Source organism: Pseudoclavibacter sp. JSM 162008 (assembly GCF_041366455.1).
Classification (GTDB): Bacteria; Actinomycetota; Actinomycetes; order Actinomycetales; family Microbacteriaceae; genus Pseudoclavibacter.
The window spans coordinates 1-206867 of the sequence record NZ_JBEWYX010000006.1; the positions used below are offsets into that span (position 1 = coordinate 1).

The following is a 206867-nucleotide window of genomic DNA, read 5'->3' on the forward strand; positions in this document are numbered from 1 at the left end:
GCTGACGAAGATCGCCCCTCCCGCATCAGCTCCCAGAACTTTCGCTCGCGCTCCCGCGCAGCACCGCTCGCTGGCATCCGCCCACCCCTTACTCATCGGGGTGTTGCAACGACCGACAGAAACCGCCAGTTTACTTATGAGACACATGAAGGCAGACTCCTGCATACTCAGAGGAGGATGCGTTTTTGAGCTACCGGCGGGGGACGCGGGCGAGCATGTCGCCAATCGCGCGGAGGATCGCCACCACGCGCTTTGCCGGGACACCACTACGACCGAAGAGCACGCCCAGAACGATCGCCGCGACGAGCGCGATGAGGATCAGGGCGAGCCCGGTCAGGATGACCAGCAGCGCGGTGGGGTCCACCTTGCCGAGGAGCTCAGGAAGCAGGTTCACCATGTGGACCTCCACTGAGTTCGGCGCACGAGAGTGCGCCAGGATTCACCGCCCGGGACGGACGGTGAGCTTGTCGAACGCTCGACACTGAGCGCTCGTGAATTCGGGGCTTCCGTCTGCATGACAGAAGAGCGGGCCAGCAGGGCGGCCTGTGCCCGGGCATGAAAAAAGCCGACACGAGGTGTCGGCGTCGAATCCGCAGGCAGACGGATCAGCAATACAGAAAGAAAGTAGCGGGTTTCACGCCTTTTCGGCAACCACACAGTTCCATGCTCACGGTACGAGCGGACATCAGCTCGGCGCAAGACGATCTCGGGCCGACCCTGCGAAGCTGCCACGCTCGGACAGACGCCCCCCCGGAGCCTCGATCATCGCTCGAAAGGCAGTCACGCTGCAACTCTGCTGTGGAGCGCCCCATCTTGAAGCTACTGGGTGACATCGCTCACGCCTCAAGACCTGCACCGATCGAGCTGGCACCAAAAAAGGCCAACCGCGAGGTTGGCCTTAGGCGGAGCGAACCGCCAGGGCGATCCTATCCCGGAGGTGGGAAATAGGCGCAAACAGTGGGGTGTCGGTCCCTCGCATCTTCAACGTACTGGGTGAAGACGGTGGGACGTCAAGGTCGTGCTGGAACGAGAAAAGGTCAGCTGGTGGCTGACCTTTTGAGCGCGGAAATCTGCGTAGGGACATCATCGCTCGATTTCCGCGGCGACGTCAAGACCCGGATTGGAGGCTGCGCTCGTTAGATTCGTGCGTGGAGGGCTTCGACGCGGGCGCGGATGTCGTCGCGGACGAGGCGCATGCGCTCCATGCCTTCGATGCCGCGCTCGGAGGGCTCGTCCGTGATCCACGTCTCGATCTCCACACCAGGCGTCTCGGGGACGCGCGCTTCTGCGCCGAGCACGACGATGAGGTCGGCCGCGTCGATCATCTCCGGCGTGAGCTGCTTCGGGTGCTCGTCGCCGACGCTCACGCCGATCTCGGCGAGCGAGTCCACGGACTGCTGGTTGAGGGCGGCGCCGGGCTTGGTGCCCGCTGAGGTGACGTGTACCTCGGGGCCGGCCACGGAACGCATGAGCGCTGCGGCCATCTGGGACTTGCCGCCGTTCTTCTGGCAGACGAAGACGATGTTCGTGGGGGTGGAGGTCATCGGGTCGCTCCGGCGAGTTCGTTGCTGGTGAGGAGGGCGGCGAGTGAGTCGAGCGCGCCGGGGACGAGGCTGAAGTAGGCCCAGGAACCGCGCTTCTCGCGGGAGAGGATGCCCGCCTCGACCAAGATCTTCAGGTGGTGGGACACGGTGGGCTGCCCGAGCCCGAGCGGCTCCGTGAGGTCGCACGCGCACGCCTCCGCCTTCTCCTGCGCCGCGATCATCGAAATGAGCCGCAACCGGGCCGGGTCAGCGATGACCTTCAGAACCTTCGAGAGCCTGAGCGCATTTTCTGCCGTGATGGACTCATGCGTGAGCGGCTCGCAGCACGCAGTCACGTCAGCAAGCGGCAGCAACTGGGGGGTGGTCATCGGCATCCTCCGCACGAATCATCGACAGCACACACTCTACCGCTTCACATCGATGGATGTCGATACGCGGCATCCTCGACAGCGTTTACCGCGAATTCATATAGACGAGCTTCTATGCATTGGTCAGCGTGGCTGGCCTACACGTCTCGTTGCGGATGCGTCCGCGTTGGAAGGATTGTAATGACTGCTAAGTCGCTCAAACTCGCTGGAGCCTCGTCCGTTGCTGCTCTCGCACTCCTGGTGCTGACCGCATGTGGGGGCCAGGGCGGTTCCGGCAGCGCGTCGGAAGGTGAGGGTGCCGGGACTGGTTCCGTGACCACCGACGGCTCGTCCACCGTTGCCCCGCTGACGGAGGCTGCTGCTGACCTCTTCCGCGACACCGAGCCCGGCATCAATGTCACGGTCGCAACCAGCGGCACCGGTGGCGGCTTCTCGAAGTTCTGCGCCGGCGAAACGGACGTCTCGAACGCCTCGCGAGCTATCTCCGATGAGGAGATCGCCGAGTGTGAAGCCAATGGCATCGAGTTCACCGAGATCGTCATGGCTAACGATGGGCTCTCCGTGGTCGTGAACCCGGAGAACGACTGGGCAACATGCCTGACGGTCGAACAGCTCGCCACCATGTGGGGACCGGAAGCCGAAGGCAGCGTCACCAGCTGGAACCAGATCGACCCGTCATTCCCCGATGAGCCGCTCGCGCTCTTCGGCGCGGGCACGGACTCGGGCACGTTCGACTACTTCACTGATGCCATCAACGGCGACGAGGGCGCGATCCGCACCGATTACAGCCCCTCCGAGGACGACAACATCACCGTCCAGGGCGTCTCTGGCGCGAAGGGCGGCGTCGGCTTCTTCGGCCTCTCCTACGTGGAAGAGAACGCCGACTCGGTCCGTGCCGTCGAGATCGATGGCGGCAGCGGATGCGTTGCTGCCACCAACGAGACTGTGCAGGACGGCAGCTACCAGCCGCTGGGCCGCGAGCTCTACATCTACGTCGCAAACGCCTCCTACACGGACAAGCCGGCCGTGAAGACCTTCGTTGACTTCTACGTCGCCAACTCCACGGACATCGCGGGCAACGCACTCTTCGTGCCACTCACGGACGAGCAGGTCACCACCGCGCAGGACGAACTCGCCGCCCTGGCCTAAGAACTCCACGACACCACTAGGGACCTTCGTGCCAAACGTCGTCACCTCTGGGGAGCCCACTGTTCAGCAGGGGGCTCCCCGCTCCGTCCTCAGCTCCGGCAACCGCCGAACCGGTGAACGCCTGGTCCGCCTCGCGCTGCGCCTTGCCGCGTCACTGGCGGTCGTCATCACCTTCGGTATCGTCATCGCACTCCTGGTGCCCTCCATCGGATTCTTCACCGAGGTCCCCATTTGGGAGTTCCTCTTCGGTACCCGCTGGGCTCCCCGATTCGCGGACGCCTCTTTCGGCGTCGTGCCACTCCTGACCGCGACCGCATGGACGACACTGATCGCCCTCGCTGTCGCGGTCCCGATGGGCCTCGGCGCTGCGGTATTCCTCTCTGAGTACGCCCGTCCCAAGTGGCGACGGATCCTGAAACCCATCCTGGAAGTGCTCGCCGGCGTCCCCACCGTCGTCTACGGCCTCTTCGCCCTGCAGTTCGTGCAAGCACGGGTGTTCCGCGAATGGCTGCAGCTGCCCACGGAAGCGTTCAGCGTGCTCGCCGCCGGCATCGTGATGGGGATCATGATCGTTCCCACCATCGCCTCCATCAGCGAAGACTCCATGTCCGCCGTCCCGCAGGCCATGCGGCAAGGGTCAGCTGCCCTCGGGGCGAACCGCATGCAGACCACCCTGCGGGTTGTGTTCCCGGCCGCGCTGTCCGGCATCATCGCGGCGGTTGTGCTCGGCATCTCCCGAGCCGTCGGCGAAACCATGATCGTCGCCATTGCCGCCGGGAACCAGGCCCGCATCGTCACCGGCCCACTCGAACAGGGTCAGACCATGACCGGGTTCATCGCGAACGCCGCCCTGGGAGATTCCCGGGTCGGATCGATCGAATACGACACCCTCTTCGCCGTCGGCCTGCTGCTGTTCCTGCTCACGTTGCTGATCAACGCCGTTGCCGTTCGCATCGTCCGTCGCTTCCGAGAGGCCTACTGATGTCCACGAAACTCGCCCCGCTCGGAACCCGACCCTCCATCGCTGGACGCGTGCGGGGAGGGGAACTCAGCCCACGCTCGGTCGCATTCCTCATCCTGCTCTGGATCTGCCTCTTCATCGCGCTCAGCTTCCTGGTGACCCTCATCGTTACGACCTTCATCGACGGCATGGGCCGTCTCGATGCTGGCCTCATCACGGAATACCCCTCTTCGGACCCGGAGCGCGCCGGCGCGCGCCCGGCGATCCTCGGCTCCATCTGGGTTATCGCGGTCACCGCCGTGCTCACCATTCCCCTGGGGGTGGCCGCGGCGCTCCACCTCGAGGAGTTCGCCGACAAGAAGAACCGCTTCAATCGGTTCATCGAGCTCAACGTGCAGAACCTCGCCGCCGTCCCGTCCATCGTCTACGGCCTGCTGGCACTCTCAGCACTCAGCTTGATCGGCGTGCGGGACAAGAACATCGTCATCGGTGGGGCGCTCGCCCTTGGCCTGCTCATCCTGCCGGTCATCATCATCTCCACGCGTGAGGCGCTGCGAGCGGTTCCCCTCGACATTCGGCAGGCCTCGATCGCGTTGGGGGCATCCGAGGTGCAAACCGCGTTCCGGCAGACCCTGCCCGCGGCGGTTCCGGGAATCGCGACCGGAACGATCTTGGCGCTCTCCCGAGCGCTCGGTGAGGCCGCGCCGCTGCTGCTGCTGGGCGCCCTGGTCTTCGTGAGCTTCGACCCGAACGGGCTCCTCAGCGGGTTCACGACCATGCCGATCCAGATCTTCAACTGGACCGGCAGACCGCAAGAGGAGTTCCACACGCTGGCGTCCGCCGCCTCGATTCTCCTACTGGTGATCCTGCTCGCCATGAACGCGATCGCCATCATCATCCGCAACCGATTCCAGCAGCGCTGGTAGACGCGAGGCAACCATGACTACAAACGCCACCACCAACCTCTCCGACGGCCTGCACATCGCAACCCGCAAGCGTCCCCAGATTCCCGCCGTTCCCGAGCCGGTCATCGAATGCCATGGCGTGGACGTGTACTACGGCTCGTTCCGGGCCGTGACCAACGTGGACCTCACCTTCGGCAAGAACGAGATCACCGCCCTCATCGGCCCATCGGGCTGCGGCAAGTCAACGCTGCTCCGGTCGCTGAACCGTATGAACGACCTCGTCGACGGAGCCCGTGTAGAGGGCAAAGTCCTCTTCCACGGGCAGGACATCTACGCGAAAGACGTCGACGCGATCTCCGTGCGCCGACGTATCGGCATGGTCTTCCAGAAGCCCAACCCGTTCCCCAAATCGATCTACGACAACATTGCGTATGGGCCGCGCGTGGTCGGCATGAAGCCGTCCTCGATGGACGACCTTGTCGAAGAGGCGCTCACGAAGGCGGCGCTCTGGAACGAAGTGAAAGACAAGCTGAAGCAGAGCGCGTTCGGGCTCTCCGGTGGGCAGCAGCAGCGTCTCTGCATCGCCCGCACGATCGCCGTGCGCCCGGACGTGATCCTCATGGATGAGCCCTGCTCCGCCCTGGATCCGATCGCGACGACCCGCATCGAAGATCTCATGCACGATCTGCGACGCGAGTACTCGATCGTCGTGGTGACGCACAACATGCAGCAAGCGGCCCGCATCGCAGATCGCACGGCGTTCTTCACGGCACTGGCCGATGAGACGAGCGGTGACCGCACCGGCGTGCTCGTCGAATACGACCAGACGACGAAGATCTTCGAAGACCCGGCCGACAAGCGCACCGAGGACTACATCAGCGGGCGATTTGGGTGAGTGCAGCCCTCACGGCTGCTGACGGGCAGCTGCGAGTCGTTGCCATCGGCCGCCAGAACTACGTGACGCGCAGCCGAGCCGCCGAGTTTCGTCACCTCGGAATGGCGCTCGTCCACTACTCAGCATTCGTGGACGCGCTGCTCGACCTCGCCCAGCACGCGGCCCACGCGGTGGTCCTCAGCAGCGAGCACGCAGACGTGGGACCGGACGAGGGGGCCACCCTCGTCCGGTCCCTCACCGAGGCCCCCCTCTTCCTCGCGGTGAGCCCCCGGGCCCGCCCCGGCGTGACCACTGCTCGTGCCCGACACTCGCGCACCTACGCGATCCCCGCGCCCGTGTCCGCAGCGACGCTGCGGGTCGCACTCGGTGAACTGCCCGAGCCTCACTTCGTCGAGCGGCTCCAGCTCGGAGAGCTCCTCCTCGAAGTTGACGTCGCTCGAGCGCACTGGCACGGACACGACCTCGCCCTCGTCGGTCGAGAATTCGATCTTCTCCACTGTCTCGCGCGCGCCTACCCCGTCACGCCAAGCTTCGCTGAGCTCGCGATCGCGGTGGGCGGAACCCGCAACGTGCGCGCCATCGCCACACGCCTCCGTCTGCGCATCACCGATTCTGCTCCCGGGACCCCCGACCTCCTCGATCCACGAAGCGGCGGCGTCCCAAGACTCAGTCCGACGCTCAGCGACTCGGCGACGCCAACGTCTGAATGAGGTTCCGGACGCGATCCACGATCTGATCGCGAATCTCCCGCACCTCGCCCTCGGAGCGACCGACAGGATCCGCGATCGGCCAGTCCATGTACCGTCGCCCCGGATACACCGGGCACGCATCCCCGCACCCCATCGTGACCACGAAGTCGGCCGCCTGAACGACTTCGTCCGTCAACGGCTTCGGGAACTCCGAGGCGAACGGGACACCGATCTCCGCTAACGCCGAGACGATACTCGGGTGAACAACGTCTGCCGGTTTGGAGCCCGCCGTCCGGACATGCACGCCCTCGCCGGCGAGGTGACGAAGCACCGCGGCCGCAATTTGGGAGCGGCCGGCGTTCTGCACACACACGAACAACACCTCAGGGATCGCCGCGGGTCGCAGCCCGGTGGCAGCCACCAGCGCATCGAGGCGCGAGGTCGCGAACTGCGCCGTCATCGCCACCAGATGGTCGTCAGCGTTCACCCGCGGCACCAACAGCTCGTAGCTGCGCTCGACGTACTCTCGGACCGTCTCCACGGAGAGCACGGACGCGAACCGATCCGAGAGGTCCCGCACAACACGCTCCAACCCCGCAACCGGCGGCCGGGGCCGATCAGGAAGAGATGCGATCGCGATCGGCGTGCCGGCGAGGAGACGGCCGAAGCGTATCCACGCCTCGGCCGTCAACTGCGGAGCCCCTTTCGCATCCCAGAACACCAGCGCCACCTCCTCCAGCGCAGACAGCGACGCGGCGAACTCCGAGCTGGACAGCTGGATGCCGGCCGCGAGTGCCGCAAGCGGTGTGTGCTCGGCGGGGCGAGCCGCGAGAGCACTCAGCACTCGCAGATTCGCAGGTGACGCGAGAAGATGCAGCTGCCGCGAACGCGCGTGCGCTGACTCGTCATCCAATGGTCGTGCGAGCGATCCCGGCGGGACGTGCATGGCTACCTCAATAGGTCGACGATCTCCTGCTTGCGCTCGCGCGCAATCGACATCCACACGTGGCGGCCACGCTGTTCGCGGGTCAAGATTCCGTCCTCGAGCAGGATGCGCAGGTGGTGCGTGATGGTGGGCTGACGAAGCCCCAAACTGGTCGCGAGCTCACCCACCGTCGCTTCCCCGGTCGCGCTCCCGAGGAGCATGCTCAGCACTTGCAGTCGAGTGGGATCGGAGATGGCTCGGAACGTACTCGCGAGCGCCTCAGCGGCGGGGCGGCTCAACGGACCCGACGGTGTGGCGTCCACGGACGCGAACTCGGGACCAGTCATCACCTGAGTCTAGATCCGCAAGCTGGCACCCCAGGCGCGATCACCGGTTACGAGTCGGGGGCAAAAGGCTGAACCACAGCTGAACTCCTCCCGGTCAGATTGACAGCCATCGATATGGTGACAATACTCGAATCGATCAGCATCGATGTCAACTGCCGAAGCCGGCAGATCTGGAGTTTCATGAGCACCCCCACCGCACCTGCCCGGCTCGGCACCCTCGATCGCCTTCTCCCCGTCTGGATTCTCCTGGCCATGGGAGTGGGCCTCCTGCTGGCGGTGTTCGTGCCCTCCGTCGGCGCGTTCCTGCACACCTTCGAGATCGGCTCGGTGAGCGTGCCGATCGCCATCGGGCTGCTGGTGATGATGTATCCGGTGCTCGCGAAGGTCCGCTACTCGGATGCACGGGCCGTCGCGGGGGACCGGAAGCTGCTGATCTCCTCGCTCGTCATGAACTGGCTTGTAGGCCCCGCCCTCATGTTCGCCCTTGCATGGCTGCTGCTGCCAGATCTGCCCGAATACCGGACCGGGCTCATCATCGTGGGACTTGCTCGCTGTATCGCGATGGTGCTGATCTGGAACGACCTCGCCTGCGGGGACCGGGAAGCGGCCGCGTTCCTCGTGGCGCTGAACTCCGTGTTCCAGGTCATCATGTTCGGCGCGCTCGGCTGGTTCTACCTGCAACTGCTCCCGTCCTGGCTGGGCCTGCCCACGACCAGCGCGGACTTCTCCTTCTGGGCCATCACGATCAGCGTGCTCGTGTTCCTCGGCATCCCGCTGCTCGCCGGCTACCTCTCCCGCCGCATCGGGGAGTCGACGAAGGGCCGCGACTGGTACGAGTCCAGGTTCCTCCCAAAGGTGGGCCCGTTCGCGCTCTACGGGCTGCTGTTCACGATCGTGATGCTCTTCGCCCTCCAGGGGCAGCAGGTCATCGACCGCCCCTGGGATGTCGCCCGCATCGCTCTGCCGCTGCTCATCTACTTCGCCGTCACGTTCCTCCTCGGCTTCGGGCTCGGGAAGCTCGTGGGGCTCGGCTACGAGCGCACCACGACGCTCGCGTTCACCGCGGCGGGCAACAACTTCGAGCTCGCCATCGCCGTCGCCATCGGCACGTTCGGCGCGACCAGCGGTCAGGCCCTCGCGGGCATCGTCGGCCCGCTGATCGAGGTGCCCGTGCTCGTGGCCCTTGTCTACGTTGCGCTCTGGCTGCGCCCACGACTTTTCCCGGGCGAGCGGCGCCAAGAACACATTCCGGACCGGGCCTCGGTCTCGGTCTAGAGCAGTCATGACGACGCGCATGCACTCGACGCCGGCCGTCGTCGGCAACCTCGCGGACAGCTGGGCGCTACCTGCCGCCCATACATTCGCAACACGGACACGCCCCAGCGAACCGCGTGATTTCCCACTTAGGGGGTCACTGTCCCGATCCGTTCGTCACCCACTCTGCACAGAAAGTTCCTGATGACTGCCAAGCCTTCCGTTCTCTTCGTTTGTGTCCACAACGCTGGCCGCTCCCAGATGGCCGCCGGCTACCTCACCGCCCTCGCAGGCGGGCGTATCGAGGTGCTCTCCGCGGGGAGCGAGCCGAAAGACCAGATCAACCCCGTCGCCGTCGAGGCCATGGCCGAAGAGGGCATCGATATCGCGGGGAACACCCCGAAGGTGCTGACCACGGAAGCCGTCCAGGCCTCCGACGTCGTGATCACGATGGGCTGCGGCGACGCCTGCCCGTTCTTCCCCGGCAAGCGCTACGAAGACTGGAAGCTCGACGACCCCGCAGGACAAGGTATCGAAGCCGTGCGCCCCATCCGCGACGACATCAAGCAGCGCGTCGAAGCGCTCATCGCCGACCTGCTTCCCGAGAAGGCGTAACCGACCATGACCGATCTCAGCCAGCGCCGAGGACTGCCCGGCCTCGCCTACCCCGAAGCAGCCCTGCACCGCCTTGCCGACCAGCTCGCCGAGCAGTTCACGGGCATCCTGAACAGAGAGACGGTCGAGCGATACGTGCTCGAGTCGTACGCGGCACTCCTGCGCACCTCCACCGTCAAGGCGCACCTCATCACCAACACGACCAGGTTCGTCAAAGACCGACTGACGGCGCTTGCGCAGGCGAAGGGCGACATCGCTCGCCCCGTGCCGGAGATCCTCTTCCTGTGCGAGCAGAACGCGGGCCGTTCCCAGATGGCCGCGCTCCTCACTCAGGCGCTGGCCGGCGACAGGGTGCACGTGCGCTCCGCGGGCTCCGCACCCGCGAAGACGCTCCACCCGGAGGCGGTCGACGCGATGGCGGAGCTCGGGCTCGACCTCGGCCAGGAGTTCCCCAAGCCCCTCACCGACGACGTTGTGCAAGCCGCGGACGTCGTCATCACGATGGGCTGCGGTGACGCCTGCCCCGTGTACCCCGGCAAGCAGTACCAGGATTGGAACCTCACCGATCCGTCCGGCCTGGGGACCGACGAGGTGCGCGTCATCCGTGACCAGCTCCACACGCACGTCACTGAGCTGCTCGCCAGCCTCGGCGTCACCCCCATCGCGCTCGAAGGCTCGCGCACGTGAGCGTCGAGAACGTCATCGTCGTCGGCTCCGGCCCTGCCGGGTACACGGCTGCGATCTACCTGGCTCGCGCCGGCCTCTCCCCGGTACTGCTCACCAGCGCTGTGGAAGCGGGCGGCGCGCTCGTGAACACCACGGAGGTCGAGAACTTCCCGGGCTTCCCGTCCGGCATCCTCGGCCCCGACCTGATGGAGAACATGAGGCAGCAGGCGGAGCGGTTCGGGACGCGCATCGTCATCGACGACGCCACCGCACTGCGGCTCGACAGTCCGATCAAGACCGTCGAAACCGGCTACTCGGGCACGTTCCAGGCGCACGCCATCGTGCTGGCCATGGGGTCCGCGTACCGGAAGCTCGGTGTTCCGGGGGAGGAGCGACTGACCGGGCACGGGGTGTCCTGGTGCGCGACGTGCGACGGGTTCTTCTTCAAGGGCCAAGACATTGCCGTCGTCGGGGGCGGGGACTCCGCCCTGGAGGAGGCGATGTTCCTGACTCGCTTCGCGAACAGCGTCACGCTCATCCACCGCCGCGATTCGCTGCGCGCGTCGAAGATCATGCAGGATCGCGCGTTCGCGAACCCGCGCATCACCGTGCGCTGGGACTCGGAGGTGCTCGAGGCCGTCGGCACCGATCACCTGGAATCGCTGCGCCTGCGCGACACCGTCACGGGCCAGCTCGACGAGCTGCCCGCGACGGGCCTGTTCATCGCCGTCGGCCACGACCCCCGCAGCGAGCTCGTCGACGGGCAGGTCGACGTCGACGAGAACCGGTACGTGCGCGTGAGCGCACCCACCACCCACACCTCTCTCTCCGGGGTGTTCGCGGCAGGCGACCTGGTCGACTTCCGGTATCGGCAGGCGATCACCGCTGCGGGCACCGGCTGCGCCGCAGCCCAAGACGCGGAGCACTACCTCGCCTCCGCGGGCCTCGCCACCTACCCGCAGGCCGCCACCGCACAACTCGACACGGTAGAGCTCGACACCGCCGCAACCACCGTCCGCTGATCCCAAGGAGTCACCCATGACCGCCTCCCCTGCCCTCACCCCCGCGGCGACCACCGCGCTCGACGCGTTGCCGGTCGCGATCATCGGCGCGGGGCCAGTTGGCCTCGCCGCCGCCGCGCAGCTGCTGGAGCGAGGGCAGGAGGTGGTCGTGTTCGAAGCGGGAGACCAGGCAGGTGCCTCTGTCGCGGCGTGGGGGCACACGCGCCTGTTCTCGCCGTGGGAGTACCTCGTCGACGAGGCCGCCGCGCGCCTCCTGGATGAAGCTGATTGGGAAGCGCCGCCCGCCAAGACTCTCCCCACCGGGCAGCAGCTCGTCGACGACTACCTCTTGCCGCTCGCCGCGGTGCCAGCCCTCGCGGACCGCATCCGCTACGGGCACCGGGTGCTCGCGGTCACGCGTCGCGGCATGGACCGTACCCGCACACTCGGACGCGAACGCGCCCCCTTCGTGCTCCGCACCAAATCCACTGCGGGGGTCACCGAAACGCTCGCTCGCGCCGTGATCGACGCGTCCGGCACGTACGAGACCAGCAACGCCATCGGCTCCAGCGGTTTGGAGCCCATTGGCGCAGACCAGGTGCGCGAGCACCTCAGCCACGCCCTGCCCGACGTGCTCGGACACGACCGTGCTCAATTCGCCGGGAAACGCGTCCTCGTCGTCGGTGCCGGCCACTCCGCCGCGAACACCCTGCTGAAACTCGCCTCCCTCGCCAAGCGGGAACCTGCCACACAGATCTTCTGGGCCATTCGTGGCACACAGCCCACTCGCGTGTACGGGTCCGCCAACGACGAGCTCGCAGCGCGAGGCGAACTCGGCGGGGCCACCCGGGCGCTCGTCACCTCCGGGCAGGTGCAGCTCCTCGACCAGTTCGAGATCGACGCTCTCGCCCCCGCGGAAGATGGCGGCGTTCGAGTCACCGGGCTTCGCGCCGGAGTCGCCGCCTCCGTAGACGTCGACGTGATCGTGAACGCGACCGGGTTCCGCCCCAACCTTGACCTGCTGCGCGAACTCCGACTCGACCTCGACACCGTCGTGGAAGCACCCCGAGCACTCGCACCCCTCATCGACCCGAACGCGCACTCCTGCGGCACCGTTTACCCGCACGGTGTGGACGAGCTCACGCACCCCGAACCTGGCTTCTACATCGCTGGCATGAAGAGCTACGGCCGCGCCCCCACCTTCCTGCTCCTCACCGGGTACGAGCAAGTGCGATCCATCGCGGATGAGCTCGCCGGACACCACGAGCAAGCGCGCCTCGTCACGCTCGTCCTCCCGGAAACCGGGGTGTGCTCGACCAGCACACCCGAGGAGAACAACGTGACGAACTGCGGCGCAGCGCAACTCGTCACGAGTGACGGACAGGCACCCCAGCCCACATCGAGCTGCGGCTGAGCAATACTCCTCGCGACGGAGCCTGCGGACGGTCGCGTCGCTCCGAATCGCACCTGCCACCCTGTTTCGTGGTCTCTTTTTGTGGTACGTTTTTTGCATGGGTATTCGGTGGACGCCAAGCGCGGCGAAGCACGGCATTTCGCGTGAAGATGCGCTCTACGCGATGACGCATGCCGAGGCGGCAGCCGAGCTTGATGGGAAGCCGGGAGAGACCACCACGGTGTACATCGGCCACCCGCACGCACAGACAGAGCGCTACCTCGAAGTCATCGCAGCTCACCGCCCACCACGTGACTTAGTGATCTTCCACGTGATGGAACTGAGCGACCTGTACCGAGACCTGCTGACTGAAGGAGAAGACCATGAGTGACTACACCGAACTCGCAGCACAGGCGGAAGCTGGCGCGCTGCTCCCCAAGAAGGGCACGGTCCGTCGCGGCCCTGCCGCGGCCGCGGCCGCCCAGCGCGCCCTCATCGAGGCCGCGGGGACGGACGACCTGGAATCGGCCGTGCGCGTCGCCAAGGGACGTCCACGCCTCGATGCGACTGCCCCCGCGTCTCACGTGTGGAAGGTGCGCCCAACCCCCTTCCTTGACGAGCAGGTCCGCCTCGTCGCGCAAGAGCGCGGGATCTCCATCTCTCAGGTGGTCCGCGACGCGGTCGCTCAGTACGTCCAGACCCCGCAAACCACGCCGGCTGCCCGCCCGTAGCCGCAGCCCGACTCCTCACCCAACCTGCCTATGACCGATGAGGATGCGCGTTTCCAGCTCGCTGCCGACGCTGCGCGACGCATCGTCCGGCAGTGCCGAGCGCACGTTGACACCTCAACACTGAGGTACGCGGGCCGGCTCGCCGCCGCATCCGCCTCCACGCCGTACGGCATTGAAGCTGCCGCTGCGGCTCAGGGACAGCACAAGCTCGCGCTTCAGTGGAAGGTCGCTCACGCCGAGGCGACGAGTAACGCCATGCTCTCGCACCTGCTGGGCCTCGATATCTTGCTGCAACAAGGCACCTTCTACCCGTTGCCGGCGATGCCAATTGCGAGGTCCATCGCAGAAGTCGCAGCCTCGACGTCGTGGGCGCTCGCAGCGAATGTCGAGCCGGACGAGCGGGCAGCTCGTGGGTACGCGGGACTGTTCCGGTCTCTGGAAAAGAGCATCTCCGGCTCTCTCGCGAGCGACGCAGAACGACACCGCGTGCTCCGCGAAGGCATCGTGCAGGACCTGGCGAAAAGCGGGGTCCGCGTGGTGCGCCACACGAAAAAAGGAATCTCCACCGACGAGGTGTCCCAGGTCATCGTGGGACGGGCGCACGCGAAGACCCGGTTTCAGTATTCGCAGCGGGTGGCCGAAGAGATTCCCACGATTGGGGAGACCTACTCGGGGATGTCCGGAGTTGTTCACGGGGAGCAAATCCACCTCTCGACGTCCTGGCTAATACCCGACACCTACGCCCGGCTGATCGGGCTCGTGGTGCAGGAGTCGGTCGAGGCCTGGTCACGGGCCATGCACACGTGGGTGGGGGTGCAACCTGGCCTGTTCATCAACCCGAACGAACGACTCAAACTCATCCACTCCGTGCCAGAGCAGTATCGGGCAGCGTTCGACGCCGAAGACGCACAAGCCAGCGCGGAATAGGCAAGCCCGAGGGTGCCGAGAGGCGCGGCACGCAGTCGCCATGAATTGCCGCTTCCGGAACGGTGACGGAAGCGCTCTGCGCTCCCGGGCCGCCACAAGGGTTGGCCGCTCTCCGTAAATGTCCCTGGTTGGTGGGACCCTGCGGGTCGTGTTCCCTTCGTTCGATCCCGGCTCCGACGTGCCGTCCGCAGAGCTCGTTCCCGCCGCCTACGCTCTCGCGGCGCTCACATTGCGCTGCGGGCGCATCCACTACGTGGGCATCAAGGGACAGCCCTTCGTCAAAGAGATTCAGTGGGTGCCGCTCGCGACGCGCCCCGTCGACGGTCTCTCGTGGTTGTTGTGGGAGAAGGTTCCGCCCTGCTATCCGAACTCGCTGCGCGAGCTGCCCGCGACGGGGCTGGAAAGCGCAGCCGTGTTCGTCGACGGTCACCGATACCTGGCGGATCGAGGCAACTACCTCACCGACAGCTACAACCAGCTGCAGCCGGGTGCGTGGATGGCGAATTGACCGGTGCCTAGCCCAGCTCGTCGATGAGCTCGGTCGCGGTCGCGGCGACGCTCTGGAAGTGATCGCGTTCCGCGGTGGTGCTGTCTTCTCGCTGAGCCTTGTCGAGAGCGTCACTCGCGTAGTCCTGGAGCGCGTTGACCAGGATCGCGTACCGGTCGCTGTCTGTGAGGTCGAGGGTCACGATGTGGGTCTGCTGCTCAGCCATAGAGGCAGTCTCGCAGCTGCCACCGACAGTCACGCCCGAAGCGACGAGCGCCATTAGAGGCGGGCAGCCAGCCGGTCGATGTGGTCGGGACGGAACCCGGACCAGTGGTCCTCGTCGTCGACGACCACGACGGGGGCTTCCGTATAGCCGAGCTCGTCGGTGATGTAGGCGTGGGCTGCGGCGTTCTCGGCCAGGGTGACGTCGACCTCGACGAACTCGATTCCTTTGGCGGCCATGGCCTTCTTGGTGAGCTTGCAGCGCACGCAGCGCTCCCCGGTTGTGTAGACCCGCACTGCCTCACTCACGACGTCGCCTCGGTGCTCGCTAGAGCGTGATGGGTTCGATGAGGCTGGCATCGGTGCGGTCGAGCGTGCGGACGTTGTTCACGGCTCGAGAAACCGGGTGCGTGGTGATCGTCGCGGCCACGGCCGCCGACGTCTCGTCGAGCTCGTGCAGCATCGCGTCCTTGTGCTCGATCTTCTCAGCGCTGATCCACCGGTCGAACATCGCCGGTTCGAGGAACACGGGCATGCGGTCGTGGATCTCGCCGGAGGCGTCCTTGGCTTCGCGGGTGATGATCGTGAACGTGGAGCGCCACTCGTCGTTCTCATCCTTGTACGCAGCTTGCAGCCCTGCTGCGGCCAGCACGGCCGCCGGGGAGGAGATGAAGTACGGCTGCTTACCTTCTTCCACTTCTTCCCACTCGTAGTAGCCGCTCATCGGCACGATGCAGCGGCTGCCCGCGAAAGCGCCCCGAAACAGGCCGTTCGTTGCCACGGTCTCCAGGCGCGCGTTGATGCGGGGCGGGCCGCCGGCCTTTGCCCAGGACGGCCGAAACCCCCACTTGGCGTTCTCAAACTCGCGCTCACCGTCGTGCTGACGCAGGATCGGCGCGGAGTTCGTGGGAGCGATGCTGTAGGCGGGCTCCCACTCGAACTCACCGCCCGCGTCGAACTCGAACAGGAGGTCGCTGCTGGTCTTCGCGATGACGTATCGGCCGCACATGTCGTCAGCGTAGAACTCAGAAATTCGATTCGGTCGAAAGATTCACGCGGCGCGCAGCGCTGGAGCGTCGACGGTGCCAGCCCGCACGAGCGCGAGCGCGGCTCGGTGGTCGCCTCGACCCTCGCTGCGGGGGTATCTCGGATAGTCCGGCCGGTCGCTGACGCTGAGCAGCTGAGCGGCCGTGGGGGAGCGGCGTCGACGGCGTTGTTTCCCGCGCCTCGACATCCACTGCACCTCAGCCTGCCACCACGCCCAGCAGTGCCGCTCGTCGGCATAGCGCGCTCGACGAGCTGCGAGATGCCCCGCGACATTGAGGGCGTGCGCCACGACGTCAACGGAGCTGATTTCTTCCCGAGCCCAACCGTAATCGGTACGGGAGAGGAGACCGTGCAGGTGAAGGGAACGGAGGGCTTGCCGGGTGCGGCGGGCGTCGAGGCCGGTACTGCGGGCGACCTCGTCGACGGTAAGCACAGACCCTTCGTCAATGTGTTTGTAGACGAGGCCAGCGGTGCGACCCAAGCTGCGAGGAGCGGCGAAGGTGTCGTGCGCGAGCGTCTGGAGGTTCTTCGCAAGCCGGGCGATGTGCTGGCTTCGAGCGGGCAGGGGGGAGGCTGCGGCGGGGCGTGCACGCACTTGTGTCCGGTTGCCCACTCCTGCCCCTGTGGAAAACTTCTGGGAGAGGCGGTAGCGCTGCGCGTGGGCGCCCTCCGGGGTTCCCTCGCGGACGATCCAGGCCGACTCGGGGGAGGCCTCGTCGGTGGGGGTGGCGAGGCGACGTAGTGCCTCGTGGACGGTGGTGCGGCCGTACCCGGTGTCGGCGGAGATGCGGCGCACGTCGGCCTCGACCGTGAGCTGCGCGGCCTGAGCCATGTAGAGGCAAAGGGCATCGAGGACAGCACGGGTGCTGTGCGTGCCCGTGCGGGATCGCCGCGAGGAAGAGGCGCGGTCGCCGCCCCAGAGGCCGGGCATCGCGTTCGCGCGTGTCTGTGCCGCGTCCACGGCCTCGACCGTTGCCGCGCAGCGGGCGAGGAACCCCTCATCGGTGCCGTCGCCCGTGGAGGGGTTCCGGTCACGTAGGTCATGCACTCGCCTCGAGTCTCAGGCGGTTGAGGATGCGCAGAGCAATGTGGTCTCAGGAAATTCAGGGCCAGCACCCTCTCGACTTAGGTCAGTTACCTAACTGAGGAGTTCTAGTGCTCAAGGAAAAGCCGCTGGCTTCGGAGCGTTCGCGGAGAGAGAATCACCACGTCGATTTCAGATCGGTCCAGATCGAGTTGCGGGCCTCCGCGAGGTGGCGCACGATGAGCACTGTCATGGCAGATCGGTCACGTGCCGATGCAGGATCCGACTCGGGCATGAGGCGTTGAACGCCGGCCTCGCGCTCGTGGGCTGGGGAGACCGTGCAGCGCTGTCTCATCTCTACGATGCCCTGAGCCCGATGATGTTCGCGCTCGCGCTGAGACTCCTGAATCGAGAGGATCGAGCGCAGGGGGCCACGACCGGTGCCTGAATGACGATCTGGCAGTGCGCGCCGCGTCTCCCGCTGGGAAGTGCGCGGCAGACGATCCTGGCCGCGGCGGTTCGGTCGGCCTCGAAGCTAGCGGGTATCGGGCGAAACTGAACCCGTCGTCAGAGTGGTGCGCCCACCGCAGCGCTCAGAGGCCTGACCACTAGCGTGTTCGCATGTTCGGACCCGCTCCAGACGCCACTCAGCTCGAAGCGCTGCATCATGCCTGGGCGGACGCGTCATCCCCCTCAGCGAAACTCGAAACAGGGCTCGCCCTCGCGCAACTCGGCGACTTCACAGGCCGCGCTGAACTGCTCGACACCTACAGCGGCGACATCGCTTGGCTCGGGCGTGAGGAAAAGCTCCGGCTCCTCGATCTGATCCTGGCCACCGCGACCGAATACGAAGCAACGGACGATTGCCTGTTCGTCCTGCCCGACAACGACGACGGATCCGTGTACGCCGGTTCCGGCCGGGTGCTCCTGGCCCGCGCAGCCACAGTCCGGTACGTCGAGCTTGCGCGGGTCTTCGACGAGATCCATGACATCACTTTCGAGGTCGCCACGGACAGCGGGTTCGACCTGTCCGGAGTCGAGTTCGATCTCTACGACGAAGACTCGACCGTCGACGCGTGGGCGGGTGAGATGACAGCGGCATTGGCCGACGTCCCCGCGACCTACGTCTTCCGCGGGGCCGAATTCACCCCGCAGATCTTCCTCGATGAATTCCTGGAAGGAGTCGATCGAGCTGCGGCCGGGGGTCCGGTGCTCATCCGCCCGAACGCGGAACTTCTTGCGACCTGCTCGGGCCTCGCGCATCCCACCATCGGCAGCACGGTCGGGCCAGACGACGTCGCGGCGTTCACCGAGTACGCCGAGCGGCTCCTCGCCCTTCCGTGGCGGGCCGGAGTCAAGTACTTCTACGGTCACGACGTCGACGGCGGTCCGGGCCTGCATCGCTGACGTTGGAGCCGGGAGCCGCGAGCGGACTGGCCACGCAAGCAGGCGCGACTGTTCGCAGGGATGGGGTGCCGGGCGGCGCGTTTCGTCACGCTGGAGGCATGGAAACGCAACGAACCGCAGACGCACAGCCCACCGATCCGACAGCCCCCGTTCTGAGCGGCCGCCCGAGGAAGCTGACCGCGGTGATCGCCACCGCCGGCGTCCTGGCGGCCGGCGCGATCGGCGTCGGTGCGTGGTCGAACAGTGCGAACGCCAACGCGGATGTCGGCCCGGACCCGCACGAGGCGACGATGCAGGCGCTCGTGGACGCTGGCTACCCTGGCGTTCTCGCATCCGTCACCAACGCCGAGGGCAGGAGCGCGAACCTCGCCCTCGGACAGGGAGACCTCGCCGCGGGGGAGGCTCCACCCGTTGACGGGGAGGTGCGCATCGGCAGCAACACGAAGATGTTCGTGTCGACGATCGTGCTGCAGCTCGCCGAAGAGGGGCAGGTGGCGCTGGATGAGCCGATCAACACGTATCTGCCCGGCCTCGTCACCGGGGACGGGGTCGATGGCACGAAGATCTCAGTGCGCCAGCTCCTCCAGCACACCGCCGGCCTGCCCGAATACGCGGACAAGATCGCCGCGGACGCGTTCGGCGCGCAGCACACCTATATCTCCCCCAGGGACATGCTCGACGTCGCGTTCGAGCGTCCCGCGGCCTTCGCCCCGGGCGAGAAGTGGGCGTACAGCAACACCAACTACCTCGTGCTCGGGCTCATGATCGAGGCCGTCACCGACCGGGCCCTCGCCACCCAGATCGAGGAGCGCATCACCTCACCGCTCGGCCTCGAGCACACCTACCTGCCCGCACCCGGTGAGCGGCAGCTGCGCGGCGAGCACCCCCGCGGCTACCACGCGGAGACGCCTGGCGACTTCCGGGACATCACCGACCTGGACCCCGCGTTCGGCTGGGCCGCCGGAGCTCTCGTGTCGACGCCGTCCGAACTCAACACCTTCATGCGGGCCCTTCTCGACGGCAGTCTCCTGAGCGCGGAGTCGATCGCCGAGATGCAGACCACCGTACCCGCGGGAGACGAGCTGACTCCCGGGGCCGCGTACGGCCTCGGCGTGCAGAGCTACCCGCTGTCCTGCGGCGGAGTCGCGTGGGGACACGGGGGAGACATCCCCGGAACGCAGACTCGCAACGCCATCGGCCCGGACGGCACCGCCGTGACGATCGCCGTCACCGCGCTGCCCTGGGCGGTCGTGTCGGCCGACGACAACGAGCAGCTCCTCGCGCACTACCGCATGGTCATCGACGCCCTCGACGAGACGCTGTGCGGGCAGTAGCAGACGACGCGTTCGCGTCGGGTGGTGGCCTCGTCGGCGGCCACCACCCGACGTGGTTGAATCGGGTCATGCGCTCATCGCCGCGGAACTCGGCCGTGATCGGCGCCCTCTGGTCAGCGACGCCCAGTCTCCTCGTGCTGGCGGGAGCCGTCGGATTCCTCGCGATCGGCACCTGGGATCGCGCACTCTTCGCGTCGGTTCCCGGAACCGGGTCACCGCTGCTGCTGGCGGGTCTCATCGCCGTGCAGGCGCTGCTGCTCTGGCCGCGCCGCCTCCGACCGCTGCCTGTGTTCGGGGCGGTCGTCGGCCTCGACCTCGCCATCCTCGGCACGACGGCCGGGGAGCTCGGCATCGGCGCGCTCGCCGTGGGCATCGCCTCGTACCGTGTCGTGCGACACCTGCCCCGGCGATCCGCGCTCATCGCGCTCGTCGTGGGGGCCGCGGCGACGACCACCGTCGGTGGCGTCGCGATGCTCCTCGGGTCGCGCGAGGCGCCGCTCGTCCTCACTGCAACGCTGCTCCTGCGCATCCTGCTCCTCTACGTCCTTCCCGCGGGCGTCGCCGACTACGTGCTCGGGCGGGAGCGGCTGACGGATGCGCTCCGCGAGCAGGCGCGCATGGCCGAGCAGCGGCAGGTGGAGCGGGCGCGCGGCGAGCTCCGGGCAGAGCGCACCGCGCTCGCACGCGAGCTGCACGACATCGCCGGCCACCACCTGTCGGGCATCATCGTGAGTGCGCAGGCGGCGACGACCCTGACGCGCTCCGATCCCGAGCGTGCGCGGGCCATGATGCAGGGCATCCAAGATGACGCACGCACGACGCTCGTCGACCTCCGGCGCACCGTCGGGTTGCTGCGAAGCGACGACGAGTCGAACGGCGGGCCAGATCGCCCGAGCCCCACCCCGGATCTTGCCGGTATCGCGACGCTCGTCGATGCCGCACGGGAGCGGGGCCAGGTCGTCGGATTCCGCGTCATCGGTGCGCCTCGGTCGCTCGGCCCGCTGACGGAGGCCGCCGCGTACCGCATGGTGCAGGAGTCCCTGGCGAACGCGGCCCGGCATGCTCGGGGTGCGCGCAGCGACGTCAGCGTCCGCTTCGATGAGGGCGAGGTGGCCATCGTCGTCGCGAACGCGCCGACAGGGCCTGCACCGGATGCGGTCGCGCCGCGCGCGCCCGCGCAGCCGGGGTACGGGCTCTCCGGCATGGCCGAACGGGCCGAGCTTGTGGGGGCGACTCTGAAGACTGGACAAACGAGCGACGGCGGCTGGCGCAACGAGCTCACGATCGGCGGCGCAGGCCGAGGCGTGGACCGAGACGGGGAGGCATCATGATCCGGATCCTCATCGCCGACGACCAGGCGGTCGTGCGCGCCGGGCTGTCCGTCATCCTCGGCGCGGAGGCCGACTTCGAGGTCGTCGCCGAAGCCGCCGACGGTGCAGAAGCGGCCCGGCTCGCTCGCGAGCTGAACCCCGATGTGGTCTGCATGGACATCCGCATGCCAGGCACCGACGGCATCGAAGCGACGCGGATGATCGCTGCAGACCCATCGCTCGGCGCCGCGGTGCTCATCCTCACGACCTTCGACGTCGACGCCGACGTGTTCGCGGCGCTCGAGGCCGGGGCTGCCGGGTTCCTGCTGAAGGGCGCGGATGAGGCGACGCTGCTCGCCGCGGTCCGCTCGGTGGCCGCGGGGCACGGGACGCTCGACCAGCGGCTCACGCGCCGCATCCTCCACGAATTCGCCGACAGGCGGCGACCTGTTGCTCTCGCTGCCGCGCCGCCGCAGATCGTGCTGACCGAACGGGAGCTCGACGTGCTCGGGCTGCTCGCGCGCGGCCTGTCCAACGCCGAGATCGCCGGCGAGCTGTACGTCGAACCCACCACGGTGAAGTACCACCTCGCGGGGCTGCTCCAGAAGACCGCGTCGAGGGACCGCCTGCAGGTCGTGCTCTGGGGCATCCGCGCCGGACTCGTCGACGTCCGCTGAGCGAGACCGCAGCAGGCGCGTTCGGCCCGGGATGGCGGGGCCCAGGTTGCAACACGGTGACGGCCTGACCCGCCGGGGAGCCACACACGACCCACTGGGTAGACTGGCCGCAGATCGTGAGGAGCGAACGATGACGATGCAAGTGGGGCCCACCGCGGTACCGGAACGCCTGTGGATGTCGATGATCGCCCGCGCCGTGCCCGCGCTGATCATCGCCGCCGTCATCACCTTCTCGCAGGACCACTCGGCCTCGTTCGGGTTCATCACCTTCGGGGCGTTCGCGCTCGCATCCGGCGTGCTCATCGGCTTCGAGGCCGTCGGCTTCAGGGACCACCCGGCCCGCGCCCTCACCTTCGTGCGCGCCGTCGTCTCAGCCCTCGCCGGTGGCTTCGCCCTCTTCATGGGCACGGCCGAGATCGAGCACGCAACCCCGGCCGCGTTCATCGCGACCGTCGCGACCTGGGCGCTCGTCACGGGCGCGCTCGAGCTCATCAGCGCCCGAGTCGGCCGCGCCACCAAGTTCTTCTCCCGAGAGGTCCTCATCACCGGCGCCATCACGGTGCTGCTCGGACTCCTCGTCGCGATCATCCCACCAGACCTGCGCGTCGACTACGGCGGACTCGAGCAGGTCGAGGGCAGCCTCACCGCATCCGTGCAGACCGTCGGCTACGTCGGCGCGTACCTCGCCGTGCTCGGCGTGCTGCTGGTCATCGAAGGCATCACCCTTCGCGGCATCCTCGCCGATGCGCCGGCCGCCAAGCCAGAACTCACCAAGAAAGCCTGATTCCCCAGTGACACAACCCAAGCGCCGCGCGGTCTTGAAGCCCTTCGAACTGCTCGGCATCTCCGCCGTCATGGCCGGATTCGTGCTCCTCATCCTGCTGCTCACCACGCAGGACTTCGTGCTCGCCCTCGTCTTCGCCGGGGTCGCCTTCATCGCAGCGATCCTCGTGATCGCGATGCTCGTGCTCTCCTACTCGCCGAACCCCGACGCCGAGCGCTACCTCGACCGCTTCGAGAACGCCGAGCAGGGTGTCTCGCGCAGCGACGAAGGCGAGGAGAGCCGTGCGGCGAAGCGGGCGGCCGCCGACGAAGCCGTGCGCAGCGAGCCGGTCGTCGCAGACTCCGAGGCTCCCGAGCCCGCAGCAACCGCCGAGCCCACAGCAACCGCCGAGCCTGTCGCGGAGCAGAATCCGACGCCGACAACGGATGCCCCCGCATCCGCCCCGACTGCAGACGCAGAAGAGGCCCCGCTCGACGAGACGACGTCGGGCGAGGCCCCCACCAGCAAGTAGAGCTGGAACCTGAGCGCTTAGCTCAGGTGGTCGACGAGGCGCGACGAGGCGCCCGTGTAGCTGCCGGGCGTGAGCGCGAGAAGCGAGTCCTTCGCGTCCTGCCCGATGTCGAGACCCGTCACGAACTCGACGAGCTCGGCCTTGCCGATGCGGCGGCCACGCGTCAGGTCCTTCAGCACGGCGTAGGGGTCGGCGATGGATGAGCGCCCCGCGACGATCTCGGCGCGGATGACGGTCTGGATCGCCTCGCCGAGCACCTCCCAGTTGCTGTCGAGCTCGTTCGCGAGCAGCTCCTCGTCGACGGCGATCTCGCGCAGGCCGCGCGTCACGTTGTCGAGCGCGAGCAGCGAGTGGCCGAACGCGACACCGATGTTGCGCTGCGCGCTCGAGTCGGTGAGGTCGCGCTGCAGGCGAGACGTGACGAGGGTCGAGCCGAGCGAGTCGAGGAGGGCGCTCGAGATCTCGAGGTTCGCCTCCGCGTTCTCGAAGCGGATCGGGTTGATCTTGTGCGGCATCGTCGACGAACCCGTCGACCCCGCCTGCGGGATCTGGCGGAAGACGCCGCGCGAGATGTAGGTCCACACGTCGGTGCAGAAGTTGTGCAGGATGCGGTTGAAGCGCGACACGTCGGCGTACAGCTCGGCCTGCCAGTCGTGCGACTCGATCTGCGTCGTCAGCGGGTTCCAGCTGAGGCCGAGACCCGTGACGAACTCGTCGGCGAGCTGCTCCCAGTTCGTGTCGGCGCTCGCCGCCTGGTGCGCCGCGAAGTTGCCGGTCGCGCCGGCGAATTTGCCGAGGTAGTCGGTTGCCTCGACGCGCTTCAGCTGGCGGCGCAGGCGGTGCGCGAACACGGCGAGCTCCTTGCCCAGCGTGGTCGGCGTCGCGGGCTGGCCGTGCGTGAGCGAGAGTAGGGGAACATCCCGAAGCTCGACGGCGAGCTCGGCGATGCGGTCCGCGAGCCCAGAAGCGGAAGGCAGCCAGACGTCGGTGACGGCGTCGCGGATGGTGACGGCGTACGAGAGGTTGTTGATGTCCTCGCTCGTGCACGCGAAGTGGGTGAGCTCGGCGAGCTCGCTCAGCCCGAGCTCCTCGAGGCGGGCGCGCACGTAGTACTCGACGGCCTTCACGTCGTGGCGCGTGCGAGCCTCGACCTCGGCGAGCTCGTCGATGTCCTTCTGGCCGAAGTCGGTGACGACGGCACGCAACGCGGCGGCCTTGTCAGCGTCGATCTTGTGCGACCCGAACATCTCGCGGTCAGTGAGGAACAGCAGCCACTCGACTTCGACGTGCACACGGGCCCGGTTGAGGGCGGCCTCGGAGAGGTGCTCGCCGAGACCTTCGACGCTCTTGCGGTACCGCGAGTCGAGGGGACTCAGCATCTGGGGAGGGAGGGGGCTCATTGTGCTCCTTGGGATGAGGACGATCCGGCGCGCGACGTGAGCGCCGACCGGACGACGGGCTCGATCTGGCGAAGAAGCTCCTCGCATGCGCTCGTGATCATGTCGCGCACGTGGTCGAAGAGCTGGTCGTTGCCATAGTACGGGTCCGGGACTTCCGTGATCCCGCCTGGAGGCGCCGGGTGGAACGTGAGCAGCGGCTGCACGAGCGAGCGCTGCTCGTCGTCGGAGGCCCACGCCTTCAGGATGCGCCGCTGGCCGCGGTCGAAGGTGACGATGAGGTCGAACGTGTCGAACCAGTCGACCTCGAACTGCTTCGCGCGGTGGTTCTCGGCCGTGAATCCGGCCCGCTCGAGCGCCGACTGCGTGCGGGGGTCCGCCTTCTCGCCGACGTGCCACTCCCCGGTGCCGGCGGATGCGATGCTGACGGCGCTGCCCAGCCCGAGCTTCTCGACCATGTCGCGGAAGATGACCTCGGCCATCGGGGAGCGGCAGATGTTGCCCGTGCAGACGAAGATGATGCGAAAGACCGCGTCCCTGCTGTTTTTCGCCATGACGCCCATTGTCACGCATTCCGCGCACATCCGCGTGCCCGTTCATCCGCTCTTCTCCGACGACGCTGAACCCGGCCCCACTCTGCAGACCATTCGCCTGTGGACGTGACGCTGTGCACACCGCAGCCGGTGCATCCGTTCTGGTGCGCGTTCGCGTTCGAGGATCGAAGCCTTCGAAGAACGAGAGGACGGCAGCTAATGCCAGAGACCATGCCAACCGTTCACATCGCGCTGCCGGTGATCGGCCCCACCCTGCCGGCCGTCGACGCCGTCCGAGCGCAGATCCTCCGAGAACTGCAGCAGGTGGCTCTCGACAATGCTCGAGCACTGCAGGCGTTCGACTCCGGGGCTCGCGACATCTGTACTGGGCTCAGACTGCTCGCCAACTCGGACACGTGGAGTTCGCCTGCGCAGCGGTGCCTCGCGCTCGAGGCGGGACTGCTCGCCGATGCGATCTCGCTCGCCGCCACCGCGGCCGTGCTCGCAGAAAAGGACTACCGATCGGTGCACGACGCCCTCGCCCTCGAATCCGCGGGGCTGAGCGCGCTGTGAGTGGCGAGCTTGTTGTCATCGGCGCGAGTGACGTCCGAGCCGTCGCCGCCCGCGCCGGTCTCTTCGCGGTGGACTTCACGGCGCTGCGCTCCATCCTCGCCGCGCAGGAGTGGATGCCCCCGAACGCCTGGTTGAGTTCTTCCGGGCTGTCGTTCGCGGCCTCGTCCGCACAGGCCGAGGTGGCGTTCTATGGAGGAGCGCCGCTCGAGCTGCAGCTCTCCTCGCTGGGCGACCGCATCCTCCTCGCGGCTGAGCTCTACGAACGTGCCGAGGTGCTCTCTCGGGCCGTGATCGATGCGGTCGGTGCCAGCGTCGCCAACGCGCTCGGCCGCTCGGTGCCGCTCACGGTCGCGCTCCTCGGGCCAGCGGCCGGCATCGCTGCGGTCGTAGCACTGTCCGGCGACGCGCCCACGTTGAGCGACCCGCGCATCCAGGACCTCATTCGCGTGACCGTCGAGAACGCCGACGACTTCGCCCTTGGCCTTCTCGGTCTTCCGCCCGTGCACGGAGCTGACGGCAGCACTCTCGTGTCATGGGCGCTCGCGGGTGCGGGTGTTGCCGGTCTCGTCCCGAGCGATCGTTTCCGTGTGACGAGCACCGCCGTCCCGCTTGACGGGCGGACCTCACCGCCCGCCGGCCTTCACGAGCTCGTCGCCGCCATCCCGCCATCCGTCGACGGCGGGCCCCAGGTGCGCATCACAAGCTACGTGGACGCGGACGGCGCGCAGCTCTACGAGGTTGCGATCACGGGGACCTCGAACCAGGCCTACGGGACGACGGGGAACCCGTTCGACCTCGCCGGCAACCTCGCCGCCTATGCGGGTATCGACGCGCAGTCGGTCTCAGCCGTGCTCGCCGCCATGGACGTCGCCGGCATCGACCCGGGTGACGCGGTCGTGTTCGCCGGCTACTCGCAGGGCGCGCTCGTCGCGGCGACCATCGCCGGCACCGGCAAGTTCGACACGAAGGGCCTCGTCTCCATCGGAGGCCCTATCGATGCGGAAAGGCTCCGAGCAGAGCTGCAGAAGCAGGAGGGGAGAAGCGGGCGGGAAGCTCCGATCATCGAGATCCAGCACCGGGAGGACCCGATCGTCGGCCTGCAGGGACTCGCGCCGGACGGCTCGGATTCGACGGTCGTGGTCGCGGACGTCGACGCCCTGGCGCCGATGGGCGACGACCCGCTGGCGGCGCACTCGCAGACGAGGTACCTCGACACCGCCGGGTTGGCAGACGCCAGCGGCGACCAGGCCCTCGAGAGGGCGCGGGCCGAACTTCTCGACGCCTACGAGGGGTTCGAACTCGAAGAGACGACGCTCTCGACAGTGAGCAGGCTCAACCCGCTCCCAGACCGGGACGCCGCGCTCGACGAGGCGAACCGCTTCCTGGAGGAGAAGTTCGCGCCGATCACCAGCAACCTCGAACCCGACGACATCAAGCTCTGAGCGACGGGGTCAGTCTTCGCGGCGGCGCTTGTCGCTCTTCAACTTCGAGTCGGCACCCCGCACCCAGGCGCCGAGGATCGACGTGATGACCGACATGATGAGCGCCGCGAGCACCGCCCACCAGAAGCCGGAGACCTCGATGCCGAAGCCGATGCTCTCGCTGATGACACCGACCAGCCAGAAGAGGAAGCCGTTCACGATGAAGGAGATGAGGCCGAGCGTGAGGATGTACAGGGGGAACGCCACGACGCGCACGAAACCGCCGACCACGGCATTCACGACACCCCAGATGAGGCCGAAGAGCGCGAGCGTTCCGATGACGCCCCACGTCGAGTCCTCGAACGGGATCACCTGCACGTGCGACTGCAGGATGAGGGTCACGACCCAGAGGGCGACGGCGTTGATGATGATGCTCAAGAGGGCTCGCATACCCGTATTCTCCCTGATGCCGGAGAGAACGGCCTGGGTCGGCTGACGGTATGCCCTCGTCCATCTCGTGCAGGGTCCGCCCGAACTGTTGGAGGATTTCTCCTGAATCGCGGTGGGGCGGAGAACTAGACTGGCGAAATCTCGGGCAACCGCATTCGGGATCGGAACAGCAGGAAGGCGCCACACGACGTGACTCCAGGCGACGAGACCGTGCAGATCCTCACTCCAGAGGGAGAGGTGAAGCCGACGAAGGCCGCCGAGCCCTTCCTGGAGCAGCTTGAGCTGCTCGGCACCGAGGACTACCTGCGCGCGTACCGCGACATGAGCTACGTGCGAGCATTCGACCGCGAGTCGACCATGCTGCAGCGCCAGGGCCAGCTGTCGCTCTACGTCCCGGCGGAAGGTCAGGAGGCCGCGCAGATCGGCTCCGCCTACGCCATGCGCCCGCAGGACGCGGTGTTCCCCTCCTACCGCGAGCACGGCGTCGCGTTCGTGCGCGGCGTCGACCTCGTTGACGTGCTCCGCCTGCTGCGCGGCGTGACGCACAGCGGATGGTCGCCGGAAGGTCACGGCGTGCGTCCCTACACGCTCGTTATCGGTTCGCAGACCCTGCACGCCACCGGCTACGCGCTCGGCCAGAAGTTCGACGGTGCCACAGGCACCGGCGACCTCGACAAGGACGAGGCGACCGTCGTCTACTTCGGTGACGGCGCGACCAGCCAGGGCGACACCAACGAGGCCTACGTCTTCGCGACGAGCTACCAGGTGCCGCTCGTCTTCTTCCTGCAGAACAACCAGTGGGCCATCTCCGTGCCGGTCTCCGTGCAGGCGAACAACCCGCTCTACAAGCGCGCGGGCGGCTTCGGCATGCCCTCGACGCACATCGACGGCAACGACGTCATGGCGAGCTTCGCCGTGACACGCTCGCACCTCGAGCGGGCCCGCGCGGGTGGCGGCCCCGGCTTCATCGAGGCCGAGACCTACCGGATGGGCGCGCACACCACGACCGACGACCCCACGAAGTACCGCACGAAGGACGAGGAGGAGTCGTGGCGCCGCCGCGACCCCATCGCCCGCCTCGCCGCCTACCTGCGCGGCCAGGGCGTCGGCGAGGACTTCTTCGCCGGCGTCGATGAGGCAGCGAAGGACTACGCGGCCGACGTGCGCCGCGGTGTCTTCGAGATCGAAGAGCCCGACAACGACTCGATGTTCGACAACGTGTACAGCGACGCGCACCCGCAGCTCGAGGAAGAGAAGCAGTGGCTGCGCCGATACGAGGCGTCCTTCGACGAGGCCGCGAACCAGGAGGCAAGCCGATGACCGACGTCGCCACGAGCACCACGCAGAGCGGACCTGACGCGGATGCGCCAGAGACGGTCACCATGCCGCTCGCGAAGGCCATCAACGCCGGCCTGCGCCGCGCCATGGAGGACGACGACAAGGTCATCCAGCTGGGCGAGGACATCGGCACGCTGGGCGGCGTGTTCCGCGTCACCGAGCACCTGAAGCGCGACTTCGGGGCGAACCGCGTGCTCGACACCCCACTCGCGGAGTCCGGCATCATCGGCACCGCCATCGGCCTCGCCATGCGCGGCTACCGGCCCGTCTGCGAGATCCAGTTCGACGGATTCATCTTCCCCGGCTTCGACCAGATCACGACGCAGCTCGCGAAGCTCACGAACCGCAACGAGGGCCGCCTGCAGATGCCGGTTGTCATCCGCGTGCCCTACGGCGGGCACATCGGCGCCGTCGAGCACCACCAGGAGAGCCCCGAGGCGTACTTCGCCCACACGGCGGGCCTGCGCCTCATCTCCCCGTCGACGCCCAACGACGCCTACTGGATGATCCAGCAGGCGATCAAGAGCAACGACCCCGTCATGTTCTTCGAGCCGAAGAGCAAGTACTGGCAGAAGGGCGAGGTCAGCCTCGGCGCTCCGGCGGCCGGGATGCACGCGAGCCGCGTCGCGCGCACCGGCACCGACGCGACGGTCGTCGCGCACGGCGCCATGACCGCCGTCGCGCTGCAGGCCGCCGCCGTGGCCGAGAACGAGGGCATCAGCATCGAGGTCATCGACCTGCGCTCGCTGAGCCCCATCGACTACGCGCCCATCGTCGAATCCGTTCGCAAGACGGGCCACCTCGTCGTCGCGCAGGAGGCGCCCTCGAACGCGAGCATCGGCTCGGAGATCGCCGCGACCGTGCAGGAACGGGTGTTCTTCTCGCTCGAGGCCCCGGTGCTTCGCGTGTCGGGTTTCAACGTGCCGTTCCCGCCAGCCAAGCTCGAGGCGAGCTACCTGCCGGACGCGGACCGCATCCTCGAGGCCGTCGACCGCTCGCTCGAGTACTGACCTCGGCACCCGACGCCCGCACGCACCCTCACGCACAGATAGAGACAGCACGCATATGAGCACCGAGAACTTCGAACTCCCCGACGTCGGCGAGGGACTCACCGAGGCCGAGATCGTCTCCTGGCACGTCAAGGCCGGCGACACCGTCGAACTGAACCAGACGCTGTGCGAGATCGAGACCGCCAAGTCGATCGTCGAGCTGCCCAGCCCCTTCGAAGGTCGTGTCGTCGAGCTCTTCGCGAGCGAAGGGCAGACCGTCGACGTGGGCAAGCACATCCTCTCCATCGAGACCGCCGGCGCCAGCAGCGGCAGCGAGACGCCCACCGCGGCGCCCGAAGCCCCCGCCGCCGACCTCGAGTTCGACGCGGCCCAGGCGGATGCGGCTTCGACCGTCTCCACCGAGGGCGCCGAGTCTGGCGCCAACTCGGTGCTCGTCGGCTACGGCCTGGGCGACGCGCCCACCACCCGTCGCCGCAAGAAGTCTGCGGCGCCTGCCCAGCCGACGCGCCCCGCGCAGATCCCGGCTCCGGCCCAGCCGTCGCACCGCCCGCCAGCCCAGGCTCCCGCACCGGTCGCGGTCTCCGGGGGAACGCAGACGCAGGCACGGCCCGGGTCGGTGCCCGCCGCATCCGCATCGCCGATCATCGCGAAGCCTCCCATCCGCAAGCTCGCGAAGGACCTCGGCGTGGACCTGTCGCAGGTCGAGCCGACCGGCCTTGCCGGCGAGACGACGCGAGACGACGTCATCCGTCACGCGCAGCAGGCGAGCGTCTTCAAGAACCTCGAGACCCCCATCTGGGGCGAGGTGCGCGAGGAGAAGCACCCAGTCAAGGGTGTGCGCAAGGCGACGGCGAACGCCATGGTGTCGTCGATGTTCACGGCCCCGCACGTCACGCTCTTCACCGACGTCGACGCGACCCGCACGATGGAGTTCGTGAAGCGCCTCAAGGCGTCGCCCGACTTCGCCGGCGTGAAGGTCTCGCCGCTGCTGATCGTGGCGCGCGCCGTGATGTGGGCGATCCGCCGGAACCCGACCGTCAACGCGGCGTGGACCGACGAGGAGTACACGATCAAGCACTACGTAAACCTGGGCCTCGCCGCCGCGACCCCGCGCGGGCTCATCGTGCCAAACATCAAGGACGCGCACGCCATGACCCTGCACCAGCTGGCGCAGGCCATCGAGCAGCTCACCTACCGTGCCCGCGACGGCAAGACGCCGCCCACCGAGATGCGCGACGGCACGTTCACGATCACCAACATCGGCGTCTTCGGCATGGACACGGGCACGCCCGTCATCAACCCGGGGGAGGTCGGCATCCTCGCCCTCGGCACCATCAAGCTCAAGCCGTGGGTGTTCGAAGACGAGGTTCGCCCCCGCATGGTGACGACCCTCGGCGCCTCGTTCGATCACCGCCTCGTCGACGGCGACGTCGCGAGCCGCTTCCTCGCCGACGTGGCGACGATCGTGGAAGAGCCCGCGCTGCTGCTCGACTGAGGCAGGTGGAAGCCCTGCTCTTGCGGGGCGCCGGCTGCTGACGCGTCCGCCGGGTCGCACAGAGTTGTGGCGCGACGTCTCTGGTGCCCGCTGGAGGCGCATCCACCCACAACTCTGGCCGAAGCGCCCGAGCGCAATTGACATTGATTCTCAGTACGTTTTACACTCCACTGGTGAACCTCCGCCCTTCTTCCCTCACCGCCCTCGCCGGACTCTCGACGCTCGCCCTGGCCGCGTGCTCCGGCCCGGCCGCCGGCACCGATGCATCCGCTGCACCCACGGCGGAGGGCGAGGCATTCACGGTCGTCGCGACGACCACGCAGGTCGCCGACTTCACGCGTGAGCTCACCGACGGCCTGAACGTCGAGGTCACGCAGCTGCTGCAGCCAGGCATGAGCGCGCACAGCTTCGAGCCAACTCCCGCCGACCTCGTCGCGCTCGGCTCGGCCGACCTCGTCGTCTCGAGCGGCGCCGGCCTCGAGGAGTGGCTCGACGCGGCCGTCTCGTCGAGCGGATACGCGGGTGAGGTCGTGGACGCATCCGCCGGCGTCACCCTCTCGGGCAGCCACGAGCACGACCACGGCGAGGAAGCGCACGCCGAAGAAGGCCACGACCACGCTGAGGGCGAAGAGCACAGCCACGCGGAGGGCGAGGAGCATTCGCACGCCGAGGAGACCACCGCCGAGGCCGACGGTCACGACCACGCCGAGGGCGAAGGCAACCCGCACACCTGGACCTCGCCCGCCAACGCGAAGCTCATGGCGACCGAGATCGCGACGCACCTCGAGGAGCTGCCCGGCATCGACGCCGCCGCGGTGCAGGCGAACGCCGACGCGTACGACGCCGAGCTGACCGAGCTCGACACGTGGATCGCCGCGAACGTCGACGCGGTGCCAGAGGCCGATCGGGTCGTGGTCACGAACCACGACGCGCTCCACTACTACCTCGAGCAGTACGGCATCACGTTCGTCGGCTCGATCATGCCGAGCTTCGACGACAGCGCAGAGCCGAGCGCGGCCGAGATCGACGCCCTCATCGCCGAGATCAAGGAGCACAACGTGAAGGCGATCTTCACGGAGACGCAGCTCTCGCCGCAGAACGCGGAGACCATCGCGGCGCAGACCGGCGCGAAGGTCTTCTCGGGCGACAAGGCGCTGGCGACGGATGCGCTCGGCGAGCCGGGCACCCCCACCGGCACGTATGTCGGCGCGACGGTGCACAATACTCAGATGATCATCGAATCCTGGGGCGCGACAGCGACCGACGTGCCTGAGGCGCTCGCTCAGCAGTGACGTCTCCCAGCCCCCTCGTCTCGTACCGCGACGCCTCCATTGCCTACGGCAGGGAGGCGCCTGCGTTGACCGGTGTGTCGTTCGAGGTGGGGGAGGGCGACGCGGTCGCGCTGCTCGGCCCGAACGGCGCCGGCAAGTCGACGCTGCTGCAGTCGCTCCTGGGGTTGCTGCCGACGACCGGCACCGCCGAGGTGCTCGGCACGACTCCCGGGGCTCGCGCTTCCGAGGTGGGCTACCTGCCGCAGTCGACGCACATCGACCCCGACTTCCCCGTCTCGCTCAGCCAGGTGGTCATGATGGGCCGCTACCGTCGCCTCGGTCTGTTCCGCTGGCCGGGCGCCGCTGACCGCGAGGTGGTTCGGCGCGTGATCGAGACGGTTGGGCTGACGGAGCTCGCGAAGACCACGTTCGGCGAGCTCTCCGGCGGGCAGCGCCAGCGAGCCCTCCTCGCACGCGCCCTCGCGACCGAGCCCAAGCTCATCCTGCTCGACGAGCCCTTCAACGGCCTCGACCGCACGAACCGGGACGCGCTCATCGCGACCCTGCTTCGCCTCCGCGAGACGGGCGTCGGCATCGTCGTCTCCACGCACGACCTCGAGCTCGCCCATGAGGTGTGCTCGCACGTGCTGCTGCTGAACGGGCGGCAGATCGCTGGCGGTCCGATCTCTGCGGCGCTGACGGATGCGGCGCTCGCGGCCGCCTTCTCCGGCACGTCCGCCGACACGGAAGCGCACGGCGGCGCCCATGGCACGCTGTGCGCGCCGGGCGGCGACGACGCGGACGAGCACGAGCGGGCCCGGGTGTGACCGACCTCTCCGTCCTGCTGCAGCTGCCGTTCGTGCAGAGCGCGGCCATCGCCATCATCGTGCTCGCCGTCGCGAGCGCTATCGTCGGCACGGCCCTCGCCCTGCGTGGGCTCGAGTTCCTCAGCGATGGGCTCGTGCATTCGGTGTTCCCCGGCGTGGTGATCGGCTTCATCGCCGCTGGCACCGACGGCGTCTATGTCGGCGCCGGCATCGCGGCCCTCCTCGCGACGGTGGCCCTGACGATCGCCACGTCCAAGGGCATCGGCTCGGATGCGACCATCGCGGTGGTGCTCGCCGGCGCCTTCTCGCTCGGCATCGTCATCGTCTCGCGCAGCGTCGACTACGCCTCGGGCCTCGAGCACCTGCTGTTCGGGCAGCTCCTCACCGTGTCGAGCGGCGACATCGTCGCGATCTGCGTGCTGGGCGGCGCCGCGATCGTCCTGGTGCTCGCGACCTGGAAGGAGCAGCTGCTCGTCTCCTTCGACCGCAAGCAGGCGCAGGCCTCCGGGCTGCGGGTGCTCGCCTACGAGCTGGCGCTGAACGTCGCCATCGCACTGGTGGTCGTCGCCGCCGCGCGCGCGGTCGGCAATCTCCTTGTCCTCGCGCTGCTGATCGTGCCCGTGGCCGTCGCGCGCCTCGTCGTCCGGCGCGTGTGGGCGATCGTCGCCGTCTCGCTGCTCGTCTCGGTCGGCTGTGGACTCGTGGGTCTCTGGGCGGGACTCTGGCTGTCACTGGATGCGGGCATCCAGGCTTCCCCGAGCGCTGTGCTCGTGCTGGTGCTCGTCGCGCTGTATCTCGTGGTCGTCGCCGTGACGAGGCTGGCCGCGCTCGGCTCCTCGGATCGGGGGCGACGGCGCGCAGCCGCAACCCGCGCCGGCACGCCCCGCGCCGCCGAGCCAACGCGCGCCGAGGTGGTCTCGTAGACGTGGACTACTTCTCCCTCGCGCTCCTCACGGGCGCGCTCGTCGGTCTCCTCAGTGGCCTCGTCGGCGTGCTCGTGCTGCTGCGCCAGCGTGCCTTCTACACGGTCGCCCTCACCCACGCGACGTTCCCTGGCGGCGTCTTCGCGGCCGTCGCCGGCATCAATATCGTGGTGGGCGCATCCATCTTCAGTCTGCTGCTCGTGGCGCTCATGGCGGCGCTGTCGCGCGTGCCGAGGCAGGGCAAGCAGGTCGCCGCCGGCATCATCCTGAGCTTCGGCTACGCGCTTGGCATGCTGTTCGCGTCGCTCAACCGGGGCCAGTCGGTGCGTGTCGACTCGTACCTGACGGGGTCGATCCTCGCCATGAACCCCACCAACGTGTGGCTGCTCGGCGGCGCGCTCGTGGTGGTCGCGCTCGCCTACGCGCTGTTCGGCAAGCAGCTGCTGTTCTCGAGCTTCGACGCGCGCGGATTCCGCGCGGCAGGCTTCCGCGAGGGCACGTGGGACCTCGTCGCGCTTGCCCTCATCACGCTCACCGTGGTCGTCGCGATGCCGGCGATCGGCTCGATCCTGGCGATCGCCATGATCGCCGCCCCGGCCGCCGCGGCTCGGCTGCTCACCAAGCGCATCGGGTGGATGCTCGCCCTCTCCTGCGTGTTCGGCGTCACGGCCGCGGTGGTCGGGCTGCAGGTCTCGCGGTCGCTGTCGTTCGCGGCCGGCGGTTCGATGGCGCTGGCGGCCGTCGCGATCTTCGTGGTCGCGCTGTGTGCGAAGGGGATCACGCGACGGTTCGCGCAGGGCCTCTCGCACAGCGCATCCGCCCCGGGTATCGTCGGCTGACATGAGCGACGAGACGAACGAGGAGAGCGGCACCACCGCCGAGGCTCCCGCGGCCCCCGTCAAGCGGAACACCCGACAGCGGGAGGCCGTGCGCCGAGCCCTGGCCGAATCGTCGGAGTTCGTGAGCGCGCAGGTGCTGCACCAGCGGCTGTCGGCCGCGGGGGAGCGCATCGGACTCGCCACCGTGTACCGCACACTCGGTGCGCTCAGCGAGAGCGAAGAGGCCGACTCGCTGCAGAACGCCGAGGGTGAGGTCGTCTACCGCGCCTGCGAGATGGGCGAGCACCACCACCACCTCATCTGCCGCAACTGCGGCGCGGCCGTCGAGATCACGGCCGACCCCGTCGAGCAGTGGGCCGCGAGCGTCGCCGCGAAGCACGGCTACACGCAGGCGAGGCACGTCGTCGACATCTTCGGCCTCTGCCCGAAGTGCACGGCGCTCGCGGAGGCGTCCGCGTAACTCGCCGATGTGACGTCGAGACGTCCGTGGAGCTTGCGCTCCGCGGACGCAAGCTCACCAGCGGTTGTGGACCGTCGCGCGGAAGTAGCGATCGTAGATCTCGTGCACCTTGGCGTCGAGGCCGGCCGGAAGCTCCAGCGACGCGGCGGAGGTGTTCGACTCCACCTGTGCAGGGTTGCGCGCGCCGGGGATGACGCTCGTCACGCCGTCCTGAGCCGCGACCCAGGCGATGGCGGCCGCAGCCGGCGTGACACCCTCGGGGAGGGCTGCCGCGAACGCGCGGGCGGCTTCCACGCCGGTGGCGAAGTCGACGCCCGAGAAGGTCTCCCCGACATCGAACGCGCTGCCGTCGCGGTTGTAGGTGCGGTGGTCGTCGGCCGCGAAGGTCGTGTCCTTCGTGTACTTGCCGCTCAGGAGTCCGGAGGCCAGCGGCACGCGCGCGATGATGCCGACGCCGGCTTCCCGCGCCGCCGGCAGCACGCGATCGAGCGGCTTCAGGCGGAACGCGTTGAAGATGATCTGCACCGAGGCCGTTCCCGGCCGGGCGATCGCAGCGAGCGCCTCGTCGGCCGTCTCGACGCTGACGCCGTAGGCGGCGATGGAGCCCTCGTCGACGAGGGTGTCGAGCGCGTCGTACACGGCGTCGTTGGAGAACACGGGCGTCGGCGGGCAGTGCAGCTGCACCAGATCGAGCGTGTCGACGCCCAGGTTCGTGCGCGAGCGGTCCGTCCAGGCTCTGAAGTTGTCGAGCGTGAACTCGGCAGGATCCTGCGGGCCTCGCCGCCCCATCTTCGTGGCGACGAACACGTCCACGTCGGGGTTCTCGCGCCCGAACGTGCCGATCAGCGATTCGCTGCGACCGTCACCGTAGACGTCGGCGGTGTCGAAGAACGTAACGCCGCGCTGGACGGCGGTGCCGAGCACCTCGAGGGCGGCTCGCTCGTCGACGTCACCCCAGTCGGCACCGAGCTGCCAGGTGCCGAGACCGACGATGGACACGGGGCGGCCAGTACGACCGAGGGTTCGCTGAAGCATGCCAGATGCTAACGCGCCGCGCCTGACCCGGTGCCGAGTGCACGGTGCCCGCGCGGCTCCGAGGCGGAGGGCACCGACTGCTCAGCACTGCCAGTCGAAGTGCCGTTCTGGCTGCTCCAGAACGGCCACTCGACTGGCAGCGATCGCGCGGAGGCGGGCGCGGTGCGGGCGCCTTACGGTCGCAGGTCCTTCAGGTACGTGTTGACCTCGCGGGCCTTCGCAACCTCAGATGACAGGAACTGGGCGCTCAGCAGCTCCGTCCCGTCGCGGCCGGCCATGGCGAGCGTGTTGCCGTAGGGGCTCGCGATGGTGCTGAGTCCCGTGAATCCGGGGCCCGAGTGGTTCGCGTAGGCGATGTAGAGCCCGTTCTCGAGGGCGCGGACGGGGACCATGTGGGTCGAGATGACCTCGGCGTTGTAGGAGTGGCCCGGCTGCCCGCCCTCGACGTCGCCCGTCGAGGGGACGGCTGTCGGGATGAGCAGCGCCTCGGCGCCCGCGACGGCCGCGCGGCGCGCGATCTCGGGGAACTCGATGTCGTAGCAGATGGCGAGTGCGACCCTCAGGCCGGCGAGTTCGACGACCTCGGCGGGCGCATCCCCGAGGTCGAAGACCTCCTGCTCGTCGCCGCCGAAGAGGTTCGACTTGCGGTAGCGGGTGAGCTCGTTCCCGTCGCTGCCGAACAGCGACGCCGAGATGAAGCGGCGTTCGGTGGTCGCGCTCGCGGCGAACCCGGCAGAGCGCTCGACCGTGTGCTCGACGGTGGATGCGACGATCGCGATCCGCAGGTCGGCGGCGATCTGCGCGATCCGCTCGCGGATGGCCGAGCCGTCTTCGGCGGCGACCTTCGCGGGCGCGTACCCGGTCGCGAAGAGCTCCGGGGTGACGAGGATGTCGGTGCCGTCTCCGGCGGCCCGCTCCGCGAAGGAGCGCAGCACCTTGAGGTTGTCGTCGATCACGCCGACGGCGCCCTGTGCCTGCAGTACGGAAATCAGCGCCATCGCCAGCCTCACATCGTCTCGGTGCCCGTCGAGTCTCACCCTGGCGGGTGTCGACGTCATGTCCCCGAGAATAGCTCTTGACACGGTGGGGGACACCGCTCAAGATAGCCGAAACCGAAAGTAATTCGGTTGATCTGGTTTCGACGACGAGAGCAGGACCCCCAATGGACATGCGCGACCCGGAGATCACGGCCGATCTCAAGAGACGACTCGACACTATCGCGAGCGCTGAAGCAGGTGACGTCGCACACGATCCCCTGAGCAGTCGCGACATCGGACTCTTCGCCCTGACCTGCGTCGCCCTCGTGGCCGTCGGCGCGCTCGTGGTGATCCTGTGAGCGGGGCAGCCAAGCGCGAAGGCGTCGAGGGGAAGCTCGAGGGAGCATCCGCCGAACTCGACCAGGCCGCGACCTTCGGCTCGCTGCCGCTGCTCAAGAAGGAACGCATCTGGTCGGGTTGGGACTACAGCTGGGTCAATCTGAGCCTCGCGATCGCGACGTGGGCGTTCCTCGTCGGCGGCTCGACGGCGCTGCTCGTCGGATTCCAGGACGGCATCGCCGCGATGGTCATCGGCAACGCCATCGGTCTCGGCATCATGGTGCCGGCCGCGACGGCAGCGAGCGCCCGCTTCGGGGTCGAGCAGTACACGATCCTTCGACCCGTCTTCGGGCTCATCGGAGTCGGGGTGCTGGTCTTCACCGTCATCCTCGTCACCGAGATGGGCTGGTCGTCGCTGCTCGCGATCATGGTCGGCCGCGCTGTCACGCAGGTCGCCAACGGGGCGGCAGGCACCGACTTCGGCTCAGGGAGCTTCCTCGTCACCGCGGTGGGCCTCGTCGCGATCCTCATCGCGTGGCTCATCCTCTCGCGCGGTCCCGTCACCATCGGCAAGCTCAACCGCTTCGTCGCACCCGGCCTCGTGCTCGTCACCGTCTTCATGCTCTTCTTCCTCGTAGCGAACACCTCGTGGGAGGCGCTGTTCGCCGCCGAACCGCTCGCGCCGTTCGAGGAGTCGCAGCTCAACTTCATGCTCGCCGTCGAGTTCAACGTCGCGGTCGGCTTCTCCTGGTACCCCGTCATGGGGTCGATGGCGCGCATGACCCGCTCCCCGAAGGCCGCCCTCTGGCCCGCGTTCACGGGCCTCATCGTGGGCACGCTCGTCGCGCAGATCGTCGGCATGGCGGCGGCGCTCACGCTCGGCGACTCCGACCCGACCGTGTGGATGCTGCCCCTCGGCGGTCCGATCCTCGGCGCGTTCATGCTGCTGTTCATCTCGTTCGCCAACATCACGAGCATGTCGTCGATCGTCTACTCGACGGTGCTCGCGATCAGGCAGGCGAGCGGCAACCTCCTCGGGCGCGTGCCCTGGCCGCTCCTCTGCGGCGCGTTCTTCGTGCTCCCCGCGATCCTCACGTTCTTCCCCGACTTCATGTACCAGCAGTTCATGGTCTTCGTCACGATCTCCGGCGCCTTCCTCGCCGCCATGTGCGGCGCGATCCTCGCCGACTACTTCGTGCTCCGACGCCAGTGGGTTCGCCTGCCAGACCTCTACAAGCTCCGCGGCGACAGCGCCTACCACTTCACTGGAGGCGTGAACTGGGCCGGAATCGCCTCCGTGGTCGTCGGTGCCGCCTTCTACCTGTGGATCTACAACCCGGTGACCCTCGAGACGCACCCGCTCTTCCTGCTGCTCACCGCATCCGCGCCCGCCACCGTGCTCTCTGGCGGCGTCTACCTGCTGTTCGCCCAGCTCCTCTACCGGCGCCGCGGCGTCGGGGCCTTCGCGGACAAGGCGGGCGACGGTGCAACCTCTTCAACCACTCAGCACACGACCACCCGGAAAGGGGTCTGACCATGCGCGCACAGGCGGCAGTTCACTTCGAGGGAAGCAGCGAACTCCAGATTCGCGAGATCGAGGTCGCTGAACCAGGACCTGGGACCGTGCTCGTCAAGCTCGGCGCCTCCGGCGTGTGCGGCTCCGACCGGCACGTGCTCGACGGCGACTGGCAGCTGCCGTCGCCCACCGTCATGGGCCACGAAGGTGCCGGCGAGGTCGTCGCCATCGGTGAGGGCGTCATCGACGTCGAACCCGGAGACCACGTCATCCTCAGCTGGTTCTACCCGTGCCGTCGCTGCACGGCCTGCCTCAGCGGACGTGCCTACGTGTGCACGGGCAGCCGCAGCGAGGAATGCCTGCTGCCAGATGGCACGACCCCGCTCGCCCTCGACGGCGAGCCGGTGTACCCGTACCTCACCGCGGGCACCATGAGCGAGTACGCGGTGGTCCCCGAGTCGGCCGCCATCAAGGTGCCGAAAGAGGTGCCGTACGACGTGGCCAGCCTCATCGGCTGCTCGATCGCGACGGGCGTCGGCACCGTCGTCAACGACGCCGAGGTCGACGCGGGGGAGTCGGCGGTGGTCGTCGGTGCCGGTGGCGTCGGACTCAGCATCATCATGGGGCTGCAGCTCGTCGGCGCGAACCCGATCATCGCGATCGACCTCAACGAGGACAAGCTCGCCGCCGCGCGCGAGCTCGGCGCGACCCACACGATCGTTCCCGGCCCCGACCTCGCGGCCCAGGTGGCGGAGATCACCGGCGGTGGTGCCGAGTACGCGTTCGAGGCCATCGGCCGCGTGCAGACCATCGAGTCGCTGCCTGGCCTCATCGCGCCGGGCGGCACAGCCGTCATCGTCGGACTCCCGCCCGCGGATGCCCCGGTGTCGTTCGACGCGCTCGCCCTCGCAGAGACAGGCAAGCGCCTCATCGGCACCAACTACGGCTCGACCGTGCCGGGACGCGACTTCCCCAAGCTCGCCGCGCTCTACCTCGCAGGGCGCCTTCCCGTCGACAAGCTCATCAGCGAACGCATCCAGCTGAGCGAGGTCAACGAGGCGTTCGATGCCATGCGGAGAGGCGAGCGAGCGCGAAGCGTCATAGTCTTCTGAGATGAACGCTCGCGCAGATGTCGTGCGCTGAGAACGAGGGAGTCTGATCATGGCACGTCCGAGAATTCCGATCCTGTCTCCCGAGAAAATCTGTCTGGCCGCGCTGGAGCAGATCGATCGCAAGGGTGACTTCTCGATTCCGGTGCTCGCGAAGGAGCTCGGGGTGAGCGCGTCGTCGATGTACCACCACGTGCACGGGCGAGCCGGCATCGTGAACGGCATTCGGGCGCTCATCAGCACGGAGCTGTCGCTGGCGATCGGGCTCGAGGACGCCACCGACGAGGACCTCGCGGCCTTGGCGGCCATGAGCTGGCAGGACCAGGTGCGCCGGTGGTCGAAGGACTACACGCGAGCCCTCGCGAAGCATCCGCTCGCCCTGCCGATCATGGTGCAGGAGCCGGTCAGCGACGAGCAGACGCTCGAGGTGTACGAGGCGATCGCGATCACGTTCCGCTCGGTGGGATTCACCGACGAGCAGGCGCTCGTCGCGATCGCCGTGCTCGAAGGGCTCACGTTCGGGAGGGTGGTGGATGCGGCCTCGCCACCCATCCCGTGGTCGGCCGACGCTGACATGCATCCGGTGCTCCACGGCGTCACGCGGTCGCTCGAGCCGTCGCGGCGCCTCGAGCTCGCGTTCGACTTCGGCCTCGAGGCGATCATCGCTCGCCTCGAGGGCGTCCTGGCGGCGAACGCTCGTGGCTGAGGCGAAGACGGTCGTCATCACGGGCGGCTCGGACGGTATCGGGGCCGCGGCCGCGCGGTCGCTTGCGGCCAAGGGGTGGCGGGTTGTCGTCGTCGGGCGCAACGCCGCCAAGACGGCTGCGGTTGCGAGCGAGATCGGCGCCGAGTCGTTTGTCGCCGACTTCTCCCGCCTCGATGAGGTGCGCGAACTCGCGGCGTGGCTCGTCGCCGAGGTCGGTCCGATCGACGTGCTCGCGAACAACGCGGGCGGGATCTTCGGCGACACGACACGAACCGTCGACGGCAACGAGCTGACACTGCAGGTCAACCACCTCGCGCCGTTCCTGCTCACGAATCTCCTCCTGGAGGAGGTCCAGGTCGGGGCGGTCATCAACACGGCGAGCATCGCGGCACGCCTCATGGGTCGTATCGATCTCGACGACCTGAACAACGACGCACGCTTCAGCGCCAACAAGGCCTACGGCGACGCGAAGCTCGCCAACATCCTCTTCACGAAAGGGCTGCACCGTGGACTCGCGGGGCGGCCCGTCGCGAGCGTCGCGTTCCACCCCGGGGTCGTCGGCACGAACTTCTCTTCCGATTCGACGAGCCTCATGCGGCTGCTCTACCGCACCCCGCTCGCGAAGCTCTTCACCATCAGCGCCACGAAGGGCGGCGAGACGCTGGAGTGGTTCATCGCAGGCAAGCCGGGTGTCACCTGGCAGGCGGGCGAGTACTACGACGAACGCCACCACGCGACGAACGTGAACCCGCAGATCTTCGACGAGGACCTCATCGAGGGCCTGTGGAAGCGCAGCACGGAGCTCGTCGGGCTCGCAACCGACTGAGGCGCAGCCGGGTCAGACCGCGGCGAGCTCGACGGCGCGACGCACGTTGCCGTCGGCCTCACGCAAGAGGGCGGCGGCCTGTTCTGCGTCGCAGTCCGCGAGCAGCATGACCACGGCGGTCTTCGCGTGGTCGCCCGCCGAGGCGAGCGCGGCGTCGGCGTCAGCGCGCGGCGCCCCCGTGGCCTCGGCGACGATGCGCTGCGCGCGGTCGACGAGCTTCGCGTTCGTGGGGCGCACGTCGACCATGAGGTTGCCGTAGGCCTTGCCACCGCGAACCATGCTCGCCGTCGTGAGCATGTTGCAGACGAGCTTCTGGGCGGTGCCAGCCTTGAGGCGTGTGGATCCGGTCAGAACCTCCGGGCCGGTCACGACCTCGATGGCGATGTCGGCTTCCGCGCTGATCGGCGCGTCCGCATTGCAGGCGATCGAGATGGTCGCGGCGCCGCGCTGTCGAGCGGCCCTGAGGCCACCGATGACGTACGGGGTGCGTCCGCTCGCCGCCAGCCCGACGACGACGTCGCTCGCCTGCAGGCCAACAGCGTCCAACTCGCGGGCCGCGAGCTCCGGGTCGTCCTCGGCGCCCTCGACGGCGCGCACGAACGCTCGCTCGCCACCGGCCATCACCCCGAGGACGTCTTCCGGTGCGGTGCCGAAGGTCGGGGGGCATTCGACCGCATCCAGGAGGCCGAGGCGGCCGCTCGTGCCAGCGCCGAGGTAGATGAGGCGACCCCCGTGACGCCTGGCCTCCGCGATGCGCTCGGCAGCCTGCGCGATCGCGGGGAGCGCGGCGCGCACCGCCGAGGCGACCGTCGCATCCTCGTCGTTCATGAGGCGCAGGATCTGCTCGGTATCGAGCGTGTCGAGGTCCCCCGTTCGCGGGTTCCGCGCCTCCGTGGAGAGGGTTGCTAGCGTCGAGATCTCGTCGTTTGGCATGCTCGTCTCCGGTTTCCGACTCGCCACGGCGCAAGTCTCGTCGCAAAAGTACACGACTGACGCTGGGTAAGTAAATAATCTTCGAAAATCTTGGCGGTCGCCGCTCGATACGCTGTCTATGGAAAGCAGGTGGATCGTGGGCACAAAGGGCGCTGGTGCGAACTCTCGCACGGTACTTGTCGAGGTGCGGGCGCTGCTGCCGTCGCTCCGGCAGTCGGAGCGACGCATCGCGGAGGCGCTGCTCGCCGACCCCGAAGGGTTCGCGACGAGATCGATGGCGGAGATCGCGGAGCTCGCCGATACCTCGACGACCACGGTCGTGCGGTTCACGCGACGTGCCGGATACGCGCGGTTCCGTGACCTGCGGCATGACCTCACCGAGCAGAACCTGCGGGAGCGCCTCGCGTCGGGTGCAGGGGTTGTCCCGGCGGCAGACATCTCCCCGGGCGACTCGCTGTCCGACGTGGTTGCCAAGATCGCGATGAACGAGACGCTCTCGATCGCAGATACCGCCGAGGTTCTGAACATCGATGCCCTGGCGGCCGCCGTCGAGGCCATTGCCGGCGCCGCTCGCGTCGACATCCACGGAATCGGTGCGAGTTCCGTCGTCGGTGTCGACCTGCAGCGCAAGCTGTCGCGGATCGGACGCATCGCGCTCGAGTGGCCGGAAGCCCACGCTGCGTGGACCGCCGCCGCGGTGCTCGACGATCGGGCCGTCGCGATCGCCATCTCGCACTCCGGCGCGACCGCCGGGGTGGTCGAGTTCCTCCGCATCGCAAAAGCGACCGGGGCCACGACGATCGCGATCACGAACCACGAGCGGTCGCCGCTTGCTGCCCTGGCCGACATCGTGCTCCGCACCGCGGCACGCGAGACGCCGTTGCGTTCTGCTGCTCTTGGCAGCCGGATCGCGCAGCTCATGGTTGTGGACTGCGTCTTCACCGGTGTCGCGCAGGTCGACTACGAGGGATCTGTCGCCGCCATCGAGAAGACGCACCAGGCGGTCCTGCGGGGCTGAGGGCGCCGGTTGCTCGGGCCTGAGTTCACGAACGGTCCTATCGCGCCTGGTCCCGTCACGCCCGGGGCCTTCGGTGCTGACGTGTGCCACCTTGGGGAACTTTTTTACCTTTTCGTGTCACTTCCTGGTACTGTTCTTCAAAATTCGAGCAATGTCGCGAGAAGAGGATGCCCATGAGCGCAAACGACGAACTCGCCAGCGAGCTGCTGCGGTTGCTCGGTGGCCCCGGCAACGTTGCCGGTGTCGAGAACTGCATGACGCGGATGCGCGTCAGCCCCGTCGACCGCGACCTGATCGACGAGACCGCCATCAAGGCCCTCCCGGGGGTGCTCGGCGTCGTCGACGACGACACCTACCAGGTCGTGCTCGGCCCCGGCAAGGTCACCAAGGTGACTGACGCCTTCCGCCAGCACCTCGGGGCGGCCGGTGCCGACGCTGACGCGCTCGCGGCCCGCGGGGCGGCGATCAAGGCCGGCCAGAAGCAGCGCAACAACACCCCGTTCAAGAACTTCATCCGCAAGATCGCCAACATCTTCGTGCCCCTCATCCCGGCCCTCATCGGAGCCGGTATCGTCGCGGCTGTTCGCGGCCTCCTGGTGAACTGGGTGACGGTCGGGACGGCTCCGGAGTTCGTCGAGGCGGTGGTTCCGGCTCTGACCGTCATCGGCTCGGCGTTCTTTGCGTTCCTGCCGATCTTCGCCGGCATCAATGCCGCGAAGGAGTTCGGCGGCACACCCGCACTGGGTGGCGCCGTCGCCGCGATCATCGTCTTCGCCGGCATCAGCGACGTGCAGTACAGCCTCCCCGTCCTGGGCGACATCGTGCTCGCGCCGGGGCAGGGAGGCGTGATCGGGGCCATCTTCGCCGCAGGCCTCTGCGCCTGGATCGAGCGCAGCCTGCGCGGGAAGATCCCCGATGCGATCGACATCCTCGTCACGCCGACGCTCGCGCTCCTCATCTCCGGCCTCGCCACGATCTTCGTGTTCATGTTCGTCGCGGGCAACATCGCAAGCGCGATCGGCACGGGCGCGATCTGGCTGCTCGACAACTCCGGTCTCCTCGCGGGCTTCGTGCTCGGCGGGCTCTTCCTACCGCTCGTCATGCTCGGCCTCCACCAGGCGCTCATCCCCATCCATGCGACCCTCATCGAGCAGGTGGGCTTCACGCCGCTGCTCACGATCCTCGCGATGGCGGGGGCGGGCCAGGTCGGTGCCGCGCTGGCGATCTACTTCAGGCTGAACCGGAACACGTCGCTGCGGACAACGATCAAGGGTGCCCTCCCGGTTGGGATCCTGGGCGTGGGGGAGCCGCTGATCTACGCGGTCACGCTCCCGCTGGGTCGCCCCTTCCTCACTGCCTGCCTCGGCGGTGCGGTCGGTGGTGCCGTCGCGGGTGCCTTCAACCAGTTCGCGGGGGCCTTCGGCGCGACGGCGATCGGCCCGTCCGGGTGGGCGCTGCTGCCGCTGCTGCAGAGTGACAACGGCCAGGGGTACGCGATCCTCGCCTACGTCGTCGGGCTGCTTGCCGGGTACGTCTCCGGCTTCCTGATCACCTACTTCTGGGGCTTCACCCCAGCGCTGCTCGCCGAGCACAACGCGGATCAGGACGAGTACGGCGCGTCGGAGAGCCAGGATGCGGATGCTCCGAGCGCAACGGGGTCAGCGTCGGCGGTCGCCTCCGGGACCCGGGCGGTCATGGGGCAGCGCATCGATATCCTCACTCCGGTCGAGGGGTCGATCATTCGCCTGTCGGATGTGCAGGACGAGGCGTTCTCCTCGGGAACCATGGGTGACGGCTTCGCCGTCGAGCCGACGTCCGGCGACTTCCGGAGCCCCGTATCGGGCATCATCACGGCGATGTTCCCGACCGGTCACGCCTTCGGGGTAACGACGCCCGAGGGGCTTGAGGTGCTGGTGCACATGGGGCTCGGGACGGTCGACCTGCATGGGGAGGGCTTCGATCTCAAGCGGGCCGAGGGTGACGTCGTCGAGGCCGGCGACGTGGTGGTCGCTGTGGATCTCGAGGCCGTGCGCGGCAGGGTTCGCTCGCTTGCCACTCCTGTGGTCGTGCTGAATGGCGCTGCGTTCCCGATCGTCGAGCGCCGCACGCAGGACGGGCCGCCGCTCACCGTTGAGGCCGTTGTCGTCGCTTCGGCGCGAAGCTGAGGTCGGGGCGGTCGGCGCTCAGTGCTGGCCGCCCACTTCGACGAGCAGCACGCCCGCGCCGATGAGGGCGATGCCGGCGGCCATCATCCAGGTGAACGGCTCCTTGAAGAGGTAGTGGCTGAGCACGGCGGTGAGGGCGACGCCGACCGCCGCCCAGATGCCGTAGGCGACACCGAGTGGAACTCCCTGCGCGAGCGTCGAAGAGAGCAGCGTGAATGCGGTGACGTAGCCGATCACCACGGGGACGTACCAGAGTCGGCTGCCGTCGACGGCCTTCCGCAGGGAGAGCGTGCCGCCGACCTCGCTGAGGATCGCGCCCGCGAGGAGGATCCAGCCGAGCATCAGGCGGACACCTTCCCGGTGCCAGAGGGCTGGGCGCGTTCTTGTACGCGATGCGCGCGGTCGTGGGCACGCTGCGATCCGAGCTCGACCAGCAGCACGCCGCCGATGATGAGCACCATGCCGAGGCCCATGAGCGCGGTGAGCGGTTCTGCGAACAGCAGCGCGGACAGGAGGGCGGTCAGGGCGACTCCGAGGGCGCCCCAGATGCCGTAGGCGACACCGAGTGGGAGGCCCGCGCGCAGAACGAGGGCGAGGAGCACGAACGACGCCGCGTACCCGACGACGACGATCGCGTACAGGGCGGGAGCATCGAGAGCCCCTTTGAGGGAGAGGGACGCGGTGACTTCGCAGGAGATCGCCGCGGCCAACAGCAGCCATTTGCGCATGCGCGGATTCTCGCAGATCGCAGTCTGGGAGCGTGGTTCGCGGTCGTGGTCGCGTTCACCGGCGGGTGCGGTGCGCTCTGCAGCCTCGGGACCTTGCCCGACGCCGGGGCGGTCGCCGGGCAGGCGGTTGTTGGCCCGGGTCAGTGCAGCCGAGTCAGCCGGTCACGGCGTCGACGACGGCGGCCGCGAGTTCGTCCGGCTTCGTGAGTTGCGGCCAGTGCCCGGTCGGGAGCTCGACGATGCGCGCGGATCGCGCACGGGCGAGTTCGGCGACGTAGGGGTGGCCGTCGGCCATGAACTGTCGGTGCATCGGTTCTGGCATGGTGCTCGTGATGACGACCGCCGGCACGTCGTAGCGGCGCTCGTCGCCGAGCTGCTGCTTCTCCGTGGCCACACCGACGGGCTCCGGCACGGCGATGTCGGCGAGCCGCTGCCAGACTTCCTCGGTCATGTCGACGAGCTCCGGCTCCCCAAAGACACTGCGGTCTGGCAGCGGCACCGCGCCGGCGGAAGACTCGAAGCCGTCGTTGATCACGCCGCCGTCGGCAAGCGGTCCGGAGTCGACGTAGACCACCCGCGAGACGCGGTCGGGGCGTGCATCCACCGCCCCGTAGGCGACCGCGCCACCGCCGCTGTGGCCGACGAGCACCACGTCGCCTTCGAGGGTGTCGATGAGCGCGGCGACCGCGTCGATGTGGGTGCGCAGGCCGACACCCGCCGCATCGTCACCCGGGGCCTTGCCCGGCAGGGTGAGCGGATGCGCGGTGTGCCCCGCGTCTTCGAGCGCTCGCGTGACCGGGGCCCACGAGTCGCCGGTGAGCCAGAAGCCGGGGATGAGGATGATGTGCATGGCGCTGACGCTACCCACGGCCACCGACATTCAACCGCGAGCCGGCGGTGCGCAGGAGCGTGTCCCACCCGCGCCGGTGAGAACCGAGAGTAGACGTGCCGCGTCTTGAGCACCGCCGGGGAGGTCGCCCGCCCGCCCGAATGCGAACCTTAGGGTTGGTGCATGAGCAACGTCGCCGTGCAGCCGCGGGGCAGGCGGAGCGTGCGCGCGAGCCTCTCGCTGACGGTGGCTGCCGCACTCGCCGTGGGGCTCTCCGGGTGCACCGCGTCGCCCGAGCCGGAGCCCGTCCCCACGCCGATCGTCAGCCCGGCGGCACTTGTCGAAGAGGCTGCCCAGGTTCTGGAGGAGAACGGCCTGTATTCGGGCGGAGATTGGTCGGCCGAACGGGATGCGCTCCTCGCCGCGGGCGCGTCGGCCACAACCCTCGAGGAGGCGCACGATCTGATCGCGGCGGCGGCCTTCGATGCCGGTGGCCGGCATGCGAGGTTCCTTCCCGCCGATGAGCGGGAAGCAGCGTACACGGAGGCACCGAGCGCCCCGCCCACGGTCGAAGCGACGCAGGGCCGCACCGTCACGATCACGGTGTCGGCGATCGGACACGAAGGCCCCCTCGCCGAGGAGTATGCACGGACCGGAGTCGAGGGGTTGTCAGCGCTCGCGGATGCGAACACGTGCGGCTTCGTCGTCGACCTGCGCGGCAACTGGGGCGGCAATGCGTTCCCGATGCTCGGGGCCGTCTCGCCGCTCTTCGACACGAGCGAGGTTGCGGGATTCGTGGCCCGCGACGGCCAACGCGACGCGATCACGGTATTGACGGAGAGTGCGACCTCGACCGACGGCTACGAGCTGCGCTTCGACTCTGGTGCCGACGTTCGAACGGGCGTCTTCGCGGGCAAGCCGATCGCGGTCTTGCAGGATTTCTACACGGCCTCCGCCGCCGAGATGGTGCTCGCGGGCTTTTCGGGGCAGGACAACGTCCGCACGTTCGGGGAGAAGAGCAACGGGCTCGCGACCGGAGTCGAGGGCTTCCTGCATTCCGACGGATCGGAGATCCTGCTCACAACCTCGCGCTTCACGGACCGGACGGGCGCGGTCATGCCGGAGCCCATCCAACCCGACATCTCAGCGCTCACGGGCGACGCTTCTCAGCTGGCTCATGCTTGGCTGGCCGAGCAATGCTCGGCGGCTTGATCCGCTACGCGGCGTGCTCGGCCGAGGTGCTCGGTCGTCCGCGCCCCGGCGCGAGATGCCGCTCCCGCATCGCGAGGAACAGCGGCAAGGCGAACGCGAACGCGACGCCGAAGCAGAGGATGTAGACCCACAGCCGCCGCATCCCCTGCCGCCGCCCTTCGACGATGATGAACACCGCGCCCACGGTGGCGGCGACCAGCACGTCGATGACGATCGACGTGACGGCAGGCCCGCTGCCGAAGTAGTCGCCGACGAAGGCGCTGCCTTCCACGCCGGCCATGACGTTGAACGTCCAGGTAACGGCCCCGCCGACGATGGCGAGCACGAGGTAGAAGATCGCGAGGGGAGTCCAGGTGGATGCGCGCATGCGGCAAGGTTCGCACGCGCGGCCCCGCGCATCCCGAGTCCGTGCCTCTCCCTGCTCTGCCACCGCGCGGCGCCCTACCGTCCGAGGGCGGAGTTGTGGTCGTCGAAACTCGCCGGAAGCGACCACAAGTGCGCTCCCGGCTTCCCGGTCGTGACGGGGGATGCGAGACGGGCGCCTGCTCCCGGATGCCCCGCGTGGGGTTCCGAGGGCAAGCGCCCGTTGACTGCTTGAGCTGAGGCTAGCTGCGGCGTTCCGCGTCCTGCAGGGTCGCGCCTTCGAAGGCGTCCTGCTCGCGGTCGTTCTGCGAGCCGGTGGAGCGCTGGATGGTCTCCTCCACTTCCTCGTCGGTCTCGTCGGAGAAGGCGACGTCACCGCGGGGCGCGTTGTAGAGCTTCTCGTTGAGGATGCCCTCGCGCTTCGCGACGATCATCGGCACGAGCGCCTGGCCGGCCACGTTGGTCGCGGTGCGGCCCATGTCGAGGATCGGGTCGATGGCGAGCAGCAGGCCGACACCCTCGAGCGGGAGGCCGAGCGTCGACAGGGTCAGCGTGAGCATGACCGTGGCACCCGTCGTACCTGCCGTCGCGGCGGAGCCGACGACGGACACGATGACGATGAGGATGTACTGCATGATCGACAGCTCGATGCCGAAGAACTGGGCGACGAAGATCGCGGAGATCGCCGGGTAGATCGCGGCGCATCCATCCATCTTCGTGGTCGCGCCGAACGGCACGGCGAACGACGCGTATTCGCGGGGCACGCCGAGGTTGCGCTCGGTCACGCGCTGCGTGAGGGGGAGCGTGCCGATGGAGGAGCGGCTCACGAACGCGAGCTGCACTGCCGGCCACACGCCGGAGAAGAAGCGGCCGATGGACAGGCCGTGCGCCTTCACGAGGATCGGGTAGACGACGAACAGCACGAGTGCGAGGCCGATGTAGATGGCGATCGCGAACCAGGCGAGGCTCGTGAGCTTCTCCCAGCCGTAGTTGACGACGGCGCTCGCGATGAGGCCCAGCGTGCCGAGCGGGGCGATGCGGATGATCCACCACAGCACCTTCTGGATGACCGCGAGGGCGGACGCCGTGAACTCGAGGAACGGCTCGGCGCGCTTGCCGAGGCGGAGTGCCGCGATGCCGATGACGACGGCGATGACGATGACCTGCAGCACGTTGAACGCGATCGTCGAGTTCACGTCACCGGTGTCTGCGTCGACGCGCGAGCGCACGCCCATGCCGAGGAAGTTCTGCGGCACGAGTCCGGTGAGGAAGTTCCACCAGGTGCCGACCGAGGAGGGCTCACCGGTCTCGAGCTGCGACTGGTCGACGCGGTTGCCCGGCTGGATGGTGACGCCGAGCACGATGCCGATGGTCACGGCGATGAGCGCCGTGATCCCGAACCACAGGAGGGTCTGGCCTGCGAGCCTGGCCGCGTTCGTCACGAGACGCAGCTGCGCGATGCTCGAGATGACGGCGGTGAGGATGAGCGGAACGACAGCGGCGGTCAGGATGGTGACGTACGAGCTGCCGATGGTGGCGAGCGTCGCGGCGAGCCCGTTGGGGTTGCCTTCCGCGTCGTCGCCCAGGTTGCGGGCGACCAGTCCGAGCACGACGCCCAGGACGAGGGCCGCAAGGATCTGGAATCCGAACGACGTGAGGAGCTTGCGCGCGCGGCTTTTGGGGCGCGGCGTCACCTCAGCTTCGGATGCTCCGGCTGTTGTGGGGGTGTTGGCCGACATGGAAGATCTCCCGATGCGATTTCTCATTTCGCGGGATATTCCGCGAACTGAGCGAGGCTACGCCTGACCCGGGGGAGTGTCACGGGTGTGACGGTTCATGACACGCAACAAATGGTGTGCTCTGGGACGTCACGAACCGTCAGGGCGGGAATGGAACGGCGGGACCACAACTCAGGCGCGCCCCACCCAAAGTAATTAAACGATTGAGCGAAATCGCAAGCAAGGAGGCGTACCCTCACCTCGTCGTCACCATCCCCCTTGGACGAGAAGTTGGAGCATCATGGCTGAGTCAGCACGTCGTCGGTGGGTTGGTCTGGTCTTCATCAGCGTCGCGGTGGCGCTCATCATCGTCGACTCGACGATCGTGAACGTCGCTGTCCCGTCGATCGTCACCGAGCTCGGCATCACGTCGACCGAGGTGCAGTGGGTCCAGGAGGCCTACACTCTCGTCTTCGCGTCGCTGCTGCTCCTCTTCGGAAGCCTCGCCGACCGCGTCGGCCGCCGCCGCCTGATGCTCATCGGCGTCGTGATCTTCGCCGTCGCCTCCGTGGCAGCGGCACTCGCTCCGACGGGTGGGCTGCTCATCCTCGCCCGCCTCGTGCAGGGCGTCGGTGGGGCGATGATCCTCCCGACGACGCTCTCGCTCATCAACGCGACCTTCCGGGGTCGAGAGCGGGGCATCGCGTTCGCCGTCTGGGGCTCGACGATCGGCGGTATGGCCGCGGTCGGTCCGCTGCTCGGCGGGTGGCTCACGACGGAGTTCTCGTGGCGCTGGGCGTTCGGCATCAACGTGCCGCTCGGCATCATCATCGTCATCGGCGTGCTCCTCTTCGTCAACGAGTCCAAGGAGCCCCAGCGGCAGCGGCTCGACCTCGTCGGTGCCGCGCTCTCGGTCGTCACCTTCGGGGCACTCGTCTTCGGCCTCATCGAAGGCCGCACCTACGGCTGGTGGGGCGTCAACGAGACCTTCACGATCGGCTCGTTCGAGTGGCCCCTCCCCATCTCGCCCGTGCCCGTCGCGTTCGGGGTCGCAGCGCTCGCTCTCGTCACGTTCATCGTCCGCGGCGTGCGGCGGTCTCGCCGGGGCGAGTCGTCCCTGCTTGAGTTCTCCCTCTTCCGCATCTCGTCGTTCCGCAACGGCAACATCGCGGCGATGGTGGTCGCGCTCGGCGAGTTCGGCATCATCCTGTCGCTGCCGCTGTGGTTGCAGTTCGTGCTCGGCTTCGACGCCCTGCAGACCGGGTTCGTGCTGCTGGCGCTCGCCGCGGGTTCGTTCGTCGCGAGCGGATTCGCGGGTGCGAGCAGCGGGAAGGTCAACGCGGTCACGATCGTGCGCGTCGGCATCCTCGCAGAGATCGTCGGCATCGCGTGGGCGGGATTCATCATCGCCCCGGATGCGCAGTGGGGGTGGCTCATCCCCGCCTTGTTCGTCTACGGCTTCGGGGTCGGCCTGGCCACCGCGCAGCTCACGGGAGTCGTGCTGCAGGATGTTCCGGTCGAGCTCTCGGGTCAGGGTTCCGGGACGCAGTCGACGTCCAGGCAGGTGGGGTCGGCGCTTGGCGTCGCCATCCTCGGAACGATCCTCTTCACGACCACCGGCGCATCCCTCGGCGCCTCGCTCGACGATGCCCAGGTCCCCGCCGAGCAGCGAGACCAGGTGGTCTCGGCGGTGGTCGACTCGGCAGGCGGCGCCATCGCCGGCCTCGACGAGAACCCCGCGACAGCTGATCTCGTGGACGACGCGAAGGCGGCGCTCTCCGATGGCACCCGCGCATCGGCGTTCACGGCCGCCGCGTTCCTCGCGCTCGGCCTCGCCGCGACGCTTCGCCTCGGCTCCGGGAAACGCGAGGAGGAGTCTGCCGCAGAGGCTACTCCGACGTCACGTAGCTGAGGTCGTGGATGCGCCTCCCGGCCTTCGCGGCCTTCCGTTCGAAGACGGTGAGCGTACGACCGTCGAATCTCGGGGCCCACTCGCCCGGATGCTCGCTCGTGAACTCTGGTGCCGCATCCAGCACCTCGCGCATCTGGAAGGCGTAGTCCTCCCAGTCGGTGGCAAGCCGCATGCGGCCGCCGGGGCGCAGGGCGTTCGCGGCGACAGCACCGAAGCCCTCGCGCACGAGCCGCCGCTTCGTGTGCTTCGCCTTGTGCCAGGGGTCGGGGAAGAAGATCCACAGCTCCTCGATGCTGCCGGCCGGGAGCATGTGCTCGAGCACCTCGACGGCGTTCGCCTCGACGAGACGCACGTTCGACAGGCCGGCGTCCTCGATGCGGCGCAGCGTGCGGGCGAGGCCAGCGACGAAGACCTCGACGGCGAGGAAGTTCCATTCCGGATGCTCGGCGGCCGCCGCGACCACGGCCTCACCCGTGCCGGATCCGACCTCGACGACGAGCGGCGCGTCCCTGCCGAACAGCTCGGCCGGGTCGACCCGGAACGAGGGGCTCACGGAGAAGTCGAGCTCGGCGCGTTCGACGTCGACGAGGTACTTCGGGCCGAGCGTGTTCCACGAGTTCAGCTGCCCCTCGGTGAGGCGGCCGCTGCGCCGCGAGAACGAGAAGATCGGACGATGCGAGGGGTGCTGCTCCGGCTGGGCGGTTTCTGCGTCTGACACCCGACAAACCTAGGCGATGCTTGGCGCGGTCGGGCAAACCAGCAGCTGGCAGGCAAGAGTGTTCGAGAAAGTGCCCCGGATGAGGGATGCTGGACGTCGTAAGCCGTCACCCCCGGTCGGAGGCCAGAATGCCGTATCGAAGCAAAGAAGTACTCGAGTCATGGGCTCGGGAGTTCGAGAGCCTCGGCTATGCCGAGCCGGGGGTCGTCAAGGTCATCGTGCAGGACGGCGACGAAGGCCATGACACGGGGCTCGTGCGGGTGCAGCTGACGGACGTTCCCACCGAGCTCTACCTACAACCTGGTACCCGCGAGAGCCCGAAGTGGTCGGTGACGATGGAGCCCCGCGAGCATACGCTGAACCTCTCAGCGGCGAGCGTGCATTCCCTCGCGCAGGAGCTGGCCGTCATCTCAGCGCTGTGCACCTTCCTGCAGGCGAAGTCGATCGTGCTGCTCGCCGAGCTCCACTCGCCCGCGGAGGCGCAACCGGCGAACGGCGACGCCCGCCCCTAACCTGCCTGAGTGGACCCGGGCCCTTCGAGCTCCTGTGTCGTGACGCTCACCGCGTGCGTCAACAGCTCGGCGAGTGTCTGCAGCATTGCAGGGTCGGCCTCGGCGGCGAGTGCCGCTTCGAGGCTCCGGTCGAATTCGTTGAGGCGGTTCCATGGACTCGACGAGAGGTCGACGGTGACCGTGAGGAGACTCGCGCGCCGATCGCTGGGGTCGGTATCGCGATGGATGGTGCCGCGTTCGATCAGCCGGTCGCAGAGGGTCGAGACACCGGCGGAGGTGAGACCCAGGTATGCGCGGAGGGCGCTGGGCCTGGAGCCGGGGTTCTGGGCCAAGAACGCGAGGGCTCGCGCATCCATCTCGCCGATGCCGAGCGAACGCCTCGCTTCATGCTGCGACGCCTGCCTCGCTTCCGCAAAGGCGGTGAGGGCAGCGCTCAATGCGGGTGCGCGGGGCGGGCCGTCGGCGGAGGGAGCATTCGTCACTGCGACGCTCCCCTCGATCTCGGTTGTGCCGCCCAGAGTACACGCCGGGCTTCGGCGCCTCAGGCGTGTTCAGTCGCATCCCATTCGAGGGCGAGCAACGCGAGCTGCACGCGGTTGGTGACGTGCAGCTTCGAGAAGAGGCTCGCCAGGTGGGTCTTCACCGTCGCCTGACTGACGAACAGGGCCGACGCGATCTCGGCGTTGGTCATGCCCTGCGCGACGTACCGCGCGATTTCCCGCTCGCGACTCGTGACGCTGGCGAGCAACCCGTCGTCGCGGGTCGCGCCCGGCTCTCGCTGCCGTCTGCCGCTGCCGTCGAGGGGGCGAGCTTCGTCGGTGCTTCCGCCTGCTGCGGCGCGAACGAGGCGGTCGAGGGCGCTCGGCGAGAAGACGGACTTGCCCTGTGCCGCGTCGAGCACGGCCCCGACGATGTCCTCCGGCGGGGCGTCCTTGAGGAGGAAGGAGACGGCGCCGGCCCGGAGCGCGTCCAGCAGGAACTCCTCCGTGTCGAACGCGGTGAGCATCACGACCTTCGCGCGGGACCCGGTGTCGGTGAGCTGCTGCACTGCATCGATGCCGGTGAGGCCGGGCATGCGAACGTCCATGAGGATGACGTCGGGGTCGTGGTGGGCGGCGAGGGTGAGCGCCTCGTCGCCGTTGACGCCTTCTCCGACGACGCGAATGCGTTCCGCGCCGTCGATGAGGAGCCTGAGGCCCATTCGAATCCCCACCTCGTCGTCGATGATGAGCACGCTGATGCTGTCCTGCCCTGGAGTTACCAAGGGAGCGTCACCTCCACCACGAAGTCGCCGCTCTCGGCAGCACCTGCCTCGAAGGTGCCTCCGACCAGGTGGATGCGCTCCCGGGCGCCCAGGAGGCCGTAGCCGGTGCCGAGGGCCGGCGCTGCCGGTGGCTGGAAGGAGTTCGAGACGGTGACGCTGAGGTGAGTACCACCGCCCTCGAGCACGACGTGCACCTCCGCTTCGGGAGCGTGCTTTCCAGCGTTGACGAGGAGCTCCGAGAGGGTGCGGTGCAGGGCGCGGATGCGCTCTGCGGAGAGCCGCGAGAGGTCACCCGGTCCGATGTCGAGCCAGGTCACCGACGGGGGATTCTGGTGGGGCGCCCCTTCGGAGAGGAGCGACTCGAGTGCTCGCAGGTCGGGGAGGGGCGCATCGCCTCGACCGGCCCCGTCAGACTCGCGCATGCCCGTGAGCACTTCGCGGAGACGGGTGTTGGCCCGGGCCGCCGACTCCCTCACCGTGGCGGCCGTCTCCCGCACGATCTCCGGTGACAGGTCGCTGCGGTACGCGAGCGCTCCCGCTTGCGTGGCGACGACGGCCAGGTCGTGCGAGATCGAATCGTGCATGTCGCGCGCGATGGCAGCCCGCTCCTCGGCCCGTGCGCGCTCGAGGTCGGAGACCCGGCTCTGTGCGAGCGCGGCTCGCTCGCGTTCGGCCGACGCGGTCTGCGCGCGCAACGACGTGATGAGTGCGGCGCGAGTGCCGCGGGATCGCCCGAAGAGCAGCGCGATGATCGTCGACAGCGCGATGAGGATGATGTAGAAGAGGGGCGCCTCAATGGGGGCGCGGCCGGTGACACTGGACTGGAACCAGTCCCACAGGACCCCGCCGCCGACGACGAGGGCCACGACCAGTGCATCCAACGGCAGTGAACGGCGCGCGCCGAGCCGCATCACGGCGATCAGCCATGCCCCGACGGCCAGGGAGCTGGTCATGCCGATGACGACGATCCACAGGTTCCCTGCGCGAGACCCCCGGACCGGGCCGACCGCGATGCACGCCACGAGACCGCCGACCAGGTTCACGATGAGGAACGCGATGAACCCACCGGACTCCGTGTCTGTGGCGGGGTCCTCCACCTGCACGGCCAGCGTCAGGATGAAGAGCAGGGCTCCGGCGAGCAGCGCCCCGAGCGAGATCGCGACGGCCCGCATCCACGGACGCCAGCGAGGGTTGTCGGCCGGGAGCCCCGCCGATCGGAGGTCGCGCTCGGTCAGCCTGCCGCCGTGCTGCGCTCCGTCGAGGGCCAGCTCGTCCACAAGGTGCGGGGCCTTCGGGAGAGGAGCGGTCATGCGCTGAGTCTAGGAACACGCACCGACATTCGGATCGGCCGTTCGGTTGAACTCGGCGAGAAGCAGAAGTCCATGTTGGAAAGCGAGATCCACTGCTGGCTGCCGCAGCGCTCAGGTTCCGCAGAAGGTGACGTAGTCGCCGAAGTCCTGCGGTGCTCCGGTCGCGTAGCAGTCGAGGCCGGGCCGTTCGTCGAACGGGGCGGTCACGGCTGCGAGCAGGCGCCTCGTCGGCTCGAGATCGTCGTCAAGGGCCGCCTCGAGCGCTTCCTCGACGAGGTGGTTGCGCGGGATGTAGACGGGGTTGGCGGCATCCATTGCGCTCGCGTTCGGGGAGAGCGCGAGCCAGGCCTGCGCCCAGGTGCGGAACGCGGGACCCGCCTCCCCGAAGATGTCGAGCGCTGGGGTGCGGTTGCCGCGAGCGTAGGTACCGAGCGCCCGGAAGGTGGAGGTGTAGTCGGCGCCGCTGCGCTGCATGAGGGTCAGAAGCTCACCGAGCAGGCGCTCGAACGTGTCGGGGGCAACATCGCCGGGAAGCCCGAGCTTGCTTCGCATGCCAGAGACCCACGCTTCCTGGTAGACCGGCCCGAACCCGGAGACCGCCTGCTCGGCCGAGGCCACGGCCGTGTCCTCGTCGTCCGCGAAGAGCGGGAGGAGCGTCTCCGCGAACCGCGCGAGGTTCCACCCCGCTGCATGTGGCTGGTTGCGGAACGAGTAGCGGCCCTGGATGTCGATGGAGCTGAAGACGGCGTCCGGGTCGAACGCATCCAGGAACGCGCACGGTCCGTAGTCGATGGTCTCGCCCGAGATCGTCATGTTGTCGGTGTTCATCACCCCGTGCACGAAGCCGACGAGCATCCACTGCGCAACGAGCTTCGCCTGGGCGGACACTACCCGCTCGAAGAAGGCGAGGTACGGATTCGCCGCCTCCGCGGCAGACGGGAAGTGGCGGGCGATGGCGTGGTCCGCGAGACGCCGCAGCAGTTCGAGGTCGCCGGTGGCTCGGGCGAACTGGAACGAGCCGACGCGCAGGTGGCTGCTCGCGACTCTGGTGAGGACCGAACCCGGGAGCACGTCGTCGCGCTGCACCTGGCGACCCGTCAGGGTCACGCTCAACGATCGTGTGGTGGGAATGCCGAGGGCGTGCATGGCCTCGCTGACGATGAACTCCCGCAGCATGGGGCCGAGGACCGCGCGCCCGTCACCGCCGCGGGCGAATGCCGTGCGGCCCGAACCCTTGAGGTGGATGTCCCGCAGTCGTCCGCGCGTATCCGTCACCTCTCCCAGCAAGAGGGCGCGCCCGTCGCCCAGGCGCGGCGAGTACTGCCCGAACTGATGCCCCGCGTACGCCTGCGCGACGGGCGTCGCCCCCTCAGGAAGCCTGGTTCCGAGGAGCATCGCGACCCCGTCGTCGCCGCGCAGCACGTTCGGGTCGAACCCGAGTTCCACGGCGAGATCGTCGTTCAACAGCACGAGGCGCGGGGCTGGGGCGGACTCCGCCTCCCACGGCCTCGCCAGCTCCGGGAGTTCTCGTGCGAAGCGATTCCCGAAGGTCACTTCCGCCTGCGTGGTCGCATTCATGCGAGCCACGGTAGGGCGACTGCCGCAAAGCGGGGTGAGAGTGCGCCCCGCAGCCGCTCACATGTCCCTCCTCGAAGGCGGATGTACGCTCGATCTCGCCTGCCCAGACCCCCGCCGCGGTACAGCGCCAAGCTCCACCAGGAGCACAAGCCAATGCTGAAGCGAGGTCGAAGATGCGGGGACAAGGTCGACGTGCCGAATGCGTCAGAGGCCGCTGATGGCAGCCTGGGACGACGCGGGTGCGCAGTTTCAGGTGCTCAGGAACGTGCATCGCGAGTACTCGCTCTGGCCGGACTTCGCCGACATCCCGAAGGGGTGGGAGTCGGTCTTCGGCCCAGCCGCGAAACGGGACTGCCGCGCGTACCTCGCGCGCGAGCATCCGGAGCGGGAGCCCGAACCGTAACCGACTACTGAACTTCCTCGAACTCGAAGATTCCGGCAGGCGCCGTCGCGAGGAGCTCCTGCCGGTAGGAGTCGGAGAGGGCCGCAGCATCGATGCCCAGGATGAGGCGATTCAGCTCCACATCCATGCGCACGGACAGGAGACCGTCGTCGTTGCCCTTCCAGAGCGACGTCACCGCCAGAGCGGCCTTGCAGAGCGTGGCGTACGAGAAGTCCACCAGCTTCGGAGCGAACGACGCTCCTTCCGCTTCGATGCCGGCTGCCGCGGCGTCGACCTCCGGCGTCGCGTCTCGCAGCGCCTGCCAGATCGCAGCTGGGTCCGCCGCAGCTGAGCCGACCACGGACACGCTGACCGTGCCCCTCGGGCCAGGGCCAGCCGCGACGTCGACGTTGTCGAACCCGCCGACCTCGTCGGGGAGCAGGAACAGCAGCTCCTGCTCGTGCGCAGCGATGCGGGTGTAGAGGTCTGACGACGTCTTCCCCGCGGGCAGATCGATCCACTTCGCCTGCTGCGTGAGGCACTGCGTCATCTGCACCGGCACGGGCTGATGCGTCATCTCCTCAATCGGGATGCCATCGAGCGCGTCCTGCGAGGGAGCTTCGCCGGCCACCGACCCGCCCGCGCTCGCGGCGGGTGCCACGCTGGCAGCGGGCTGCGCGACGACCGCCGATTCGGGTGTGGCGCATCCGACCAGGAGCAGGAGGGCGCCGCAGAGCATCGACGCAGGGGCGAGGCGACGGAGGGACATGCACCGACCCTAGGGACCGGACGGCCCGCATCCGGTCACGGAACGATCTCGACGCTCGTCGCGCGCATCACGATTCGGAGTCGGCACGTGGCGTCAGAGGTGCGTCGGCGGTTACATTCGGAGCACCGCGCCCGCCCGCCGACTGGGGAGACCACCGTGATCCTGACGTTCCAGTTCCAGCCCGTCGAAGACCTGGAGGCGGCCGTCCAGCACTACCTCGACCTGGGTTGGGAAGAGGCGTGGCGCGAAGGCGAGCACACCGTGTCGATGCAGATGCCGGAGCTCGAGATCGAGCTGATGCTCGACGACGAGCCCGGCTGGGGGCCCGCCGGCCCCATGTACTTCGTCGACGACGTGGATGCGTGGCGAGCGGAGCATGCGAACGTCACGACGGGCGAGCCCCGCGACATCCCGGGCGGCAGAGTCGTCGAGGTGACGGCCCCCGGCCACACCTACTACGTGTTCTCCGTGGAGGAGATCGAAGGGTAGCGGCGCAACGAGGGGTGACCAGGACATCTGGCCACCCCTCGTGCAAGGAGGGTTAACCCGCGACCTTGGTTCGCATGGCCGAGCGGAAGTCGGGGAACGCTGGCTCGACGAGGTCGATGCCTCGGGACGCCGACATCCGGTACGCGAGCACCTGGTAGGGGAGGATCAGCAGAAGCGGCGAGAGCTCTTCCGCGGTCTGCTCGTCGAGAGCCAGTTCCCGCTCCCTGCCCGTGCTGGTCCCCGATGTCACGATGTGGACGTGGTCGCAGTGACCTGATGCGAAGTCCGCGAACTGTCGCAGCCGCTCAGCTGAGGCGGTGCCGGGCACCTCGGTGAGGAAGAGGGTGTACTCGGGGCGCAGCTCGAACAGCGGCCCGTGCATGTACGCCTCGAGCTCCATCCCCTGGACGGGGACGCGAACTGTCTCGATGATCTTCGTCTCGGCTTCCACGGCGGTGCCGACATTGGGTCCGAAGCCGAGCACGGAGATTCGGGTCGCCGCTTCGAGTTCCTTCCGGTGCTCTTCGTAGTACCGCTCCGCGTGCTGGATGACGCCACCCATGGAGGCCACCGCCGCGGCGATTCCGGGCCGCGCGAGCTCGGCGGGGATCTCACGCCGTCCGTGCTCCGCGAGTCGAACCGACAGGAGCAACAGGCTCAGGACGGTGGCCGTGACGCCCTTCGTCGAGTAGCGGACGGCCTCGTCACCGCAGCCGATGTCCAGACGGCAGTCGCCGAGGGCAGCGAGTGGACTCCGTGTGTCGGCGGTCACGATGAGGATGGGAGCCGCGACGCGGTCCCGCGCGGCCTTCACCGCGTCGATCGTCGATGAGCTGGTCCCGCGCTGGGAGACCGCGATGACCAGGTCGAAGTCGTTGTCCAGGCTCTCGTACTCCGAGTACGTGAACGGTTCGACGACCTTGGTCACGATGCCGCCGACCACCTCGAGGTGGCGCTCGGCGGCGTGCACGGCGTTGAGGGATGACCCCGTCGCGAGGACGAGGACGCGGTTCACCTGGCGGTCTTCGATGAGGCGGTCGAACTCCGAGAAGCTGGTGGCCTCGTCGGCGAGGATCTGCTCGCAGACGCGGGGTTGTTCGTTGATGCAGTCCAGCATCGTCGTCATGATGTGATTCCTTCGAGTTCGTGGGTCGATCAGTCAGTGGGTGGTCACGGTGCGGTGCCGAGCACGCCGGTCAGCGCGCCGAGGAGCCCGACGGCGAAGATGGCGAGCAGGACCCAGGTCGTCTTCCATCCCTTGCCGAGAAGCCAGTACACGAGCCAGAAGGCGCTGAGACCGAGGATGCCCGGCATGATGCCGTCGAGCACGTCCGTCTGGATGGAGCTGACTCCCTCGCCGACCTCGAACTGCAGCGGTACGTACACGGAGACCATGGAGGCCGTGAGCCCGCCGATGACCATGAGACCCACGATGCCGGCCCCGTAGGTGAGGCTCGACATGGCGTCGCTGCCGGAGATGCGCTGCAGCAGCTTGGTGCCGAACTTGTATCCGGATCGCAGGTACAGGTAGGACAGCAGTTGCACGGGCAGGTTGAAGCCGAGGAGGAAGATGATCGGCCCGAGGATGTTCCCCGCCATCGCCAGCGACACCCCTATGCCGGTGACGAGGAGCCGGATGGTGCCCCAGTAGAGCGAGTCGCCGATGCCCGCGAGAGGACCCATGAGGGCGGCCTTGACGCTGTTCGCGGTGGATGGTGCGAGGCTCGGGTCCTGACTGAGCTGCTCTTCGACGGCGGTGGAGACGCCGACGATCGCACCGGCGACGTATGGGGTGGTGTTGAAGAACTCAAGGTGCTTCTTGAGCGCCGCGGCCTGGTCTGACTCCTTCTCGTAGAGCGCCCGGACGGCGGGGATCATGGAGTAGGCGAACCCGAGGCCCTGCTGGCGCTCGTAGTTGAATGACGCCTCGATGCTCAGAGCCCTCAGGTACATGCGGTTCAGGACCGCGGTGGTGATCCTGCCGGTCTGCGTCGTCGGTGCTTCAGGGCTGACCTCGTCGAGGTGCGTGCCTGGTGCTGTCGTGTCAGAAGTCATCGTCTGCTGCTCCGTTCATGGCGAGTGCTGGCTGCTGCGCGCTGGTGCGGCGGCGTTCTGCGTCCACGAGGACCCAGGCGATCATGGCCGCGCCGGCGGCGAGGCCGACGATCGGGATACCTCCGTACGTGACGAGCAGGAAGCCGATGAAGAAGAAGGGCATGACCCTCTTGTTGATGAGCATCCGGCCGAGGAGCGCGAAGCCGAGGGCGGGGAGGATGCCCGTCGCCACCTGCAGTCCGACCGTCACTGGTTCTGGGATGGCGGCGACGAGCGCACCGATGGCGTCGCTGCCCACTGCGTAGGAGACGCCGACCACGCAGGCGAGCCAGAAGATCCAGAGGAACCCGGAGAGGATGTGCATGGCGCTGACGCCGCGGATCGAGCCTCGCTCGACGTAGGTGTCCGCTCGGTGGAGCAGCGCGGGGGCCACGAAGACGAAGTGGAGGTTCTTCACGATGAGACCGAGAGCGGCGATCGGGAAGGCGAGCACGAGCGCCGTCTCCGGTCCGGCTCCGGCGTTGATCGCGAGAGCTGTCGCCAGCATGCCGCCGGTGAGGATCTCAGGCGGCATAGCGCCGCCGACGGTGAAGAGGCCGATGAACGCGAGTTCGAGGGTCGCTCCGATGGCCATCCCGGTGACGGGGTCGCCGAGGATGAACCCCACGACGGTTCCGGTGACGATGGGGCGGATGGCGAGGTTGCGGCCGAGGAAGAGGTCGATGAGCCCGAGCGCCAGCGCGGCGATGAAGAGCGTGAGCGCGGTCATCATGCGGGTGCGCTCCCACTGCCGCTGAGCGGAACCTTCCGGTCTGTGGCGACGGCGCGCGCTTCGACCTCGACGCCGCGGGAGGCCAGCCTGGTCAGGCTGGCGGTCTCGTCTTCGGTCAGATTGACGGTGTTGGTGAGGGGAGTGGTCCCCTCGAGTCGCTTCGTGCCGCCGAGGTTGATGTGCTGCACGGTCGGGCAGCCGTCGGCGAGGCGGATGGCGTCTGCGACGTTGTCGGTCAGGATCAGCAGGCGGTAGCTGTCCGTCTTGCCTGAGTTGATCGCCTCGATCGAGTCGGCGACCGTCTTGATGACGAGCTTCACGTCGGCGGGCTTCGCGAGCTTCAGCGTGCTCTTGCGCAACTCGTCGGAGGGGACGTCGTCGTTGGCGATGAGGATGGCGGTCGGGTCCAGGGTGCGCACCCACGACATGACCACTTGGCCGTGGATGAGCCGGTGGTCGACTCGGAGCAGTTGGATCATCAGAAGTCGTCTTCCTGGTCGGTGTGGGGGTGGGGCAGGACGCTCACGGTGGCGCGGATGCGGTCGATCAGCGCCGGGTCTATGGAGGCGCTTGTGGTGATGGACTGCGTCGTGAGCAACTCGAGCACGAGTGAGAGCGTCATGCCGGTGATCTGGTGCACCCGGGGGTCCTGCTGGTACTCGAGGAGCGTGTTGCTGACGCTGCCGCCGACGAGGTCGCTGACGAGGATGAGCGTGCCGGTGCTGCCCACCTCGCTGAGGAGGGCCTCGACGTGGCGTCGGACGGCGTCCACGTCACCGCTGTATGGCGGGAACGCGCGGAGGTCGTCTCGCTCCCCGAGGATGAGCGATGCGGCGCTTCGCATGCCTGCGGCGATGTCGCCGTGGCCGGCGAGGGCTACGAGCTGTTTCGTCATGCATTGGTCCTTTCCGTATGCATGATTGGTCTTTCTTGGTCGGTCAAACTGCCTCGGAGTTTAGGCAGGAGCGGACTCGTCACGGAATGGCTTGACACAGTTCGTGCCAATTGGATTGCTTTGGTCTGTAGTGTGCTCGTATGGAGCATATCGAGCGTGCAGAACAGCTAGGGCCCCCGGCGGGGTCGTCCGCGTCCCTGCTCACGCAGACCGTCGCGGGGCGTCTCCTGGAGTACATCCGGTCGCAGGAGGTAGGACCCTCTGGGCGGTTGCCTCCGGAGCGGGTGCTCAGCGAGCACTTCGAGGTGAGTCGGTCGACGCTTCGCAAAGCTCTGAACCTGCTCGCAGCGCAGGGCGATGTCGCACCCGCCCCGCAGTCGGGCTGGTTCATCACGAACGTGCCGTACGGTCCGCCCCCGCGTCAGCTGCTCAGCTTCACGGAGATGGCCAGGCGCCGCGGCCTCGCGGTGCAGACCCAGGTCACGCATCAGCTGACGCGCTTCGCGAGTCACGAAGAGCGTCAGCGCCTGCAGCCGCGCGATTCCGACCGTGTCTTGGAGCTCGAGCGGATTCGTCTCCTCGAGGGGGAGCCGATCTGCGTGGAACGATCGGTCATAGCGCTGTGGCTGACACCCGGGCTCGATGGCGAGTCCTTCGTCGATCGCTCTCTCTACGAGCTGATGAGCAGCCATGGTGCGACACCGTCACGCAGCGACTTCATCGTCTCGGCCGCGCTCGCGGGGAGCATCTCTTCTGCGCTCGGCATCGACGCCAGCGATCCGGTTCTCGTCGGCGAGGAGCTGAGCTACAACCAGCATGGAGCGCCCTTGCATCTGAGCACTTCGAACTACCGAGCCAGCGCATACCGGTTCCAGGCGACGCTGACGGCTGCGAGGGGCGGCTCCCGGGGGATGCATCTGCCAGTCTGATCTGCACGTCGTGGGGCGCGCCGACCTGACCTTGTGCAGTCGGCTCTTGCGGTTCAGGCCGCTCAAGACTTCTCGCGTTCGCGCCGTTCGTGGCCTGCACCATAATCGGACGGTGATCATCGGGTCAGGGACGCTAGTGAACGTCGCGCTCATCCTCGTCGGCGGCGTGCTCGGCATCCTCCTCGGCGACCGCCTGAAGGAGCGCACGAAGACGACGGTGACCGCGGTGCTCGGCCTGTTCGTCATCGTCCTCGGGGGCATGAGCGTCGCCGATATGGGCTCTGCAGCGCTCGCGGATGCGGCCGGCCCGTTCGCGATGATCATCATCCTGCTGTCGCTTGTGTTCGGCGCTCTGCTCGGGTCGTGGTTGCGCATCGAGGATCGCCTCGAGGGGCTGGCGGTCTGGGTACGTGGTCGACTGAAGTCCGAATCCGATGGCGACGGCCGCTTCGTCGACGGCATGGTGACCGCCACGCTCCTCTTCTGCGTCGGCCCGCTTGCCATCCTCGGCCCCATCTCCGACGGCCTTGGGCTCGGCGCCGACCAGCTCTACGTCAAGGCGGTGCTCGACGGCTTCGCGGCGATGGCCTTCGCCTCGACCTTCGGCAAGGGGGTGCTGTTCGCCGCGGTCCCGGTCGGGATCATCCAGGGCGCCTTCACACTCGTCGGATTCCTGGCGGGCGATGTCTTCAGCGATGCCCAGATCGACGGGCTCTCGGCCGTCGGCGGGCTCATCCTGATCGCCCTCGGGGTGCGACTCGTCCCGCTCAGGGCCATCCCGGTCGGCGACCTGCTGCCGGCGCTCATCATCGCGCCGGTGGCACTCGCGTTCCTGGGCTAGCGGCAGGTCAGCGTTCGCGAGTCGCCTCACACGGTCGAGCGCGGTCCGCGATTTGCCTCAAGCGGTCGTTCTGGCCGGCTCTTCGCGACCGTTTCCGCCGACTCGCGAATGGGAAGCGCGCGGAGCGGGCGAGAAGGCGTGGGGCAGCGGAGCAGCGGCGCTCAGCCACGGCGACGGAAGCTCGCGGCGCCCGGGATGCTGTCGGCCTCGGCGGGCAGGGTGCCGCGCGCGAAGTCGCCCCAGACGGCACGCATCCGCCTGCCAACACGGTTGATCTCAGTCCAGCTGGCGCCTCGCACGAGCGGAGCACGACTCCATGTCCGCTCGCCGCCGAAGAGCAGCGGCAGGTCGATCATGTGGCACGCGCCCCACACGTTGTGCGGCGCCTTCCAGCTCACGACGTAGGTGGATGCGCGCCCTCCGGCCCGCACGTGCCGCCTCGCGAACCGGGCCGCATCGCGCCGGTAGACGAGCCACGTGAGCGCGCTCACGACCACCCTCGTCAACGGCTTGCCGACGACCGGCAGCTCGCTGAGCCGCTTGGTCGCGGGGATGCGCGGCACGAACAGCAGCGCTTCCTCCGACGTGTACCCGATGAGCAGATCGATCGCGGGGGCGTTCGCATCGCGACCCGCGAGCACGCCTGCAGTGTCCGGCAGCGGATCCGAGCCGTGCTGCGGACTGAACGACATCGCACCCTGCAGGCCGTACTCGGCGGATGCGCGCAGCGCTGCGGCCTGCGCGCGCACCACCGCCGCCACGGGGCTCTCGGCAGTGAGTTCGGCGGTCGCCTCGAGCATCCTGCCCTGCATCTCCTCGCGGCCACCCTCGACGTTGAGCGGTGCGCTCTGGATGATCGCCCGCCGGAACAGACTCGGAGCCTCCGGCAGTGCCATCAGCTGCGCGATCGCGTGCGCGCCGGCGGACTGCCCATGCGCCGTGACCTGACCGGGGTCGCCGCCGAACGCCGCGATATTGCGCTGCACCCAGCGGAACGCCTCGACGATGTCGAGCAACCCCAGGTTGGCGGGGCGCGCATCCGAGCCACCCAGGAACCCGAACAGGCCGAGCCGGAACGTCACGTTTACAGCGACCACGCGCTGCTCCGCGACCAGAGGAGCGGGGTCCATGACCGCGGCGTCTCCGGCGGCCGAGACGTACGAGCCGCCGTGGATCCACACCATCACCGGCAGCTGCTCTCCGGGCTCGAGGTCGCCGGGCAGCGTGATCGAGAGCCGCTGGCAGTCCTCGTCCACGCCGAGCTCGCCGATGCCGCCGCCGAGCACCTCCTCGAGCACGGGCATGGGGGCCTGCGGGCAGGCCGGCGACCAGCTCGTCGCCATGAAGACCTCGGTGCGGTCGGCTGCTGGTCGTGGGGTCTCGAACCTGCGTGCCGCGGCGTACCGGAGGCCCGTGGCTCGCACCAGCGGCACCTCGCCGGTCCACTCCTCGGTCCATCCCGTGACAGGACCGCAGGGAGGGGAGAAGCTGGGGGAAGAGGCCATGCTCGAGTCTTGCATCCGATCCCGCGTCTTCTTGCGGCCCAAGCTTGCGCTTCGCCGGGCGTGTCGCCTAAGCTCGACCCTTGGTGCGTCTGGGTTCCCCTCGGGCGCGACCGTGTTGGTGTGCAACCGCCACTGACGCAGACAAGAGATCTTGGGCGGGGCCTTCTGGTTCCCGCGGTATCTACGGAGGAAACAATGGCAGCAGTGTGCCAGGTGACCGGGGCGGTTCCCGGATTCGGTCACAACATCTCGCACTCGCACCGACGGACCAACCGTCGGTTCGACCCGAACATCCAGAAGAAGAAGTACTTCGTGCCTTCCATGAAGCGCACGATCACGCTGACGCTTTCGGCTAAGGGCATCAAGGTCATCGACGCACGCGGCATCGAGTCCGTCGTCGCTGAGCTTCGTGCGGAGGGAGTCAAGTTCTAATGGCGAAGAAGAGCCAGGACGTACGTCCGATCATCAAGCTCCGCTCCACCGCTGGAACGGGCTACACCTACGTGACGAAGAAGAACCGTCGCAACACGCCTGACCGCCTCGTGCTGAAGAAGTACGACCCGGTTATCCGCAAGCACGTCGAATTCCGAGAGGAGCGCTAAACATGGCCAAGAAGAGCAAGATCGCCAAGAACGAGCAGCGCAAGGTCATCGTCGAGCGCTACGCGGAACGCCGCGCAGAGCTGAAGAAGGCTCTTGTCGACCCGAACGGCACCGACGAGTCGCGCGAGGCAGCACGCCTCGGCCTGCAGAAGCTTCCCCGCAACGCTTCGCCGGTCCGCGTTCGCAACCGCGACAGCATCGACGGACGCCCCCGCGGCCACGTCTCGAAGTTCGGCATCTCGCGTGTCCGCTTCCGCGACATGGCTCACCGCGGTGAGCTTCCAGGAATCACGAAGTCGAGCTGGTAACCACCAGCCCGCCAGCAATGGCGTAGTGCTTCCCCGAAACCCCCGAGCGTCTCCGCTCGGGGGTTTCGTGCGTTCAGGGGTGCGAGCCAGGGGTTGCGCATCCAGCCATATCGTTTATCGTTATGCATATCGAGAAACGATATGGAGGAAGATCATGAACGCACGACAGAACCCGGCAGGCACCGACCGCGAAGCGAAGGAGCTCGGCTACCTCTGGCCGCTCGGCATCGCTGCCGCCGGCCTCGTCATCCTGAAGCCCCTCGAGAACGTCATCGGCTACTTCGTCGACGGCAGCGTGCGCGTCAACGCGTCGTTCGAAGGGGCATCCGTCTCGCTGCCCACCCCCGTCGGGGCTGATGTGCCTCTCGACGGTGCCTCGACGATCCTCGTCGCCGGGGATCTCCTCCCGACAGGTGCGCTTGTTCTGCTCCTCATCGGACAGATCATCGGCGCCGTCCTGAGCCTCGCCGCAGTGTGGATGCTCCTGCTCTTCGCCAGGAACCTCGCCAAGGGCGACTTCTTCGGACGCAAGAGCATCCGCCTCCTCGACTGGTCGTCTGGGCTGGTCGTCGCTGCACTCGCGGCGCCAGGGTTCTTCGAGCTGCTCGGCACGAACTGGGCGATCGCGAAGCTCGGGTGGAGCGGGTCCGACGCGCCTGAGCCGACCATCCTCGACCAGACGTGGACGTTCCTCCTCATCCTGGTGATCTTGCTCGTCGTGAACCTCATCATGCGTCGCGGCGCGCGCCTTGAGCAGGACCAGGAAGGCCTCGTCTGATGGTGCCGGAGCCCCTCGAGGAGCCCCACTACATCGTGTGCCATCTGGGCGAGATCATGGCGAGGCGGGGTATCACGCTCGTCGACCTGTCGGAGCGGGTGGGCATCAGCGTCGTCAACTTGTCGGTTCTGAAGAACAACCGCGCCAAGGCGGTCCGCTTCGAGACGCTCGCGAGGCTCTGCGCCGTGCTCGAATGCAAGCCGGGCGAGCTCCTCGACTACCTGCCGCCGCGCTGATCTGCGCGCGCGCATCCGGATCGGCGGCGCAATGTCGGTGGCGTGCGTGAGAATGGCACGCATGTCAGATGTTCGAGGTGCCTCCGCCTTCCGCAGCGCACGTGACCAGCTGCTCGCCCTCCGCACGGATGCGGAGCGAGCGAGCCGTGAGTTCGAGTGGCCAGACGTGGGCGACACCTTCAACTGGGCGCTCGACTGGTTCGACGAGATCGCCGAGGGCAATGACCGCACAGCGCTGTGGATCGTGGAAGCCGACGGCAGCGAGGCGAAGTACAGCTTCGACGACCTCCGTCGCCGCTCCAACCGAGTCGCGAACTGGCTCGAAGCCCAGGGCATCGGCCGCGGCGACGTCGTCATGCTCATGCTCGGCAACCGTCGGGAGCTGTGGGAGGCGATGCTCGGCGCGTTGAAGCTCGGCGCCGTGATCCTGCCCACCTCGGTTGTGCTCGGCCCGCACGACCTCGACGACCGAGTCGAGCGAGCCAGGGTGCGGCTCGTCATCGCCGAAGAGGCCGACGCGGCCAAGTTCGACAACGTGCTCGGCAGCTACCGCATCGTGCAGGTGGGTGCCGGTCTCGACGGCGCAGCTCGCGACTCGTGGCTCGACTTCAACAACATCTACGACGCCTCGGATGCGCCGGTCGTGAAGCAGACGGCAAGTGACGACGCCGCGCTCATCTACTTCACCTCCGGCACGACGAGCCACCCGAAGATCGTCGTCCACTCGCACCGCTCGTACCCGGTCGGGCATCTCTCGACGATGTACTGGATCGGCGTCGAGCCGGGCGGCGTGCATCTCGCCATCAGCGCGGCCGGCTGGGGCAAGCATGCCTGGAGCAGTTTCTTCGCGCCCTGGAACGCGGAGGCCACCGTGTTCGTCGTCAACTACGAGCGGTTCGATGCGGGGCTGCTGCTCGAGCAGCTCGACAGGGCGGGTGCGACCTCGTTCTGCGCGCCGCCGACGGTGTGGCGCATCCTGGTGCAGCACGGCAGGACCGAGAAGCCCCGGGCCATGCGGGAACTGCTCTCCGCCGGCGAACCCCTCAACCCCGAGGTCATCGCGCGCATCCACGACTGGTGGGGCCTCGAGATCCGCGACGGCTACGGGCAGACCGAGACCACCGCCCTCATCGCGAACGCGCCCGGGTCCGTCATCAAGCCCGGCGCGATGGGGCATCCGCTGCCCGGCATGAACGTGGTGCTGCTCGACCCCCTCACCGGGGTGGCTGGCGACGAGGGCGAGATCTGCCTCGACATGCGCGGCGAGCGCCCCGTGAACCTCATGACCGAGTACCTCGGCTCGCCCGCGGCGACCGACAACGCGGTGCGCGACGGCTACTTCCACACGGGCGACGTCGCGACTCGCGACGAGAACGGATGCATCACCTTCGTCGGGCGCACCGACGACGTCTTCAAGTCCTCCGACTTCAAGGTCTCGCCGTTCGAGGTCGAGAGCCTCCTGCTCGAGCACGACGCCGTCGCCGAGGCGGGGGTCGTCGGGGCGCCGGACGCGACGAAGCTCAACATCACGAAGGCCTACGTGACCCTCGCAGCGGGGTGGGAGGCGAACCGGCAGACGGCCCTCGAGGTGCTCAGGCACGCACGGTCGGTCATGCCGCCGTACATGAGGGTCCGACGACTCGAGTTCTTCGAGCTGCCGAAGACCGCATCCGGCAAGATCCGCCGTGTCGAGCTTCGCAACCGGGAGATCGAGGCGGAAGGCAACCGGATCGAGCATGAGTGGCGCGATGATGACTTCCCGGAGATCAAGCGACGCTGATCCGCATCCCGATCCGGGTCGCACGTCGTGCGGCACTGCCTGCGGTTCTGGGGATTTTGGCGTCGATCCGGGCATCGATCCGGTCCAGAGGGGTTGTGAACCGGTGAATTCGGTGGCAAGACACGGCGTGTCAGGCGAATCTGCATGCCACGGGCCTTCGCTTTGGTAGGTTGACGAAGGTCCTGCCGCGGAATCCCGCGGAACTGCAGGACTTCTGAACCCAACATGCTGCACTCGCAAGGGCGGGGCCGCGTCCTAAGGAGGACATATGGCAGACAAGACTGTGAACAAGACCGAACTCGTTGCCGCGATCGCGACTGAGACCGGCCAGAGCCAGGCTGTTGTTGGAAGCGTCCTCGACGCACTCTTCAGCGAGCTCGCCTCGAACGTTGCCAAGGGCACCAAGGTCACGATCCCGGGCTGGCTCTCCGTTGAGCAGACCGCTCGTGCCGCGCGCACCGGCCGCAACCCTCAGACGGGTGAAGCCATCCAGATCGCCGCGTCCAAGGGCGTCAAGATCTCGGCTGGCTCGAAGCTCAAGGCTGCAGCCAAGTAGCGTTCGCGCCTGAATGCACGCGGGGTCGCTTCCACTCGGAAGCGGCCCCGCGTCCGTGTGCGCGGCTCACACCGCATCCGCCTGTGGATGAAGAGCCCGTCCGGCGGCGACGATCTACACTTGATGATCATGCCTACGCCCCTCGTCCCCGGTTCCAGAGACGAGAAGACGGCGGCAGCCGCGGACAAGACCGCCAGCAAGGCTGAGCGCAACCGCGCGCATGCGGACTCCTGGTCGCTCCACACGAAGCGGATGGTTGTCCTCGGCCCCGCGCTCTTCCTCCTCGCCGCCCTCATCGCGGTCGTCTGGGGCCTCGCGTACGGCGGCGGAGCGAAGGCCCTGATCGTCTCCGACCCGGGCCCCGTCGTCATGTGGGGCGTGCCGATCGCGCGCCTTGCCCTGAACCTGTCCGCGTCGGTCACGATCGGCGCGCTGGTGCTCGCCGCGTGGGCGGCGAGCCGAAAGCAGCCCGAGTTCGAGCGGGCGATGACCATCGCGTCGTCTGGTGCCGCCGCCTGGGTGGTCTCCACGTTCGCCGCGGCGTTCCTCACGTACCTCCAGATCTCCAACGCGGCGTTCTCGTTCGACGCGGCCTTCGGCCAGGGCCTCCTGTTCTTCTTCACCTCGCTGGAACTCGGCCAGGCCTGGGTGCTTGCGGTCGGCATGGTTCTCGTGCTGTCGATCGTCGTGTTCGCGAGTCGCAGCGCCTGGATGGTCGGCCTCTCCGCGGCGTTCTCGTTCTTCTGCCTGTGGCCGCTCGGAGCGCAGGGCCACGCCGCGGGCGCAGCGAACCACGAGACCGTCGTCGGCGGCATCACCCTGCACTACATGGGTGCGGCGCTCTGGCTCGGCGGGCTGCTCGTCGTGGCGATCCTCGCTCCGCGCCTGCCCGACGTCCGTCGCGTGGCGGTGCTCGAGCGCTACTCGACACTCGCGCTCATCGCCTTCATCGTGGTCGCCGCGTCCGGGGTCGTCGCGAGCGTCGCGAACATCGGCTCATTCGCCGAGCTCGTCACGCCCTACGGCGTCATCGTCATCGTGAAGGCGGTTGTGCTGATCGCGCTCGGCTTCATCGGCTGGGCGCAACGACGGGGACTCATCAACCGGATGCGCGCCGCAGTCGAGCCGGGCGCCTCCACTCGCAAGCCGCTCGTATGGCTCGTCTCGCTCGAGCTCGCGTTCATGGGTATCGCATCCGGTGCGGCGGCAGCTCTGGGCCGCACGCCGTCACCCGTCACCGAGGTCACGGCCGACCAGCTCGCGTCGCCGACGCCCGCGCAGCTGCTGACGGGGGACCCGCTTCCGCCCGAGTTCGAGCCCTTCCGCCTGCTCTCCGAGTGGCGCCTCGACCCCATGTGGACAACCCTGTGCCTCTTCGCGCTGTTCTTCTACGTCGCCGGCGTGCTGCGCCTCCGCCGCCGCGGCGACGAGTGGCCGCTGGGGCGCACGATCTCGTTTGTCCTCGGCATCCTGATCCTGCTCTACCTCGTCAACGGCTCGCTTATCGTCTACGGCAAGTTCGTCTTCAGCTTCCACATGACGCAGCACATGTTCCTCACCATGCTGGTGCCGATCATGTTCGTGCTGTCAGCGCCCATGACGCTGCTGCTTCGCGCCGTGCACGCGCGACACGACGGCAGCATGGGAACCCGGGAATGGGCGCTGAAGTTCGTGCATTCGAAGTGGGCAAAGTTCTTCTCGCACCCCATCGTCTCCGCCGTCGTCTTCGCCGGCTCGCTCCTGGTCTTCTACTACACGCCGCTGTTCCGCTGGGCGGTGACCGACCACGTCGGGCACATGTGGATGATCGCCGACTTCCTCATCGTCGGCTACCTGTTCGCGAACGCCCTCATCGGCATCGACCCGATCGGCACCCGAGCTCCCTATCCGATGCGCCTCATCGCGCTGGTGCTCGTCATGACGTTCCACGCGTTCTTCGGCCTCAGCATCATGAGCGGAACGGGGCTGCTGCTCGCCGACTGGTACGGGGCGATGGGCAGGCCGTGGGGTGCGGACGCGATCACCGACCAGCAGATCGGCGGCGCCATCGCCTGGGGCGTCGGCGAGGTGCCGACGGTCATCCTCGCCATGCTGGTCGCGTTCTCGTGGTCTCGCTCCGACGATCGGGAAGCCAAGCGGCGCGACCGGAAGGCGGACCGGGACGGCGACGCCGAGCTCGAGGCGTACAACGCGCAGCTGAAGGTGATGGCCGACCGCACGGCGGCACTCGAGAAGCGCAAGCAGGACCGGCGCGAGCAGGAGGCGCAGCTCGAGCGTGACGCAGAGCAGGGGGCGAAGCAGTGACGATCGTCCTCACCCCGGAGCAGCAGGGTGTGTTCGACGCCATCGAGCACACGCGCGACCACCTCTTCGTGACGGGTCGCGCCGGAACCGGCAAGTCGACGCTGCTCAACCACCTGGCGTGGCACACCTCGAAGCAGCTGGTCATCGCGGCGCCGACCGGAGTCGCGGCCCTCAACGTGGGCGGGCAGACCATCCACTCGCTCTTCAAGCTGCCGATCGGTGTCATCGGGGATGCGCCGATCGAGCAGAACGGCGACGTCCGCAAGCTGCTCAACAAGATCGACACGCTGGTCATCGACGAGGTGTCGATGGTGAGCGCCGACCTCATGGACGCCATCGACCGCTCGCTGCGGCAGGCGAGGCAGCGCAAGAACGAGGCGTTCGGCGGCGTGCAGCTCGTCATGTTCGGGGACCCGTTCCAGCTGGCACCCGTCCCGCCGTCCGACCCGGACGAGCGTGCGTACTTCCGCGACCACTACCGTTCGCTCTGGTTCTTCGACGCGAAGGTGTGGCAGGAGGCGGAGCTGCGCATCCACGCGCTGCGTGAGATCCACCGGCAGCACGAGGACGAGTTCAAGAACATCCTCACGGCCGTCAGGTACGGGCAGGTCACGGCCGACATGGCGAACCGTCTCAACACGGTCGGCGCCAGGCCTGCCCCGGCCGACGGCACCATCACGCTCGCGTCCCGCAACGCGCAGGTGTCGCGCATCAACGCGCAGAACCTCGAGCGCCTGCCGGGCGCATCGATGACCGCCAACGCCGACATCTCCGGCGAGTTCGGCGGGCGCAACTTCCCCGCCGACGAGCGCCTCGACCTGAAGGTCGGCGCGCAGGTCATGTTCCTGCGCAACGACTCCGACGGGCGCTGGGTGAATGGCTCCATCGGCGAGGTCACGCGCATCGACAAGACCGTCTACGTCGAGATCGACGGTGACGAGCACGAGGTCGAGCCGCTGGTGTGGGAGAAGCTGAAGTACTCGTACTCGCCGGATACGCGCGAGCTGTCGCGCGACGTCGTGGGGGAGTTCACACAGTTCCCGCTGCGTCTCGCGTGGGCGGTCACGATCCACAAGTCGCAGGGGAAGACCTACGACCGTGCGGTGGTCGACCTCGGCGCGAGGGCCTTCTCGCCCGGGCAGACCTACGTGGCGCTGTCGCGCATCCGCGCCCTCGATGGGCTGCACCTGTCGCGACCCCTGCAGCCGAACGACATCTTCGTCGACGACAACGTGCTGCGCTTCATGAAGTCGGTGAGCGCTGCCGCGAAGCAGCAGCAGGCCTAGCTGCTCGCCACGTTCGGTGGGGTCGTCGACGAGTTCACCGAAGTTTCTCCTGCCGGTCGGAATACCGTCACATCTCTATGCGTTTGAATAACTTGTATCCGCAACAATGTGTTACGTTGTCCAGGACTTGACCGAGACAACACCCGAGCCTTCAGGAGAAGACATGAGCATCAGCGCAGCAGACATCAACGGCTGGACCGCCGGCACCTGGAACATCGACCCCACCCACACGGAGGTCGGCTTCGTCGTCCGCCACCTCGCCATCAGCAAGGTCCGTGGCGGCTTCGAGACCTTCTCGGGCGTCATCACGACCGGTGAGACCATCGAGGAGTCCACGGTCAACGCCGAGGTCGAGGTCGCATCCGTCAACACGAAGCAGCCCGCACGCGACCAGCACCTCGCGACCTCCGACTTCTTCCTCGCCGAGGAGTTCCCGACCTTCACGTTCGCCTCCTCCGCCACGCGCGTCGAAGGCGACTCGGTCAAGGTCGACGGCGAGCTCACGCTGCGCGGCGTCACCAAGCCCGTCACGTTCGACGTCGAGTTCGGTGGCATCACGACCGACGGCTACGGCCAGAAGAAGCTCGGCTTCGAGGCGGTCACGAAGATCAACCGCAAGGACTTCGGCGTCAACTGGAACGCACCGACCGAGGCCGGCGGCCTGACGCTCGGTGACACGGTCACGATCAACCTCGACGTGCAGGCGACGCTCGCCCAGTAGTCGCAGAACCTGGTCGCTTCGGCGGCTGAGGCACGATCCCCCCCCCGATAGTGTCGCGCGTTCCCCCCGAACGCGCACGAGAAGGCCGGATGCCCAGCATCCGGCCTTCTTCGCGTCCGCACCACTGCCGGGCCGAGGGCCGTGTGCACCCAGCGGATGACCTGCGGTGCGCCTCTCTGGTCCCCGGCATCGCGGACCCGTAGGCTCTGCCCATGGGGACGACGAACTACACCAGCACGTTCATCCAGATCGCCGACGACTGCCCCGTTGACGAGGCTGAGGCGCCGCCTGAGTCGGCGAAGGGGCCGACGATCGCGAGCCTGCAGCACAAGCTCGTCAGCGAGCATCCGTACGAGTACACGTCGGATGATGTGCTGTTCGAGACCTACGCCGTCCGCAACGCGATCCCGGACGAGGAGCGCGAGGCGGCCCGCGCTGCGTTCTTCGCGAAGGACCAGGCGTGCCTGCGCGCTTCGCCGCTCGGGAAGCGCTGGGGCTGGGGAATTCACTCCGACGGGCAGGCGCGCATCGCGCTTGTTCCGCTCGGCACCGACGAGTACGAAGAGAAGGCGGGCGACGAGTCGCTCAAGCAGCTCAAGGCGATGCGCTCGAAGCGCGCATGAGCAGCTTGGAACGAGCCGGGGTGCTTGTCGTCGGCAGTGTCTCCGCCGACCTCACTGCCTTCTCGACGCGCGCGCCCGAGCCGGGCGAGACGCTGCGCGGCGGGAGCTTCAGCCTCGCCCTCGGCGGCAAGGGTGCGAACCAGGCTGTCGCGGCCGCCAGAGCGGGGGCACCCACTGCATTCATCGCGTGCGTCGGTGACGACACCTTCGGCGAGATGGTCCTGCGGGAGCTCCGGTCCGCCGGGGTTGCAGTCGACGGCGTGCGAACCGTGGCTGGCGAGACCGGGATCGCGCACATCCGCGTGGACGCGACCGGCGAGAACTCGATCGTCATCGTGCCGGGGGCCAACGATACCCTCGACGAGTCCATGGTGCTGCAGGGCATCGGCGACGCCGCGGCGACGAGCTCGGTGCTGCTCACGCAGCTGGAGACGCCCGAGCGGCTGACCGAGAGCATCCTGCGCACGGCACGGGATGCAGGGCTCACGACCATCCTGGACCCGGCGCCCGCCATCGCCCTCGACGAGAAGGTGTGGGCGTCGGTCGACATCGTCACACCGAACGAGACCGAGGCGCGCATGCTCACGGGCATCGTCGTCGACAGCGAGGCGAGCGCCGCGGACGCCGGGCGCTGGTTCCTCGACCGCGGCGTCGGCGCTGTGCTCATCACGCGGGGTGGAGCCGGGACGACGCTCGTGACCAGGGACAATATTGAGACGTTCCCGGTGATCGAGGTCGAGGCAGTCGACACGACGGCTGCCGGTGACGCCTTCGCGGGCGCGCTCGGGGCGGCCCTCGCCAGCGGGCAGTCGCTCGAAGCCGCAATCCGGTACGGAGCGGCGGCCGGCGCCCTTGCCGTCTCGAAGCGCGGCGCCTCGCCGAGCATCCCGACCGCCGCCGAGATCGAGCGGCTCCTCGCGCGCTGACGCGGCCAACTCGCGTGATGAACTGGCGCTCGCAGCGTCCGTAGTCGCGCCAGGGCCTCGTTCAGCACGGAAGTTGGCCACCGGGCGGCACACGCAGCCAGGCTCGGAGTGGGGCGTGCCGGCCCGGCCGCCGAACATCCCGACCGCGCCGAGCATTCTGGCCGCGCCGAGATCGGCGGCTGCTGCGGGGTCGCTGTCCAACATCAGTGCGATATCGGGCCAAGCAGCGCCAAAACGGCGCTTTCGACCCGATAGTGCACTGATGTTGGACAGGCGAGCAGACGAGCTGGCGGTCTACGCGGTGAGCTCGGCGCTGCGGTCCTGCACGTGCCACGGCGAACCGTAGCCTGACGGCTCGGCGCCGCCGAGGAGCTCGAGGAACGGCTTCGCGTCGAATGCCTCCGGTGCGAGCACTCCCGCGCCAGACCAGACGCCCGTCGCGAGCAGCTCGAGCGCGATGACGGGGTTGATGGCGGTCTGCCAGACGACGGCTTGCGAGTTGTCCTTCGCCATCGTCTCCTCGTTGTCGGCCACGTGGTACAGGTACACCTGCTTGGGCTCGCCGTCCTTGCCCTTGCCGGTCACGAGGAGTCCGGCGCACGTCTTGCCGCGCATGCGGTCTCCGAGCTTGGCCGGGTCGGGGAGGACCGCGGCGACGACGTCGCGGGGCGAGACCTGCTGGCCCTTGACGCTGACGGGCTCGGTGCTGTCGAGGCCGAGCATGTGCAGCGTCTTGAGCACGTCGATGAACTCCTGGCCGAGGCCGTACTTGAAGGTCACGCGCTTCGCGTTGGTCCAGCGCGGCATGAGCAGCACTTCTTCGTGCTCGACGTTGACGCACTCGACGGGGCCGATGCCTTCTGGGAAGTCGAACACTTCAGCCTCGCTGAAGGGCTGTGTCGTGTACCAGCCTCGCTCGCGCTCGTAGATGACGGGCGGGTTGAGGCACTCCTCGATCGTCGTCCAGATCGAGAACGACGGGGCGAAGTCGTAGCCCTCGACGGTCAGGTTGGCGCCGTCGCGCACGCCGAGCTCGTCGATCTCGGAGAACAGCTCGTCCTCGGCGTAGCGGGCGAACACGTCGGAGAGGCCGGGCTCGACCCCGATGCCGCAGAGGGCGAGCACGCCACGCTCCTTGAGCGCCGCGTCGTGCTCGAACTGCTCGTCGCCGAGCTTCACACCCGTCTGCTCGTGCGGATGCTCGGGGTGCGGCTTCGAGAGGCTCATCGCCATGTCGAGGTAGGTCGCGCCGGCTGCGGTGACGCCCGTGAAGATGGGCATCACGAAGCGTGGGTCCACGGCGTTGAGGACGTGCGTGATGCCGTTGTCGCGGACGAGGGCCTCGACGGCTGCGGGGTCGGATGCGTCGACCTGCGCCGCGTGGAAGCGGGTGTCGTCGAGTTCGGCGACGAGGTCTTCTGGCCGGGTGGGGTCGTAGTCGGCGATGAGGCAGGAGTCGAAGAAGCTGCGGCGCTTCGCGATGCGGGCGGCGGCTGCGCCGACGCCTCCTGCACCGATGATGAGGATGTGCACGATTGGCCTTTCGTTGATCACGTGCGATGGATGGCGCCCGGTTCGCGGGGGTAAACCGTGCGGTTGGTAGGTGGTGGCGAGCAAGCGAGGCGCCCTGCGGAACTGCAGGGCGCCTCGCCTCGGGGATCAGTCCTCGGGGGCGAGGATCGCCGAGTGGCGGTTGATGGTGCGCTTCTCGAAGTAGTCCTTCGATCCGGGCATCGCGGCCCAGACGAACATGAGGATGAAGCCGATGACAAACGAGCCGATGCCGATGACGAACGCGCTGCCGAGGCCGAAGAAGGTCGTGTAGCCGTACTCGGGGTTCGCCATGTCGATTGCCGACTGGACGAACGCCCACACCATGAACACCCCGCCGAGCAGCGGGAACAGGAAGCGATACACGAAGTTGCGTGCCGACGAGAAGAGGCTCGTGCGGAAGTACCAGATGCAGGCGAAGCTCGCGATGCCGTAGAAGAACGCGATGGCGAGGCCGATGGAGAGGATGGAGTCCTGGAGGACGCTGTTCGAGACGAAGCTCATGCCGACGTAGTAGACGATCGCGACGATGCCCATCAGGAGCGTCGAGAAGGTCGGGGTCTTCGACTTCTCGCTGACGACGGCGAAGCGTGCGGGCAGGGCCTTGTAGACGCCCATCGCGAAGGTGCCGCGCGCGGTGGGGAGGATCGTCGTCTGCGAGGACGACAGCGACGAGACGGCGACGGCGAGCACGAGGAACCAGCCCCACGGGCCCATCGCCAGGTCGGTGAGCACGGAGAAGACGTCGTCGGCGTTCTCCTCGTTCGCGAGGCCGGTGCCGGTGTCGCCGAGGCCGGCGTACATCATGACGACGATCGTGATGCCGACGTAGGTGATGAGCAGCAGCACCGTCGAGAGCACGGCTGCGCGGCCCGGCGTCTTCTTGGGGTCCTTGGTCTCCTCGGTCAGGGCGAGGCAGGTGTCCCATCCCCAGTAGATGAAGAGGGCGAGGATGATGGCCTGCACCATGCCGTGCCCGTCGGCGAGGAGCGGGTTGAACCAGTCGATGCTCACGGGGGTCGAGTCGGGCGCGGTGCCGTTGGCGTAGCCGATGAGGCAGCCGACGACGAACGCGGCCATGGCGGCGTACTGGATGATCAGCAGCACCACCTGCATCTTCTCGCCGAGCTCGATGCCGCGCATCGAGATCCAGGTCATGACCGCGATGATGAGCGCACCGAAGAGGGTGACGACCACGCGATTCTCGGCGAGGGAGCCGTCGCCGATGAGCAGCAGGATGTAGACGGAGGCGATCTCGGCGAGGTTCGCCATGACGAGGATGCCTGCGACCGCGAGGGCCCAACCGGACATCCATCCGGTGCGGGGGCCGAAGGCCTTCGCGGCCCAGGTGAAGACGGTGCCGCAGTCGTTGAGCTCGTTGTTGAGCTCGCGGTACGCGAATGCGGTGAACATCATCGGGATGAACGCCAGGATGAACGCGATCGGCGCCTGCTCGCCGACGGCGATGACGACGAAGCCGAGGGTCGCGGCGAGGGAGAAGAGCGGGGCGGTCGAGGCGAGGCCGATGACGGTCGACCCCCAGATGCCGAGTCGTGCTGGGGCGAGGCCCTTACCGATTGGCGTCTGCGTCGCCAGTGCTTCGGTGATCGGGCCGGGTTGTGCGTTGGTCATCATTGTCTCCCGCATCAAAGGGCCTGCCGCGTTCGCGGAGTGGTGCTGAACTTACCATTCGGTCGGTGACGCGCCGAGGGATTTCTCGCATCCCGTCGTAACGGTTGTGTTTCCAGACGTGGGCGGATGCCAGGGGAGAATGCCTGGGCGGCTCGCTACGCGCGAAGCTTCTCGATCGCGCCCATGATCTCGGCCGTCGACTCCGCATTGATGAACTTCTCGCTGCCCGCTCCGACGCTGAGCAGCGCGTTGTGGTTCATGCCGTCTCCGACGAACAGCACGAGGCGCGCGACCGCTGGGTCGCCGATGGCCCGGACGAGCGCGTCGAACCAGCCCTCGCGGCACTGGCGAAGCACATCCAGCGCATCCTTGTCGCCGGTCTGCGCGAGGCGGTAGACGGCCTCGACGAGACGCTCGAGGAGGCTGTCGCGATCCTGCGAGGAGACGATGTAGTACGACACGGCGTTGTCGAGGTCGCCGAGCATGTTGTCGGCGTCGACCCGCGCCTGCGCCTGCAGTTCGGCGAGAAGCGCCTCGCCAAGGGCCTGCTTCGACGCGAAGTGATGGAGGACGCCGGCCTTCGAGAGCTTGCAGGTCGTGCCCACGGCTTCGAGGGTCGTCCCGCGCACGCCGGAATCGACGAGCAGGTTCATGTACGCGGTGAGAATCTTCTCCCGCTGACCGGAGACGGTGAGCATTCGGCAATCGTACCCAGGAAGTGACCCGGGTGAGTGCGAGTAGCGTTGCGTCATGACTGACGTTGACGTGCTCATCATCGGCGGCGGAGCGATGGGGCTGTCGACCGCGTGGCAGCTGGCGAGGCGCGGCAGGAGTGTCCGGCTGCTCGAGCAGTTCCAGTCCGGCCACCACCAGGGCGCGTCCCACGGTGCGACTCGGAACTTCAACACCTCGTACACGCAGCCTGACCTCGTCGCGATGCTGCACGAGTCGCGCGCGCTGTGGACCGAGCTGCAGCTCGACTCCGGCCGGCAGATCCTCGACCTCGTCGGCCTCGTCAACCACGGGCCGGGGGCTGCGAGCCCGGACGTCCACGCCGCCATCTCCGCGGGAGGGGAGGCGGCCGAGCTGCTCTCGACGAAGGATGCCGGTGAGCGGTGGCCGGGCATCCGCTTCGATACCGAGGTGCTGCACCTGCCGAGAGCGGGCCGGGTCCGGGCCGCCGATGCGCTCACCAGCATGGCTGAGCTGGCCGCGGCGAGTGGGGCCGAGCTGAGTTGGGGCAAGCGCGCCGTGAGCGTCGTGGAGGAGACCGATCGGGTCGTCGTCGAGGCCCACTCGTGGGGTGAGGCGCCGGAGCACCGCGGCCACGCGCGCGAGACGATCACGGCGAAGGTCGTCGTCTCGGCGGTCAACGCGTGGACCCGCACGCTGCTCGCCGGAATCGTCGAGCTGCCGCGGATGCGGGTCACGCAGGAGGCACCCGTGCACTTCCGCGAGTTCAACGGCTACATCGACTGGCCGAGCTTCAACCACCTCCCGGCGTTCGGCCGCCCCGGGTACGAGGGGTGGCTTTCCCCCGTGTACGGGATGCTCACGCCGGGCGAGGGCATCAAAGCGGGTTGGCACGGAGTTGGGCCCATCGTGGACCCCGATTCGCGCGACTTCCTGCCGGTGCCGGCGCAGCTCGACGCGATCAGGCAGTACGCCCGCGACTGGCTGCCCGGCGTCGACGCTGAGAGCGCCGAACCGATCAGCTGCACCTACACGACCACCGACGACGCCAGGTTCGTGGTCGACAGAGTCGGCCGCATCGTCGTCCTCGCCGGATTCGCGGGGGAGGGCTTCAAGTTCGTGCCGTCGATCGGGCGACTCGGTGCCGACCTCGCCGAGAACGGCCCGGGCGCCGCGCCCGAGCTGTTCTCCCTGAGCCGGCCGCGCTCGCTCGCCGCGCAGCCCCTGCGGTAGCCGCTCCGCGCATCCGCTCGGCCGTGCGGCCGAACGCGGGTCCCGTCCCGTCCCCGTGCTCGTCTCGTCTCCGTGTTCGTCTCGGGATGGGAACGTCGCTTCGTGCTGGGAAAGTTTCCGCAACGGAGTGAGTTTTCCATCCCGAGTGGGGCGTTGCGTGCGTGCTCGCCGCACCGGCTCGCCTGGCCTTGCGGGACCTGCGGCGGGCTGCAGTGTGTCGCCTCGGCGTGCTGCCGCCGCCGTTTCTGGCTGCCGCTTCCGTTTCGGGATGGCGTTCGCGCACGCGGATGCTCTGCAACCCATCTGCGTGCGTGTAACCCATCTCGGAAGCGGGCAAGTCGAGAGTCGGGAGCCTCAGGTCGCGGCGGCACGCTGCGCGCCGAGCTCGCGGCGCTACGCGGTCAGGGTGCGGAGCGTCTCGGCGAGGGTGGTCGTCGGTCGCCCGGAGACGCGGGAGAGGTCGCCGGTCGTGAGGCCGAGGGCGCCGTCGCGGATGTTGGCGTCGAGCCCGGTGATGAAGCCGATCGTGTCTTCGTCGACGGCGTTCGAGGTGAGGGCCGCCGCGTGCTCCTCCGTGGTGAGTGCGCGGTACTCGACGTCGCGGCCGATGGCGTCGGCGAGGGTCTTCGCGAACTCGTCGAAGTCCCAGGCCTTGTCGCCGGAGAACTCGTAGACCTTGCCGTCGTGGCCGTCCTCGAGGGCGAGCGCGGCGATGCCCGACGCGTAGTCGGCGCGCGACGCGCTCGCGACGCGGCCCCTGCCGGCGCTGTTCGCGATGACGCCCGTGGTCTCGCCCTGGGCGATCTCGGCGATGTAGTTCTCGGTGTACCAGCCGTTGCGGGCGACGGTGTACGTCAGGCCTGATTCGCGGATGAGGGACTCGGTGGCGACGTGCTCCGGGGCGAGGATGAGGGCGTCGGGGTCGCCGCCGAGGACGCTCGTGTAGATGATCCGGGCCGCGCCTGCGTCTTTCGCCGCGTCGATGATCGTCTCGTGCTGGGCGACCCGGGTCCCGACCTCGTTGCCGGAGATGAGCACCACGGTGTCGCCGGCGCTGATTGCCTCTGCGGCTGTCTCGGGGCGGGCGTAGTCGATGACGGCAGTGCGGACGCCCTTCGAGGCGAGCTGCTCGAGGCGCTCCACGTTGCGCCCGCCCGCGACGATGTCGGCGGGAGCAGCACCTCGTTCGAGGAGGCTGTCGATGACGAGGGTGCCGAGCTGTCCAGTGGCGCCGGTGATGACAATTGCCATGATGTGCTGTTCCTTCCAAGGGGGTGCTTGCAGCTACAACAACCACGGGATCGTCGCGGCTATTCCGGATGGACCAGTGGAAAGGTCGCGGTCGGTCACCCGGACACGCGCCTGTGCATCCACCCCTCATCCGCCCCTGATCCTGGCGTGGCGTGGGGGCGGACCATAGCCTCGAAACACTGCGTAACAGAGACGTTCGCAGGGCTGCGCGTTCGCGCGCACCGCACGCAGCATCCGCTCAACTCAAAGGAGAGATCATGGCGAGCAACAGAGCTGTCGCGTACAAGGGGCCGAACGAGGTCGAGGTCATCGACATCCCGTACCCCGAGTTCGAGCTGAAGGACGGGCCGGGCGTGAACCCGGCGAACGTGGGTCGGCAGGTGCGGCACGGCGCCATCCTTCGCACGGTGACCACGAACATCTGCGGTTCCGATCAGCACATGGTGCGCGGCCGCACCACTGCCCCGGTCGATCTCGTGCTCGGGCATGAGATCACGGGCGAGGTCATCGAGGTCGGGCCGGACGTCGAGTTCATCAAGGTCGGTGACATCGTCTCGGTGCCGTTCAACATCGCCTGCGGGCGCTGTCGCAACTGCAAGGCGGGCAAGACGGGCATCTGCCTCAACGTCAATCCCGACCGTCCGGGCAGCGCGTACGGCTACGTCGACATGGGCGGCTGGGTCGGCGGGCAGGCTGAGTACGTGCTCGTGCCGTACGCCGACTGGAACCTCCTCAAGTTCCCCGACCGGGACCAGGCGCTCGAGAAGATCCTCGACCTGACGATGCTCTCCGACATCTTCCCGACCGGGTTCCACGGTGCATACACCGCGGGTGTCGGACCAGGGTCGACCGTCTACATCGCGGGTGCTGGGCCCGTCGGCCTCGCGGCCGCGGTGAGCGCCCAGCTGCTGGGCGCAGCGTGCGTCATCGTCGGCGACCTCAACGAGGACCGTCTGGCGCAGGCGAGATCCTTCGGCTGCGAGACGGTCGATGTCTCGAAGGGCGACCCGGGCGAGCAGATCGAGCAGATCCTGGGCGTGCCGGAGGTCGAGTGCGGTGTGGATGCGGTGGGCTTCGAGGCCCGCGGGCACGGCTCGGACGCGGGGCACGAGGCGCCCGCGACGGTGCTCAACTCGCTGATGACCGTGACGGAGGCCGGCGGAGCGCTCGGCATCCCCGGGCTCTACGTGACGGGCGACCCGGGTGGCGTCGACGATGCCGCGAAGGTCGGCTCGCTGTCGATCCGTCTCGGCCTCGGCTGGGCGAAGTCGCTGTCGTTCACGACGGGCCAGTGCCCGGTCATGAAGTACAACCGCCAGCTCATGCAGGCGATCCTCTTCGACAAGGTGAAGATCGCGGATGCAGTGCAGGCGACCCCCATCACGCTCGACGAGGCGCCGAAGGGCTACGCGGACTTCGATGCAGGCGCACCGAAGAAGTACGTGCTCAACCCGAATGGCTATGTGAAGTAGCTCTGCGCGGGGGACAATAGACCGCGACAGAGCGTGGATGGCGCCGAGCCTCGCGCTGCAGGGATGGACTGCAGTGCGGGGCTCGACGTATTCGTCGGGGGCTTTCGCCTGGTTTTGTCGGTGGCCGGGTGCAGACTGTCGTCGTAGTCGAGTGCGGGCACCGAGGCCGGTACTTGCGGGCGCAGGGGAGCAGGAACATGGTTGCAGCAGAACAGAACGACTTGGGTGGGGTGCGCGTCGACCGCGAGGTCGCCACCTCCGCCGACGGGACCCGCATCGCGTACGAGATCCGCGGGGAGGGGCCTGTGGTGGTCATCGTCAATGGCGCCTTCTCGACGGCTCGCGATGTGACGGAGTTCGCGATGGCGCTCGTCCGGGCGGGATTCGCGGCTGTCTCCTACGACCGTCGCGCTCGCGGGGACAGCGGCGACACGAAACCCTCGGCGCCAGAGCGCGAAGCTGAAGACCTGGCGGCCGTCATCGACGCGGTCGGCGGTCGGGTGAGCGTCATCGGGCATTCCTCTGGTGCCGTGCTCGCGCTCCTCGCCGCGTCGCTGGGCGTGCCCGTGCGGCATCTCTTCCTTTCCGAGCCTCCGTTCCGCTTCGGACATCACGAGCCCGCCGCTGACCTCGCGGAGCGCCTGCAGCGGCTCGTCGACGATGGCGACGAGGCGACGGCCGTCTCCACCTTCCAGCTCGAAGGCGTGGGCCTTGACCCTGCCCTCGTGGAGCAGATCAAGCAGAGCCCGATCTTCCCTGGGCTCGTGCCGCTCGCGCAGTCGACCGTCTACGACGCGCAGCTCGTGCGACAGGTGTCGACGCCCACGGAGGCGATGGCCGTGCAGGTGCCCGTGACGATCGTCGTGGGCGGCGACACGTTCCCGTTCCTCGCGAGCGCAGCGAAGCGGCTTGCCGAGACCCTGCCTGGGTCGGAGCTCGTCGAGGTCGCCGAGTCGGTTGGCCACCGCGTGCATCCCGAAGCGACGGCGAAGGTGCTGGCGGAGCGGCTGCTGTGAGCGCGGCGGGCGGCCCCGATCGCGCAGGAGGCGAGCTCGAGCGGGTGATTCTCGATCTCCTTGACAAGCGCGCCGAAGGGGCCACGATCTGCCCATCGGAGGCGGCCCGAATCGTCGGCGGCGACGAGTGGCGAGATGAGATGGAGGCGGCGAGGGCCGCCGCGAGGCGACTCGTCGAGTCGGGCGAGGTCGACATCACCCAGGGTGGTGAGGTGGTCGACGGCGCAACGGCCGAGGGGCCGATCCGCATCCGCCGCCGCTGAAGCATCCACACCGGCCGACGCATCCACACTGGCCGAACCATCCCCGCTGCTCAGTCCCAGTAGGTGACCGTGCGGTACACGATCATCATCTCGCCGGCGGAATCGACGGAGATGAAGAGCATCGGGAACGTCCAGAACTCCGCGTCGAGCGGTTCGACGTCGACGCGGGTGCACGCGTAGGTGTCGTCGATCACGGTGAAGGCGTCGCTCAGGGTCTGCTGGATGCGGTCGTCGTCACGATGCACGCAGGTCACCGGCGACCCCGCGTACTGGGTCAAGGCGTCACGGATGTCGCTGTTGTTCTGGATCTGCGACACGATCTCGGGGTCGCCTGACTTGTCGGCCACCGTCACCCAGTCGCCCTCATCCACTGCGGTGAAGAACATCTCCGCGACGCTCTCTGCACCCTCGATGCTTCCGTCCGGGTCGAAGACGTCTGAGCTGGTCTCCGACGAGCCGTCCGTTCCTGTGTCGCTGCTGTCTGTGTCGCCGTCGGCGGTCTCGGCTGGGGCGGCCGTCTCGGTCACCGTGACCGTCTCGGTCACGGCCGGCGGAGCCGAGGTGGCAGGTGGTGCTGGAACTTGGTAGCCCGCGAGCACCAACGCCCCCGCCGTGGCGGCGAGCACAGAGAAGACCCTGCGCGGGGTCAGTCCTGGATTGGATTCCTGTCGAGTGGACATGATCGTCCTCCTCTCATGGCGCGGACCCGAATCTCGGGTCCCGCGTTCAGAGGACGGAGGAGGGCCAGAAGTGTCCGGGCGCCCCTCCGCCCGATCTTTCGTACACTAAGGAATCGGCTTGACTCCGCCCCGAAAGCGTAGTCACGGACCGGTCCCGTTCGTCTGGCAGCTCTCTGAGCATGTGAAGTGGGAGTCGAGGTTCAGGCCTGCCTTCGGAGGGCTCGGGGCAAGTTCGGGGCTCGCGTGCTCCTAGGAGGGGAGCTTCTCCAGGCGCACCACAACCGACTTCGACGTCGGCGTGTTGCTGACGTCGGCGGTCGAGTCGAGCGGCACGAGCACGTTCGTCTCGGGGTAGTACGCGGCGACGCAGCCGCGGGGCGTCGAGTAGACCACGATGCGGTGGCGGTCGCTCCGGCGCTCCTCGACAGTGCCGTCGCGGCCCGGCCACTCCGAGACGATGTCGACGTGGTCCCCGTCCGCGAGGCCCTGGTCGCGCGCATCCGCCTCGTTGACGAACACGACGCGCCGCGCGCTCTTCACGCCCCGGTACCGGTCGTCCTTGCCGTAGATGGTGGTGTTGAACTGGTCGTGCGAGCGCAGCGTCTGCAGCAGGAGGCGACCCTCCGGCACCTTCGGGTACTCGAGCTCGTTCACGGTGAACTTCGCCGTGCCGCCGATGTTCGAGAAGTCGCGGCCGTCGCGCGGGCCGTTCGGCAGGATGAACCCGCCCGGCTCGTCGAGCTTGGCTTCGAAGTCCTCGAAGCCCGGGATGACACGGGAGATGGACGATCGCACGTTCGCGTAGTCGGCGCGCAGCTCGGCCCAGTTCACCTGCGGCACGTTCGGCCGCGATCGGGTGAGGACCCGCTCGGCGAGCATCGTCACGATGGCGACCTCGCTCAGCAGCTCATCGCTGGCCGGCTCGAGGCGTCCGCGCGAGGCGTGGACCGCGCTCATGGAGTCCTCGACGGTGACGCGCTGCGTGCCGCCCGCCTGTCGGTCGCGTTCGGTGCGGCCGAGGGTGGGGAGGATGAGGGCCCGGCGTCCCGTCGCGACGTGCGAGCGGTTGAGTTTGGTCGACACCTGGACGGTGAGTGCGAGCGACTCCATGGCGGCCTCGGTCACGGCCGTGTCCGGCGTCGCGCGGGAGAAGTTGCCGCCCATCGCCATGAAGACGCGGGCCTTGCCGTCGCGCATGGCGCGAATCGCCTCGACCGTGTCGTAGCCGTGCTTGCGGGGGGAGGCGAACGAGAACTCGGCGTCGAGGTTGTCGTGGAACGACTCGGGCATCTTCTCGAAGATGCCCATCGTGCGGTCGCCCTGCACGTTGGAGTGCCCGCGCACGGGGCAGACGCCCGCACCCGGCTTTCCGATGTTGCCCTGCAGGAGGAGCAGGTTGACGCAGTCGCGCAGAGTCGGCACGGAGTGCTTGTGCTGTGTGAGGCCCATGGCCCAGCAGACGATCGTCGACTTCGAGGCGAGCAGCATCTTGCCGGCCTCGCGGATCTCGGCCTCGGTGAGGCCCGTCGCGGTCTCGATCTCCGCCCAGTCGAGCCGCCGGAGCGACTCGAGGTACGCATCCACCCCCTCCGTCTTGGCGGCGATGAACTCGGCGTCGAGCACGGTGCCAGGGTTCGCCTCCTCGGCGTCGAGCAGGATGCGCCCCAGCGCCTGGAAGAGCGCCTGGTCGCCGCCGAGCTTGATCTGCAGGAACAGGTCGTTCAGGGCGGTGCCGCCGAGCACCATGCCGCGTACGGTCTGCGGGTTCTCGTACCGCATGAGCGCCGCTTCCGGCAGCGGGTTCACGGCGATGATCTTGCCGCCGTTGATCTTCGCCTTCTCGAGCGCGGTCAGCATGCGGGGGTGGTTGGTGCCGGGGTTCTGGCCGGCGATGATGATGAGGTCGGCCTCGTGGATGTCCTCGAGGCTCACGGAGCCCTTGCCGATGCCGAGGGTCTCGCCGAGGGCCGAGCCGCTCGACTCGTGGCACATGTTCGAGCAGTCTGGCAGGTTGTTGGTGCCGAGTCCGCGCACGAACAGCTGGTAGACGAACGCGGCCTCGTTGGACGTGCGGCCCGAGGTGTAGAAGATGGCCTCGTCCGGGCTCGACATCTGGGCGAACTCGTGGGCGATGATGTCGAACGCCTCGTCCCAGCTGACGGCGCGGTAGTGCGTGCCGCCCTCGTCGAGCAGCATGGGGTGTGTCAGGCGGCCCTGCTGGCCGAGCGAGTAGTCGTCCCACGTGCGCAGCTCCTCGACGGAGTGCTCGGCGAAGAAGCTCGGCGGGATGCGCCGCTTCGTGGCCTCCTCGGCGACGGCCTTCGCGCCGTTCTCGCAGAACTCGGCGGGGCTGCGGTGCTTGCCCTCCGGCCACGCGCATCCGGGGCAGTCGAAGCCGTCTTTCTGGTTGATGCGCAGCAGGGTGCGGGCCGTGCGCGTCGGGCCCATCTGCGCCGTCGTGACCTTGAGCGAGTTGAGCACGGCGGGGATGCCGACGGCTGTGATCTTCGGCTCCGAGAACATGGCGGCGGTCTCGTCGATGTTCTCCACGATGCGCGCGGCGCCGTCGACGGGCTTCGCGTGCTTCTCTGGATGCTTCGGTTCGGGCATCGTTGCTCCTCCCGGGGAATGCGGTCAGTCTACGCGGGGGGGGACTGATGTCGATCGCTGCCGGCGTTCCCAACCGCTGCGGGCTCGCAGGCGGTTGGGGACACAGGCAGCGACCACCCAGTGCAGCTACTTCACGAGCGCGCTCGAACTGGGGGAGAGGTCCACGCGGCGCAGCAGCTGCGCGTTGAGGGCGACGACGATCGTGGAGAGCGACATGAGCACGGCGCCGATCGACATGGGCAGGATGAACCCGACGGGCGCGAGGATGCCCGCCGCGAGTGGCACGGACAGCAGGTTGTAGCCGGCCGCCCACCAGAGGTTCTGCGTCATCTTGCGGTAGCTCGCTCGCGACAGCTTGATGACGGAGAGCACGGAGCGGGGGTCATCGCTCGCGAGGATCACCCCGGCGGACGCGATCGCCACGTCCGTGCCAGCCCCGATGGCGATGCCGACGTCGGCGCGCGCCAGTGCTGGGGCGTCGTTCACGCCGTCACCCACCATCGCGACCTTCTTGCCCTCGGCCTGCAGCTCGGCGACCTTCGCCGACTTGTCCTCGGGCCGCACGCCGGCGTAGATGCGGTCGACGCCGAGCTCCTCGCCGACGCTTCGGGCCACGGCTTCGGCGTCACCCGTGATCAGGACGACCTCGATGCCCAGGCGGTGGAGCGCATCCACGGCCTCGCGCGACTCGGGGCGGATCTCGTCGGCGAGCTTGAGGGCGCCCACGACCGCGCCGTCTCGCACGACGTGCAGGATGATCGCCCCGTCCTCGCGCCACGCATCCGCTTCGCCGATCTCGGATGCGCCGAGCGCCTCGAGGAGGCGTGGCCCGCCAACACGAACCTCGCGACCGTCGACGGTCGCCGTGACGCCCACCGCCGGTGATGAGCTGAAGTTCGACGCCGCCGGCACGGTGAGGCCGCGCTCGGCCGCCGCGCGGACGATGGCCTTGGCAAGCGGATGCTCGCTGTCGGTTTCCGCGGAAGCCGCGATCGCGAGTATCTCGTCGGCCGTGAGGGCGCTTGCGGAGCTGCCTGCGATCGCGATCTCGGTGAGCGTCGGCTCGCCCTTCGTGAGGGTGCCGGTCTTGTCGAAGAGGACCGCGTCGACGGTGCGGGTGCTCTCGAGCGCGAGGCGGTCCTTGATGAGGACGCCGCTGCGCGCCGCCTTCTCTGTGGCGATCGACACGACGAGCGGGATCGCGAGGCCCAGTGCGTGGGGGCAGGCGATGACGAGGACGGTGATGGTTCGCATGACGGCGGCGTCAGGGTTGCCGACGAGCGTCCAGACGATGGCCGTGATGGCGGCTGCACCGAGGGCGAACCAGAACAGCCAGGCGGCGGCCCGATCGGCGATCCGCTGCGCTCGGGATGTCGAGTTCTGTGCTTCGGTGACGAGCCGCTGGATGCCGGCGAGGGTCGTGTTGTCGCCAGTCGCGGTCACCTGGATGCGCAGACCGGAGTCGGTCGCGACAGTCCCGGCCGTGACGGTGTCGCCGACGCCGCGGGACACCGGGCGCGACTCGCCGGTGACCATCGCCTCGTCGATCTCGGCCCTGCCCTCCGTGATCCTGCCGTCCGCCGGCACGCTCCCACCCGGGCGAACCACGACGACGTCGCCGACGGCCAGCTCGGCGGGGGAGACCTGCACGATGCGATCGCCCTCCACGCGTTCGGCGCTATCCGGCAGCAGCGCCGCCAGGGAGTCAAGTGCCGAGGTGGTCTGCGCGAGCGAGCGCATCTCGATCCAGTGGCCGAGCAGCATGATGACGATCAGCAGCGCGAGCTCCCACCAGAACTCGAGGTCGTGGTGCAGGAGGCCGAGGCTCGCACCCCACGATGCGGCGAACGCGACGGTGATCGCGAGCGCGATGAGCAGCATCATGCCGGGCTTGCGTGCCCTGAGCTCACTGATCGCGCCGGTCAGGAACGGGCGCCCGCCCCAGACGTACATCACGGTGCCGAGGATGGGCGCGATGAAGGCCGCGCCGGGAAAGTCGGGGATCTCGTAGCCGACGAGCATCGCGAACATGCTCGAGAAGCCGACCACTGGTACGGCGATGACGAAGTTGATCCAGAACAGGCGCCGGAACTGGGCGACGTGATCCGCGCCGTGGCCGGCGTGGCCGGCATGCCCTGCCGAGTCCCCGTGCCCCGCGTGGGTGTGCGCTTCGTCCTCGTACCCCGCGTGGGTGTGCTCATGCTCGTGCTCGGAAGGCTGGCCGTGCGTGGTCGCCTGGCCCGGCTTGTGGGTGTGCGCTTCGTGCTGTGTGCTCATGGGCTTCTCCTCGGCTTGGCGACGTGGTGCGGTGTCGCGTATACCCCTTGGGGGTATAGGGGTTAACCGGCCAGCGTTCCCGTGTATTCCCGCCCTTGACCTTCCTGTTACGGGAGGCGGCAGGCTTGAGTCATGCTCACCATCGGAGAATTCGCGAACACGACCGGCATCAGCGTGAAGGCGCTGCGTCACTACGACGAGACGAAGGCGCTTGTCCCCTTCGAAGTGGATGCGGCGACCGGGTATCGCAGGTACGCAGAGTCGCAGGTGCGCGACGGCGCCCTGCTGCAGGCGCTGCGGGCAGCCGGCGTTCCCTTGCCTGCCGCCGCGGGGGCTCTTCGAGACGGCGACGTGGCCGACGTGCTGCGTCGCCACCGGGTGAATGTGCTGCAGCAGCGTGATGCCGAGGATGCGGCCATGACGGCTGCGGATGCAGTGCTCGCGGCATTCGCGCGCCCGGTCGTCGTCGAGGAGCGGCGACTCGGGGCCACTCCTTTCGTGGCGCGCGTGATTCAGCTGACCGCCGACCTGGACGGAGCAGGCGTGGATGGCGCTGGCAGGGAAGGAGCCGCGCCGACTGATGAGGACGCGAATCGAGCCTTCGCGGACCTGTATCAGCACTGCGTCGAGGCCGGTCTCGAGCCCGGGCCAGCGTTCTGGACGTCCTTGCGGGAGGCCCCCGGCAGCCCGGCGAGGGCACCCGAACTGCAGATGCTGCTCTGCTGGCCGGTCGTGCGCCTTCCGAAACCCGACGATGCGTCGTGGGCCGACGAGCGCATCCTCGCCGACGAGCTGCCACCGCGAACCGATCTCGTCGCCGTGTGGCGGTCAGACGGCGCTGACCTGCCCGAGGGCTCCGTGCATCCGGCCGTCGTCGCCCTCTTCGACGCGCTCGCGGAGCGTGGGGTGGCGCTCAAGTCACCGGAGGTGCGCCAGCGCGTCATCGGCGAAGATGCGAACGACTTCGTCGTGGAGGTCGCCGTCACCCTGCCGTGACGCTGCCCCACCCCCACACCTCCGCCGCCCGCCGACTACCATTGCGAGTTCGGAGGTCACCACCGGAGGTCACCATGGCGAGAGCGTCGCTTGTTCAGTCGGTCAGCGACCGGCTCCTCGATGACATCATCTCGGGGGAGCTGCCGCAGGGGGCGCCGCTGCCGCGCGAGATCGACCTTGCTGAGCGGCTCGGCGTGAACCGTCTGACCCTTCGCGAGGCGCTCAAGACGCTGCAGGCGCAGGGGGTCGTGCAGCCGGTCCCCGGCACGCGCGGCCGCGTGCTGCCCATGGAGGACTGGACCGGCATCGAGCCGCTCCTGCGCGCCGCGACCTCGACGGAAGGCAAAGCGCAGGCGTCGGTGCAGCTGGTGCAGCTGCGTCGGATGATCGAGACCGGCGCGTGCGAGCTCGCGGCGCCCCTGCGCACGGAAGACGACCTCGAGCGACTCGAGGCGTACCTCGAGGAGATGCGCGCCGCATCCGCCGCCGAGGACGTGCACACGTTCGTGACGGCCGACATCGCGTTCCACGACGTGGTGCTCCGGGCCAGTGGCAACCCGTTCCTGCGCGTCCTGCTCGAGCCGCTCGGCCGCTTCCTGTACGAGCGCCGCTACGAGACCTCGGCCGTGCCGCAGGTGCAGGTGAATGCGATCCGCGAGCACGCGGGGATCCTCGAGGCGCTCCGCTCGAGTGAGCCGGCGGCGGCCCGTGCGGCGATGGAGTCGCACATGCAGCAGACGGCGGATGACCTGCAGCAGTACGTGCTCGGGCCGCAGGCCTGACCCCGAGGCGGGGCTCGCGCCCGGGTGGGCCCCTCGGTCGAGGCCGGGCATCCCGAGCTAGATATCAGATATCTCCTTGACAACACTCTTCGCCGGGCGCAAGCTATCTGATATCCGATTACAAGGGAGTTCTCTGATGGATGAAACCCGACTGCTCGAGCAGTACCCCGCCCCAGTGCGCGTCGATGCCGCGGAGGTCGCCGACCGGGTCCGCGAGTCGGGAGTGACCCTCATCGTCCTCGACGACGACCCGACGGGGACGCAGTCGGTCGCCGACCTCCCCGTCCTCACCCGCTGGGAGCAGGACGACCTCGTCTGGGCGCTCGAGCAGGGCCGCGACGCCGTCTACGTGCTCACCAACACCCGAAGCCTGGACGCGGAGTCCGCCGCCGCGCGCAACCGCGAGATCGTCACGGCGGCCCTCGCCGCCGCCGAGCGCCTCGAACGCCGCGTCGCCTTCGTGAGCCGCGGCGACAGCACGCTGCGCGGCCACTACCCGCTCGAGACCGACGTCATCGCGGCGACGCTCGAAGAGCTTGGCGGCCCAGTTCCCGACGGCGTCCTCATCGTCCCCGCCTTCCCCGACGCCGGCAGGGTCACCATCGGGGGCATCCACTACTACCGCCAGAACGGCGAGCTCGTGCCCGTCGCCGAGACGGAGTTCGCGAGGGACGCGACGTTCGGATTCCGCAGCTCGGCCCTGCCCGAGTGGGTCGAGGAGAAGACGAAGGGCCGCTGGGCGGCCGCCGACGTCACCGTGCTCTCGCTCGACATCATCCGTAGCGGGCCGGAGGCGGTCGCCGCCATGCTGCAGGACGCGCGCGACGGCCAGCCGATCGTCGTCGACGTGGTCATCGAGGACGACATCCGCATCGTCGCCCTCGGGCTCGAGCTTGCAGAGGCTGACGGCAAGCAGTTCCTGTACCGCGTGGGCCCGCCCTTCGTGCGCGCCCGCATCGGGCAGGAGATCGCCTCGCCCCTCGAACCTGCCGAGCTCACGCGCGCTCGCGCAGACGCGTCCGCCGCCGGCGGCCTCATCGTCGTCGGCTCGCACGTCGACCTCACGACCCGCCAGCTCGCGGCCCTCCACCAGGAGCACCCCGACCTCCCGACCGTCGAGCTCTCCGTCTCGGCGATCATCGACGCCGACCATCGCGAGGCGCACCTCGACGACGCCAAGGCGCGCGTCATCGAGGCGCTCGCGGTCGGGGACGTCATCCTCCACACGAGCCGCGAGCTCGTGAAGACCGACGATGCGGATGCGTCGCTCGCCATCTCGAGGAACGTCTCGGCCGCCGTCTGCGAGGTCGTCGCCCACGCGCTCCGCGAGACGCCGCCCAGCTTCGTCATCGCCAAGGGCGGCATCACCTCGAGCGACGTCGCCACCAATGGCCTCGAGATCCGCCACGCGGTTGTGCGCGGCCCCATGCTCCCGGGCATCGTCTCCCTCTGGCAGGCGGTCGGGGGACCGGCCGACGGCATCCCCTACGTCGTGTTCGCCGGCAACGTCGGCGACGAGGACTCGCTCGCGCGGGTCGTCGAGAAGTTCCACGCGAGCGCCGCGACCGGTGTCGTCCCCACGGCCGGCGCGGCAGCACCCGCATCCGCACCCGTAGCCAACTGATCAGCAACAGCGCTGAGACCTCACCACGCACTGAGAAACGAGCAACCATGACCTCCTCTTCCTACTCCGTCGCCGTCCTCGGGCTCGGCGCGATGGGCCTGCCGATGGCCACGCGCCTCAGCAGCCAGCTGACCGTCAACGGCTTCGACATCGCGCAGCCGCGCCTCGACCTCGCGGCCGCCGCGGGCATCGTGCCGCACGACTCCGCGGCCAGCGCCGTCACGGGCGTCGACGCCGTCCTCCTCGCCGTCCGCAACGGCGAGCAGCTGCACGACGTGCTGTTCGGCGCGAACGGCATCGCCGACAAGCTCGACGAAGGCGCAGTCGTCATCCTCACGAGCACGGTCGGCACCGACGGCATCGCCGAGGTCGTCACCCGCCTCGAGCAGCACTCGGTCGAGCTCGTGGATGCGCCCCTGTCGGGCGGTCCCGTCCGCGCGGGCCAGGGCGACCTCCTCATCGTCGTCGGCGCGACCCCTGCCGCCCGCGAGAAGGCGCAGCCCGTGCTCGAGCTGCTCGCATCCACGCTCACCGTCGTGGGCGACCGCCCCGGCGACGGCCAGGCGCTCAAGACCGTCAACCAGCTGCTGTGCGGCGTGCACATCGCCGCCGCCGCCGAGGCGCTCGCCCTCGCCGAGCGACTCGGCCTCGACCCCGAGAAGACGCTCGAGACGCTCGGGGCGGGTGCCGCCGGCTCGTTCATGCTCGCGAATCGCGGGCCGCGCATCCTGGAGGCCTACGACGAAGACGGCGCCGAGGTGCTCAGCCGACTCGACATCTTCGTGAAGGACATGGGCATCGTCGGCAAGGCGAGCCGCGCCGTCGGACTCCCCACGCCGGTCGCAGCAGCCGCCGAGCAGCTGTACCTCCTCGGGCAGGCGCAAGGTCTCGGCGCGGCCGACGACTCGGCCGTCATCCTCGCCCTCGCCCCGAAGACCACCGACTAGGCCCCCAGACACTCCCTCGGCGCGAGCCCCCGCTCTCGCCCCGTCGTTCTCGTCAAAGGAGACGAACTTGTCCACACTGCTGCTGCTCACCATCGGCGTCGGAGGAATCGCATTCCTCTTGCTGCTGATCATCAAACTCAAGGTGCACGCCTTCCTGGCGCTGCTCATCGTCAGCATCCTCGTCGGTCTCGCGACGGGACTGCCGCTCGTCACGATCCCCGAAACCGACCTGGAGCCGGCGAAGCTCGGCGTCATCGAATCGATCATCGCCGGCATGGGCGGAGTGCTCGGCTCGGTCGCCATCCTCGTCGCACTCGGCGCGATGCTCGGCAAGATCATCGAGATCTCCGGCGGCGCGTCGAGCCTGGCCGGCCGGTTCACGAAGATCCTCGGCCCGAAGCGCGTCGCCGGCGCACTCACCGCGGCGGCCCTCGTGCTCGCGATCCCAGTGTTCTTCGACGTCGGCTTCATCATCCTCGTGCCGATCATCTACGGCTTCTGCAAGGCGGCAGGCGTCAACCCCGTCAAGTTCGGCCTCCCCATCGGCGGCATCATGCTCGCCGTGCACGTGTCCGTACCACCGCACCCGGGCATCGTCGGCGGCTCCGGCATCCTCGGGGCCGACCTCGGCTGGGTGACCATCCTGGGGCTCGCAGTGTGCCTGCCCCTCGCCGTGGTGGCGCACTTCGTCTCCAAGTGGCTCAACCGTCGCGACATCACCATGCTGCCGAGCACCGCGGCCTCCTTCGCAGCGTTCGGGACCGAGAAGGACACCGAGTCGATCGTCGACGGAGCAGGCGCGGGGACGTCGGCGGTCGCAACCTCGACGAAGACCGGCACGGTCGCACCCCCGAGCTCGGGAATGATCATGGCGCTCATCCTGACCCCGCTGGTCATGATCGCCCTCGGCACGGTCGGAGCCACGCTGCTCCCGGCCGGCGACCCGGTCCGCAACGTGCTCGGCTTCATCGGCGCACCGCTGTTCGCTCTGCTCGTGACAGTGCTGCTCGCGAGCTTCTTCCTCGGATTCCGTCGAGGATGGAACGCAACCCGGCTGGGCGAGGTCATCGAATCGGCTCTGCCGCCCGTCGCGATCGTCATCCTCGTCTCCGGAGCCGGCGGATCGTTCGCCCGCGTGCTCACGGAGAGCGGCATCGGAACGGCGCTCAGCGAGACGCTCCTCGCGACAGGAATGCCCCTCATGCTCCTGGCGTTCCTGATCTCGCTCGCGCTGCGAGCCGCGCAGGGGTCGGCAACCGTGGCGATCCTCACGACAGCCGGGCTGCTCAGCGCGTCGGTCCTCGGAGGCGACTTCTCCACCATCCAGGTCGCGCTCCTCGCCCTCGCGATGTCCTTCGGCGCCCTCGGCCTGTCGCACGTCAACGACTCGGGCTTCTGGGTCGTCACCCGCTACCTCGGCCTCAGCGTCGCGGACGGCCTTCGCACCTGGACGGTCCTCACGACGGTGCTCGGCCTCGGCGGCTTCCTGCTCTGCTCCGTCGTCTGGCTGATCGTGGGCCTCGCGTAGCCCCACCCCACCCCACCCCACCCCACCCGCGCACGCATCCGCCGCCGCACTCGATCGCTGCTAGTCAAGTAGCCCCTCTGGCAGAGGCTGAAGGGCCACTTGGCTGGCAGCGATGGAGTCGTGCGGCGGCGATTGGGCCACTTGACTGGCAGCGACTGCCGAACGGATGCTGCGGGCGCGGGGACGGATACCGGGTGGATACCGCGGGCGCCACCACCCCGCAGCTAGGCTCGGGCCGCTGGCAGCGATTGAGGTCTGGCTCGCGTCCAGGGCCAATTGGCTGGCAGTGATCGCGCGTCGCGGCCCGCGCCGCACCCCTACGGCGCCCGCGGGCCCTTCTGCACGGGGATGACGCCGGTGCGGGCCGGCGGGTTAGGGAAGAACCAGAGGATGGCGCCGGAGAGGATCCAGATGATGGCCATGCCGGCGACGAGCCATCCGGCGTCGAACCCGGCGATGAGGCCTGCGACGGCGGCGCCGATCGCGGCGGCGGTGACGCGCAGTCCTGCGCCGATGGTGAAGACCTGGGAGCGCACGTTCGGCTTGCTCTCCTTGTCGCGCAGCAGCATCATGGCGGCGTTCGCGGGGGCCGCGAAGAGGCCGGCGATGAAGACGGCGGCGAACGTGAAGCCGACGGGGAGCGCTGGGACGGCGATGAGGAGGAACGCGCCCGTCGCGACGAAGCCCATGCCCATGACCCAGACGGGGCCGCGCGTGGTCCAGGTCCTGACGGCCATGAACAGTGCGCCGGCGAGGCCGCCGATGGCGTAGGCCGTGACGATCCAGGCGGCGGATGCCTCCGAGCCGGTGCGCTCCAGGGAGATGGCGATCGCGGCGATGCCGAGCGCGCCACCGGCGATCTGGCTGACGGTGCCCGCCGTGGTGACGATCGCGATCGGCTTGTGCCGCACGAGGTAGGTCATGCCGCGGGCGATGGTGCGGCCGAGCCCTTCGACGGTGCCCGCCTTCGGGTGCATCCGGATGCCGAACCCGGCCATCGCCCCGATGAACGCGAGGGCTGCGAGGAGCACCATCGCGAGCCGAGCGGACCCGGCGAGCGGGATCGCGAGCGCGGCCAGCGCGGGCCCGCCGACCGACGCGATCGTGTAGGACAGGGCGTCCTGCGCATACGCCTTGCGAACGGGTTCGATGTTGTCTGGCGCGAAGCTCGAGAGGCCGCCCATGTATGCGGGGGCCACGAAGCCGGCGACCGCCAGGATGAGCGCGATGACGCCGATCGGCAGGGTGCCGAGCTGCGACGCGAACAGGTACGCGGCGGCTGTGATGGCACCGCCGATGATGAGGAGCAGGCGGGGCCGGCGCATCCGGTCGAGGAGCGCGCCGACGAGCGGCGCGGCGATGACGCTCGGGAAGAGGGCGACGGCGACGAGGAACCCGCCGACCGCGACATCTCCGAGCTGTTCGACGGCGAGCAGAGGAAGAGCGACGACCGCTCCGGCGTTCGCCAGTCTGAGGGGGATCGAAGTCGACTGGTACCGCCAGATGCCACTCATCCGAGAACAGAACTCCTCACTGCAACGCCGTCAGAGACGCGGCAGACGATGCCGCGGAAGGCCAGCCTACGTCTCACTGGAGGCGTCGGTCGGCGGTGCGAAACGTGCCGCAACGCGTCGAGGCTGGGCTTGTGACGGGCGGTTCGCGCCGTCCGGTTTCCTCTCGTGCGGCGCTCAGTCGCCCAGCTTCTGGTCGAAGTCCTTCGGCGAGAGGGCGAGGGCTTCCGCCTCTTCACCGCTCAGCTGCTGAGCTTCGCGCCGCGACTTCCGTGCGTTGAGGAGGTAGTGGATGGTCGTGGGCACGACGGTCGCGAGGACGGCGAGGATCAGGATCACGTCGATGTACTCGCGGATGAAGTCGCCGAGCACGGGCACGTAGCCGAGGAGGTAACCGGCGAAGGTGAGGCCGGCCCCCCAGATGAGGGCGCCGATGAGGTTGTAGATCGTGTACTTGCGGTAGTCCATCTTGCCGACGCCGGCCGCGACGGGAGCGAATGTGCGGACGATGGGCACGAAGCGGGCGACGATGACGGCGAGGCCGCCGAAGCGCTCGAAGAAGGCATTGGTGCGTTCGACGTTCTTCATGCTGAAGAGGCCGCTCTCCTTGCGTTCGAAGATCCTCGGGCCGGCCTTGCGGCCTATCAGGTAGCCGACCTCGCCTCCGAGGAACGCGGCGAGGCCGATGGCGAGGCACACCCACCAGATGTCAAAGCCGATGCCGGGGTAGAAGGCGAGGAGGCCGGTGATGAGCAGCAGCGTGTCGCCGGGCAGCAGGAAGCCGACGAGGAGTCCGGTCTCCGAGAACACGATGAGGCAGACGACGAGCAGCGCCCAGGGACCCGCGCCGTGAATGATCGTTTCGGGGTCGAGCCAGGGGAAGAGTGTGGGAACCACGGAAGATGCATCCAGTCGCAGAATTCTTGAGGTGAACGAAGGGTATCCCCTGCGGATGGGCGAAGAGGGGGCGATTGTGTCAACCGCGGGCGTCGGTCGTGTTGCGGCTCGCGGTCTGGACGTCCAGGCAGGGGAATCGCTCACCAACGTGCGCGGGTGTCTCCCCGTCGCCGACCTCGTCGATTGGGCGTTCGTCGACGTCGAGGACGTGCCGCCGGGGCCGTGGCTCAGGCTGGTCACCACCTCCGAGGTGCAGTGAGTGGGCCGCTAGCGGGGCCGCGGCGGAGAGAATCTACTGTGGATACTCGTATATATGTTCGAGAACATGGTAGGGTGGAGCTGGATCTTGGGGGAGGTCGAGATGTGGGATGAAACGCAGAATCTGCGCGACGACGAAGCTTCGTGCTCGGGCGCTGTGTCGTTTCCGGCAGGTGTTGCGGCGTCCGTTCGCGAGGCCGCTGTCAACGCGACTCCGGGAGTCGAGGCGCTCATCGACGGGCGCCGTCCCGTCGCATCCCTGCTCGATACGGAGTTCTTCGCCGCATTCGAAGAGCTGGCCGCACGCAAGCGGATGCTCGACGCGACCCTCCTCGAGATGACCGCCGAGCTGCTCGGGCGCGACGAGGTGACCCCCGTGGCATTCTCAGGGTCGCTGGTTCGGCGCGGTGGGTTCAGATCGGTGCACGAGGCCGTGCAGCAGACCCTCGGGCTCCGGAGAGGTGAGGCGGGCGCCATGCGAGAACTCGCGGAGGCGACTCGCGAGACGATCAGCATGACGGGTGAGCCGCTGCAGCCGACGCGGGGCCACGTCGCGGTCGCCGTCGCAGAAGGGCGAGTGACCCTCTCGCAGGCATCAGCCATCGCCAGAGGGCTGCGTGAGGCCGATGGTCGCGCTGATGTCTCCGCCCTCGATCGTGCGGAGTACGAGCTCGTGCGGGCAGCCTGCGGACTCACGCCAGAAGACGACGAGCCCGCCTCGCCTGAGCGCCTCGCCAAGCAGGCGGCCGTGTGGGTTGCCTTCCTCGACCCCGACGGTGCGGAGCCGAACGCGGAGCGCCAAGCCGAGAAGCGCGGTCTCTCCTTCACGCGCCGCTCCGACGGAATGGTGCAGGGGCGACTCCTCGCGACGCCTGAGCAGGGCGAGATCCTGCAGCGAGTCCTCGACGCGTACCTCTCGCCGAGGCGCGATCACGCCTGCGACGAGGAAGACGCCGGCCATGACGCCACGCTTCGTGCGTCCGGTGCAGTCGGTGTGCCCGATGCGTCAGGTGTACTCGGTGTGCCCGATGCGTCAGGTGTACTCGGTGTGCCCGGCACGTCCGGTGTGCACGAGCCTGAGGTGCCGATCCGAGACGAGCGCAGCCCATCCCAACGGCGCATCGACGCTCTCGTGTCGGTGTTCGCGCAGCATGCTGAGTCCCCGGCCGCGCCGCGCACGGGCGGCGAGGCTCCGACCCTGGTCGTCTCGGTCACTCGCACAGGGCTCCTCGGAGCCATCGACAGCCTGGCCGATGTACCGCGCTTCGAGCACTCCGGCGAACCGGCCGCGATCGACGTCGCCAGGCGCATCCTGTGCGACGGCATCATCCGGGCCGCCCTCGTCGACGACGACGGAGAAGTGCTCAAGCTGGGTCGCAAGCGACGACTCTTCAGCCCCGCTCAGCGAAGAGCGATCTTCGCCAGAGACAGCGGTTGCCGGGCACCCGGCTGCGAGTTCCCCTACGACATGATCGAATTCCACCACGTCAGACCCTGGTGGCAGGGAGGTCTCACCGACACCAGCAACGGCATCGCACTGTGCAGCTTCCACCACCACGAAGTCCACCTGGAAAGGCTCGTCATCGTGCCCTCGGCCGACCGCGTCTGGAAGGTCGAGCCCGCAACAGGGCCAAGGGTCAGCCTCAGCCAGATTCGCTCAAGTGACAACTCGGCGCGCCCCGTGGAGTTCAGGGCTTCGGCCCCCGACCTCGTCCCAGGTCATGTCGCCGACCCCGTCGCCCAGGAGCTGTCGACCGACAGCTCGCGAGAATAGACGCATGCCGCGAATCCGCGCTCAGCACTTCCCACCCCTCGAGGTCATAAGGGGACGTTGGGCGCTGGCGGCCGCCATAGAGACGGCGATCCTCGGTGAGAACAACCACAACGCGCGCGCCGACGCCCACGGCTGGTTCTACTCCGACGGCGGCGGCAGCTGGGCCCGCCTCACTCCGCTCACCACCGGCCGCGCCGTCCTCAGCGGTATCGACCGCGACCACTCCGAGACGCATCAGACGGGCATCGACCCCACTGCCGGTCTCCCCGACTGGGCGATCGAACACGTCGAAGCCGCCGTTCGCGACGAATCGGGCAGCGAGTGGTCCAGCGGTGACGAGCAGCCCTGGCTCGGGTTCGTCTCCTGGCTCGACCGCGGTGAAGCCGACTGGCACACCGTCGACCACGGCGTCGCCGACGGCCTCGACCGGCACGTGCTGCCCGCGCTCAGCGAACAACGGATGCTCGACGCCGCCGACGACTGGTTCCAAGGCGCCGCCATGGAACTCGACGACCCGGAATCAGCGCCCGAACGCGTGGACACCGAAGCCGTTCTCCGCGCCGCGCAGCTGGGCCCCGACCTCACTCGCGACGCGCTTGTTGCCGTCCTTCCCTTCGAGGGGATGCGCGTCGAGGCCGCGCTCCGAGCCGCCCGGGCGTTCGCCAACGGGCCAGCCGCCTGAGTAGCGACGAAGCTCTCAGTGAGCCGGCCCGTGACGACAGGACGCTAGTCGCGCTGCGGCCCGATGTCAGACGCCTGATCAGGCCCCTCTTTGGCCGATGCAACCGTCGTCGCAGTGCCCGTGCCCGTGCCCGCCGCCGCGTCGACCTGTGCCGTCTCTGCGACACCCGCGTGCGCTGCCCGAGCGCCGCCCCGGGCCGCCGCATCCAGCTCCTCAGCCTCGTCGCCGCCAACCGCCTCACCGCGGGCCACCAGCCCCGCGACATCCGACAACGGGATCTGCTTCAGGAACAGCGACAGCAGGAACGCGAGGGCGATGAACGGCACGAGGTACCAGAACACGGGCGCCAGCGCATCCGCATACGCCGTGACGATGCCATCTCGCACCTCGTCAGGCAGCTGCGACAACGTCTGCGGGTCGATCGATGACGTCGCCGCCGCCGCATCCGCCGGGCTGGCCCCGCTCGCCGTGAACACCGACGTCAGGTTCTCGGTGAGGCGCGTCGTGAAGATCGCGCCGAACACCGCCGTGCCGAGCGCCGCACCCACCTCGCGGAAGTAGTTGTTCGTGCTCGTCGCCGTGCCGATCTCCGCAGCCGGAACCGCGTTCTGCACCACCAGCACCACCACCTGCATGATGAGGCCGAGCCCCGCCCCGAAGAAGAACAGGAACACGCAGATCAACCAGACCGGCGTATCCGCCGTGAGGGTCGTCATCGCGACCATCGCGAGCCCCGTGAGCACCGTCCCGATGATCGGGTAGATGCGGTAGCGGCCGGTCCTCGAGATCAGGATGCCGGACGCGATCGACGTGCCCATGAGGCCCGCCATCATGGGCAGCATGAGCAGGCCGGACGCCGCCGCCGAGGTGCCGGACGACATCTGCAGGAACGTCGGCACGAAGCCGATCGCCGCGAACATGCCGATGCCCAGCGTCAGCCCGATGGCCGTCGCGTTCACGAAGATCGGGTTCTTGAAGAGACCGAGCGGGATGATCGGGTCCTCGGCGCGCGACTCGACGAAGACGAACAGTGCTGCCGCAACCAGCAGTCCGAGACCCCACGCCCACGTGACCATCGAACCCCAGCCGTGCTCGGCATCCGCACCGAAGTCGGTGAAGAAGATGAGGCACGTCGTTGCGGCCGATAGGAAGATGACGCCGAGGTAGTCGATGCGCTTCGTCGCCCTCTTGCTCGGCAGCTTCAGTGCGACGACCGCGATGATGAAGGCCGCGATGCCGACGGGGATGTTGATGTAGAACGCCCACTGCCACGTCAGGTGGTCGACGAAGTAACCGCCGAGAAGTGGGCCGCCGACCGCGGAGAGGCCGAAGACCGCACCGAGCGGGCCGAGGTACTTGCCGCGCTCGCTCGCCGGCACGATGTCGGCGATGATCGCCTGCGACAGGATGATGAGGCCGCCGCCGCCGAGTCCTTGCAGGGCGCGGAACACGACGAACGCCCAGAAGCTGTCCGCGAAGGCGCACCCCACGGAGGCGAGCGTGAAGATCGCGATCGCGACGAGGAACAGGTTCCGCCGCCCGAGGACATCGCCGAACTTGCCGTAGATCGGCATCACGATGGTCGTCGCGAGCAGGTAGGCCGTCGTGATCCACACCTGGTGGTCGACGCCGCCGAGCTCGCCGACGATCGTGGGCATCGCGGTCGACACGATCGTCTGGTCGAGGCTCGAGAGCAGCATTCCTGCGATGAGGGCGCCGAAGATCGTCCAGATCCGGCGCTTCGTCAGCAGGAACTGCGGCTCGGCAGGCGCGTGTGCGGTGGAGGTCATGCGTTGGTCCGTTCGAAGAGTGCGGTGGGGGATGCGGCGAACCGCGGGAGGGGAGAGGATCAGCGCTGCAGCACGGCGCGCATGGCGTCGACGCGCCTGCGGACGACCGTCTCCATGTCGTCGGCGTTGTCGGTCGTGAAGAACTCGAACGCACTCGCCCGCATGATCGACATGAGGATCTGCACGGCGGCGGAGGCGCGGAGGTCGCCGGCGGGGAGCCCCTCGCGTCGCTCGACGAGTGCCACGTCGCGCTTCTCGTCGCTCGACATGTGCTCGAGCACACGCTTGAAGAGGCGCGGCTCCTGGTCGATGACGGCCATGACCTCGCGCACGCGGACGGGGTCGGGTTCGGGGTCGTCTATCCGCCACCGCTCGAGTGCGAGACGGGTGAGCGCCTCGAGGAGGTCGCGGCTCAGGTGCTTGCTCTGCGGGTCACCGCCAGCCACGAAGTCCTCGTCGAGGTGCGCCGTGTCGCGCCGAGCGGAGATGCCGAGAACTGCGTCTTCCTTCGATGCGAAGTAGTTGAAGAACGTCCGCCGGGAGATCCCGACCTGCTCGCAGAGCTCCTCGATCGTGAAACCGGCGAGTCCTGCATCGAGGGCTCGCCTGCGGGCGGCCGCCGCGAGGTCGCGGCTCATCTGCGCCATCTTGCGGGCGCGCAGGCTCGTTGCACTATCGGTCACAAGTGCAGTATTGCACTTCTAGCCGAAAGTGCAACAAGCTTCCCGAGTGGATGCGAGGCCTCGCCACGCGCATCCGTTGCCCTACGCTGTCCCCTAGTACCCCGAGGAGACCAGATGGCCGAGATTCCGCACATCACGATCAGCGCCGGCTTCATCTTCGCGATCATCGACCTGATCATCCGCGTCATCGCGATCATCGTCGTGCCCCGCAACCGCAAGCCGAGCGTCGGCATCGCCTGGCTCATGGCCATCTTCCTCATCCCGTACGTCGGCGTCGTCGCCTTCCTCCTGCTCGGCAGCTTCCGCCTCCCCGCCAAGCGCATGGAGCGCCAGCAGGAGGTCACGACCTTCATCAACATGGCCGTCTCGAGCGTGGAGGTCGAACCCACCGAGCACACCGACCCGCCGTGGTTCGACTCCGTCGTCGCCCTCAACCGCACGTACACGGCGATGCCGCTCATCAGCGACAACGAGGTGGTGCTGCAGGGAGGCTACGAGGAGACGATCCTGGCGATGGCCGCCGAGATCGACACGGCCGAGAAGTGGGTGCACATCGAGTTCTACATCCTCGCCTGCGACCACACCACCCTCCCCATCTTCGATGCCCTCGACCGGGCCGCCGCCCGCGGCGTGAGCGTGCGCATCCTGCTCGACCACATCGCGTCCATCCGAGTGCCCGGGTATCGCAAGCACACGTTGTCCCGCCTCAAGGCCCTCGAGCGGGCAGGCGCCGAGTGGCACTACATGCTGCCGGTGCGTCCGTGGCGCGGCGAGTACCAGCGGCCCGACCTGCGCAACCACAGGAAGCTGCTCATCGTCGACGGCAACTCCGCGTACCTCGGCTCGCAGAACGTCGTCGACTCCACGTACAACAAGCGCGGCAACATCCGCCGCGGGCTCCACTGGCACGACCTCATGGTGCGCCTCGAGGGTCCGGCCGTGCACGCCGTCAGCGCCGTCTTCATCACCGACTGGTACTCGGAATCGGGCACGATCATCCCCGAGGACCTCACCGACGTCGAGACCATGCCGCAGGAAGCGCGGATGGACTGCCAGATCGTGCCGAGCGGTCCCGGCTACCCCAGCGAGAACAACCTCCGCCTCTTCCTCAATCTGCTCTACGTCGCCCAGAAGTCGATCATCATCACGAGCCCCTACTTCGTTCCAGACGAGTCGATGCTGTACGCGATCACCACTGCAACCGCGCGCGGTGTGGTCGTCGAGCTGTTCGTCTCCGAGATCGGCGACCAGGCGATGGTCTACCACGCGCAGCGCTCCTACTACGAGGCGCTGCTGCTCGCGGGGGTGCGCATCTGGATGTACAAGTCGCCGACGATCCTGCACGCCAAGCACTTCACGATCGACGACGAGGTCGCGGTCATCGGGTCGTCGAACATGGACATGCGCTCGTTCTCCCTCAACTTCGAGGTGTCGCTCATGGTGCGCAGCGCTGACTTCGTCGAGGACCTCCGCGAGGTGCAGCAGGACTACCGTGAGCATTCGCGCGAGCTCACCATGTTCGAGTGGCGCAAGCAGCCGATGCGCTCGACCGTGCTCGACAACCTCGCGCGGCTCACGGCGGGATTGCAGTAGGCGCAGTCTGGATGTTCGCTCCGACCCGGAATCCGGGCGCGCGGCCAATGTCGGTAGTCGGGAGTAACTTTGCCAGTGGGTTCGACTGGGCCCGGAACTACCGACGCGTGCAGGAGTAGCGAGTCATGCAGAAGATCATCCCGAACCTCTGGTTCAACAAGAACGCCGAGGAAGCGGGCGAGTTCTACGCTTCCATCTTCCGGAAGACGACGACGTCAGTGGAAGCCAGGTATCCCGAGACCGACCTCCTCGACTTCCAGAAGGAGTTCGCCGGCCTCCCGCTCGTCGTGGGCGTGGAGATCGACGAGTACCGGTTCACGCTCATCAACGCGGGCGACCAGTTCAGGCCCAATCCGTCGATCTCGTTCATGCTCAACTTCGACCCCCGCGTGCTCGGTGGAGACGCGGCGTCGGCACGCGAGGAGATCGACCGGGTCTGGGCAGGGCTCAGCGAGGGTGGCAAGGCCCTCATGCCGTTGCAGGAGTACCCGTTCAGTCCGCACTATGGCTGGATCGAAGACCGGTACGGCGTGAGCTGGCAGCTCATGCTCGTCGACCCCGACGGGCTGAGCACGGCTGACGAGCCTCGTCCATTCATCGTCCCGAGCCTCATGTTCGGTCGCGAAGCGCAGAACAGGGCGCGCGAGGCCATCGACCTCTACGTATCCCTGTTCCCGGAGTCCCGCATCGGGACCGTCGCCGAGTATCCGGCTCCGTCAGGCCCGGCTGTGGCCGGGGCGATCATGTACGCCGACTTCCAGCTTGCGGGGCAGTGGTTCGCCGCCATGGACAACGGTGCCGGACAGGAGTTCGGCTTCGACTGCGGCGTCTCGCTCGAGGTCGACTGCTCCGACCAGGCCGAGATCGACCGCTACTGGGATGCACTCACCGCCGTACCCGAGGCGGAGCAGTGCGGATGGCTGGTGGACAAGTTCGGTGTCAGCTGGCAGATCGTGCCCGCGAACATGGGCGAGCTGATGGCGAGGCCAGGGGGGTACGAGCGCATGATGCAGATGAAGAAGATCGTGATCGCCGACTTCTGATTCCTAGCACCCCGAGGTGCGCTGGTCGCCCGGATTCGAACACATATTCCCAGCATCCGTCGGGCCGCCAGCCAGGAGCGCCGCCTACTGTCGCGGACATGGCAGAGACACACGAAGGTGAAATGCTCGGCGCGACCGAGCCTGGAGAGAACGGTACCGAGAAGGATCCGTCGACGTGGGTCACCGGCGATGAGCCGATGACCGGTGCGCAGCGCAGCTACCTCGACACGCTCGCTCGCGAGGCGGGCGAGGAGATCCCTGCGGACATCACGAAGGCGGAGGCGTCGGAGCACATCGACCGGCTGCAGCACGAGACCGGTCGCGGCGAGAGCTGACCGCGGCGACTGCTGACCGCGGCGACTGCCTCCAGAAGGCGAGAACGGCCAGGTCTGAATGCGAACTGCATCCGGCCTGGCCTTCTTCGTGGAGCGGATGACGGGAATCGAACCCGCGCTATCAGCTTGGGAAGCTGAAGTTCTACCATTGAACTACATCCGCGCACCCGCCGGCACTCGGCCTGCGGACTCGACCATCGTACATGCACGCCGCTTCGAGACCGCAAGGGCGCCCGGTCGGCGTCAGTCGCGTTTTGTGACGAGGGCCCGGATCACGAAGAACACGATGACAGCGACCACCGCGACGATGCTCAGACGGGCCACCATCCACGCCAGGTGGAAGAGCACATCGACGAGCCACCACGCGATGACGACGGCCACGACAACCCCGATGACGGTCCACACGTTTCTGCTCACGGGCTGAGCCTAGCCGTCGGCTCCCGGCGAGCAACTAGGCTGGCGACGTGCTTCTCAGCGATCGGGACATCAAACAGGGCGTCGAGACTGGCCGCATCGGCCTTGAGCCGTACGAGCCGGGGCTCATCCAGCCTTCGAGCATCGACGTGCGCCTCGACCGGTACTTCCGGCTGTTCGACAACCACCGGTACCCGTTCATCGACCCGTCGGAGGAACAGCCAGAGCTGACCCGGCTCGTGGAGTCGAAGCCCGACGAGCCGTTCGTCCTGCATCCGGGGGAGTTCGTCCTCGCCTCCACGTTCGAACGCGTCACCCTCGGCGACGACGTCGCCGCGCGCCTCGAAGGCAAGAGCTCGCTTGGCCGCCTCGGACTCCTCACGCACTCCACGGCCGGCTTCATCGACCCCGGCTTCACCGGACACGTCACCTTGGAGCTCTCCAACGTCGCGACCCTGCCGATCAAGCTCTGGCCAGGGATGAAGATCGGGCAGCTGTGCTTCTTCCAGCTCTCCAGCGCCGCGGAGCACCCCTACGGGTCAGCGATCTACAGCTCCAGGTACCTCGGGCAGCGCGGACCGACCGCATCCCGCTCCTTCATGAACTTCACGCGCGCGGACGTCTCCGTGACCGAGGCCGGCGCCCCCGGGCAGTGACCCTGACCCCCGCTCAGGTGCGCCGAACATCTCCGCGAGGTTGCGGAAACCAGGAGGCGCGCGCGTAGCGTTGGCTGAACGTTGCCAACGATGCCCGTGCTCCACAGGGCTCGAGGCATCCGCACGAAGGATGCACGGCCATGCCACAGACACCACCGCCAGTCCCGGGGACCGGGGACCTCACGCGGGAACCCACCCCTGCGGACATCCGCCGCTGGCGCCGCTACCTCGCCGACGAACGCGCCGAGGGCTCCGTCTACCGGGACCTCGCCGCGAAACGCGAAGGTGAGGAGAAGGAGATCCTCCTCGGCCTCGCCAACGCTGAGGTGCGCCACGAGGAGCACTGGCTGCGGTTGCTCGGCCCTGCCGGCGACGGCGGCGTCCGCGCCCACCTCGGCACGCGTCTCTTCGGGTGGTTCGCTCGCCGCTTCGGCTCCCTGTTCGTGCTTGCCCTCATCCAGCGGGCCGAGTCGAGGTCCCCGTACGAGCGAGAAGCGGATGCGACGCCGGAGATGGCCGCCGACGAGCGCATCCACGAAGAGGTCGTGCGCGGCCTCGCGATGCGCAGCCGGTCCCGCATGTCGGGCATGTTCAGGGCTGCCGTGTTCGGAGCGAACGACGGCCTGGTCTCGAACCTGGCCCTGGTGCTCGGCATCGGCGCGACCGGCGCTCCGACCGTCATCATCCTCGCGACCGGCCTCTCCGGGCTGCTCGCCGGCGCCCTCTCCATGGCCGCCGGAGAGTACGTCTCGGTGCGGTCGCAGCGCGAACTGCTGCAGGCATCCACGCCCAGCCCTGACACGCCGCAGACCATTCAGCGGCTCGACGTCAACGCGAACGAGCTGGAGCTCGTGTACCGGGCGCGGGGCATGGACGAGGCCGAGGCGCGCAGGTACGCGCATCGCGTGTTCGCGCTGCAGGGAGCCGACCCCGCCTCGGGCCCCATCGCCCTGCAGGCAGCCGATGAGGAGCACGAAGAGCTCGGCACCGCGTGGACAGCGGCCCTCTCGAGCTTCGGCTTCTTCGCCGCCGGCGCACTCCTGCCGGTGCTGCCCTACATCTTCGGCATGAGCGGGCTGACGGCCGTCATCGTCTCCGCGATCGTCGTCGGCATCGCGCTGCTCACGACCGGCGCCATCGTCGGCGTGCTCTCGGGCGGCCCGCCGTGGCGCCGCGCGGGACGCCAGCTGCTCATCGGCTACGGAGCGGCCGCCGTCACCTACGTGCTGGGCCTCATCTTCGGTGTTGCGGTTGGATAGACCCCATGCCGATTCCTGAATTCGTCGCCGACCTGCGTGCCAAGATCGGGCCGGAGCATCCGCTCTGGCTTGCCGGTTCGACCGCCGTCATCATCCGCCCGCGTGCACGCGCGGGTGACCTGTCGCCGGTCGAAGGATCTCGGCCGGCTGGCGAGGCTGTGCCCGCCGACGAGGAGGTGCTGCTGGTTCGCCGCTCCGACAACGGGGTGTGGAGTCCCGTGACGGGCATCGTCGACCCCGGTGAGCATCCCGCGACAGCCGCCGTGCGGGAGAGCCTCGAGGAGGCGATGGTCGAGGTGCGCGTCGACCGGCTCGTGCGATTGAGCGTCTCGCCGAAGATCGTCCACGCGACGGGCGACCGAGCGCAGTACTGCGACCTCGTCTTCCGGTGCACGTGGGTCTCCGGCGAGGCTGCCGTCGGTGATGACGAGTCCGTGGACGTCGCCTGGTTCCCAGTGGATGCGCTCCCCGCCATGCCCGAGCACCTCGCGTCGCGCGTCGCGGTCGCGGTGGCCGACCGCCCCGAGTGCGAGCTGCTCGTCGATGGCGTCGCGCTGCCGATCGTCGGGCCGAACGGGACCGCGTAGCGCCGGCGAGTCAAGGCCTTCGGGCCGAAGGGGCTGGGACGGGCTGTGGCGGGGCCGACTCGGAGCCCGCCTGTCCGAAATGAGTGCGATTTCCAGCCGATTGAAGCTTGGGCGGGCTCAGCGCACTGATAGCGCACTGATGTTGGACAGCCTCTTGACCCTGCCGTCTCGCGCGGACGGGCTGGGACTCGGCCGCTTGCCGGTCAACGGGCAGTCTGGAGGCTGGCGGCGTCTGCGTCCTGTGACCCGCGTCCGCTCGGTGACGGGCGGCGGTTACTCGGGCGCGCCGACGACGACCTGGCCGTCGGCGGAGGAAACGGTGACGGTCACCGACTGGTCCTGCTCCGCGTAGGTGAACGTGCACTGGAACTCGGACCCCTGGTCGGCCTTCACCTGCTCCGGGCAGATGACATCGCTGACTTCCACGAGCCCGAAGTCGTCCTGCAGCACGCGAGTCACCTCCGCCTGCAACGGCTCCGCCGCAAGAACACTGCCGTTGCTCTCCCCGATGAAATAGCCGCCGAGACCCGCGATGAGCGCCGCCGCCGGGATCGCGAGGATGAGCAGCAGTCGTGAGTTGCGGCGCGGCTTGCCGTTCGGAGTTGGGCCGGCCGCAGCGAAGCCGGAACCGGGGGCCCCTGGCGTCGGGTAACCCGTCGGCTGCTGGTACCCGAAGCCCTGAGCCGGAGGAATCCCGGTTGACAGAGCCCCGTTCGAGGAGCCGTACCCCCCTCCAGGAACGCCGTACCCCGTGTTCGGTGTGGCGTAGCCGGAGCTCGTCGCCGACGGTGCGCCGTAGCCGGAGTTGGTCGCCGAGGGTACGCCGTAGCCCGAGTTCACGCCGTAGCCGGTCCCGGAGCCCGCGCCGGTCGCAGTTCCCGTGCCCGCGCCGCCGGGAGGCGTGGCCGAAGCGGCCGAGTACCCGGGCTGCGGATATTGCTGGCCGGCCTGCGGATACTGCTGACCTGGCTGTGAGTACTGCTGGTCGGGCCGGCCCTGCTCGTTGCCCCGGCCCGGCCCCGCAGTGCTGGTCGCGCCGTGCTGGCCGTGCTGTCCGGAACCGTACGAGCCGTGCTGATTCTGTTGCGGCTGCTGCCCGTACTGGCCCTGCTGTGGGGTCTGGGGGTTGGGCGCCCCGTGCCCGGTTGCAGCGTCCTGCCCGTTCGGCCGACCCTGCCCAGGGTCTTGGGTGCGAGGGCCCTCTTGGGTGCGAGGGTCCTGCTGGTTCCGCGGGTCGCCTGGGTTGCGCGGATCGTACGGCCGCTGCGGGCCGCCCTGCGGTGGGAAGGTCATCGTGCTGCCTCCAGCTTGCTTGCTGCTGCGTTCATGAGCCCGGCCAACCCCTAGCCGGTCCTTGCGTTTCCGATGGCATCCCAGAAGGCACTGGCCTGGTCTGCGGTGACGTTCGTCACGTACTGCGGCGCGAGCGACGCCGGGTCGTCCGGCAGATCGTCGGCGGTCGGCGTTCCCGTGATCTCGAAGCCGAACTGCACCTCCACGTCGAGGGACGCCGCGTCCATCGTGCCGTTGACCTCGATCTTCTGGATGATGCCGTCGGTGCCCACCCACACGTGCAGGGGGAGGAGCGTGCCGAGCTCGTCCTCGCTCAACTGCGAGCGCAGGTCATCGCCCAGCGTGTACAGCCCCGCCGCTTCCAGGGAGTCGAAGGTGACCGCGGACGTGAAGTGCTTGCTGCCGTCAGCGGAGACCTCGAGCTTCTCGGGCAGCTCCTCGCCGTTGCTCTCCTTCGAGAGCTGCCACGCCTCGACGAGATTGCACATGAAGATGACGGTGCCGAGGATGCACGTGCGCTGAGGGTCGTTCGCCCGGTCGAGGTCGCCCATCGGCAGCCGAGCCCACGGCGTCGCCACGACCGTCGTGTACGCGCTGCCGAAGAGGTAGTACGTGAACCCGCTGCCGGCCATGTGGACCTCGTCGATCGACGTTCCCGGCTCGGCCGTCGATTCCTTCGTGACGTAGGACGCGCCGACCACGGTCGTCTCGTGCTGCGTGCTGAGCGTCGCCCCCGTCGAGGCCTTGCCGTGCGTGTAAGCGGTCGCCGAGAAGTTCTCGACCCCGGCGAGACCCTCGACGAGCGAGTCGCCGAGCAGCTCAGCGCCCGTGTAGGCGTGGTACTCGAGTTTCGCCTCGTGGTTCGCGACCGCCGTGGGCGTCGTCGTCGCGCATCCCGTCAGCACCAGCCCGACGAGCAGCGCCGTCGCGCCCGCCACCAGCCGCTGCGTGCGCATCAGGACCCCCCGAGCTCGTCGTACAGCGAGAGTGCGGTCTGGCCGAGCACCGAACCCTCCCAGCGGAACGGGGGATTCGCGGACGAGAGGACAGTCGACGACGTCGCGGCGACGTAACCGGCGCCGACGACCTTGTCGTAGTAGACGAGCCAGGCCCCGCCGGATCCTCCAGGCGTCATGCTGCACATGTGCGTGTAGCCACCCGCCGAGCCTTCCTTCCACTGGCTGGAGGCGCACATGTACTCCTCCGACCCGTCGTAGGGGCTCGCGCTCGGGTAGCCGACCTGCGTGATCGCCTTGGCGGGCACGCCGAACGCGATGCCCTGGCCGCCCGTCACGTCCTGGATGCGTTGCCCGTCCTTCTCCTCCATGACCAGGAACGCGAAGTCGTTGTTCCATCCGTCGCCGTACACGCCCTGGTCGCCGTAGTTGGCGTTGTCGAGGAAGTGCTGCGGGATGCTGTAGTCGGTGGCCGCCCAGCGCCCGTATGGCTGCTCGGCGCCGTCGCCGCGGTCGCCGGGGATGAAGACGACGTTGGTCGCGACGGCCTTGTTGCTCTCGAAGTCGACGAGGCAGTGCGCCGCGGTGACGACGATGTTGCGCTCACCCGAGTTCACGACCGTCGCCGAGCAGACGGCGAGGCCGCTCGCGAACGACATGTAGAGGCGACCGAAGGTGGATGCGCCGAGCCCGGCCCGGTCGAACGGCACAGCCTCGGTGACGTCGCCGTAGCCGTTCGGCGACTCCGCTGCGGGCACCGCCGCCGTCGGAGCCACGAACGCGCCCGTCGCGGGGTCGCCGACGCCCACCGTGATGCCGTTGTCTGGAGAGGTGTAGTCGAAGCCCTCGGCGTTCTTGAACATGTCGGGGTCCGACCAGAAGTCGTGGGACTCCTGGGGCGACGACTCGAACGAGTCGCGCAGGCTGACCGTTCCCCCCTCAATGGGGGCGTCCACCGCGTCGTAGCCGTTGGCAGACGGGACGGCAGTTGCGCTCACGGAGCACCCCGCGAGCAACACGACCGCGGCAAGCGCGCCGATGCTCGCGAGCAGCGCCCGCGGTCGGCGACGATGTCGAATCATGGGGTCTCCTTCGGCACGCTGGGTATGCCGTCCCTGGTCATGCTACGCAGGGCCACCATCAGTCAGGCCGCGAACTGGCCGAAAACCCAGGTGACGGGGAGTTCTCCCCTGGAGGCTGCCGAAGCCATCCAGGAATAGCGGCGGGATGGCGCACGTTGCCCTTGCCATGCCAGGAACGACCAAGCTCTCCGTGCTCGACCTCATCCCGGTCTCCGAGGGGCAGACGAGCGCCGACGCGATCGCCGCATCACGTCGCCTCGTGCAGCGTGCCGACGAGCTGGGGTACCACCGGTACTGGGTCGCCGAGCACCACAACACGGAGCTCGTCGCCTCGACCACCCCTCCGGTGCTGCTGGCGGCCCTCGGAGCGGGGACCAGCCGCATCCGCCTCGGGTCGGGTGGCGTGATGCTGCCCAACCACGCCCCCTTCGTGGTCGCCGAGCAGTTCGCGGCCCTCGAGTCCGTCTACCCCGGGCGCATCGACCTCGGATTGGGGCGTGCCCCCGGTACCGACCCGTTCACGGCCGCCGCCCTGCGCCGCGATCTGTCGCGTGACCGCGTCGACGAGTTCCCGAACGACGTGCTCGAGCTGATGGGATTCCTCGGCGATGTGCGCGACGAGCACGATCGCGAGGTGCTCAACCGTCTCCGCGTGACGCCGGGCGCCGCCACCCACCCCGAGATCTGGCTGCTCGGCTCGAGCCTCTACGGGGCCGAGCTCGCTGCCGCCTTCGGTCTGCCGTACACCTTCGCCCACCACTTCGCGATGCACGCCGACCCGAAGGCCGCGGCAGACCACTACCGCGAGCACTTCGTGCCGTCTCCGGTGCTGGCAGAGCCGCACTTCATGGTGTCGGTCTCCGCGATCTCCGCCGACACCGTCGAGGAGGCCACTCGCCTCGCGCTCCCGAGCCGGGCCGCGATGCATCAGATCCGCTTCGGCCGACCCACCCGTGTCCTCACGCCAGACGGCGCCGCGGCGTACGCCGCGCGCATGCAGGACCGCTCGCTCTTCGACGCGACGACCGGCACGCAACTGGTCGGGACGCCCGAGATGGTGGCTGATGGCATCGACCGGCTCGTCGAGCGGACGGGCGCGGACGAAGTGCTCCTGGCCGCCACGACGCACGACGTCGAGGTGCGCATCCGCACCATCGAGGCGCTCGCCGAGCTCCGGGACCCCGCTGCCTGGGAGTCGCGCGACTCGGCTGGTCGGGCGTCGCACGCGACTGTCGGTGCGCATCCGCATAATTGACGGGTGACTTCCCACGCGCGCCATGCCAGCTCAGCCTCCTCTCGAGACGCCTTCACCTTCGACGACCCGAGCGACGCTCCCGACAGCACCGACGAGGCGCTCCTCCGCGCGCTCGCGGTGACGTTCGCCGAGGTCGGCTTCACGGTCGACGGCGTCGAGTCGCGCCTCGGTGGGGAGGCGGCGGATGCGCTGCACCGGGACCTGCTCGAGCCCGCATCGTTCGCGCTGTCGCGTGAGCCAGACGACGCGCTTGCAGCGCTCATCCGCCTGTTCGTGCTGGCAGAGCCCGTCGAGGCGGGCGACGTGCCGGCCCTCGAAGAGCTGCTGGCGGCCCGGCTCGTCGAACGCCTGCCGCGTGTGGCGCCGGGGGATGCGAGCGGCGGTGCGTCCGGCGAGGAGCTCGCCGACGAGCTCGTGACCGCGCTTGTCGATGTGCGCCCGTACGCGAGCGAGGGCGTGAACGGCAGCGTCGAGATGTGGGTCGCCTCCGACCTCGGTGGGGTGCAGCTCGGCCGCGACCAGCCGCTGCGCCGCGACCACGTCGTCGGCATCGGGCCGGCGACGACCCTGCTCGCGCAGCTCACCCCGCGCGAGCCGGTGGCCCGCGCGCTCGACCTCGGCGTCGGCATGGGCGTGCAGACGATGCACCTGCTCGCGCACACCCGGCACGTCGTGGCGACCGACATCTCCGAGCGCGCCCTCGCCTTCGCGAAGTTCAACCTGCTGCTCAACGCCGCGGCCCTCGGCATCACGCCAGGCGGCCTCGACGACCGCGTGAGCCTGCGCCTCGGCAACATGCTCGAGCCCGTCGCCGGCGAGCAGTTCGACCTGTTCGTCTCGAACCCGCCGTTTGTCATCACTCCCCGCCGCGAGGGCGAGGAAGGCAGCGACCAGTACACGTACCGCGACGGCGGCAAGCCTGGCGACAGCATCGTCGAGGGACTCGTCCGCGAGCTCGGCACGGTGCTCGCACCCGGTGGCGTCGCGTGCATGCTCGGCAACTGGGAGGTGCGCGAGGGTGACGCGACCTGGCACTCGCGCATCGAGACATGGCCAGCGGGCGACGTCGACCTGTGGGTCGTGCAGCGCGAGGACGCGACGCCCGTCGAGTACGCCGACATGTGGCTGAAGGACGCGGCCGAGAACGCCGAGCTGTCGAGCTGGCAGCATGCGTTCCGCCGCTACCTGCAGGACTTCGCGAGCCGCGACGTCGAGCGCATCGGCATGGGCATGTTCTTCCTCCGCCGCACGCACGAGGGGGCCGTCGGCGGTCCGCTTCGCCGCTTCGAGCACCTCACGCACGCCCTCGGGCACCCGCTTGCCGAGCACATCCGCGACGGCTTCGAGGCCATCACCTGGCTGCGCGGCCTCGACGACGCCGAGCTGTTCGACGAGCCGCTGGTGGTCGCGGGCGACGTCACCGAGGAGCGTCATTCGCGGCCGGGCGACGAGGACCCGAGCATCATCATGCTCCGCCAGGGTGCCGGGTTCCGCCGCACGATGTCGATGTCGACCGAGCTCACGGGTTTCGTGTCGGTGTGCGACGGCGAGCTGGTCGGGTCGCAGATCGTCACCGCCATCGCCTCGCTCGTCGACGTCGAGGAGGAGGCGCTGCGCGAGAGCCTGGTCCCCGACGTGCGCGAGCTCGTCGCGCTCGGCTTCCTCGCGCCGCGCTGGCGCTAGGGGCGGAGCCGGCGCGGCGCTCGGCGGTCAGCTGCGCGTCATCTCGACGCCACGATGTTCTCGGGCCTCTCCCCGTTCAGGAGCGCACGGAGCTGCCGTTCGATGAGCGCGACCATGCGGGGGTGCATGGCCGAGGAGGCGCCCCCGACGTGCGGCGTGATGAGCACGCCGTCGAGCCCCCACAGCGGGTGCTCTGGCGGCAGCGGCTCCGGGTTGGTGACGTCGAGGGCGGCGCGGATGTGGCCGGTCTCGAGCGCGCGGACGAGCGCGTCCGTGTCGACGACCGGGCCCCGCGCGACGTTCACGAGCAGCGCGCCGGGTCGCATGGCCGCGAGGAAGACGTCGTCGACGAGGTGCCTGGTCTCTTCCGTGAGAGGAACCGTGAGGATCACGACGTCGATCTCCGGCAGCAGGCGACGCAGGCTCGAGATGGGATGCACGAGGCCCTCCCCGCCCGGACCGCCGGCGCGTGCGGTGCGCGCGAAGCGGAGCACTCGCGCCTCGAAGCCGTCGAGGCGCTTCTCGATGGCCTGACCGACGCCGCCGTAGCCCACGATGGCGACGGTGTGGTCGGCGAGGCTCTGACCGGGGAGCTGCTGCCACCGCCCGCCCTGGGCCGCGATCGAGTACTCCGGGAAGCGTCGCAGCGAGGCGAGCGCGAGGCCGAGCGCGAGCTCCGCCGTCGAGGCCTCGTGCACTGAGCGCGCGTTGGCGACCGTGTGCCCGGGCGGCAGGTGCGCGACGATGTCCTCGTAGCCGATGGTCTGCGCCTGGACGAGCCGGGTTGTCGTTGCCCCGAGGTTCGCGACGAGGCGGGGGTCCTGCTGGTAGGGGAGGACCACGAGGTCGATGTGCGCAGAGGGTGACGGCGTCGTCAGGTCCCAGGTGATGCACTCCACGCGGTCGGCGAGGTCGAGCTGCGCGATGTGCGCTGCGAGTGCCGGTGTCGGCACCGAGATGCTGACCCTCGGTTCCTGGATCACGATGTGGACCCTTGCTTACATAATGAGTTCATGCACATAATGTAAGCCAGACGCGGACCCAGGCCAAGCCCCCATCCGCTCCGCCTCGACCCGGCCGGGGCACCGCGCGAGACCAGAACCTCGATTGGACGACAATGACGTCAGAGATCATCACCATCATCCACACCGCGATCGCCATCCTCGGCGTCGTCGTGCTCATCACCCGCTTCCGCCTGAACCCGGCGGTCGCGCTGGTCATCGGCTCCCTCTACCTCGGGCTCGCGACGGGGAACTCGCCGACCGACACGATCGGGACCATCACCGGCGGCTTCGGCGAGATCATGGCCGAGGTCGGCCTCCTCATCACCTTCGGCGTGCTGCTCGGCTCGATGCTCAGCGAGATGAACGCCATCCAGCGCCTCGTCTCGCACCTGCTGCGCATCTTCGGCCCCAAGGGGCTGCCGTATGCAATGGGGCTCACGATCGGCACCGTGCTCCAGTCGATCTTCCTCGACGTGCTCCTCGTCATCTCCGCCCCGCTGGCCCGCAAGATGGCGCCGCTCATCGGCAAGCACGGCACACCGCGCATCGCGACCGCCCTCGCCATCGGCCTCGAGTGCGGCATCGTCTTCATGGTGCCGGGCGTCGCCGCCCTCGCGCTCGCCGGCGTGCTCGGCGTTCCCCTCGGCCAGATGCTGCTCTTCGGCCTCATCGTGATCGTGCCGACCATCGTCATCTCGATCTTCATCATGACGCTGCTGTTCCGCATCGGCTTCTGGAAGGAGAAGCTCGACGAGACGCAGCCCGTCGAAGGGGAAGATGCGGCGGACGACAGCATCGACGGTTCCCCCGAGCCCGTCGGACCGCTCAAGACCGAGAACATCCCCGTCGGCGACCGACTCAGCAAGGTCGGCGGTGTGCCCCGCGGCGTCGCGGTCGCCGAGCGCACCACCACATCCGAGCCCAAGCTGATCCTGCTCTTCTCCCCGCTGCTGCTCTGCCTGGCGCTCATCGCCACTGGCGCGATCCTGCAGATCGCCGGCATCGAGATCGACGCGCTGGTCCTCATCACCGACCCGGTCTTCGCGCTGCTCCTCGCGGTGCTCGGCACGAGCGTCATCGGCAGGCTCACGGTCGGCGTCAAGGCCGTCGAGAAGTCGGTCGTCGCGGGCTTCCGTGAAAGCGGCCAGATCCTCATCCTCACGGGCGTCGGCGGCGCGCTCGCCGCGACCGTCGCGGCGACCGGGCTCGGCGACATCCTCGGGCAGGCGTTCGGCGCGCACAGCTTCGCGCCGCTCCTCATCGTCTGGGCCATCGCCGCCGTGCTGCACGTCGCCGTCGGCTCGGTCACGATCTCCGCGATCACCGCGGCAGGCATCCTCGCTCCCATCTCCTCGGTGATCGGGCTCGACCCGATCCTCATCGCCCTCGCTGCCGGTGCCGGCTCCCTGTTCGCCGTGCACGTCACGAGCAACACGTTCTGGCTCCTCCAGTCGCTGCTCGGCCAGACGACACGAGGCACACTGAAGACGTGCACCGTCGGTGTCTCCGTCGCCTCGGTCGTCGCGCTGCTGGTGACGCTTGTCCTCAGCATCTTCATCTGACCCGCACGCTCCGACCGATCACCAGTCCGGAAAGGACCGACATGCACACCAACGCCAAGATCGCCCCGCTCAAGGGAGTCCGCGTGCTCGAGCTCGGGAACTTCATCGCGGCCCCCACGGCAGGGCGGATGCTCGCCGACTTCGGCGCCGAGGTCATCAAGGTCGAACGCCCCGGAACGGGAGACGAGCTGCGCTCGTGGCGCCTGCACCCCGGTTCGACGACGTCGATGCTGTTCCACACCATCAACCGCAACAAGAAGTCGATCACGCTCGACCTCCGCACGGAGGAGGGGAGGGATACGGTGCGCGCGCTCGCCGCCGACTGCGACGTCATCCTCGAGAACTTCCGGCCCGGCACGATCGAGCGGTGGGGCATCGGTCCCGACGTGCTCGACGAGATCAACCCCGGCATCGTCATCGGCCGTATCTCCGCGTTCGGGCAGACGGGCCCGCTCTCGAGCAGGCCCGGGTTCGCGGCGGTCGCCGAGGCGATGGGCGGGTTCAGGAACCTCGTCGGCGACCCGGACCGCGCCCCGGTGCGTGTCGGCGTCTCCATCGGCGACTCCATCGCGGGCGTGTACGCCGCCTACGGCGTGATGATGGCGATGTTCCAGCGCGAGCAGCGCCGCGGGGCCGGCCTCGGGCCAGCGCCGCTCGAGGAGCGGGTCATCGACGTGGCCCTCAACGAGGCCATGTTCTCGATGATGGAGTCCCTCATTCCCGACTACCAGGCCCACGGCGTGGTCCGCGAGCGGGTCGGCGGACGAATGGAGGGGATCGCCCCCACGAACGCCTACGTGTGCGCAGACGGCAAGAGCGTCGTCATCGCCGGCAACGCGGATGCGATCTTCGTGCGCTTCATGGGCATCATCGGCCGCCGCGACCTCGCGGGCGACCCTGGGCTCGCGACGAATAACCTCCGCTGGGAGCGCCGCGACGAGCTCGACGCGGCGATCGGCGCGTGGACGGCGACGATGCCGGCCGACGAGGTCCTCGACATCCTCGACGACGCGGGCGTCCCATCCGGCCCCATCTACACGGCCGAGGACATCAGCGAGAGCCCGCAGTACGCGGCCCGCGACATGATCCAGAAGTTCGACGTGGCCGACGGCGAGCAGACGGTCGAGGGGGTCGGGTTCCCCGGCATCGTCCCGGTCCTCGGCGGCGCGTCCCTCCCCATCCGCACCCTCGCGCCCCAGCTGGGCCAGGACACCGAGGCGGTGCTCGCCGCCTACGCCGGCCTCGCGCCGCGGGGGCAGCTCGACGACACCAAGACCCAGCTCGACGACGACAGCAAGGTGGAGACACGATGAGCCAGAACCCGACCACCGACGCACGCCTGCGCGACGTCACGCTGCGGGACGGCCTGCAGCTCACCGGCAAGCTGCTGTCGACGGACCGCAAGGTCGCCCTCGCTCGCGAGCTCCTCGCCGCCGGCGTGCCAGAGCTCGAGATCGGCTCGATGGCGCGCGGCGACCTCGTCCCGCCCATGGCCAACACGCTCGAGGTGATCGAGGCGCTCACGCCGGAGGAGCTCGAGCGCAGCTGGGTGTGGGTCGCGACCCCGCGGCACATCGAGAAGGCCGCGGCAGCCGGCGCGAAGAACTTCCAGTACTGCCTCTCCGTCTCCGATGCCCACAACCAGGCGAACATCGGCCGCACCACCGACACGAGCCTCGCCGCCATGCCGGACGCCGTCGCCCTCACCCGTGAGGCCGGCGGGCGCATCCAGCTGTGCCTCGCCACCTCCTTCACATGCCCGTTCGATGGGCAGGTCGACCCAGACCGGGTCATACAGATCGCCAACGACCCCCGCGCCGAGGGCGCTGCGGACATCGTGATCTGCGACACCCTCGGGCAGGCGCATCCCGGGCAAGTGTCGTCGCTCATCTCGCGGGTCGCGACCGAGACCCCGCAGCGCGAGATCGTCTTCCACGGGCACGACACGTGGGGTGCCGGCGTCACGAACTCGATCGCCGCGGTGCTCGCGGGGGCCAGCATCGTCGACGGGGCGCTGGGCGGCCTCGGCGGCTGCCCCTTCGCTCCGGGTGCCAGCGGCAACACGGCCACGGAGGACCTGCTCTTCGCGATGCGCCCCGAGTGGCTCACCCCGGCGGCGTTCGCCCAGATCGTCCGCGAGTCGGAGGCGCTGCTCGACGACCTCGGCGAGCCGAACCGTTCCAAGGCGAGGCAGGGCGCCCGTTCGAAGGCTCCCGCGTTCGAATGGGTCGTGCCGGCCTCGCTCTGACGGCTGCCAGCCGAGCGCCCGCTGTCAGCCGGTGGCGGGGGCGCGCCCGCCGATCAGGCGAGTCGCGCGTTCGGCCGTCTCGACGAGCATCGGGGCCCACTCCTCGAGCATGTGCGGCTTGATGCGCGCGGCGGGCCCGCTCACGCCCATGGCCATGCGCACCCGCCCGCTCGGCTCGAACACCGGGGCCGCAAGGCCGACGAGCCCGTCGATGCGCTCGTTGCGCGTGATCGCGAACCCGTCCCGTCGCGTCTGATCGAGCACCCCTCGCAGCTCGGCCGGGTCGGTGATGGTGCTCGCCGCGAGGTCCGGGATGGGGCGGGCGAGGATGCTCTCGCGCAGGTCATCGTTCCAGGCGAGAAGGACCCGTCCCGCGGAACCGACCGTGAGCGGCGCGACCTTGCCGACGTGCACATCCTGCTTCAGCTCGTGGCGGGTCTCGTCGACGGCGATGCAGACGCGGTAGTCGTCGTCCGCCCTGAACAGCGTCGCGCTCTCCCCGGTCGCCTGCCGCAGCTCGCGGAGCAATGGCGCGAGCAGGTCGATGGCCTTGATGCCTCTCACGGCAGGCGCCGACCAGTACGCCATCTTCAGCCCGATCCGGAAGCGATCGTCGTCGCGGTCGAGGAAGCCCTGCGCGACGAGGTTCGTGACGAGACGCTGCGTGGTCGAGGTCGGGAGCCCGGTCCTCGACCTGATCTCCGCGAGTGACAGCGACGGCGACTCGAGCGTGAAGCTGTCGAGGATGTCCGTGATCTTGCCGAGCACGAGCAGCGGGGCGACCCCGGAGTTTCCGGTGGCGGGCGAGGCTGCGCTGCCGGGATCTGTCATAGGAGAAATCTAGAGCATCCGTCCCCGGCGGAACGGCTCGAGCAGTTCGCGACGGTCGCGCCACGCGCCGGTCGACCAGAGCGCCAGCCCGATGAGCAGCACCTGGAACGGGAGGCGGATGAGCCGGGCCGCGTCGGTGTCGAGCCCGAACGCATCCGTCCCCGTCACGTACTGAGAGATGTTGCCGGGGAAGACGGCAACGAAGAACGCCGCGACGGTGAAGCCGACCGCGACCCGCCATCGCCAGGCCGCGATGAGCGCCAGCCCGAGCAGCACCTCGACGACACCGGATGCGAGCACCACGAAGTCCGCATCGAGCGGCAGCCAGGTCGGCACCTGCGCCTGGAACTCCTCGCGGGCGAAGCTCAGATGCGCGATGCCGGCAAACAGCAGGAACCCACCGAGGACGACGCGCGCGATCGTCCTGGGGAGCGAGGTGCGCTGAACCTTGGCAGGGGGAGTGGTCGGAGGCATCCACCCAGTCTGCTCCCTCGGCGTGGCCGATCCGCTCAGACGGCCGCGTGGAGGGCACGCAGAGCTTCGATGCCGCCTTCCTGGTATGTCTGCCGTTGCCGCGCGGCTCCCGTCCCGAAGCGGAAGAGACGGTCAACGCCCGAGCGGATCTCGTCGCCGTCCCCGAACGCATCCGCGGCAGGACCGACGTGGGAGAGCAGGGCATCCGCGACCGCGCGGGCCCCCGCCAGCTCGCCCGTCACCGGGTTCAGGAGCCGTGCGTCGATCCCATCACGGGCGGCCTGCCAGAGCGACGCCTCGAGCAGCTCGGGAGGCAGGTCGGCGAGGGCGCCACCGGCCTCGCCGTCCTCAGTCGCCGTGACCAAGGCCCGGCAGATCAACGCAAGCAGCACCGTCTCGCGCGTCTCGAGCTGCGCGTCGAAGACCCGGAACTCGATCGTCGGGTGGTTCGCGGAGAGACGCATGTTCCACGCCACCGAGCCAGCATCGATCGTTCCTCCAACCCCGACAAGACGCTCCATTCGTTGCCGATAGTCCTCGGCATCGACGAACACCGGAGGGCAGTCGTGAGTGGTCCAACGCCGCATCTGGATGGTGCGCCAGCTGTCGAACCCAGAATCCTCTCCACGCCAGTGCGGCGAATTGGTGCTCAACGCGAGCAGCACCGGCGTCCAGCCGCGCACGGCGTTCATGATCCGCACACCCTCTTCACGTGAGGAGATCCCCACGTGCACGTGGATGGCGTTGATCTGGTGCTCCCGCACGAGGCCCCGGTACTCGCTCGCGAGCTCCCCGTACCTGGCTGTCTCGGTTGCGTGCGGCTCACCGGGGACAAACGGCACCGCCCCGTGCCAGGGTGCGACCCTGGCATGATCGGCGGCCGAGTTGAGTGCCTCTCGGTAGGCGTTGAGGTGCGTGTGCGCCTCCCGCGCCGACCGGAGCACGGGCGAGCAGTACTCGACCTGCGAGTTGAGGAACTCGCGGGTGACGAGGGAGCGAAGGCGCCCATCGTGGCGGAGCCCCTCGAGCACTTGTGCGGAGGCTGGCCTCGGCTCGAGCGTGCGCGGGTCGACGAGCATCGCCTCCTCCTCGATGCCGAATGTCTCCATCGATGTCCCCTTCCCCCAGACATCCGCTTGGCGATTCGCGTGTGCTCACCGCGGATGCATCCTCGTGGCGGCATCAAAGCAGAAATGGCCTGAACTTCGTCAGGGGGTTGACGAAGCGGCCGTCGCCTGCGGCCCACGCCGGCCCGCGAGCGCTTCGGCGGGCTTCGGCGGCGCGAACTGCTTCGTCGCGAGCAGCACGCTGACGAAGATCAGCGGCACGATCCACCCCGTCCAGCCGAGGATCGTGGCCTGCGTCGTGTCGACCTCTTCGCCAGCCGCAGCGAAGAGCAGGTACGAGCCGGCGGCGGCGTTGAACGCCCCGTGCGCGAGGGCCGCCGGCCACACCGACTCCGAGCGGATGCGCAGCCACGCGAACACGGCCCCGACCAGGATGCACATCCCCGTCATCATGGCCAGCGCGAGCCAGCCCGGCGCATCCACGTAGTTGTAGCCGAGCAGGATCAGCGGCGCGTGCCAGACGCCCCAGATGACCCCCGAGATGAGGAGCGCGGGAACGGTACCCAACCGGAGGAGCTTCGGGAGCAGCCAGCCGCGCCAGCCCAGCTCCTCGCCGAGGGCGGGGATCAGGTTGAGGAACGCCCCGAGCGGGATGCTCGCGAGCTGCAGCAGCACGAGCACGGCGACCGGGATGGGGAGCTCCAGATTGCCGACCCCCTCGGCTGCGAGCTGCTCGTCGAGCATCGCCTGGAAGCCGGAGAAGTTCACGAGGTCCATCGAGTAGACGCCGAACAGGGCGCCGATGGGCAGCGCGACGAACACGAGCGCCACCGGGACGACGACGGCGAGCGCAAGGTAGGCGATGAGCCGTCCGACGGGCTTCAGCGACACGATCCCGAGCGCGCGCCATGGCCTCGCCGGGCGCTCGACGGCGAAGACCGCGACGAGCGCCGCGATGGCCGGCGTCATCATCATGGCGACCGAGATGACCGGGAACCATGGGTTCGCGAGACCGTCGCCCAACCACAGGGGCAGGGTCACGAGCCACGGCAGGCCGAAGGCCAGAGCGAGGAAGACACCGACCGAGAGCTTCTCCCGCCCGCTTGCAGTGGTGGTGGTCTGGACGGTCTGCGGGGAGGGCTGCACGGTACAACCCTCTCGTTTCGCCATGTGCACTGTCAACGAGCGACGACAGGCAGGTGCCGGATGCGCCTACAGCTGCACCCGGAAACCAAGGATGCCCCCGCCCGTTTCCGGGCGGGGGCATCCCCGAGCTGGTCTCGACCGTGTCGGCTAGTTCGCAGCGGCGGTCGCGTTGACCTCGCCGACCAGCACCTCGAGGACGTCCTCGAGGAACAGGAGGCCGGTCACGTTGCCCTCGGAGTCGAGGGCCTTCGCGACGTGCGCCCCGCGGTCACGGAGCACCGCCATTGCGTCCTCGAGTTCCGCATCCCGCGACACGGAGACGAGGCTCCGCAGTCGCTTCTGCGGGATCGGGGCCGTGAACACGTCCGGGGCCATGAGGTCCATGACGTCCTTCATGTGGATGTAGCTCGTCGGCTCACCGCGCTCGTCGGTGACGACGTAGCGCGAGAAGCCGTGCTCGGCGACGGCTTTCTGCACGTCGATGGGGCGCGCGCCCGCAGGCAGGAGCACCATCTCGGCGATCGGCACATCCACGTCGCTGACCCGCTTCTCGGTGAACTCGAACGCGCCCGCGAGCGTGCCCGACGCGTCGTTCAGTGTTCCCTCTCGGGTCGACTGCTCGACGATTCCGGCCACTTCCTCGAGGGTGTAGGTACTCGTCGCTTCGTCCTTCGGCTCGACCTTGAAGAGGCGCAGCACGCCGTTCGCGATCGTGTTGAGGCTCCAGATGATCGGGTTGAAGATCTTGGAGACCACGACGAGCGGCGGGGCGAGCAGGAGGGAGGCGCGGTCCGGCACCGAGAACGCGAGGTTCTTTGGGATCATCTCGCCGAACACGACGTGGAGGAACGTGACGAGCACAAGCGCCACCGCGAACGCGATCACGCTGATGAGCTCGGCCGACAGCGCGGTGAGCCCGAGCGGGATCTCGAGGAGGTGGTGGATGGCCGGCTCGGAGACGTTCAGGATGAGCAGCGAGCAGACGGTGATGCCGAGCTGGCTGGTCGCCAGCATGAGCGTTGCGTGCTCCATCGCCCAGAGGGTCGTCTTGGCGGCGCGGCTGCCCCGCTCAGCAAGGGGCTCGATCTGCGACCGCTTCGCGGAGATGACCGCGAACTCGGCGCCGACGAAGAAGGCGTTGCCGATGAGGAGGACGAACAGCCACAGGATTCCTGGCAGGTACTCACTCATTGATCATCGCCTCCTTGACTCGCTCGTGCGCTCTGTCGTGAGCGAGCTCCTGATTGCTCATGAGGCTCTGGTCTCCGTCTGGCTCGTTCGGCAGGTAGCGGACCCGCACGATGCGGGTGCCGTCGATGCGCTCGACGCGCAGGGTGCCGGCCTCGATCTCGACCTCATCGCCCAGTTCGGGAAGGCGCTCGAGGGTGTCGGTGATGAAGCCGCCGACGGTGTCGTAGTCGCCGTCCTCCGGAACTTCGATCGCGAGGCGGTCGAGCACCTCGTCGGGACGCCAGGAGGCGTCGAACGTGACCGAGCGGCCGCGCCGGATGAACCCGGTCTGGTGCCGGTCGTGTTCGTCTTCGAGTTCGCCGACGATCTCCTCGACGAGGTCCTCGAGGGTGACGATGCCTGCGGTGCCGCCGTGTTCATCCACGACGACGGCGACTTGGTGTCGCTCGGCGCGCAGCAGGGTCAGCAGGGCGGAGGCGCCCATCGACTCCGGCACGCGCAGCGCCTCGGTCTGCAGCTGGCCGGCCGTGACCTCGCCGTGTGTCTCGACGGGCACCGCGAACGCCTGCTTCGCGTGCACGAAGCCCGTGATGTTGTCGGGCGTCCCGTCGACGACGGGGAACCGGGAGAACCCGGTCTCGATGGCGAGGGCGATGATCGCCTGCGCCGTGTCGTCGACTTCGACGCTCGCCATGCGCACGCGGGGTGTCATGACGTCGGACGCGTCGTGCTCGGAGAACTTGAGGGTGCGTCGCAGCAGTGCTGCGTCGTCTTCTTCGAGGAGCCCGGAGAGCGCGGAGTGCCGGATGAGGTAGGAGAGCTCGTCGGCGCTTCTGGCACCGGAGAGCTCCTCCTTGGGCTCGATGCCCATGGAGCGGATGATGGCGTTCGCCGTGTTGTTCAGGAGCAGGATCACGGGCTTGAACACCGTCGTGAAGAGCGCCTGGAACGGGATGACGACCTTCGCCGTCGCCCGTGGGAGGGCGAGCGCGAAGTTCTTGGGGACCAGCTCGCCGATGATCATCGAGAACAGCGTCGCGAGGACGATGCCGACGATGGCTCCGACGACGGGCACGAGGCCCTCGGCTACCCCGAGGCCCTCGAGGGGCTCTGCGAGGAGGGAGCTGACGGCCGGCTCGAACGTGTATCCCGTGAGCAGGGTCGTGAGCGTGATTCCGAGCTGCGCGCTGGAGAGGTGTGTCGACGTGATCTTCAGGGCCTTGATGGTTGGCCCGAGTCGTTTCTCTCCGCGGCTCTGCCGGTTTTCGAGATCGTTTCGGTCGAGGTTGACGAGCGCGAATTCACTCGCGACGAACAACCCGGTTCCTACTGTGAGAACGAGGCCGATGCCGAGCATCACCCATTCGTTCATGCGTGGTGCCTCCAGACTGTGGCGGCCGAAGATGCGGCCGGAACGTCAAGAGGCTTGGGACTATGACTGGGAGGGTCTTCCATGAGGGGAGATTCTAGTTGCACTTCGTTTGCCTGCAACTCGGAAAGCTGGGGATAAGCCCGGATCAGGATGCCGCGAGCGCCGCCTCTTCGCGGCCCTGGGACGTCCAGGCGGGATCTGCCGAGCGGTTCCCGACGACGCGCTCGGCGATCGAGTCGAGTCGGAGCAGCTGCTCGCCGGCCAGGTCGAGGCCGATGGCCCGCAGGTTCTCGTCGATGCGCTCGGGGCTGCGGGTTCCCGGGATCGGGGAGACCCGTACCCCGAACTCGGCCGACTTCGCGGAGACCCACGCGAGGGCGACCTCGGCGACGGAGACATGGCGGTCGTGCTGCTCGGTGAGCTGCTGCGCGACGGCCGCGACCTCGCCGGCGAGGGCGCGGTTCGCTGGCAGGTTCTCTGCGAAGAAGCGGGGGAAGTTGGCTCGCACGTTGGGCTTCTCGGCGGTGAGGTCGGCCCACGAGTCGGTGAGCAGGCCGCGGCTGACGGGGGAGTAGGGCACGAAGCCGGCGCCGACCTCGCGGATGGCGGGGATGACGTGGCGCTCGAGGTCGCGGCTGAAGATGCTGTACTCGCTCTGGATGGCCGCGATGGGGTGCACGGCCGCGGCGCGGATGATCTCGGCTCCCGTCGGCTCGCTCAGGCCGATGTGCCGCACCTTGCCCTCGGCGACGAGCTCGGCGACGAAGCCGACCGTGTCCTCGATGGGCACGTTCGGGTCGACTCGGTGCTGGTAGTAGAGGTCGATGTAGTCGGTGCCGAGGCGCTTGAGGGAAAGCTCGACCTGCTCGCGGACGTGCTCGCGGTCGCCGCGCACACCCCGCTTGCCAACCCCGTCGCCCTTCGTGATGCCGAACTTCGTGGCGAGCTGGATGCGCTCGCGCTGCCCCGGGAAGATCTTGGCGATGGTGCGCTCGCTGCGGCCGTCGCCGTAGATGTTGGCCGTGTCGATGAACGTGATGCCCGCATCCACCGCGTGCCGAAGCGTGCGCAGCGCCTGCTCGTCGTCGATGGGACCGTACGCGTCGCTGAGGCTCATGGCGCCGTACCCCTGCACGGTCGTCACGAGGCCATCGCCGAGGAGGGTCGTGGGGAGCTGCGCTGCGGTGCCGTTCGTCTCGTGCGTCATGGCATCAAGTGTCGTCCGCACCACCGACATTCCGCCAGCGAGCCCGGCCTTGGGGGTAACAGTCGCAGAGCGGGCCGCTACGCGCTCGCCTGCTTCACCTTGCTCGGCACGGGCAGCATCATGAGGAATCCCACGGCGAGGACGATGCCGATGCCGATGATGCCCATCTTCGGGTTGCCGGAGAGGAACACGAAGAGGCTGAACAGGGCGGGGGTGATGAAGCTCGCGACCCGGTTCGTGGTGGCGTAGAGGCCGAACAGCTCGCCCTCGCGGCCGGGAGGGGTCGCGCGGGACAGGTAGGAGCGGCTCGCGGCCTGCGCTGGCCCGACGAAGAGGCAGAGGGCGAGTCCGAAGATCCAGAACACCGTCTTCTCGGATGGGAGGAAGAGGAGCACGACCGAGAACGCCGTGAGCGAGACGAGCGACGCCATGATCACGAGCTTCGGGCCGAAGCGGTCGTCGAACCAGCCAGCGGCGAGCGTGCCGAGGCCGGCGACGAGGTTCGCGGCGACCGCGAAGTAGATGACCTCGCTGGGCGCGAAGCCGTACACCTGTGCCGCGAGGATCGCGCCGAACGCGAAGATCGCCTGCAGCCCGTCGCGGAACACGGCGCTCGCGGCGAGGAAGAGGAGGAGCTTCGGGTCGCTCTTCGCGAGCTTCCCGATGACGCGGAACAGCACGCCATACGACGCGAAGAAGCTCACCTTGGGGCGGGTCTCGTCCTTCGGGATCTCGGGCACCTTGAACATGACGGGCAACGCGAAGACCACGTACCAGACAGCGGCGAGCACGATCGCGAAGCGGATGTCCAGCGCGCCCCCATCCGCCCCGCTCGGCACCCCGAGGACGCCGTTCCGGCCTTCCGCGCCGAACGACTGGATGAACAGCACTAGCAGGAGCACGAGCAGCACGATGCTGCCCAGGTAGCCGAGGCCCCAGCCGATGCCCGAGATGCGGCCCACGTTCTTGGGCGTCGACACCTGCGACAGCATCGCGTTGTAGTTGACGCCGCTCAGCTCGGCGAAGATCGTGCCGACTGCGAGCAGCAGCGCGCCCCAGAACAAGTACTCCTCGCCGGGCTGGATGAAGAACATGGACAGCATGATGAGCACGGTGATGCCGGTGAAGATGCCCAGCCACAGCTTTCGCCTCCCCGACCCGTCGGAGCGCTGCCCGAGCACGGGTGCGATGAGGGCGACGAGCAGGCCCGCGACCGTGCTCAGGTTGGCGATGACGTTGGTGGATGCGGCCTGAGCGGCCAGATACTGCGGGTCGAGCGGGTTCGCCTCGCCCAGCGCCGCGACCTGCGGGTCGATGAAGAGATCGCTCGCGAGGTACGTGGCGAAGACGAAGGTGACGACGACGGCCTGGAAGGCGGAGTTGCCGACGTCCCACAGCGCCCAGGCGGTCGCGCGCTTCTTCAGCTCCTTCGGCGTGACGGCGGCGCCGCCGTCGACGGTCTCGACCCGCCCGCTCGGAGTCGGGTCGCTGGGGGAGGGTGCGCCTTCGTCGGCGCGGCCGGGGTGTGCCATGCGCGGATTCTATGCGCGTGAGGCGGCGCGGAGGGGAACAGCCTGCGCGAGGTCCTGGCCGGTTGAGTTCGCTCGCCGTTCGTCTGCCGTGAACCGCACTGTGACCTGCGCGTGGCACCCTGGCCCGGAAAGCGGTCGGAGCGTGCGCGCGGCTGCGGACGGGAGGCAGCACATGCGACTCAGGACTCGGGTGTGGCTCGCCGCCCTCGTGATCGCGCTCTTCGGCGTCCTGCTCGGCGCCGCGACGCTCTTCAGCTGGATGGTCGACGAGACCCGCTTCGACCGTCCGAGTGCGGAGTTCGATGCCCTCGTCGAGCAGGTCGAGGCGATCCCGGGCGTGACCGAGGTATCGGGACAACGGTGGGTTGAAGCGCCGATCTTCGTCGACCCCATCTCGCGGATCGAGCTCGACGTCGAGCAGGAGCACCTACCCGCCCTGCTCGACGAGCTCTGCGCGTCGGCGCATCCCGAGGGTGTCAGCTGGTCGCTCGAGGTGCCCGCCGCCGCGGGCGGCGTGATGTCGCTGCACAGCCAGACCGACTCCTCTGGGCGAGCGCTGTCAGGAGGCACCTGCCCTGACTTCGGCTTCGACGGCGTGTCGCTCGTCGACGAGCTCGACGAGATCGCGCCCGACATGGCCGTGCAGCCGGCGATCTGGGAGAACGGGCGCTTCGCCCTCGTCTCCATCGAGGAGACCAGGGACGGCTACCTCCACCTGCTGCCGCTCGTCCAGAACGTCGGGGCGCTGCTTGCCGCCGCGGGCTTGGACCCCGACAGGGAGGTCGAGATCAACTCCACGACGCTCGGTGCCACGATCCTGCCCGGGCAGCAGGAGCCCTACCTCGCGCTGCTCACCGACCTCGCCGAAGATCACGAGGTCGAGGCCTTCTGGGCAGACGGCGGGAGCGCGCCGATGGGTGGCCGAGGCCACGTGAACGTCACCGCGCCCGCCGCCCAGCACGCCGCGATCGAAAGCAGGATCGGCGCATCCGGCCTGCACATCGCGGACTTCCCGGTGACGTTCCACGAGCCGTGAGGCGGAGGAATGTGCCTTCCCGGTTCCGGGCCGCCGCCCTGCGCCTACTGCGCGGGCCAGGTGTCGTAGAAGTACGGGGCAGGAAGCCCGGGCGGCGTCCAGGAATCGCGTCATAGTGGGCTCGGGGCGGTCGCTCGGTGACGCTCCGCGCCGAAACCTGACGTGGCGTTACCGGATCGGCCAGCCGATCTCTGTTGTTCCCGCGTCTGAAGGCGCTCCGCCGCGGTAGGTCTCGCGGAGTGCTCCAGGCGTGCTCTCGCCGAGCGTCGCCACGTGGGCGCCTAGTGCGGCGTAGGCGTTGCCGATCGTCTCGTCGTCGCCCTCGTGCACGATCACCGCGAACCGTGTCGCGGGCAGGGTCTCGATGGACGCCAGGCTCGGCCCGGGGGGACGGGTCCGTGTGGGAGGGGGCGCGGTGACGGTGCCGACGCCGTCGACCGGGTAGAAGAGCGCCCCTTCGCCGGCCTCGTCGAGGAAGAGCTCGGTCGACCACAGTCCGCTGAGCGCACCGGAAGGCTTGATGCCGGCCGCGGCGGCGGCGTCGTCGAGGTGTCGCCGCGTCGTCGTGAACCAGCCGCCCAGGTCGGGAAGCGCAATGCTGTCTCGGATGATCAGCACTTCCTGGGCGGGCACGTCGCGGACCTCGACGGGGTTCGTCGTCGGCGGTTCTAGCAGTGCGCGCAGGGAGGTGACTGCAGTCCGCGTCTCGTCGAGGCGCCGCTCGAGTCGCGCGAGGTGGCCGGTGAGCGCGGTGCGGCGCAACCTCACGTCCTTCGCCTCGAGCGCGCGTCTGACGTCATCGAGGGGCATGTCGAGCGCGCGGAGCTGGTGGATCATGCGCGCATCCTCGATCTGCGCCGGGTCGTACCGCCGGTAGCTCGTCACCGGGTCGACGGCGGCGGGCTCGAGCAGCCCCACCCGGTGGTAGAAGCGCAGCGCCTTCGCGCTGAGCCGGGTGGCCCTGCTGAAATCGCCGATGGTCATGGATGCGGGCACACGCACATCCTCGCTTCGACAACGGGGAGGAGTTCCGCGGGAGAACAGAGATCACACGCTGGCGCCGAGAGGTCTCGACGGCGTTCACGTTCACCGCGACCCTCCTGGACACCTCGTCGAATGGGCCACGCGTGTCGGTGACGGAGCGCCTCGAGGGGGACTTCCCCGGTGGCCGGGTCGACCTGACAAGCGTCTTCGATGTGGGTTCTGAGGAGCTGATCGAGCGGCTGGTGATCAGGGTCGCATAAACACAGAGACTTGAGTCGCTCCCACTCAACTCTCAGCCTGTTGGCTTGACGCATGGTCGGCGCCGAGTAAACTTGAGCGCATACGGCTCAGGTCTGCATGCATCTCGACGATCTTGATCGAGGCTGCAACTCGGGCCGACTCAGACTCACACAAGCAGCTCTACAAAAGGAGAACCACACATGTCACGTGCTGTTGGAATCGACCTCGGAACCACGAACTCCTGCGTCGCAGTCCTCGAGGGTGGCGAGCCGAAGGTCATCGCAAACGCCGAGGGCTTCCGCACCACCCCGTCCATCGTCGCCTTCACGAAGGACGGCGACGTGCTCGTCGGCGAGACCGCCAAGCGCCAGGCAGTCACCAACGTCGACCGCACCATCGGCTCCGTCAAGCGCCACATGGGAACCACCTGGACCCAGGGCATCGACGACAAGAAGTACACCGCGCAGGAGATCTCCGCGCGCATCCTCGGCAAGCTCAAGCGCGACGCCGAGCAGTACCTGGGCGACAAGGTGACCGACGCGGTCATCACCGTTCCCGCGTACTTCAACGACGCAGAGCGTCAGGCCACGAAGGAAGCCGGCGAGATCGCCGGCCTCAACGTGCTCCGCATCATCAACGAGCCCACGGCGGCCGCACTCGCGTACGGCCTCGACAAGGGTAAGGAGGACGAGCTCATCCTCGTCTTCGACCTCGGTGGCGGAACGTTCGACGTCTCGCTCCTCGAAGTGGGCAAGGACGACGACTTCTCCACGATCCAGGTGCGCTCCACCGCCGGCGACAACCGCCTCGGTGGCGACGACTGGGACGACCGTCTCGTCAAGTACCTCATCACGGAGTTCAAGTCGCAGACCGGCGTCGACGTCGCGAACGACAAGATCGCACTCCAGCGTCTGAAGGAAGCCGCTGAGCAGGCGAAGAAGGAGCTCTCCAGCTCCACGAGCGCCAGCATTCAGCTGCCCTACCTCTCCCTCACGGAGAACGGCCCCGCGAACCTCGACACGAGCATCACTCGCGCCAAGTTCGAGGACCTCACCAAGGACCTCCTCGAGCGCACCCGCAAGCCGTTCGAAGACGTCATCCGCGAAGCCGGCATCAACGTCGACCAGATTGACCACGTCGTCCTCGTCGGTGGCTCCACCCGCATGCCCGCAGTCGCAGAGCTCGTCAAGAAGCTCAGCGGCAAGGACGCCAACAAGGGTGTCAACCCCGACGAGGTCGTCGCAGTCGGCGCCGCTCTCCAGGCTGGCGTGCTGAAGGGCGAGCGCAAGGACGTCCTCCTCATCGACGTCACCCCGCTCTCCCTCGGCATCGAGACCAAGGGCGGCATCATGACCAAGCTCATCGAGCGCAACACGGCCATCCCCACCAAGCGCAGCGAGACCTTCACGACGGCCGACGACAACCAGCCGTCCGTGCAGATCCAGGTCTTCCAGGGCGAGCGCGAGTTCACCCGCGACAACAAGAACCTCGGCACGTTCGAGCTCACCGGCATCGCACCGGCCCCCCGTGGCATGCCGCAGATCGAGGTCACGTTCGACATCGACGCCAACGGCATCGTGCACGTCTCTGCAAAGGACAAGGGCACGGGCAAGGAGCAGTCGATGACGATCACCGGCGGCTCCAGCCTCGGCAAGGAAGACATCGAGCGCATGGTCCGCGAGGCGGAAGAGCACGCGGAAGAGGACAAGAAGCGTCGCGAGGGCGCCGAGCAGCGCAACATCGCCGAGACCACGGTCTACCAGGTCGAGAAGGTGCTCACCGAGAACGACGACAAGCTCCCCGCCGACGTCAAGAACGAGGTCCAGGGCGACGTCGACGCTCTCAAGACGGCCCTCGCAGGCGACGACGACGCGGCAGTGAAGTCGGCGCTCGACAAGCTCAACACCAGCCAGACGAAGCTCGGCGAGGCAATCTACGCCGCAGCCCAGGCTGAGCAGGCAGCGGAAGCCCCCACGGCTGACGCACCCGCCGGAGACCAGGCGGCCGACGATGACATCGTCGACGCCGAGGTCGTGGATGACGAGGACGACAAGGACAACAAGTAGTCATGGCTGAAGAGCGAAACGAGTCAGAAGCACGCGGTCCCGAGAGCTCGGGAGAAGCAAACGAGCCGATCATCAACGACAAGCGTCGGATCGACCCGGAGACTGGCGAAGTTCGCGACCTCGGCAAGGCTGCTGGTGCCGAGTCGGCGGAGTCCACCCCGGACGACACCGACCCGGCATCCGGCGAGGCTGCTGAAGCCGCGGCTGAAGGTCTGAGCGTTGAGGACCTCGAGAAGCTCCTCAGCGGCGAAGGCGCGGAAGACGCACCAACCGAGGGCACGCCTGGTGAGAGCGATCTCGCCCAGGAGCGCCTCCAGGACCTGCAGCGCGTCCAGGCGGAGTACGCCAACTACCGCCGTCGCACCGACCGTGAGAAGAGCGAGGCATACGACGCCACCAAGGCTGAAGTGCTCCGCTCCCTCCTCCCGGTGCTCGACGACTTCGACCGTGCCCAGAAGCACGGCGACCTCGTCGAGGACACGCCCATGGCCGTCATCGCCAACAAGCTCCGCACGGCAGTCGAGCGCCTCGGCCTCACCGCATACGGCGAGGCCGGCGAGGCCTTCGACCCGCAGCGCTACGAGGCGATCGCGCAGCTGCCGAACCCGAGCGTCACGACCGACACCATCGCCGATGTTGTCGAGCGCGGCTACACGGTCGGCGACCGCGTGGTCCGCGTCGCGAAGGCAGCGGTGTTCGTACCCGCTTCGTAAGCACCGCGATCGGCGCACCCGCACCGATCGAACACGGGAGGGGGCACCGCAGACGCGGGCCCCCTCTCGTGTTCATCCAGAAGACATGCTCATTCCTAGGAACAGAAGGACCATATGGCCAGTCAGGATTGGTTTGACAAGGACTTCTACGCGGTGCTCGGCGTATCGAAGGACGTAGACGAAAAAGACCTCAAGAAGCAGTACCGGAAGCTCGCGCGTCAGTACCACCCTGACTCGCACCCGGGAGACACCGCTGCTGAGGCGAAGTTCAAGGAGATCTCCGAGGCCTACTCGGTGATCTCCGACCCAGAGCACCGCGCAGAGTACGACCAGATGCGCGCGATGGGCTCCGGCGCCCGCTTCCAGCAGGGCCCAGGCGGCCCCGGAGGCGCGGGCTTCGAGGACGTGTTCGGCGGGATGTTCAACGGCGGCGGTGCGCGCCGAGGCGCGTCGAATGCGGACTTCGAGGACCTCCTCGGCTCCATGTTCGGCGGAGGTGGCGGCGGATTCGGCGCCGGCAGCTTCGGCGGCGGCGCAGGTCGCCCCGCCGGGTTCCAGACCGGACCGCAGAAGGGCCGCGACCAGAGCGCATCCACGACCCTCGGTTTCATGACCGCCATCAAGGGCGACACCGTGGAGCTGCAGGGGCAGGACGGACGCGTAGTGAAGGTGCGCGTTCCGGCCGGCGTCGAGGACGGGCAGAAGATCCGACTCCGCGGCAAGGGCGGCCAGAGCCCCAACGGCGGCGAAGCGGGAGACCTGATCCTCACGGTGACGGTGCGCCCGGACCCCGTCTTCACCCGCTCGGGCCTCAACCTTGAGGTCACCGTGCCCGTCTCCTTCGCGGAGGCAGTGCTCGGCGCGACCATCGAGGTACCCACGGTCGACGGCGGCACCGTGCGCGTGAAGGTCGCGCCCGGCACCCCGAACGGCAAGACGCTGCGCGTCAAAGGCCGCGGCATCGAGACGAAGAAGGGCAAGGGCGATCTGCTCGTGCACCTGGAGGTCGCGGTCCCGAACCATCTCTCAAGCGCGCAAGAGAAGGCCCTCGCTGACTTCGTCGCCGCATCCGGTGACGAGAGCCCGCGCGAGGATCTCCTCCGCCTCGCCCGCCAAGGCAGGTAGGGGCGCTCATGGCACTCCCTTCCGACCTCGACGAGGACGCCCCGATCTTCGCGATCGCCATGGCCGCCGAGCTCGCGAACATGCACCCGCAGACCCTGCGGCAATACGACCGGATGGGTCTGGTCACGCCGCAGCGTACGGCGGGCCGCGTGCGGCGCTATTCGCTGCGCGACGTGGCGCAGCTGCGGGAGATCGCGGTGCTCTCGAACGAGGGCGTGAGCTTGGAGGGCATCGCCCGCGTGCTCGAGTTGCAGCGCGAGGTGCTCGGGCTGCGCCGTCGCGTACGCGCGCTCGAGGCGGAGCTTGCCGACGAGCGACTCACGAGGCTTGGCGGTCGCGTCTTCGCGGCTGGCGAGCGCGGCGACGTCGTGCCGCTCGCGCACGGGCGCCGCATGGCCCGTCGCACGGAGGTCGTCGTGTGGCGGCCGGCCCGAGTCCACGAGGCGGAGTCTGACGTCGAGGCGGACCGCCCGCGCACGGTGCGCAGGCGCCGGCCCACCGCGAAGAAGCCCGCGAGCGACTAACGCGCGTCGAGGCTGCGGCTGCGGACTCTCTGCCGCCGCCGCCGCCGCTGCCGCTGCCGCCGCTGCTGACTCTGCGGTTGCTGCCGCTACCGCCGCCGAACTCCAGAAAGTTGTGGCCCGATGTCGTTCCCGTTCGCGGGAACGACACCGGGCCACAACTCTGTCCCCTGCGGGATGGGGCGTCCTCTGGGGGGGATGGGGCTGTGGCCTCAGGTGCAGGGCGGTGTCGGCGGCGTCATTGGCATCCCTGGCGGGTGTGCTTCGCGTGCATCCGAGGCGGCGCAGAGTTGTGGCGAGATGCCGTTGTGAAGTGGCGCAACAGCACAAAACCACAACTTCTGGGGCGGTCGCTGTGGTGGATGCGGGGCGGTCGCGGTGGTGGATGCGGGGCGGTTGCGGTCGCGGTGGTGGATGCGGGACGGCTGCGCTACCGGGGGCGGGCGCTCGCGGCTTCAGGCGCCCGCGGTCAGGCGTTGCGTGCCGAGCACGGAGAGCAGCTGCAGCTTGTCGTAGTTCTGGGTGCCTGGTGTCGCCGTGAGAACCAAGAGCGTCTGGCCCTGCATGGGGTCGACGAGGAACTGGCACTGCACGGTGATCATCCCGGTCTCGGGATGCTGCACCCGCTTCTCGAGTTCGTGCGTCGCGTTGATCTCGTGGTCGGCCCAGATCTCGGCGAACTCCGGGCTCTCGACGAGGAGCGCGTCCACGACCCGCTGCGCGCGCGAGCCCGGACCCTGTTGGGCCGCGAAGCTGCGCGCATCCGCGGCGAAGGCCCGGCCCAGCTTCTTGTGGTCGTCATCTGGGTAGACGTCGCGGGCGCCCGGGTCGGTGAACCAGCGGTAGACGACGCTGCGGGCGTTGCCGGTGAAGCGGGTCTCGTCGCCGAACAGCGCCCGCGCCGCTGGCGTCTGCACGAGCGTCTCGCCCATGGCCGTCATGACCTGGGCTGGGGTGTCGGCGAGCCGGTCGAGGATGCGCATGAGCCCCGGCGCGACGTGCTCGCCGCGGATCGTGCGCTTCGGCGGCTGGTGGCCGGCGAGGTGGAAGAGGTGGTCGCGCTCCGCCACGGTGAGTCGCAGACCGCGGGCGATCGCGGCGAGCATCTGCTCGGACGGCTGCGGGCCGCGGCTCTGCTCGAGTCGGCTGTAGTAGTCGACCGACATGTCGCTGAGCGCCGCGACCTCCTCGCGCCGCAGGCCCGCCGTCCGGCGGCGCGGCCCCTTCGTCAGGCCGACGTCGTCCGGCTGCAGCGCCTCGCGGCGACTGCGGAGGAAGTCGGCAAGCTGGGCTCTGTCCATGACGCGAGGCTAGCGGGCCGCGTGCTCGGCGACGAACTGCTCGGACAGCTCCCACAGGCGGCGCGCATCCGCTTCGCTCGTGACTCGCGAGTAGAGCTTCTGCTCGGCGGGGCGGCCGCCGATGTGGCCTGGGCCCTTCGGCCCGTAGAGGTGGCCGCCCTTCGCGTCTGGGCTCGTCGCGGCGAGGATCGCGGGGAGCGCGGCGCTCTGTGGGGTGCCGGCGACGCCGATGCGCGAGAGCACGCGGATGACCTTGACTTCGGTTGTGTCGCTCGTGCGGCCCATGCCCGGCTGTGCGGAGAGGAGGTTCGTGGGGGAGATGCCGGGGTGCGAGAGGTTGCTCGTGATGCCCCAGTCGTTCGCCTCGCTGAGGCGGTGCAGGTGCATCCCCAGCAGGCCGGTGGCGATCTTCGACGAGCTGTACGAGCCCATGTTGCTGTAGCTGCGTTCCCAGTTGAGGTCGTCCCAGTTCACGGCGCCCTGGTTCGCCGCGACGCTGATCTGCGTGGTGACGTGTGCCTTGCCCTCCTTGAGGAGCGGGAGGAGGCCGGTCGTGAGCGCGAAGTGGCCGAGGTGGTTGGTGCCGAACTGCAGCTCGAAGCCGTCGCTTGTCGCGCGGCGCTCTGGCGGCGTCATGACGCCGGCGTTGTTGATGAGGATGTTGATGGGGCGTCCCTCGGTGACCAGCTCCCCTGTGAGGGCGGCGACTGAGGCCAGCGACGACAGGTCTAGGTCGCGCAGCTCGAGCTTTGCGCTCGGGTTCGAGTTGCGGATGCGCTCGGCGGCCTTCTCGCCCTTCTCGCGGTTGCGCACGGGCATGATCACCTCGGCGCCAGCGCGGGCGAGGCGACTGGCGATGTGGAAGCCGATGCCGTCGCTCGCGCCCGTCACGAGCGCGAGCTTGCCGGTGAGGGACGGGACCTGGATGTCGATGTTCTTGGGCACGGGATTCTCCTGAGTTGTGCGGGCGAGCGCCAGATGGTGCCGCTGAAGTGAATGCGCAGCCTGGCCGGTGGAACCAGTGTGCCGCTCACATGTTCTTCGATTCAGGACTCACTCATCCAGGGATTCCCAGTCCCTGTCTCGTCGCGGTTCAGGCCGTCGAAGGTCTAACTGGAGTGCTGCTCCAGGTCGGTGAACGCGGCGATGGCGACGGTTTGGCGTGCCGCCGCTACGTGACGACGCGCGGAGAGCTCCGCGGTGAGCGGGTCGCGCGTGCGAATCGCCTCCAGGATGACGGCGTGCTCGTTGAGCGAGCTCGCGAGACGACCTGGCACCTCGAGGGTCTGCTGAACGAGGCGGTGGTAGGCAAGCTGGTTCATGAGCAGCTCGTAGTGTTCGGTGAGCTTCTGGTTGTCGGCTCCGTCGACGAGCGTCTGGTGGAAGTCGTGGACAAGAGCGGCATACGCCCCGGCGTCACCACGGCGGACGGCTTCGCGCTCGTCGGCGATGTTCTGTTCGAGACGGCGCAGCTCCGGCACCTCACCGCGTTGGGCGAGGAGGCCCGCGGCGAGGCCTTCCAGTGCCTCTTTCATCTGGAAGAGTTCTACGACTTCCCGTCGCGTGGGCTTGCGGACGAATGACCCGACGCGAGGCCTGATCTCGACGAGGCCCTCGATCTGCAATTGCTTGAGCGCCTCGCGAATAGGGGTTCGGCTGACCTGGAATTCCTCTGCGAGACGGATCTCCGCGAGGAGTTCGCCTGGTTCGAACCTGCCGGTGACGATGCCAGATCGGATCTGCTCGATGACTGGGCTGGTCTCGGTTTTTATCTGTGTCATTGCAGCTCGGCTTTCTCCGCGTGAGGCGTCGGCTTCCTTGTACATCACCATACACCGATGTATGCCACAGATCGTTGTCTGAGATTCCTGTTTCTCGGAGCTTTCCGCGTGTGAAGACTATGTTTCCAGGGGAGAAGGGTGTTGACACCACCTGGGATGGGTGATTAGCGTCGACCACACCATGCATGCAACAGCGGCTGATGTCCGTAGTGGCGTGTTCGAGAAGGCCTCGACGATTGGACAGCGGTGACCATACGAGAAGCAAGCGAGCGACGACCAGAGCCGATTGTGGAACTGGCTGAATGCGCGATCACGTTCCCTGATCAGGGCTCAGGCGCGTACACAGCTGTGAGGGATATCTCCCTCACAGCTCAACCCGGCCGATTCACCTCGGTGGTGGGCCCGACCGGGTGCGGCAAGTCGACCATCCTGAACATGTCGGCTGGCCTGCTGACGCCAACGGAGGGCACGGTCACAGCGCAGGGGCACGCCCTCAAGGGGCTCAACAGTGACGCCGGCTATCTCTTCCAGCAGGACGCGCTCCTGCCGTGGAGGACGGCGATCGACAACGTGGCGCTCGCGCTCGACTACCGGGGCGAGCGTGCAGCCGAATCCCGGAAGGTGGCAGCGGACTGGCTCCAGCGGGTGGGCTTGAAGGGCTTCGAGGGGCGATACCCGGCGCAGTTGAGCGGCGGACAGCGCCGTCGCGTTGCCATGGCACAGATGTGGATCACGAACCCCAGCCTCATTCTGATGGACGAGCCGTTTTCCGCGCTCGACGTGCAGACACGACTCGTGATGGAGGGCGAGCTCCTCAACATCTGGGGCGCGAGCGGAGCAGCGACACTCTTCGTCACGCACGACCTCGACGAGGCGGTCTCGCTGTCCGACGAGATCATCGTCCTCAGCGCCGGACCCGCGAGCACCATCGTCGGGCGGTTCGAGGTTCCCATCGCACGTCCGAGGGACCTCCTCGAAATCAAGCGCGACCCCGTGTTCCAACGCATCTACAGCGAGGTGTGGGACTGCCTCAAGGAAGAAGTCATGAAGACCTACCAGCTCAACGTCGAGTCGGAGGTGGCAGCGTGAGCGCGGCAGTCGCGGCGAGGGCCACCGTGCAGGCAAGCGAGGCCACGCAGGGGCGGAAGCTCGCGACCGCGAATCGCAACCGGAAGCTGCGGATGCTCGGCTACCAGGTTGCGCTCGGTGTCGCATTCATCGCGCTCTGGCAGCTCGGGGCAACGACCGGGGCACTCGATCCGTTCTTCTTCAGCGAGCCGACGGCAGTCTTCGCTCGCATCGTCGAGTGGTTCACTTCCGGCTTCATCTATCCTCACCTCCTCGCTACGACACAGGCCACGCTTCTGGCGTTTGTCATCGGCGTCGGTGGCGGTCTCCTATTGGGCGTCCTGTTCGGTCGCGTGCAGTTCCTCGCGGACCTGTTCGACCCGTTCATCAAGATGTTCAACGCCATGCCGAGGCTGGTCCTCGCGCCGATCTTCCTCCTGTGGTTCGGCATCGGCATCTGGTCGAAGGTCGCGCTCGGCTTCACGCTCGTGTTCTTCGTCGTGTTCTTCAACACGCTCGAGGGCATCCGCAGCGTCCCGCGCGTGCTGACGAACAACTCGAGGATGCTCGGCGCATCCGAGGCGCAGCTCTTGAAGACCGTCTACATCCCGAGCGCGCTCAGCTGGATCTTCTCGAGCCTGCACACGAGCGTCGGCTTCGCGATCATCGGGGCCGTGATCGGTGAGTACCTCGGCGCCTTCCGCGGTATCGGCTACGTGATCGCGCAGGCGCAGGGCACCTTCGACACCACCAGCGTCTTCGCGGGAATGATCACGCTCATGGTCTTCGTGCTCGTCATCGAGTTCTTCATCACTCGCGCCGAGAAGCACCTCCTGCGCTGGCGTGCAGCCGGCACCCACTGACTCGGCTTTCCCTCTGGCCAAGTCCTCACCACATCCCCTTCTTTCAGCGCAACTCCTTTCAGCGCAACTCCTTTCCCTCGAATCTCCAGGAGCGACATCATGCAGCAACGAATCACCCGCCTGCTCGCAGGCGCATCCATCATCGGACTCGGTCTCGGCCTCGCCGGTTGTGCGGACGCCCAGGGCGCGGGTTCGAGCGACGGTCCGACGACGATCGCCGTTGCGGGGCTCACGAACCTGCACAACATCCCCCTTGTCCTTGCCGACGAACTCGGGTACTTCGAGGAAGCCGGTGTTGAGGTCGAACTGACCGACCTGCAGTCGGGAACGAAAGCCCTCGAGGCGGTCGCCTCGGGTTCCGCGCAGGTCGCGGCGAGCTTCTACGACCACACGCTGCGGATGCAGTCGAAAGGCCAGGACTACACCTCGTTCATCGTCCTGTCCCGGAGCCCAGGCGCCGTGCTCGCGGTTCCCCCGAGCAGTGCGGCCGAGGTGACGACGATCGGCGACCTTGCCGGTCAGCCGGTCGGCATCGCGGCTCCCGGATCCGCGGAGGAGGCGTACTTCGCTGAGGCCTTGCAGGGCGACGGTCTGGACATCCAGGACGTGAGCCTCGTCACGACCGGAACCGGCGCGAGCGCGGTTGCTGCTATGGAAGGCGGCCAGGTCGTGGCTGGGTGGATGTTCGAGCCGGCGTTCTCGCAGTTCGAAGCCCGCAACAGCGGCACGGGGATCCTCATCGACACACGCACGGTCGACGGCGCCACGGCGCTCTTCGGCGACGGTGGCTACGCGGCAGAGACGCTCTACACGAAGAACGAGTGGCTCGAGGCGAACCCTGACGCGGCAGCTGGCATCGCTCAGGCCACAGTGCGGGCACTCGAGTGGATGCAGGAGCACACGGCGGCCGAGATCACCGAGGTCATGCCGGCGAACCTCATCGGAGAGGACCCGGCCGCCTACACCGAGGTGCTCGAGCAGAGCCTTGGAATCTTCACGACCGACGGCAAGATGCCGGAGGGCGGCTACGAGGCGAACGTCCGTCTGCTCGAGTCGTCGCAGGGGCTGTCCGATCTGCGTCCGACCGAGACCTTCACGAACGAGTACGTCGAGGCGACGTCGTGACGGGCGGTCTCCCCACCAGCACCAGGGCGGCTGTCGTCCGAGCGCACGGTGAGCCGCTGACGATCGAACAGGTGCCCCTGCCGGAGCGGCTCGCTCCTGGGTCGCTGCTCGTGGAGGTGCTCGCGTGCTCGGTCTGCGGCACCGACGTGCACGGCTGGCTCGGACACCTGACCATTCCCGCCGCGCTGCCGTCGGTCCCGGGGCACGAGATGGTCGGGCGCATCCTCGCCTTCGGTGAGGGTGCTGAGCTCGACTCGTTCGGTGAACCGCTGGCGACGGGTGATCGCGTGATCTGGTCGCACGCCCCCTGCGGTGCGTGCGAGGGCTGCGCGTCTGCGCGAGATTCGGCGCTGTGCTCGCGACCGCAGATGTACGGCTACCTGAACTGCGAGCAGGTGCCGTACGGCGCTGGAGGATTCGCGGAGCACTCCGTCGTCCTGCCCCGCGCCGGGCGGGTCCGAGTGCCGGATGCGGTGAGCGACGAGCTCGCGAGTGTCGCCGCCTGCGCCGTGCGCTCTGCCGCCAACGCGGTCGAGACGCTTGGGCGCACCAAGCCGAGCGACACGGTGCTTGTGCAGGGCAGCGGCCCCATCGGACTGTTCGCCACTGCGATGCTCTCGCTCGGCTCGTATCGGGAGCTCGTCGTCGTGGGCGGGCCGGCAGACCGACTCGCGCTGGCCACCTCCTACGGGGCGACCGCCACGGTCTCCGTCGAGGAGCACACGACTCCGGAAGCGAGGGAGGCGGCGGTACTGGTCGCAACGGATGGCCGTCGTCCCACGAAGATGCTGGAGATGTCCGGCGGGAGAACGGCGTTCGCTGAAGGCTTGCAGCTCGCGGGCAAGGGCGCACGGTACGTGCTCATGGGGCAGGTCGCTGGCTGGGACACGCCCGTGCCGCCTGGTCGCATCACCATGAAGAACCTCGATGTTCGAGGTGCGTTCTCGGGCGACATCACGCACTACCGCGAGGCGCTGCTTTTCCTCGCGCAGCAGGCGGAGCACTTCGATTTCTCGGCGATCGTGTCGAATCGCTACGGGCTGTCGCAGGTGAATGAGGCGATGGAGAACATGAGGACGATGCGTGACACGAAGGCCGTGATCCTGCCTCAGCGCGATCGAGGGTCGGCGTTTGCGGTGGAGGTGGCCGCTTGAGCGCCCTGCTGACGGGTGCCGAGTCGCCGACCGTCGCGCTGACGGAACTCGCTGTCTCGCTCGGTGTTCGACGCATCCTCACCGCACACGAAGACCTCGTCTCCGACGGCGGCGTCGACGCGCCCGCCCCCATCCGTCGGGCGAGCGCCGTCGCCGTCATCCGCAATCCGTGGATCGACGAGGCTCCGCTCCACGATCTGAACTCGCACACGGAGCGACTCGCTCCCGTCGTGGCGAAGCTGCTGACGGACCGGCTCCTGTCGGTGCTCGGCGGTGCCGATGGAATCGAAGCTTTCGGCAAGGCCGCGGTTGTCGGCGTCGCGGGTGAGATCGAACACGCGGGCGCGCTCATCCACACCCCGTATTTCGGCAATCTGGTTCGCGAGTTCCTCGAAGGAACCTCGATCATCTGCTTCGCGGATGCACGAGCCGACGCGAGCGGGGACATCCGGGTACCGCTGTGGCACAAGACACACGCGGCAACTCGGAGCCACTACCAGACGCTCGACGTGCACCTGGCGGACGCCCCCCACGCCGACGAGATCGCGGTCATCGCAGCTGCATCGTCGGGTTCCCGCCCCCACCCAAGAATCGGAGACAGGCGCACTGACCTGCCAGTGTCCTCCGAGATACTGAAAGGCATCGCCTCATGAACGTTCGCAAGATCATCACCATCGTCGACGAGACGCTGACCGAGGGCGGACGCCCGGTCGAACCCGTCGCCCGCATCGCGGTCGTGGCCGCCATCATCGAGAACCCATGGGCTGGGCAGGGCTTCGTGGAGGACCTCAGCTCTGGGATCGATTCGACTGCGTCCGAAGTCGGTGCGCTGCTTGCGCCTCGTGTCATGGAGGCCCTCGGGGCGCCGCTCCAGGCCTACGGGAAAGCTGCCATCGTGGGGCTGCGCGGGGAGATCGAGCACGGGTCCGCGCTCATCCACACGCTGAAATTCGGCGACCATTTCCGTCGGGCGGCGAACGCCAGCACCTTGCTGCCCGCCGTGGAGAAGCGTGGCCCGGCGGGCGTCGCCTTCGACATCCCCCTCAAGCACTTCACGGACGCCACCATCAGGTCACACCACCAGTCGTTCGAGGTGCGGGTCGCGGATGCGCCGCACGCCGACGAGATCCTGATCGCGCTCGCGGGAGCAACGCAGGGGCGCCCTCAGCAGCGCCTCGCGCCGCTCGCGTCCGAGCAGTAGCGGTTGTCGGCGGATGCTGGATCGCGCTCTCGCGGCCCCGATCGTGCTGCTGCACGGAGTCGGCCTCGACCGACTCATGTGGGGTGAGACCTCGACCATGCTCGAAGAGATGGGGTATCGGGTGGTCGCCCTCGACCTTCCAGGCCACGGGTCGAGGCCACCGCTGAGGTCCCGGACGTCACTCGGCGAGCTCGCCGGGGATGTCGAGGCGCGGTTGCCTGACGGTGAATGCCACCTCGTCGGCTTCTCGTTGGGGGCACTCATCGCCCAGCAGCTCGCCGTCGCCGCACCGCACCGGGTGCGCACGCTCGGCTGCGTGAGCTCGGTCTGCGAGCGAACGGATGCGGAGTCCGCGGCCGTACTCGGGCGCCTGGCGACGGCGCAGAACGACTTCACGGCGACCGTCGAACGCTCGATCGAGCGTTGGTATGCGGGCACGACCGTGAGTGCGCAGCTTGTCGCCGAGACCAAGCGCACGCTCGAATCGAACGACGTCGAGTCGTTCGTCCACGCCTACGAGGTCTTCGCCACGGGCGACCGTGCGATCGCGCCGTTCCTCTCGGGCATCCGGCAACGCACGCTAGCGATCACCGGCGAGCTCGACCCGGGGTCAACTCCGGAGATGACCGAGCGACTTGCCGCGCGCATCCCGGGCGCCGAGTCTCGAGTGCTTCCAGGTGTGCGCCACATGCTTCCCGTGCAGGCCCCTCGGCAGCTCGCCCAAGAGATCGACCACCTCATCAACGACGCAGAAGGAGCATCCAGTGACTGAACGATTCGGGCACTTCATCGACGGAACCTGGCGCGACCCGGCGGGCGGTGCGTACTTCGCCAGCACCAACCCGGCCACGCTGGAGACGCTGTACGAGGCGGCGCGCGGCGACGGAGCTGACGTCGAGGTCGCCGTCGCGTCCGCAGCGCGAGCGTTCGACGCCCCTACCTGGCGCGGGCTCACTGCCACGCAGCGCGGGCGTCTCCTGCGCAGACTCGGTGACCTCGTCGGTGAGCACGCCGAGGAGCTCGCGACGCTCGAGAGCCTCGACAACGGCAAGCTCCTGAGAGAGATGCGCGGCCAGCTCGCGTCGCTCCCCGAGTACCTCTACTACTACGGGGGACTCGCGGACAAGATCCAGGGCTCGCAGATCCCCACGAACGACCTGCGCATCCTGAACTACACGCAGCATGAACCTCTCGGCGTGGTGGCCGCGATCACCCCGTGGAACTCGCCGCTGACGTTGACGACGTCGAAGATCGCGCCGGCCCTCGCTGCGGGCAACACCGTGGTCATCAAGCCCAGTGAGTACACCTCGCGAACGGTGCTGCGCTTCGCTGAGCTCGCCGCCCAAGCCGGTTTCCCGGACGGGGTCGTCAACGTGGTGACCGGACTCGGGAACGAGGCCGGTGCTGCGTTGGTCGAGCATCCGGGCATCGCGAAGATCTCCTTCACCGGCTCGACGCGCACCGGCTCGGCCATTGCTTCGAGCGCGGCCGCCCGGTTCATCGGCTGCACGCTCGAACTCGGCGGAAAGAGCCCGAATATCGTGTTCGGTGACGCTGACGTCGGCAACGCGGCGATGGGGGTCATCGCGGGGATCTTCGCGGCGGCAGGGCAGACGTGCATCGCCGGTAGTCGTGTCTTCGCGCACCGTTCGGTGTATGACGAGCTGCTCGAGCGTGTCTCTGCGAGGGCGAAGTCGATCGTCATCGGCGACCCGATGGATGCCGCGACCGAGCTCGGCCCGTTGGCTTTCGAGGCCCAGCTCGAGAAGGTGCGATCGTACGTCGGGATCGGCGTGGATGAGGGCGCACGGGTTCATTCTGGCGGCGGCAGCCCGGACGTTGCGCTGCCCGGGTACTTCTTCGAACCGACCGTGCTCACCGACGTGACGAACCAGATGCGCGTCGTGCGCGAGGAGATCTTCGGGCCCGTCGCGGCGATCATGCCGTTCGACGACGAGGACGAGGTGGTGCGCCTGGCCAACGACACGGAGTTCGGCTTGGCTGCTGGCGTTTGGACGCAGAATCTTGCCCGCGCGCATCGGATGTCGCGGCGGTTGGACGCTGGCACGATCTGGATCAACACCTACCGTGCGATGTCACCGATGTCGCCGCGGCAGGGGTTCAAGAACTCTGGCGTGGGAATCGAGCACGGGATCGAGTCGATGCATGAGTACTCGCGCCTGAAGAGCGTGTGGGTCAACACGAACGAGGAGCCGGTGGGGGACCCGTTCGTGATGCGCGGCTGAACCGAGCTCGGTGGAAGCTCAGCGTCGCACGAACGAGACCTCGTCGGACCGCACGGTGTTGCCGTGTGCATCCACGAGGTGCGAGGTGATGGGTGTCTGGCCTTCGCGGCCGCGCGCATCCACCTTCGGCGGCGTTTCTCTGGGGAGGTGAGTCTCGGCCCATTGCTTCATCGCGATGAGCACTGCGCTCAGTTCGCGGCCGGCCGGCGTGAGGTCGTAGGCCTCGCGCGTGCGTTGCCCCGGTTGTTGATACGAGGTCTTGGTCATCACCTCGGCGTCCACGAGCTTCGCGAGCCTGGCGCTGAGCACGTCGCTGGCGATGCCGAGGCCGTCACGGTACTCCGCGAAGGTTCTTCGCCCGAGCAGCGCCTCCCTGACGAGGAGGAAGCTCCACGGGTCATCGAGGACGCCGAGGCAGCGGGCGATAGCGCACGAGCCGTTCAGGGCCTCTGTGAGTGCTGGCGACTGGCGGGGCATGCTGCGACTCTAACCTGACTCCCTTTTTCGGAGCCAGGTGGGCCCGGCCCCGGATGTGCGCTGGAGTCGGGCAGGGCCGCCGTGTGTGACCGAGATCGACCCTCTGGGTTGCTAAAACAGAGTCAGCTTCTTAGGGTCATGCCAGGCGGCGCAACCCCAGCCCGCGTGTGAGGAGACTGTGCATGTGTTACACCACTTTCGGTCAAAGGATCGGCCTCCGCGGCTTGCAGGGTGGCGCCTCCGAACGCTCCGACGCACCGATTGTCCCCGTTGTCTGAAGTGGCCGCGGGCCGCGATGTGTCGCAGGCGGGCGTGCGGTCGGCCTTCTGGGCCGCTGCGTTCGTGCTCGCCCTCGCGCTCTGGTCGTCTGGGGCGCCGAGCGTCCTCTACCCGCTCTACGCGGAGCAGTGGGACCTCTCTCCCGTCGTCGTTACGAGCGTCTTTGCCACCTACCAGGTTGCACTCGTGATCACGCTCCCGCTCTTCGGCAACCTCTCCGACCTTTTCGGCAGGCGCCTCGTGATGATCGGGGGCGTCGCGCTCGTCGGGGGTGTCTGCCCTCGTCTCCGCTGTCGCTCCGAACGTGGGGTTCCTCTTTGCGGGGAGGGTGCTGCAGGGTGTGGGCGCGGGCCTCGCCATGGGCGCAGCTACCGCCTCGCTGGTGGAGAACAACACGAGTGCGAGCCCGCGCTTCGCGAGTTCCGCGGCGACCGTGTCCACCGCCATAGGCCTGACCGCCGCGCTGGCGCTCAGTGGACTTTTCGCCGAGTTCATCGCCATGCCGCTCGTCTGGAGCTATGTCGTGCTGCTGGGGCTGGCGGCGATGAATATCTGGCTGCTCGCGCTCTCGCCGGACGACCGGCCGACGGAACGCCGCCGGTGGCGACCCCAGCGGCCCAGGGTGCCGGCGGGCATCCGGCTCGGGTTCACGGCCTCGACCCTGTCGGTTGCGCTCGCGTACTGCGTCGGGGCGATCTTCCTCTCCCTCGGCGCGCACATGATCCGGGAGTTCGCTGACACGGAGAGCAGCGCGCTGATCGGTGTCATCCTGGCCTGCTCCTCGGCCACGATCGGGGTCACCGGGTTGCTGCTCTCTCGGATCTCGGCACACGCTTCGGTCTTGGCCGGAGCGATCGTCACGCTCCTCAGCCTTGTGCTCATGGCTGCCGCCAGCGTGTTCGGCTCTCTTCCGCTCTTCTTCGGGTGGTGCCTCGTGGGTGGTGTCGCCTACGCACTGGCGTTCACGGGTGGGCTGGGGCTCATCAATCGGCTCGCTCCCGCGCAGCATCGGGGTGCGAGCCTGTCGCCACTGTATGTCATCGCCTACGCCCTCCAGGCAGGAACCGCGATCGGCGTCGGCGCTATTGCCACCGGTGGGTCGCTGGCCGATGCGGTGCTGGTCGCTGCGGTCGTGCTCGGTGGGATGTGCGTCGCAGTCGTCGCGCTCATCGTCGCGGCTCGGCGAGGAGGGCACCTCTCGGGCGTGTGACACCTTGAGGCCCCGGCGGGCACGGTCGTGCGGTCCGCATTGACTAGATTACTGAGTTGACTCAGAATTGACTACGCTCGGCAATTGCAGGGCGAACCATCACGCGATCTCGACTCCGGAGTCTCACCCATGCGAGCGTTCACCTTCTCCAACTACAAAATGCCCCTTCGCGAGGCCGACGTCGCCGAACCGGTCCTGGGAGACCGTGATGTGCTTGTCCAGGTGCAGGCCGCAGGCGTGAATCAGCTCGACGAGAAGATCCGCATCGGCGAGTTCAAGCAGATCCTGCCGTACAAGCTGCCGCTGACTCTCGGCCACGATGTCGCCGGTACGGTGCTCCGGGTTGGCGCGGCGGTTCGCGGGTTCCGCCCAGGAGACGAGGTCTACGCGAGGCCCCGCGACCACCGCATCGGCACGTTCGCCGAGCGCATCGCCATCGATGAGGCGGACGTGGCGCTCAAACCTTCCGGCATCTCCATGGAAGAAGCGGGCTCGCTCCCGCTCGTCGCCCTTACCGCCTGGCAGGCCCTCGTTGAGATCGGCCGCGTGCAGCCCGGGCAGAAGGTGCTCATCCACGCCGGTGCGGGCGGAGTTGGATCCATCGCGATCCAGCTCGCCAAGCACCTCGGTGCCGAGGTAGCCACCACGGCGAGCGCGGCCAACGCCGAGTTCGTCCGTGGGCTCGGCGCCGACCACGCGATCGACTACCGAGCCGACGACTTCGAGCGGCTGCTCAGCGGCTACGACTTCGTGCTCGACAGCCTGGGCGGCGAGAACCTTGAGAAATCCCTTCGCATTCTGAAGCCCGGTGGAACCGCCGTCGGCATCTCAGGGCCGCCCACCCCTGACTTCGCGCGGAGTGCCGGCCTGAATCCCCTGCTGCGTCTCGCGATCACCGGGCTCAGCGGGAAGGTCCGCAAGCAGGCGAAGCGGCTCGGCGTCGACTACCGCTTCCTCTTCATGCGAGCGAGCGGTGAGCAGCTGCGCGAAATCACCGCGCTCGTCGAAGACGGAACGATTCGGCCGGTAGTCGGACGCGTGTACCCGTTCGACCAGACCGTGGAGGCGCTCGAGTCGCTGGGCCGTGGCGGTATCCGCGGCAAGGCCGTCATCAGCAACCTCTGACCGTCAGCGGTCACACCCCAACCCACTCCCTCCAGGTTCCAAGAGAGAACATCATGAGCAGTGCATCCAATGAGCCCGTCGTCACCTCCTACGCGCTCGCCCCGGCGAAGAGCATCACCGTGGGCGGCATCAGCTACGCCTACCGTGAGCTGGGTCCGAAGGAAGGCATCCCCGTCATCTTCTTCGTGCACCTCGCGGCCACGCTCGACAACTGGGACCCCCGCATCGTCGACCCCATCGCCGAGAAGCGTCACGTCATCACCTTCGACCAGTGCGGCGTCGGTGCCTCAACGGGAACCGTCCCGAGAACCATCGAGGAAGCCGCCGACCACGCGTACGAGTTCATCACCGCGCTCGGCTACGACAAGGTCGACGTCTTCTCGTTCTCCATGGGCGGGATGATCGCGCAGGACCTTGTCGTCAAGCACCCCGACCTCGTGCGCCGCCTCGTGCTCACGGGCACCGGTCCGCGGGGCGGGAAGGACATGGACAAGGTCGTCGGTGTCACCTACCTCGACCTCGTGCGATCCATCCTCACCCGGTCGGACATCAAGGAGTTCCTCTTCTTCAACCGCGACGACCGCGGCAAGCGGGCCGCGAAGGCGTTCGTCGCCCGGTTGTCGGAGCGCACGGTCGACCGCGACACGTCGATCAGCTTGAAGGCATTCCAGACGCAGCTGCGGGCGATCCAGCGCTACGGCCGCTCCGCGCCCTCCGACCTCTCGAAACTCACGCAGCCGACCCTCATCGCCAACGGCGACAACGATCGCATGGTTCCATCAGTGCTCTCCAACGACCTCCACGGGCGCATCGTCGGCTCCGAGCTCGTCATGTACTCCGACTCGGGCCACGGCGGCATCTTCCAGTACCACCACCAGTTCGCGCCGGTGGCCGTCGAGTTCCTCACGCGTTCATCGGCCAGCTGAGAGAAGAGAGCCGACATCATGCCGAAGACATTGAACTCCGAGACCGCCGTGCAGAAGCACTTCAGCACCTTGATCCTCCTCTGGGTGCGAAACGACCAGCCGCGACAGCCCGGGATGGACTACTGGAAGGGTCCGCACGCGTCCCTCCGGCGCAGACCTGGGGGTTGCGCATCCATCTGACGGAGCAGGGATGCGCGAGCGCGAAGTCTGCAGGCGCGTCGCAGGGAGGAGGGGCGCCGCTTGGTGGCGGAACCCCTCCCCGGTCGTGCGTGCTGCGAGCTGCTAGCTGGTCGGGCGGCCGAGCTGTGGGTAGACGGCCTCGAGCGGGGCGCTGAGCCCGGCCCTCAGCTGCACGGAAGTTTCGTCGGCAAGCACCTCGTACTCGCCAGCTTCTGTCGCGTCGTAGACCTTCGACACCAGCACGGCAGGGTCGAGCTTCGGGCCGTCGGCGCCTGCTGCCATGGCGGTGTCGACGTAGGCCACGTGAACCCCTACGACATGCACGCCCGCTGGCTGGAGCTCCACGCGCAGTGAGTTCGTCGCCGACCAAAGGGCCGCCTTCGTCGCGCTGTAAATGCCAGCGACCGCGTACCAGCTGAGTGCCGAGTGCACGTCGATGATGGCAGCTCCGTCCTGCTTGGCGAGGAGCGGCGCGTAGGCGCGCGCGAGGAAGAGCGGGCCGAGGAAATTGACCTCAATGTTGGCGCGGATCTCCTCGTCGCTGTGCGAGAGGATGCCCGGGGACGAGACTGAGGCCCCGGCGTTGTTGATGAGCACGGTCACGTCGGGCGCCGCCTCGACAACCGCTGCGATGGACGCGGAGTCGGTGACGTCGAGGGCGAGGGGGACGACCCGTTCGTCGTCCCAGGTGCGTGGCGTGCGGGCCGTGGCGTAGACCTTGGCGGCGCCGCGGGCGAGGGCCTCGCGGACGAAGTTCGTGCCGATGCCCCCGTTCGCGCCGGTGACGAGGACAACTGCTCCGTTGAGTGAGGGCATGGGTGGTCTTTCTGTTGCTCGGGTCGTCTGGTCAGTGATGATGACGGGGTCCTGGGGCGGCGTGGAAGAATCGGCGTGAGCACCGGTCCTCAGTCGATAGCGACTAAACTCATAACTGAGTCTGCTCAATATCTATTCCCGGAGGAGATCCGATGACCACCGACGGCCGGCCACTGGGACGCCGCGAGCGGAACAAGCTCGACAAGCTCGAGCGCATCACGGCGGCGGCTGGCGAGCTCTTCGCCGAGCGCGGGGTCGACGACGTCACAACGCAGGAGATCGCTGACCGGGCCGACATCGGCACCGGCACGCTCTTCCTCTACGCCAAGACCAAAGGCGAGCTGCTGCTGCTCGTGCAGAACTCCATGTACGAGACCGCGTTCGAAGAGGGCCGCGCGGCCTCAGCTGAGGCGACTGGTGCCCTCGACGGCGTGCTTGCCGTGCTTCGCCCCGTCGTGGCGTGCAACCGCAAGCAGGTCGAGAACGGCCGCACCTACCTGCGCGAGATGGTCTTCGGCGATCCCCAGGAGCCGCGGCACGCCGAGGCGCTGAAACTGACGAGCCAGACGCAGGACCTCGTCGCTGACGTCATCGACCGCGAGACCGCGGCGACGGCCGACACCGCGCGCGCACTCGCGCAGGTCGTCTCCGCGATCATGTTCACCACCATGGCGGCGTCGGTCAACGTCTCGCTGTCGGACGACGAGATCGTCGAGCAGGTGCGGGCGCAGGTCAGCGTGGTGCTGCCCGCCTGACCCGACTGACCTGACTGGCCCGTCCCGACCCGGCGTGCCGGTCCGGGAGCTCCCGAACCGGCACAGTGTGCTGCGTCTAGCGCTTCGCGCTCGCCACGAGCTCGCCGAGCGCCGACTCGTCGAGGGGGCTTCCCGGGAACGCAGCGACGCGCCCGAGCGGCATGGAACCGAGCATCTTGAGCATCTCCGGGTCGGACAGCATCCCGGCCAGTCCGCTGTCCCCTTCGAGGAGGGCGGAGCGGAGCAGCGGTCCACCGCGCTCGTCGTCCAGCCATTCGGCGATCGTCGACGTCTCGTCGAGGGTGAGCGCGAGCTCGTCACCCGCGACCGACACCCGCGTCGAGGCGCGGATGTCGCGGCTCGAGGCACCCACCTCGATGCGGTATTCGCCGCCTTCCACCGTCCATTTCCCGGCGACCGGGTGGAAGTAAGCGAGCTCAGAGCGCGGGACCTCGATGGTGACGGCTGCCGTCGAACCGGCCGTGACCTCCACGACCGAGAACGCGGTCAGCGAGCGAATCGCGCGCGGTACAGCGGAGCCCGGCAGGCCCGTGTAGACCTGCACGACCTCACGCCCGTCCCGGCTGCCCGTGTTCGCGACCTCCACCTGGATGCGCAGGCCGCCGTCCTGGACTTCGACGGCGAGGTTGTCGTAGGCGAAGCTCGTGTACGACAGGCCGTGGCCGAACGGGAACGAGACCTCCGTGCTCCGCGCGTCGTAACCGCGGTAGCCGACGAAGATGTCCTCGCCGTAGCGGACGTGGCCGAACGCGCCGGGGAACCCGAGGTGGGCCGGGGAGTCATCGAGGCGCACCGGGATGGTCTCGGCGAGGCGCCCGGAGGGGTTGACGACGCCGAAGACCACGTCGGCGGTTGCGCCGCCTCCGGCCTGGCCGAGCAGCCAGCCCTCGACGATGGCAGGCGCGAGGTGCTGCCAGGTCGAGGTGCGCACGATGCCGCCGTTGGAGAGCACGACGACGACGTTCTTGTTCGCAGCCTGCACCGCGGCGAGGAGCTCGAGCTGGTCGGCGGGGAGGTCCATGTGCTCACGGTCGAAGCCCTCGGACTCCTCGTGCGCGGGGAGGCCGAGGAAGAGCACGGCGACGGATGCGCTCGCGGCGGTCTTGACCGCATCCGCTCGCAGCGCTTCGGTATCGCCGGAATCGTCGAGCGTGAAGCCGGGCGCGAACCGCACCCGGTCGCCGGCGACCCGGCTCAGCTCGGTGAGGGCGTCGTCGAGGCGGGTCGGGTTGATGAGCGAGCTGCCGGCGCCCTGGTAGCGGGGCGTCCGCGCGAACTCGCCGATGATCGCGATGGTCTCGTCGGAGCCGGGGTCGAGGGGCAGCAGGTTGCCGTCGTTCTTTAGCAGCACGATGCTGCGTCCAGCCGCCTCGCGGGCGAGCGTGTGGTGCTCGTCGACGTCGTAGCTCGCAGATGCGTCCGCGCCCGCCACGATCTTGTCGACGAGCTCAAGCGCACGGCGGGCGGCCGTGGTCACGTGCTGCTCGTCGAGGTCGCCGGAGCGCACCGCATCCACGAGCTGAGCATCCGTGCGTCCGCCGCTGGACGGCATCTCGAGGTCGAGCCCGGCGGCGACGCCGGTGACCCGGTTGTCGACGGCGCCCCAGTCGGAGACGACGAGGCCCTCGTAGCCCCACTCCTCCCGCAGCACGGTCGTGAGGAGCCAGTGGTTCTCGGAGGCGTAGACGCCGTTGATCTTGTTGTACGAGCACATGACCGTCCACGGCTGCTGCTCGGTGACGACCCGCTGGAAGGCGCGCAGGTAGATCTCGCGCAGCGGGCGCTCATCGACATCGGCGCTGATCCGCAGCCGGTCGGTCTCCTGATTGTTCGCGGCGAAGTGCTTGAGCGACGAGCCGACACCCTGGCTCTGCAGCCCGCCCACGAGTGCTGAGCCCATGACGCCGCTCACGAGCGGGTCCTCCGAGAAGTACTCGAAGTTGCGGCCGCAGAGCGGGGAGCGCTTGATGTTGATGCCCGGCCCGAGCAGCACGCCGACGCCTTCCGCCCTGGCTTCCTCGCCGAGCGCGACCCCCACGCGGCGGGCGAGATCCGCGTCCCAGCTCGCCCCGAGCGCCACGGCGGGCGGGAAGCAGGTGGCCGGCACGCTGTCGGCGAGCCCGAGGTGGTCGCCACCCTCACGCTGCAGGCGCACGCCGTGCGGCCCATCCGTCAGCGTCACCGCCGGGATCCCGACCCGCTCGACCGCCTTCGTCGACCAGAAGCTGCCACCACTCGTCAGGGACGCCTTCTCCTCCAGAGTCAGCTCGTCGAGGTGCTCGGCGTGGGTCATCGTGATGCTCCGATCGGTCGCGCGGGGGAGTGCTCGCGGCCCGGAGATCAGGGCGCGTGCCGTTCCAGATAAGCGTAGATCTCGCTGTCGTCGACGCCTGGGAAGCGGCCTGCGGGCAGGGATGCGAGGATCTGCGCGTGCAGGCGGGCGCTCGGCCAGGCGCGGCCGGCCCAACGTGCGGTGAGTGCCGGGTCAGGTCGCCGACAGCAGGTCTCGTCCGGGCAGCGGGACACCTGCCGGTTCTCGGTGTCGCGCCCGCGGAAGTACTTCGCGTCGTCGAACGGCACCCCGAAGGTGACCGAGAAGACCCCCTCGGCCGACTTGCCGGTCTGGATGGTGCTCCAGAACGTGCCGGCAGGGGTGTCCGTGTACTGCCAGAACTCGGTGGTGCGGTGCTCGATCTCCGTCGCCCGCCGCGCACCCCATCGTCTGCAGACGATCTGCCCCTCGACGGCGCCCGTCACGTCGAGCGGTAGGGGCAGATCGTCGTTCTCGTACGCCTTGTAGACCTCGCCGACCGAGCCGACTCGGAGGAAGTGCATGCGCATCCCAAGGTGCTCGGTCATGAGGTTCGTCATGCGCAGCGCGGCCGCCTCGTGGGTGACGCCGAACGCGTCACGGAAGTCCTCGACGGCGAGGTCACGGTCCTTCTTGCGGGCGCTCAGGAAGTCGACGGCCTGCGTGCGGGGGATGAGGCAGGCGGCCGCGAAGTAGTTGATCTCGAGGCGCTGGCGCAGGAAGTCGGCGTACGAGTCCGGCGGCGTGTGGCCCAGGATGCGGTGGGCGACGGCCTGCAGGGCGATCGAGCGCAGCCCGTGGCCGCCCGGGATCGACTCCGGCGGCAGATAGATGCGCCCGTTCTCGAGGTCAGTGATGCTGCGCGTCGAGCGGGGCAGGTCGTCGGCGTAGGCGATCTCGAGGCCGAGCTGCTCGACCATGAGGTGCACCTCGCGGTGCGTGAGAGCCCCGGCGACGTGCCCGACCTGGCGGAGGCGCTCCTCGGCGACCGCCTCTATCTCGGGCAGGTAGTTGTTACGCTCCCGCATCCACGCCCGCTGCTCGGTGTTGCGGATGCGCGCCTCCTCTGGTGTCGCAGATGCGGTCTGTGCGCGACGCTCGAGTTCACGGTGGAGGCCGACGAGCGTCTCGAGGGTGTCGTCTGGCATGCCCTTGCCGCCGCGCAGCTTCGGCAGGCCAAGGCCCGCGAAAAGCGGGGAGGCCTGGGCGCGCTTCAGCTCGAGCTCGAGCGCGGCTCGGCTGTTCGGAGCTTCGGCGCGCACGAGGTCCTCGATCGTCACCCCGAGCGCCCTCGCGAAGGAGGGCAGCTCTGACGGCTTCGGCTCGCGCCGTCCGTTCTCGATGAGTGAGATGCGGCTGGGGCTCGTCTCGAGCATTGCCGCGAGGTCGTCGAGCGTGAGCTTCGCGAGCGAGCGGTAGTGGCGAATGCGGGCTCCGAGCACTGAGGCCGTGTACACGTCGGCGGGCATGGCATGACGCTAGCGCAAGAACAGGACTTATTTACCTCTGTTTCTTGGAAAGAGTTCTCGATCTGCATCAAATACTGGGTTCACCCCGCAACAACCGTCAACGACGACACCAGAAGGACCCACCATGACGCTGCTCCACGAACCCCCGCTCTCCGCAGACACCGGCGCATCCGCCCGCGACGATGTCTACGTGCTCCCCTTCAGCGCCGTGCGGCTCGGCGATATCCCCGAGGTCGGCGGCAAGAACGCCTCGCTCGGCGAGCTCATCGCCAACCTGCAGGATGCCGGGGTGCGTGTCCCCGACGGCTTCGCGACGACGGCGAGCGCCTTCAATCGACACCTGCGCGAGACGGGCATCGACACGTGGATCCGCGGCGAGATCGTGGGCCTCGACGTCGACGACGTGGCGCGCCTCGCGATCGTCGGGGCCCGCATCCGCGCCCGCATCGAAGCTGCGCCGCTCGCACCCGAACTCGAGGCCGCCATCCGGAAGGCGTTCGCGGCGCTGGAGGCCGAGACCGACGGTCAGCTCCTCGTCGCGGTGCGCTCAAGCGCGACCGCCGAGGACCTGCCGGACGCGTCGTTCGCGGGGCAGCAGGAGACGTTCCTCAACATCGCCGGCATCGAGAACGTGCTCGCCGCCACCCGCAAGGTCTTCGCGTCGCTCTTCACCGATCGGGCCATCGCCTACCGCGTGCACCAGGGCTACGCGCACACCGGGGTCGCGATCTCGGTCGGCGTGCAGCGCATGGTGCGTTCCGACGAGGGCGCGGCGGGAGTCATGTTCAGCGTCGACACCGAGTCGGGCTACGACGGCGCGGTGTTCGTGACGAGCGCCTACGGGCTCGGTGAAGGGGTTGTGCAGGGCGCGGTCAACCCCGACGAGTTCACGGTGCACAAGCGCACCCTCCGCGAGGGGCGGCCCGCCGTTCTGTCGCGCCGAGTCGGCAGCAAGGCGACGCGCATGGTCTTCACGGAGGACACCCGCGTCGGGCGCACCACCGAGTTCGTCGAGACGGTACCGGATGCACAGCGCCGGTTCTCGGTCACGGACGCCGAGGTCATTGAGCTGGCCCAGGCGGCCGTCGCGATCGAGGAGCACTACGGCCGCCCGATGGACATCGAGTGGGGCAAGGATGGCATCGACGGGCGCACCTACATCCTGCAGGCGCGACCCGAGACGGTCGTCTCGCAGCGGGCCGCTGGCACCCTCGAGCGGCACAGCCTGCTGAAGCGCGGCGCGACGCTTGTCGAGGGTCGGGCGATCGGGCAGCGCATCGGCGCGGGCGTCGTGCGGCTGCTCACCTCACCGTCGCAGATGAGTGAGTTCCAGCAGGGCGACGTGCTGGTGGCCGACATGACCGACCCCGATTGGGAGCCGATCATGAAGCGCGCATCAGCGATCGTCACGAACCGCGGCGGCCGCACCTGCCACGCGGCGATCATCGCCCGCGAGCTCGGCGTGCCCGCCGTGGTCGGGGCAGGGAATGCGACCGAGCGCCTCGCCGACGGCGACGAGGTCACCGTGACCTGCGCCGACGGGGAGACCGGGGCGGTGCTCGCGGGCTTCCTGTCCATCGAGGTCGAACGCATCGAGCTCGACTCGTTCCCGGAGCTGCCGGGCAAGATCATGCTCAACGTCGGCAACCCGGATGCAGCGTTCACGCTCGCCGCCCTGCCGAACGACGGGGTGGGGCTCGCGCGCATGGAGTTCGTCATCTCGCGCCAGATCGGCGTGCACCCTCGTGCGCTGCTCGAGCTGGACGACCAGGAGGCGAGCATCCGCGCCGCCATCGACGAGCGCATCGCCGCCTACGACTGTCCCGCGGACTTCTTCGTGCGGCGCCTCGCCGAGGGCGTCGCGACGCTCGCGGCGGCCTTCGACGGGAAGCCCGTCATCGTGCGGCTCTCGGACTTCAAGTCGAACGAGTACGCCGGCCTGCTTGGCGGTGCCCGCTACGAGCCGGTCGAGGAGAACCCGATGCTCGGCTTCCGCGGGGCGTCCAGGTACATCTCCGCCGAATTCGCGGAGGCGTTTGCGCTCGAGTGCGAGGCGATCAGGCTGGTTCGGGATGACATGGGGTTCACGAACGTGAAGGTCATGATCCCGTTCGTGCGGACGGTCGAGGAGGCGCGTGCCGTTGTCGAGCGTATCGCCGAGAACGGGCTGCGCCGCGGCCAGAACGGCCTCGAGGTGATCATGATGTGCGAGGTTCCCTCGAACGCGCTCCTCGCGGAGCAGTTCCTCGAGGTCGTCGATGGCTTCTCGATCGGCTCGAACGACCTCACGCAGCTGACGCTCGGCATCGACCGCGACTCGGCGCTCATCGCGGACAGCTTCGACGAGCGCAACCCCGCCGTCCTTCGGCTCATCGACCTGGCGATCGAGGCCTGCACGAAGCACGGCCGGTACGTCGGCATCTGCGGGCAGGCGCCGAGCGACCACCCGGAGCTCGCCCAGTACCTCTTCGACCGCGGCATCTCCTCGCTGTCGCTCAACCCCGACACGGTCGTCGAGACGTGGGCGAGGCTCGCTGCGAATCGCTGAGGCTGATGCGCGATTGAGTTCGCGCAGCCGGCGTCCCACCTGTGGGAGGGACGCCGACTCACCGGACACCTGGATCCCGATCGACCGCGCGTAACTGCTCAGCCAGCCCCGGGCAGGACTCCCGCGTCGCTCTGCGGACACGCTCACCACGTACTCCGCGACCGTTCAGCGCACGTTCCTACGATGCTGCAATGGCACAGCTCAGTGACGAGAACCTCATCGAGACCATCGCCGAACGACTCGCGGAGACGGGCCGCACCCTGAGCGTGGCCGAGTCCCTGACCTGCGGCAGGGTCGCCTCCACGCTCGGCAGCGGACCTGACACGAAGACGTGGCTGCGCGGCGGAGTCGTCGCCTACCAGACGGAGGTGAAGCAGCGCGTCCTCGGTGTGACGCCGGGCCCGGTCGTCTCGGCCCGGTGCGCCGAGGAACTCGCGGTCGGCGTGGCACGGCTGCTCGAGTCCGACGTCTCCATCGCGACGACCGGTGCGGGCGGCCCCGGACCGGAAGAAGGCGAACCGGAAGGCACCGTGTTCCTGGGCTGGAGTGTCGACGGAGTCGTCGGCAGTGAGCGCCACGACTTCGAGGGGGAGCCCGCCGAGATCCTCGACCAGACCGTCCGTCAGGTGCTGGAACGGCTGGAGCGCCTCCTCGCAGCCGGCGAACAGTAGCCAGAGGCGAACCAGCAGCGCACGACGAAGCGGCAGCCGACTGAGTCGACTGCCGCTTCGCGGTGCTGATGCGAGGTACCAGCTGGTGTGACCTACTTCTTGAAGGCGTCCTTGACGTCTTCGCCCGCCTGCTTCACGTTGGCCTTGGCCTGGTCGGCCTTGCCTTCGGCGACGAGCTGCTCGTTGTCGGTGACCTTGCCAACTGCTTCCTTGGCCTTGCCGCCGAACTCTTCAGCTGCGTTCTTGATCTTGTCTCCTGCGCTCATGGCAGTTCCTTTCTGTTGGGGAGATGCGGTGCCGTCGAATTGCGGTGCCGCGGTGGGGAGTTGTGGTGGCGAGTCCTACTGGAGCCGCGTCGACTGCTGCACTCGGGCGCGGAAGCCGCCGCTGAGCTGGAGCAGCACGGGCACCTGCCGGCCGAGCAGCGCATCCAGTGCTTCGAGGTTCTGCTCGACGATCGTGGTCGCGTCTCGAGGTGAGACGCCGCGCCGGCAGGTGGCCGAGACCTTCAGCACCGGGGTGCGCTTCACGTCGTACGCGGAGACGCTTGTCGTGAGGAACTCGTCGCGGGCGCCGAGCGCATCCGAGAGGGCGTCGCGGGCTACCGACACGTCGACGATGGTTCGCCCCGTGTCCGGCGTGCGGTCGCTGACGATCGTGCCGGTGCGCCCCTGTCCCTGGCGGAACGCGAAGACCAGCAGCAGGATGATGCCGATCACCAGGACTGCGACGACGGCGAGGAGGAGCCAGCTGAAGTCGGCGCCGGGGAACGGGGTCTGCTGGAGCCAGCTGCTGGTCTGCGTGTTCACGCCTTCGGAGATGGGTGTCCAGGTGTCTTTCGCCCCTGGCAGCCACGCCCCGACCGCTGCTGCGGCGCCGATGGCGAGGAGGAGGAGGCCGACGGCGGTGATGAGGAGCCGGTTCAGGCCTCGGTTGGTGCTGTTCATGCGCCGACCTTCCCGTTCTCTGCGACGCGGACCTTGGCGGTGACGCGGGGGGTGAGTTCGTACTGTTCGAGCTGCTGGTTGACAGCGGCCGTGATGGCGGCCGCGTCGACGGGGAGCCCGGATGCGGGGGTGAGGTGCACGTCGGCGCGTCGGTGGGAGACCGACACGGTGACGTTGTCCGGGCTGACGTTCCCGGCGTGCGCTGCGTGGCGGGCGAGGGCGGAGGCGATGACCGCGTTGTCGGCGACGGTCGCGGTTCGGGTGGACGAGAGGGTGTGCCGTGCTCGTCGTCCGGGGGCGATGCCCGCGATGAGCAGCACCAGGCCGATGATCGCGACGACCACGCCGGCGATGCCGACGTACTGGGCGGGCTGCTCGAGCACGCCGAGCGCCGAGGCGAACATGTCCGCCGGGGCGACGAGCAGCGCCGGGAGGGCGAGCAGCGACAGGACGATCTCGGTGCCGATCCAGGCCGCGACGAGGATCAGCAGCACGGCGAGGGTGATCGCGAGCGACGAGCGGGGCGAGTGCGTCTCTCGCCGGGAGAGGCGCGAGTACAGGGAGGTGTTGGTGCTCATCTGACTCGCTCCTCTGCCTTGATGTTGAGCCCGGTCACGCGGATGGTGACGAGGCCGACCTGGGACCCGCTGAGGGTCTGCACGCGGTCACGGATGGTGGTCTTCGCGGTCTCGACTCGCTCGAGGAGTGGGCCGCCGCTGCGCTCGAGCGCGCTTGGCTGCTCGCGGATTCGGGCGAGCGAGGGAACCCGGATGGGGGTCCTCACGCGCAACGCGAGCTTGCCGTTGTGGTCGTCGAGGTCGACGCTCACGCTGCCAGCGTCGACCCCGAGCGCGTCACCGGCGACAGCTGACGCAAGACGAGTCAGGGCCTTCGCGGTGAGTCGTGTTGTGCCTCGCTGCGCCGCGCCGCTGAGTGTGGTCGCGGCGGCGCTCATGAGGAGGTGTTCCGTCCTCGGATGACGTCAACGAGGGCGGTCGCGTCGAGCTTTCCTTCGAGGATGCGTCCGATGACGCCGCCGATGATCATCGCGATGGCGACGAAGAAGAACGCCCAGAAGCCGAGGATGATCCAGGTGAGCGCGAGGACCGCGCCGATGAGGATGCCGGTTCGGGTGAGGGATGCCGTGTTCACTGGACTCGCGCTTCTTCCGTCTTGTCGTTGCTGTCGTCTTCGGAGGGGAGGTGCACGTCGTGGACCGTGACGTTGACCTCGGTGACCTCGAGGCCAACGATGGTCTCGATGGCGCGGATCACGTCGGCGCGGACGCCGTCGGCCACGTCCTGCAGCGAGACGGGGTACTCGGCGACGATGGTCACGTCGACCGCGACCTGCTTCTCGCCGACCTCGACGTTGATGCCCTGGCTCTGGTCCGTCGCGTTGATCGCGTTGCGGATGGCGCCGATGGCGCGGGCCGCGCCGCCGCCGAGGTCGTAGACGCCGCGTGCGTCACGAGCGGCGATCCCTGCGACGCGAGCGACGACGCTGTCGACGATCGTCGTCGTGCCGCGTCCGCCCGAGGTGATCGTGGGGACGACGCTGCTGGACGTCTGAGCCGTCTTGGGGGCGGTAGCGGTGGTGGGTGTCGTGTTCGCCATGATGCTCTTCTTTCTCGTCTCTGCCTGGTGCCGACGCACCGTGTGGGCTTGTACAGGTGAGACGCAGGCGACCCCTGATGTGTCACAAACTCGTTTTGCGTTTTCAGGAATCGCTCAGGTTCGGGGCGCGGGGCGGGCCTGGAGGAGCGCATCGAGGACGACCGGGAGGGACGTCATGCCATCCGCTTCGAGGAAGTGCCCGGCCCCCGGTTGCACGCGGATCTCGGCGGAGAGTCGGCGCGCGAGAGCATCGGATGCGGCAGGCGGCACGAGGGTGTCGTCGTCCGAGCGGATGACGACGCGAGTGTCGATGCGATCGGCGACGCGTTCCACATCCACCTCCTCCGCGAGGTACTCGTCGAGGTCGGGGAGCGTGTCGAGCGTCCCGGTGAAGCCGGACACGAAGACGACGCCGCCGAGCCGCCAGTCGCCGAGCTGCGCCGCCAGCGCGCGGAGCGATGTCACGGCGCCGAGCGAATGGCCCACGATCCAGGTCCGCTCGTCGGGGGTTCCCAACGCGAGCGCGACCTCGCGTTCCCAGTCGGCGGCGTTCGGCGCCTCCGGCAGCGGAAGTTCGACGCTCGTCGCCTCGATGCCCCGGTCGGCGAGCGCATCCCGAAGCCACGGGAACCAGTGCGCGTCGACGTTCGCGCGGAAGCCGTGCACGATGATGACGCGGGTCGGGAGGTGGTCGGGAGCTGCGGACGCGGGGGATGCCATGGCCTCAAGCTAGAGCCACGAGTTGCGAGCTGGCGTCGCCGAGCGGGAAGAAGAGGCGATCGGCGCTCCCTGGTCAGCGCTGGACGCAGGGAACGCCGAAGGTGCGTTGACGGTCAGTGCTGGAGCGGCGAACGCAGCAGCGTGAAGGAGCCCTCCTTGACCATGAGGGTCGTCACGGGGTCGCTGACCAGCTGCTCGTCATCGCTCGAGAGCGCCAGCTCCCAGGTGCCGTGCGGCGCATCCGGGACCGTGAACTCGACCGCGTTCTCGGCCGCGTTCAGCAGCAGCGCGAACGAGTCAGCACCCGTGTGCGAGAACACGAACGCGATGGAGCGCGCCTCCGGGTTGTCCCAGTCGGCGTCGTCGAAGCCAAGCGCATCCGACCGCAGCACGTCCACCGTGGCGTCCGCCCCCGTATCGGGTGCCTGCCGGAACCAGACGGGCCGCAGCGCCGGATGCTCGGCGCGCAGCGAGATGAGCGTGCGCGTGAACTCGAGCAGGTCGCCGTCGATGGCCTCCCAGTCGAACCAGGAGATCTCGTTGTCCTGGCAGTAGGCGTTGTTGTTGCCGCCCTGCGTGCGGCCGAGCTCGTCGCCGCCGAGGATCATGGGCACGCCCGCCGAGAGCAGCAGCGTCGCGAGCAGGTTGCGGCGCTTGCGAGCGCGGCGGTCGTTGACTGCCGCATCATCGGTCGGGCCCTCGGCGCCACCGTTCGCCGAGCGGTTGTCGCTCTCGCCGTCCTGGTTGTCCTCGCCGTTCGCGGCGTTGTGCTTGTCGTTGTACGAGGTGAGGTCGGCGAGCGTGAACCCGTCGTGCGCCGTGATGAAGTTCACGCTCGACAGGGGCGAGCGGCGGCTCGCCTCGTACACGTCGGGGGAGCCGAGGATGCGCTGCGCCGTCGTGCCGAGCGTCGCGTCGCTGCCGTTCCAGAAGTCGCGGGCGTCGTCGCGGAACTTGCCGTTCCACTCCGACCAGTCTGCTGGGAACCCGCCCACCTGGTAGCCGGCCGTATCCCACGGCTCGGCGATCATCTTCACGGGCGCGAGCACCGGGTCCTGCTGGATGAGCGTGAGGAAGGCGCTGTGCAGCTCCGCGTCGCCACCCTGCCTGGTGAGGGTCGTGGCGAGGTCGAAGCGGAACCCGTCGACGTGCATCTCCGTCACCCAGTAGCGCAGCGAGTCCATGATGAGGCCGAGCGCCGCCGGGTGGCTGACGTTGACGCTGTTGCCGGTGCCCGTCGTGTCGAAGTAGTGGCTCTCGTCGCCGTCAACCAGCCGGTAGTAGGCGGCGTTGTCGATGCCCTTGAACGACAGCGTCGGGCCCAGATGGTTGCCCTCGGCGGTGTGGTTGTAGACGACGTCGAGGATCACCTCGAGGCCCGCGGCGTGCAGGGCCTTCACGAGCTCCTTGAACTCGGCGACCTGCCCGCCGCCGTCACCCGCGGCTGCGTAGTCGCCGTGCGGCGCGAAGAACCCGATGGAGTTGTAGCCCCAGTAGTTGCGGAGGCCCTTCTCTTCGAGGTGGCTGTCCTGCACGAACTGCTGCACGGGGAGCAGCTCGACGGAGGTCACGCCGAGGTCGACGAGGTGCTTGATGGCGGCGGGATGCGCGAGGCCGGCGTACGTTCCGCGGATCTCCTCCGGCACCTCGGGGTGGAGCTGCGTGAACCCCTTCACGTGCACCTCGTAGATGACGGTCTGGTCGAGCGGGACGCGCGGCGAGGCGTCGTCACCCCAGTCGAAGCTCGGATCGGTGACGACGCTCAGGGGCACGGAGCCCGCCGAGTCGGTGTCATCGCGCTGCTCGGGCTCGTTCATGTCGTGGCCGAACACGGCCTGCGACCAGTTGTACTGGCCCTCGATCGCGCTGGCGTGGGGGTCGAGGAGCAGCTTGTTCACGTTGTGCCGGAGGCCCTGTTCCGGCGCCCACGGGCCGTCGACGCGGATCCCGTAGCGGGAGCCGACCTGCAGCACGTCGACGAAACCGTGGAACACGTGGCCCGTGCGCTCCTCGAGCAGGGTGCGCGTCTCGGCGCCCGACCCGTCGAACGTGCACACGTATACGGCATCGGCGGTCTCGGAGTAGACCGCGAAGTTCGAGCGGCCGGCGACGGTGCTGAAGCCGAGCGGATACGGGCGGGAGCGATCGGAGTGCGACAACGGAAGGCCTTCCAGTGGCGGGGGGAGCGGAGCCCCGGCGCGGAACCCCGCCGTTGAGAGTAGGGCAACCGGCCCGTGGCTCTGCCGACGTTCTCCCAGGTACGCGCGGCGCTCATCCACAGGCATCACCGTTCTCCCAGCCTGTGGGGCGACGCTTCCCGTCTCCCCACTCGATCCCAACCGGAGGAACCACCATGAAGGCAACCGTCAACGGAACCGTCATCGCCGAAGCGCCCGAGTCCGAGCTCGTCGGCATCGAGGGCAACCACTACTTCCCGCCGTCGTCGCTGACGTCAGGGGCATTCACCGAGAGCGCGACGCAGTACACGTGCCCATGGAAGGGGCACGCACAGTACTGGGACGTGGTGACGGATGGCGAGACGCACCGCGACGCTGCCTGGAGCTACCCGGAGCCGTTCGCGGGCGCGGCCGAGAAGGTAGGGCACGACTTCGCCGGCTACGTCGCCTTCGACAAGTCGCAGGTCAGCATCGGCTGACCGACTCCGAGACGGAGTCTGCCTGGGAAGTCAAGGCCGTGCGGGACGTCGGAGCCGCCGCGTAGCTTCGGGGACGTGTCGAGCCCCAATCCCCGTTCCCCCATCCCCGCCGCCGCAGACGAGCAGCCGTGAGCCGGGCGCGCACCATCGTGGTGACCGGCGGGTCGCGGGGCGCGGGCCGCGCGACGGCCCTCGCCTTCGCGCGGCGAGGCGACAACCTCGTCCTCGCAGCCCGCGACGAGATGGCGCTCCGGGCGACCGCCGCCGAATGCGCGGCGCTCGGAGCGCAGACGCTCATCGTGCCGACCGACGTCTCGCGGGCGCCCGAGGTCGACGGCCTCCTCCGCGCGGCGATCGACAGGTTCGGCCGCATCGACGTGTGGGTGGGAGCCGCGGGAGTGCTCGCCTACGGCCGTGTCGAGGAAGTCCCGCCGGAGCTCTTCGACCAGGTCGTGGCCACCAACCTCCTCGGCCAGGTCAACGGCGTGCGCTCCGCGTTGCCCGTGTTCCGTGCGCAGGGCCGCGGGACGTTCGTGCTCATCGCCTCCGTGTTCGGGCACGTCTCGGCCCCGTACGTCTCGTCGTACGTGGCGAGCAAATTCGGTGTGCAGGGGTTCGCGCACTCCCTTCGACAGGAGCTCCTGTCCGAGCCGCGCATCAACGTGCGCGTCGTGTCGCCCGCCACCATCGATACCCCCGGCTATCAGCGGGCAGGCAACAGGACCGGTCGGCAACCCCGAGCGATCCCCCCGGCCGTGTCCCCGCATCGAGTTGCCGCAGCTGTCGTTCGCGCCACGCGCCCCCGAGCCCGCAACTCGAGAACCGTCGGCCGGCTGCAGTCGGCGGGCATCCCGCTCTTCACGCTCTTCCCAGGCGCCTACGATCGTGGGATCCGCGCCACGATGGACCTCGTCGGACTTCGCGGTCCCGCCGACGACACCGACGGAACCGTCCTGCACCCCGTCGCCGACGAGGGCGCCGTCACGGGTGGATGGAGAGCCTCGCAGGCGCGACGACTGGCCATTGGCCTTCTCGGTGTCGGAGTCGCGCTCCTCGCATATCGCTGGTACGGAGGCCCGCGGTCGAGCCGCAGCGAGCTGGGGTGAGGCGCCTCCGAACTGCCGCGGCCCTTGCCGCCCATACATCCGCGCCGTTCGTCGGGTCAGTTTCAGCCCTTCCCGAGGTCGCGAACGGGCGTCAAGTGACCTACCGGCGCAGGCCGGGCGGCGATCGCGAGCCGGATGACCGCGCCCGGGTCCGGACGCGATGGGATACTTGCGACATGGCAAGGCTCAGTGGTTCAACAGCTCTCGAGGGTGTTCGCGCCCTCGCCGCCTCGCTCTCGCCAGGCGAGCTGCTGCCCTCGGAGCGCACGCTCGCAGCGGAGCTCGGAGTCGCGCGGATGACGGTGCGTGCAGCGATCGATGTCCTCGAGCGCGAGGGCCTCGTCCGCACGAAGCGCGGCATCGGCACGGAGAAGCTCGCCCCGCCCGTGTCCCTGCAGGTCCGGCTGCGGTCCTTCGCGAGCGCCGTCCGCGAGCACGGGATGCGCGCCGAGACCCAGGTGCTGTCGTTCGTGCGGAGCACCGACCGCCCCGCCGAGGTGGACGAGCACCTGCAGCTCCCACCGGATGCCGAGACCATCCACCTGCGCCGGCTGCGCCTCGGCGACGACCGCCCGCTCGCGCTCGAGGACGAGTGGCTTCCCGCGGCGCTGGTTCCCCAGCTCAACGAGGAGACGGCGAAGGGGAGTCTCTACGAGATGCTCGAGACTCTCGATCTGCTGCCGACGGAGGGCGTCGAGGTGGTCACGGCCACGTTGCCGAGCCCGGAGGAGATCGAGGTGCTCGGCATCGCCGCGAGCTACCCGGTTCTGCGCCTCACGCGAGCCGCGATCGCCCGTGGCCTGCCCATGTCGTACTCGCGTGCGACGTTCCCGGCGGATCGTTTCGAGCTCACCTTCCCCCTGCAGGAGCGCCTCACGCTGCCCTTCTCGTGAAGTAAACCGCACCACCGACGAACTCTGGTCTATACCAGGGCGGATTTTCCAAGTAGAGTCCCCCTAACTTTTCCTTTGACCACGGAGTCTCGTCATGGAATATCTCCAGAAACTCGGCAAGTCGCTCATGCTGCCGGTGGCTGTCCTGCCGGTAGCGGCCATCCTGTCCGGTATCGGGTACTGGATCCTCAACACGGCCGGCGAGAACTTCGTCCAGGCCTTCTTCACCGCAGCGGGAGGCGCGCTCCTCGACAACCTGCCCCTGCTCTTCGCGCTCGGCGTGGCAATCGGCATGGCATCGAAGCCAGACGGTACCGCCGCGCTCGCGGGACTCGTGTCCTGGCTCGTCGTCACGCGGCTCCTGAGTCCCGAGACGGTCGCCACCCTGCAGGGCATCGCCGTCGAGGACGTGAACATCGGCTTCGGTCGCATCGAGAACGCGTTCGTCGGCATCATCTGCGGCCTCATCGGCGCCTACTGCTACGACAAGTTCAAGGACATCCAGCTGCCGGCCGCCCTGTCGTTCTTCTCGGGCAAGCGCTCCGTCGCGATCGTCACGACCGGCGCATCCCTCGTCGTCGCGCTTGTCCTCTACTTCGTGTGGCCGGTCCTGTTCGGCGGCCTCGTCTCGTTCGGCGAGTGGATGGTCGGGCTCGGCCCGGTCGGCGCCGGTCTCTACGGCTTCTTCAACCGCCTCCTCATTCCGCTTGGCCTGCACCACGCGCTGAACGCGGTGTTCTGGTTCGACGTCGCCGGCATCAACGACCTCGGCAACTTCCTCAACGGCACAGGCACGGCGGGTGTCACCGGCCAGTACATGACGGGCTACTTCCCGATCATGATGTTCGGCCTCCCCGGTGCCGCACTCGCCATGTACCTCACGGCCAAGACCAACCGCCGCAAGGTCACCGCGGGCATCCTGCTGTCCGGCGCCTTCGCGTCGTTCTTCGTCGGCGTCACGGAGCCGCTCGAGTTCGCGTTCATGTTCCTCGCGCCGGCGCTGTACGTCGTCCACGCGATCTTCACCGGAATCTCGATGTTCATCATGGCGCTGCTGCCGGTGCGCATGGGCTTCGGCTTCTCCGGAGGCTTCATCGACCTCATGCTCGGCTGGGTCAACCCGCTGGCGCAGAACCCGTGGGCCATCTTCCTGGCGGGCGCCATCTGGTTCGTCATCTACTTCGTGTCGTTCTACTTCATCATCAAGCGCTTCGACCTGAAGACGCCGGGTCGTGAAGACGAGGAAGTCGAAGTGGATGAGACGTCGACAGGCTCGTCGAAGTTCCTGAGCCAGGCCTCCGCGATCCTCAAGGGGCTCGGCGGCAAGGACAATGTGCTCGAGCTCGACAACTGCGCCACGCGGCTCCGCATGGAGATCGCCGACGTGTCGAAGGTCGATGACGCGGCGATCCGCCGCGCGGGGGCTGCGGGCATCATGAAGCCGGGCGGGAAGTCCGTGCAGGTCATCTACGGCCTCGAGGTGCAGTTCGTGAAGGACGCCATGGAGGACCTCATCGCCGGCCGAGTCGAAGCTCCGGCTCCGGCAGTCGCCGCGCCGGTCGTCGCGGCTGATGCAGGCGCGGGTGAGGTTTCGCAGGGTGGCGTCGCCACGAAGACGGTGCTCACGCTGCGTCAGCCGGTCGCCGGTCGGGTCGTGCCGCTCTCCGAGGTTCCGGATGCGACCTTCTCCGAGGGCATCATGGGGCCAGGTGTCGCAGTCGAGCCGACGGGCGACACCGTGTGGGCTCCAGCTGACGGCACGGTCGCTCACCTCTTCCCGACGAGCCACGCGGTCGCGATGACCCTCGGCGATGGCACCGAGGTGCTTGTCCACGTCGGCGTGGACACCGTGGAGATGAAGGGTCAGGGGTTCGAGACCCTCGTCTCGGTCGGGGATGTGGTCACCGAGGGCACCCCGCTGCTGCGGTTCGACCTCGAGGCCATCCGTGCGGCCGGGCATCCAGTCGTCACGCCGGTCATCGTGCTCGGCGGCGGCGACATCGAGCTGAAGCTGCGCTGAGGCTGACCCGTCGCCGGGGCGAGGGGTGGGCTGCCGGGTTCGGTAGCTCACCCCTTCCGGCCTTCTGGACTAGACCACTCGGGGGATTGTCGGTAAGGTGATGCGCAACACGCCTCGCTGATCAGGCTCGCCATCCATGAGACTGGGCTGAGGAACACCGATCTTCGTCGATCCCTAGGAGCAGCGCATGGAAGTTGTCATCATGGCAGGGCCGGCAGAAGTCGGTGCTTTCGCAGGCGGACGCATCGCGGATGTCGTCCAGGGAAACCCGGAAGCAGTGCTGGGAGTCGCCACGGGCTCGAGCCCCCTGGAGACGTACCGGATGCTCGCCGCCCGCAGGGACGCGGGACTCGACTTCAGCAGGGTGACCGCCTTCGCGCTCGACGAGTACGTCGGCATCCCCCGATCGCATCCGGAGTCCTACCACGCGGTGGTCGGGCGCGAGGTCGTCGAACTGCTCGGCCTGAACCCTGCACGCGTGCACGTCCCCGACGGGCTCGCGTCCGACCTCGACGCGGCCTGCGCCGACTACGAGGCCAAGATCCTCGCCGCTGGAGGCGTCGACGTGCAGCTCCTCGGCATCGGCGCCAACGGGCACATCGGCTTCAACGAGCCCACTTCCTCGCTCTCCTCGCGCACCCGCGTCAAGACGCTCGCCCCGAAGACGCGTGATGACAACGCGCGCTTCTTCGACAAGCCGGAAGACGTGCCGGTGCACTGCCTCACCCAGGGGCTCGGCACCATCCTCGACGCGAGAAGCGTCGTGCTCGTCGCCCAAGGCGCGTCGAAGGCGCGCGCCGTCGCAGCCATGGTCGAGGGCCCCGTCTCCTCGATGTGGCCCGGCTCCGTGCTCCAGCTGCACCGCCGCGCGACGATCGTCATCGACGAAGCCGCGGCATCCGAGCTCACCATGGCCGACTACTACCGGTACACGGTCGAGCACCGCGCCGGGGTGCAGCCGCAGGCGTAGGCGGGCCCACCTGGCCGGTGGCGCGGATCGGCTGTCGCAGGCCGATCCGCGCCACGGGCGTTCGTGGTGAGCTCTCGCGTCGCTGATGGTTTCCGCGCCCGAGTTTGATGGGTTCCGGCGACGCTGATGGGTTTTCCGGATGCGCGTGATGGGTTTCGGTGACTGGTGATGGGTAAGAACCCATCAGGGTTAGCAAAAGCCAACACGGTCCAACGGCTGAGGCGGTTCGACGCCGGGAGTGGAAGCGGCCTCAGCGGGCTGCGGCCGAGCGGTGGCGCTCAGCGCACCCACTCGCCGCGCCGCATGACGCGCTGCACGCCAAGCGACGCATCCAGGACGACGAGGTCGGCAGAGTTCCCGGCGACCAGCGCACCGACTCTCTCGAGCCCGAGGGTCGCGGCGGGTGTCGCAGTCGCGGCGCGCACGACGTCGACGAGCGGCAGACCGGCGACGCCGACGGCGTACTGCACGGCCTGGGCCATGGTGAGCGTCGACCCGGCGATGGCGCCGCCCTCCGTGAGGCGGGCGACGCCGCCCCGCACCTCGACATCGAGCGAGCCGAGCACGTAGTCGCCATCGTGCATGCACGCCGCCGACATGGCATCGGTGACGAGCATGAACTGGTGCGGCTTCGCGACCGCGGCGAGGCGGAGGGCCGCGGGATGCAGGTGCGTGCCATCGGCGATGAGCTCGATCACCGCGTCAGGGTGCTCGAGGAGCGCCGCGACCGGGCCGGGTTCGCGGTGGTGCAGCGTCCGCATCGCGTTGAACAGGTGCGTGCCGACCGTAGCGCCCTGGTCGAGTGCGTCACGGGCGACGTCGTACGTCGCATCCGTGTGTCCGATCGCTGCGACCACCCCGGCCTCGGTGAGCGTCCGGATGGCGTCGAGGCCACCTGGCAGCTCAGGCGCGAGCGTGACCATCCGCACGTGACCGCGCCCGGCCTTCAGGAGAGTGGCGATGTCCTCGCCGTTCGGTGCGATGAGATGCTGCTGTGCGTGGGCGCCCGGGTGCAGGGGGCTGAGCCACGGCCCCTCGAGGTGGATGCCCGCGAGCGTCCCCTCCTCGACGAGCGTCGCCAGGCCCGAGATCGAATCGCACATCGCCGGGACCGCGTCCGTGACGAGGCTCGCGACGAGCGAGGTCGTGCCGTGCTCGAGGTGCGTGCGGGCCGCCGTCGCGGCGGAATCTCGATCGCCGCCATCGAACGAAGCGCCGCCGCCGCCGTGCACGTGCACGTCCACGAAGCCGGGCGCGATCGTCGCGTCCCCGAGGTCGACGACGTCGCCCCGGTCGGCCGGGGGCCGCCCCGCGGCAACGCTGAGCAGGGAGTCGCCGTCGATCTTCACCCAGCCGGGCGAGAGGTGACGTTCCTGCGTGATGACGTTCGCGGCGCTGATGATCATTCTGCGGGCTCCGCTTCTCGAGATGACTCACTGGTCTGTACCAGTTGTACTTTTGTCCGTGAGCTCAGTGGTGTCAAGTCGGAAGTGGAGGTGGCGGGTCGGGGGCCGGTGCTTCGATTACGCTCGTCGGGCGTCCCGGACTCGTCGGCCGATGCGGCGGCGTATCCCCGGACCTCGACCCGGGTAAAACTTTGGACGAAGTCCAAACTTGACCAGAGTCCAAACTTCTCACTACTCTCGGAAGCACACCATGAATGCACCCAACTCGCCTTCTGGTGGCCTCCGTGCCCGGAAGAAGCGAGAGACCGAGAATGCCATTGAGAACGCCGCCGTCGATCTGGCCCTTGAAGTGGGCTTCGACGCGACGACGGTCGAAGCGATCTGTGAGCGCGCCGGTATCTCACGGTCGACGTTCTTCAACTACTTCCCCAGTCGCGAGACAGCCATCACCGGGCGAATGGTGCAGCTGCTCCGCGGTGACGACGCCGACCGCATCCTCGACGAGCATGCGTCGGACCTCGCGCACGGCATGCTCGCCCTGGTCCTCGCCTCCATCGGGCACGCCCACATCAACAGCGATGTGGCACGCAAGCGCGCCCAGCTCAACGCAGAGCAGCCAGACACCATCACTCGTTCGACCGGGGCGCTCCTCGCAATCGGCTCGCAACTCGTGGAAGTCGGCGTCGGCTGGCTTGTCCGTCGCCCCGAGCATGCGCGCCTGCCTGGCGACCCCGGGCGGGAAGCCATCATCGCCGCTGGTCTCTGCCACGCCGCCTTCAGCTCCATCATGGTCGATGCAACCTCGAACCTCGGCGACCTCGAAGTCAGCGACGACGACATCACGCGCGCGTTCGATGCCGTTCGCGTCGTCCTCGACTGACCTTCTCCTGCTGACTTCGCCACCGCACTCCTAACTCCAGGTTCAGTCGCGCGTTCTGCGCGGCCCGAACGCGCTGCTCCCTGCTACCCCTGCTTCCCCCTGCTTCCCCCTGCTCTCCACTCCACTCGCTCCACCTGCTCCACCTGCTCCACCGGTTCCTGCTCCAGCCCCGCTCCTGTTTCAGTACCTACCCCTGAGGTGTTCTGGTGAAACTCGTTCGTACCCTTTCCCGCATCACGGTGGCCGCCCTCGCCGCCGGCTTCGTCGTCAGCTTCGGTGTCGGAGTCGCTTCCGCGGCGCCATCGCCCGAGGACAGTGACAGGCTCTCCGGCCGACTCGCCGCCCTTGCCGACGTCGATGTCTCATCCGACCCGGCAGTCGCCGAAGAACAGCTCAAGTCGACGACGACCGAGCAGCTCGCCCTGCCCGACTCCGGCCCGGCGAGCATGCGCGTGACCGGCGACAGCGTCGCCGTCACCGTGTACTACTCGACGCCGCCCGTCGCGGCCGACATCGATGCGCTCGCAGCGCTGGGAACCGTTGACTCCGTGGCCGCGAAGTACCTTGTGATCGGCGCCACGATCCCGACGAGCAACCTCGAGGCTGTCGCCGCACTCGAGCACGTGCAGTCGGTGCAGGAGACGCTAACCCCCGGCTCGAGTGGGACGGCGTGGGATGGAGCCCTCGCGCCGACCGTGACAGAAGCCGATACGGCGACAGACGCACCATCCGATGCGTCGTCTGACGCCGACTCTTGCCGCGCAGTGCCCGCGAACCTTGCCGAGCCGCTCAACGTGCCCCTCGCTCGCGAGCTCTCTGGGCTCGACGGCGAGGGAGTCCGCATCGGGATCATCTCCGACTCGTTTGATCACGCAGCCGAGCTGCTCCCGAGCACACCGGCTGAGGACGTCGCTGCTGGCATGCTCCCAGGCGCTGGTAATCCGTGTGGGTACGAGCAGCCCGTTGAGGTCCTCATGGAGAGCACGGCTCCAGCGAGCGACGAGGGTCGCGGCATGGCGCAACTGGTGCATTCCATTGCCCCGGGCGCCACGCTGCTGTTCGCCTCGGGCTGGGACGGCCAGGCCGGATTCGCGGAGGCCGTTGAACGTCTGACCGCAGGCGGCGCCGACATCATCGTCGACGACGTCAGCTACTACGACGAACCGATCTTCCAGGACGGGGTTCCCTCCAACGCAGTGAACGACGCGGTCGCGCTTGGCATCCCCTTCTTCAGCTCGGCTGGCAACACCACCAGCATCGGCACGCAGGGTGAAAGTGCGGGGCGGGTGATCTCCTCGTGGGAGGCCCCCGAGTACCGGCCCACGGCTTGCCCGGCGTCGGTGACCGATCTGCTGCCCGAGTCTGGCGCCGCGAGCGTCGACTGCATGGACTTCGACCCAAGTGCCGGCCAGGACCCGACGAACACGCTGACATACCCGGACCTCGAGAGTCGCGGTTTCACCGCCATCACAATGCTGCAGTGGGCTGAGCCGGTGGGCGCTGCAACCAACGAACTCACCGTCTTCGTCCTCGACGGCTCCGGAACGGTCGTCGGGGCAAGCCTCGCCGGCAACGCGGGCTCCCCGATCCAGATCGCAGGTTTCCAGCCGAGCGCTGGTGACTACGACTACGTGATCGTCCGTGACACGAGCGACGGGGTCCCCGCGGTGAACCCGCGCGTGAAGATGATCTTCATGGGCGGCTACCTCCAAGCCGCGGAATACTCGAAGAGCACCGGAGGTGACGTCGTCGGCCCGGCCATCTTCGGGCACAACGGCACGCCGGCCGTCGTGAGCGTCGCGGCCGCGAACGCTGCCACGCCCACGGAGCTCGAACGCTTCAGCTCGACGGGGCCGACCACGCTCTACTTCGAGCCCTTCCCCAGCACGAACGCGCTGCCGGAGCCCATCTCGGGCGCCCCCACCCTGACCTCGCTTGATGGCGGATGGACGAACTTCTTTGGGAACCCCGTCGCGGGTCAGCCAGGGGTCTACTCGTTCACGGGCACCTCCGCGGCTGCTCCGGCCGCGGCCGCTGTGACCGGGCTCGGTCTGCAGCTCGCGCCTGGTGCGACGCCGCAGGAGCTGCGGGATGCGCTCACGGACACGGCCGTCCCGATCGACAGCATCGTCGAGTCGGTCTCTGTCGCCGACTCAGGCGGTGCCGGACTCGTGGATGCACTCGGTTTCCTCGCGGCTCTGCCCTCGCCGACGCCGACGCCGACGCCGACGCCAACCCCGACGGTCGAGCCGACCCCAACCTCGACGGTCGCTCCGACCACGGCGCCGACGGTTGTGCCAGTGAGCCCAACGGGAGTCCCCGTGCCCGGCGTCGAGACACTGACACCGGTTCCCGCGACCTCAACGCCCGCCCCCTCGGCAAGCGACAAGCTCGCATCCACTGGCACGGACGCCCCTGTCGGACTTGCTGTGCTCGCCGCTGTGCTCGTCAGTGCGGCCGGCATCACGATCCTGACGCTCCGCCGACGGACAGGCGAGCGATGACCCGCAACGGTGCAGTACCGACCCCCGAAGGTGTTCACGTGAAAATCGTTCGAAATCTCTCCCGCGTCACAGTCGCCGCGCTGACAGTCGGCCTTGTCGTCGGCGGCTTCGGGGTCGGGGCTGCGACCGCGGCTCCCGCATCCGACAGCAGCGAGAAGTTGTCTGGGCGACTGACCGCGCTCGCGGCAGTCGACGTCTCCTCCGACCCGGCTGTGGCCGAGCAGCAGCTCGCAACGGCGTCGCCCGCCGAGCTCGCGCTGCCAGACTCCGGCCCCGCGAGCCTGCAGTTCGACGGCGGCAGCGTGGCGGTCACCGTCTACTACTCGACGCCCCCGCTTGCCGCGGACATCGACGCGCTCGCAGCACTCGGCACCGTCGACTCCGTCGCCGCCAAGTACCTCGTCGTCGGAGCGACCGTTCCGGTTGGCAACCTCGAGGCGGTTGCCGCCCTCGGCAACGTGCAATCCGTCCAGGAGACGCTCACGCCCACGTCCAGCGGGTCTGCTGGGCAGACTCCGCTGACGGCGACGGATACCGAAGCGGATGCACCTGCTCAGCCCAGCACGGGCGTCGCGGACGACTCCTGCCGAGCCGTCCCCGCCAACCTCACGGAGCCGCTCAACGTGCCCCTCGCTCGCGAGCTCTACGGGGTCGACGGGGAGGGCGTCCGCATCGGCATCATCTCCGACTCGTTCGACCTCTCACCCGAACCCCTGCCATCGACACCTGCGGACGACATCGCGGCGGGGCTCCTCCCCGGCCCAGGAAACCCCTGTGGGGACACGCAGCCCGTTGAGGTGCTGCTGGAGAGCCCCACCCCGTCGACAGACGAGGGCCGTGCCATGGCGCAACTCGTCTACTCGATCGCGCCAGGCGCGACACTGCTGTTCGCGTCCGGATCTGGCGGACAGGCTGGCTTCGCGAACGCCGTCGAAACGCTCTCAGATGCGGGCGCCGACATCATCGTCGATGACCTCGGCTACTACGACGAGCCGATCTTCCAGGACGGGGTCGCATCGAACGCGATGAACGACGCCGTCGCGCTTGGTATCCCGTTTTTCACGGCGGCTGGCAATGACACCGTCATCGGCGGCCGGGGCGAGAGCGAGGGGCGCGTGATCTCGTCGTGGGAGACCCCCGAGTACCGGCCTACCGCCTGTCCTGGCGAGATCGCAGCGATCCTCCCTCAGATCGACGTCACGAGTGCTGACTGCATGGACTTCAATCCCGGCGCCGGTGTCGACGCGACCAACACGCTGACCTACCCCGACCTCGCGCGCCACGACCGGGCTGCGTTCCTCATGCTGCAGTGGGCCGAGCCTCTGGGCGCCGCGACCAACAGCATGATGGTTGCCGTGACCGACTCCTCCGGGGAGCTCGTCGGCGGCAGCCCGGCCGCATCAGCTGGCTCACCAGTGCAGATCGCCGCATTCCAGCCCACCGGTGGCGACTACAACTACATCATCATTCGCGACACCAGCGATGGTGTACCCGCGCTGAACCCTCGCGTGAAGACGATCTTCAACGGCGGCTACCTGCAGGCCGCCGAGTACTCGGAGAGCGTCGGGGGCGACATCGTCGGACCCTCGATCTTCGGGCACGCCGGCACGCCGAGCGGGCTCAGCATCGTGGCCGCCGACGCGGCGACGCCGACCGAGCTCGAGGAGTTCAGCGGCACGGGACCGATGACGCTGTACTTCGAGCCGTTCCCGAGCACAAACCCGCTCCCGGAACCCATTTCGGGCGCACCCACCGTGACCTCGCTGGATGGCGGCTGGACGAACTTCTTCGGACAGGAAGTCGAAGGACAGGGCGGCATCTACTCGTTCACGGGAACCTCAGCGGCTGCACCATCGGCTGCGGCCGTCGCCGCGCTCGGGATGCAGCTCAGCCCCGGGCTTACGCCCCAGAACGTGCGGGATGCGCTGACGGAGACCGCCATCCCGATCGACAGCATCGTCGAGTCCGTCTCGGTGGCCGACTCGGCGGGAGCCGGTCTCGTGGATGCGGTCGGGTTCCTCGCGGCACTGCCGGGGGTCGCGCCGACGCCCACTCCGACACCGACCACCGAGCCGACCCCGACGGTTGCCCCGGCGCCCACCCCGACGGCGGTGCCCGTCACGCCGACCGGCGCCCCGATTCCTGGCGTAGAGACGCTGCCGCCGATGGCGCCGACCCCGATCCCTGCCGCAAGCGGCGACCAGCTCGCGTCCACCGGGGCGGACGGATCGATCTGGCTGGGCCTCCTCACGGGAATGCTTGTGCTGGCCGCCGGCCTCGCCGCTCTTGTCGCCGCCACCGCCAACCGAAAGGATGCTGAAGGAAAATGACGAACCAGACGGCTCAACCGCCCGCCTCCGGCCAGCACCAGCGTGAAGACGATGGCTATTTCGGGCCACAAAGCGTCACCTGGCGCCTATTCGCCGACCCGAGTCTCTCTCTTGGGGGTATCGCGGCCATTCTGCTGCAAGCGCTCAACCCAGACATGATGCGGCTCTTCACGAAGGTGAGCGACTTCTACGGCGACGCCGAGGGTCGCTCCGAGCGGACCGGGCGCTACCTCGACACGATCACCTACGGGGACCGGGCCCACGCGGATGCGGCCGCCCGGTCTGTCCGGCGGATGCACGCGCACGCGCGGTGGGTCGACCCGGAGACCGGTCGCGAATGGCAAGCCGACACGGAGAGCTGGCAGGACTGGACGCACAACACGCTGGTGTGGTCCATCGTGCGGGCCGCGGAGCTCTACGGCCCGACGCTGACGGGCGACGAACGGGACCGCTTCGTCCGGGAGCAGCACGTCGCCGCCACGCTGCTCGGCATGGACGCGCTCAGGCTGCCATCGACCTGGTCGGAGCTCGACGCGGAGATCGAACGGCAGGCAGAGCACATGGCGTTGACGATGGCCGCAAACGAGCTGGCGAGGAACCTGCGCAAGCCCAGCTTGAAGGGCAATCCGGCGGCCGTTCTGATCGGCGTCTCCATCCAAGACGGGATTCTCGCGATTCTGCCCGAGTGGGCACGTCAGCTGTACGGGATCGAGGGGCGTCCCATGAGCTTGCGCGCCGCAACCCGGACCACGCGCCGCCTCCTCGCTGTGTCGCGGCGGCAGGGACGAGGTGACAGGGCCGTTGCCGCGATTGTGCAGCGCGTAGAGCAGCACCCGTACAGGAAGGTGCGCAAGCGAAAGCCGGCTACCCCGTGACGAGGCGGTGCTCGTAGGCGAACACGACGATCTGCGCGCGACTCGACAGCTCCAGCTTCGCGAGCACGTTGCGCACGTGCGTCTTCACGGTCGCCTCGCTCACGAACGCGGCTGCCGCGATCTCGCTGTTGCGCAGCCCCTTCGCCGCGAGGAGGAAGATCTCGCGCTCGCGGGGTGAGAGGGCAGCGATCGCCAGGTCCGGGCGCGGGGCGATCTCGGCGGGCTCCGCGGCCGGGGCGGCGCCGCGGGCGATACGCCCGACCGGCATGGTCGGGGCGTCGCCAGCGTGCACGGCGCGGATCGTGTCGAGCAGCATCTCGGGCGTCGCATCCTTCGTCACGTAGGCGCTCGCGCCGTTGTGCATGGCCTGCAGCACCGCTTCATCCTGCCGGAACGTGGTCAGCATCACGATGCGCGGGCGCGGCCCGGTCTCATCGGCGTACGGCGCGGCCTCCAGGATGCGCCTTGTCGCGGCGATGCCGTTCAGGCCGGGCATGCGGATGTCCATGAGCACCACGTCCGGGCGCCCGGCGACGACCAGCCCGACGGCTTCCTCGCCATCCGCCGCGGTGCCGATCAGCTCGAGGTCCGGCTGCGACTCCACGAGCATCCGCATGCCGTAGACGAACAGCTCCTGGTCGTCGACGAGGGCGATGCGGATGCGCGGGGCCGGGTCCGGCTGCGCCGTCGCGATTGCAATGGGCTGGGTGTCGGTGTCGTCGATCACGGCTTCTCCTCATCGGATGCGGTCTCAACCGTGGCCGCCGCGGCACCTGGCTCGTCCTCGGTCGTAGTGACCTTCGGCACGATGTCCTGCGTCGGGATGAACGCCGTCACCACGAACGTCTGATGGCCGCTGGTTTGGTTCACGGAAGGCTCTGCCCCGGCGGTCAGCCAACCGCCCGCGAGGCGAGCCCGCTCGCGCATCCCGGCCACGCCGAGGCCAGAACGTTCCGTGGGCTCGGCCTTGAAGTCGTCGTCGCCCACTCCCATGCTGACGATGTTGAGAGACAGCCCCGCCCCGCGCCAGTCGAGCGAGACGGTCGCCGACGCTTCGGAACCGGCGTGCTTCATCGAGTTCGTGAGGCTCTCCTGCACGATGCGGAACACGCTCAGCTCCTGCACCTGCGAGAGGCGCTTCCGTTCTCCGAGGTTGCGCAGTTCAACGTTCAACCCGGTCTCTGCTGCCTGCTCGACAAGCGCGTCCAGCTCGTCCAGCTTCGGCTGCGGCGCGGACCCCTCGCCGCCGATGCCTTCCAGCAGCCCCTGCAACTCGAGCAGGGTGCTGCGGGCGTTGTCGGCGATCTTCTGCAGATCGTCGGCGGGCTCCCCGCGCGACTCTCGCAGCAGCCGCGAGCCGTCGGCCATCGAGATCGTCACGGTCAGCGAGTGGGCGAGCACGTCGTGGACCTCGCGGGCGATGCGGGACCGCTCCTGGAGGACGAGCACCTCCGCGGAGGACGCCGAGAGCTCGCCGGCGAGGGCGGCGCGCATGGCCTGGTCACGGCTGCGCTTGATGGCGTACTGGATGGCGACGCCGAGAACCCAGGCCGCCGCGGCCGCGAGCGCGAAGATGAACGCCAGCTGCGCGGCCGTCTGGAGCATGAGCTCGGACATGGGGCCGCCGACGCTCACGAACTCCATGCTGCCCTGGTCGTTGTACACGACCTGGACGACGTTGTTCCCCTCCGTCGGTCCGTCCCAACCCTCTTGGTAGACGAGCTCACCGCTCGGGGTGTAGTGGTTGACACCGGAGAGGTACCCCATCGTGCCACCGCCGAGCGGCCCAGACCAGAGGAGCCACTGGCCCGCATACACGAACAGGAACGCGATCCCGATGCCGTGCACGACGCAGGCTCCCAGCGCGATCCAGCGGGTCAGACCCACGGTGCTCAGCGCGACGAAGAACACCACGATGGGCATGCCCAAGTGGATGGGCCAGCCCGTGGAGTCCGCCATCGGGATCGCCCAGATCAGCTGCAGGAGCGGGACGAGGAGCCCGATGCCGATCGCTAGCCGTGGGAACCGCCGCGAGATGCCGATGGCGACGCCGTAGATCAGTGGCGCGGCGTAGAAGGGCAGGTAGCTGCCCCACCGGCCGACTTCGGCAAAGCACCACATCGTGAGGAAGAGTGCCCCAGCCGCGGGTTCGAGGAGCCACCGCAGCGCGGTGGCAGCGGTGAGGTGATCACGCAGTCGGAGCATGCTCACCAAGCTAGGGGTGATTCCGAACCAGGATGGTCGCGAGCGCGCATCCGGTCCTCGCTTTCATCCGAAGGGGTGAGCGGGCGGGCGAGCCACTCCCGACCCGCTGGCTGATGCACCGCATCCGCGTTCGTGATGTGCATTTCGGGACGTTCGCGGCCAGGCTGGTGAGGCCAGCGTCGGCACCGGCGCTCCCTCCAACTCGAAGGTCGAGACCTCCCGATGACCGACAACCGCGCAGCGTTCGAGCACTGGGACGTGCTCCAGCCCGTGGCCGCAGCAAGCGTGCACGACCACCCCATGTTCTGAGCGGCCAGGAAGCTCGGCCTGGGCTACTGCGCCGAGCGCGGGTCGATGAGGATGTCGAGCTCGTTCCACAGGCGCTCGGCCGCGTCGATCCGCACCTTCGTGGCCTCCGGGTCGAGCTGGGCGAGCGTCGCGACGAGCCCCTGCTGCACGGCCATCGGCACGGTGAGCGACGGGAAGAACGACGTGCCCTCCGCCGGGATCATGATGAGGTCATCCACTGCACCCTCGAGCTGAGGCGGCAGGTAGTCGGTGAGGGCCACGACCGTCGCGCCCTGCCGGTGCGCGGCGTTGGCGGCCGCGACGATCGTGCGGTAATGCCGCCAGTAGCTGCAGACGATGAGCAGATCGCCGTCGCCCATCTGGGCGACGCTGTTCGAGAGGGCACTGTCGCGGTCGAGGAGCGCGTGCACGTGGTAGCCGGCGATCTGCAGGTTGTGTACGAGCGCCTGCCCGACCGCGGCGAAGCTGCCCATCGCGGTCACGTGCACCCGCTTCGCTGACTGCACGGCCGCCGCGACGCGGGCGATGGCCACGTCGTCGACGTCGCGCATCGTCGCGGCGAGCAGCTCGGAGTCGTTGCGGAGCGCGTTCTGGAACGGGGTGTCGGTGAGGCCGTGGATCTCGGCGATATCGACCATGGAGAGCTGCGCGAGGTAACGGGTGCGGAGCGCCTGCTGCAGGTCGGGCCACCCCTTGAAGCCGAGCTGCTGCGCGAGGCGCGTGGTCGTGGATGCGCTCACCTGGGCGGACGCGGAGATCTCCGACGCCTGCGCGTAGCTGGCCGCGTTGATGTTCGTCACGAGGTAGTTCGCGAGCTTCTGGCTGGTGGGGCCGAGATTCCGGGCCGCGAGCATCCCGCGCAGCCAGGCGTCGGGAGAGAGTCGCGTCTCGTCTGCGGTGGGCGGCTCGGCGGCGGACATGCCCTCATTTCAGCACGGATCCGGCCCGGGGTGCGTGGGGCGGGGCTGAGGCGGCGGTTCTTCTGCAAGAGATTTCGCGTGGGTTACATTTCTGCAATCTGTATTGCATGATGGGGAGTGCTGGATCAAGCTTTCTCGAACACCGACGTTCCCGATCCCCAGGAGACTCCGTTGTCACTCACCGCACGGCTCGATCGCCTGCCGATCAGCAGACCCCACTACGCGCTCCTGCTCATCGGCGGGCTCGGCTACACCTTCGACGGCATGGACGGCGCGATCGTCGCCTTCCTCATGCCGAGCGTCCGCGACGTGTTCGGCTTGGAGGCCGCACAGCTCGGCCTCGTCGGCTCGGCCGCACCGTTCGGATTCCTCTTCGGCGCGCTCCTCGCGGGCTACCTCGGCGACAAGATCGGCCGCAAGAAGGTGATGATGTGGTCGCTGGTGCTCTACGCGGTCGCCTCCCTCGTCGCGGCACTCTCGTGGAACTTCGAGGTCTTCCTCTTCATGCGCATCCTCGCCGGCATGGGCGCCGGTGCCGAGAGCGCCATCATCGCGCCCTTCCTGTCGGAGTTCGTGCCCAAGCATCGCCGCGGCTGGTTCGTCGGCACCCTCGCCGGGTTCTTCTCGTTCGGCTTCGTCGCCGCAGCCCTCATCGGCCGCTTCGTCGTCCCCGCGTCCGACGAGGGCTGGCGCTGGGCGCAGGTGCTCACCCTCCTCCCCATCGTTATGCTGCTGTGGTGGCGCCGCTCGCTCCCCGAGTCGCCGCGCTACCTCGCGAGCGTCGGCAGGCACGCGGAAGCCGAGGCCGTCGTGGCGAGCTTCGAGGACCGGGTGCGAGCATCCACCGGCAACGACCTCCCGGCCGTCGACCCGAACGCGCCCGAAGAGGAAGCGCCCGTCAAGTTCGGCTTCATCAAGGCCGTGAAGTTCCTCTGGGGCCGCACGATGTGGCGCATCACGGCGACCACCTGGCTCATCTGGTTCGTCATCACGTTCTCGTACTACGGCTTCTTCACCTGGATCCCGACGCTGCTCGTCGACCGCGGCATCGACGTCACCACCAGCTTCACGTACTCGCTCTACATCTACCTCGCGCAGATCCCCGGCTACTTCAGCGCCGCCTACCTCAACGAGAAGCTCGACCGGAAGTTCACGATCGCGCTCTACCTGATCGGCTCCGCCGGGGCCGCGCTGTGGATGAGCCAGGCCAACGACCCGATCATGGTCACCGTCGCCGGCACCGTGCTCTCGTTCTTCCTCAACGGCACCTACGCCGGCGTCTACGCCTACACACCCGAGGTCTTCCCGACCTGGCTGCGCGCCACGGGCGTCGGCATGAGCTCCTCGTTCGGCCGCATCGGCTCGATCACCGCGCCGATCATCATCGGCACCTTCGCCGCCCAGTGGGGCTTCGTGGGCGTCTTCGGCATGACGACGACCGTGCTGGTCATCGGCGTCGCGTGCACGCTGCTCTTCGCGGTGCGCACGGCCGGGCACTCGCTCGAGGACATCACCAACAGCGGCAAGGGCGCCATCACCAAGACCGAAGACAAGGAAGGCACCAACGCATGACCCCCAACGGCGAACGAGTGCGAAGCGGACAGCAGGGCCAGAGCCGGCAGGGCGGTGAGACGGCACTGGACGCGGTCGACTGGGCGAGCATCCACCACACCATCGAAGAGGAGGTCGGGGTCGTGCTCTTCACGGTGCTGCGCTTCACCCAGGGCGGTGAGGTGATGGAACGCATCTACAGCTCGCACGCCGACGAGTACCCCGTCGGCGGGACCAAGCAGGTCGCCACGCAGGTCTCACCCGACTGGGTCGCCGCCTGCCGCGACTCCGGTGAGCCGTTCCTCGGCGCGACCCCGGCCGACCTCGACCGGATCTTCGACGACGCCAGCACCATCAAGGCGCTCGGCTGCGGGTCGATCCTCAACGTGCCCATCCCCGGGCCAGACGGGGCGCCGCTCGCGACCGTCAACATGTGCGCGCCAGAGGGCACCTACACCCCGACGGCGCAGGAGCGCGCCGTCCAGATCATCGACACCGGCGTGGAGAGCGCCAAGCAGCAGGGAGCATCCGCATGACCGCAGACCTCAACATCCGCAACGCCACCTGGCTCGACGTCGACGCGGGCGAGTACCGCACGGGCGACCTCTCGATCCGAGGTGGTCGCTTCGAGCAGGTCGGCGGCGAGGTCCCCGCCGCCGACGGGGCCGAGGAACTGGATGCATCCGGTCGCTACCTCCTGCCCGGCCTCATCGACTGCCACGTGCACGTCACCGCGCACACGGCCGACCTGGCCTCCATCGGCGAGGAGTCGCCGAACTACGTGGCGCTGCAGGCCGCGAAGCTCATGGGCGACATGCTCAGCCGGGGCTTCACGACCGTGCGCGACGTGGCCGGCGCCGACTTCGGCCTGCACGACGCGCAGGTCGACGGGCTCGTGCGCGGCCCGCGCCTCTTCTTCGGCGGCAAGGCGCTCTCGCAGACCGGCGGGCACGGCGACCCCCGCTCGCGTGGACGCGACAGCCACGACGGCGAGTACACCTGCTCGCACATCGGCCGGGTCGTCGACGGCATCTCCGCCGTCCGCCACGCGGCCCGCGACGAGATCCGCCGCGGCGCCCACCACATCAAGATCCTGGCGGGCGGGGGAGTCGCCTCACCCACCGACCGCGTCGACTCCACGCAGTTCTCCGTCGAGGAGATCGAGGCCGTCGTCGAGGAGGCGACCGCCGCGAACCGCTACGTCACGGCGCACGCGTACACGGCTCGCGCCATCAACCGCGCCCTGCGGGCAGGCGTGCGGGGCATCGAGCACGGCAACCTGCTCGACGACGAGTCGATCGAGCTGTTCCTCGAGCACGACGCGTTCCTCACCATGAACCTCGTCACCTACTGGGCGCTCATGGAGGAGGGACGCGAGCACGGGCTGCCGCAGGACAACTGGGAGAAGGTCTCCGACGTGCTCGAGGGGGGCAAGGTCGCGCTCGAGAAAGCCCACAAGGGTGGCGTGAACCTCTGCTACGGCAGCGACCTGCTCGGCGGCATGCAGCGCCACCAGGCCCGCGAGTTCGAGGTGCGCGCCGAGTTCATGCCGGTGCTCGACATCGTCCGCAGCGCCACGACGACCGCCGCTCGCCTGCTGCAGCGCGAAGGGGAGCTCGGCGTGATCGCACCCGGCGCGCACGCCGACCTGATCGCCGCATCCGCCAACCCGCTCGACGACGTCAGCGTGCTCGCCGAGTCGCGCCTCGACTGGGTCATGCAGGGCGGGGTGCTCGTGTAGGGGAGCGGGTGCGGTGCGGTCGCGTGCCCGCGATCAACGCCCCTGCTCCGGCCAGCCCTCGACAGGGTTGTGGCGAAGTGCTGTCTGGGCGTGATCGGACAGCATTTCGCCACAACCTTTGCCACGGCGGCGCAATGGCTACGCGGCGAAGTGGCTACGCAGCGCTACGCAGCGCAGCCGCTAGCGGATCTGGCGCACCTGGAACTGCATGCGCGGGTTCGCGAACGCATCCTGAGCCGCGACGATCTGCAGCTCGCGCTCACCCGAGTCGAGCGTGATCTGCAGCAGGTCGAAGACGCTCGAGACCGTCGCGGCGAGCGCCTCGGACGCCGAGCCTGACGTGCGGTAGTGCGCCGTGAAGAGCGCCGAGGTGACGTCGCCCGATCCGTTCGCCTTGAACGGGAGGTACGGGGTCTGCACGATCCAGGCGCCCGTGTCATCGACCGCCATCATCTCGATGGTGCCTTCCGGGCGGTCTGGGCGCTCGACGCTCGTGACGAGCACCGTGCGCGGGCCGAGCTCGCGTGCCAGGTCGACCGATTCGAGGGTCTCGTCGATCGTCGAGGGTGTCGTGCGCGTGAGGAAGCCGAGCTCGAACTGGTTCGGCGTGAGGATGTCGGCGACCGGCACGACCCGCTCGCGGATGAGCTCGGGGATGGCGGGGGCGACGAAGCAGCCAGACTTGGCGTTGCCCATGACGGGGTCGCACGTGTACGTCGCAGCGGGGTTGAGCTCCTTGGTGCGCTTCACCGCGTCGACGACGACGTCGACGATCTCCTCGCCGCCCAGGTAGCCGGAGAGCACCGCATCCACCTGCGCGAGCGCGCCGCGCTCCTCGACCCCGAGGATCACGTCGCGCACGTCCGACGCGGGGAGGAGCGGGCCGCGCCAAGCGCCGTAGCCCGTGTGGTTCGAGAACACGACGGTCGAGACCGGCCACACCTCGTGCCCGAGACGCTGCAGCGGGAACACCGCAGCCGAATTGCCCACGTGCCCGTAGGCGACCGACGACTGGATCGACAGGATCTTCATCCTTCGATCTTCCCACGCCGAACCCCGGCTTGCCGCCGGACGACGCCGTGCGACGGATGCGCGTTTCGTGCGCCATCTCCGGCGGGCGGCGGAGGCATCTCCCGCTCACGGTGGAGGCCGGTGTCGGTGGTCGCTCGTAGCGTTGGAGGGAACAGCGAAAGACCGCAGCGAGCGCAGATCGAGAGCAAGGGGAAGCGCATGACACACGAACGCCAGCAGCAGAACCCGGCGGGGGCGCAGTCGCAGTCGCAGCCGCTGCCTCCGACTTCTCCCGCGATGGGCGCGGCGACCGGCGCGCCCGCCCCGGGCGGTGACGGGACTCCCCGGGGCCCGGCCAAGCGCATCCTTCTCATCGCCGCCCTTGTCGCGGGGGTCGTCGCGGTTGTGCTCGGAATGCTCGTGGGGCCGCAGCGCCAGGCGCTCGGCACGCAGACCTCGGGTGATGAGGCCCTCGCGGCGCGGGTCGTGGATGCGGTGGGCGGCCATGGCGGCTTCCGGTCGGTGGTCGTCGCCGAGGTCACGCCGGAGGGCACCACGTGGGCGGGTGTCGGCAAGACAGGAGAGGGTCGCGACGGCCCGGCTCCCACGGACGAGACGCTCTACGAGCTCGGCTCGGTCACGAAGACCTTCACGGCGTCGCTGTTCGCGGACGCCATCGACCGCGGCGAAGTGACCGCGGAGGACCCGCTCTCGGCGCACATCCCGGAGCTCGAGGGGACCCCGGCCGGCGAGGTGACGCTCGCGAGCCTCGCGCAGCACAGCTCGGGCCTCCCCCGCCTGGGGCCGACCTTCGCCGTCGAGTCGCTCGCGGCGTCGCTCTCCGGCGGCAACCCGTACGGGCCGCAGACGACCGAGGTCATGATCCAGGATGCGGCGGCCGCGCCCGTCGACCCAGCGCAGGGTCCCGTCTACTCGAACCTCGGCGTCGCGCTGCTCGGCACGGCGCTCACGAACGCGGCGGGCGCCGACAGTTACCCGGCGCTCCTCGAGCAGTGGGTGCTCGGGCCCGTCGGCATGGAGTCGACGAGCATCGCGACGACCGAGGCCGAAGTTCCTGCGGACACGACGCCCGGATTCCTGACGAACGGCATCCCGACCGACGACTGGTGGGGCGAGGGGTACGCGCCCACCGGCAGCTCGACGACCACCACCGTCGCCGACCTCGCCGCGTGGGCGTCCGCGAACCTCGACGGCACGGCACCCGGCGTCGCATCACTCGAACCGACGGCGCAGTTCGCCGAAGGCAGCGAGATCGGCTGGATCTGGCAGACGACGCAGGTCACCAACCCGACGGCGACGTCGAACCCGAGTCTCACCTGGCACAGCGGTGGAACCGGTGGATTCGCGTCCGTCGTCATGCTCGACCGCGAGGCCGACAGGGCGGTCGTGGTGCTCGGCAACACGCAGCAGATCGTCGACCCCATCGCTGTCTCGCTCCTGACCGAGGCGGAGGTGCCCGACCTCGGCGCCCAGGGGTCGCTGCTCCTGTGGGTGACGTTTGGGTTCGCGCTCATTGCGTCCGGTCTCGCGCTGCTCTTCGCGTTCCGCTCGAAGGCCGCCCTGCCCATTGTGAACTGGCTGCTGCTCGCGGCATCCGGCCTCGTGAGCCTCTGGTTCGCCGGACCCTGGGCAGCCGTCGGCGGCTGGGCTTTCGGGTTGGCCCTCGCTCCCGCGCTCGCGGCGGTTGTGGTCGGCGTGCTGCGCTCCCCGGCGCTCCGGTTCCAGCCCAAGAGGTGGGCGTGGCTCAGCTGGGTCGGCCTCGCCATCGTGCTCGTGATCCTCGTGGCCACCCTGCTGGTCGTGTGACGTCGGGCCGGGCGGTCGCCATCCGTTGCGAGGGACGGTGACCGTCCGGCGCCGCGACGGCTACCGCCCGCGCCCCGAAAGGCCCGGTTACGCGCAGCCCTCGAGCACGTCGCGCATCGCGTCGTGCTCGGCCTGCGTGACCCAGAGGTTGTAGGTGGCCTTCACCACGATCTGCCGGGCCACGTAGGTGCAGTGGTACGACTCCTGCGGGGGCAGCCAGTTCGCCGCATCCTGGCTCTTCTTGTCGTCATTCACCCAGCCGGCCGTCGCCTGCAGGTTCATGGGGTCGTTCGACAGCTCGACCCGCTCCACGAACGACAGCTCCTTCGCGCCCGTCCGCCACGCGTTCGCGAGCGCCACCACATGGTCGATCTGCACGAGCGGACTCGTGTCGGGGCCGCGCTCGAAGTCGATCTCGTCACCCGAGTACGGGTCGACGAAGACGCCCGTGTCGACGCGGCAGCCGTCGCGGTTCAGGTCGACGTCGGTCATGGATACGGCCAGGGCGTCGTTGCGTGCATCGCACCCGTTGCCGTCCGGGTCCTGCCAGCCCTCGCCGAACGATCCCTCGCGGTCGAACTCCTCCCACTCATCGCGCGGTGCGACGTCGAGCTTGCCGAGCACGTCGAGCGCATCGGCGGCGAACGACGTCGACCCGTCGCCGTCAGCGGAAGCCGCCTCCACCTCGTCGGTCAGCGCCACCAGCTGGCTGGCCTCGGGCGACGAGGCGCCGTCGGGTGTCGTGGACTGCGTGCCCACGGGCGTGCATCCGACCAGCAGGGTCGCGGCACCGGCGAGCGCGGTCGCCGCGAGACCGCGGCGTCGCGATCGGCTGGTGGAAGCGGCGTGAGCGGAAGAGGAGGAATGCACGAGGAACCTTCTGGAGTGGGGTGGCCGCACCAGACTGCCACAGAGAATGCCCGGCGAGGACGAGCAGATAGCGGAGACGGTCGGCCGACGCATGACACATGTCACGGGTTCTCGTGACGCCGCGTCACTGGCGTCACCTCGCGAGGTCCGGTGAGCTTGGAGTATGTCCTCAGCACCAGTAATGAAGGGTCCAGATACTCCCGTACCTCTCTGGCGGCGACCATTTCACCTCATCCGCACGAACCTGCGGGCCTACCTGCTCGTGAACGTCTTCGCCTACGGGCTCTTCATCGTCGGGTTCATCGTCGGTCTGATGTTCCCGGCGCTCAACGCGGCGCGATCCGTCGCGCTCGAAGACGACGGCACTGCGGAACTCGTTCAGGGGTTGGTCGCAACGCCACCGCTGTTTGCGCTCGCGATCCTGGCGGTGAACGTCGGCAAGCTCAGCTTGGCGACGATCGTGCTGCCGTCGCTGGTCGTGCCCTTCGCCGGGTTCGCCTTCTTCGGGTACTGGGCGGTCGAAACCGGCATCACGCTAGCGCCCACGACGCCGACCGCCTGGGTGCAGTTCATCCCTCACTCGCTCACCGTCGTCATCGAACTGCAGGCGTATGTTCTGCTCCTGCTCGGCACATGGCTCCTCGGCCGACATTGGGTGTCGCCGGCAACGGTCGGCGCCACGACCCGAGGTCGCGCATACCTCCGCGGCCTCGGACGCGTCGGCATCCTGGCACTGGCCGCATTCGTTCTTCTCGTCGTGGGAGCGCTCTGGGAGGCCTACTCCCTGCGGTACTTCCTGTACCCACTCACCGAGTTGCTCCTCTGACCCGCTTCGGAGGGGCTCGTCGGATGCGCGGTGGCAGAATGTGGGTGCCGCCGCGTTCCGCGGTCGCAGAGTGCAGAACCCGGGGGACCATCCATGACTCAAGCAGGCCACGTCGCGTCACCTCTCGACGGTGAGCGCGACGGCGAACGCCGACGGCCGGTCGCGCTCGTCACGGGAGCGACTCGCGGCATCGGCGAAGCCATCGCCCACGAGCTGAGCCGCACCCACCACGTCCTGGTCGGCGGGCGCGAGCCACGCGCCGTCGCCGAGGCCGCCGCCCGCATCCCGGGCGCGACGCCGTTCGTCGCAGACCTCACCGACGAGCGCCAGCTCGCCGAGGCGGCCCGCAGCATCCGCCGCCTCGACGTGCTCGTGCACTCGGCGGCCGTGCTCGGCGGGCACGACGCCATCGCTGAGAGCTCGCGCGAGCGATTCCGCCGCGCCTTCGAGCTCAACGTGTTCGCCGTCGCCGACCTCACCCGCCTCCTGCTGCCGCTGCTTCGAACGAGCGAGGGCACGATCGTCATGATCAACTCGGGTTCCGGCTACGCGAGCGGCGCGGGCACCAGCGTGTACAGCGGCACGAAGTTCGCCCTGCGCGCGCTGACCGACGCGCTTCGCGAGGAAGAACGCCAGCACGGCGTGCGCGTGTCCAGCATCCACCCGGGCCGCGTCGACACCGACATGCAGCGTGAGCTGCGGCAGCTCGAGCAGGGCAGCTACGAGCGCGAGCGCTACCTGACGCCGCAGGCGGTCGCGCAGGCGGTGCGGCTCGCCGTCGACACCCCGGCTGGTGGGGCGGTCGACGAGCTCAAGATCCGGCCGATGCGCTGAGCTGACGCAGTCATGGCCGGCACCAATCAGATCTTCACCATCGTCGCGTTCGCGCTGCTCGTCGTGCTCGTGCTCGGCCTCGGTCTGCTCGTGGCGATCCTCGTGCAGCGTCGCCGAACGAAGAAAGCGAAGGCCGCGTCGGAGCTCCGCAAGGCCGAACGGCGCAGGGCGGTAGAGGCGGGAGTCGCGGGCCTGCACGAAGACACCGACACGAGCGGCGGAATCTCGCTCCTCGGGCTATCTGTGCAGCAGCCGATCCCGGATGCGGCTCCCAGCTCGCCCAGCGCTCCCTCGCCCTGGGCCGCCGCGCCTCGACGGACCGAGCGGCCAGCGTCGTGGCTTCCCTCGTCGGTGCAGCAAGCCTCGGGATCGCAGGGTTCAGCGCCCCATGCCCCTGCGCCACACGCGCACGCGCCTGACTCGCACGCGCCTGACTCGCAAACATCGCCCAGCGGACCCGAACCGACGCCGCTACCCCGTGATCTCGGACCCGCGCCGACGCCGCACTCCTACGGCTCGACGTTCTCCGGAGGCGGCACCCGCAAGCACTGACCCGCCCGTGGTCGCGCCTGCACCAGCTCTCTTCCGCATCCACATCCGCATCCACACGAGAAATGCCTGTTCCCTTGTTCAGGAACAGGCATTTCTCGTGTGAATGTCCCCCACCGGGGTGGGGTGGATGCGTCTGGCAGTCGAGCTGCGCGGCCGGGAGGACTAGGCGTGCGAGGCGACGTGGTCTTCGACGGCGTGCTCTGCCTCGGAGTCGTCGCCCGCGATGACGGCGTCGAGGCTTTCGCGCACGATGCGGAGCCCCGTCTGCAGCTCCTCGCTCGTGAGCGTGAGCGCGGGGAGGAATTTCAGGACTTCCTCGAAGGCGCCAGCGGTCTCGATGACGAGCCCGCGCTGGAACGCCTCAGCGGAGACGCGCGACGGCAGGTCGCGGTCACGGAGGCTGACGATGCCGTACATGAGGCCGCGGCCGCGGACCGTGAAGTCGAGCTGCGGGTAGTCGGCGGCGATCGACTCGAGGCCCGCGCGGAGCTCGGCGGAGCGCTCGGCGACCGTCGTCATAAAGGCGTCGTCGGCCCAGTACTCCTCGAGGGCGACACGCGCCGTGACGAACGCGAGGTTGTTGCCGCGGAAGGTGCCCGTGTGGGCGCCCGGCTTCCACACATCCACCGCCGGGCGGAGCAGCACCAGCGACATGGGCAGTCCGGATGCGGAGATCGACTTCGACACGGTGACGAGGTCGGGCACGATGCCGGACTCCTCGAACGCGAAGAAGGAGCCGCTGCGCCCGATGCCAGCCTGGATCTCGTCGAGGATGAGGAGGATGCCGCGCTCTTCGGTGATCTTGCGGAGGCGTCGCAGCCACTCCGGGCTCGCGACGTTGATGCCGCCCTCGCCCTGGATGGCTTCGACGATGACAGCGGCGGGCAGGTCGAGGCCGCTGCCGGTGTCGTCGAGCATCTTCTCGAACAGGTCGAGCGTGTCGAGCTTGTCGCCCAGGTAGCCCTCGAAGGGGAGGCGGGTGACATCGCCGAGGGTCGTGCCCGCGGCGTCGCGGTACTTCTTGTTGCCGGTGACGGCGACGGCGCCGAGGCTGAGGCCGTGGAAGCCGTTCGTGAACGCGACCACGTTGGTGCGACCGGTGGCCTGGCGGGCGACCTTCAGGGCTGCTTCGACGGCATTCGCGCCGGTCGGGCCCGTGAACTGGATCTTGTAGTCGTAGCCGCGGGGCTCGAGCACGTACTGCTCGAACGCTTCGATGAAGGCCCGCTTCGCAGATGTCGCCATGTCGAGCCCGTGCAGGATGCCACCGTGTTCGATGTATTCGACGAGGGCCTTCGTGAAGAGCGGGTTGTTGTGCCCGTAGTTGAGCACGCCGGCGCCGGCGAAGAAGTCCAGGTACTCGTCGCCGTCCGCGGTCACCAGGGTGGAGCCGGACGCGCGGTCGAAGACCACGGGGAACGAGCGGATGTATCCGCGGACTTCTGACTCGCGACGGTCGAATACTTCAAGGGGCGAGAAGTCGCTCATGCTCAATTCACCTTCTGCTTGTTGACGTGGCCTGTTTTTGACGAGCCGGGCTTGCCTTGGAAAGAGGCGGAGGGCGGAAGCGCAGGGCGGGTTGCCGCGCATCCTGAGATTCCGAGCTTACGGCCATGCCCGGGAATCCGGAGGCTGGCTTGCTACATTGTGGCCGTTCGGGCGGCCTTCGCCCGCGGAGAGATGGGGGTTCCATGACTGATTTCACAGTGCCTGCACCGGTGCAGGCTCTTGTCGACGCGATCAACAGCGGAGACGAGCAGGCGTTTGTCGAAGCATTCGCCGAGGATGGCTCGGTCGACGACTGGGGTCGCGTGCTCGAGGGGCGTGAAGGTGTCAGCAGCTGGTCGCAGAGCGACGCCATCGGGCAGAGCGCCCAGATGGTGATCAAGGACGCCAGCACCGAGGATGACACGACCGAGCTGTTCTTCGACTGGCGCAGCAACCGCTTCAATGGCACGTCGCGTGCGTTCGTCACGGTCGAGGGCGACAAGGTGAAGACGTTCCGTATCCCGTCACACCGCTAGGGGTGTGGATGCGCGGGCCCGCCCCGACGGCGCGGGCCGGAGGGTCCGCGCACGTCGAGCATCCGGCCACCGGCGGCGTCAGCGCACGGTGAAGAGGAACCCGTCGATGAGGTCGGTGAGCTGCTTCTCGGTCAGCCGTTCGCGGGCTGTCGACAGCCACTCGGGACGGATGTCGTCGAGCAATCCCTCGCGCACCATCGCGTCGGCCTGCTGCGCGTAGCCGCGCGCCATGTACTCCGACGACCCGTATCCGACGATGTCTGCGAAGCCGAGGTTCTCGGCGAACGCGTCGAGGTAGACGATTCGAGTGGCCCCGGTGCCGCGCTCGTCGATGGGGAGCTCGTGCAGGTGCTGGCTCTCGGTCCGGTACCGCTCCCAGAGCTTCGTCCAGCGTCGCTGCAACGGCGGGCGGATGAACGTGAGCACGATGACCGTGGCAAGTGCGACGAGGAAGATCGGAACCGCCCATGCGGGGAGCCACGGGGTGAGCAGGAGCAGCCCGATCGGCACGATGATCAGTCCCGCGAACGCCCGGCTGTACGGGCTGGCGAGCAGCCGCGAGACCCAGCCGTCGCGGTCAGTGCGGTCGACCCCGGCGCGGTCGAGCTCGGCGACCACCGCGGACTTCATGGCGGCGCGGCGGGTGGAGTCGTCTCCGCCAGTGCGGTCTACTCGCGCGCGGTTGCCGCGGGCGCGCCTGCCGCCAGGGAAGTAGGCGTCCATGATGGCGCTGGACCATCCAGGGAGAAGCGGGTCCGCGCCGAGCCACTCGATCTCCCATCCGGTCGATCGTGGGGCGCGGTAGCCGGCGTCTCCGATCCGCTGCGAAGCCCCCGCATCCGCGACCTCGTGGATGCGAAGCGCGCCGCGGTGGGCGAGCCACACGAGCTCTCCCGCGAACGCCGTCTCCCAGCCACGGCTGTCGTCGTCGAGGCGGGTCAGGCGGTGCTGCGCTGCGAGCGGCGTGAGCAGCAGTCGCGAGCTGGGCCGGATCGGCAATCTTGTGAACAGGAGCGCGATCGCGCCGGTGGTGACGAGCGCGAACACCACAAGAGCGAGGGCGCGCACGAAGGTCTCGGAGGCGGGGTCGAAGATGCTGGGCTCATTTCACGAGGCGGTAGGGGCGGTCAGATCCGCTGGGTGCTCGGCCGTCTGGTGCGCTTCGGGATGCGGGGGAGGGGCAGGCCGGTGCTGCTCGACCCGCGCTCCCTCCCGCGCGCATCCGCTGCCCGACGAGTCAGCGCTTGCCGCCGCCGAGCAGCCCGCCGAGAATGTCTCCCAGGCCTCCGCCGAGTCCTCCACCTGCTGGCTTGCTGGAACCGCTCGCGCCGCCGAGCACCTGCCCGAGGATGTCACCGAGTCCGCCGCCCGCCCCGCCGCCCGCGTTCGCGGAACCTGCGGAGGAACCGGACCCACCGCCCAGGATCCCGCCGAGAAGGTCCTCGAGCCCGCCGCCCGAACCCGAGCCCGCGGTCGTGGATGCGCCCTGCTGGCCGCCGAGGAACTTCTTCGCGAGCCACGCGAGCACGATCGGCGCGAGGATCGGGAGCAGCTTCTGCACGAGCCCCGAAGTCTGGCCGCCCGGTGCTGAGCCGAGGGCTGCCGCGACCTGGTCGGTGTTGCTGCCGAAGACGTTCTTGACGATCTTCTCGCCGTCGTTGGTGTCGATGTCGGCGAGCGAGACGCGGCCTTCGACGAGGGATGTGTCCTTCTTCTCGAGCGCGTGCTCGAGCGACTTGGCACCTGCGGGATCGGCCGCGTTCGCCTGGAGACCGCCGATGAGGGTCGGCAACGCTGCCTGGATCCCCTGCTGGGCGGTCTGCTTGTCGACACCGAGCTGGTTGGCGATGTCGGCGACTGGAATGAGCTTGAGCAGTTCGTTGATGTCGGTCATGGGTTCCCCTTGTTCGATGACGCGACACCGATCATGGGGTCGCGTGACCACGAGGGTAGCGCTGGGGGTGGTGCATTCGCCGCAGATCGTGCTGAGCTTGTCGGACAGATCGTCGACGCGTCGGGCGTCGAACCGACACGGCGTCCACCCAAACGGTAGGTAAGCAGGGTAGACACGAAGCAGCAGATGGCCGTCAACCCCCACCCGGAGGACATCAATGACCACGTTCGATCGAGCGGAAGCCGAGATCAGCGAGGAGCGCATTGCCGCGTCTCTCGCCGGAGCGAAGCCGACGACCTACTGGCTCGACGACCCGGCTCGTCCCGCCGCGTCGCCGCCGCTTCGAAGCAACCACACTGCCGACCTCGTGATCGTCGGTGGCGGATATACGGGGCTGTGGACAGCGCTGCTCGCGAAGGAACGCGACCCGAAGCGGAAGATCATGCTGCTGGAGGGAAAGCGACTCGGATGGGCCGCATCCGGCCGCAACGGCGGGTTCTGCGAGGCGAGCCTCACCCACGGGGAGTCGAACGGCAAGGACCGGCTGCCGCACGAGTACTCGAAGCTCGAAGCGCTCGGCCTCGAGAACCTGCGCGAGATCGGGGAGACCGTCAAGCGCTACTCGATGGACTGCGACTACGAGGAGACGGGCGTGCTCAACGTCGCGACCGAGCCCCACCAGGTCGCCGAGCTCGAGCAGGCGGCGGTCGGCGACTCCGGCCTCGAGTTCCTCGACAGGAAGACACTCCAGCAGGAAGTCTCTTCCCCGCTGTTCCTCGCCGCGAACTACGAAAGCGAGGGCACCGCCCTCGTGAACCCCGCGAAGCTCGTGTGGGAGCTGCGCCGCGTGGTGCTCGGCATGGGCGTCGCGATCTTCGAGAACACTCCCGTCAGGTCGCTCGAGGCAGACGGCGGCGGCATCACGGTCACCACCGACGAGGGCAGCATCTACGCGCAGCGGGTGGCGCTCGGCACGAACGCCTTCCCGGCGCTCATCAAGCGCGACCGCTTCTACACGGTGCCCGTCTACGACTACGTGCTCATGACGAACCCGTTGAGCGACGAGCAGCTCGAATCGATCGGCTGGAAGCGGAGGCAGGGCATCACGGACCTCAACAATCGCTTCCACTACTCGCGGCTCGTCACGGACGCCGACGGCCGCACCCGCATCCTCTACGGCGGGTACGACGCCGTCTACAACTACGGCGGCCGCATCAAGCAGGAGTACGACCAGCGCCCCGAGACGTTCGAGAAGCTCGCGGCGCACTTCATCGCCACCTACCCGCAGCTCGAGGGTCTCGGCTTCTCGCACAAGTGGGGCGGCGTCATCGACACCTGCACGCGGTTCTTCTCGTTCTTCGACACGGAGTTCGACGGCAGGGTCGCGCACGCGGCGGGCTTCACGGGGCTCGGCGTCGGCGCGACGAGGTACGCGGCGAACGTGCTGCTCGACCTGCTCAGCGGCGAGGAGACGGAGCGCACGCGCATGGACTTCGTGAAGAAGAAGCCGCTGCCGTTCCCGCCGGAGCCGTTCGCGTCGATCGGTGCGAAGGTGTCGCTCGCCGAGATGGCGCGCGCCGACCGCAACGAAGGCAAGCGCGGGCTGTGGCTGAAGACGATGGACGCGGTCGGCCTGGGGTTCGACTCGTGAGCGCGGGCGGTGAGAGCGCAGCAGATGAGGCCGCTGCCGTGACCGGTGCCGGTGGTGTGACCGGGATGCAGCCCGGATCGGTCGTGCACGCGCGGGGCGCATCCCTGTCACACGACCCCGTCGAGGGGTGGCAGAAGGTGAGCGGCGAGCCGACGACCGCGGCGCACGAGCTCGGCGCCTTCGCGGGCACGGAGTTCGGGCTGTGGGAGATGTCGGCCGGGTCGATGCTCGACGTCGAGGCCGACGAGGTGTTTCTCGTGATCAGCGGAACGGCGACGGTCGAGTTCCTCGAGCCCGAGCTGCCGTCGATCGACCTCGAACCGGGTTCCATCGTGCGTCTCGGCGAAGGGATGCGCACCCGGTGGACCGTCACCGGAGCGCCCCTACGCAAGCTGTACGTCGTGGAGGGCGGGGAGTAGGTCGGCTGAGGTTCCTGCAGCTGCGCCCACTTTGATGGGTTCCTCCGACTCGTGATGGGGCGTTACCCACCACCGGTCGGCAAAACCCATCGAAGTCTGGCGCAGGGCTCGTCGGCCCTTCACATTGATGGGTTTATCTGACTCGCGATGGGGGGATTCCCATCACGACTCGGCGAAACCCATCAGGATGATCCGCCGGAAGGGGCTGCCGCGACCTTCGGTGTCGCTTTCAACGCACCTTCGGGCTGTGGATATCTCGGAAGACAAGCTCTGCATCCCTCTACCCTTGGCCCATGTCTGAGCCTGAGGAGATGCTCTCCGGAGTGGGGAACGAACCCTTCGCGTTCAGGGATGGGCTGCGCGCGGGCCTGACACGGCAGGAACTGAACGGCCCCGAATTCTCCAAACCTCACCGCGGCGTGCGGGTGCGAGGGGCAGTGCGGTCTCCTCTTGAGATCGCACGCGCTTTCGTGCCGAGGATCAAGGACCGCTGTGTTCTCGGCGGGCTGACAGCGGCGAGAATCTGGGGCCTGCCCGTGCCACGCCGTCTTGACCGCGACTCGACCGTGTACCTCCTCGTGCCGGCTGGGAGGAACCGGCCCGCCGGTCTGGGCGTCAAGTCGCGAAGCATCAGGGCGTCGCTGTGGGATGCTCGCGAGCTGCGCGGCGCACCTGTCGCGTCGCCCGCGCTGACCTGGGCAACCTGCGCCCGCCACCTCGACGTCAACGAGTTGGTCGTGCTGGGGGATGCCCTCGTCGCCACATCCACGGACTATGAGGGCATCGTGCGGCCCGAGCAGCCACCGGAGGGAGCGCGGACGGCGCCGCCCCTCGCGACGCTGGAGGAGCTCGGGGAGATCGCGCGAACCTGGGGCAACGGTGTGGGTGGGGCCTCCTTGCGGGCGGCCGTTGCACGGGTTCGTGCAGGCGTCGAATCACCGATGGAGACCTGGACGCGGCTGGTGATCGTCGCTGGCGGGCTTCCGGAACCGGAGGTCGGCGTCGAGGTCTGGAACGGGTCGGAGTTCGTGGGGCGTGTCGACCTCGCGTATCGGGCTCAGAAGATCGCCATCGAGTACGAAGGGGACCATCACCGCACCGACAAGCGCCAATGGCGCAAGGACATCGGGCGCGTGAACCGTCTGCAGGAGATCGACTGGTTCGCGATCCGGGCGACCACATCGCAACTCTGGCCCACGCCAACGCGTTTTGTCGAGCAGGTGCGCGCGGCGTTGAGCAGGGCCACGGACGGCGGAGGACCATAGTTCTCGCAACTCGGCTATGTCAGATACCAGGCTCCGTCTGATCGGACGCGTAGCTGGCTCTTCGATTGCTCTCGTCCGGACGGGGTGATTGTTCGTCGTGAGGAGGAGGCCGAAGGCCGCGACCGGCACGTCCGGTTCTTTGCACGTCCGCGATGTGCGGAGTCCCGCGCAGCGGACGGTGCTCAGCGAGAGTCTGTGCTTCGGAGCAGTTCCTCCACGCGATCGCGGTCGATCTCGAGAAGCAACGCGATATCGCGGTTCGCGTACCGTTCGCGGTGCATCGCGGCGACAGCAGTCCTGAGACGCGTATCAGCGACGAGATGCGCATGTTGCGCTTTCTCGATCGCTTTCTTCGCCGTGTCGACCGCTTCTGTGAGCGTGCCGAGGTCGAAGGCGATGCTGAGGCTGGTCGCACTGTGATCGACCCCGGGCTCGCGCGTCTCGAGGTAGTCGAAGACCTGCCGTGCAACGTCACCGAGCGTAGCTCCTTGCGTCACGTCCTCAGGCCCGAGGTGGAACTCCCATCCGCCGCGCCACCTCTTGGCAACTACGTGCACCACTGACATGTCGATCTCCCCGTGCTCTCCGCGCGGCATCCCCGGCCGGCGACTCATGTGAGACCCCCAGTCTGTCCCTCCGTGCGGCGGGAAAACGGACCGCCTGTCTGCCTGGGGATAAGTCGCGCGGACGCAGGGGGGAGCCCCTCAGCCCTTGCGGCCGACCATCACCGTCCGCGGCGAGTAGTCCTGCCCTCTCCAGTACAGCATCACGCGCTGTCGTCCTATGCGATACACGTCGCGGCTTCGCTCTCCGTCGTCCGGGGGCAGGACCTCCTTGGGCTCCCCGAGGTGCTCGAGGACTCCGTCGCGGGTGAACGGGTCGATGCCCTCGATGAGGTGCGCCGTGCGCGGGTAGTTGGCTTCCGGGGCGTTGCGGTGCGGGTGGAAGGTAAATTCGACGCATTTCACGGCGCCTCCCTTCATCCCCACGATCAAGGAGCGGTCGGCGTTCCGGGAGGCGCACTGGTAAGCGCCAGAGCGGTTGATCTCGATGGGGCCGTCGATGAGTCCGAGGAGAGCGAGGGCCGCCGGATCCTCGATCTTCTTGCCGAGCGCGGCCGCGGCCAGGGTGAGGTCTCCCGCCACCGTGCGCTTCGCGTCGCCGTTGACGCGCATTTTCGGCGGTGTGGATGCGGTTGCGGTCGCGCCGAGCGCGTCGACGAGTTCGGTGAGACGAGCGACTTCCACGGCATCCTCGTCAGCCTCGGCCTCCTGGCCGGCGCGCTCGCGAAGCCGGGCGGCGGCTCGTGCCGCGTCGCGGTGATGCGCGAACCGCGACGCTTCGGGGGTCTCTTCGGCGGGCACGAGCTGCGCTTCGACGATGCGGTGTTCGTTGAGGAGCGCGAGGGCGCGTTCGCTGACCAGCAGCATCCCGTCCCGCTGGGCGAAGTCGTCGTTCCCATCTGCGCGTCCGGTGGGCTCGAGTCGCTCCCAGCGCTCCGGGAGACCGCCGGCGTAGGAGACGAACTCCGGCGACGTCGTGACGGTCGCCTCGCGCAACTCGAACCCCGAGAGGTCGGAAGCGCGCAGTGCATCGGCGAGTGAACCGGCCACGATGAAGTCCGGATGGACGCCGACGAGCTCGTCGCCGAGCCAGCCCGCGAACTCGCACCGGAGCGGGTCCATCTGGGTCCTCGATCCGGATGCGTCCTGCGTCCATACGGCGCCGTCGCCGACGGTTCCCGTGGCTTCTGGCTCCAGAGTGTGGTGGTTCATGGGGATCCTCGCGTCTCTTCGGAGTTCAGGGTCGGGGCGGCCTGCTCGCTCAGGAACGCGCCGGAGGTTTCGGCAGATCCCAGACGTCGGCGAATCGGGCCGAGACGATCGGCTGGGCCCAGATCATGGAGAGTCCGGTGGCAACGGACGAGATCTCGCGCAGCTCGGGCGTGAACACCACGAACTCGTGAGTGATGGGCCTGCCGGCGCGGTCTGTGCGCCCTTCCGGGTCAGGGAAGCGCAGCGCCGCCCGGTCGTCGCCGAGGTGCCAGAGCTCCGAGTCATCGCCGAGATGCGCGAAGGCTCTGTCGTATTCGGGGAGCGGGTCCGCGAAACCGCCGTCGAGGAGGAACCGGTGCCCCCACGTGCGCCCTCGAGTCGCCCAGATGAGCTTCACTTCTTGCTCCTGACGAGGATCCCCTTGCGTTCTGCCTCTTCGAGGTCGAGTTTGAAGCGGGTGAGCATCGCGGTCAGGTAGTCGTGCTTGGCGAGCGCCTCCGCGTTGACGGTCTTGAGCTTCTCGCCGGCGAGTGCCGCTCCCCGCTCGATGGAGTCCTTCGAGACGAGTGACGCCGCGAACCCCGCAATGAGTCCGAGGGGGCCAGGCAGCTTGATCTTCTTGACGACGAACAGAGCCCCCATCGCGGCGAGGCCGGCCATCCCGCCCGCCTTGCTGAAGATCTTCTCCGCGACCTTCCCGCCATCGTGGAGCTTCTTCGCCCAGCTGACGTGGCGTTCGAAGGGCAGGATCGCGGCGAGTGGGAGGACGGCGTCGACGCCGACGCGCTCCGTCACTTCGATCTTGCCCGGCTCGAACTTCGCGGAGGACAGCAGGATGAAGTCCTCGGCGAACGACATCGCCTCCGGCGCCTGAACGAAACCGCGAAGCTCCTGACGCAGCTGATCGAGCTCGTCGCTGACCTTCTCGACGAGCAGCGCTTTGAAAGCGTGCGCATCCATCTGGGGAAGAAGGTCGGACTTCGAAAGAGCGAGCACCCAGATGCGAGGGAACTGCGCGAGGGGCTTGCCGTTCTTCAGGAGCTCGGGCTTCAGGCGGAGCAGTTCGGAGCGGATGTTCGTCAGCAGCGACTTCAGGTACAGCTCTTCTGAGCCCTCATTGTCGCGGAGCAGCTGACCGTCGACGAGCAGGAGCGCGACATCGGAGCTCAGGAGCGCCGTGAACGTCTCGACACGCCTGCGGCTCTCCTCCTCGCCCTCCGCGGACTCCTCGAACCATTCGCCGGGGTAGTCGTGCCACACGAGGCGGAGTGCGTCGAACGGCTTCGAGTTCTTCGCGCGTTCCTCCGACCAGGCCTTTGGCCTCACCAGGAACGAGTACGCGGTGTGCGTGAAGCGGGTGGATGCGGGCACCTTCGCGGCGTTCTTCATGCCGAGGTAGCTCTGGTACAGCTTGTCGCTCTGCCCGGTGTCGTCGGCGACGACCTCGTAGAGGTTCTCCTTCGCGAACTGCGGCTCCTGCGTTGGGCCGTAGAAGGAGGAGACGAGCACGGTCTTGCCGCTGCCGCTCCCGCCGAACACTGCGATGTGCTGCTCACGGGTTCTGCTCTTCGCCGTTGCCATGGGCACGTCTCCTGCCGGTGGGGTGTTCGACCATCCGCCGGTGCTGGCGGATGTGCTGCGCGGGAGCCTATGCGCTCGCGGAGTCGTCGTCCTGTGAGCGCTCGGCGTCGCCGCTCGCGAGCTCGGCGAACTTGCGCGCCATGGTGGGGTTGCCGCGGGTGAGCTTCTTGATGGTCACGTCCTGCGCCTTGTCGTTGGCGAGGCGCAGGTTGCGTTCGGATCCGAGCAGCGCATCCTTCACCTTCTGGAGTCGCACGATGGCCTTGTCGATCTCGTCGATGGCCTCCCCGAACCGGCGAGAGGCGAGCTCGTAGTTGCGTCCGAACGCGTTCTGGAACTCATCGAGGCGCTCTTCGAAGTCGGTGACGTCGACGTTCTGCGCCTTCACGGACGCCAGCTCGGTCTTGTACTTGAGTGCGTTCATGGACCCGTTGCGGAGCAGCGTGATCATGGGGATGAAGAATTGCGGCCGGATGACGTACATCTTCGGGAAGCGGTGCGAGACGTCGACGATGCCGGAGTTGTAGAGCTCGCTGTCGGGCTCGAGGAGCGTGACGAGGACGGCGTACTCGCAGCCCTTCTCCTGCCGGTCCTTGTCGAGCTCCTTGAGAAAGTCCTCGTTCTTCTTCTTCGTGGCCGTCGTATCGGCCTCGTTTTTCATCTCGAACATGATCGAGGTGATCTCGGTGCCGCCCGCGTCCGAGTCGCGGAAGATGTAGTCGCCCTTGCTTCCGGTGCGAGCGTCGTTGTCCTTCTCGAAGTAGGCCGTCGGGAACGCGGTGGCGCGGATCTGGTTGAAGACGGTCTCGCAGTGCTGCTCGAGGGTCTCGCCGAGCATCTTCGTGGAGAGGCGAGCCTTCATGTCCTTGAGGCGCTCGATGGCGTCGTCGCGGTCGCGGAGCTGCGTCTCGTACTTATCCTTCAGCGACGTCTCGACGAGCTGTCGTTCCAGGGCGGCCCGCTCGAGGGTGCCCTTCAGTTCGTCGCGTTCCTTCTCGACCTTCCCGACAGCTTCGTTGACGGCGAGCTTCTGCGTGATCTCGAGGCTGTCGAGCTTCGACTTGAGCGCCTGAACCTCGGCTTCCCGCTCGGCGGCGGCCTTCTGCAGGTCGCTCACGCGCTTGGCCGCCGCGAGTTCCTCTGCGGCGATCTTGTCGTGGCGGGCCTGCTCGAGCTCGTTCGCGAGCGTGTCGCGCTCCTTCTCCACCGACTGCAGCGCCTCGCTGACGGCGAGCCGCCGCGTGACCTCGCCGGCCTCGAGCTTCGCCTTCAGCTCCTGCAGCTCGATGTTCCGCTTCGCCGCGGCCGCCTCGAACTCCTGCGCGACCTTCGCCTGCGCCAGCTCGATCTCGGCGCGCTTCGCCGCCTCGGCCAGCTCGAGCCGCTCGTGGAGGTCCTTCTCGAACTCGCCGTCCCGCACCTGCTTCAGGATGTCCGCGTAGCCGGCCTCATCGATCGTGAAGGCCTTGTGGCAGTGGGGGCAGGTGATCTCGTGCATGGGATTTCCTCATTTGACGTGAATCGGACCCGTGCTGCGCTGCTGACCGGTCAGTGACCGAATCTATCGAGCGGAGCGTGGCTGGCAGCGAGCGACAACGACTGCCCAGTGCAAGCGTATTCGTGAAGGCTCACGCTGGACGAGCCCGTGAGCGGAACTGTGCATCGGAGTGTTGGCCCAGCGGCGCGATCGCGGCGTGCGCCGTCGCAGCCGAGGTCGAGCGAAGCCTGCGCGTCGGTAGGGTTGCTGCGTGACGAAGCCAGCATCCTCGAACACCGCCGCTCCCGACCACCCTCGCGTGCGCCTCCACTGGCTCGCCGTGGCGTTCTCCACCGTCGCTCCGCTGCTGATGCTCTTCGGCGGACTGACGGTCGCCGGGACGACCCGCGCCACCTTCGACCTCGCGGAGACACCCACCATGGTGGGCACGGTCATGTTCCTGGTCGGACTCGCCATGCTCATGGTCGCGTTTGTGCTCGTCGGGGTGCGCTCAGCTGCTCAACAGCAGCTCGATCTCCTGCTGGATGCGCGCCGACGCTGACCTGCGTCCGCGCGGGAGTCCAGGCGTCAGGCGTTCAAGCGCCCGATCACCACATCGACGCTGTCGCCGACGTCCTTTTTCAGCTTCTTCCGCAGCGCCGCGCTGACCGAGATGAAGTGGTCGCCCTGCCCTGTTGGCATGAGCGCCGACGTCACGACGACGCCGTCGACGGTCGTGTCGGCTTTCACCGACTTGCCGGTGCCGAAGAAGTCCTTCGAGCCGGGCACCTCGATGACGGACCACGAGGGCATCCACTCGGGGTTGACGATTTCACCGGTGTAGACGAGCTTGTCAGTCATGAGGCGAGCGTAGCGCGGCTGCTGAGGGCTTCAAGGGAAATGGGTCCGTTCTGGTTCTGCGATTATCGGCGGCAAGCAGTTCGGTCAGGGATTCGACTCGAGCGCACGAGTGGCGTGAAACTCCTCTGCTTGCGGGTCGAGTCTGAAGTCCAGCAACTCAACGCGGCGCTCGCGGAGCGCATCCCGGACTTCAGTGGGCGTGGCGCGGAAGTACTCCCGGCGAAAATTGACTTTGTTGATGCGCCGCTTCGCGAAATGCCTGTGCAGCTCTGCCTCGATGGAGACTGCGTCGTCGGCGAAGAAGAGCGCGTGAACATCGAAGCGAAACGGCACAGACGCATCGCCGAGCTCGTGCACCCGGTCCATAGGCTCGAGCCGCCGGGTGAGGCCGATCTTCACGACGTCGGGCCCGAAGGAGCCGACGTTGCTGATGACATAGACGTAGCCGGCCCGAATGTTGGCTGCTCGGTAGTCAACGTTCTCGATCGCATGCTCGACGTCTTCGAGGCGAGTCCTCATTCGCTCAGCACCCTCGAAGTCGCCTTTAGACTCGAGGGTTGCGATGGTGTTCGAGTAATGCGTGCGCTCCTTTTCGAGGCGAGCCTTCTCGGCCTGCAGCTCTTTCTCGGCCTTACGCTGTTCCCGCAACTCTTCCTTGTGGGCGCGCTCCGCGTCCTTCTCTCGTTGCACTGCACGAAGATGGCGGTTCGCCAGCTCGAGTTCCTCGAGGCGAAGCGCATGGAATCGCGGAGAGATGCGAAGCGAGATCATCGAACCGAGACGTTCGATTTGTTCTACAGCCTTGCTCAAACGCGTCTGCGCCGTGTGGAGATTGCCGGCTCATCGCGTTTGAGAGTGTAGAGAGGGCCTGAATCCTCCGGTCTCGAGGAGTGATCTTGCGATGTAGTGGGTCAGGTTCCGGAAGCCGAGCGCGATACCGCGGAGGTGCTCGAGGCGCCCGTTA

General features: G+C 68.3%; 208 protein-coding genes and 1 tRNA gene. 120 read left to right on the plus strand and 89 right to left on the minus strand.

Going from position 1 to position 206867, the window contains the following annotated elements:
* Nucleotides 1–190: 190 nt before the first annotated feature.
* The 3 genes from ABVF28_RS06390 to ABVF28_RS06400 form a co-directional block, all read right to left on the minus strand.
* Nucleotides 191–397, minus strand: a complete 207-nt coding sequence (locus ABVF28_RS06390; protein WP_183626982.1) for a hypothetical protein — start codon at nucleotides 395–397, stop codon at nucleotides 191–193.
* A 739-nt stretch (nucleotides 398–1136) separates the two neighbouring features.
* On the minus strand, nucleotides 1137–1544 hold the full coding sequence (locus ABVF28_RS06395; protein WP_183626980.1) for a low molecular weight phosphatase family protein: 408 nt from the start codon (nucleotides 1542–1544) through the stop codon (nucleotides 1137–1139).
* The gene (locus tag ABVF28_RS06400; RefSeq protein ID WP_371029872.1) at nucleotides 1541–1912 is read right to left on the minus strand and encodes an ArsR/SmtB family transcription factor; all 372 of its coding nucleotides are present in this window, start codon (nucleotides 1910–1912) and stop codon (nucleotides 1541–1543) included. The genes ABVF28_RS06395 and ABVF28_RS06400 overlap by 4 nt, the downstream gene beginning before the upstream one ends.
* A 180-nt stretch (nucleotides 1913–2092) precedes the next feature.
* Between ABVF28_RS06400 and ABVF28_RS06405 the strand changes: the two genes are divergently transcribed.
* The 5 genes from ABVF28_RS06405 to ABVF28_RS06425 are packed head-to-tail and all read left to right on the plus strand — an operon-like array spanning nucleotide 2093 to nucleotide 6532.
* Complete coding sequence (locus ABVF28_RS06405) at nucleotides 2093–3061, plus strand: PstS family phosphate ABC transporter substrate-binding protein (protein ID WP_183626976.1); 969 nt, start codon at nucleotides 2093–2095, stop codon at nucleotides 3059–3061.
* Nucleotides 3062–3089: 28 nt separating this feature from the next.
* The gene (gene pstC, locus ABVF28_RS06410; protein WP_183626974.1) at nucleotides 3090–4043 is read left to right on the plus strand and encodes a phosphate ABC transporter permease subunit PstC; all 954 of its coding nucleotides are present in this window, start codon (nucleotides 3090–3092) and stop codon (nucleotides 4041–4043) included.
* Nucleotides 4043–4948: a phosphate ABC transporter permease PstA gene (gene pstA / locus ABVF28_RS06415; RefSeq protein WP_183626972.1), complete on the plus strand. Its 906-nt coding sequence runs from the start codon at nucleotides 4043–4045 to the stop codon at nucleotides 4946–4948. The genes pstC and pstA overlap by 1 nt, the downstream gene beginning before the upstream one ends.
* Before the next feature lie 13 nt (nucleotides 4949–4961).
* Nucleotides 4962–5822, plus strand: coding sequence for a phosphate ABC transporter ATP-binding protein PstB (gene pstB / locus ABVF28_RS06420; RefSeq protein WP_183626970.1), 861 nt, complete (start codon nucleotides 4962–4964; stop codon nucleotides 5820–5822).
* On the plus strand, nucleotides 5819–6532 hold the full coding sequence (locus ABVF28_RS06425) for a hypothetical protein (protein ID WP_371029873.1): 714 nt from the start codon (nucleotides 5819–5821) through the stop codon (nucleotides 6530–6532). The genes pstB and ABVF28_RS06425 overlap by 4 nt, the downstream gene beginning before the upstream one ends.
* Here the strand turns inward: ABVF28_RS06425 and ABVF28_RS06430 are convergent.
* The gene (locus ABVF28_RS06430; RefSeq protein ID WP_371029874.1) at nucleotides 6501–7232 is read right to left on the minus strand and encodes an arsenate reductase ArsC; all 732 of its coding nucleotides are present in this window, start codon (nucleotides 7230–7232) and stop codon (nucleotides 6501–6503) included. The genes ABVF28_RS06425 and ABVF28_RS06430 overlap by 32 nt on opposite strands.
* Nucleotides 7233–7459: 227 nt before the next feature.
* Complete coding sequence (locus ABVF28_RS06435; protein WP_183626965.1) at nucleotides 7460–7783, minus strand: helix-turn-helix transcriptional regulator; 324 nt, start codon at nucleotides 7781–7783, stop codon at nucleotides 7460–7462.
* A gap of 180 nt (nucleotides 7784–7963) precedes the next feature.
* On the opposite strand from ABVF28_RS06435, the gene arsB reads away from it, so the two are divergent.
* The 9 genes from arsB (at nucleotide 7964) to ABVF28_RS06480 (ending at nucleotide 14878) form a co-directional block, all read left to right on the plus strand.
* Nucleotides 7964–9058 carry an ACR3 family arsenite efflux transporter gene (gene arsB / locus ABVF28_RS06440; protein ID WP_371029875.1) on the plus strand — a complete coding sequence of 365 codons (1095 nt, stop codon included), beginning with the start codon at nucleotides 7964–7966 and terminating at the stop codon, nucleotides 9056–9058.
* 183 nt (nucleotides 9059–9241) lie between these two features.
* On the plus strand, nucleotides 9242–9652 hold the full coding sequence (locus ABVF28_RS06445; protein WP_371029876.1) for an arsenate reductase ArsC: 411 nt from the start codon (nucleotides 9242–9244) through the stop codon (nucleotides 9650–9652).
* A gap of 6 nt (nucleotides 9653–9658) precedes the next feature.
* Nucleotides 9659–10339 carry an arsenate reductase ArsC gene (locus tag ABVF28_RS06450; RefSeq protein ID WP_371029877.1) on the plus strand — a complete coding sequence of 227 codons (681 nt, stop codon included), beginning with the start codon at nucleotides 9659–9661 and terminating at the stop codon, nucleotides 10337–10339.
* On the plus strand, nucleotides 10336–11340 hold the full coding sequence (gene trxB / locus ABVF28_RS06455) for a thioredoxin-disulfide reductase (protein ID WP_371029878.1): 1005 nt from the start codon (nucleotides 10336–10338) through the stop codon (nucleotides 11338–11340). Before ABVF28_RS06450 ends, trxB begins: the two co-directional genes overlap by 4 nt.
* A gap of 16 nt (nucleotides 11341–11356) precedes the next feature.
* Complete coding sequence (locus ABVF28_RS06460) at nucleotides 11357–12733, plus strand: FAD-dependent oxidoreductase (protein WP_371029879.1); 1377 nt, start codon at nucleotides 11357–11359, stop codon at nucleotides 12731–12733.
* 97 nt (nucleotides 12734–12830) lie between these two features.
* On the plus strand, nucleotides 12831–13103 hold the full coding sequence (locus ABVF28_RS06465) for a hypothetical protein (RefSeq protein ID WP_271986321.1): 273 nt from the start codon (nucleotides 12831–12833) through the stop codon (nucleotides 13101–13103).
* Nucleotides 13096–13443: a hypothetical protein gene (locus tag ABVF28_RS06470; RefSeq protein WP_371029880.1), complete on the plus strand. Its 348-nt coding sequence runs from the start codon at nucleotides 13096–13098 to the stop codon at nucleotides 13441–13443. The genes ABVF28_RS06465 and ABVF28_RS06470 overlap by 8 nt, the downstream gene beginning before the upstream one ends.
* A 30-nt stretch (nucleotides 13444–13473) precedes the next feature.
* Nucleotides 13474–14370 carry a hypothetical protein gene (locus ABVF28_RS06475; RefSeq protein WP_371029881.1) on the plus strand — a complete coding sequence of 299 codons (897 nt, stop codon included), beginning with the start codon at nucleotides 13474–13476 and terminating at the stop codon, nucleotides 14368–14370.
* A gap of 148 nt (nucleotides 14371–14518) precedes the next feature.
* Nucleotides 14519–14878, plus strand: coding sequence for a hypothetical protein (locus ABVF28_RS06480; RefSeq protein WP_371029882.1), 360 nt, complete (start codon nucleotides 14519–14521; stop codon nucleotides 14876–14878).
* Between the two features lie 7 nt (nucleotides 14879–14885).
* Here ABVF28_RS06480 and ABVF28_RS06485 read toward each other — a convergent pair whose 3' ends face one another.
* The 4 genes from ABVF28_RS06485 to ABVF28_RS06500 are packed head-to-tail and all read right to left on the minus strand — an operon-like array spanning nucleotide 14886 to nucleotide 17174.
* Nucleotides 14886–15083: a hypothetical protein gene (locus ABVF28_RS06485; protein WP_371029883.1), complete on the minus strand. Its 198-nt coding sequence runs from the start codon at nucleotides 15081–15083 to the stop codon at nucleotides 14886–14888.
* Nucleotides 15084–15136: 53 nt separating this feature from the next.
* Nucleotides 15137–15388 (minus strand): glutaredoxin domain-containing protein, encoded by a 252-nt coding sequence (locus ABVF28_RS06490; RefSeq protein ID WP_371029884.1) that lies wholly within the window; start codon nucleotides 15386–15388, stop codon nucleotides 15137–15139.
* Nucleotides 15389–15407: 19 nt separating this feature from the next.
* On the minus strand, nucleotides 15408–16088 hold the full coding sequence (locus ABVF28_RS06495; RefSeq protein ID WP_371029885.1) for an SOS response-associated peptidase: 681 nt from the start codon (nucleotides 16086–16088) through the stop codon (nucleotides 15408–15410).
* Nucleotides 16089–16130: 42 nt separating this feature from the next.
* Nucleotides 16131–17174: a hypothetical protein gene (locus ABVF28_RS06500; protein ID WP_371029886.1), complete on the minus strand. Its 1044-nt coding sequence runs from the start codon at nucleotides 17172–17174 to the stop codon at nucleotides 16131–16133.
* 597 nt (nucleotides 17175–17771) lie between these two features.
* On the opposite strand from ABVF28_RS06500, the gene ABVF28_RS06505 reads away from it, so the two are divergent.
* The 6 genes from ABVF28_RS06505 to ABVF28_RS06530 all read left to right on the plus strand — a co-directional run bounded on the left by ABVF28_RS06505 (nucleotide 17772) and on the right by ABVF28_RS06530 (nucleotide 23173).
* A complete protein-coding gene (locus ABVF28_RS06505; RefSeq protein ID WP_371029887.1) occupies nucleotides 17772–18557 on the plus strand; it encodes a hypothetical protein in 786 nt (261 codons plus the stop codon).
* A 98-nt stretch (nucleotides 18558–18655) separates the two neighbouring features.
* Complete coding sequence (locus tag ABVF28_RS06510; protein WP_371029888.1) at nucleotides 18656–19891, plus strand: serine hydrolase domain-containing protein; 1236 nt, start codon at nucleotides 18656–18658, stop codon at nucleotides 19889–19891.
* Nucleotides 19879–21222, plus strand: a complete 1344-nt coding sequence (locus tag ABVF28_RS06515; RefSeq protein ID WP_371029889.1) for a histidine kinase — start codon at nucleotides 19879–19881, stop codon at nucleotides 21220–21222. Before ABVF28_RS06510 ends, ABVF28_RS06515 begins: the two co-directional genes overlap by 13 nt.
* Complete coding sequence (locus ABVF28_RS06520; RefSeq protein ID WP_371029890.1) at nucleotides 21219–21878, plus strand: response regulator; 660 nt, start codon at nucleotides 21219–21221, stop codon at nucleotides 21876–21878. The genes ABVF28_RS06515 and ABVF28_RS06520 overlap by 4 nt, the downstream gene beginning before the upstream one ends.
* A gap of 130 nt (nucleotides 21879–22008) precedes the next feature.
* Complete coding sequence (locus ABVF28_RS06525; RefSeq protein ID WP_371029891.1) at nucleotides 22009–22662, plus strand: hypothetical protein; 654 nt, start codon at nucleotides 22009–22011, stop codon at nucleotides 22660–22662.
* 7 nt (nucleotides 22663–22669) lie between these two features.
* On the plus strand, nucleotides 22670–23173 hold the full coding sequence (locus ABVF28_RS06530) for a hypothetical protein (RefSeq protein WP_371029892.1): 504 nt from the start codon (nucleotides 22670–22672) through the stop codon (nucleotides 23171–23173).
* A gap of 17 nt (nucleotides 23174–23190) precedes the next feature.
* On the opposite strand, the gene purB is transcribed toward ABVF28_RS06530, so the two are convergent.
* Both purB and ABVF28_RS06540 read right to left on the minus strand, forming a co-directional pair.
* Complete coding sequence (gene purB, locus ABVF28_RS06535) at nucleotides 23191–24573, minus strand: adenylosuccinate lyase (RefSeq protein WP_371029893.1); 1383 nt, start codon at nucleotides 24571–24573, stop codon at nucleotides 23191–23193.
* Nucleotides 24570–25124: a low molecular weight protein-tyrosine-phosphatase gene (locus ABVF28_RS06540; RefSeq protein WP_306455441.1), complete on the minus strand. Its 555-nt coding sequence runs from the start codon at nucleotides 25122–25124 to the stop codon at nucleotides 24570–24572. The genes purB and ABVF28_RS06540 overlap by 4 nt, the downstream gene beginning before the upstream one ends.
* Nucleotides 25125–25322: 198 nt before the next feature.
* On the opposite strand from ABVF28_RS06540, the gene ABVF28_RS06545 reads away from it, so the two are divergent.
* Complete coding sequence (locus tag ABVF28_RS06545) at nucleotides 25323–25676, plus strand: hypothetical protein (protein WP_371029894.1); 354 nt, start codon at nucleotides 25323–25325, stop codon at nucleotides 25674–25676.
* On the plus strand, nucleotides 25673–27118 hold the full coding sequence (locus ABVF28_RS06550) for a hypothetical protein (protein WP_371029895.1): 1446 nt from the start codon (nucleotides 25673–25675) through the stop codon (nucleotides 27116–27118). The genes ABVF28_RS06545 and ABVF28_RS06550 overlap by 4 nt, the downstream gene beginning before the upstream one ends.
* Nucleotides 27119–27127: 9 nt before the next feature.
* Here the strand turns inward: ABVF28_RS06550 and ABVF28_RS06555 are convergent, their stop codons facing one another.
* Nucleotides 27128–27547 carry a phage holin family protein gene (locus ABVF28_RS06555; RefSeq protein ID WP_179555535.1) on the minus strand — a complete coding sequence of 140 codons (420 nt, stop codon included), beginning with the start codon at nucleotides 27545–27547 and terminating at the stop codon, nucleotides 27128–27130.
* Between the two features lie 189 nt (nucleotides 27548–27736).
* Between ABVF28_RS06555 and ABVF28_RS06560 the strand changes: the two genes are divergently transcribed.
* From ABVF28_RS06560 to ABVF28_RS06595, 8 genes are all read left to right on the plus strand, one after another.
* Nucleotides 27737–28867 (plus strand): thiamine pyrophosphate-dependent dehydrogenase E1 component subunit alpha, encoded by a 1131-nt coding sequence (locus ABVF28_RS06560; protein WP_104313376.1) that lies wholly within the window; start codon nucleotides 27737–27739, stop codon nucleotides 28865–28867.
* 62 nt (nucleotides 28868–28929) lie between these two features.
* Nucleotides 28930–29895 carry an alpha-ketoacid dehydrogenase subunit beta gene (locus ABVF28_RS06565; RefSeq protein WP_371030022.1) on the plus strand — a complete coding sequence of 322 codons (966 nt, stop codon included), beginning with the start codon at nucleotides 28930–28932 and terminating at the stop codon, nucleotides 29893–29895.
* Nucleotides 29896–29950: 55 nt separating this feature from the next.
* Nucleotides 29951–31390, plus strand: a complete 1440-nt coding sequence (locus ABVF28_RS06570; RefSeq protein ID WP_371029896.1) for a dihydrolipoamide acetyltransferase family protein — start codon at nucleotides 29951–29953, stop codon at nucleotides 31388–31390.
* Between the two features lie 173 nt (nucleotides 31391–31563).
* The gene (locus ABVF28_RS06575; protein ID WP_371029897.1) at nucleotides 31564–32682 is read left to right on the plus strand and encodes a metal ABC transporter substrate-binding protein; all 1119 of its coding nucleotides are present in this window, start codon (nucleotides 31564–31566) and stop codon (nucleotides 32680–32682) included.
* Nucleotides 32679–33488, plus strand: a complete 810-nt coding sequence (locus ABVF28_RS06580; RefSeq protein ID WP_371029898.1) for a metal ABC transporter ATP-binding protein — start codon at nucleotides 32679–32681, stop codon at nucleotides 33486–33488. The genes ABVF28_RS06575 and ABVF28_RS06580 overlap by 4 nt, the downstream gene beginning before the upstream one ends.
* Nucleotides 33485–34411, plus strand: a complete 927-nt coding sequence (locus tag ABVF28_RS06585) for a metal ABC transporter permease (protein WP_371029899.1) — start codon at nucleotides 33485–33487, stop codon at nucleotides 34409–34411. The genes ABVF28_RS06580 and ABVF28_RS06585 overlap by 4 nt, the downstream gene beginning before the upstream one ends.
* 2 nt (nucleotides 34412–34413) lie before the next feature.
* Nucleotides 34414–35250 carry a metal ABC transporter permease gene (locus tag ABVF28_RS06590; RefSeq protein WP_371029900.1) on the plus strand — a complete coding sequence of 279 codons (837 nt, stop codon included), beginning with the start codon at nucleotides 34414–34416 and terminating at the stop codon, nucleotides 35248–35250.
* A 1-nt stretch (nucleotide 35251) separates the two neighbouring features.
* Nucleotides 35252–35710 (plus strand): Fur family transcriptional regulator, encoded by a 459-nt coding sequence (locus ABVF28_RS06595; protein ID WP_371029901.1) that lies wholly within the window; start codon nucleotides 35252–35254, stop codon nucleotides 35708–35710.
* 54 nt (nucleotides 35711–35764) lie between these two features.
* Here ABVF28_RS06595 and ABVF28_RS06600 read toward each other — a convergent pair whose 3' ends face one another.
* Both ABVF28_RS06600 and ABVF28_RS06605 read right to left on the minus strand, forming a co-directional pair.
* Nucleotides 35765–36745 (minus strand): aldo/keto reductase, encoded by a 981-nt coding sequence (locus ABVF28_RS06600; RefSeq protein ID WP_371029902.1) that lies wholly within the window; start codon nucleotides 36743–36745, stop codon nucleotides 35765–35767.
* A 173-nt stretch (nucleotides 36746–36918) separates the two neighbouring features.
* Nucleotides 36919–37803 (minus strand): nitrilase-related carbon-nitrogen hydrolase, encoded by an 885-nt coding sequence (locus ABVF28_RS06605; protein ID WP_371029903.1) that lies wholly within the window; start codon nucleotides 37801–37803, stop codon nucleotides 36919–36921.
* Between the two features lie 104 nt (nucleotides 37804–37907).
* Here ABVF28_RS06605 and ABVF28_RS06610 point away from each other — a divergent pair, with 104 nt between their 5' ends.
* The 5 genes from ABVF28_RS06610 to ABVF28_RS06630 are packed head-to-tail and all read left to right on the plus strand — an operon-like array spanning nucleotide 37908 to nucleotide 42218.
* Nucleotides 37908–38081 (plus strand): hypothetical protein, encoded by a 174-nt coding sequence (locus tag ABVF28_RS06610; RefSeq protein ID WP_371029904.1) that lies wholly within the window; start codon nucleotides 37908–37910, stop codon nucleotides 38079–38081.
* Nucleotides 38078–39595, plus strand: a complete 1518-nt coding sequence (locus ABVF28_RS06615) for a cytosine permease (protein ID WP_371029905.1) — start codon at nucleotides 38078–38080, stop codon at nucleotides 39593–39595. The genes ABVF28_RS06610 and ABVF28_RS06615 overlap by 4 nt, the downstream gene beginning before the upstream one ends.
* A gap of 2 nt (nucleotides 39596–39597) precedes the next feature.
* Nucleotides 39598–40689, plus strand: coding sequence for an alcohol dehydrogenase catalytic domain-containing protein (locus ABVF28_RS06620; RefSeq protein ID WP_371029906.1), 1092 nt, complete (start codon nucleotides 39598–39600; stop codon nucleotides 40687–40689).
* Between the two features lie 49 nt (nucleotides 40690–40738).
* Nucleotides 40739–41392, plus strand: coding sequence for a TetR/AcrR family transcriptional regulator C-terminal domain-containing protein (locus ABVF28_RS06625; protein WP_371029907.1), 654 nt, complete (start codon nucleotides 40739–40741; stop codon nucleotides 41390–41392).
* A complete protein-coding gene (locus ABVF28_RS06630) occupies nucleotides 41385–42218 on the plus strand; it encodes an SDR family NAD(P)-dependent oxidoreductase (protein WP_371029908.1) in 834 nt (277 codons plus the stop codon). The genes ABVF28_RS06625 and ABVF28_RS06630 overlap by 8 nt, the downstream gene beginning before the upstream one ends.
* Nucleotides 42219–42230: 12 nt before the next feature.
* On the opposite strand, the gene murQ is transcribed toward ABVF28_RS06630, so the two are convergent.
* Nucleotides 42231–43151: an N-acetylmuramic acid 6-phosphate etherase gene (gene murQ, locus ABVF28_RS06635; RefSeq protein ID WP_371029909.1), complete on the minus strand. Its 921-nt coding sequence runs from the start codon at nucleotides 43149–43151 to the stop codon at nucleotides 42231–42233.
* Nucleotides 43152–43287: 136 nt separating this feature from the next.
* Here murQ and ABVF28_RS06640 point away from each other — a divergent pair, with 136 nt between their 5' ends.
* Nucleotides 43288–44169: a MurR/RpiR family transcriptional regulator gene (locus tag ABVF28_RS06640; RefSeq protein ID WP_371029910.1), complete on the plus strand. Its 882-nt coding sequence runs from the start codon at nucleotides 43288–43290 to the stop codon at nucleotides 44167–44169.
* Between the two features lie 173 nt (nucleotides 44170–44342).
* The gene (locus ABVF28_RS06645) at nucleotides 44343–46334 is read left to right on the plus strand and encodes a glucose PTS transporter subunit IIA (protein WP_371029911.1); all 1992 of its coding nucleotides are present in this window, start codon (nucleotides 44343–44345) and stop codon (nucleotides 46332–46334) included.
* Between the two features lie 18 nt (nucleotides 46335–46352).
* Here ABVF28_RS06645 and ABVF28_RS06650 read toward each other — a convergent pair whose 3' ends face one another.
* The 3 genes from ABVF28_RS06650 to ABVF28_RS06660 all read right to left on the minus strand — a co-directional run bounded on the left by ABVF28_RS06650 (nucleotide 46353) and on the right by ABVF28_RS06660 (nucleotide 47912).
* Nucleotides 46353–46676: a multidrug efflux SMR transporter gene (locus ABVF28_RS06650; RefSeq protein ID WP_151423824.1), complete on the minus strand. Its 324-nt coding sequence runs from the start codon at nucleotides 46674–46676 to the stop codon at nucleotides 46353–46355.
* Nucleotides 46676–47062, minus strand: a complete 387-nt coding sequence (locus ABVF28_RS06655; protein ID WP_371029912.1) for a multidrug efflux SMR transporter — start codon at nucleotides 47060–47062, stop codon at nucleotides 46676–46678. Before ABVF28_RS06655 ends, ABVF28_RS06650 begins: the two co-directional genes overlap by 1 nt.
* 154 nt (nucleotides 47063–47216) lie before the next feature.
* Entirely contained in the window at nucleotides 47217–47912 is a 696-nt protein-coding gene (locus ABVF28_RS06660; RefSeq protein ID WP_371029913.1) for an alpha/beta fold hydrolase, read from the minus strand.
* A 162-nt stretch (nucleotides 47913–48074) separates the two neighbouring features.
* Between ABVF28_RS06660 and ABVF28_RS06665 the strand changes: the two genes are divergently transcribed.
* Nucleotides 48075–49103 (plus strand): S41 family peptidase, encoded by a 1029-nt coding sequence (locus ABVF28_RS06665; protein WP_371029914.1) that lies wholly within the window; start codon nucleotides 48075–48077, stop codon nucleotides 49101–49103.
* A 4-nt stretch (nucleotides 49104–49107) separates the two neighbouring features.
* Here the strand turns inward: ABVF28_RS06665 and ABVF28_RS06670 are convergent, their stop codons facing one another.
* Both ABVF28_RS06670 and ABVF28_RS06675 read right to left on the minus strand, forming a co-directional pair.
* Nucleotides 49108–49470, minus strand: coding sequence for a DUF2834 domain-containing protein (locus ABVF28_RS06670; protein WP_371029915.1), 363 nt, complete (start codon nucleotides 49468–49470; stop codon nucleotides 49108–49110).
* 238 nt (nucleotides 49471–49708) lie between these two features.
* Nucleotides 49709–51205, minus strand: a complete 1497-nt coding sequence (locus tag ABVF28_RS06675; protein ID WP_104254314.1) for a dicarboxylate/amino acid:cation symporter — start codon at nucleotides 51203–51205, stop codon at nucleotides 49709–49711.
* Between the two features lie 280 nt (nucleotides 51206–51485).
* Between ABVF28_RS06675 and ABVF28_RS06680 the strand changes: the two genes are divergently transcribed.
* Nucleotides 51486–53096, plus strand: a complete 1611-nt coding sequence (locus tag ABVF28_RS06680; protein ID WP_371029916.1) for a DHA2 family efflux MFS transporter permease subunit — start codon at nucleotides 51486–51488, stop codon at nucleotides 53094–53096.
* Here the strand turns inward: ABVF28_RS06680 and trmB are convergent.
* Nucleotides 53074–53814 carry a tRNA (guanosine(46)-N7)-methyltransferase TrmB gene (gene trmB / locus ABVF28_RS06685; protein WP_371029917.1) on the minus strand — a complete coding sequence of 247 codons (741 nt, stop codon included), beginning with the start codon at nucleotides 53812–53814 and terminating at the stop codon, nucleotides 53074–53076. The genes ABVF28_RS06680 and trmB overlap by 23 nt on opposite strands.
* A gap of 128 nt (nucleotides 53815–53942) precedes the next feature.
* Here trmB and ABVF28_RS06690 point away from each other — a divergent pair, with 128 nt between their 5' ends.
* Nucleotides 53943–54326 carry a hypothetical protein gene (locus tag ABVF28_RS06690; RefSeq protein WP_179555563.1) on the plus strand — a complete coding sequence of 128 codons (384 nt, stop codon included), beginning with the start codon at nucleotides 53943–53945 and terminating at the stop codon, nucleotides 54324–54326.
* On the opposite strand, the gene ABVF28_RS06695 is transcribed toward ABVF28_RS06690, so the two are convergent.
* From ABVF28_RS06695 to ABVF28_RS06710, 4 genes are all read right to left on the minus strand, one after another.
* Nucleotides 54323–54808 carry a MarR family winged helix-turn-helix transcriptional regulator gene (locus tag ABVF28_RS06695; RefSeq protein WP_371029918.1) on the minus strand — a complete coding sequence of 162 codons (486 nt, stop codon included), beginning with the start codon at nucleotides 54806–54808 and terminating at the stop codon, nucleotides 54323–54325. The two genes, ABVF28_RS06690 and ABVF28_RS06695, sit on opposite strands and share 4 nt — an antisense overlap.
* Nucleotides 54809–54867: 59 nt before the next feature.
* Entirely contained in the window at nucleotides 54868–55590 is a 723-nt protein-coding gene (locus ABVF28_RS06700) for a response regulator (protein WP_371029919.1), read from the minus strand.
* Nucleotides 55584–56900 carry a sensor histidine kinase gene (locus ABVF28_RS06705; RefSeq protein ID WP_371029920.1) on the minus strand — a complete coding sequence of 439 codons (1317 nt, stop codon included), beginning with the start codon at nucleotides 56898–56900 and terminating at the stop codon, nucleotides 55584–55586. The genes ABVF28_RS06700 and ABVF28_RS06705 overlap by 7 nt, the downstream gene beginning before the upstream one ends.
* 111 nt (nucleotides 56901–57011) lie before the next feature.
* The gene (locus ABVF28_RS06710; RefSeq protein ID WP_371029921.1) at nucleotides 57012–58478 is read right to left on the minus strand and encodes a YdiU family protein; all 1467 of its coding nucleotides are present in this window, start codon (nucleotides 58476–58478) and stop codon (nucleotides 57012–57014) included.
* A 217-nt stretch (nucleotides 58479–58695) separates the two neighbouring features.
* Here ABVF28_RS06710 and ABVF28_RS06715 point away from each other — a divergent pair, with 217 nt between their 5' ends.
* Entirely contained in the window at nucleotides 58696–58881 is a 186-nt protein-coding gene (locus tag ABVF28_RS06715) for an MbtH family NRPS accessory protein (RefSeq protein ID WP_371029922.1), read from the plus strand.
* A 4-nt stretch (nucleotides 58882–58885) separates the two neighbouring features.
* Here the strand turns inward: ABVF28_RS06715 and ABVF28_RS06720 are convergent, their stop codons facing one another.
* The gene (locus ABVF28_RS06720; RefSeq protein WP_371029923.1) at nucleotides 58886–59629 is read right to left on the minus strand and encodes a hypothetical protein; all 744 of its coding nucleotides are present in this window, start codon (nucleotides 59627–59629) and stop codon (nucleotides 58886–58888) included.
* Between the two features lie 156 nt (nucleotides 59630–59785).
* On the opposite strand from ABVF28_RS06720, the gene ABVF28_RS06725 reads away from it, so the two are divergent.
* The gene (locus tag ABVF28_RS06725; protein WP_371029924.1) at nucleotides 59786–60118 is read left to right on the plus strand and encodes a hypothetical protein; all 333 of its coding nucleotides are present in this window, start codon (nucleotides 59786–59788) and stop codon (nucleotides 60116–60118) included.
* 52 nt (nucleotides 60119–60170) lie between these two features.
* On the opposite strand, the gene ABVF28_RS06730 is transcribed toward ABVF28_RS06725, so the two are convergent.
* The 5 genes from ABVF28_RS06730 to ABVF28_RS06750 are packed head-to-tail and all read right to left on the minus strand — an operon-like array spanning nucleotide 60171 to nucleotide 63840.
* Complete coding sequence (locus tag ABVF28_RS06730) at nucleotides 60171–61244, minus strand: SIS domain-containing protein (RefSeq protein ID WP_179555570.1); 1074 nt, start codon at nucleotides 61242–61244, stop codon at nucleotides 60171–60173.
* A gap of 44 nt (nucleotides 61245–61288) precedes the next feature.
* A complete protein-coding gene (locus ABVF28_RS06735) occupies nucleotides 61289–62173 on the minus strand; it encodes a PTS system mannose/fructose/sorbose family transporter subunit IID (RefSeq protein WP_371029925.1) in 885 nt (294 codons plus the stop codon).
* Entirely contained in the window at nucleotides 62163–62945 is a 783-nt protein-coding gene (locus tag ABVF28_RS06740; RefSeq protein ID WP_104313297.1) for a PTS sugar transporter subunit IIC, read from the minus strand. Before ABVF28_RS06740 ends, ABVF28_RS06735 begins: the two co-directional genes overlap by 11 nt.
* Nucleotides 62942–63424 carry a PTS sugar transporter subunit IIB gene (locus ABVF28_RS06745; protein WP_371029926.1) on the minus strand — a complete coding sequence of 161 codons (483 nt, stop codon included), beginning with the start codon at nucleotides 63422–63424 and terminating at the stop codon, nucleotides 62942–62944. The genes ABVF28_RS06740 and ABVF28_RS06745 overlap by 4 nt, the downstream gene beginning before the upstream one ends.
* The gene (locus ABVF28_RS06750) at nucleotides 63424–63840 is read right to left on the minus strand and encodes a PTS sugar transporter subunit IIA (RefSeq protein ID WP_104313293.1); all 417 of its coding nucleotides are present in this window, start codon (nucleotides 63838–63840) and stop codon (nucleotides 63424–63426) included. The genes ABVF28_RS06745 and ABVF28_RS06750 overlap by 1 nt, the downstream gene beginning before the upstream one ends.
* A 140-nt stretch (nucleotides 63841–63980) precedes the next feature.
* Between ABVF28_RS06750 and ABVF28_RS06755 the strand changes: the two genes are divergently transcribed.
* Both ABVF28_RS06755 and ABVF28_RS06760 read left to right on the plus strand, forming a co-directional pair.
* A complete protein-coding gene (locus ABVF28_RS06755) occupies nucleotides 63981–64769 on the plus strand; it encodes a GntR family transcriptional regulator (protein WP_371029927.1) in 789 nt (262 codons plus the stop codon).
* Nucleotides 64770–64881: 112 nt separating this feature from the next.
* Nucleotides 64882–65610, plus strand: a complete 729-nt coding sequence (locus tag ABVF28_RS06760) for a DUF554 domain-containing protein (protein WP_211891334.1) — start codon at nucleotides 64882–64884, stop codon at nucleotides 65608–65610.
* 161 nt (nucleotides 65611–65771) lie between these two features.
* Here ABVF28_RS06760 and ABVF28_RS06765 read toward each other — a convergent pair whose 3' ends face one another.
* A complete protein-coding gene (locus ABVF28_RS06765; RefSeq protein ID WP_371029928.1) occupies nucleotides 65772–67115 on the minus strand; it encodes a carboxylesterase family protein in 1344 nt (447 codons plus the stop codon).
* Between the two features lie 195 nt (nucleotides 67116–67310).
* On the opposite strand from ABVF28_RS06765, the gene rpmB reads away from it, so the two are divergent.
* From rpmB to rbsK, 12 genes are all read left to right on the plus strand, one after another.
* Nucleotides 67311–67547: a 50S ribosomal protein L28 gene (gene rpmB, locus ABVF28_RS06770; protein ID WP_371029929.1), complete on the plus strand. Its 237-nt coding sequence runs from the start codon at nucleotides 67311–67313 to the stop codon at nucleotides 67545–67547.
* The gene (rpmG, locus tag ABVF28_RS06775) at nucleotides 67547–67717 is read left to right on the plus strand and encodes a 50S ribosomal protein L33 (RefSeq protein ID WP_068483925.1); all 171 of its coding nucleotides are present in this window, start codon (nucleotides 67547–67549) and stop codon (nucleotides 67715–67717) included. The genes rpmB and rpmG overlap by 1 nt, the downstream gene beginning before the upstream one ends.
* A gap of 2 nt (nucleotides 67718–67719) precedes the next feature.
* A complete protein-coding gene (gene rpsN, locus ABVF28_RS06780) occupies nucleotides 67720–68025 on the plus strand; it encodes a 30S ribosomal protein S14 (RefSeq protein ID WP_104313288.1) in 306 nt (101 codons plus the stop codon).
* Between the two features lie 154 nt (nucleotides 68026–68179).
* Nucleotides 68180–68803 carry a DUF2975 domain-containing protein gene (locus ABVF28_RS06785; protein WP_104313286.1) on the plus strand — a complete coding sequence of 208 codons (624 nt, stop codon included), beginning with the start codon at nucleotides 68180–68182 and terminating at the stop codon, nucleotides 68801–68803.
* Nucleotides 68803–69039 (plus strand): helix-turn-helix transcriptional regulator, encoded by a 237-nt coding sequence (locus ABVF28_RS06790; RefSeq protein WP_104254297.1) that lies wholly within the window; start codon nucleotides 68803–68805, stop codon nucleotides 69037–69039. Before ABVF28_RS06785 ends, ABVF28_RS06790 begins: the two co-directional genes overlap by 1 nt.
* 61 nt (nucleotides 69040–69100) lie before the next feature.
* Nucleotides 69101–70819 (plus strand): AMP-binding protein, encoded by a 1719-nt coding sequence (locus tag ABVF28_RS06795; RefSeq protein WP_371029930.1) that lies wholly within the window; start codon nucleotides 69101–69103, stop codon nucleotides 70817–70819.
* Between the two features lie 268 nt (nucleotides 70820–71087).
* On the plus strand, nucleotides 71088–71375 hold the full coding sequence (locus tag ABVF28_RS06800) for an HU family DNA-binding protein (RefSeq protein WP_068483913.1): 288 nt from the start codon (nucleotides 71088–71090) through the stop codon (nucleotides 71373–71375).
* Nucleotides 71376–71504: 129 nt separating this feature from the next.
* Entirely contained in the window at nucleotides 71505–73679 is a 2175-nt protein-coding gene (locus tag ABVF28_RS06805) for a cytochrome c oxidase assembly protein (RefSeq protein WP_371029931.1), read from the plus strand.
* Nucleotides 73676–74965, plus strand: coding sequence for an ATP-dependent RecD-like DNA helicase (locus ABVF28_RS06810; RefSeq protein WP_104313281.1), 1290 nt, complete (start codon nucleotides 73676–73678; stop codon nucleotides 74963–74965). The genes ABVF28_RS06805 and ABVF28_RS06810 overlap by 4 nt, the downstream gene beginning before the upstream one ends.
* A gap of 163 nt (nucleotides 74966–75128) precedes the next feature.
* Entirely contained in the window at nucleotides 75129–75686 is a 558-nt protein-coding gene (locus ABVF28_RS06815; protein WP_068483909.1) for a YceI family protein, read from the plus strand.
* Nucleotides 75687–75898: 212 nt separating this feature from the next.
* The gene (locus tag ABVF28_RS06820) at nucleotides 75899–76309 is read left to right on the plus strand and encodes a DUF6157 family protein (RefSeq protein WP_371029932.1); all 411 of its coding nucleotides are present in this window, start codon (nucleotides 75899–75901) and stop codon (nucleotides 76307–76309) included.
* Nucleotides 76306–77235 carry a ribokinase gene (gene rbsK / locus ABVF28_RS06825; RefSeq protein WP_371029933.1) on the plus strand — a complete coding sequence of 310 codons (930 nt, stop codon included), beginning with the start codon at nucleotides 76306–76308 and terminating at the stop codon, nucleotides 77233–77235. Before ABVF28_RS06820 ends, rbsK begins: the two co-directional genes overlap by 4 nt.
* 294 nt (nucleotides 77236–77529) lie before the next feature.
* Here rbsK and ABVF28_RS06830 read toward each other — a convergent pair whose 3' ends face one another.
* The 3 genes from ABVF28_RS06830 to ABVF28_RS06840 form a co-directional block, all read right to left on the minus strand.
* Entirely contained in the window at nucleotides 77530–78768 is a 1239-nt protein-coding gene (locus tag ABVF28_RS06830; RefSeq protein ID WP_371029934.1) for a saccharopine dehydrogenase family protein, read from the minus strand.
* Nucleotides 78769–78894: 126 nt separating this feature from the next.
* Nucleotides 78895–80418, minus strand: a complete 1524-nt coding sequence (locus ABVF28_RS06835; protein WP_371029935.1) for an APC family permease — start codon at nucleotides 80416–80418, stop codon at nucleotides 78895–78897.
* Between the two features lie 155 nt (nucleotides 80419–80573).
* Nucleotides 80574–81116: a TetR/AcrR family transcriptional regulator gene (locus ABVF28_RS06840; protein WP_181027062.1), complete on the minus strand. Its 543-nt coding sequence runs from the start codon at nucleotides 81114–81116 to the stop codon at nucleotides 80574–80576.
* Between the two features lie 52 nt (nucleotides 81117–81168).
* On the opposite strand from ABVF28_RS06840, the gene ABVF28_RS06845 reads away from it, so the two are divergent.
* Nucleotides 81169–82344: an FAD-dependent oxidoreductase gene (locus tag ABVF28_RS06845; RefSeq protein WP_371029936.1), complete on the plus strand. Its 1176-nt coding sequence runs from the start codon at nucleotides 81169–81171 to the stop codon at nucleotides 82342–82344.
* 393 nt (nucleotides 82345–82737) lie between these two features.
* On the opposite strand, the gene ABVF28_RS06850 is transcribed toward ABVF28_RS06845, so the two are convergent.
* Entirely contained in the window at nucleotides 82738–83595 is an 858-nt protein-coding gene (locus ABVF28_RS06850) for an SDR family oxidoreductase (protein WP_371029937.1), read from the minus strand.
* A gap of 257 nt (nucleotides 83596–83852) precedes the next feature.
* Here ABVF28_RS06850 and fdhA point away from each other — a divergent pair, with 257 nt between their 5' ends.
* From fdhA to ABVF28_RS06865, 3 genes are all read left to right on the plus strand, one after another.
* Nucleotides 83853–85067, plus strand: a complete 1215-nt coding sequence (gene fdhA, locus ABVF28_RS06855; protein ID WP_104313265.1) for a formaldehyde dehydrogenase, glutathione-independent — start codon at nucleotides 83853–83855, stop codon at nucleotides 85065–85067.
* 197 nt (nucleotides 85068–85264) lie between these two features.
* Nucleotides 85265–86083 carry an alpha/beta fold hydrolase gene (locus ABVF28_RS06860; protein ID WP_371029938.1) on the plus strand — a complete coding sequence of 273 codons (819 nt, stop codon included), beginning with the start codon at nucleotides 85265–85267 and terminating at the stop codon, nucleotides 86081–86083.
* A complete protein-coding gene (locus ABVF28_RS06865; RefSeq protein ID WP_371029939.1) occupies nucleotides 86080–86346 on the plus strand; it encodes a DUF3253 domain-containing protein in 267 nt (88 codons plus the stop codon). Before ABVF28_RS06860 ends, ABVF28_RS06865 begins: the two co-directional genes overlap by 4 nt.
* Nucleotides 86347–86396: 50 nt before the next feature.
* Here ABVF28_RS06865 and ABVF28_RS06870 read toward each other — a convergent pair whose 3' ends face one another.
* The 3 genes from ABVF28_RS06870 to ABVF28_RS06880 all read right to left on the minus strand — a co-directional run bounded on the left by ABVF28_RS06870 (nucleotide 86397) and on the right by ABVF28_RS06880 (nucleotide 91913).
* A complete protein-coding gene (locus tag ABVF28_RS06870) occupies nucleotides 86397–87026 on the minus strand; it encodes a hypothetical protein (protein WP_371029940.1) in 630 nt (209 codons plus the stop codon).
* A gap of 249 nt (nucleotides 87027–87275) precedes the next feature.
* Nucleotides 87276–89549 carry an FdhF/YdeP family oxidoreductase gene (locus tag ABVF28_RS06875; protein WP_371030023.1) on the minus strand — a complete coding sequence of 758 codons (2274 nt, stop codon included), beginning with the start codon at nucleotides 89547–89549 and terminating at the stop codon, nucleotides 87276–87278.
* A gap of 213 nt (nucleotides 89550–89762) precedes the next feature.
* Nucleotides 89763–91913 (minus strand): heavy metal translocating P-type ATPase, encoded by a 2151-nt coding sequence (locus ABVF28_RS06880; protein ID WP_371029941.1) that lies wholly within the window; start codon nucleotides 91911–91913, stop codon nucleotides 89763–89765.
* A 132-nt stretch (nucleotides 91914–92045) separates the two neighbouring features.
* Between ABVF28_RS06880 and ABVF28_RS06885 the strand changes: the two genes are divergently transcribed.
* From ABVF28_RS06885 to ABVF28_RS06905, 5 genes are all read left to right on the plus strand, one after another.
* Complete coding sequence (locus tag ABVF28_RS06885) at nucleotides 92046–92909, plus strand: MerR family DNA-binding transcriptional regulator (protein WP_371029942.1); 864 nt, start codon at nucleotides 92046–92048, stop codon at nucleotides 92907–92909.
* 74 nt (nucleotides 92910–92983) lie between these two features.
* Nucleotides 92984–93691, plus strand: coding sequence for a FadR/GntR family transcriptional regulator (locus ABVF28_RS06890; protein ID WP_211891347.1), 708 nt, complete (start codon nucleotides 92984–92986; stop codon nucleotides 93689–93691).
* 133 nt (nucleotides 93692–93824) lie between these two features.
* Complete coding sequence (locus ABVF28_RS06895) at nucleotides 93825–95315, plus strand: four-carbon acid sugar kinase family protein (RefSeq protein ID WP_371030024.1); 1491 nt, start codon at nucleotides 93825–93827, stop codon at nucleotides 95313–95315.
* 47 nt (nucleotides 95316–95362) lie between these two features.
* Nucleotides 95363–96262 (plus strand): NAD(P)-dependent oxidoreductase, encoded by a 900-nt coding sequence (locus ABVF28_RS06900; RefSeq protein ID WP_179555592.1) that lies wholly within the window; start codon nucleotides 95363–95365, stop codon nucleotides 96260–96262.
* A 67-nt stretch (nucleotides 96263–96329) separates the two neighbouring features.
* A complete protein-coding gene (locus ABVF28_RS06905; protein ID WP_371029943.1) occupies nucleotides 96330–97790 on the plus strand; it encodes a GntP family transporter in 1461 nt (486 codons plus the stop codon).
* A gap of 317 nt (nucleotides 97791–98107) precedes the next feature.
* On the opposite strand, the gene ABVF28_RS06910 is transcribed toward ABVF28_RS06905, so the two are convergent.
* A complete protein-coding gene (locus ABVF28_RS06910) occupies nucleotides 98108–99304 on the minus strand; it encodes an MFS transporter (RefSeq protein ID WP_371029944.1) in 1197 nt (398 codons plus the stop codon).
* A gap of 174 nt (nucleotides 99305–99478) precedes the next feature.
* On the minus strand, nucleotides 99479–100198 hold the full coding sequence (locus tag ABVF28_RS06915; protein WP_308807226.1) for a VTT domain-containing protein: 720 nt from the start codon (nucleotides 100196–100198) through the stop codon (nucleotides 99479–99481).
* A 31-nt stretch (nucleotides 100199–100229) separates the two neighbouring features.
* Here ABVF28_RS06915 and ABVF28_RS06920 point away from each other — a divergent pair, with 31 nt between their 5' ends.
* The 3 genes from ABVF28_RS06920 to ABVF28_RS06930 are packed head-to-tail and all read left to right on the plus strand — an operon-like array spanning nucleotide 100230 to nucleotide 102912.
* On the plus strand, nucleotides 100230–100457 hold the full coding sequence (locus ABVF28_RS06920; protein WP_146080857.1) for a hypothetical protein: 228 nt from the start codon (nucleotides 100230–100232) through the stop codon (nucleotides 100455–100457).
* Nucleotides 100458–100511: 54 nt separating this feature from the next.
* Entirely contained in the window at nucleotides 100512–102230 is a 1719-nt protein-coding gene (locus ABVF28_RS06925) for a DUF222 domain-containing protein (protein ID WP_371029945.1), read from the plus strand.
* Nucleotides 102231–102234: 4 nt separating this feature from the next.
* Complete coding sequence (locus tag ABVF28_RS06930; protein ID WP_371029946.1) at nucleotides 102235–102912, plus strand: hypothetical protein; 678 nt, start codon at nucleotides 102235–102237, stop codon at nucleotides 102910–102912.
* A gap of 44 nt (nucleotides 102913–102956) precedes the next feature.
* On the opposite strand, the gene ABVF28_RS06935 is transcribed toward ABVF28_RS06930, so the two are convergent.
* Together ABVF28_RS06935 and ABVF28_RS06940 are read right to left on the minus strand one after the other, a co-directional pair.
* On the minus strand, nucleotides 102957–104702 hold the full coding sequence (locus tag ABVF28_RS06935; RefSeq protein ID WP_371029947.1) for an MDR family MFS transporter: 1746 nt from the start codon (nucleotides 104700–104702) through the stop codon (nucleotides 102957–102959).
* Between the two features lie 59 nt (nucleotides 104703–104761).
* On the minus strand, nucleotides 104762–105385 hold the full coding sequence (locus ABVF28_RS06940; protein ID WP_371029948.1) for a TetR/AcrR family transcriptional regulator: 624 nt from the start codon (nucleotides 105383–105385) through the stop codon (nucleotides 104762–104764).
* A gap of 114 nt (nucleotides 105386–105499) precedes the next feature.
* Between ABVF28_RS06940 and cls the strand changes: the two genes are divergently transcribed.
* The 3 genes from cls to ABVF28_RS06955 all read left to right on the plus strand — a co-directional run bounded on the left by cls (nucleotide 105500) and on the right by ABVF28_RS06955 (nucleotide 108356).
* Nucleotides 105500–106978, plus strand: a complete 1479-nt coding sequence (gene cls / locus ABVF28_RS06945) for a cardiolipin synthase (protein WP_104313227.1) — start codon at nucleotides 105500–105502, stop codon at nucleotides 106976–106978.
* 125 nt (nucleotides 106979–107103) lie between these two features.
* Nucleotides 107104–108021: a VOC family protein gene (locus ABVF28_RS06950; RefSeq protein WP_371029949.1), complete on the plus strand. Its 918-nt coding sequence runs from the start codon at nucleotides 107104–107106 to the stop codon at nucleotides 108019–108021.
* Nucleotides 108022–108119: 98 nt separating this feature from the next.
* Nucleotides 108120–108356 (plus strand): DUF3072 domain-containing protein, encoded by a 237-nt coding sequence (locus ABVF28_RS06955; protein ID WP_104254270.1) that lies wholly within the window; start codon nucleotides 108120–108122, stop codon nucleotides 108354–108356.
* Nucleotides 108357–108445: 89 nt separating this feature from the next.
* Here ABVF28_RS06955 and ABVF28_RS06960 read toward each other — a convergent pair.
* Both ABVF28_RS06960 and ABVF28_RS06965 read right to left on the minus strand, forming a co-directional pair.
* A tRNA-Gly gene (locus ABVF28_RS06960) sits at nucleotides 108446–108519 on the minus strand.
* An 80-nt stretch (nucleotides 108520–108599) separates the two neighbouring features.
* Entirely contained in the window at nucleotides 108600–108773 is a 174-nt protein-coding gene (locus ABVF28_RS06965; protein ID WP_167516542.1) for a hypothetical protein, read from the minus strand.
* A 47-nt stretch (nucleotides 108774–108820) separates the two neighbouring features.
* On the opposite strand from ABVF28_RS06965, the gene dcd reads away from it, so the two are divergent.
* The 3 genes from dcd (at nucleotide 108821) to ABVF28_RS06980 (ending at nucleotide 111272) form a co-directional block, all read left to right on the plus strand.
* Nucleotides 108821–109426 carry a dCTP deaminase gene (gene dcd, locus ABVF28_RS06970; protein WP_104254259.1) on the plus strand — a complete coding sequence of 202 codons (606 nt, stop codon included), beginning with the start codon at nucleotides 108821–108823 and terminating at the stop codon, nucleotides 109424–109426.
* Between the two features lie 140 nt (nucleotides 109427–109566).
* Entirely contained in the window at nucleotides 109567–110685 is a 1119-nt protein-coding gene (locus ABVF28_RS06975; RefSeq protein ID WP_371029950.1) for a VIT1/CCC1 transporter family protein, read from the plus strand.
* A 5-nt stretch (nucleotides 110686–110690) separates the two neighbouring features.
* The gene (locus tag ABVF28_RS06980) at nucleotides 110691–111272 is read left to right on the plus strand and encodes an NUDIX domain-containing protein (RefSeq protein ID WP_104313222.1); all 582 of its coding nucleotides are present in this window, start codon (nucleotides 110691–110693) and stop codon (nucleotides 111270–111272) included.
* A 273-nt stretch (nucleotides 111273–111545) separates the two neighbouring features.
* Here ABVF28_RS06980 and ABVF28_RS06985 read toward each other — a convergent pair whose 3' ends face one another.
* The 3 genes from ABVF28_RS06985 to ABVF28_RS06995 are packed head-to-tail and all read right to left on the minus strand — an operon-like array spanning nucleotide 111546 to nucleotide 114603.
* The gene (locus ABVF28_RS06985) at nucleotides 111546–112565 is read right to left on the minus strand and encodes a DUF4333 domain-containing protein (protein ID WP_371029951.1); all 1020 of its coding nucleotides are present in this window, start codon (nucleotides 112563–112565) and stop codon (nucleotides 111546–111548) included.
* A 50-nt stretch (nucleotides 112566–112615) separates the two neighbouring features.
* Nucleotides 112616–113521: a hypothetical protein gene (locus ABVF28_RS06990; protein ID WP_371029952.1), complete on the minus strand. Its 906-nt coding sequence runs from the start codon at nucleotides 113519–113521 to the stop codon at nucleotides 112616–112618.
* Nucleotides 113521–114603: a serine protease gene (locus ABVF28_RS06995; RefSeq protein ID WP_179555614.1), complete on the minus strand. Its 1083-nt coding sequence runs from the start codon at nucleotides 114601–114603 to the stop codon at nucleotides 113521–113523. Before ABVF28_RS06995 ends, ABVF28_RS06990 begins: the two co-directional genes overlap by 1 nt.
* 166 nt (nucleotides 114604–114769) lie before the next feature.
* Here ABVF28_RS06995 and ABVF28_RS07000 point away from each other — a divergent pair, with 166 nt between their 5' ends.
* Both ABVF28_RS07000 and ABVF28_RS07005 read left to right on the plus strand, forming a co-directional pair.
* A complete protein-coding gene (locus ABVF28_RS07000; RefSeq protein WP_371029953.1) occupies nucleotides 114770–115858 on the plus strand; it encodes an LLM class flavin-dependent oxidoreductase in 1089 nt (362 codons plus the stop codon).
* 3 nt (nucleotides 115859–115861) lie between these two features.
* Entirely contained in the window at nucleotides 115862–117541 is a 1680-nt protein-coding gene (locus ABVF28_RS07005) for a methyltransferase (protein ID WP_371029954.1), read from the plus strand.
* Nucleotides 117542–117579: 38 nt separating this feature from the next.
* On the opposite strand, the gene ABVF28_RS07010 is transcribed toward ABVF28_RS07005, so the two are convergent.
* Nucleotides 117580–118524: an NAD(P)-dependent oxidoreductase gene (locus tag ABVF28_RS07010; RefSeq protein WP_371029955.1), complete on the minus strand. Its 945-nt coding sequence runs from the start codon at nucleotides 118522–118524 to the stop codon at nucleotides 117580–117582.
* Nucleotides 118525–118658: 134 nt separating this feature from the next.
* Here ABVF28_RS07010 and ABVF28_RS07015 point away from each other — a divergent pair, with 134 nt between their 5' ends.
* The 3 genes from ABVF28_RS07015 to ABVF28_RS07025 are packed head-to-tail and all read left to right on the plus strand — an operon-like array spanning nucleotide 118659 to nucleotide 122355.
* Complete coding sequence (locus tag ABVF28_RS07015; RefSeq protein ID WP_371029956.1) at nucleotides 118659–120107, plus strand: GntP family permease; 1449 nt, start codon at nucleotides 118659–118661, stop codon at nucleotides 120105–120107.
* 41 nt (nucleotides 120108–120148) lie between these two features.
* Nucleotides 120149–121420, plus strand: coding sequence for a CaiB/BaiF CoA transferase family protein (locus ABVF28_RS07020; protein ID WP_371029957.1), 1272 nt, complete (start codon nucleotides 120149–120151; stop codon nucleotides 121418–121420).
* Complete coding sequence (locus ABVF28_RS07025) at nucleotides 121417–122355, plus strand: hydroxymethylglutaryl-CoA lyase (protein ID WP_371029958.1); 939 nt, start codon at nucleotides 121417–121419, stop codon at nucleotides 122353–122355. Before ABVF28_RS07020 ends, ABVF28_RS07025 begins: the two co-directional genes overlap by 4 nt.
* A 24-nt stretch (nucleotides 122356–122379) precedes the next feature.
* Here ABVF28_RS07025 and ABVF28_RS07030 read toward each other — a convergent pair whose 3' ends face one another.
* From ABVF28_RS07030 to ABVF28_RS07065, 8 genes are all read right to left on the minus strand, one after another.
* Entirely contained in the window at nucleotides 122380–123186 is an 807-nt protein-coding gene (locus ABVF28_RS07030) for an IclR family transcriptional regulator (protein WP_371029959.1), read from the minus strand.
* A gap of 9 nt (nucleotides 123187–123195) precedes the next feature.
* Nucleotides 123196–123660: a hypothetical protein gene (locus ABVF28_RS07035; protein ID WP_371029960.1), complete on the minus strand. Its 465-nt coding sequence runs from the start codon at nucleotides 123658–123660 to the stop codon at nucleotides 123196–123198.
* Nucleotides 123661–123695: 35 nt separating this feature from the next.
* Nucleotides 123696–124769 (minus strand): YbdK family carboxylate-amine ligase, encoded by a 1074-nt coding sequence (locus ABVF28_RS07040; RefSeq protein ID WP_371029961.1) that lies wholly within the window; start codon nucleotides 124767–124769, stop codon nucleotides 123696–123698.
* A gap of 99 nt (nucleotides 124770–124868) precedes the next feature.
* Nucleotides 124869–125873, minus strand: a complete 1005-nt coding sequence (locus ABVF28_RS07045; protein ID WP_371029962.1) for a lysostaphin resistance A-like protein — start codon at nucleotides 125871–125873, stop codon at nucleotides 124869–124871.
* Between the two features lie 147 nt (nucleotides 125874–126020).
* Nucleotides 126021–127064 carry a hemolysin family protein gene (locus ABVF28_RS07050; protein ID WP_211891366.1) on the minus strand — a complete coding sequence of 348 codons (1044 nt, stop codon included), beginning with the start codon at nucleotides 127062–127064 and terminating at the stop codon, nucleotides 126021–126023.
* On the minus strand, nucleotides 127057–128436 hold the full coding sequence (locus ABVF28_RS07055) for a hemolysin family protein (protein WP_371029963.1): 1380 nt from the start codon (nucleotides 128434–128436) through the stop codon (nucleotides 127057–127059). Before ABVF28_RS07055 ends, ABVF28_RS07050 begins: the two co-directional genes overlap by 8 nt.
* A 145-nt stretch (nucleotides 128437–128581) precedes the next feature.
* Nucleotides 128582–129643, minus strand: a complete 1062-nt coding sequence (locus tag ABVF28_RS07060) for an aldo/keto reductase (protein WP_371029964.1) — start codon at nucleotides 129641–129643, stop codon at nucleotides 128582–128584.
* A gap of 77 nt (nucleotides 129644–129720) precedes the next feature.
* Nucleotides 129721–131175 carry an MFS transporter gene (locus ABVF28_RS07065; RefSeq protein WP_371029965.1) on the minus strand — a complete coding sequence of 485 codons (1455 nt, stop codon included), beginning with the start codon at nucleotides 131173–131175 and terminating at the stop codon, nucleotides 129721–129723.
* Nucleotides 131176–131347: 172 nt separating this feature from the next.
* Here ABVF28_RS07065 and ABVF28_RS07070 point away from each other — a divergent pair, with 172 nt between their 5' ends.
* Nucleotides 131348–132211, plus strand: coding sequence for a hypothetical protein (locus ABVF28_RS07070; RefSeq protein WP_371029966.1), 864 nt, complete (start codon nucleotides 131348–131350; stop codon nucleotides 132209–132211).
* A 168-nt stretch (nucleotides 132212–132379) separates the two neighbouring features.
* Here ABVF28_RS07070 and ABVF28_RS07075 read toward each other — a convergent pair whose 3' ends face one another.
* Nucleotides 132380–133207 (minus strand): MerR family transcriptional regulator, encoded by an 828-nt coding sequence (locus ABVF28_RS07075; RefSeq protein ID WP_371029967.1) that lies wholly within the window; start codon nucleotides 133205–133207, stop codon nucleotides 132380–132382.
* Here ABVF28_RS07075 and ABVF28_RS07080 point away from each other — a divergent pair.
* The 5 genes from ABVF28_RS07080 to ABVF28_RS07100 all read left to right on the plus strand — a co-directional run bounded on the left by ABVF28_RS07080 (nucleotide 133198) and on the right by ABVF28_RS07100 (nucleotide 137863).
* The gene (locus tag ABVF28_RS07080; protein WP_371029968.1) at nucleotides 133198–133455 is read left to right on the plus strand and encodes a hypothetical protein; all 258 of its coding nucleotides are present in this window, start codon (nucleotides 133198–133200) and stop codon (nucleotides 133453–133455) included. The genes ABVF28_RS07075 and ABVF28_RS07080 overlap by 10 nt on opposite strands.
* Nucleotides 133456–133635: 180 nt before the next feature.
* The gene (gene dnaK / locus ABVF28_RS07085; RefSeq protein WP_104313183.1) at nucleotides 133636–135501 is read left to right on the plus strand and encodes a molecular chaperone DnaK; all 1866 of its coding nucleotides are present in this window, start codon (nucleotides 133636–133638) and stop codon (nucleotides 135499–135501) included.
* A gap of 2 nt (nucleotides 135502–135503) precedes the next feature.
* Nucleotides 135504–136214, plus strand: a complete 711-nt coding sequence (locus ABVF28_RS07090) for a nucleotide exchange factor GrpE (RefSeq protein ID WP_371029969.1) — start codon at nucleotides 135504–135506, stop codon at nucleotides 136212–136214.
* A gap of 114 nt (nucleotides 136215–136328) precedes the next feature.
* On the plus strand, nucleotides 136329–137339 hold the full coding sequence (locus tag ABVF28_RS07095) for a DnaJ C-terminal domain-containing protein (protein WP_104254235.1): 1011 nt from the start codon (nucleotides 136329–136331) through the stop codon (nucleotides 137337–137339).
* 8 nt (nucleotides 137340–137347) lie between these two features.
* Nucleotides 137348–137863 (plus strand): heat shock protein transcriptional repressor HspR, encoded by a 516-nt coding sequence (locus ABVF28_RS07100; protein ID WP_371029970.1) that lies wholly within the window; start codon nucleotides 137348–137350, stop codon nucleotides 137861–137863.
* Between the two features lie 452 nt (nucleotides 137864–138315).
* On the opposite strand, the gene ABVF28_RS07105 is transcribed toward ABVF28_RS07100, so the two are convergent.
* The 3 genes from ABVF28_RS07105 to ABVF28_RS07115 form a co-directional block, all read right to left on the minus strand.
* Entirely contained in the window at nucleotides 138316–139161 is an 846-nt protein-coding gene (locus tag ABVF28_RS07105; RefSeq protein WP_371029971.1) for a helix-turn-helix transcriptional regulator, read from the minus strand.
* Between the two features lie 9 nt (nucleotides 139162–139170).
* Complete coding sequence (locus ABVF28_RS07110) at nucleotides 139171–140106, minus strand: SDR family oxidoreductase (protein ID WP_371029972.1); 936 nt, start codon at nucleotides 140104–140106, stop codon at nucleotides 139171–139173.
* 164 nt (nucleotides 140107–140270) lie between these two features.
* Nucleotides 140271–140942, minus strand: a complete 672-nt coding sequence (locus tag ABVF28_RS07115; protein WP_371029973.1) for a GntR family transcriptional regulator — start codon at nucleotides 140940–140942, stop codon at nucleotides 140271–140273.
* 348 nt (nucleotides 140943–141290) lie between these two features.
* Here ABVF28_RS07115 and ABVF28_RS07120 point away from each other — a divergent pair, with 348 nt between their 5' ends.
* The 8 genes from ABVF28_RS07120 (at nucleotide 141291) to ABVF28_RS07155 (ending at nucleotide 148599) form a co-directional block, all read left to right on the plus strand.
* Nucleotides 141291–142031 (plus strand): ABC transporter ATP-binding protein, encoded by a 741-nt coding sequence (locus tag ABVF28_RS07120; protein ID WP_371029974.1) that lies wholly within the window; start codon nucleotides 141291–141293, stop codon nucleotides 142029–142031.
* A complete protein-coding gene (locus ABVF28_RS07125) occupies nucleotides 142028–142873 on the plus strand; it encodes an ABC transporter permease (protein WP_371029975.1) in 846 nt (281 codons plus the stop codon). The genes ABVF28_RS07120 and ABVF28_RS07125 overlap by 4 nt, the downstream gene beginning before the upstream one ends.
* 99 nt (nucleotides 142874–142972) lie before the next feature.
* Nucleotides 142973–143998, plus strand: coding sequence for an ABC transporter substrate-binding protein (locus tag ABVF28_RS07130; RefSeq protein ID WP_104285374.1), 1026 nt, complete (start codon nucleotides 142973–142975; stop codon nucleotides 143996–143998).
* Nucleotides 143995–145152, plus strand: a complete 1158-nt coding sequence (locus ABVF28_RS07135) for a zinc-binding dehydrogenase (protein WP_371029976.1) — start codon at nucleotides 143995–143997, stop codon at nucleotides 145150–145152. The genes ABVF28_RS07130 and ABVF28_RS07135 overlap by 4 nt, the downstream gene beginning before the upstream one ends.
* Nucleotides 145149–145805, plus strand: a complete 657-nt coding sequence (locus ABVF28_RS07140; RefSeq protein WP_371029977.1) for an amino acid synthesis family protein — start codon at nucleotides 145149–145151, stop codon at nucleotides 145803–145805. Before ABVF28_RS07135 ends, ABVF28_RS07140 begins: the two co-directional genes overlap by 4 nt.
* The gene (locus ABVF28_RS07145) at nucleotides 145802–146353 is read left to right on the plus strand and encodes an amino acid synthesis family protein (RefSeq protein ID WP_104285376.1); all 552 of its coding nucleotides are present in this window, start codon (nucleotides 145802–145804) and stop codon (nucleotides 146351–146353) included. Before ABVF28_RS07140 ends, ABVF28_RS07145 begins: the two co-directional genes overlap by 4 nt.
* Before the next feature lie 13 nt (nucleotides 146354–146366).
* On the plus strand, nucleotides 146367–147125 hold the full coding sequence (locus ABVF28_RS07150) for an alpha/beta fold hydrolase (protein ID WP_371029978.1): 759 nt from the start codon (nucleotides 146367–146369) through the stop codon (nucleotides 147123–147125).
* A complete protein-coding gene (locus ABVF28_RS07155) occupies nucleotides 147118–148599 on the plus strand; it encodes an aldehyde dehydrogenase (protein WP_371029979.1) in 1482 nt (493 codons plus the stop codon). Before ABVF28_RS07150 ends, ABVF28_RS07155 begins: the two co-directional genes overlap by 8 nt.
* 18 nt (nucleotides 148600–148617) lie before the next feature.
* On the opposite strand, the gene ABVF28_RS07160 is transcribed toward ABVF28_RS07155, so the two are convergent.
* Nucleotides 148618–149076, minus strand: coding sequence for a winged helix-turn-helix transcriptional regulator (locus ABVF28_RS07160; protein WP_371029980.1), 459 nt, complete (start codon nucleotides 149074–149076; stop codon nucleotides 148618–148620).
* Nucleotides 149077–149659: 583 nt separating this feature from the next.
* Here ABVF28_RS07160 and ABVF28_RS07165 point away from each other — a divergent pair.
* From ABVF28_RS07165 to ABVF28_RS07175, 3 genes are all read left to right on the plus strand, one after another.
* Nucleotides 149660–150565 carry an MFS transporter gene (locus ABVF28_RS07165; RefSeq protein ID WP_371029981.1) on the plus strand — a complete coding sequence of 302 codons (906 nt, stop codon included), beginning with the start codon at nucleotides 149660–149662 and terminating at the stop codon, nucleotides 150563–150565.
* A 129-nt stretch (nucleotides 150566–150694) separates the two neighbouring features.
* Nucleotides 150695–151690, plus strand: coding sequence for an NADP-dependent oxidoreductase (locus ABVF28_RS07170; protein WP_371029982.1), 996 nt, complete (start codon nucleotides 150695–150697; stop codon nucleotides 151688–151690).
* 53 nt (nucleotides 151691–151743) lie between these two features.
* Entirely contained in the window at nucleotides 151744–152616 is an 873-nt protein-coding gene (locus ABVF28_RS07175) for an alpha/beta fold hydrolase (protein ID WP_371029983.1), read from the plus strand.
* A gap of 282 nt (nucleotides 152617–152898) precedes the next feature.
* Here the strand turns inward: ABVF28_RS07175 and ABVF28_RS07180 are convergent, their stop codons facing one another.
* Nucleotides 152899–153612, minus strand: coding sequence for an SDR family oxidoreductase (locus ABVF28_RS07180; RefSeq protein ID WP_104285386.1), 714 nt, complete (start codon nucleotides 153610–153612; stop codon nucleotides 152899–152901).
* Between the two features lie 152 nt (nucleotides 153613–153764).
* On the opposite strand from ABVF28_RS07180, the gene ABVF28_RS07185 reads away from it, so the two are divergent.
* Nucleotides 153765–154367, plus strand: coding sequence for a TetR/AcrR family transcriptional regulator (locus tag ABVF28_RS07185; RefSeq protein WP_371029984.1), 603 nt, complete (start codon nucleotides 153765–153767; stop codon nucleotides 154365–154367).
* 76 nt (nucleotides 154368–154443) lie between these two features.
* Here the strand turns inward: ABVF28_RS07185 and ABVF28_RS07190 are convergent, their stop codons facing one another.
* Together ABVF28_RS07190 and ABVF28_RS07195 are read right to left on the minus strand one after the other, a co-directional pair.
* On the minus strand, nucleotides 154444–156681 hold the full coding sequence (locus tag ABVF28_RS07190) for a beta-glucosidase (protein ID WP_371029985.1): 2238 nt from the start codon (nucleotides 156679–156681) through the stop codon (nucleotides 154444–154446).
* 47 nt (nucleotides 156682–156728) lie between these two features.
* On the minus strand, nucleotides 156729–158168 hold the full coding sequence (locus ABVF28_RS07195) for a helix-turn-helix domain-containing protein (RefSeq protein ID WP_371029986.1): 1440 nt from the start codon (nucleotides 158166–158168) through the stop codon (nucleotides 156729–156731).
* Between the two features lie 124 nt (nucleotides 158169–158292).
* Here ABVF28_RS07195 and ppsA point away from each other — a divergent pair, with 124 nt between their 5' ends.
* Nucleotides 158293–160716 (plus strand): phosphoenolpyruvate synthase, encoded by a 2424-nt coding sequence (gene ppsA, locus ABVF28_RS07200; protein ID WP_371029987.1) that lies wholly within the window; start codon nucleotides 158293–158295, stop codon nucleotides 160714–160716.
* 191 nt (nucleotides 160717–160907) lie between these two features.
* Nucleotides 160908–161387 (plus strand): CinA family protein, encoded by a 480-nt coding sequence (locus ABVF28_RS07205; RefSeq protein WP_371029988.1) that lies wholly within the window; start codon nucleotides 160908–160910, stop codon nucleotides 161385–161387.
* 92 nt (nucleotides 161388–161479) lie between these two features.
* On the opposite strand, the gene ABVF28_RS07210 is transcribed toward ABVF28_RS07205, so the two are convergent.
* From ABVF28_RS07210 to glgX, 8 genes are all read right to left on the minus strand, one after another.
* Nucleotides 161480–161653 carry a CsbD family protein gene (locus ABVF28_RS07210; RefSeq protein ID WP_104254193.1) on the minus strand — a complete coding sequence of 58 codons (174 nt, stop codon included), beginning with the start codon at nucleotides 161651–161653 and terminating at the stop codon, nucleotides 161480–161482.
* A gap of 75 nt (nucleotides 161654–161728) precedes the next feature.
* Nucleotides 161729–162334 carry a hypothetical protein gene (locus ABVF28_RS07215; RefSeq protein ID WP_371029989.1) on the minus strand — a complete coding sequence of 202 codons (606 nt, stop codon included), beginning with the start codon at nucleotides 162332–162334 and terminating at the stop codon, nucleotides 161729–161731.
* On the minus strand, nucleotides 162331–162912 hold the full coding sequence (locus tag ABVF28_RS07220) for a DUF6286 domain-containing protein (RefSeq protein WP_371029990.1): 582 nt from the start codon (nucleotides 162910–162912) through the stop codon (nucleotides 162331–162333). Before ABVF28_RS07220 ends, ABVF28_RS07215 begins: the two co-directional genes overlap by 4 nt.
* Complete coding sequence (locus ABVF28_RS07225) at nucleotides 162909–163289, minus strand: hypothetical protein (RefSeq protein WP_104313131.1); 381 nt, start codon at nucleotides 163287–163289, stop codon at nucleotides 162909–162911. The genes ABVF28_RS07220 and ABVF28_RS07225 overlap by 4 nt, the downstream gene beginning before the upstream one ends.
* Nucleotides 163286–163486, minus strand: coding sequence for a DUF2273 domain-containing protein (locus tag ABVF28_RS07230; RefSeq protein WP_104313129.1), 201 nt, complete (start codon nucleotides 163484–163486; stop codon nucleotides 163286–163288). The genes ABVF28_RS07225 and ABVF28_RS07230 overlap by 4 nt, the downstream gene beginning before the upstream one ends.
* Nucleotides 163483–163950, minus strand: a complete 468-nt coding sequence (locus tag ABVF28_RS07235) for an Asp23/Gls24 family envelope stress response protein (RefSeq protein ID WP_371029991.1) — start codon at nucleotides 163948–163950, stop codon at nucleotides 163483–163485. Before ABVF28_RS07235 ends, ABVF28_RS07230 begins: the two co-directional genes overlap by 4 nt.
* A 114-nt stretch (nucleotides 163951–164064) precedes the next feature.
* On the minus strand, nucleotides 164065–164670 hold the full coding sequence (locus ABVF28_RS07240) for an RBBP9/YdeN family alpha/beta hydrolase (protein WP_371029992.1): 606 nt from the start codon (nucleotides 164668–164670) through the stop codon (nucleotides 164065–164067).
* 113 nt (nucleotides 164671–164783) lie between these two features.
* The gene (gene glgX, locus ABVF28_RS07245) at nucleotides 164784–166829 is read right to left on the minus strand and encodes a glycogen debranching protein GlgX (protein WP_371029993.1); all 2046 of its coding nucleotides are present in this window, start codon (nucleotides 166827–166829) and stop codon (nucleotides 164784–164786) included.
* A 194-nt stretch (nucleotides 166830–167023) separates the two neighbouring features.
* Here glgX and ABVF28_RS07250 point away from each other — a divergent pair, with 194 nt between their 5' ends.
* From ABVF28_RS07250 to nagB, 5 genes are all read left to right on the plus strand, one after another.
* Nucleotides 167024–167326 (plus strand): DUF427 domain-containing protein, encoded by a 303-nt coding sequence (locus ABVF28_RS07250; RefSeq protein ID WP_104313119.1) that lies wholly within the window; start codon nucleotides 167024–167026, stop codon nucleotides 167324–167326.
* Between the two features lie 128 nt (nucleotides 167327–167454).
* Nucleotides 167455–168432, plus strand: coding sequence for an SDR family NAD(P)-dependent oxidoreductase (locus tag ABVF28_RS07255; RefSeq protein WP_371029994.1), 978 nt, complete (start codon nucleotides 167455–167457; stop codon nucleotides 168430–168432).
* Between the two features lie 176 nt (nucleotides 168433–168608).
* Nucleotides 168609–169325, plus strand: a complete 717-nt coding sequence (locus ABVF28_RS07260; RefSeq protein ID WP_371029995.1) for a GntR family transcriptional regulator — start codon at nucleotides 168609–168611, stop codon at nucleotides 169323–169325.
* A gap of 94 nt (nucleotides 169326–169419) precedes the next feature.
* The gene (gene nagE / locus ABVF28_RS07265) at nucleotides 169420–171345 is read left to right on the plus strand and encodes an N-acetylglucosamine-specific PTS transporter subunit IIBC (RefSeq protein WP_371029996.1); all 1926 of its coding nucleotides are present in this window, start codon (nucleotides 169420–169422) and stop codon (nucleotides 171343–171345) included.
* Nucleotides 171346–171532: 187 nt separating this feature from the next.
* Complete coding sequence (gene nagB / locus ABVF28_RS07270) at nucleotides 171533–172315, plus strand: glucosamine-6-phosphate deaminase (RefSeq protein WP_371029997.1); 783 nt, start codon at nucleotides 171533–171535, stop codon at nucleotides 172313–172315.
* 278 nt (nucleotides 172316–172593) lie between these two features.
* On the opposite strand, the gene nagA is transcribed toward nagB, so the two are convergent.
* A complete protein-coding gene (gene nagA / locus ABVF28_RS07275; protein WP_371029998.1) occupies nucleotides 172594–173721 on the minus strand; it encodes an N-acetylglucosamine-6-phosphate deacetylase in 1128 nt (375 codons plus the stop codon).
* Nucleotides 173722–173971: 250 nt separating this feature from the next.
* Between nagA and ABVF28_RS07280 the strand changes: the two genes are divergently transcribed.
* From ABVF28_RS07280 to ABVF28_RS07295, 4 genes are all read left to right on the plus strand, one after another.
* Nucleotides 173972–174601, plus strand: coding sequence for a TetR/AcrR family transcriptional regulator (locus tag ABVF28_RS07280; protein ID WP_371029999.1), 630 nt, complete (start codon nucleotides 173972–173974; stop codon nucleotides 174599–174601).
* A 206-nt stretch (nucleotides 174602–174807) separates the two neighbouring features.
* A complete protein-coding gene (locus tag ABVF28_RS07285) occupies nucleotides 174808–177105 on the plus strand; it encodes a S8 family serine peptidase (protein ID WP_371030000.1) in 2298 nt (765 codons plus the stop codon).
* Between the two features lie 38 nt (nucleotides 177106–177143).
* Complete coding sequence (locus ABVF28_RS07290) at nucleotides 177144–179435, plus strand: S8 family serine peptidase (RefSeq protein WP_371030001.1); 2292 nt, start codon at nucleotides 177144–177146, stop codon at nucleotides 179433–179435.
* Nucleotides 179432–180310, plus strand: coding sequence for an oxygenase MpaB family protein (locus tag ABVF28_RS07295; protein ID WP_371030002.1), 879 nt, complete (start codon nucleotides 179432–179434; stop codon nucleotides 180308–180310). The genes ABVF28_RS07290 and ABVF28_RS07295 overlap by 4 nt, the downstream gene beginning before the upstream one ends.
* Here the strand turns inward: ABVF28_RS07295 and ABVF28_RS07300 are convergent.
* The 3 genes from ABVF28_RS07300 to ABVF28_RS07310 form a co-directional block, all read right to left on the minus strand.
* Nucleotides 180300–181004 (minus strand): response regulator transcription factor, encoded by a 705-nt coding sequence (locus ABVF28_RS07300; RefSeq protein ID WP_179557059.1) that lies wholly within the window; start codon nucleotides 181002–181004, stop codon nucleotides 180300–180302. The genes ABVF28_RS07295 and ABVF28_RS07300 overlap by 11 nt on opposite strands.
* Nucleotides 181005–181033: 29 nt before the next feature.
* A complete protein-coding gene (locus ABVF28_RS07305) occupies nucleotides 181034–182515 on the minus strand; it encodes a sensor histidine kinase (RefSeq protein ID WP_371030003.1) in 1482 nt (493 codons plus the stop codon).
* 332 nt (nucleotides 182516–182847) lie between these two features.
* Entirely contained in the window at nucleotides 182848–183744 is an 897-nt protein-coding gene (locus ABVF28_RS07310; RefSeq protein WP_179555670.1) for a MurR/RpiR family transcriptional regulator, read from the minus strand.
* A gap of 171 nt (nucleotides 183745–183915) precedes the next feature.
* Here ABVF28_RS07310 and ABVF28_RS07315 point away from each other — a divergent pair, with 171 nt between their 5' ends.
* From ABVF28_RS07315 to ABVF28_RS07325, 3 genes are read left to right on the plus strand one after another with little or no spacing between them, the layout of a single operon-like run.
* Nucleotides 183916–185316 carry an MFS transporter gene (locus ABVF28_RS07315; RefSeq protein ID WP_371030004.1) on the plus strand — a complete coding sequence of 467 codons (1401 nt, stop codon included), beginning with the start codon at nucleotides 183916–183918 and terminating at the stop codon, nucleotides 185314–185316.
* Nucleotides 185313–185831: a hypothetical protein gene (locus tag ABVF28_RS07320; RefSeq protein WP_371030005.1), complete on the plus strand. Its 519-nt coding sequence runs from the start codon at nucleotides 185313–185315 to the stop codon at nucleotides 185829–185831. The genes ABVF28_RS07315 and ABVF28_RS07320 overlap by 4 nt, the downstream gene beginning before the upstream one ends.
* Nucleotides 185828–187036, plus strand: a complete 1209-nt coding sequence (locus tag ABVF28_RS07325) for an amidohydrolase family protein (protein WP_371030006.1) — start codon at nucleotides 185828–185830, stop codon at nucleotides 187034–187036. Before ABVF28_RS07320 ends, ABVF28_RS07325 begins: the two co-directional genes overlap by 4 nt.
* 180 nt (nucleotides 187037–187216) lie before the next feature.
* Here ABVF28_RS07325 and pdxY read toward each other — a convergent pair whose 3' ends face one another.
* The gene (gene pdxY, locus ABVF28_RS07330) at nucleotides 187217–188068 is read right to left on the minus strand and encodes a pyridoxal kinase PdxY (protein WP_104313092.1); all 852 of its coding nucleotides are present in this window, start codon (nucleotides 188066–188068) and stop codon (nucleotides 187217–187219) included.
* Between the two features lie 198 nt (nucleotides 188069–188266).
* Between pdxY and ABVF28_RS07335 the strand changes: the two genes are divergently transcribed.
* Nucleotides 188267–189874 (plus strand): serine hydrolase domain-containing protein, encoded by a 1608-nt coding sequence (locus ABVF28_RS07335; RefSeq protein WP_371030007.1) that lies wholly within the window; start codon nucleotides 188267–188269, stop codon nucleotides 189872–189874.
* An 87-nt stretch (nucleotides 189875–189961) separates the two neighbouring features.
* On the opposite strand, the gene ABVF28_RS07340 is transcribed toward ABVF28_RS07335, so the two are convergent.
* Nucleotides 189962–190744 (minus strand): HNH endonuclease family protein, encoded by a 783-nt coding sequence (locus tag ABVF28_RS07340; RefSeq protein WP_371030008.1) that lies wholly within the window; start codon nucleotides 190742–190744, stop codon nucleotides 189962–189964.
* A 181-nt stretch (nucleotides 190745–190925) separates the two neighbouring features.
* Here ABVF28_RS07340 and ABVF28_RS07345 point away from each other — a divergent pair, with 181 nt between their 5' ends.
* The 3 genes from ABVF28_RS07345 (at nucleotide 190926) to ABVF28_RS07355 (ending at nucleotide 192956) form a co-directional block, all read left to right on the plus strand.
* Nucleotides 190926–191570 carry a hypothetical protein gene (locus ABVF28_RS07345; protein ID WP_371030009.1) on the plus strand — a complete coding sequence of 215 codons (645 nt, stop codon included), beginning with the start codon at nucleotides 190926–190928 and terminating at the stop codon, nucleotides 191568–191570.
* Between the two features lie 93 nt (nucleotides 191571–191663).
* Nucleotides 191664–192404 (plus strand): SDR family oxidoreductase, encoded by a 741-nt coding sequence (locus ABVF28_RS07350; protein ID WP_179555677.1) that lies wholly within the window; start codon nucleotides 191664–191666, stop codon nucleotides 192402–192404.
* A gap of 12 nt (nucleotides 192405–192416) precedes the next feature.
* Nucleotides 192417–192956 (plus strand): hypothetical protein, encoded by a 540-nt coding sequence (locus ABVF28_RS07355; protein ID WP_371030010.1) that lies wholly within the window; start codon nucleotides 192417–192419, stop codon nucleotides 192954–192956.
* A 162-nt stretch (nucleotides 192957–193118) separates the two neighbouring features.
* On the opposite strand, the gene ectB is transcribed toward ABVF28_RS07355, so the two are convergent.
* Nucleotides 193119–194444, minus strand: coding sequence for a diaminobutyrate--2-oxoglutarate transaminase (gene ectB / locus ABVF28_RS07360; RefSeq protein ID WP_104313080.1), 1326 nt, complete (start codon nucleotides 194442–194444; stop codon nucleotides 193119–193121).
* Nucleotides 194445–194647: 203 nt separating this feature from the next.
* Here ectB and ABVF28_RS07365 point away from each other — a divergent pair, with 203 nt between their 5' ends.
* Nucleotides 194648–194980: a nuclear transport factor 2 family protein gene (locus ABVF28_RS07365; protein ID WP_104313078.1), complete on the plus strand. Its 333-nt coding sequence runs from the start codon at nucleotides 194648–194650 to the stop codon at nucleotides 194978–194980.
* A 78-nt stretch (nucleotides 194981–195058) separates the two neighbouring features.
* On the opposite strand, the gene ABVF28_RS07370 is transcribed toward ABVF28_RS07365, so the two are convergent.
* Together ABVF28_RS07370 and ABVF28_RS07375 are read right to left on the minus strand one after the other, a co-directional pair.
* The gene (locus tag ABVF28_RS07370) at nucleotides 195059–196048 is read right to left on the minus strand and encodes a hypothetical protein (RefSeq protein ID WP_371030011.1); all 990 of its coding nucleotides are present in this window, start codon (nucleotides 196046–196048) and stop codon (nucleotides 195059–195061) included.
* Nucleotides 196049–196217: 169 nt separating this feature from the next.
* Nucleotides 196218–196874: a DUF937 domain-containing protein gene (locus tag ABVF28_RS07375; protein WP_371030012.1), complete on the minus strand. Its 657-nt coding sequence runs from the start codon at nucleotides 196872–196874 to the stop codon at nucleotides 196218–196220.
* Between the two features lie 217 nt (nucleotides 196875–197091).
* Between ABVF28_RS07375 and ABVF28_RS07380 the strand changes: the two genes are divergently transcribed.
* From ABVF28_RS07380 to ABVF28_RS07390, 3 genes are all read left to right on the plus strand, one after another.
* The gene (locus tag ABVF28_RS07380) at nucleotides 197092–198525 is read left to right on the plus strand and encodes an NAD(P)/FAD-dependent oxidoreductase (RefSeq protein WP_371030013.1); all 1434 of its coding nucleotides are present in this window, start codon (nucleotides 197092–197094) and stop codon (nucleotides 198523–198525) included.
* The gene (locus ABVF28_RS07385; protein ID WP_371030014.1) at nucleotides 198522–198944 is read left to right on the plus strand and encodes a cupin domain-containing protein; all 423 of its coding nucleotides are present in this window, start codon (nucleotides 198522–198524) and stop codon (nucleotides 198942–198944) included. The genes ABVF28_RS07380 and ABVF28_RS07385 overlap by 4 nt, the downstream gene beginning before the upstream one ends.
* A 536-nt stretch (nucleotides 198945–199480) precedes the next feature.
* A complete protein-coding gene (locus tag ABVF28_RS07390; RefSeq protein WP_371030015.1) occupies nucleotides 199481–200209 on the plus strand; it encodes a hypothetical protein in 729 nt (242 codons plus the stop codon).
* Between the two features lie 182 nt (nucleotides 200210–200391).
* Here ABVF28_RS07390 and ABVF28_RS07395 read toward each other — a convergent pair whose 3' ends face one another.
* The 5 genes from ABVF28_RS07395 to ABVF28_RS07415 all read right to left on the minus strand — a co-directional run bounded on the left by ABVF28_RS07395 (nucleotide 200392) and on the right by ABVF28_RS07415 (nucleotide 205063).
* Entirely contained in the window at nucleotides 200392–200775 is a 384-nt protein-coding gene (locus ABVF28_RS07395) for a hypothetical protein (protein ID WP_371030016.1), read from the minus strand.
* Nucleotides 200776–200913: 138 nt separating this feature from the next.
* Entirely contained in the window at nucleotides 200914–201984 is a 1071-nt protein-coding gene (locus ABVF28_RS07400; RefSeq protein WP_371030017.1) for a hypothetical protein, read from the minus strand.
* Nucleotides 201985–202033: 49 nt separating this feature from the next.
* Nucleotides 202034–202381 (minus strand): hypothetical protein, encoded by a 348-nt coding sequence (locus ABVF28_RS07405; protein WP_371030018.1) that lies wholly within the window; start codon nucleotides 202379–202381, stop codon nucleotides 202034–202036.
* Complete coding sequence (locus ABVF28_RS07410) at nucleotides 202378–203565, minus strand: ATP/GTP-binding protein (protein ID WP_179555686.1); 1188 nt, start codon at nucleotides 203563–203565, stop codon at nucleotides 202378–202380. The genes ABVF28_RS07405 and ABVF28_RS07410 overlap by 4 nt, the downstream gene beginning before the upstream one ends.
* A gap of 67 nt (nucleotides 203566–203632) precedes the next feature.
* Nucleotides 203633–205063: a DUF2130 domain-containing protein gene (locus tag ABVF28_RS07415; RefSeq protein ID WP_371030019.1), complete on the minus strand. Its 1431-nt coding sequence runs from the start codon at nucleotides 205061–205063 to the stop codon at nucleotides 203633–203635.
* Nucleotides 205064–205313: 250 nt separating this feature from the next.
* Here ABVF28_RS07415 and ABVF28_RS07420 point away from each other — a divergent pair, with 250 nt between their 5' ends.
* Entirely contained in the window at nucleotides 205314–205604 is a 291-nt protein-coding gene (locus tag ABVF28_RS07420; protein ID WP_371030020.1) for a hypothetical protein, read from the plus strand.
* A gap of 26 nt (nucleotides 205605–205630) precedes the next feature.
* On the opposite strand, the gene ABVF28_RS07425 is transcribed toward ABVF28_RS07420, so the two are convergent.
* The gene (locus ABVF28_RS07425) at nucleotides 205631–205903 is read right to left on the minus strand and encodes a DUF1905 domain-containing protein (protein ID WP_211891421.1); all 273 of its coding nucleotides are present in this window, start codon (nucleotides 205901–205903) and stop codon (nucleotides 205631–205633) included.
* A gap of 84 nt (nucleotides 205904–205987) precedes the next feature.
* Nucleotides 205988–206551, minus strand: coding sequence for a GIY-YIG nuclease family protein (locus ABVF28_RS07430; protein WP_371030021.1), 564 nt, complete (start codon nucleotides 206549–206551; stop codon nucleotides 205988–205990).
* Nucleotides 206552–206867: the final 316 nt, after the last annotated feature.

Coding starts and splice junctions, on each gene's coding strand:
- ABVF28_RS07225 (WP_104313131.1), bottom strand. CDS start 163,289: ATGAGCGCCGCCGCGACCACACTCAGCGGCGCGGCGCAGCGAGGCACA.
- ABVF28_RS06850 (WP_371029937.1), bottom strand. CDS start 83,595: ATGGCAATTGTCATCACCGGCGCCACTGGACAGCTCGGCACCCTCGTC.
- rpmB (WP_371029929.1), top strand. CDS start 67,311: ATGGCAGCAGTGTGCCAGGTGACCGGGGCGGTTCCCGGATTCGGTCAC.
- ABVF28_RS07240 (WP_371029992.1), bottom strand. CDS start 164,670: ATGGCATCCCCCGCGTCCGCAGCTCCCGACCACCTCCCGACCCGCGTC.
- ABVF28_RS07115 (WP_371029973.1), bottom strand. CDS start 140,942: ATGACACAGATAAAAACCGAGACCAGCCCAGTCATCGAGCAGATCCGA.
- ABVF28_RS06870 (WP_371029940.1), bottom strand. CDS start 87,026: ATGTCCACTCGACAGGAATCCAATCCAGGACTGACCCCGCGCAGGGTC.
- ectB (WP_104313080.1), bottom strand. CDS start 194,444: ATGAGCGACTTCTCGCCCCTTGAAGTATTCGACCGTCGCGAGTCAGAA.
- ABVF28_RS06910 (WP_371029944.1), bottom strand. CDS start 99,304: ATGAGTGGCATCTGGCGGTACCAGTCGACTTCGATCCCCCTCAGACTG.
- ABVF28_RS06790 (WP_104254297.1), top strand. CDS start 68,803: ATGGTGCCGGAGCCCCTCGAGGAGCCCCACTACATCGTGTGCCATCTG.
- ABVF28_RS06495 (WP_371029885.1), bottom strand. CDS start 16,088: ATGTGCGGCCGATACGTCATCGCGAAGACCAGCAGCGACCTCCTGTTC.
- rpmG (WP_068483925.1), top strand. CDS start 67,547: ATGGCGAAGAAGAGCCAGGACGTACGTCCGATCATCAAGCTCCGCTCC.
- murQ (WP_371029909.1), bottom strand. CDS start 43,151: ATGCCAAACGACGAGATCTCGACGCTAGCAACCCTCTCCACGGAGGCG.
- ABVF28_RS06395 (WP_183626980.1), bottom strand. CDS start 1,544: ATGACCTCCACCCCCACGAACATCGTCTTCGTCTGCCAGAAGAACGGC.
- ABVF28_RS06435 (WP_183626965.1), bottom strand. CDS start 7,783: ATGACTGGTCCCGAGTTCGCGTCCGTGGACGCCACACCGTCGGGTCCG.
- ABVF28_RS06995 (WP_179555614.1), bottom strand. CDS start 114,603: ATGATTCGACATCGTCGCCGACCGCGGGCGCTGCTCGCGAGCATCGGC.
- ABVF28_RS07145 (WP_104285376.1), top strand. CDS start 145,802: ATGAACGTTCGCAAGATCATCACCATCGTCGACGAGACGCTGACCGAG.
- ABVF28_RS06470 (WP_371029880.1), top strand. CDS start 13,096: ATGAGTGACTACACCGAACTCGCAGCACAGGCGGAAGCTGGCGCGCTG.
- ABVF28_RS06735 (WP_371029925.1), bottom strand. CDS start 62,173: ATGACTTCTGACACGACAGCACCAGGCACGCACCTCGACGAGGTCAGC.
- ABVF28_RS07250 (WP_104313119.1), top strand. CDS start 167,024: ATGAAGGCAACCGTCAACGGAACCGTCATCGCCGAAGCGCCCGAGTCC.
- ABVF28_RS07095 (WP_104254235.1), top strand. CDS start 136,329: ATGGCCAGTCAGGATTGGTTTGACAAGGACTTCTACGCGGTGCTCGGC.
- ABVF28_RS06520 (WP_371029890.1), top strand. CDS start 21,219: ATGATCCGGATCCTCATCGCCGACGACCAGGCGGTCGTGCGCGCCGGG.
- ABVF28_RS06680 (WP_371029916.1), top strand. CDS start 51,486: ATGGCTGAGTCAGCACGTCGTCGGTGGGTTGGTCTGGTCTTCATCAGC.
- ABVF28_RS07030 (WP_371029959.1), bottom strand. CDS start 123,186: ATGACAGATCCCGGCAGCGCAGCCTCGCCCGCCACCGGAAACTCCGGG.
- ABVF28_RS06525 (WP_371029891.1), top strand. CDS start 22,009: ATGACGATGCAAGTGGGGCCCACCGCGGTACCGGAACGCCTGTGGATG.
- ABVF28_RS06840 (WP_181027062.1), bottom strand. CDS start 81,116: ATGCTCACCGTCTCCGGTCAGCGGGAGAAGATTCTCACCGCGTACATG.
- ABVF28_RS07355 (WP_371030010.1), top strand. CDS start 192,417: ATGGCCGGCACCAATCAGATCTTCACCATCGTCGCGTTCGCGCTGCTC.
- ABVF28_RS07080 (WP_371029968.1), top strand. CDS start 133,198: ATGCGGGCACACGCACATCCTCGCTTCGACAACGGGGAGGAGTTCCGC.
- ABVF28_RS06730 (WP_179555570.1), bottom strand. CDS start 61,244: ATGACGACGATGCTGGACTGCATCAACGAACAACCCCGCGTCTGCGAG.
- pdxY (WP_104313092.1), bottom strand. CDS start 188,068: ATGAAGATCCTGTCGATCCAGTCGTCGGTCGCCTACGGGCACGTGGGC.
- ABVF28_RS06450 (WP_371029877.1), top strand. CDS start 9,659: ATGACCGATCTCAGCCAGCGCCGAGGACTGCCCGGCCTCGCCTACCCC.
- ABVF28_RS06460 (WP_371029879.1), top strand. CDS start 11,357: ATGACCGCCTCCCCTGCCCTCACCCCCGCGGCGACCACCGCGCTCGAC.
- ABVF28_RS06605 (WP_371029903.1), bottom strand. CDS start 37,803: ATGACGTCGACACCCGCCAGGGTGAGACTCGACGGGCACCGAGACGAT.
- ABVF28_RS06715 (WP_371029922.1), top strand. CDS start 58,696: ATGGCAGCCTGGGACGACGCGGGTGCGCAGTTTCAGGTGCTCAGGAAC.
- ABVF28_RS06950 (WP_371029949.1), top strand. CDS start 107,104: ATGCAGAAGATCATCCCGAACCTCTGGTTCAACAAGAACGCCGAGGAA.
- fdhA (WP_104313265.1), top strand. CDS start 83,853: ATGGCGAGCAACAGAGCTGTCGCGTACAAGGGGCCGAACGAGGTCGAG.
- purB (WP_371029893.1), bottom strand. CDS start 24,573: ATGAGCCCCCTCCCTCCCCAGATGCTGAGTCCCCTCGACTCGCGGTAC.
- ABVF28_RS07260 (WP_371029995.1), top strand. CDS start 168,609: ATGGCAAGGCTCAGTGGTTCAACAGCTCTCGAGGGTGTTCGCGCCCTC.
- ABVF28_RS07280 (WP_371029999.1), top strand. CDS start 173,972: ATGAATGCACCCAACTCGCCTTCTGGTGGCCTCCGTGCCCGGAAGAAG.
- ABVF28_RS06390 (WP_183626982.1), bottom strand. CDS start 397: ATGGTGAACCTGCTTCCTGAGCTCCTCGGCAAGGTGGACCCCACCGCG.
- ABVF28_RS06975 (WP_371029950.1), top strand. CDS start 109,567: ATGCCACAGACACCACCGCCAGTCCCGGGGACCGGGGACCTCACGCGG.
- ABVF28_RS07040 (WP_371029961.1), bottom strand. CDS start 124,769: ATGGAGACATTCGGCATCGAGGAGGAGGCGATGCTCGTCGACCCGCGC.
- ABVF28_RS06805 (WP_371029931.1), top strand. CDS start 71,505: ATGCCTACGCCCCTCGTCCCCGGTTCCAGAGACGAGAAGACGGCGGCA.
- ABVF28_RS07320 (WP_371030005.1), top strand. CDS start 185,313: ATGACCCCCAACGGCGAACGAGTGCGAAGCGGACAGCAGGGCCAGAGC.
- ABVF28_RS06545 (WP_371029894.1), top strand. CDS start 25,323: ATGCCAGAGACCATGCCAACCGTTCACATCGCGCTGCCGGTGATCGGC.
- ABVF28_RS06660 (WP_371029913.1), bottom strand. CDS start 47,912: ATGCACATCATCCTCATCCCCGGCTTCTGGCTCACCGGCGACTCGTGG.
- ABVF28_RS06955 (WP_104254270.1), top strand. CDS start 108,120: ATGGCAGAGACACACGAAGGTGAAATGCTCGGCGCGACCGAGCCTGGA.
- ABVF28_RS06445 (WP_371029876.1), top strand. CDS start 9,242: ATGACTGCCAAGCCTTCCGTTCTCTTCGTTTGTGTCCACAACGCTGGC.
- ABVF28_RS07170 (WP_371029982.1), top strand. CDS start 150,695: ATGCGAGCGTTCACCTTCTCCAACTACAAAATGCCCCTTCGCGAGGCC.
- ABVF28_RS07070 (WP_371029966.1), top strand. CDS start 131,348: ATGCGACTCAGGACTCGGGTGTGGCTCGCCGCCCTCGTGATCGCGCTC.
- ABVF28_RS06755 (WP_371029927.1), top strand. CDS start 63,981: ATGGAGCATATCGAGCGTGCAGAACAGCTAGGGCCCCCGGCGGGGTCG.
- ABVF28_RS07065 (WP_371029965.1), bottom strand. CDS start 131,175: ATGGCACACCCCGGCCGCGCCGACGAAGGCGCACCCTCCCCCAGCGAC.
- ABVF28_RS06745 (WP_371029926.1), bottom strand. CDS start 63,424: ATGATCCAACTGCTCCGAGTCGACCACCGGCTCATCCACGGCCAAGTG.
- nagB (WP_371029997.1), top strand. CDS start 171,533: ATGGAAGTTGTCATCATGGCAGGGCCGGCAGAAGTCGGTGCTTTCGCA.
- ABVF28_RS07025 (WP_371029958.1), top strand. CDS start 121,417: ATGAGCCAGAACCCGACCACCGACGCACGCCTGCGCGACGTCACGCTG.
- ABVF28_RS07015 (WP_371029956.1), top strand. CDS start 118,659: ATGACGTCAGAGATCATCACCATCATCCACACCGCGATCGCCATCCTC.
- ABVF28_RS07185 (WP_371029984.1), top strand. CDS start 153,765: ATGACCACCGACGGCCGGCCACTGGGACGCCGCGAGCGGAACAAGCTC.
- ABVF28_RS06625 (WP_371029907.1), top strand. CDS start 40,739: ATGGCACGTCCGAGAATTCCGATCCTGTCTCCCGAGAAAATCTGTCTG.
- ABVF28_RS07215 (WP_371029989.1), bottom strand. CDS start 162,334: ATGAACAGCACCAACCGAGGCCTGAACCGGCTCCTCATCACCGCCGTC.
- ABVF28_RS06795 (WP_371029930.1), top strand. CDS start 69,101: ATGTCAGATGTTCGAGGTGCCTCCGCCTTCCGCAGCGCACGTGACCAG.
- ABVF28_RS06595 (WP_371029901.1), top strand. CDS start 35,252: ATGAGCGACGAGACGAACGAGGAGAGCGGCACCACCGCCGAGGCTCCC.
- ABVF28_RS06785 (WP_104313286.1), top strand. CDS start 68,180: ATGAACGCACGACAGAACCCGGCAGGCACCGACCGCGAAGCGAAGGAG.
- rpsN (WP_104313288.1), top strand. CDS start 67,720: ATGGCCAAGAAGAGCAAGATCGCCAAGAACGAGCAGCGCAAGGTCATC.
- ABVF28_RS07205 (WP_371029988.1), top strand. CDS start 160,908: ATGGCACAGCTCAGTGACGAGAACCTCATCGAGACCATCGCCGAACGA.
- ABVF28_RS06890 (WP_211891347.1), top strand. CDS start 92,984: ATGGCGAGAGCGTCGCTTGTTCAGTCGGTCAGCGACCGGCTCCTCGAT.
- ABVF28_RS06570 (WP_371029896.1), top strand. CDS start 29,951: ATGAGCACCGAGAACTTCGAACTCCCCGACGTCGGCGAGGGACTCACC.
- ABVF28_RS07175 (WP_371029983.1), top strand. CDS start 151,744: ATGAGCAGTGCATCCAATGAGCCCGTCGTCACCTCCTACGCGCTCGCC.
- ABVF28_RS06710 (WP_371029921.1), bottom strand. CDS start 58,478: ATGAATGCGACCACGCAGGCGGAAGTGACCTTCGGGAATCGCTTCGCA.
- ABVF28_RS07180 (WP_104285386.1), bottom strand. CDS start 153,612: ATGCCCTCACTCAACGGAGCAGTTGTCCTCGTCACCGGCGCGAACGGG.
- ABVF28_RS06835 (WP_371029935.1), bottom strand. CDS start 80,418: ATGACCAACGCACAACCCGGCCCGATCACCGAAGCACTGGCGACGCAG.
- ABVF28_RS07295 (WP_371030002.1), top strand. CDS start 179,432: ATGACGAACCAGACGGCTCAACCGCCCGCCTCCGGCCAGCACCAGCGT.
- ABVF28_RS06820 (WP_371029932.1), top strand. CDS start 75,899: ATGGGGACGACGAACTACACCAGCACGTTCATCCAGATCGCCGACGAC.
- ABVF28_RS07210 (WP_104254193.1), bottom strand. CDS start 161,653: ATGAGCGCAGGAGACAAGATCAAGAACGCAGCTGAAGAGTTCGGCGGC.
- ABVF28_RS06875 (WP_371030023.1), bottom strand. CDS start 89,549: ATGTTCTCGGAGCCGAAGATCACAGCCGTCGGCATCCCCGCCGTGCTC.
- ABVF28_RS07350 (WP_179555677.1), top strand. CDS start 191,664: ATGACTCAAGCAGGCCACGTCGCGTCACCTCTCGACGGTGAGCGCGAC.
- ABVF28_RS06405 (WP_183626976.1), top strand. CDS start 2,093: ATGACTGCTAAGTCGCTCAAACTCGCTGGAGCCTCGTCCGTTGCTGCT.
- ABVF28_RS06555 (WP_179555535.1), bottom strand. CDS start 27,547: ATGCGAGCCCTCTTGAGCATCATCATCAACGCCGTCGCCCTCTGGGTC.
- ABVF28_RS07000 (WP_371029953.1), top strand. CDS start 114,770: ATGCCAGGAACGACCAAGCTCTCCGTGCTCGACCTCATCCCGGTCTCC.
- ABVF28_RS07400 (WP_371030017.1), bottom strand. CDS start 201,984: ATGAACCACCACACTCTGGAGCCAGAAGCCACGGGAACCGTCGGCGAC.
- ABVF28_RS07020 (WP_371029957.1), top strand. CDS start 120,149: ATGCACACCAACGCCAAGATCGCCCCGCTCAAGGGAGTCCGCGTGCTC.
- ABVF28_RS06510 (WP_371029888.1), top strand. CDS start 18,656: ATGGAAACGCAACGAACCGCAGACGCACAGCCCACCGATCCGACAGCC.
- ABVF28_RS06610 (WP_371029904.1), top strand. CDS start 37,908: ATGGACATGCGCGACCCGGAGATCACGGCCGATCTCAAGAGACGACTC.
- cls (WP_104313227.1), top strand. CDS start 105,500: ATGGCCGAGATTCCGCACATCACGATCAGCGCCGGCTTCATCTTCGCG.
- ABVF28_RS06860 (WP_371029938.1), top strand. CDS start 85,265: ATGGTTGCAGCAGAACAGAACGACTTGGGTGGGGTGCGCGTCGACCGC.
- ABVF28_RS06655 (WP_371029912.1), bottom strand. CDS start 47,062: ATGCGCAAATGGCTGCTGTTGGCCGCGGCGATCTCCTGCGAAGTCACC.
- ABVF28_RS06465 (WP_271986321.1), top strand. CDS start 12,831: ATGGGTATTCGGTGGACGCCAAGCGCGGCGAAGCACGGCATTTCGCGT.
- ABVF28_RS07050 (WP_211891366.1), bottom strand. CDS start 127,064: ATGAGTGAGTACCTGCCAGGAATCCTGTGGCTGTTCGTCCTCCTCATC.
- nagA (WP_371029998.1), bottom strand. CDS start 173,721: ATGATCATCAGCGCCGCGAACGTCATCACGCAGGAACGTCACCTCTCG.
- ABVF28_RS07150 (WP_371029978.1), top strand. CDS start 146,367: ATGCTGGATCGCGCTCTCGCGGCCCCGATCGTGCTGCTGCACGGAGTC.
- ABVF28_RS07195 (WP_371029986.1), bottom strand. CDS start 158,168: ATGCCCGCCGACGTGTACACGGCCTCAGTGCTCGGAGCCCGCATTCGC.
- ABVF28_RS07130 (WP_104285374.1), top strand. CDS start 142,973: ATGCAGCAACGAATCACCCGCCTGCTCGCAGGCGCATCCATCATCGGA.
- ABVF28_RS06645 (WP_371029911.1), top strand. CDS start 44,343: ATGAGCGCAAACGACGAACTCGCCAGCGAGCTGCTGCGGTTGCTCGGT.
- ABVF28_RS06990 (WP_371029952.1), bottom strand. CDS start 113,521: ATGCGCACGCAGCGGCTGGTGGCGGGCGCGACGGCGCTGCTCGTCGGG.
- nagE (WP_371029996.1), top strand. CDS start 169,420: ATGGAATATCTCCAGAAACTCGGCAAGTCGCTCATGCTGCCGGTGGCT.
- ABVF28_RS06705 (WP_371029920.1), bottom strand. CDS start 56,900: ATGACCGCTCCTCTCCCGAAGGCCCCGCACCTTGTGGACGAGCTGGCC.
- ABVF28_RS07305 (WP_371030003.1), bottom strand. CDS start 182,515: ATGCTCCGACTGCGTGATCACCTCACCGCTGCCACCGCGCTGCGGTGG.
- ABVF28_RS07035 (WP_371029960.1), bottom strand. CDS start 123,660: ATGCCTCCGACCACTCCCCCTGCCAAGGTTCAGCGCACCTCGCTCCCC.
- ABVF28_RS07395 (WP_371030016.1), bottom strand. CDS start 200,775: ATGTCAGTGGTGCACGTAGTTGCCAAGAGGTGGCGCGGCGGATGGGAG.
- ABVF28_RS06505 (WP_371029887.1), top strand. CDS start 17,772: ATGTTCGGACCCGCTCCAGACGCCACTCAGCTCGAAGCGCTGCATCAT.
- ABVF28_RS07425 (WP_211891421.1), bottom strand. CDS start 205,903: ATGACTGACAAGCTCGTCTACACCGGTGAAATCGTCAACCCCGAGTGG.
- ABVF28_RS07375 (WP_371030012.1), bottom strand. CDS start 196,874: ATGACCGACATCAACGAACTGCTCAAGCTCATTCCAGTCGCCGACATC.
- ABVF28_RS06650 (WP_151423824.1), bottom strand. CDS start 46,676: ATGCTCGGCTGGATCCTCCTCGCGGGCGCGATCCTCAGCGAGGTCGGC.
- ABVF28_RS06675 (WP_104254314.1), bottom strand. CDS start 51,205: ATGTCGGCCAACACCCCCACAACAGCCGGAGCATCCGAAGCTGAGGTG.
- ABVF28_RS07410 (WP_179555686.1), bottom strand. CDS start 203,565: ATGGCAACGGCGAAGAGCAGAACCCGTGAGCAGCACATCGCAGTGTTC.
- ABVF28_RS07335 (WP_371030007.1), top strand. CDS start 188,267: ATGACACACGAACGCCAGCAGCAGAACCCGGCGGGGGCGCAGTCGCAG.
- ABVF28_RS06985 (WP_371029951.1), bottom strand. CDS start 112,565: ATGACCTTCCCACCGCAGGGCGGCCCGCAGCGGCCGTACGATCCGCGC.
- ABVF28_RS06925 (WP_371029945.1), top strand. CDS start 100,512: ATGTTCGAGAACATGGTAGGGTGGAGCTGGATCTTGGGGGAGGTCGAG.
- ABVF28_RS06485 (WP_371029883.1), bottom strand. CDS start 15,083: ATGGCTGAGCAGCAGACCCACATCGTGACCCTCGACCTCACAGACAGC.
- ABVF28_RS06740 (WP_104313297.1), bottom strand. CDS start 62,945: ATGATGACCGCGCTCACGCTCTTCATCGCCGCGCTGGCGCTCGGGCTC.
- ABVF28_RS06600 (WP_371029902.1), bottom strand. CDS start 36,745: ATGCTTCAGCGAACCCTCGGTCGTACTGGCCGCCCCGTGTCCATCGTC.
- ABVF28_RS06800 (WP_068483913.1), top strand. CDS start 71,088: ATGGCAGACAAGACTGTGAACAAGACCGAACTCGTTGCCGCGATCGCG.
- ABVF28_RS06475 (WP_371029881.1), top strand. CDS start 13,474: ATGACCGATGAGGATGCGCGTTTCCAGCTCGCTGCCGACGCTGCGCGA.
- pstA (WP_183626972.1), top strand. CDS start 4,043: ATGTCCACGAAACTCGCCCCGCTCGGAACCCGACCCTCCATCGCTGGA.
- dnaK (WP_104313183.1), top strand. CDS start 133,636: ATGTCACGTGCTGTTGGAATCGACCTCGGAACCACGAACTCCTGCGTC.
- ABVF28_RS06980 (WP_104313222.1), top strand. CDS start 110,691: ATGCCGATTCCTGAATTCGTCGCCGACCTGCGTGCCAAGATCGGGCCG.
- ABVF28_RS06900 (WP_179555592.1), top strand. CDS start 95,363: ATGACCTCCTCTTCCTACTCCGTCGCCGTCCTCGGGCTCGGCGCGATG.
- ABVF28_RS07190 (WP_371029985.1), bottom strand. CDS start 156,681: ATGACCCACGCCGAGCACCTCGACGAGCTGACTCTGGAGGAGAAGGCG.
- ABVF28_RS06565 (WP_371030022.1), top strand. CDS start 28,930: ATGCCGCTCGCGAAGGCCATCAACGCCGGCCTGCGCCGCGCCATGGAG.
- ABVF28_RS06620 (WP_371029906.1), top strand. CDS start 39,598: ATGCGCGCACAGGCGGCAGTTCACTTCGAGGGAAGCAGCGAACTCCAG.
- ABVF28_RS07060 (WP_371029964.1), bottom strand. CDS start 129,643: ATGACGCACGAGACGAACGGCACCGCAGCGCAGCTCCCCACGACCCTC.
- ABVF28_RS07380 (WP_371030013.1), top strand. CDS start 197,092: ATGACCACGTTCGATCGAGCGGAAGCCGAGATCAGCGAGGAGCGCATT.
- ABVF28_RS07090 (WP_371029969.1), top strand. CDS start 135,504: ATGGCTGAAGAGCGAAACGAGTCAGAAGCACGCGGTCCCGAGAGCTCG.
- ABVF28_RS06400 (WP_371029872.1), bottom strand. CDS start 1,912: ATGACCACCCCCCAGTTGCTGCCGCTTGCTGACGTGACTGCGTGCTGC.
- ABVF28_RS07365 (WP_104313078.1), top strand. CDS start 194,648: ATGACTGATTTCACAGTGCCTGCACCGGTGCAGGCTCTTGTCGACGCG.
- ABVF28_RS07415 (WP_371030019.1), bottom strand. CDS start 205,063: ATGCACGAGATCACCTGCCCCCACTGCCACAAGGCCTTCACGATCGAT.
- ABVF28_RS07220 (WP_371029990.1), bottom strand. CDS start 162,912: ATGAGCACCAACACCTCCCTGTACTCGCGCCTCTCCCGGCGAGAGACG.
- ABVF28_RS06935 (WP_371029947.1), bottom strand. CDS start 104,702: ATGACCTCCACCGCACACGCGCCTGCCGAGCCGCAGTTCCTGCTGACG.
- ABVF28_RS06750 (WP_104313293.1), bottom strand. CDS start 63,840: ATGACGAAACAGCTCGTAGCCCTCGCCGGCCACGGCGACATCGCCGCA.
- ABVF28_RS07055 (WP_371029963.1), bottom strand. CDS start 128,436: ATGAACGAATGGGTGATGCTCGGCATCGGCCTCGTTCTCACAGTAGGA.
- ABVF28_RS07100 (WP_371029970.1), top strand. CDS start 137,348: ATGGCACTCCCTTCCGACCTCGACGAGGACGCCCCGATCTTCGCGATC.
- rbsK (WP_371029933.1), top strand. CDS start 76,306: ATGAGCAGCTTGGAACGAGCCGGGGTGCTTGTCGTCGGCAGTGTCTCC.
- ABVF28_RS07310 (WP_179555670.1), bottom strand. CDS start 183,744: ATGTCCGCCGCCGAGCCGCCCACCGCAGACGAGACGCGACTCTCTCCC.
- ABVF28_RS06720 (WP_371029923.1), bottom strand. CDS start 59,629: ATGTCCCTCCGTCGCCTCGCCCCTGCGTCGATGCTCTGCGGCGCCCTC.
- ABVF28_RS06930 (WP_371029946.1), top strand. CDS start 102,235: ATGCCGCGAATCCGCGCTCAGCACTTCCCACCCCTCGAGGTCATAAGG.
- pstB (WP_183626970.1), top strand. CDS start 4,962: ATGACTACAAACGCCACCACCAACCTCTCCGACGGCCTGCACATCGCA.
- ABVF28_RS06815 (WP_068483909.1), top strand. CDS start 75,129: ATGAGCATCAGCGCAGCAGACATCAACGGCTGGACCGCCGGCACCTGG.
- ABVF28_RS06885 (WP_371029942.1), top strand. CDS start 92,046: ATGCTCACCATCGGAGAATTCGCGAACACGACCGGCATCAGCGTGAAG.
- ABVF28_RS07160 (WP_371029980.1), bottom strand. CDS start 149,076: ATGCCCCGCCAGTCGCCAGCACTCACAGAGGCCCTGAACGGCTCGTGC.
- ABVF28_RS06845 (WP_371029936.1), top strand. CDS start 81,169: ATGACTGACGTTGACGTGCTCATCATCGGCGGCGGAGCGATGGGGCTG.
- ppsA (WP_371029987.1), top strand. CDS start 158,293: ATGACGCTGCTCCACGAACCCCCGCTCTCCGCAGACACCGGCGCATCC.
- ABVF28_RS06540 (WP_306455441.1), bottom strand. CDS start 25,124: ATGGCGAAAAACAGCAGGGACGCGGTCTTTCGCATCATCTTCGTCTGC.
- ABVF28_RS06690 (WP_179555563.1), top strand. CDS start 53,943: ATGCCGTATCGAAGCAAAGAAGTACTCGAGTCATGGGCTCGGGAGTTC.
- ABVF28_RS07345 (WP_371030009.1), top strand. CDS start 190,926: ATGAAGGGTCCAGATACTCCCGTACCTCTCTGGCGGCGACCATTTCAC.
- arsB (WP_371029875.1), top strand. CDS start 7,964: ATGAGCACCCCCACCGCACCTGCCCGGCTCGGCACCCTCGATCGCCTT.
- ABVF28_RS06670 (WP_371029915.1), bottom strand. CDS start 49,470: ATGCGCGCATCCACCTGGACTCCCCTCGCGATCTTCTACCTCGTGCTC.
- ABVF28_RS07105 (WP_371029971.1), bottom strand. CDS start 139,161: ATGGACAGAGCCCAGCTTGCCGACTTCCTCCGCAGTCGCCGCGAGGCG.
- ABVF28_RS07235 (WP_371029991.1), bottom strand. CDS start 163,950: ATGGCGAACACGACACCCACCACCGCTACCGCCCCCAAGACGGCTCAG.
- ABVF28_RS07325 (WP_371030006.1), top strand. CDS start 185,828: ATGACCGCAGACCTCAACATCCGCAACGCCACCTGGCTCGACGTCGAC.
- ABVF28_RS06665 (WP_371029914.1), top strand. CDS start 48,075: ATGAGCAACGTCGCCGTGCAGCCGCGGGGCAGGCGGAGCGTGCGCGCG.
- ABVF28_RS06880 (WP_371029941.1), bottom strand. CDS start 91,913: ATGAGCACACAGCACGAAGCGCACACCCACAAGCCGGGCCAGGCGACC.
- ABVF28_RS06765 (WP_371029928.1), bottom strand. CDS start 67,115: ATGGCCTCTTCCCCCAGCTTCTCCCCTCCCTGCGGTCCTGTCACGGGA.